The sequence below is a fragment of the Rhodococcus sp. KRD162 genome, from assembly GCF_017168335.1.
Lineage (GTDB): Bacteria > Actinomycetota > Actinomycetes > Mycobacteriales > Mycobacteriaceae > Rhodococcoides.
Window position 1 is genome coordinate 1 of record NZ_JABFAU010000001.1, and the last position, 195,026, is coordinate 195,026.

Below are 195,026 nucleotides of genomic sequence, written 5' to 3' on the forward strand. Positions count from 1 at the left end.
CAACACTCGTACGATGATTCTTCACTGGGGCCTCCCACATCTGTGGCTCTACCGGCCAGGACCCACTCCTGTCGGCAACCCACGCTTACATGCGGAGGGGCCCCAGCCAAGACCTCCATACCGTCTAGCGGTAGTTGACGAACTGCAGCGCGATGCCGAAGTCCTCGTTCTTGAGTAGTTGCTGGACGGCCTGCAGATCGTCGCGCTTCTTGCTGCTCACGCGTAGCTCGTCGCCCTGAATCTGCGCCTTGACGCCCTTGGGGCCGTCGTCGCGGATCTTCTTCGAGATCTTCTTCGCGTTTTCGGTGGTGATGCCCTGAACGAGCTTGCCGGTGACCTTGTAGACCTTCCCGGACGCGGCCGGGTCGTTGGTCTCGAACGCCTTGAGCGAGACGTCACGTCGAATCAGCTTTTCCTTGAACACGTCGAGGGCGGCCTTCACCTTTTCCTCGGATTCGGAGGTGATGACGATGGTCTCGGCCTCGCCGCTGCCGGACCATTCGATGCTGGTGTCGGATCCGCGGAAGTCGAAGCGGGTCGCCAGCTCCTTCGCTGCCTGTCCCAGAGCGTTGTCCACTTCCTGGCGGTCGACTTTGCTCACTACGTCGAAGGACGAATCAGCCACTTCTCACACTCTCCAGTCGAATCGGAATTTTGGTCTTGCGGTGGTGTCGGTCCACAGCCCGCAGGGACTTTATCGGCCCGCTACCGACCGTATCCACCCGGTTTGCGTTCCGGGGGGACGTTCGTTGTATTCTTCTCACCGCGCCGAAGAGCAGGTTGAGCTTCGATCGCAACACGGCAGATTGCCCGAGCGGCCAATGGGAGCGGACTGTAAATCCGTCGGCTTATGCCTACGTAGGTTCGAATCCTACATCTGCCACACTTGGAACCCCGGCGAGTGCTTCTCTCGCTGGGGTTTCCACGTGAAGAGGGTTCTAACACCTGAAGAGAGAGATAGATGGTTCGCTGACCACGCAATTTGGTACTGGGCGCTCCGAATGTGTAACCTCTTGAAGGCTTCAGCGCACGGCTAGCAAGTGCTGATCCTGCCCCCTTAGCTCAGTCGGTAGAGCGTTTCCATGGTAAGGAAAAGGTCAACGGTTCGATTCCGTTAGGGGGCTCGCTGGATTGGATGGCTCGACGTCGCGTTCCCCGCGTGGGATGGTGGACGACGAGCACCTGAGGCGGTGTAGCTCAGTTGGTAGAGCAAACGACTCATAATCGTTGCGTCGCCGGTTCAAGTCCGGTCACCGCTACACAGTAGGCGAGCACGACACAAAGCAGCACCCGAGAACAGTCCTGATTGACCCAGATCAGATTTACCCGAAAGTAGGCGTCCAGTGGCCTCCTCCACCGATGTGCGGCCCAAGATCACCTTGGCCTGCGAGGTTTGCAAGCATCGCAACTACATCACCAAGAAGAACCGTCGGAACGATCCCGACCGCATCGAGCTGAAGAAGTTCTGCTCCAACTGTGGCACTCACCGTGCTCATCGCGAGTCTCGCTAGTCCGCACGGGTCGCTGGTTTTGCAGTTCCGATCGCTAGTCGGCGCCCGGCGTTAGGTCGCTTCTTCTCTCCCTAACGGCTCTTGCGTCCAGGGTAGAAAAGGTCTTCACAGTGTCACAAGCTCCACATGATGTCCCGGCCATGGATGCGTCCGCACATGCGGCGTCCATGGTCGGTTCTCATTTTCGCGTCGACGACTTCTACGAGGTCGGCCGCGAAAAGGTCCGTGAGTATGCGCGTGCCGTCCAAGATTCTCATCCCGCGCACCACGACGAGGACGCAGCGAAGGGCCTCGGTTACGACGGTCTCATCGCGCCCTTGACCTTTGTTTCCCTTATCGGGATCATGTCGCAGACCAGGATGCTGAAAGAGGTCATCACCGGTTACGATCCGAGCCAGATCCTGCAGACCGATCAGCGACTGGAATTTCATCGACCGATCCAGGTCGGCGACCGCATCTTCTGCGATGTCTATCTCGAGTCGTTCCGCCAGATGAGTGGCAGCGACATCATGACCACCAAGAACATCATCACCGATCAGAACGGTGATCTCGTGCAAACTACGTGGACGACCATCGTGGCGCGGACCGGCGGAGAGATCGACGAGAACATCGCTCATGCTGTGAAGGAAGTGATCATGCATGGCGCGTCGTAGTTTCGAGGACGTGTCCGTCGGAGATGAGCTGCCCGAACGGACCGTGTCACTTACTCGCGGCGATCTGGTGAACTACGCAGGCGTGTCCGGGGATCCCAATCCGATCCACTGGAGCGACGAGGTTGTCGCACTGGCCGGTTTGGACGACGTCATCGCCCACGGAATGCTCACCATGGGTCTCGGTGCAGGCTTCGTCACGTCCTGGCTGGGCGATCCGGGTGCGGTCACCGATTACAACGTGCGCTTCACCAGTTCGGTGTTCGTACCGGCGGACTCGCCGGCGTCGGTGGAGTTCACCGGAAAGATCAAATCGATGGACAGCGAGAAGCGCACTGCGACCGTTGCCATCGTTGCGAGATCCCGGGGCAAGAAGATTTTCGGGCGAGCGACCGCTACGGTCCAGTTGGCCTGACATGGTCGATCCGGCAGGGAACGTATCCGGCCGGGACGACGGGATTTATCTGTTCCGAAGGGTGTGCAGTACACTGAGATTTCTGGGGTAATCCGGCGCTGTGCGCTGCCCGCGTCCTCCTCACAGGGTGGCGTAGGTGGGAGGTGCAGTCGGATGGACACCAGAGCGGCCGAGAGTTTTCGGCCGAAGGGGCGTAGCTCAATTGGTAGAGCAACGGTCTCCAAAACCGTAGGTTGCAGGTTCAAGTCCTGTCGCCCCTGCCCAAGGTGTCAGCAACTGAGAGGAACGACGTGAGCGAGGAGCGCGGTAAGCGCGACGGTCGATCGGAGGAGTTCGAGAACTCCTCGGCTTCAGACGACGTCGCACCTGGCTCCGAGGGCCGTCACTCCGATGCTGATCAGACCGCCGCTGATTCGAGTGCCGCAGCAGTGGTACCAACCGGCAAGAGGTCGTCCGGCCGGTCCCGTGGCAGCGCTGCAGGGGTATCGATGTCGAAGTCCTCGACAGCGGCGACGAAGACCAAAACCGGTAAGGCTCGTTCGGGCAAGGTCAAGGCAGACAAGCGGCCGAACGTGTTTCTGCGTCTGCTGCAGTTCTTCCGTGAGGTCGTTGCCGAGCTCCGCAAGGTCATCTGGCCGAACAAGAAGCAGATGGTCACCTACACCAGCGTCGTGCTCGTCTTTCTGGCGTTCATGGTCGCGTTCATCAGTGGCCTCGACGTGCTGTTCCTCAAGGGCGTCGGCTGGCTGTTCGGCTGACCGAGCTCAGCTGGCGGGACTTTTCGACGATCGAACCGAGCAGGAAACTAGAGAAAGGGTGCTGACGTGAGCACGCCGCACAACGACGCCACCGAAGTGGCCGCATTCGACGCCGATGTCGAGGCGACCAAGCAGGGCCTCGAAGCGGAGCAGGCCGCTCAGGACCGCGAGACCGACGAAGCGATCAAGGCCGATGTCGCAGCAGCCACGGGCGAGGACGCTCCCGCGGACGGTGGCGAGGCAGTCGATGCCGACGCCACGGCCGATGCGGATGTCACCGCTGAGCCCGAGGATCCTGTCGCCGAGATGAAGGCAGCCCTGCGCCGCGCCCCCGGTGACTGGTACGTCATCCACTCGTACGCCGGATACGAGAACAAGGTGAAGGCCAACCTCGAGACTCGTGTGCAGAACCTCGACGTCGGCGACTACATCTTCCAGGTGGAAGTTCCCATCGAAGAGGTCACCGAGATCAAGAACGGCCAGCGCAAGCAGGTCAACCGCAAGGTTCTGCCCGGTTACATCCTCGTCCGCATGGACCTCAACGACGAGTCCTGGGGTGCTGTACGCAACACTCCCGGCGTCACCGGTTTCGTCGGCGCGACCTCGCGCCCGTCCCCGTTGACCATCAACGAGGTCGTCAAGTTCCTCATGCCGCAGGAAGGCACCAAGAAGGAAACGAAGGCGACCACGGGCGCAGGCGAGCAGGGTGGAGACACCGCCACGAAGCCGGCCATCGAGGTCGACTTCGAGGTCGGCGAGTCGGTCACCGTCATGGACGGTCCGTTCGCGACCCTTCCGGCCAGCATCAGCGAGGTCAACGCAGAGCAGCAGAAGCTCAAGGTGCTGGTATCGATCTTCGGCCGTGAAACCCCGGTCGAGCTCGGCTTCACGCAGGTCTCCAAGATCTAGAAGCCGACGCACAGACTTGCAGTAGCAACCGCAAGAAACCCGAGCGAATACAAGGAAACAGAAATGCCCCCGAAGAAGAAGAAGCTAGCCGGGATCATCAAGCTTCAGATCCAGGCCGGTGCCGCCAACCCGGCACCGCCCGTCGGCCCCGCGCTGGGTCAGCACGGCGTCAACATCATGGAGTTCTGCAAGGCGTACAACGCCGCGACCGAGTCGCAGCGCGGCAACGTCGTGCCCGTCGAGATCTCGGTCTACGAAGACCGTACGTTCGACTTCAAGCTCAAGACTCCTCCCGCTGCCAAGCTGCTGCTCAAGGCCGCAGGCGTGGCGAAGGGCTCCGGCGAGCCGCACAAGACCAAGGTCGCCAAGGTGACCATGGATCAGGTGCGCGAGATCGCCAAGACCAAGGCCGAGGACCTCAACGCCAACGACATCGATCAGGCCGCGAAGATCATCGCCGGTACTGCTCGCTCGATGGGTATCACCGTCGAAGGCTGATTCACCCAGCAGGAGCAAAACCTGCTGATCGATCAGCAGACACAGCATCACGTGGGAGAGCCGGCCAGGCTCGTCAACCACACTGAACTCGAACGAAGGACAGCACAACATGGCAAAGCGCAGCAAGGCCTACCTCGAACAGGCCGCGAAGATCGACCAGGACAACCTCTACTCGCCTCTCGAAGCCGCGAAGTTGGCCAAGGAGACCGCGTCGAGCACGTTCGACGCCACCGTCGAGGTCGCCGTGCGACTCGGCGTCGACCCCCGCAAGGCCGACCAGATGGTGCGCGGCACCGTCAACCTTCCCCACGGCACCGGCAAGACCGCTCGGGTTATTGTTTTCGCCGCTGGTGAGAAGGCTGCAGAGGCCGAGGCAGCAGGAGCCGACGTCGTCGGCGCAGAGGATCTGATCGAGCGCATCCAGGGCGGATTCCTGGACTTCGACGCCGCGATCGCCACCCCCGATCAGATGGCGAAGGTCGGCCGTATCGCTCGTGTCCTCGGACCGCGTGGCCTGATGCCGAACCCGAAGACGGGCACGGTCACCAACGATGTGACCAAGGCTGTCAACGACATCAAGGGCGGCAAGATCAACTTCCGCGTCGACAAGCAGGCCAACCTGCACTTCGTCATCGGCAAGGCCTCGTTCGACGAGGCCAAGCTGGTGGAGAACTACGGTGCTGCACTGGACGAGATCCTGCGTGCGAAGCCGTCGTCGGCCAAGGGTCGTTACGTCAAGAAGGTCACCGTCTCGACAACCACCGGACCGGGCGTTCAGGTCGATCCGAACCGCACTCGCAACCTCCTCGAGGACGACGCGAACGCGTAGAGTCACAGCAGCGAACGAAGGCCGGCACCCCGCGGGGGTGCCGGCCTTCGTCGTCCTGTCACCGAAAGTCAGGCCGCCTTCGCGCGCGCGAAATTGGCCAGAATGATCCCGCTGATGCGGTCGAGCAACGCGGCGGGCAGATCATGGGCCATACCGTCGATCAGGGTCAGCTCGGCACCGGGGACGGCGCGAGCGATGGCCTTGCCGCCGGACGGACGCACCAATCTGTCGGACGTGCCGTGAATGACGGTGGTGGGTGCGGTGATCTTGCTCGCGTAGGGCCGCAGGCTGCCGGTGCCGGTGATCGCAGCCATCTGACGAACGACGCCCGACGGGTTGTAGTTTCGCTCGTACATCACCTGCGCGATCTCCAGTTGCTCCTCGATCGGAGTGCGGTAGCCGGGAGAGCCGATGGTCGCCAGCGTCTTCGCCGAGTGCGCGATGATCTCCTCTTTCGTGGCGTCCTTCCCGACGCCGCCGATCAACGGCAGCAGCGCCCATGGGTCCGGTGGGGGAAGGAACCGCTCGTTGGTGCTCGAGAAGAGGATGCCCACGGACTCTGTTCGTTCGGGGTAGCTGCCGGCGAAGACCTGGGTGATCATCCCGCCCATCGAGGCGCCGACGACGTGCGCTGCGGCGATGTCGAGGTGGTCGAGTACTCCGACGGCATCGGCTGCCATGTCGACGATCGTGTACGGCACATCCGAGGGCATCCCGAGCTCGTGGCGGATCAGCCGAAGGATCTGTGACCCGTGCACCCTCTGCCCGGTCATCTTGGTGGACAAGCCGATGTCCCGGTTGTCGATCCGGATCACCCGGTAGCCCGCGTCGACCAGGCGGGTGCAGAAGTCCATGGGCCACAACGTCAATTGTGCGGACAGGCCCATGATGAGCAGTACCGCGGGATCGTCCACCGAGCCCATGTCCTCGTATGCGATCTCGACCGAATTCGAGGGCGCGATGCCTTGTTCGATTCTCATGTTCTCGTTCCTACCAGCCCGGCTCACCGAGTAACGGTGCCACCAGAAAGCTCGGACTCTCCGGATCGATGGAGATGTCCTGCGGGCGCAGTCGAGTTCGGATCAGGTCCGGCAGAATCGGAATGAACCGTGGTGCGTCGGTGGCGAATACGTCGACGCGCAGCCGGTGTCCGCAGGCGATGACGGCCTCGGTGGTGAGGATGTCTATGTCGAGGGTGATGGGTTCGCCGACGGGTACCGGCAGCAGGGATGCTTCGGTGAGTGGATGGTAAGGACGGGTGTAGTCGCCGTTCGGGGCGAACAGCGAACGCTCGTCGTCGACGGCTCGGCGGGAGGTGAGCAGCGCACCGTTGCTCAGCACTGTCGATGTGCCGTCCGGAGCCACGTCGCAGATCATGATGGCCCACAATGCTTCCGGCGCGCGGCACACCACCCGCAGATGTAGATTCATCGGGCCGGACAGGACGGTGTCCGACTCGGTCGGGCCGGTGGTGAAGGCGAGCGCGGCCCGCTCCGCGAATCGATTGTCATAGGTGAATCCACCGCCGAGAACGGCCGTCACCCCGGCGAGAACCTGGGTGGTGTCGCGGGATACGACGGCTCGCATCGACGGTCGGACCGTCAGCATGGCCGAGACTGCGGCGGGCTCGGAGGTGAGACTTCCGTCGGCGACGGCATGAGCCGCGGTTCCCGAAGCCGAGGCGGACAGATAGAGCCGGCGCGGCTCGGCCCGGGGAGCGGGAAAATGCCCGTGCGCTGTCCACGTGCCGCCCTGTTGACGCAAGGTCACCGGTCCGAAGTCCTCGATACCGTTGTCGATATCGCACAGCCACCGGTCGAACCAGGCGCGCTCGAGCACATCGAGGCGTGGCGGAAAACCTGGTTCACCGAATCCGATTCCTGGGTTGCCGTGGTATCCGTCGCCGACGAGCAACTGCTTGAATCCGCGCTCGAGTGAGAGCCGGTTGTAGATGTCGGGTGCGGAGCCGCCGAAGATGTCGTGCCAGCAGCCGTACAGGAATGTCGGCGCGGCGATGTCCTCGATGACGGCATCGATGGCCTCGTAGTACTCGTCGTCGTAGATTCGCCGGTCACGGCCTGTGACGAAGCCTTTGGCGAGATCGAACAGGTTGGTGGCCGGGGATTTCGCGCGATCACGGAGCCAGGTGAAGACATCGATTCCGCCGATGGCTGGTGCCCATTTGAGTCCGTTGACGGCCGCGAGCCATAGCGGTATGAACGCCGAGGTGGCCCCTCCGGTGGCGAAGATTTCACGAACGATGTCCACTGACCCCTCGACTGCGAAGATCGCATCGAGGCCGGCGGGTTGCTTGGCTGCGGCTTGCAGTGCGTTGATCGCGGAGTACGAGATTCCGGCCATGCCGATGCGTCCGTTGCACCAGTGTTGGCCTCGGGCCCAGTCGATCACTTCGAGCGAGTCCTGTTGCTCCCGGGTGCCCAACACATCCCAGGTGCCGGTCGAGCTGCCCGTGCCTCGAACGTCGACGATCATCTGCACGTAGCCGCTGCGGACGAGATGGCGGTTGACCGACAGCAGATCTGCTGCACCTCCGGCGACCACTCGGGTGATCTCGGTGATGCCGTCGAACGGTGTCCCGGTCAGATCGAACGTGGACGAGAACGTTCTGATCGCACGCCCCAGGACAGGGGCCTCGAGGATCGTGTCGATGCCCTTGATCAGCAGCTTGTTGTACGGCGTGAGATTGAGAACGGTGGGGAATGCTCCCGCCACGGCCTGTCCCGACGCGTCCGCGGGGCGGAAGAGATATGCGCGCAGTACTGTTCCGTCGCTCATCGGAATGCGTACGTTCGCAGCGATGGCCACTTTTGGGTAGCGCGGTTGCTCGCGCACGATTTCTGCCCAGTCCGTCGCTGTGTCGCCGCCGCTGGGATCGCGGTCGGGCTGTAGGAGGGGGTGGGGCTGCACAGCCGTCATGAAGGTCGATTAGACCGCCGATTGAGCCGTTTTGTCCTGTGGAACGCGAATCAGTCGTAATCTGCTCCAAGAATAACCACGACTCTCTGTGGTTCGTTGGGATCCTTCTCAACAAAAGTTGAGCCCCGCTATGGGGCGTACCAGACTTTTTCGGTCACCCGATCTTCGGTCGAGACCATTGCTAACGTCAGCCAGTCCGAAGTGACATGGGACACCGATCGTTGCAGGGGAGCGAGAATGCACGTACAAGCACTGTTCGGAGACGGATCGTTGCGGCCGATCTGGCCGCACGCGGATGCGTTGATCACCAGCGAGTGCCCAGGGCTCCGGTTCGGAGGTAAGTACGCGGACGTCGTTGCGCTGAGCAACGGTGATCCCACCGCACTCCGCCCGTTCATCGACGAAGACACCCGCCGCAGAGTCGCAGGCATGCCTGCACCGCGTATCGATACCGCGCTGGTTCTGGGAGCGAACGGTTTCCTCGGCGCTCACCTGATCGGCCGCCTGACGCGTGATTCGGCCGTGGAGATCGTGTACGCGATGGTTCGTCCCACCGAAGAGGAGTCGGCTCTCGAGCGCCTCCAGCGCACCTTCGATCGCTACGAGATCGCGGTGGACGCCGACAAGATCCGCATCGTGGAGGGCACACCCACCGCATTCCGTTTCGGTCTCGACAAGCCGTCCTACTACGAGCTTGCCGCCGGAGTGGGGCAGATCTTCAACTGCGCCAGCTCGACCGATTACACCGAGAGCTACGCAGATCTGCGCGAGGACTGGTTCGTCAGCGTGCTGCGCATCCTCGAGTTCAGCATCACCTCCACCCGCAAGCACCTGACCTACGTGGGCAGTATCGGCGCTCACCTGTACCAGAAGCCGGAGGACTTCCGGCGTCCCGATTCGTGGTGGTACTCCGGTTATGCCCAGATGAAGTGGGTCAACGCAACGCTGCTCGGATGGTTGTCGATGTCGGACACCTATTCGGTTACCTTGTGCGAGGCACCGTACATCCTCGGCAGCACCGAACTCGGACGCGATCCGGGGCGGGTATACAGTTTCTGGCGCATCATCGAGCTGGCGATCGCCGCCGGTGCCATTTGGGACGGTCCCGGTATGAATTACGTTCCGGTAGACGTGATGTGCGATGTCATGGCGAGCAACTCGCTGCGCAGTCACCCCCGGACGCGGCTGTTGCCGAGCAACCCCACCGGCTACGGTCACGATCTCTACGCTGAACTCCTCGGACTCGATCTGGTCAGCTGGGACGAATTCGTCGAGCGCGTCAGTGTGCGCATCTCACCTCGGTTCGCGCAGACCATGTTGTCCGAGAACATCGACAACCTGATGCGCCTCGTCCACAAGCCCGAGGCGATTCTGCCGGTCGATCACGACACGTCCTGGTGTGACCACCGCCGACTTTTCGAGCTCTACTTCGAGAAGGCTCAGCTCAAGACGCTCACCCCTGCTGTCGTCAACTGACGTGGCGGAGGGATTCGAGCCGACCTCGGTGCGGTTACGGGACCTGTCCATTGGTCATGAGGCAACCAATGCCGTTCTGTCCGTTGGTTTCTACATCATCTGTGCCTTCATCGGGCTGTTGCCGAGATCGCTGCGGCACCGGGCAGCCGACGCGTTCGTGAGCTGGTCGGAGAGCATCGACGAACAGCGGCACATCTGATGTCTCGCGTGCGGTGGGCGGTCGGCGTCGTTTCGGCGTCGGCAGCTCCGTTTGCGGTGTTCGTCTACTGGCGCACCCGCTTCTTCTTCCGCGATCCGCACCGCGTGCCGCCTGCGGACCCTCGGGCGGTGACGGCCCCCGCCGACGGCTTCGTCACGTACGTCAAACGGGTGGAGGCGGGCACCACGGCGTTCGCCGTCAAGAATGGACGCACGATAGCCCTCGACGAGATCGCCGGTGTCGCCGCGAACGACAACGGATATCTCATCGGCATCTACATGTCGGAATACTCGGTGCACCGCAACCGAATTCCGATCGCGGGCATCATCGGGATGCGTCGTCATCGGTCGGCAGCACCGTTCAACAAGTCGATGGCCAGGGTCGGGGCGAACCTGTTGACCCGGCGCACTCCCTACGACGAGGGCTGCGACTACCTGCTCACCAACGAACGGCTCACCATCTCCATCGAGCATCAGTCCGGAGCGGTGGTGACGGTGACGCAGATTGCCGATCTGTGGGTCAACCGCATCGTCGCGCACCTCTCGGTCGGCGACACCGTCGAACGAGGCGAGCAGTACGGGATGATCCGGTTCGGTTCTCAGTGCGACGTGTTCGTGCCGGACGCACTCGTCGACGAGATCACCGTCCGGCCAGGTAATTACGTGTTCGCCGGGGAGACGACGGTGGCCCGTTCACCGATCCTCGTCGACGGCAGTCAACAGAGCGAAGAGGAACGATGATCACGATCGAAGCGGTCGACGGCAAAGCCGGCTGGCGCGAGTTCGAGGCAGTATCCGACCTGGTCTACCAGGGCGATCCGTACCGCCTACCCGACGAATCGATCGACCTGCGTCGAGTGCTCATCGCACCGCCTTCCTCGATCGCCGCCACCCGCATCACCAAGGCCTTTCTGGCGCGCGAGAACGGAATTGCCGTGGGCCGCGTCGTGGCGATCCACGATCTGTCGTTCACCGAGTACACGGGGGAGTCGATCGGCTTCTTCGGCTTCTACGAGGCCGTCGACGATCACGACGTCGCGAAAGCGTTGCTCGACGCTGCGGCGCACTGGCTTTCGGAGCGCGGGCTCGCGACGATATCCGGTCCGTTCGGGCCCTCGATGTTCTACAGCGCAGGCGTCGTCGTCGACGAGATGCCAGCGCTGCCACTGGTGGGGATGCCACACAATCCCCTCTACTACGCGGCTCACTTCGAGAAGTGGGGCCTGATGGCGGTCAAGGACTTCTACAGTTACCTCTTCGACGACCCGTGCATCATCTACAACCGGCCGGAATACGCACGACACATGCAGATCTTCGAGAAGATCAAGGCGCGGTCGGAGGTGACGTTCCGGTCGATGAAGTACCGGACGTTGCGCCGCGACGCGCGCATCGTGCGCGATCTCTACAACAAGACGTTCGTGAACTTCTGGGGATTTTCGCCGCTGTCCTACGCGGAGCTGTTCGAATTGCTGAAGATGATGCTTCCGGTCATCGACCGCCGGCTCACTCTGCTGGCCGAACTCGACGGCAAGCCCGTCGGCTTCCTGATGGGAATCCCGGACGTCAACCAGGCCGCCGCGAAGGCATCGCACCTGAAGTCTCGCTGGGCGCGCGACCTGGTGACGCTGTGGCACGTCAAGCGTCCGGGTCGCACGGAGGTGATCGACGGCGTGCGGGTGGACATGCTGTTCGTCGATCCGGATTGCCCGGACCGCGCGGTGTCCTCGCTGCTCATCATGGAGATGTCGGTGCGGATGCGCGATCTCGGTTACACCCGCGTCGAGGCAGCCCCGGTGCTCGACGACAGTCCGTGGATGAAGGGCTCGGTCCTGTCCCGAACCAAACTCGCTCCGCATCGCACCTATCGCATCTTCAGCCGGGAGTTGACGTAGATGACCGACACGATCCCGCGAATCGACCCGCGGGAGACCAAGGGAAACATCGGCAACCGGTGGGGTCGACTGGTTGCGCGTCGTTGCTGGGTGGTGCTGGCGATCTGGACGCTGCTCGCGATCGGATCCGCAGTGCTGTATCCGTCGCTGCAGAATTCGCTGGTCGGAGCCAACTTCTCGGTGCCTGGCACCGAATCCAGCCGGGCCGACGACCTGATCGCGCGCCATTTCGAATCGTTCGGCTCCGAACAACTCGTCGTCACCTTCACCTCCGAATCGGTGAACACCTCGAACCCGGCGTTCCGTGAGCGAGTGGGGGAGGTCGTCGGTCAGCTACGACAGTCACCCGACGTGCTGCGGGTAGTCGACCCCTACGAGACCGCAGGCTTCGTCCCAACGATCTCCGAGGACGGCACGTCGGCGCTGGCGTTCGTCGGTATCGGCGGAGAGGCCAGCGACCGGATCGCAATCGCCGAGCGCATACAGGAGATGGTGGCCGCGGCATCCGGCGACGGCGTCGAGGTGGCGGTGACCGGGTACTCCCCGATGACGGTCGATCTCACCCGCGTCGAGTCCGAGGACGCCGTCCGGGCCGAGAGCATCGGCCTTCCCATCGCCTTCGTGGTCCTGATTCTGGCACTGGGATCCGTGGTCGCAGGCATCGTGCCGTTGGTCTCCACCGGAATCGGCGTGCTGGCGGCGTTCGGAATGTTCGCGTTGTTGTCCAATGTGATGACCTTCGACGTTCTCGTCACCACCGTGGCTGCGATGTTCGGTCTGGGGCTCGGGATCGATTACGCACTGTTCATCGTCAGTCGGTTCCGGGAGGAGATCGGGCGAGCCGGGCCACCGGAGGACCCGGCCCGGACGGAGCGGGCGGTGGGTGCGGCCATGGGTACCGCCGGGCACACCATCGTCATCTCCGGCCTCGTCGTGTTGATCGCACTCGGAGCCCTCGCCATCGTCGATGTTCCTGCGGTACGCAGCATCTCGTTGGTCGTCGCACTCACCATCGCCACCGTCGTCGTGGTGGCGTGGACTCTGTTGCCTGCGATTCTCGCGGTCCTGGGACCACGCATCGGTGCCTGGTCTCTGCCGCGCAGATTCCAACCGCCTTCGGTCGACGAGCACGCCGTCGCCGTCTCCACGTGGTGGTCGCGGTGGGCGCAACACGTCATCGAGCGCCCGTGGCGCTACACCGCCGCGTCGGCCGCGGTCCTCATCGTCTGTCTGATTCCCATCGGTTCCATCTCGTACGGCGTCGACCTCGGAGCCGAGGCGCTGAGTGCGGAACCGTCCGGACGGGCCAACACGGTCCTGACCGAGAAGTTCGCGCCCGGGACCATCTCGCCGATCACCATCGTCTTCACGGGGGAGGGCGACAGTCCGCTCGGACCGCAGCAGATGGCCACCGTCAACGCGTTCGCCGAGGCCGTACGCAGCGACGATCGTGTCGCCTACGCATTGGCTCAACCAGAGGACGGGAGGTCGTTGCTGATCGTCGTTCCGTCGGTATCGATCGACTCGACGGAGGCCTCCGATCTCGTCGGAGCTCTTCGCGCTCGCGCGATCACGGCCGGTGACACGGACGGCACGAACGTCTCGGTCGGCGGTACCACCGCGCTGGTGGTCGACGCCTCCGACGAGATCTCGGGCAAGTTCGGCTGGGTCGTGGCCGCGGTACTGGCTTTTTCCCTCTTCTACCTGGCCTTCGTCTTCCGCAGCGTGGTGATTCCGCTCAAGGCTGTCGCTATGAACCTGCTGGTCACCGGGGCAGCGCTGGGTGCGACCGTTGCCGTCTTCCAATGGGGTTGGGGGGCGAGCATTCTCGGCTTCGAGAGCCCGGGGTACATCCAGGTGTACTTACCGGTGACGGTGTTCGCCGTGGTCTTCGGCCTGTCGATGGACTACGAGGTGTTCCTCATCGGCCGCATGCGCGAGGTGTTCGTGCGGGGAGCGAGCAACGATGTGGCCGTCGTCGACGGAATCGAGCACACCGCGCGGCCGATCACGGCGGCCGCCGCGATCATGATCGCCGTGTTCGCCAGCTTCCTCACTGCCGACGTACTCGAGCTCAAACAGTTCGGCTTCGCTCTCGCCATTGCCGTGCTGTTCGACGCGGTGCTGGTGCGCATGATGATGGTGCCCGCGATGATGAAGCTCTTCGGCGAGCGCAACTGGTGGCCCGGTTCCAGACGCTACGAGGCGCTCGGCAGCTGAGCGCGTGCCAGGACCGTCCCACCGGCAGTACGGATTTCGATCTCGGAGACATCGCCGCGAAGAACCGCGGCGTTCATTCGACACTCGATGGTGACATCGCTACCGAGGAAGGTTCCCGACGGTCGTTCGGCCCCCGACCGGTCGACGAGAATCACCTCGTACGGTCCAGGTTCGGAGATGCCGTCCATTTCCAGAACGGTCTCGGTACCCCATGTGTGGGCGACGAGGCCTCCTTCGATGTCGACGCTCGCAGTGCTGGTCGTGAACGCGACCTCCTCGTACGCGCCGAGGGTTCCGGGTGGACCGGTGATTGCCGCAGGCGGATTCTCGGGCTGCCCGCGGAGGCCGTCGACTCCGAGCACGACGCCACCGCCGAGCACGACTCCCGCGATCGCGGCGGCTGCAGCAGTGAGTACAGCCGACCTGCGTCGACCGAACCGGTGTTCGTCGAACCGTCGTTTCTCGAACGGCTGCTGCGTCGGTGCGGTTCGGAGGAACGGCTCCGGCTCGGAGTAGACAGTCGCTCCGAGAATTTTCTCGCGTAGTTCGGGTGCAGGCGAGAGATCGAGCCACGGTTCGGTGGGCCTGTTGCCGCTCAGGTTCGCCGTCATTGCGCGTAGCTCGAGGATGTCGGTGGCGATCGTGGGGTCGGCCGCGGCGAGCTCGTGGAGTTCGGCGGTCTCGGCCTCGTCGAGGTCGTCGGCGACGGCCGCGGCGATCAGCTCGGCGCGGCGATCCTCGGACGCGCTCATGTTTCGTCCTTTCGGTCGAGGTGCTCCCGTAGTGCCCTCAGGGCGTAGAACGTTCGGGTGCGCAGTGTTCGTACGGCAACACCGGTCGATTCCGACACCTCGGCGTAGGTGCGGCCCGTCAGGTGCACTGCGACGACGACTTGGCGGTGCTCGGGGGAGAGCTGTGACAGCGCAGCGATGATGCGTAGTCGCTCGTCAATGTCGGGGCTGGTGTCGCGCGAGACCGTCCCGGAATGCCGGTCGACGTCGTCGATCCGATCCGAGGCAGGCACCGGCAGTCTGGCCAGTGACCGCTGCACATCGACTACGACATTGCGCGCGATGGCGAACAGCCACGTGCGTAGCGATCCGCGGGCTGGATCGAAGCGTGACCGGGCTCGCCAGGCTCGCAGGAACGTTTCCTGGACGCAGTCCTCGGCCAACGTTCGGTCTCGAAGCGTGTTGACGGCGAATCCGAGCAGCGCCGACGCGTGTTCGTCGTAGGCGGCGGCGACGTCGAAGTCCAGTTCGATCACGCTCCCGATGCTCATGACAGTGACTACGTCGGTGGACGCTCGGGCGTTCGAATCCGAGACTTGGAAATTTCTTTACCGAGCATTGAACATTCTGGCACCGGCCGCCGTACACCTTGCACGGGCTCGCCTGCCCGATACTCCCACGGAAGGCACACGAGATGACCAGACGCTCCGTCCCACGCCCGACTCGCTCGATTCAGCGCACCGCCACGGCCGTTGTCGGCGGCACGGCCACCGCCGCTGCCCTGATGTTGTTCGCCGCGGCTCCGGCCGGTGCGGACACCCCGGTTGCCGAGCCGGATTCGTTCACCAGCGCTTTCACTGCCATGGCCACACCCGATCAGGTGGTGAACGGTGAGGGCGTCGCCACGCCCGGGGAGCCGGGCGCGATGGGCACCTTCACGCTGCGCATCAACTCCGACCTCGACATCGTCTGCTACGACATCGCGCTCGAGGGTGTCACCGGCGATTACATGAGTGCGGCCAAGACCGCCACGCACCTCCACGAAGCGTCGGCAGGAGCAGCAGGGCCGCCGCGCCTGGCGTTCCCGAACCCGACACCGATCGGTGACGGCCCGCGCAGCAGCAGCGGTTGCATGCAGGGGCCGTTCACGACCGGACTGACTCCGGACGGAGCCGATGCGGACAGCGGTACCGGATTCACCCTCGACCGGATCGAGGCGAATCCCGCAGGCTTCGCCGCCGACACCCACACCGCGGACTTCGTGGCGGGAACCGTACGCGGACAGCTCACCCAGATTCCGGTCGGTTCCGTTGCGACCGGCGGCGGCGGTTCGGCGATCGCGGCATCCGATTCGGCGTCGAGCTCGGTGCTGCCCGTGGCAGGCGCGGTCGCTCTCGGTGCGATGGCGATCGCCGGAGTGACGGTGGTTGCCCGCCGTAGCGGAACGGCACGCAGCTGAAGTCTGCACTGCTGCGGTCTGCACTGCTGCGGTCTTCACTGCTGATCGCGATCACGGCGGTGGTGGTGGTGGGTTGTTCGGCCACTCCGCCACCGCCTGTCGGCGCGCCGACACCGCCCGTCGGCTCCTCGTCACCGCCCGTCGGCTCTTCGCTACCAACAGGGTCGATGCGCGCGCAGGCGACCGGTTCGCTCGAACCGGAGTCCGCGGCGGAGTTCGAGCAACCGGCACCGGTGCGGGTGAATGCCCCCGCCATCGGCCTCGACGAGCCGTTGATCGGCCTGGGTCTCACCGAATCGGGGGAGATGCAGGTACCCACCGACTACGACGACGTCGGCTGGTTCACCGGCGGGGGTCGACCCGGCGCGATCGGCAGTCCGACGGTGCTGGCCGGGCACGTCGATTCGAAGACCGGTCCCGCGGTCTTCGATCGGTTGTCCGAGCTCGACGCCGGCGATGTGGTCCTCGTGCAGGACGCGGCGGGTGGCAGCGCCGAGTATCTGGTCGACCGCATCGGCGACTACGGCAAGGCGGAGTTCCCGACGGCTCTCGTCTTCGGTGCTGTGCCTTCCGACGAGCTCCGGCTGATCACGTGCGCAGGGGATTTCGACGCGGCCGTGGGCAGCTACGAACGCAACCTGGTCGTGTACGGGGTGCGCCGCTAGCAGACCGTTTTGGAGCTGACGCCGTCGGTGTTGTAGTCTGGGCGACGGTCCGGAAGGCTCGTGTTCGCTTGCGTTCACCTCTTCCGATCAGCCCAATCAAGTTCTACCCAAGACCGTTGGTCACCGCCTTCTCGAAGGATTCGTTTCCGGGAGTTGCGCGGTTGAAGGTCCGAGATCGCCTCGGGCGGCCCACGCAGGAGAACGCGGTAGGGAACCTGTACGCAGCCTTGCGGCTGTTCGCTCGTTCACGCCCCGTGTGCTTCCGCGCATCGGGGCGTTCGTCGTTTTCCGGCCCTCTCGCGATCGACACAACTTCCCACGAGAGGAGGCGAAGTATGGCAAAGCCCGAAAAGGTCTCAGCAGTATCGGAGATCACCGAACAGTTCAAGGGTTCGACGGCTGCCGTCGTCACGGAATACCGTGGCCTGTCGGTGTCCGGTCTGACTCAGCTCCGGCGTGCGCTCGGCGAAGGTGCCACGTACTCCGTCGCCAAGAACACCCTGGTCAAGCGCGCAGCGGCCGAGGCAGGTATTACCGGCCTCGACGAGTTGTTCGTCGGACCGACCGCCATTGCATTCATCAAGGGCGAGCCGGTCGACGCAGCGAAGGCCATCAAGGCCTTCGCGAAGGACAACAAGGCCTTGATCGTCAAGGGCGGCTACATGGACGGCGCAACGCTGTCCGTGGAAGAGATCAACAAGATCGCAGACCTCGAGTCGCGCGAAATCCTGTTGGCCAAGCTCGCCGGCGCCATGAAGGGCAACTTGTCGAAGGCTGCAGGCCTGTTCAACGCTCCCGCATCGCAGTTCGCGCGTCTGGCGTTCGCGTTGCAGGAGAAGAAGGCTGCCGGCGCACCCGCCGCAGCCGAGGCACCTGCAGAAACAGAAGCACCGGCGGAAGCTCCCGCCGAAAGCTGATCCGCTGGTATTGGCGTACAGCTCAGCTCCACACCATCAACACCATGCCGCGGATCAGCGGTTAGGTACTTACAGGAAGGACCCGCCACCATGGCGAAGCTCAGCACCGAAGAATTGCTCGACCAGTTCAAGGAGCTCACTCTCCTCGAGCTCAGCGAGTTCGTGAAGGCATTCGAGGAGACCTTCGAGGTCACCGCAGCTGCCCCCGTCGCCGTTGCTGCTGCAGGCGGCGGCGCAGCCCCCGCCGAGGCTGCTGAAGAGCAGGACGAGTTCGACGTCGTCCTCGAGTCGGCCGGCGACAAGAAGATCCAGGTCATCAAGGTCGTCCGTGAGGTCGTTTCCGGCCTGGGCCTGAAGGAAGCCAAGGATCTCGTCGAGAGCGCTCCGAAGGCAATTCTGGAGAAGGTTGCCAAGGACGCAGCCGACGCCGCCAAGGAGAAGCTGGAAGCTGCCGGCGCGAAGATCTCCGTCAAGTAGGACCGCTTCGTTGCAGTCGTGCTTCGTGCTCTGAACGCACGAGCGCAAGAAGGGCCGTTCCCACCTCGGTGGGGACGGCCCTTCTTCTGTTCTCGGACACCGCACGGGGTGCACCGTTGTGATCGATCACGGACTCCTGCAAATCGCGTGACACCGGCCTTGTGCCCCTGTTTACTCGGTTTCGCCGAAGTCCAAAGCATTCCGAAGGGTTTCGGCGGTCATTGTTTGTGGCGTGTCACAGCTTTGTGACGCAGGGACTTGTCACAGTTCTGGCGAGTCGCCGACCGTGTCGCGTGAGATGAGCCACACTGATGCAAGCTCTACAGCCTGACTCGGGGAAGTTCTTACTGGGCGGTAAGCTCCCGTGTCGGTGCGGACACGTGCATGGGATACAGTGACACAACCCACATCCGGGTCGATGTGTACGAATTGTGGAGGTCAGCGTGGGAGTCGAGGTTTCGGTCGAGGGATTGACCAAGTCTTTCGGGGTACAGAAGATCTGGCAGGACGTGACGTTGACCCTGCCGAAGGGTGAGGTCAGTGCGCTCCTCGGTCCTTCCGGTACCGGCAAGTCGGTCTTCCTGAAGTCCTTGATCGGCCTCCTGCGTCCCGAACAGGGCAAGATATTCATCGACGGAACCGACATCCTGCAGTGCTCCTCCCGTGAGCTCTACGAGATCAGGAAGCTGTTCGGGGTGCTGTTCCAGGACGGCGCACTGTTCGGCTCGATGAACCTCTACGACAATGTCGCGTTCCCGCTCCGCGAGCACACGAAGAAGTCCGAGTCCGACATCCGCAAGATCGTCATGGAGAAGTTGGAACTGACGGGTCTGCTCGGTGCCGAGGACAAGCTGCCCGGCGAGATCTCCGGCGGTATGCGTAAGCGCGCCGGTCTCGCCCGCGCTCTGGTTCTCGATCCCGAGATCATCCTGGTCGACGAGCCGGACTCCGGCCTCGATCCCGTTCGCACTACGTACATCTCGCAGACCCTGATCGACATCAACGCCGAGATCGACGCCACGATCCTGATCGTGTCGCACAACATCAACCTCGCTCGGACGGTGCCCGACAACATCGGCATGCTCTTCCGTCGCCAGCTGGTCATGTTCGGCCCCCGCGAGGTGCTCCTGACGAGCGACGAGCCGGTAGTCAAGCAGTTCCTCAACGGAACGATGATCGGTCCGATCGGCATGTCGGAGGAGAAGGACGAGGCGCAGATGGCGCAGGAGCAGGCCATGGTCGACGCCGGCCACCACGCCGGCGGCGTCGACGACGTCGAAGGCATCGTGCCGCAGATGAAGGCCACTCCCGGAACTCCGGTGCGCGAAGCCGTCGGGCGTAGGCAGGAGCGCGTCCGCCAGATCATGCACACCCTGCCGCACAATGCCCAGGTTGCGATCCAGGAAAGCCTCGACACCACCGACCCGGGTCAGCGTTACCCCGCGTATGCAGACCAGCAGCAGGGTTACGACCAGCAGGGATACGACCACCAGGGTTACGACCACCAGGGTTACGACCACCAGGGTTACGACCAGCAGAGTTACGACCAGCAGGGTTACGGCGGGCAAGGTCATGATCAGCAGGGCTACCAAGCTCCAACACAAGGTTGGGGTCAATAGCAGACATGGGGGGATCGAAGAAGTCCACGTTCGCTCCGGCGAGCGCCGCTCTGACACAAGCCGGCAATATCGTCGAACTGTTCGTCGAGGTGGTTCGCAACACCTTCCGTAGGCCGTTCCAGTTCCGCGAGTTCATCGAGCAGGCCTGGTTCATCGCCAGCGTCACGATTCTGCCGACGGCGCTCGTCGCCATTCCGTTCGGCGCGGTCGTGGCGCTGCAGACCGGATCGCTCATCAAGCAGCTCGGTGCCGAGTCGTTCACGGGTGCGGCCAGCGTGCTCGCGGTCATCCAGCAGGGCAGTCCGATCGTGACCGCACTGCTGGTGGCCGGCGCTGCCGGTTCTGCTGTGACTGCAGACCTCGGCTCGCGCACCATCCGCGAGGAGATCGACGCCATGCGAGTGCTGGGTATCGACCCGGTACATCGTCTCGTCGTTCCCCGAGTGCTCGCGATGATCCTCGTCGCACTTTTGCTCAACGGCCTGGTCTCGGTCGTCGGCATCGCCGGCGGTTACTTCTTCAACGTGATCCTTCAGGGCGGCACCCCCGGTGCATATCTGGCGTCGTTCTCGTTTTTGGCCCAGCTGCCGGATCTGTATGTCGCCGAGGCGAAAGCAGCAATCTTCGGACTCATCGCGGGCATCATCGCCTCCTACAAGGGCCTCAATCCCAACCCCGGACCCAAGGGCGTCGGCGAGGCAGTGAACCAGACGGTTGTCATCACGTTCCTGCTGCTCTTCTTCGCCAACCTCATCCTGACCCTGGTCTATCTCCAGGTCGTCCCAGCGAAGGGAGCGTAACCGCGATGACGATCGCAAGAGGTCGCGGTGACCGCACGCTGATGCGCGTCAAGCGCGTCGGCAACGCCCCGCTCAACGTGCTCGACCGCGCAGGCGAGCAAATGTCGTTCTACCTGCGGGCCATCGGGTGGATTCCCAAGACCGCAGTGCATTACAAGAAGGAGGTGCTCCGCCTGCTGGCGGAGGTCACCTTCGGCAGCGGTGCGCTCGCCGTCATCGGTGGGACCATCGGCGTGATCGTGATGATGTCCGGCTTCACCGGCATCGTCGTCGGTCTACAGGGCTATGCAGCCCTCGAACAGCTCGGTAGCTCCGTGCTCACCGGATTCCTGTCCGCGTACGTCAACACCCGTGAGATCGCGCCGATTGTCGCAGGACTGGCACTCTCGGCCACCGTCGGCTGTGGTTTCACCGCCCAGCTCGGTGCCATGCGAATCTCCGAGGAGATCGACGCGCTCGAGGTGATGGCCGTACCCAGCGTGCCGTTCCTCGTGACCACCCGCATGATCGCAGGCTTCGTGGCCGTCATCCCGCTGTACATCGTCGGGCTGTTGGCGTCGTACGTCGCATCCCGAGGGATCAGCACCATTTTCAACGGGCAGTCCACGGGGTCCTACGACCACTACTTCAACCTCTTCCTACCTCCGGAAGACGTGTTGTATTCGTTCTTGAAGGTGCTGATATTCGCCTTCGTCCTGATCATGATCCACTGCTATTACGGCTACCACGCCTCTGGCGGACCGGCTGGTGTCGGCGTCGCAGTGGGCCGTGCCGTTCGTACCGCGATCGTCACGATCGCCGTACTGGACTTCTTCTTGAGCCTCGCCATCTGGGGCACGACCACCACAGTGAGGGTTGCGGGATGATCGACTCGCCGTCGCGACTGAAGCGAGTACTCCTCGGTTTGGCGTTCTTCCTGGTGCTCATCCTGTTCCTGGGGTGGAGCATCACGTCCTACAACAAGACGTTCAAAGATGTGGTGAAAGTCAGCCTCGAAACCGACTCGGTCGGCAACGCGCTGCCGATGAACGCGGATGTCAAGGTGCGCGGAATGATCGTCGGCGAGGTGCGCTCGGCGTCCACCGTCGACGGCGTCGTGACCTCGCAGCTCGCCATCGATCCGGACAAGGCACCGCTGATTCCGTCGAACGTGACGGCACGGTTGCTTCCCAAGACACTGTTCGGTGAGCGCTACGTCTCGTTGATCGTGCCCGAGAACGATGCGGCGTCGCCGATCTCCGAGGGCACGGTCCTCAAACAGGACACCAGCGGAAACGCCATCGAGGTCGGGCAGTTGCTCGACGGCTTGCTTCCACTGCTGCAGGCGATTCCGCCACAGGATCTGGCGAACACCCTCGGGTCGTTGGCGCAGGGCCTCAGCGGGCGCGGTGAGCAACTGGGCCAGACCATCGACAACCTGACGAACATCGTGTCGGGTCTGAACACGGAGTTGCCGAACATCCAGCAGACGTTGGTCGGGCTGGCCGACTTCTCGCAGACCTACGCAGACGCGGCACCGGACTTGGTCTCGGCGCTGGACAACTTGCGGACGACGGGCAACACCGTGGTCGAGCGGCAGTCCAGCCTCGACACGCTGTACGGCTCCCTGACCTCGGCGTCGTACACCACTGCGGACTTTCTACAGACCAACTCCGAGAACCTGATCGGATTGGCCGCGAACTCTCGGGAAGCGCTCGAGCTGCTGGCCGAGTTCTCCCCGACGTTCGGCTGCACGTTCACTTATTTCGCCGAAGGTGCCAGGCGCGGAAAAGTCGTACTCGGTGAGGGCGACGAGTACCCCGGCATCAACGTCTCCGCACCGTTCGTCAACCCGAAGGGTCGTTACTTGCCGAACCAGGACGAGCCGCGCTTGTTCGACGATCGCGGAGCCACCTGTTTCGAGCCCGCGGCGCCGGGGGAGTTCTTCCCGCAGTATCCGGGAGGCTCGATCAACGACGGTTCCTACCAGGTGCCGACCCGGAACCCGGGCCCGCAGGTGATCGAAGGACAGGGACCACCGAAGTCTGCCCAGAGTTCCATCGTTCCCGCCGTCTCCGCATCCGCGCAGCCGGCGAGCTACGAGGGCTCCGACTTCGAGCGCGACACTCTGGCCGTGATCTACGGACAGGCGAGTGGTGTTGCACCGGACAGTATTCCGTCGTGGGCGGCCGCTATCGGCGCACCGGCACTGAGAGGAGTGGAGGTGACCGTGCCATGAGAGGCCTTCTCGCGCCGATCATCAAGTTGGTCGTGTTCGCCGTGATTACGATCATTGCTACGGCCACCCTTGCCTTCACCATCGCCAATTCCAGCGGCGGCGGCGGCACCAAGTTCTCGGCTGTGTTCACGGACGTCACGTCTCTCAACGAGGGCGACGAGATTCGTATCGCGGGCGTTCGTGTCGGCCAGGTCGACAAGATCGAGATCGCCAACGAGCGCGAAGCCAAGGTGGACTTCACTCTGAGCAGTCGTGATTGGCTCCCGGCCAGTTCGACGGCGACCATCCGATTCCGGAACCTGGTGGGCCAGCGCTACATCGCCATCGAACAGGGTTCGGGAGATCAGGGTCGGAAGATCACCGACGGTGCCACCATTCCGTTGGAGCGGACCAAGCCTGCGGTGAACCTGACCACGCTCTTCGACGGCTTCCGCCCGCTGTTCACCACGCTCAGCTCCGATGACGTCAACAAGCTGTCGTACCAGATCATTCAGGTGTTCCAGGGGGAGTCGGGCACCATCAACGAACTGGTCACCAATACGGCGACCCTGACCAACACCGTCGCCGACAAGGATCAGGTCATCGGGCAGGTCATCACCAATCTGAACAACGTGTTGGAGACGGTGAACCAGAACGACGGGCAGCTCGACAGCCTGATCGTCAACACGCAGCAGCTCGTCTCGGGCCTGTCGGCCGACCGTGGTGTCGTCGGCTCCGCCGTGACGTCGCTCGCCGGCCTGACCAACGCGACCGCCGACCTGCTCGAGCCGACCAGGCCGTCGATCCAGGGTTCGGTGACTGCGTTGAACACGTTGGCCGAGACAGTCAACCGACGAAGCGACGACGTGGACACGGTCCTCGGAATTCTGCCCGTCAAACTCGAGAAGCTCATTCGCACGGCCCAGCAGGGATCCTGGTTCACCTTCTATCTGTGCGGTATCGACATCGTCGCCGGACCGGGTAGTTCGCCGAATCTGAATCTGCCGACCGGGCTGCCGACCGTCAACCAGCCGCTGTACACGAACTCCGCAGCGCGTTGCAAAGCTGGGGGGATCAAGCAATGAAATCTCGTCGTAGTCCGGCCACCATCGGTGCGCTAGGTATCGCAATCATCCTGCTCGCCACGATGTCGGTCTTCTTTCTCGACCGGCTCCCGATCATCGGTGCGGGTTCGGTGTACACCGCCGAGTTCAGCGAGGCAGCAGGGCTCAAGCCGCCCAACGAGGTCCGTATCGCGGGCGTGAAGGTCGGCAAGGTCACCGATGTGCGTCTCGACGGCGACCGGGTGCTCGTGGACTTCACGGTCAAGGACGCCTGGGTCGGCAACGAGTCGCGAGCGGCCATCGCCATCAAGACTGTGCTGGGGCAGAAATATCTGGCGCTCGACCCGAGCGGTCCGGAGACGTTGAGCCCCAAGGACCCGATTCCGCTCGAGCGCACCACGTCCCCGTACGACGTGATCGACGCGTTCTCCGCTGCGGCCTCGACCATCAGCGACATCGACACCGATCAGCTGGCGACGAGCATGCGGACCCTGTCCGAGGCGTTCTCCGAGACGCCTGCGAACATCCGTGCCTCGCTCGACGGTGTGACTCGGTTATCGCAGACCGTGGCCAGCCGTGACGAGGAACTGAAGAAGCTGTTCGAGGCCACCGGCGAGACCTCGAAGGTGCTGGCCGACCGCAACGAGCAGTTCAACCAACTGATCACCGACGCGGGCCCGCTTCTCGAAGAGCTCAACAATCGGCAGCAGGCCATCTCGCAGCTGCTCACCGGCACTCAGCGAGTGTCGCAAGAGCTGACCGGCCTGGTTCGCGACAACGAGGCCACCATCAACCCGATGTTGCAGCAGCTCAACGGCACCATCGAGATCCTGCAGCGCAACAACGACAACCTCGACCGTGCGCTGAAGCTGTACGAACCGTTCATTCGGCTGTACACGAACCTGACCGGCAACGGCCGGTGGATAGACATCACGCTGGCAAACCTCACACCGCCCGGAGTTCCGTTGATACCTGGTTACCGCCAGCCCTCGCTCGATACGTTGGCGGGGAACTGATGACAGACACGCAGACAGCACCGAGAAGCAAGAACAAGCTCGCGCTGATCGCCGTCGTCGTGACCGTGGCGCTCGTCCTCGCGGTCGCCGGCTGGTGGCTGTTCACCAGGGCCGGAACGACCAAGATCACCGCCTACTTCGACAAGTCGATCGGCATCTATTCCGGCTCGGAGGTGCGCGTGCTTGGCGTCAAGGTCGGTACGGTCGACTCCGTGACGCCGCAAGGCGAAGACGTGGAGGTCGTCCTCCGCGTCGACCGTGGGGTCGACATTCCTGTGGACGCAAAGGCCGTGCAGGTCACCCCGTCGCTCGTCGCCGACCGCTACGTCCAGGTTTCACCCGCCTACACCGGCGGCGACACCATGGCCGACGGCGCGACGATCGGTCGCGATCGCACCGCAACACCCGTCGAGGTCGACGAGCTGTACAAGTCCATCGACGACCTGTCCACCGCCCTCGGTCCGGACGGCGCGAACAAGGACGGCGCTCTCACAGATCTGGTCAACACCGGTGCAGCCAACCTCGACGGCAACGGTGAAGCGTTGGGCAACAGCATCACCCAGCTCTCGGCCGCCGGTCGAACGTTGAGTGACTCGCGCACCGACGTGTTCGACACGATCAAGAACCTGCAGACGTTCGTCAGCGCCTTGGCCGTCAACGATCAGCAGGTACGCAACTTCAACACCCAGTTGGCCGACCTGACCGGTTTCCTGTCGGGGCAGCGAGAGGACCTCGGAGCTGCACTCCAACAGCTGTCGGTCTCGCTCGGCGACGTGGCGACGTTCGTCGCGGACAACCGGACCCAACTGACCGATGCCGCGAACGGTCTCACGGTTCCGACGCAGACACTCGCCGACAACCGCGAGCAGCTGGTGCAAACGCTCACGTTGCTGCCGCTGGCCATCAGCAACCTGGTAAACGCCTACGACGCCGAGTCGGGAACGCTCGCCACGCGCGCCAATCTCCAGAACGAGACCCAGGATCCGCTCGGCACCCTGTGTCAGCTCATCGATCTCGGAAAGCTGGTTCCCGGTGATCCGCGCTTCGAAGCACTCGGTGCGCAGATTCAGCCGATCATCGATCAGTGCTCCAACATCACCACGATGATCCAGGCCCCGATCAAAGACCAGAACCGGATCGTGCTGCCGTTCGGCGTTCTCACCAACGACATCGAGCAGAACGTGTCCGTGCCGGGCACCGTGCCTGGCGTCGTCTCGCCCAGGCTCGGAAACAGCTCGATGCCCGGACTGGAGCAGTCGTACATCGGAGGTGGGGGACAGTGAGAGCCTCTGTGAATCGGAATCGAGCTCGAGTGAAGCGTTCTTTGGTGGTCGGAGCCGGTGCGTGCGTGGTGGCGCTGTCGGCCGGAGCATGCTCGTCGGCCGGCATCTACGCGATACCGCTGCCCGGCGGTGCCGACGTCGGTGAGAACCCGTTGAACCTGACGGTGCAGTTCGACGACGTACTGGACCTCGTCCCGCAGTCGACCGTGAAGGTCGACGGCGTCTCGGTCGGCCGCGTCGACTCGATAACGGTCCCGAACGACGGCTGGACCGCCGACGTCAACGTCATCTTGAACTCCGATGTCGACCTACCGGCGAACGCCACCGCCTCGGTTCAGCAGACCAACCTGCTCGGCGAGAAGTTCGTACAGCTCTCCGCGCCGGTGGGAGAACAGGAAACCGGCCGTCTGCAGAACGGTGACACGATCCCTCTCGATCGCACCCGCCATGCCACCGACATCGAGCAGGTCCTCGGTGCCCTGTCGCTGCTGCTCAACGGTGGCGGTGTCGGTCAGCTCTCGCCGATCGTCAAGGAACTGAGCACGGCGTTCGACGGTCGGGAAGGTAAGACCAAAGAGCTGTTGCAGCAGGCGAACTCGCTGATCGACGGACTCAATCAGCAGCGTGACGACATCACCCGCGCGATCGACGGTCTCGACACGCTCAGTGGGCGTGTCGCCACCCAGACCGACAAGATCGATGCCGTGCTCAACGACCTGCCGATTGCTACCGATGTTCTCGAGCAGCAGCGACCGCAGCTGACCGAGATGCTCGGCGCGCTCGACCGCCTCGGTGCCGTCGGCACCGACGTGATCAATCGATCCAAGGACGATCTGATCGCGGACCTGCGGGCACTGCGTCCGACATTGCAGGCCCTGGCCGATTCGGCTGACGACGTCGTGACCTCGCTCGCGGTGATCCCGACGTTGCCGTTCGCAGACGGCACCGAGAAGATCATCGAGGGCAACTCGGCCAACCTCTTCCTGTCGCTGGACCTGTCGATCGGAACGGCACTTCGTAACTTCGGTGTCGGAGAAGGCGATCCGGTGTACATCCAGCCCAAGTACGGCAACACACTCCCCGTGGTCGACCCGTCCAACCCGTACTACAACGGAAACGGACCGCGTCCGGGTTGGCCGACGATCTCGTTGCTGCCGTTGCCCCCGATCATCCCGTCACCGGTTCCCGGTCCGGGAGCACCGAACGCAGGCGCGAACCCTGCGCCTGCACCTGCACCATTCGACCCGTTGGCACCGTTGAATGATCTGCTCGAACAGTTCGGAGTTGGCCAATGAGATCGAAGCTCGTTCGGTACCAGTTGGTGATATTCGTCGTGATCGCCGTGCTCGGGTTGATCTACGTCGGCGGAAAGTACGTACGCCTGGACAACATGCTCGGGTTCGGGCAGTACGACGTGAAGCTCAATCTCGCCGACTCCGGTGGAATCTTCACCAATGCCGAGGTCACGTACCGGGGTGTGCCGGTAGGCACCGTCGGTGCCTTGCAGTTGACGCAGGACGGCGTTCAGGTGAATCTGAAGCTCGATGACGGCGGTCCGGATATCCCGGCGGACACGGAGGCCGTCGTCGCGAACAGGTCGGCGATCGGTGAGCAGTACGTCGATCTGCAGCCACGAACCGACCAGGGACCGTTCCTGGTCGACGGCTCCGAGATCGCGGTGGCCGACACCTCCACACCCGTTCCCGTGGAACAGGTGCTGGCCAACGCGAACACGTTGGTCCGGTCGGTGCCGCTCGACAACCTGACGAAGGTCGTCAACGAACTCGGTGTGGCGTTCGACGGCAAGGGCAGCGATCTGCAGTCCCTCGTCGATTCGCTCGGCAACATCTCCGAGGCGGGCAACGAGGCGCTGCCGCAAACCCTGGCATTGGTGCGTGATGCCGTGCCGGTGCTGAACACGCAGACCGAGCAGTCGGACCTCATCCGCCAGTTCAGTACGAGCCTGGATCAGGTGACCGCTCAGCTCAAGTCCAACGATCCCGACATTCGGCGTCTCATCGACACCGGAACCGCTGCAGGCGACCAACTCGGTGGTCTGATCACCGACGCCGGGCCGTCGTTGACGACCGACATCAACAACCTTGCTCTCGTCGCGGCTCAAGCGGAACCCCGCTATGTCGCTCTGCGGCCGTTCCTGACGTTCCTGCCCGCGCTCGGTGCCGGTATCTCGACGATCGTGCCGGACGACGGAACCATCCACCAGGGTCTGTTGCTCGAGACCAACAACCCACCGCCGTGCACCATCGGGTACGAGGGTTCGCAGGCGATCCTCGACGAGGAGAAGCGCAAGAACCCGAACTTCGATCCGACTCGGGAGAACTACCCGCTGAACCTCGACGCGAACTGTGCGACACCGCAGGGCAGCGTCACGGGCGTTCGTAGCGCGAACCGAATCGTCTTCGCCGATCCGGACGTTCCGCAGCCGTGGGATCTCAAGCCGAAGGTCGATCCCGACAAGCTCAACCTCAACCCCATCGCCACCCAGTTGGCACCGCTCATCGGCGTCACGCCGAAGTAGCGCCATCGAAAGAACTGCTGCTCAGCACTGTCATCGGGTCGAGAGCGGTTCGGCCGGATATTACCGAGTAGTAGGGTGAAAGTGTGAACTCGAGCACCGAAGCCCTGGAGTCCCCAGCGACTCCAGGGCGCAACAAGACAGCAAAAATTCTTCTTGCCGTCGTCACGGTGATCGCCGTGGCGGCACTCGCCGCAGCCGTGTTCTTCGGCTACGGCTGGGGCATTGCGTTGTTCGGGCAGAAGCCCACCGCTGATACCCGCGACGCCGCCCTCACCGGCGCACAGCAGGCTGCGGTCAACCTGAACACGGTCGACGCTGCCGACATCGATCAGTCGTTCGACAACATGAAGTCCTCGATCACCGGTGACTTGATGCTCAACGACCTCGAACAGACCCGCTCGGGCATCACCGATCAGGTTCGGCAGTCTGGTGCGAAGAGTGAGGCCGAGGTTCTGCACGGAGCGTTGACCGAGCTCAGCACGGACGAGCACACTGCTACCGCACTGGTTGTCGTCGCTACGACCACCACCTGGCCCGATCGTGTGGAGCGAAGCAAGCTCACGATGCGACTGGCCATGGAGGAGGTCGACGGGGTGTGGAAGACCAACAAGGTCGACCCCATCGGATCACGGATCTCACTCGACAATCCGAACACCAACCCCGTCATTCCGACCGATCCGGGTGCTACCGATCCGAACGCGGCCGACCCGAACGCGGCGGACCCCAGCACGGAAGCCACGCCGACTCCGCAGCCGGATTCCGGCGGCAACTGACGTCATCCGGCAGGGCTGTATTCCGTCTGTAGTGAAGTAAGTTTCGAAGGAGTTCTGTTAGTGCCTCCCCAGCGTCGCAAGATCGTTCCCCCCACCACCACCAGTAAGGTGCGCCGCAAGGTGGCAGGTACCGGAAAGTCGGCCGCTTCCACCCCGGATGCGACCGGCGTCGAAGGATCCGAGTCGACCGAGACGGCAGCGAGCACCCCGGCCGTCGAGAAAGCAGGCGCTGAAAAGTCCGGCGCTGAAAAGTCCGGCGCTGAAAAGTCTGGCTCTGCGAAGCCCAGCGCGGACAAATCCAGCCCTGCCAAGTCCAGCCCTGCCAAGTCCAGCCCTGCGAAGCCCTCGCTCTCCAAGGCCGGTGCCGCCGAGACCTCGTCCGACGAGAAGACCGATCCGGTGACCCCAGAGGTCTCCGAGGATTCGGAGACGGTCGAATCACCCGCGGCGTCTTCCGGCGGGTCGAAGTCGGGGATCGGCTACAAGCACGTGATCATCGTTGCGGTGATCGCTGTTGTACTCGGCGCTTTTGCGACTCTCGCGTGGTTCAAGCCCTTCGCCACGATCGACAACGAAGCGTGGGTGGATTCCGCGGCCACGCAGGAGGTCACCTCGGCGGCAACCGATGCACTGCAGACGCTCTACACGTACAAGGCCGAGACGATCGATTCCGATTTCGACGCGGCTCGCGCGGTGCTCAACCAGTCGATGCTCGACGAGTTCAACTCCACCGCGGATACAACCAAAGCGGCTGTGGTGCAGACGGATACGGGCACCGAGGCCATGGTCACCGACATCGGGGTGACCCTGCTACAGGGCGACAAGGCCGAGCTGCTCGCAAACGTGAACATCAGCGCCACGCAGAACGGATCCGCGTCGGGAAGCGCCGAGGGCCCCTTGACGGTCAACATGGAGAAGATCGACGGTACGTGGAAGCTGTCCGCCATCGACGACCAGTAATACCGGAAACGGTTTCGGCCAGCTCTTCGATCAGGCCCCGTTCGACGCAGACCACTGCTCGGACGGGGCTTTTTCGTGCGCTTCTCGCCCATCTGTCGCGTGCGTGCGTGCGAGTTAACATCGCGATTGCGTCCTGGCTTGGGACGAGCCCTGGTTGCTCGGGACAACCATTCGACGCTCGACAGCCAGGGATGGATCCGATGAATACGGAGCAAACTGGTCATGACCGACACAACTATCGACTTTTCCGTGCTGGAATCGAGGTCCGGTCGTTCGGGCTTCGCCGAGAACGTGAATCCCGAACTGTACCGATTGTTGTCTGCGCTGAATCTCGATCGTGAGTATGTTCGCGGCGACGGGACCGTGCTGTTCGACGCAGTGGGCCGTCGCTATCTCGATTTCGCGGGGGCATACGGTGCCCTTCCTTTCGGACACGGCCCCACCCCGATCTGGCAGGCAATCAACGATGTTCGCTGCAGCGGGGAGGCCATCTTCGTGCAGCCTTCGGTGCTGACGGCGGCCGGTGAATTGGCACATGAGTTGGGGCGCATCGCTCCCGGAGGGTTGACCCGAACGACGTTCGTCAACAGTGGTACCGAGGCGACGGAGGTGGCGCTCAAGATCGCTCGGGCACATACCGGGCGGCTCGGTGTGTTGACCACTGGGAACAGCTTTCACGGCAAGACGCTGGGAGCGCTGTCCGCGACCGGAAATATCGAGTATCAAAGCGGATTCGGGGCACCGGTCGAAGGGTTCGATCACATAGTTTTCGGTGATTCCGATGCGCTCGATGCGGCCCTGTCCGCTGCGCCGGGGCACTACGCGGTGTTCCTGGTCGAGCCGATCCAGGGTGAGGGGGGAGTGGTCTGCCCACCGGACGGTTACCTGCACCGGGTGCGGGAAATCTGCGACCGGCACGGGGTGCTGTTGGCGTTCGACGAGGTCCAGACCGGGCTCGGCCGGACCGGGCGGATGTTCGCGTGCGAACACGAGGGCGTCGTACCGGACATCGTGACTCTCGCGAAGGCACTGGGCGGCGGAATCGTGCCGGTGGGTGCGGTGCTGTGTGCTCCGAAATTGGTGGACGAAGGGTTCGCGCTGCGGCACACCTCGACGTTCGCAGGCAACGCGTTGGCCGCGCGGGTGGGCCTCGCGGTCGTCGACGAACTGACTCGGGACGACTGCGCGGTGGTGACGAACGCAGCGGTGCTCGGTCGGCAGTTGAAAACAGACCTGACGGCTCTGGCCGAGAAGTATCCGTCGGTGATCACCGATGTTCGCGGGCGCGGCCTGCTGCTCGGGATCGAGTTCAGCGCGGACCTGAACTTTGTCGGCCGGCAATCGCTGCTGGGTTCCATTGCCGAGCAACGCAATCTGACTGCGGTGATCTGCTCCTATCTCCTCAACGTCGAGGGTATCCGAGTGGCTCCGACGCTGTTCGGTACCAGGGTGATTCGCATCGAGCCTCCGCTGACTGTGACGGCAGTGCAGTGCACACGCCTGGTGGCGGCACTGGATCGGGCGCTCGGGTATGCGGCGATGGGGGACTTGGACGGATTGTTCGGGCACCTGTTGGGGCGGCCGACCGTCGCCACTCCACCTGCGCTTGCTGCGCTGCGTCCGGGGCGGACCCCCGACATCGACGTTCGACCCTCGGATCGCCGGTTCGCCTTTGTCGCTCACCCTCTGGATCTGGGGTTCTTCGCCGCGTTCGACCCTGCCCTCGAGGTGTTCGATCATGCCGAGCGACAGGATCTGCTCGAGCGTTTCGCCGCGTCGACGTCCGAGCTCGACCCGGCCTCGTTCGTCATCGGCAGCGGCCGCGTCATCGGCGGTGGGGAGGCAACTGCTCACGGTGACCTGATCGGCTTGCCCTACACCTCCGAGCAACTGCTGCGATTGCCTGCCGAACAGGCGTTGCGTGTGGTGGGCGGTGCCGTGGACCTGGCGATCTCCCGCGGTGCCACGGTGGTGGGATTGGGCGGTTATTCGTCGGTGATCACCGGGAACGGGTTGGGCCTCGGCGTGACAACGCGGCCGATCACGACCGGAAACACCTTCACGGCCGCGGCGAGTCTACGGGCGGTACGACGCGTATGCCGCGAACGCGGAATCGATGTCGGCCGGGCTCGGGTGACGATTCTCGGTGCTGCCGGAGCGATCGGCCGGACCATCGGCAGGCAATTGGCCGGCGAGGTCGGCAGCATCGCATTGGTCGGCAGGCGGGGCGAGAGCTCGGTGATCGCGCCGAAGCTGTGGGCGGCGGCGCAGGAGATGGTGGCCGGTGCGAGAGCGGGTTCCGGCTCGGGGGATCTGGCCGGTGCTGTGGCCGCGGTCGATGGCGACATCGATGACCTGATCCGGTCGCGGCACATCGAGTTCTTCACCGATCCTGTTGCTGCGGTACGGGATTCGTTGATCGTGATCGCAGCCACGTCGGCACCGCATGCGTTGATCGATCCGACGGATCTGATGGAGGGTGCCATCGTCTGCGATGTTGCGCAGCCACCGAACATCGGCCGCGACGTGCGCGGTGAGCGGCCGGATGTGACCGTGTTCGACGGCGGCATCGTTCGGGTGCCGTCGGGTTCGGATTTCGGGTTGACCTACGGGTTGGCTCCCGGCCTGACATACGCCTGTATGGCCGAGACGATGCTGATCGCGTTGTCGGGCGAGTTCGAGCTCCGCAGTATCGGTACCAGTCTCGACGGTGACAGCGTCGAGCGGCTGGGTGAGTTGGCCGATATACATGGGTTCGCGCTCGCCGAGGCGACGCGGTGGCGCGACGGCGGTCGGTAGTCGACCGGGCCCGGGGTCTGCGGAAGGCAGTGGACCCCGGACCCGTCCTCGCTGGTGTCGACGGGTCGACATCACCGGTGGGAGGTCGCGAGCGTGTACGACGAATTCGCTGTACCTCTTGACGAAGGAAGACGCAGGGGTCACTCTTGTCGTGAAGGAGCACCCCCGTGGGGACGATCGCATGCGATCGTCTTCCGTCGCTTTCAGGTCGCCAGCCATCGAGGTCGCCGCAGCTTTTCGTTCGATCCGCAGTTGTCTGTTCGCCCGCAGTGGTCGGATGTGATGTGCATCTGCGCGTTCGACACGCTGTTGCCGACTCGGCGCGTGATTCGATCTCGGGTGCTACTTTTGATGCCCCCATTGCGCTGTGCGCACATTTGGGGTACCTTTGGACGTTGCGCTGGCTGCCTCCTGTCCACCTCTCGATCGCTGTTTCCCGAAGCCTCGTTTTCGGGCCGCTGTGATGGGGATTCGGTCTGGTTGCGACCAGCCGAAATTCGCCCCACATATAGCAAACAGATACAGCGGCGGTCGCCATGTCGTTTCGGTTGACAGAACGGCGCGACCCGCGTGAGGTGCTGGAAGGACGCATCTTGGCAGTCTCTAGCCAGACCAAGGCAGTTGTCGGAACACCGGGAGCCCCGAGGAGGGTTTCGTTCGCGAACATTCGCGAGCCGTTGGAGGTACCCGGTCTCCTCGATGTACAGACGGATTCGTTCGAGTGGCTGGTAGGTGCGCAGAGTTGGCGTGACCGTGCCGCCGCCCGCGGAGACAGCAGTGTCTCCGGCGGACTCGAGGACATCCTGACCGAGCTCTCTCCGATCGAGGATTTCTCGGGCTCGATGTCGCTCTCCTTCTCCGACCCACGATTCGACGAGGTCAAGGCCTCGACCGATGAGTGCAAGGACAAGGACATGACGTACGCAGCTCCGCTGTTCGTCACGGCCGAGTTCATCAACAACAACACCGGTGAGATCAAGAGCCAGACGGTCTTCATGGGTGATTTCCCGATGATGACCGACAAGGGCACCTTCATCATCAACGGCACCGAGCGCGTCGTCGTTTCGCAGCTGGTGCGTTCTCCGGGCGTCTACTTCGATCATTCGATCGACAAGACCACCGAGAAGGATCTGCACAGCGTCAAGGTCATCCCCGGACGTGGTGCATGGCTCGAGTTCGACGTCGACAAGCGCGACACCGTGGGCGTCCGTATCGACCGTAAGCGTCGTCAGCCCGTCACGGTGCTGTTGAAGGCTCTGGGTTGGTCCACCGAGCAGATCACCGAGCGCTTCGGCTTCTCCGAGATCCTCATGGCCACGCTGGAGAAGGACAACACCGCAGGTACCGACGAGGCTCTCCTCGACATCTACCGCAAGCTGCGTCCGGGCGAGCCGCCGACCAAGGAGTCGGCGCAGACCCTGCTGGAGAACCTGTTCTTCAAGGACAAGCGTTACGACCTCGCTCGCGTCGGTCGCTACAAGATCAACAAGAAGCTCGGCCTCAACGCGGGTCAGCCGATCGTGGCATCGACCCTCACCGAGGAAGACATCGTCGCGACCATCGAGTACCTGGTGCGTCTGCACGCAGGTGAGACCTCGATGACCGCACCCGACGGCGTCGAGGTTCCGGTCGAGGTCGACGACATCGACCACTTCGGCAACCGTCGTCTGCGTACCGTCGGCGAGCTGATCCAGAACCAGATCCGCGTGGGCCTGTCCCGCATGGAGCGCGTCGTGCGCGAGCGGATGACGACTCAGGACGTCGAGGCGATCACGCCGCAGACCCTGATCAACATCCGTCCCGTCGTGGCTGCGATCAAGGAGTTCTTCGGAACCTCCCAGCTCTCGCAGTTCATGGACCAGAACAACCCGCTGTCGGGTCTGACGCACAAGCGTCGCCTGTCGGCACTGGGACCCGGCGGTCTCTCTCGTGAGCGCGCCGGCCTCGAGGTCCGCGACGTTCACCCTTCGCACTACGGCCGCATGTGCCCCATCGAGACCCCGGAAGGCCCGAACATCGGCCTGATCGGATCGCTCTCGGTGTACGCACGGGTCAATCCGTTCGGCTTCATCGAGACCCCGTACCGCAAGGTCGTCGACGGCCAGGTGACCGACGAGGTCGATTATCTGACTGCCGACGAGGAGGATCGCCACACGCTCGCGCAGGCGAACTCTCCCGTCGACGATTCGGGCCGCTTCACCGAGGACAAGATTCTCGTTCGTCGTAAGGGTGGAGAGGTCGAGTTCGTCTCGTCCGACGACATCGACTACATGGACGTCTCGCCTCGGCAGATGGTCTCGGTCGCCACCGCGATGATCCCGTTCCTCGAGCACGACGACGCCAACCGTGCCCTGATGGGCGCGAACATGCAGCGTCAGGCCGTTCCGCTGGTGCGGAGCGAGGCTCCGATCGTCGGTACCGGCATGGAGCTGCGCGCCGCTGTCGATGCAGGCGATGTCGTCATCTCGGAGAAGACCGGTGTCGTCGAAGAGGTTTCCGCCGATTACGTCACGGTCATGGCCGACGACGGATCACGTAAGACCTACCGGATGCGCAAGTTCGCGCGCTCCAACCAGGGCACGTGCGCCAACCAGCGTCCGATCGTGGACGAGGGACAGCGCGTCGAGTCCGGTCAGGTCCTCGCCGACGGCCCCTGCACCGAGAACGGTGAGATGGCACTCGGCAAGAACCTGCTGCTGGCGATCATGCCGTGGGAGGGCCACAACTACGAGGACGCGATCATTCTGTCGCAGCGCCTCGTGGAAGAGGACGTCCTGACCTCGATTCACATCGAGGAGCACGAGATCGATGCTCGCGACACCAAGCTCGGTGCCGAGGAGATCACTCGGGACATCCCGAACGTCTCCGACGAGGTCCTCGCGGATCTGGACGAGCGCGGCATCATCCGCATCGGTGCCGAGGTTCGTGACGGCGATGTGCTGGTCGGCAAGGTCACGCCGAAGGGCGAGACCGAGCTGACCCCCGAGGAGCGCCTGCTGCGCGCCATCTTCGGTGAGAAGGCTCGCGAGGTTCGCGATACCTCGCTCAAGGTTCCGCACGGCGAGAACGGAAAGGTCATCGGCATCCGCGTGTTCTCGCGTGATGACGACGACGATCTGCCTCCCGGCGTCAACGAGCTGGTCCGCGTCTACGTCGCCCAGAAGCGCAAGATCCAGGACGGCGACAAGCTCGCAGGCCGCCACGGCAACAAGGGCGTCATCGGCAAGATCCTCCCGCAGGAGGACATGCCGTTCCTGCCCGACGGCACCCCGATCGACATCATCCTCAACACCCACGGTGTGCCGCGTCGTATGAACATCGGTCAGGTCCTGGAAACCCACCTGGGTTGGATCGGCAAGACCGGTTGGAACGTGCAGATCGCCACGGACGGGACGAAGCCCGATTGGGCCGAGCGCCTGCCCGAGGAGATGTTGGCCGCTCCGGCCGACAGCAACATCGCCACCCCGGTGTTCGACGGTGCCAAGGAAAATCAGCTCGCCGGCCTGCTGGAGAGCACGATTCCCAACCGCGACGGCGAGCAGATGGTCGGTTCCGACGGAAAGGCCACGTTGTTCGACGGCCGCTCCGGCGAGCCGTTCCCGTACCCGGTGTCGGTGGGCTACATGTACATCATCAAGCTGCACCACTTGGTCGACGACAAGATCCACGCTCGTTCGACCGGGCCGTACTCGATGATCACGCAGCAGCCCCTCGGTGGTAAGGCCCAGTTCGGTGGACAGCGCTTCGGTGAGATGGAGTGCTGGGCCATGCAGGCCTACGGTGCCGCGTACACGCTGCAGGAGCTTCTCACCATCAAGTCGGACGACGTCGTCGGCCGCGTGAAGGTGTACGAGGCGATCGTCAAGGGCGAGAACATTCCCGAGCCCGGCATTCCCGAGTCCTTCAAGGTGCTCCTCAAGGAGCTCCAGTCGCTGTGCCTGAACGTGGAGGTGCTGTCTTCCGACGGCGCTGCCATCACGATGGCCGACGGCGACGACGAGGACCTCGAGCGTGCCGCAGCCAACCTGGGAATCAACCTTTCCCGCAACGAAGCTGCGACGGTCGACGATCTCGCTCAGTAGTTCTGTGATCCCCGTGCCTGCGTCACCGCAGGCACGGGGGTGATCACGCTTTTTCTGATTCGGTATCACAACACCCATAACGGGGAAAGGAAGTTACGTGCTCGACGTCAACTTCTTCGATGAACTTCGCATTGGCCTTGCCACTGCGGACGACATCCGTCAGTGGTCCTACGGCGAGGTCAAGAAGCCGGAGACCATCAACTACCGCACGCTCAAGCCCGAGAAGGACGGCCTCTTCTGCGAGAAGATCTTCGGCCCCACCCGGGACTGGGAGTGCTACTGCGGCAAGTACAAGCGCGTCCGCTTCAAGGGCATCATCTGTGAGCGCTGTGGCGTCGAGGTCACTCGCGCCAAGGTGCGTCGTGAGCGCATGGGCCACATCGAACTGGCAGCTCCCGTCACGCACATCTGGTACTTCAAGGGTGTGCCCTCGCGTCTGGGCTACCTGCTCGACCTGGCTCCGAAGGATCTCGAGAAGATCATCTACTTCGCTGCCTACGTCATCACCACGGTCGACGACGAGCTCCGCCACAACGAGCTCTCCACGTTGGAGGCCGAGATGGAGGTCGAGAAGAAGGCCGTCGCAGATCAGCGCGACGCCGATCTCGAGGCTCGCGCGCAGAAGCTCGAAGCCGACATCGCCGAGCTCGAAGCCGAGGGTGCCAAGTCCGATGTGCGCCGCAAGGTCAAGGACGGTGGCGAGCGCGAGATGCGTCAGCTCCGTGACCGCGCGCAGCGTGAGCTCGATCGTCTCGAAGAGATCTGGACCACCTTCACCAAGCTGGCTCCCAAGCAGCTCATCGTCGACGAGCTCATCTACCGCGAGCTCATCGACCGGTACGGCGAGTACTTCACCGGTGCCATGGGTGCCGAGTCGATCCAGAAGCTCATGCAGAACTTCGACATCGACGCCGAGGCCGAGTCTCTTCGCGAGACCATCCGCAGTGGCAAGGGTCAGAAGAAGCTGCGCGCGCTCAAGCGTCTGAAGGTCGTCGCTGCGTTCCAGGCCGGCCGTAACTCGCCGATGGGCATGGTTCTCGACGCCGTCCCGGTCATCCCGCCGGAGCTTCGTCCGATGGTGCAGCTCGACGGTGGACGTTTCGCGACGTCCGACCTCAACGATCTGTACCGCCGCGTGATCAACCGCAACAACCGCCTCAAGCGTCTGATCGATCTCGGTGCCCCCGAGATCATCGTCAACAACGAGAAGCGGATGCTGCAGGAGTCGGTCGACGCCCTGTTCGACAACGGCCGTCGTGGACGTCCGGTCACCGGACCTGGCAACCGCCCGCTCAAGTCGCTGTCCGATCTGCTCAAGGGCAAGCAGGGTCGTTTCCGTCAGAACCTGCTCGGAAAGCGAGTCGACTACTCGGGCCGTTCGGTCATCGTGGTCGGCCCGCAGCTCAAGCTGCACCAGTGTGGTCTGCCGAAGCTGATGGCTCTCGAGCTGTTCAAGCCGTTCGTGATGAAGCGTCTGGTCGATCTCAACCACGCGCAGAACATCAAGTCGGCCAAGCGCATGGTCGAGCGTCAGCGTCCGCAGGTGTGGGATGTCCTCGAAGAGGTCATCGCCGAGCACCCCGTGCTGCTCAACCGTGCACCTACCCTGCACCGTCTGGGCATCCAGGCGTTCGAGCCGCAGCTGGTCGAGGGCAAGGCCATCCAGCTGCACCCGCTCGTGTGTGAGGCGTTCAACGCCGACTTCGACGGTGACCAGATGGCCGTCCACCTCCCGCTGTCCGCCGAGGCTCAGGCCGAGGCGCGCGTGCTGATGCTGTCCTCGAACAACATCCTCTCGCCTGCATCGGGTCGTCCGCTCGCCATGCCGCGTCTGGACATGGTGACGGGTCTGTACCACCTGACGCGTCTGGACGTCGGTGCTGTCGGCGAGCGTGCCGACGCCAAGACCGACACGGCCGAGTTCGGGGCGTACTCCTCCCCGGCCGAGGCTCAGATGGCGGTGGACCGTGGATCGTTGTCGGTGCAGTCGCAGATCCGCGTTCGTCTCACCACGCAGCGCCCGCCGCGTGACATCGAGAGCGAGCTGTTCCCCGACGGTTGGAATCGCGGCGACGCGTGGACCGCGGAGACCACTCTGGGACGCGTGATCTTCAACGAGCTGCTTCCGGCGGACTACCCGTTCGTCAACGAGCAGATGCCGAAGAAGCGTCAGTCGACCATCATCAACGATCTCGCCGAGCGTTACCCGATGATCGTCGTCGCGCAGACCGTCGACAAGCTCAAGGACGCGGGCTTCTACTGGGCCACGCGTTCGGGTGTGACCATCTCGATCTCCGACGTGCTCGTGCCGCCGGAGAAGCCGCAGATCATGGAGACCTTCGAGGCTCAGGCCGATCAGATCGAGAAGAAGTACCAGCGTGGCGCACTCGACAAGGTCGAGCGCAACTCCGCACTGGTCAAGATCTGGCAGGACGCGACCGAGCAGGTCGGTAAGGCCATGGAGGCGCACTTCCCCGACGACAACCCGATCCCGATGATCGTGAAGTCCGGCGCCGCCGGAAACATGACTCAGGTTCGCTCGCTCGCCGGTATGAAGGGCCTGGTGACCAACCCGAAGGGTGAGTTCATCCCGCGTCCGATCAAGTCTTCCTTCAAGGAAGGCCTGACGGTCCTCGAGTACTTCATCAACACGCACGGTGCTCGTAAGGGTCTGGCCGATACGGCGCTTCGTACCGCCGACTCGGGCTACCTGACGCGTCGTCTGGTCGACGTCTCGCAGGATGTCATCGTTCGGGAAACCGACTGTGGCACCGAGCGCGGCATCGTGACGACGATCGCCGAGAAGACGCCCGACGGCAAGATGATTCGCGACGCTCACGTCGAGACCAGCACGTACGCCCGCACGTTGGCGAACGACGCTGTCGACGAGAACGGCACGGTCATCGTCGCTCGCGGACACGATCTCGGTGACCCGGCCATCGACGCGCTGCTCGCTGCGGGCATCACCTCGGTCAAGGTTCGCTCGGTGCTCACCTGCACCACCGGCACCGGCGTCTGCGCCACCTGCTACGGCCGCTCGATGGCCACCGGCAAGCTGGTCGACATCGGTGAGGCCGTCGGTATCGTTGCCGCACAGTCCATCGGTGAGCCCGGTACTCAGCTGACCATGCGTACCTTCCACCAGGGTGGTGTCGCCGGAGATGACATCACCGGTGGTCTGCCTCGCGTGCAGGAGCTGTTCGAGGCACGTGTGCCGAAGGGCAAGGCTCCGATCGCGGACGTGTCGGGACGCATCCAGCTCGAGGACGGCGATCGTTTCTACAAGATCACCATCGTCCCGGACGACGGCGGCGAAGAGGTTGTCTACGACAAGCTCTCCAAGCGTCAGCGTCTGCGCGTGTTCAAGCACGACGACGGCACCGAGCGCCTGCTGGCGGACGGTGACCACGTCGAGGTCGGCCAGCAGCTGATGGAAGGTGCTGCCGATCCGCACGAGGTGTTGCGCGTGATGGGTCCCCGTCAGGTGCAGATCCACCTGGTCAACGAGGTCCAGGAGGTGTACCGGTCGCAGGGTGTGTCGATTCACGACAAGCACATCGAGACCATCGTGCGCCAGATGCTCCGTCGCGTGACGATCATCGACAGCGGCTCCACCGAGTTCCTGCCCGGTTCACTGACCGAGCGCAGCGAGTTCGAGTCGAGCAACCGTCGCGTCGTCTCCGAGGGCGGCGAGCCCGCAGCCGGACGTCCGGTCCTGATGGGTATCACCAAGGCGTCGCTGGCCACCGATTCGTGGCTCTCGGCTGCGTCCTTCCAGGAGACCACTCGTGTGCTCACCGATGCGGCGATCAACACCCGCAGCGACAAGCTCATCGGTCTCAAGGAGAACGTCATCATCGGTAAGCTCATCCCGGCTGGTACCGGCATCAACCGGTACCGGAACATCACGGTGCAGCCGACCGAGGAGGCACGTGCCGCGGCTTACGCGGTGCCGTCGTACGACGATCAGTACTACAGCCCGGACGGCTTCGGCCAGGGAACCGGCGCTGCAGTGCCGCTCGACGACTACGGTTTCTCCAACGAATACCGCTAGAGCGACTCCGTCGCACAGCTGACAGGGCCCCGCATCGACTTCGGTCGATGCGGGGCTCTGTCGTTTCGAGAGAGCAGCGGTGAGTTTTGCTTGCCACTCGGGTCGGTAACGGTATGACTGAACAATCCAGCACCATCGCGAACATCGGCGTGGCCATGTTCACCGTCGCAGACCAGGACGCCGCTCTCGAGTTCTATTCACGCGTACTCGGCTTCGAGATTCGCGGAGATCTGCGCTTCGGACCCGAGGGCGAGAATCGTTGGTTGGAGGTGGCACCTCCCGGTTCGACGGCGCGTCTGGCCCTCAATCCGCCGATGGGGGGCACGCCCGGTGGCGGGTCCATCGGCGTCGAGACTGCCGATGTCGCGGCCGAGCATGCGCGGTTGAGTGCTCTCGGCGACGTCGATCTCGACGATTTCATGGAGGAGGTGGACGGTGTGCCGCCGATGTTCGCCCTTCGCGATCCCGACGGTAACTCGATCTGGGTCGTGCAGGCCTGACGGATCTGCCGGGATGTTTCTGATCGACGACGGCGAAGGTGGTGCGTCGATTGTTGTCCGGTCGCCCACCTCAATCACGAGGAGGTCGTTCATTCGTGGTGGCAGACGGCCTCGAGGTCGATGCCGTTGAGGTCGCGCACGAATGATCCGTAGTACGTCGCGTGGTACTCCGGCTGTAGTCCCGGTGGCCGGAGCTCGATCGCTCCTGCTGCCAGGGCCGCGGCGTGGAATGCATCGACCGTGGCTCGGTCTTGTGCACTGAACGCGAGATGGGTGTGCGGTCCGATAGCCGACTCCGGTGCGTCGACGATCCAGAAGAAGGGCTTCACCTGAGCCCAACCGAATGCGATCATGGCGAGCTGGTTCGCCTCGGGAGTGTGCGGTACCCGCATGATCTCGGTGATCCCGAGCGGTTTCAGTGCAGCACCGTAGAACTCGGCGCTGGCGGCGAGATCGGCTACGCCGATGTTGAGGTGGTCGATTTGGGATCCGGTGCGGTCGGTGTTCGTCATGCGTTCGAGTTTTGCCGAGATCGCGGACGAGTTCGGTCCTGAATGGGTTGGATCGGTCGTGTTCACCTCGGCGTCGAGTCGATGACGGTCGGAGTTTGCCCGGGCACGACAGTCTCGAACAATGGTGAGACGGGGTAACGAGATACGGATCGGGCGGGACATCTCTCTACGGGCGGGGGCCACGCGCCGACAGTTTTTGACGTGGAGTGCGTTGGTCGGGGCACTGGCGTTCACTCCCGAACTCGCGGGCGCGACGGCACACGCGCAGTCGGTTGTGACCCCCGACTACCCGTTCCGACTCGGCGTTGCCTCGGGTGATCCGCTGCCCGATTCGGTGGTGCTGTGGACCAGGCTTGCCACCGATCCTTTTGCGCCGCTGGGCGGAATGACCCCTGGCGTGGTGCCGGTACGGTGGCAGATCGCAGCGGACGAGAGATTCGCGAACATCACCCGCGAGGGGATCGAACTCGCCACCGAGTTCGACGGCTGGTCGATTCACGTCGACGTCCGAGGTCTCGATTCCGCTCGCGAGTACTTCTATCGTTTCCTCGTCGGACCGCACGCCAGTCCGGTGGGGCGCACCAAGACTGCGCCGGCGGTGGGGCAGCCGCTCGCGAGGCTCGATTTCGCCTGGGCATCGTGCCAGAAATGGGAGGACGGCTACTTCGGCGCGTACCAGGACCTGGCGGCGTCGAACCTGGACGTGGTGTTCTTTCTGGGCGACTACATCTACGAGTACGCGATCAAGGACCAGGGCGCGCGTCAGGGACAGCCGCGCACCGAGTCGGCGGCGCGCGAGACCATGGTGCTCTCCGATTACCGTGATCGGTACGCCCTGTACAAAGCCGACGAGAATCTGGCTGCTGCGCATGCGTCGGCGCCGTTCGTCTCGACGTTCGACGACCACGAGGTGGACAACAACTGGGCCTCGCAGATCAGCCAAGACAACGATGATCCGCGAGAGTTCCTGCTACGCAGAGCCGATGCGTTCAAGGCGTGGTGGGAGAACACTCCGGTTCGTGCGAACCTGAAGCCCGTCGGCCCGGACATGAAGGTCTACCGCCGGTTCACCTTCGGCGATCTGGTGGACTTCTCGGTGCTGGACACGCGGCAGTACCGCAGCGACCAGGCGCACGGGGACGGCGAGCATGCGCAGGACGCCGAGACTGCCGACCCGTCGCGCACCATTACCGGTGCGGCACAGGAACAGTGGATTCTGGACGGCTTCGCATCACCGTCGACCTGGAACTTTCTGGCGCACCAGACGGTCATCTCCGATCTGGCGCGGGGAATCGGCAGTGAACGCAAGGTCGGTATGGATCCGTGGAGCGGGTACGAGGCCTCGCGTCACCGAATCCTCGACGGTGCCCGGGATCGCGGTACGAAGAACGTGGCGTCCATCGTCGGCGATATCCACCGCACGATCGTCTCGGAACTGCGTCGCGACTACCAGGATGGGGTCTCACCGGTGCAGGGCGTCGAGATTGCGACCACGTCCATCGCGTCGGGCAAGGACGGTGCCGATGTGGACTCCGCCGGTGCGGCGATCGCCGAGGCCTCGCCGCACGTCAAGTACGGCAACGCCCGGCGCGGCTATCTCCGTAGCACGCTGACGAACACCGAATGGCATTCGGAGGTCCGGGTTCTCGATGCGGTGTCGACGCCCGGCAAGCCGGTTCGCACCGCCGCAGCCGTCACCGTCCCCGAGGGCCGTCCCGAGATTCAGTTGGGTTGATGCCGACGGTCACTGACGAATGGCGAACATCGGCATCGCCAGACCGAGCAGCATCACGGTGAACAGGAACCATGCCGCGCCCTGCCAGACCGGCCACGTGCCACCGGCGCGATAGGACCTGTAGCCCAACGCCAGAGCACCGATGCCGCCGAGGAAGCACACCGCAGGGACCGATGCGGCCAAGAACGGATTCGTGCGGTCGACGGCGAGGAACACCGCGGTCAGCGTCGCGGCCACCGCCACCATGCCCGCGCAGTATCCCGCCGCTCTGCGGATGGCAACAGGGTCATTCCAGCGCTTTTCGACGTCGCGGTCGGCAATTGTGCGTTCGGTCGGATCGTCGTCGTTCATACCTGTGGGCTACCCGTTCGGTGCGGGTCTACCCACGTCGGACGGTCAGCGCCCGTCGGAGATGATCTGCGCGACGTTGCGTTCGGCGAGCGCGGTGATGGTCAGTGACGGGTTGGCTGCTCCCGTGCTGCCGGGGATCAGCGCACCGTCGACGACGTAGAGCCCGGGGTGGCCCTTGACTCGGCCGTACCCGTCGGTGACGTCGCCGAGTACCGCGCCGCCGAGTGGGTGGGCGGTGAAGGTGTCGTCGACATCGCGGGTGAAGGGCTCGGCCGCGACGAGGGTTCCGCCGGCCTGAGCCATCCGATTCTGTACGGCGCGTAGGGATTCGACGGTGTCGCGACTGCCGCCCTTGGGCCAGTTCAGGGTCAAACGGTCGGTGGCAGAATCGAATCCGAAATTACCGCGCAGCGGGTCGATGGTCATACCGAGCGAGCCGATGAAGCCGAGATTGACCGGAACGCCTGGGACGTACCAGTTCTCGACGGTCAGCGGAAGGCCGGTGTCGTCGACGATGCGGGAGGCGCACGGCGCTCCCTGCGGTCCGGCGGACATCGGGCCGAGCGATCGTGTCATCGAGGCGTCGCCGTTGGTACCCCAGCCGGTGCCGACGAATTCGTTCAGGTTCCCCAGCGCTCCGGTGGTGCGGGCGCGCATCAGCAGTTCGGTGGTGCCGATGGATCCGGCTCCGAGGACGAGGGTGTCGCAGGTGATGGTGCGAGTTTCGAGAACGTTGCCGAAGGGGTCGAGGCGTTCGACGTCGACGCGGTAGCGGCCGCCGGATTCGGTTCCGATCGCTGCGACGCGGTGGCTGTGGCACACGGTTGCGCGGCCGGTGGCCTCGGCCTGGGGGATGTAATTCTGCGTCAGGTCGTGCTTGGCGCCGTTGGAGTTGCCGAAGGTGCTTGCGCCGACGGTGGCGGATGGGCGGGATCGGCCGGCGAGCTCGTCACGGACGATGTTCCAGTTCCAGTTGCCGTCGACGGCCTCGGGGGTGAAGCCGGCTCGGCGAGCGTGGTCGTCCCAGGTTCGCGAGTGCGCGAAGTTGGGGCTGTTGTAGATGTCCTCGGGCATCGCCGACGGCCGGAGCATGGAGCGGGCCTTGGGGTACCAGGTGGCGGCCATCTCGTCGTAGTTCAGGCGTCCGCCGAAGGAGAGGTCGAAGAACTTCTTGTCCGGGGCGATCGTCACGCCGGTGTAGACGATCGAGCCGCCGCCGACGGCGGCCCCGCGCCAGACGGAAAGGTTTTCGAAGCGGGTGGTGTCGAGCACGCCGTCGAATACGTCGACGGGACCCACGGGCATTCCGGTGATGTTGGTGAACGAACTCTGCTGCCACAGTCCGCGTCCGTCGGCGGTCATGTCTGCGGTGAAGATTTCCCGCCACGGGTCGCGGGGCCAGCGCAGTCCACGCTCGAGTACGGTCACCTGGCTGCCCGCCTGTGCCAGGCGCAGCGCCGCGGCGCTGGCACCGAACCCGGAGCCGATGACGATGACGGGGGAGTGGTCTGCTGGGCGCGGTGGGTCGGCGAACAGTTCGGGAACCAGTGACCGAATTCGTTCGGCACCGATGGGCAGTGCGCCTGCGGTGGCCGAACCCGGCATGCCGGCAGAGCTCAGCACGGGAGCGGCAGCAGCGCCGAGCATTCCGGCAGCGGCCAGCCTGAGCAGTTGCCTTCGGTTCACGAAAAGTCCCCCTACTTGACTCACGGACAGCGTTGTCGATTGTGTCGTGTTTGTGACGAGAAAGCCAACGGTTCGGTCGGAATTGAGGATGCTTCCCAGCCGGGCCTCAGGTTTGCCTGTCAGACTTCGCTCATGGTGTGGGCATCGGTGGCCGTGTTGCTGCTCGTCGCAGCGGTGACCGGCATAGTTGCGCATCTTCTCGACGCCCGATCACAGCCGATGCTCGTCGCAGCCGCGTTGGCACATGTCCTCATGCTCGCCGCTGTGCCCGGCACGGCCGCGGCCGGTATCGCGTTCGGGGGTTGGGGTGTGGCGGCCGGTCTGCTGGTGTCCGCAGGCGCCGTGGCGACACAAGTGCCGCTGCATCGGGTGCCGCTGCATCGGGCCCGCGCCGACACCGATTCCGAGGGCTCGCCGTTGACGGTGTTGCACGCCAATATCTGGCTGGGCCAGGCCGATCTGGATGCACTTGTTGCGCTCGTGGACACGCATCGACCGGATGTGTTGACGCTCGTGGAGCTGACGCCCGAGGCCGACGCGCAACTCCGCCCGAGGCTGTCCGAGCTGTTGCCGTACGTGCATGTCAGCGCTGCTGCGGGCGGCGAGGGCACCGGAATCTACAGCCGTTGTCCGCTCGTCGACCAGCAGCGCCACGACGGCTTCGTCACCGAGCTGCTCTCTGCTCGGGTGCAGATGCCGGGCCGTCCGCTGGTGTTCGCGGTGCACCCGGTGCCGCCGTGGCCGCGCGAGCCGTCGGAGTGGGTTCGTGAACTGGGTCTGTTGCGGCAACTGCTGGCGAAGATTCCCGTCGACGACGGCCCGGTGGTGGTGGCGGGCGACTTCAACGCAACGCATGATCATCGGCGATACCGTGACCTGCAGGACGGCCGGTTCGTCGATGCCGCGGTGGCGGCCGGGGCCGGGATGCTCAGGACGTACCCGGCGCACACCTGGTATCCGCCCGTCATCGCCATCGACCATGTTCTGGTGGCCGACCTGCAGGTCAGGTCCGTCGAGGTCGTGACGATTCCCGGCTCGGACCACCGCGGCATTCTGGCTCGGTTGGCGTTCGGTCCCGAACTAGGACTGCGCGGGTAATTGCTGCAGCGACCACTGGTTGCCATCGGGGTCGGCGAAGTACACGAAGGTACCCCAGCCCTCGTCCTTGGGTGGTTCGACGGTCAGGCCCACGGCGGTGAGGTGCTCGTAGGCATCCTGGGCGCTGTCGACGACCATCAGGGTTCCGGCTCCCTTGCCCGGCTCTGCCTCGGTGATGCCTTCGCCGATGACGATGGAGCAGGCCGAACCCGGGGGAGTGAGCTGAACGTATCGGATGCCGTCCCAGGGGCGCGCGTCGTGGTCGGCGTTGAAACCGATCGAGGTGTAGAAGTCCTTGGCGCGGTCGACATCGGTGACGGCGAGGGTGACGAGTTCGATCTTCATGGTGAGGTTCATGGACGATTGACGGCAATTGCGGACATATTCGGTCCGCTATAACGACTCGTCGAAGAACTTTCCGATAATTTTTCGTCCTTCCTCGGCAACGCGGGCGAGGAACTCTGCGTCCGGTGCCGTTCCCGCCGGCATGTGGGCCTCGAGCATCGATTGTTCTGCCGGGGTGAGCTCGACGTGGAACTGCAGTCCGAGGCCGCTGCCGAACCGAAACGCCTGATTGCGGTAAAGGTTGGAGCTGGCCAGCAGTTCCGCGCCCGCGGGCAGATCGAAGGTATCGGTGTGCCAGTGCACCACCGGCACTGCCGCATCCCCGAGCAACGACACACCGGCCGCGGTCGCGCCGACTTCTCCGGATCCCAGCTCCGCTACAGGTCCCGGGTACACCGCGCAGCCCTGTGAGGCTGCCAGCAGTTGCGCGCCCAAGCAGACCCCGAGCACCGGAATCTCACGTCGCAGACATTCGGAGATCAGTTCGCGTTCTGCTCGTACGTGCGGGTGAGCGAGGTCGCCCCACGCATTCATCGGCCCACCCATCACGATCAACCCGGAGATGTCCTCGGCCGTGGGTAGCGGGTCGCCGCCACTCATGCTGGCTACCGAGTGCTCGATTCCGCGCTCGATCATGACGGTCCCGATCAGGGCCGGACCCTCGATGTCGACATGTGTGATCACCCACCAACTCATGACGAGAAATATGCCCGACGCCCCGTCGGTTGTGCCAGCTGTGTTGATTTCCTTGCTGGACCGATCTCGCACTCGAACGGGTTTCGACGACGCGTCGGCGCTGCGCCATACCGTCGAACGGGCGGTACACGCCGAGCAGATCGGGATGCATCGATTCTGGGTGGCCGAGCACCACGGTGTGCCGGGCATCGCATCGGGTGCACCGGCAGTATTGGCCGCGGCGGTGGCCTCGCGGACCTCGCGTATCCGCGTCGGCTCCGGGGGAGTGATGCTGCCCAATCATCAGCCGCTGGTGGTGGCCGAGCAGTTTCTGATGTTGGAGTCGCTGTTTCCCGGCCGAATCGATCTGGGGGTCGGCCGCTCGCTGGGTTTCACCGAACCGGTGCGGGCAGCTCTGCGTCGAGATCGCGAAACCCCTGACAGTTTCGAGGCCGATATCGCCGAACTGCGTTCGTATCTGGACGGTGCGGCACCGGTGACGGCACGGCCGGCCGCCGCACCTCCGGCGATGTTCGTACTCGCGACGGGTTCCGGCCTCGAGGTGGCCGCCCGCGCCGGCCTTCCGGTCGTCCTCGGCGGCCCTGTCCTGCAGCAGGACGATCCGTCCGCGCTGTATCGCAAGCACTTTCGGCCGTCGACGGCCAATACTGAACCCCGCGTGATCGTCTCGCTCGACGTGATGATCGCAGCCGACGCGGCCGAGGCCCGCAGGCTCGCGATTCCCGAAGCGTGGGCGATGGCCAGATCGCGGCGCGAGGGCGAATTTCCGGCCTTGGAATCGGTCGCGGATATCGAGGCCTCCCGGTGGACACCGCAGACGCGCGACCGAATCGAGGCCACGTTGGCGTCGACGATTCTCGGCACCGCGACTCAGGTTCGTTCCCGGCTCGAGGAATTGGTCGAGCGCACCGGCGCGAACGAGATCATGGCGTCGACATCGACGTACGATCGCAGCGAGTTGTTCGATGCGGATGCCGCGCTCGCTCAACTGGCCGGTGCGGCCGGTTGAATTGGTGCTGTTGCCGCCAGCGCGGCGACCAGATCGCGTTGAATGTCGGTGACCGGCTCGGTGGCGTCGACCACCGCTGATACCGGTAGTCGCAGTCGGCGGTCGGCCTCGGTGCGGAACACCAATCCGGTCTTCGGGGTGCTGTCTGCTGTGCTGGAGTACAGGATCGACCAGCACTGCGGGTTCTTGAGCAGTTCGGCGCTGGCCGTGTGATCCGACGCGACGGGTGGCCCGAAGGTCAGCGGTAGGCCGCTGCGTTTCATCTCGCGCTCGATCACCCGGTGCAGCAGGATCTGTTCGCTGCGTTTGGGAAGCAGCAGGGGGTATTCGGCGAGCTGGCTCAGGCTGGGGTTGTCTGTGTCGGCCAGGGGATGTCCCTCGGGGAGAACGACGACGAGGTCCTCGGTCCACAGTTCGGTCACGTGCAACCCCGACCGTTCGACGCTGCCGCGGATGAGGGCCACTTGGCAGTCCCCTGACGTCACTGCTTCGATCTGTTCTGCGAATCGTTTCAGGACGAAGTCGATCTCGGCCTCGGGATGGCGTTCGCGTACCGAGACGATGGCGGCGATGGCATTGGCAGCGAAGGTCATGTTCCCGGTCAGGCGTAGTTGGTGTCGGCGTCGCGTCGTCAACGCCAGGGCGGATTGTTCGAGTTCCACCATGTGCCGAGCGATGGAGACCAATTGCGCTCCGACGACGGTCAATCGGACGGTTCTCGAGGTTCGTTCGAACAGTGGCTCGCCGATCTCCCTTTCCAGTTTCGCGATCTGCAGGCTGATTGCCGATTGCGAAACGTAGCAGCGTTCTGCCGCCCGGGAGAAGTTCAGTTCCTCCCCGACGGCAAGGAAGTACTTGAGCTGTCGTAGTTCCATCTGCGGCCCCTTCCATGAGCTCCACTCATAGATGCTATTTCAATTTCCGCGTTGATAGAGCGCCGGGTTCGGAGTTCCATGGAGTTGGTTCTTCGTATGGGAAAGGACTTGGGCTAGGAAAGGAAAGTGCAGTGCAAACGTACGACGTCGTCATCGTGGGATCGGGATTCGGAGCTTTGGCCGCCGCCAAGTCTCTGGGCAAGGCCGGTGTGACGTTCTCGCTGATCTCCAGCACCACCGAACACCTCTTCCAACCCCTGCTCTACCAGGCCGCCACCGGGATGCTCTCGACGGGCGAGATCGCTCCTCCGATTCGCCGCATCCTCGCGCAGTACGACTCCGCCGACGTCCGTCTGGGACGCGTCGTCGATGTCGACCCCGAGGCTCACCAGGTCACGTACATCGGTGCCGGCCAGAGCCACACCATCGGTTTCGGTCGCCTCATCGTCGCAACCGGTGCCACGCAGGCGTACTTCGGCCGCGACGAGTTCAAGGACCGCACGTACGCGCTCAAGACGGTGGACGATGCGATCGCACTGCGCGAGCAGATTCTGAGCTGCTACGAAACCGCGCACACGACCACCGATCCCGATCTCCGCACAGAGCTGCTCAGCTTCGTCGTGGTCGGAGCAGGCGCGACGGGCGTCGAGCTCGCAGGCCAGATCCGGGATCTCGCGCACCGCTACTTTGCCGGATCGTTCCCCGATATCGACCCGGATGACGTCACCGTCACCCTCGTCGACGGTGTCGACGAGGTGCTGCCCGCATTCGGCGGAAAACTCAGCGCGTACGCCCGCACGAAGCTCGAGAAGTCGGGCGTCGATGTCGTCACCGGGGCGATGGTCACCGATATCGCCGACGACGTCGTCACCGTGCAGGACGTCGAGACCAAGGCTGTGCGAACCTATCCGGCCAAGACGGTCATCTGGTCGGCAGGCGTTCAGGCCAGTGATCTGGCGGCCACGGTCGCCGAGCGCACCGGCTGCGAGACCGACCGTGCCGGACGCCTTCTCGTGCACGACGACCTGACGGTCGGCTCGGCGAAGGACATCTTCGCGATCGGCGATGTGACCTCGTTGCACAAGTTGCCCGGCCAGTCGCCGGTCGCGATGCAGCAGGGTCGCCACGTGGCCAAGATGATCATCGGAAAGGTCGACGCGGGAACCGCGTTCGAGTACACCGACAAGGGCAGTATGTCGATCGTCGGCCGGTTCAGTGCCGTGGCACGATTGTTCGGCAAGGTCGATATGTCGGGACCGATCGCGTGGCTCATGTGGCTCGCCGTACATCTGATGTACCTCGTCGGATTCCGCAATCGATATGTGGCGGTGGTGTCCTGGATGACCTCGTACATCGGTGACAAGCGTCCGCACTTCCAGTACACCGACAAGTCGGCGTCGATGGAGGATCCGGCAGTTACGGCATCCGATGAAGACGAGCGCAGAGCGGCCTAGCTGCTTACCAGGCCGTTGCGGTAGGCCCAGATCACCACGTGCACTCGGGTATTGACGTCGAGTTTGCGGCAGATATTGCCGATGTGGGTCTTCACCGTGCTCTGTTCGAGATGGAGGGATCGGGCAATCTCGCTGTTGCCGAGCCCCTGGGCCAACAGCTGCACCACCTCCATCTCGCGCGCGCTCAGATCATGCTGCGGTGCGGTCGAACTCGGGGCGCGGGTGCCGCGGCGAGCGAACTCGCTCATCAACCGCGGCGTCAGTCGTGGTGAGAGCGCAGCCCCACCGCCTGCCACGGTCACCACGGCCGCGGCCAATTCCTCCGGGTCGGTGTCCTTGAGCAGGAATCCGGACGCACCGATATCGAGAGCTGCGAACACGTATTCGTCGAGGTCGAACGTGGTGACGACGATGACGCGTACGCCGTCGAAGCGAGCAAGTATCTCGCGGGTCGCAGTAAGCCCGTCGCCGTTAGGCATCCTGATGTCCATCAGCACCACGTCGGGTCGCAGCGCCGATACCTGTTGAACAGCATGCGTTCCCGAGTGTGCGTGCCCGAGCACCTCGATGTCGGGACTGCCGGCGAGGAACAGCTCGAACCCCTGCCGCACGACGGGTTGGTCGTCGGCAATGAGGACGGTGATCATGCCGATGCCTGCCGCAGCTGAGAGATCTTGCCGCCGATGGGTAGCCGAGCGTGCACGGTCCAGGTCGATTCGTCGGCAGACAATGCGGCGTCGAGGGTTCCGCCGAGCAGGGCAGCACGCTCCCGCATTCCTGGGATGCCGAACCCCTGTCCCTGAGAATCGGATTGGACGGAGCTGCCTGTTTCGACAGTGTTGGCGACTGTCACCTCGATGGTCGAGGAAAGTTCCGTGACCTGAACGCGTACCGCGCATCTCGGTGCGTGGCGGCGGGCATTGGACAGCGCTTCCTGAACGACGCGGTAGCACGTCAATTGCACCCCACTGTCGATCTCGGCTGTCTGTCCGGTGATGTCGATGTCGATGGAGGCGAACGAGATCGCAGACTGTTCGATCAACTCGGGGATATCGGAGATCATCGGCTGCGGAGCGCTGTCGACCAGGTTGCCCGGGCGCAGGATCCCGACGATTTGACGCAGGCTGTCGAGGGTGCGCTGGCCGTGTCCGATTGCACCGGTGAGCAGTTCGCGGGCCTGATCGGGATCCGTCGCGATGAGCGTCTTCGATGCCTTGGCCGAAATGAGCATGCCGGTCAGGTGATGGGCGGCGACATCGTGCAGTTCGCGGGCCATGGCGCGGCGTTCGTTGTGGACAGCGGCGTCCAGTCGTTCTCGGTGTTCCGATTCCGCACGGTCCAGTGCCGCCTCGCTCTCGAGTTCCTGGGCCCGGTTCCGGGCGATGTACTTACCGAGTGCGACGAGGACCGTGTAATTGATGGCGAGGTTCGCCACCTGCTCGGCGACGACACCGATAGTGCCTCCGGGGCCGGCCGCCGCATCAGGGAAGGACAGGCGAGTGTCGACGCTGACGAGGATCTCGAGGGTCAACCCGAGGGCGATAGGGGCGAACAGCCGCACACCGGTCACTCGAATCGCCAAGGCCGCGATGGCGAACCAGTACAGCGGGGTGAACCCCAGAGTGCGGTCCGGGAGAACGAGAATCAGCGCCACGCTGATGGCCACCACTGTCAGATACGACGAGACGGGAAATCTCCTGCGCACACACGTCACCGCGGTCATCGCCAGCAGGGCAGCGATACTCGCGGCGACGAGCAGTGGGTTGCCGAGCAGTTCGTCGCGCGTATCACCGACCATGCCCGTGGAAAGTTGGAATCCGGCGTAGACGAGGGTGGCGAGCAACATCTCGATCGGAAGCACCACGGGGTTGCGTGGCCGCCAGGCGGGACGAAACGTGCTCCACCAACGCGTACCACCGAGTGTCACAGCCGACTCCGTTCTCCTGCCGCGTCTTGGGAACCCGTCTTCTTCGATCCCAGCACCCACAGCGGTCCGGTCACGAACCAGAAGAACGTGATGACTCCGAGCGGTGTGATCACGGTCTTCAACGCTGCTGCCTGCTCCGAGTCTGCCACGGTGTACGCGAGTCCGTAGGTGATCACCAGCGCGATCGCGGCGGCGCACAGCCATTTCACGAATCCGCGGATCTCGTTGCGATAGGCCTGTGGACCGGCTTTGGGAGGCTTGACCGGTGCCGGTCCGCCTGCGAACCGGTGGGCGAAGCGGACGTCGAGCCACGCCACCGTGGAGTGCGCGAACACCACGGTCCAGCCGAGGTAGATCCCGGCGAGTCGGTGCGCGAATTCGACCTCGCCGCCTCTGTGTAGGTCGAGAGCCACTGCGGCCACGAGGATGATGTCGAGGACCGGGAGCAATGCCAGCGTGATGGTGCTGGCGCGCCGCATCCGCGCCACGTAGCGCAGGCACAGTCCGCCGATCACCAGCACCCAGAAGCCGATCTCGCAGACTGCGATCGTGAGCAGAATCGGATTGTTCATGGGGTCCATGTCACCGCAGCCGATGCCTCACGAGATACCCCCGGCGTGGCGTCGTAGCTGGTGGTTCGGTAGAAGGTACGACGCCGGGCTCCACCGAAAGTCGTAGCGCTCCATGTCGGGCGATCGGCGGGTTAGGCTCGTCGACGTGATCCACCGCAGTCTTTTCGGGCACAGGGTTGCCGCGCGTCAGCCGAAGATCTTCTGGCTCTTTCTCGCTTTTGCAATCGTCGCGACGGGCGTGATCGTCGTGGAGTCGCGTGCACCCGACGCGACCGAGGTCGCGCTTCCCGAAACGCCCGGGACGAGTGCGTTCAGTGCGGTGTCCGACGATCGGAGCGATCCACCAACGGAAATTCCCGGGTGTGCAACAGTTCTCGCTCCCGACAATTCCGCAGTAGCTTTCGTGGTCGATGAAGGCAGTTACGACGATCCTCGCTATCCGTGGTTGTCCGGGCGTAAGGCAACTGCTCTGTCCGACGCACTTGCGTCCGCATTGCCGAACGACACAACCATCGAGTTCGCTGCGCCGGGCAGCGCCCTGTTTCTTACCGAATCGGCACTTCGTTTCGGTCCCGTTCAAGGTCCCTCGCGCAGTAGTTCGGTGGACGACCCGTCGTTCTTCGCGAGCTCGAATGCGGCCGGACTGCTGATCCGCAACGGCCGGGGCGTCGACCTGAATGTGTCGCTCTCTCAATCGAAGCGCGGTGCACCGTCCTGCATCGGTGGGAATCTCGATCGCAGACAGGTGTTGGCCGACGGTACGGTCGTCGACACCAAGGAGTCCACCGGCGACGTCGCCGGTAGAACTGCGGTGATCAGGACGGTATCCGCGTACGCACCGGACGGAACGACTCTGTCCGTCAACGCAAGTCAATTCGTGTCCTCGGACGAAGTGATGTCGATGGAAGACCTGGTGACTGTTGCCTCGTCGAGCGATCTGCGCATCGACGCACCCATACCGCCCGGCACTCGCCCGGCACCTCGGCCCTGCAGCGGTACTGGCACCGCTCAGGATGGACCCGCTGTCACGTGGTCCGATGCCGACCGTATCGGTCGGGCATTGGAACATGCTCGTATCCGAGCGTTGCGGGCCGTCATCGCATTCGAGCAGCCGCTGACCCCGATGCAACGAGGTTCGTTCACCGACGACACGTTGTGCACGTCCGGAACGATCATGACGCCGGGTTCGGAAGGGGTTCTGAGCGTCTCGATCACAGGAGGGCAGCCGCTTCCGGAGATTCCCGACCGGTACGACCCGGCTGCCGATCGTTCGGTCGACACAGTCCGCTTGCCGGACGGATCGATCTCGGAGCGCTCGAAGCGCGGGGCTCGGACCGTCACTGTCACCCGGCCGTCGGGCACTCGTGTTCGGATCTCGTCGACGTCCGCGGGTGATCTCATCACCATCGGCAATCTCGAGTCCATCGCAACTGCACCGGGTTTGGACCTGTGAGCATTCGGTGGCCGGTCTGGGCCGCGGGAGCTGTGGCACTGGTGACCGTCGTTGCTGCGGTGATCGTCGTCGCGCAGGATGACCCTGTGCCTGCGGTTGCGACTGCGCCGAACGCGGCGACCACGACGACCACGGCGACCAAGGTGGTTCCCCGTTCGCCCGAGGTCCAGTGGTCCAGATCGGCCGAGGATGTGTACGGCCGCGAGTTCGCGAAGTTCGGTGATCTGGCTCTGGGGAACCGATTCCATTCCGGTTCAGCATCATTCATCGATGCGGGCCAGGTGTACATCACCTCCGTGGGTCTGCCGGATCCTGCCAACGGAAACTTCGACGCGCCCGCGATGGTGGGACTCGCGGCCGGAGATGGGTCCACCGTGTGGCGGCGCGACGACATTCGTGTCGACTCCTGCGCCGAGCAGCTTCTGGCCGGATCCCTGGTCTGCCTGTCGGACGACGAATCGGAGAGCCCGGAATCGACGATCGTCCTGGTGAACGCCATGACCGGTGCGGACCGCTCCGTTCGGGTGCCGTACCCGATCATCGCCATGGGGACCGACGGATCTTCTCTCTATTCGGTCAATTCCACTGTGGCACCTGGAGGTTACGAGGGCGCGCCGCAGCTTCAGAAGGGTTCCGCGGACGATCTCGGGCGTGAGTGGGTCACCGAGTTTCCCGGCCAGGCGCTCTATGCGGGTTTGCCGAGTTCGGCGATCACCGTCGACGGCTCCTATGGCCTGGGACGCTTCGGCCCCACGGCAATAGGATTCGACTCGGCTTCCGGTGTAATCACCTGGTATCGGGGGTATCCCAACATCTGCATCCAGCAACCGCACCGGGTGCAGCCGGCATTGGTGATCATGACCGAGTTGGTGTGTTCGCAGTCCGAATCGTTCACCGGCACCGCCGCGGTCACTTACGATGGTCGAGTTCTGGCCAGGTCGTCGACGCCGATCTATCCTTTTCCCGAGATCGACGCTCCCGCTGACCTGTCGCTGCCGATGATTGTCGGTGACACCGCGTTCGACCGTTCGACCGGAGCGTTCGCCTGGTCGAGTCCGCTGTTGGCGTCGACCAACGGGGTGGCCGTCGCCGGTGACGTGGTGATCGCGCGGGCCCCCGGCACCGCGCACGTGAGCGCCCTCGACCTGCGAACCGGCGCAGTCCGGTGGGAGAACGATCCTGGTGACTACTATCCGATTACCGCGTACGCCGATGGTCTCGCGTACTTCACCGTCGGCGGCACCGTCGAGTCGATTGCACTCGATGACGGTTCGACTCGACGCCGGGTCGAGATCGAGCCGACACCGGACCGTTTCAGCCGCGAACCGTCCCTCGGATCGCGGGTGACGCAATCCGGCGATCGCCTCGTGTACTCGTCCACGGCCCACCTTGCCCTCGTCGACCGATAGCCGAACGCGCTACTGTGGAACTACACATACAGGACAGCGCACCCACGATCAGGGAGTCCACCATGGCAGGCAAGAAGATCGACAGAGTCCATGCACAATCTGCATTGGAGACGGTTCGCGAAAATCCCGGAATCGCACTGATCGCCGCTGCGCCCGCGTTGGTGGTGTTGGCAGTGGTGTGGTGGTTGCTCGGATTCCCCGCGGCGTTGATTCTGTTGATCGCAGCGGGTGGTGCCGGCTATCTGTATCTCAGAAACCGTTAGTCGTCTCAGGAACCGTTAGTCGTCTCAGGATCCATTAGTCGGTTTCGGCGCGGGGGATACAGAACTCGGTGATCGTGGCCGATCCGGCAGCCATCTCTGCCCAGGACTGCTCGGTGGTGAGCACCGCAATCGCGGACGTAGGGAAGCGATGTCGGACCTCGCGGGCCAGGTCGGTGTCGTCGTCGGTCGCCAATTCGAGTGCTGTCCAGGGGATTCCCGGTTCGTGTCCGACGACCAACAGCGTCGAGACGGCCACGTCGTCGAAATAGGTGTCCGCAAGACGGATCTCGTCGATGATCTCGTCCGCCGACCCGCCGTAGATGTCTCGCTCGAATCGAGTGGGCGCATCGCCCAGCCCGGTTGCGGCCAAGGTTTCTCGGGTGCGTAGGGCGGTCGAGCACAGGACTGCATCGACGGTGCCGACGTGCTCGCTGATCCAGGCTCCGGCGAGTCCGGCCTCGCGTTGGCCGCGCGGTGCCAGGGGACGCTCGTGGTCGGGAATTCCGTCGGGGTAGCCGGATTTGCCGTGCCGCATCAGCACGAGGGTCCTAGTGGTCGCCATGCTGTCCACCGTAAACGGTCAGAGCGTGCGAATCGGTTAGAACGTCCACCGGTTCCGGGAAGACGAATCGGCGCATCGCCCACCATCGAAATGCGGTCGCCAACAGGGTGCCGATGATGGAACCACTGACGAAGTCCGCGATGTTCTCGGTGAGGAAGGACACGTTGGGAGCACGGAGATCCAGCACGTAACTCGACGCCCAGAGCGGGAGTTGGTTGATCGCCAGGCCGGTTCCGGCGACGATGAAGAAGAGCGCTGCCTCATGGTGTCGACGACGTCCGCCGCGGGCTGTGAAGGACCATTCGCGGTTGAGGATGTAGGACACGATCGTCGCGATCAGAACGGCCAGAACGTTCGCCGTCACAGGCTTGTCCTGCAGGATCGTCCACTTCAGGCCGAAGAACAGGACGACGGTCACGACGAAGGTGATCGCTCCCACGATGAGGAACTTCAGGGCCTCCGCGTGCTTGACGAGGGGCTCGAGCCATCGCTGGGGAACGTGGTCGGTGAGGCGGTCGGACACATGCATCCCATCGACGTTACCTCGAGTAAGGGATTGGGTTCGCCGGTGAACGATAGGCTCGCGGCGTCATGAACAGAGCCCGCTTGTCCGTCCTGGTGGTCTTCTTCGTCAACGGCGCGGTGTTCGCGAACTGGGCTCCCCGCATTCCGGAGATACAGAACGCGTTGTCGATCGATGTCGCGACGCTCGGGCTCGCATTGACCGGAGTCGGTCTCGGCGGGCTCGCGGCCGCGCCCCTGGCGGCCTCGCTGGTTCGACGGTTCGGCAGTCGGTGGGCGATTCTGGCCTCGGGCTTGCTGTTGTGCTCTTCGTTCGTGCTCCCCGCAGTGGCCGTCTCGTGGTGGACGCTGCTTGCCGCGCTGGTGCTGCTCGGCGGTGCGGACTCGGTGATGGACATTTCCATGAACGCGCAGGGCGTGCTCGTCGAGGAACGCCTTGGTAGATCGGTGCTGAGCAGCTTCCATGCTGCGTGGAGCGTCGGTGCCGTGGTCGGGGGAGTCACCGGTGCGGCGGCGGCAGGCGTCCGGATGCCGGTAGCTGCGCACTTCGGCTTGGTGGCTGTGGTGCTGGGGGCGGTCCTGGCTGCAGTCGGGCGGGGCCTGCTGGGCCCGGAACCCGTCGCGCCCACATCCGATGTCGACCGCGACGTGCCGCAGGTGGTCGTCCGTCCCACCGCCGCGCTGGCGATGCTCGGTGTCGTCGTACTGCTCGCGGGTTTGATGGAGGACTTTCCGCAGTCGTGGAGCGCTGTCTACATGACGACGGAAGAGGGCGCGGGTCCCGGCTCGGCGGGTATCGCATTCGTAGCCTTCTCGGCGGCGATGCTGATCGGCCGGTTGGTCGGAGATCGGATCGTCGATCGGTTCGGGCCGTCCGCGGTGTTGACGGGTGGCGCGTCTGTGGTCGCCGTGGCTTTCCTCGTCATCCTGGGGGTGTCGAGTCTCGCCGCGGATCTACCGGTACTGGTCATAGCGGCCTTCGCCCTTGCAGGTCTGGGCTCGAGTCCGCTGTTTCCTGTCGTCTTCAGCCTGGCCGGGCGGCTCCCGGGTATGTCCTCGGCCGCGGCCATCTCGGTCGTCTCGCTGGTCTCACGCATCGGTTTTCTTCTGGCACCGTTGGCGGTCGGTCACGTCGTGGACGCGTCGGGCTTCGGACCGGTGCTGGCTGCTATCGCAGCGGCCGGTGTCGTCGTTGCGGTGATCGGCTGGTGTTACGGCCGCAGATTCCCCATCGATACCGATCAGAGCCGCGACCGAAGATAGGTGCGCAACGACTGTCGTACCTCCTCGGCTGCAAACTGGTCGGGATATGTCACTGCCTGCAGAGTCAGCCCATCGATGAACGTGTGCAGTTCGGCGGCAGCGTGTTCGTCCGCGGCGCGGACGAATGTGAAGGCGGGAGAGCCCGGTCGATCGAGATCGTGCAGGTGTGCCCACGCGAGCCGGCACAGGTACCGACTGCCGAACCATCCTGCCGTCTTGAGGGCGGCGAGTCGTTCGTCGAATCGGGCTCGCACGATCGCTTCCAGCCAGACCGACGCTTCGGCTCGGCGGTCCTCGTCGAGTGGTAGCAACTCTTCGAGCACGCGGATTGCGCGTACGTGGCCGTCACCGTCGGTCGGGTGCGTCTCCAAGCGATGTACGACGCGTTGCGTCATGGCCTCGGCCGCGAACAGGACGAGTTCTCCTTGGTCGGAGAAGTAGTACCGCAGTGACCCGGGCGAGACTCCGGCTTCGGCGGCAACGCTGCGCACCGTCGCCCCGTTCATCCCGGCTCGTTCGATGACGCGCCACACCGCAGCGACGATCTCGGCCCGGCGTGCGTCGTGGTCGACGATCTTCGGCATCGGTCTGTTCTAGCACGAGAAAATCTTTTTGATACAAGTGTGCTTTCAAGTGATACGGTACAGCTGTGTTAATTAAGCTGACGGGGCTGGCGTTGGTGGACAGCATCGGTGTCGGCACTCTTGCGGTTCCGCTGTGGATGATGCTGCGGCCGTCGTTCCGGGCGCGGGTCGTTCTGCTGCATCTGACTGTGTTGGGACTGATCTACCTCGGGGTCGGTATCGCCGTGTGGGCAGGCACCGATGGGCTGAGCGTGGCGCTTCCCGGCAACGCGTGGATTCGCTTGGCGGTGGGGCTTGTGGTTGTGGCCACGGGGCTGGTCTGTGACCGTCGGCGGCGGGGTGAGGGCAGGACGTGGTGGACGCGGCCCCCTAGGGGTGTTCGCGGGGTGGTGCTGCTCGCTGCGGTTGTGGGCGCGGTGGAGGTGGCGACGATGCTGCCCTACTTCGTGGCGATCGACACCGTGGGCGAGGCCGGACGGGGATGGGGCGTCTCGGCGCTGCTGCTCGCGGGTTACGTGCTGGTGACACTCGCGCCGGCGCTCGTCCTGCTCGCAATCAGAGTATTTGCGCAAGAACATGTTTCGTCGATCATTCCCGCGCTGCTCCGGTGCGTGGATCGCTGGAACGGGGGCTTGACGGCAACGGTGTTGCTCGTGGTGGGCGCACTACTGGCCGCGGATGCGGCACTCGAACTGAACCTGGTCTGACCTGACTGTGATCCGAATCGATGAAGGGCAAGCGATGAAAGCAAGAGATGCGGGCAGTATCGCCATGATCGTGGCCGGAGCTGTGCTGGCGCTGTTCTTCTGGGACCTGCGGGTGTTGTGGTTTCAGGGCGGCCCGATCGGCTGTCTCCTGTTGGTGCTCGCGACGGTCGACGTATGGGATTCGCGTCGCGGCACCCCGAAGCAGGGACTGCTTGCGGAACTGCGAGACGACGTCGTCGGCACGAAAGACTCGAGCGATGAGTCCGGGCGTGACACTCGTCCGTGACCGGTGCCGCCGACTCGGGTCGCCTGTACGGTACTGAATTCTCGGCGCAGCCGTGATAAACAAGCTGTTCGGCGATGCTCTACCGAACGGAATGGTGGTGACCTGGTGACGACCGGTGTCGACGCGGGGTCCGCTACTCGCTCGCCTCGGCGTGGTCTGGCCGCAGCAGGCACTGTCGTGATGGTCCTCGGTCTCGTGGCCGGTTGGGTCTTCGTCTACTTCATCGGCCTGGTGGGTGCGCTGTGGCGATTCCGTGAACCGAATGCCTCGCCGCCCACCCTCACGCTGTCGGACCAATGGATGGACCTTGCGGTCGGTCTCGCGCAGGTGGCCGTCGGGGCTGTCGCGATTGCGGCTGTGTACCTCGTGCGTCGCCGAACCTTGCCTTCGGTGTTGCCGCCGCGTCGCGGCACCGCGTTCGAGGCGGCCATCACCTGGTGTGCGGCAATCGGGGCCGCGTCCGTGTTGTTGCTCGTGTTGTCGCGGATGGATGTGTTGCGGTTCAGCTTCTCCGTACCGGCTTCGGTCGAATCCGATTGGCTTGCAGTGCTTTCGGCGCTCACCGTGGGTTTGCGTGAGGAGCCGATCCTGGTGGCCCTCCCGGTGCTGCTGCTTGTGGGCAGGGTGCCGATCTGGGCGATCGTGGCGTTGTCGGCGTGCATGCGGGGCCTTCTCTACCTGTACTTCGGCGGCGGCGGCTTCCTGTGGGCGCTGTGCTGGGGCGCGGCCGCGGTGTGGGTGTTCTATCGCTACCGGCGGCTGTGGGTATTGATCGTGGTGCACGGGTTGGTGATGAACGTCCAGGTCTTCGATCGAGTGATCCCGTCCGAGAACGCAGCGACGATCATGCAGTGGGTCAACATACTGATCCTGTTCACTGCGCTGTTGTGGTGGCTGACTCCCAGAGCGCTCGAGGCGTTTCTGCCGAACACGGTATCCGTGCGGTACAGCGAGTTGACAGCCGAGATGACGCCCGTGGTGGCCGAGGTCGTGCTCGATCCGAAGAAGCTCGATCCTGGTAGCGGCGATCCGGGTGTGCGTAGAAGCGGACCGCCGGTCACGTCCTGACCATGCGGGCATTGAGGCAGTCCCACTCCGGGTCCAGCACTGTGGTGCCGTCCAATTCGAAACGATGCTTGCGATAGAACGCGATGGCGCGCTCGTTTCCTGCAGCCAGCCACAGATACGCGGGTTCGTCTGTGCCGCCGATCACGTCGGTCATCAGGTCCGTTGCGATTCCGGTGCCGTGGTGCTCGGGCACCACGTTCAGTGACCACAGTTCGGTCGACGCAGGCGCATCGAGGTCGCGTGGTGGGCCGCCGGTGGCGAAACCGACGATGCGCGCATCGCTGGAGTCGACGGCGCACCGGGTCCGCACACCGCGGCTCGATTCTTCGTCGCGGCGGGCGATGATCCGTTCCCATCGTTCGATGCGATCGCAGGGGCGTATCGCATCGAGCTTGGCGCTGTTCATCATTCCCGCATACGTGGCCTTCCAGATTGCCACGTGCGCAGTGCCGAGTTGCTCTTCGTCGCCCGGTCGGACGTCACGGATCGTGTAGCTGGCCACGGTTGTAGTTATACCGATACGGGGGTCGATCGGTCGTCGGAATTTCTTGTCGTACCCCTCTCGTACTATCGAATGTATGTTCGATACGGGTGGGTGGGGAGCGGCGCAGGCACCGCTGGTCGATGACTGCATTGCAGGGTTTCTCGACGTCATCGCGCTCAACCGTGTCAACGAGAACCTTGCCCGCGCGGCGACTGTGCTCGCGTACTGCGATGTGCTCGAGATGCGCCTCGAGGCGGCCGAAGCCGCCGGCGGCGATCCGGGCGAGACCGTCCGCGGTGCCCTGTGCGATCTGGCGTGACGATGACCAAAACGCGTCACGATGCGTCCGTGGTGCACGATGTCGCGGAGCGTCTGCATCGAATGCCGTTGACTGCCTTGCGTTTCGTGACCGGCAGCTTCGACTGGTCGACGGTGGTCACCATCACCTCGGTCTTGCATCGTGCCAGTGACGAGACGATCGCGAACCTCGAATTCGAGGTGTGTGCATCGGGTGGTCGAATGCGTCCGCAGGCGCTGCGCAATCGGATCTGGCGGCTGTGGACGAAGGCCGATCCGATCGGTGCCGCAGCGGCCCATGAGACCGCGAAGTCCGAGGAGCTCGGAGTGAGAGTCGACCGCACCGGTCCGGGCGGGATTGCGTCGCTCATCGCGAAGATCACCGATCTCGAAGCTGCGGAAGCCGACGCACTCATCGTCGAGATCGTCGGGACGGTCTGCACGGGCGACCCACGGTCGACGGGTGCGTTGCGGGCCGCGGGTCTGATGGCGTTACTGCACGGCGAGCATTCGCTGGCGTGTCAGTGCGATCGCGGCGACGACTGCCCGGTGGCGGGCGCTGTCGACGATATTCCTCCTCGGTGCGGGCATCTCCTCCAGATCGTGGTGGCGGTGGAGACGCTACTGGGACTGTCCTCGGAGCCCGCGACCCTTGCCGACGGGACGCCCATCGACCCCGAAGTGGCGCGCATCGTCGCCACTGACGCGAAGTGGCAGGCGCTGCTGACCGAGCTGGTCGAGATGGTCAAGCCCGAACGAAAAGACACGGGCGACGACGGATTTGGCAATGGTGGCCCAGACGACGGTGGTCCGGACGGCGACGGTGGTCCAGACGGCGGTGGTCCAGACGGCGGTGGTCCGGATTGTGGTGGTCCAGACGACGTCGGCGGTCCTCGTCACGGCGGCACCACGGGCAACCCGGACAGCCCAGCCCCGGCGCGCCCCGGAGGTCCTTCCTTCTCCGACGTCGACCATGCCGGCTCACTCGGCGGCGAAGGGTCGAGTGTGCAGTCGAATTCGTTCGGATCGTTCTCTGCGGCGGTGCCGTCGGTGTTGCGTCGGGTGGTCGGCATGGGTCGGGTGCGAGGTCCCGCCCAGCTTCCGTCCGTGCGTCTTGTGGGTGCCCACTGTCTCCCACCTGCGGTCCCGCTACCGGGGGAGGAGTCTGTCCGCGATGGGCTCGTCGCACGGTGGCTTGCATGGATCGCCGAACGGCCCGAGCGTGCTCGCGGTATCTTTCCCGACGGTCACGGCGGTGAGTTCGCTCCGTCGAAGTCGGCGATCACGTATCGGCCCGGTGCCCGCGTCGCCGCGTTCGTTCGTGCTGCGTATCGCACGTGTACGTTCCCCAACTGCGACGTGCCGGCGGCCCGGTGTCAGATCGATCATCTGGTTCCCTTCGATCACGACGATCCGGGGCGCGGCGGCTGGACGATCGTGACCAATCTTCAGCCGGTGTGCGTGTTCCATCATCAGGCCAAGACCTCGGGGGCGTGGTCGGCGGTGATGCTCGCCGACGGCGCGATTCTGTGGTCGAACTCCCTCGGTCTGCGCACAGTCACGTTGCCGGAGTTGTCCATCGCGGCTCCCCGCCTATCGCGCCGACGGCGAAAGGCCTCGTCCAGGCCGGGAGCGAGGCCGGTCGAACCCACCCGCTGGGAGCTCGACTACAGCGGGTGTATACCTCCGACGCTCGACGACTGTCGCTCTGCAGCAACAGATATCGATCGAAGAAGGTTGGCGGAGAGACGGCGTGCCTACCTCGAACACTGTCGCGTCGTCCACGCGCGCGTTCGATACGACCGCACCCGATACGACCCTCCGCCGTTCTGACGGCAACTCGCGCAGGTGTGATCGAGCCTGCAGACCTGCTACCTTGAACGCCGTTCAAGTCTTTGGGGGCAGCGCGCTGCCCCACTCCTCGAGGAGCCACCCGTGTCCGATGTCGACAGCAATACTCGCCCGCCGAGCCGTAAGGTCAGCCGAATGAACGTCTCTGCCCGCGACATGGCACAGATCGCAGTGTTCGCGGCGCTCATCGCCGCCCTCGGTCTGCCGGGATCGATCACGGTCGGATTCTCGGGCGTCCCCATCACCCTCCAGACCCTCGGCATCATCCTGTGCGGCGCGATCCTCGGTGCCCGTAAAGGCACGGCCGCGGTCCTGGTGTTCCTCGCGCTGACCATGATCGGCCTGCCCCTGCTGGCAGGCGGACGTACCGGGTTGTCGGCGATGGCCGGGCCCACCGTCGGCTACCTGATCGGCTGGATTCCTGCCGCATTCCTGATCGGCCTACTCACCGCACGCATCCTGCCCAAGTACTCGATTCCGCTCGGTCTGCTGATCAACGCGGTCGGCGGCATCCTCGTCATCTACGTGTTCGGCATCATCGGACTGTTCCTACGCACCGATGTCGGGTTCTGGGCCGCCATCACCTCCAACGGCCCGTTCCTGCCCGGTGACGTTGCCAAAGTCGTCGTCGCCACCGTCGTGGCCAAGAGCGTGCATCGTGCGTACCCCGGTCTGATCACGAAGTGACCGTCGAGCTGGGAGGGAGAGGGAGTGACACCGCCATCGTCTGGGCGGGTCGCACCCTCACCTACGCCGAACTCGACGCAGCCGTCGAGCAGTGGCCTCACCTCCCGGTGCACGGCGCTCGATCCCACAGCGTTCGATCCCACGACGCATCAGCGCTCGATCTGCCCGATGTGTTGATCTGCGTTTTCGCAGCAGCGCGGCAGGGGAGCGCGGTGCGAGTCGAGGACCCGGCCACCCGTCCCGAACGCCCTGCGCACCCCGATCCTGACGCGTTCCTGCTGGTGGCGACCTCCGGTTCCACCGGCCGCCCGAAACCGCTCGCTCGCACGGCCGAGTCGTGGGCCGACAGTTTCCCCGAGTTCACCGACATCACCGGGATCCGCCCCACCGACACCGTGTTGATCACCGGGCCGCTGCACGCCACGATGCATCTGTTCGCCGCGGTGCACGCACTGTGGCTGGGGGCCTGCGTCACCGATGACCCGGCCGAGGCCACCGCAGTGCACGCTGTGCCTGCAGTGCTCCGCGAGGTGGTCGGCCGAATGCCGCGCGCTCGGCTCGCGGTGTCGGCAGGAGCCGGCCTCGGCTCAGCTGCGGAGCAGGCGATCTCGACACGCGGAATCCGACTCGTCGAGTACTACGGCTCGGCAGAACTGTCGTTGGTGGCCACGCGCGTGGTGGGCGAACATTCTGCGCTGCGTCTGCTTCGGGAGGTCGAAGCACGCACCGAGGACGGCTACCTGTTCGTTCGATCGCCGTACGCCGCGCTCGATGCGCGCGGCTGGTTCGGCGTCGGTGATCTGGCCGAACTGAACGGCACCGAACTCCTCGTCCACGGACGCGGGGATGCAGCGATCAACGTGGGCGGAACCACCGTGATCGCCGAGGACGTGGAGAACATCTTGACCGCGCTCGACGGTGTCCGGGCTGCGGCCGCGATCGGTACACCACATGCGGTACTCGGCGAAACGGTCTGCGCTGTGATCGAACTCGACGGAACCCGCGAGCTCGACCTCGTTCGCGCCGAGGCTCGCGCAGTCATGGCCAAGGAAGCGTTGCCGCGACGGTGGACGGTGGTGCAGCAGTTGCCCCGCACCGCGAGCGGCAAGATCGCACGAGGGGCCCTGCAGTGACTGTGCCGGTCATCGTTGCGGCGAAACGCACGGCAATCGGCATCGCCGGGCATGGCTTCGCCGAGGTCACTGCCCCGAACCTCGCCGGACCGGTGTTGAAAGCGGTTGCAGAACAAGTAAGTTCGATCGACAGCCCGATCGACGACGTGATCCTCGGCAACTGCCTCGGTCCCGGCGGCGACCTCGCGCGGGTCTCGTCGCTGCTCGCGGGTCTCGGAGTCGGCGTTCCCGGAGTCACCGTCGATCGGCAGTGCGGATCGGGGCTCGACGCCGTCGTGCAGGCCGCGTCGCGTATCCGCGCCGGCGACGAGACGCTGATTCTGGCCGGCGGCGTCGAATCGGCAAGCACCAGCCCGTGGCGATTCTGGCCACCGGTGGACGGCGCAGACCCGGTCCGCTACACGCGAGCGCCGTTCGCTCCACACGGCTTCGAAGACCCGGACATGGGTGTGGCCGCGGACGACCTCGCGCGAATCCGCGGTATCGGGCGCGAACGCCAAGATGCCTACGCGGCGCGGTCGTTCGCGCGCGCGGCGGCCTGCGACTTCTCGGCCGAGATCGTCACGGTGAACGATGTCGCACGCGATGAGCGCATCCGCCCCAACATGACCGTCCAGCGGCTCGGCAGGCTCCGCCCCACGTTCACCCCCGACGGCACGGTGACGGCGGGTAACTCGTGCGGAATATCGGATGGCGCAGCGGTTCTGGCCCTCACCACGGCCGAGCGGGCAGCTGGGATGTCTGCGTTGCGTGTTCTCGGCAGTGCGGTCGCAGGGTCCGATCCGGCTCTTCCCGGCCTCGGCCCGGTACCGGCGATCGAGAAGCTGCTCGCCCGGACCGGGGTGCGTCCCGCAGACATCGACACGATAGAGATCACCGAGGCATTCGCATCGGTGGTACTCGCGGTCTCGGACGAGTTGGGTCTCGACGAAGAGCGGATCTGCCCGGAGGGTGGAGCCATCGCGATGGGTCATCCGTGGGGTGCATCGGGTGCGATTCTGCTGGTGCGGTTGGCGTCACGAATGCTGCAATCGAACGGTCCGGCACTGGGATTGGCAGCCTGCGCCATCGGCGGCGGGCAAGGTATAGCGATGTTGGTGGAGCGAGTGGCATGAGCAGGATTCGATGAGCACGGTCAGGTTCGAGAACATTTCCCACTCGTTCGGAGAGCGGCAGGTTCTGCGCGGCATCGATCTCGCATTCGACGAGCGCCGCATCGGCATCATCGGATCGAACGGGTCCGGCAAGTCCACCCTCGCGCGAATGATCAACGGGCTGATCAAGCCCGATACCGGCCGTGTCACCGTCGACGGCGTCGATGCAGCCAAGAAGGGGGCGCAGGTCCGCAAGAAGGTCGGGTTCGTGTTCACGGACCCCGATTCGCAAATCGTGATGCCCACTGTCTCCGAGGATCTCGCGTTCTCGCTCCGCAGGTCCGGTTTGAGCAAGGCCGAGGTGGCCGAGCGGGTGGAGGAGATTCTCGTCCGCTTCCGTCTCGATCAGCACCGCGACCACCCGGCGCACCTGCTCTCGGGTGGACAGAAGCAGCTGTTGGCGATCGGTGCCGTGCTCATCAGGCGGCCGGAGGTGGTCGTGGCCGACGAGCCGACCACGCTGCTGGATCTGCGCAACGGACGCGTCGTCGCGCAGGCGTTGGATTCGATGGACCAGCAAGTCATCGTCGTGACCCACCAACTGGCATTACTGGACAGTTTCGAGCGAGTCATCGTCATCGACGACGGCCGGGTCGCCTTCGACGGTGCCCCGGACGCTGCAGTCCCGGCGTATCGGGAGTCGATCGGATGATCGGTCTCTACCGTCCTGGCACCTCGTTGCTGCACCGGATGAGTCCGGGGTCGAAGCTGCTGGCGTTGATCCTCGCGATTCTGGCGACGGTGATCTTTGCCCGCACACCGCTCGAGGTGGGTATGGTGGCCGTTCTCGTCGCCGCTCTGTTCGCGGTAGCCCGAATCCCGGTGAAAGTCGCACTGGCACAGCTGCGTCCGGTGTTGTGGATGCTGTTGATCATCGGCGTGTTCCAGGTCCTGTTCACCACCTGGCAACGCGCTCTCGTGGTGTGCGGGGTGCTGGTGATCTCCGTGGCCCTGGCGGCCCTGGTCACGTTGACCACCCGAGTGACCGACATGCTCGACACCGTCACCCGATCGCTCGGTCCGGTCCGACGCTTCGGCGTCGACCCCGATCGCATCGGTCTGCTTCTCGCCCTGGCCATCCGCTGCATCCCGCTGCTCGCGTCCATCGTGCAGGAGGTATCGCAGGCCCGCAAAGCACGCGGACTGCAGTGGTCGATGACGGCCCTGGCCACTCCGGTCCTGGTGCGCGCGCTGCGCACCGCCGATGCAATGGGTGATGCCCTCGTGGCCCGCGGTGTGGACGACGACGGTGTGGACAACGACGGTGTAGACGACAACGGTGCCGAACGTGAGTGAGTTGCTCACTGCCCGCGTGGCACGTCATGCCGGGAGTCACAATGCTGCGCTTGTCGACGCGACGGGCGAGATCACCTACCGCCGATTCTGGGATCGAGTCGAGCGCACAGCTGGTGCCCTGGTGGGGATGCGGCGCATCGCAGTGTTGCCGACGTCCGATATCGGGTCGCTGGTCGTCGTGCTGGCGGCGATGCATGCAGGCGTGAGTGTCGTTCTGTTGCATCGGCATCTCGTGCCCAGCGAATTCGCCGAGGCGATGACGGTGTGCGAGCCGTCGCTGATCGCAGCGCACCCGCGCTCGCATGCACGGCTGCGCACCTGGGGCGCGCAGAACGTTCGGGCTCCGGCCGATCTCGCTACCGGTATTTCCGGCACCGTCGGTGGTCCTTCGCCGAGTTCGGAGCTTCTGGTGGGCATCACATCCGGAACCACCGGGCCACCCAAGTTGTTCGTGCGCAATCATGCGTCGTGGGCGGCGACGCTCGATCGCTCCGATGCCCTGTTCGATCTCGGTCCAGGCGATCGGGTGTCCGCACCCGGCACACTCGATCACACGCACTTCCTCTACGGCGCTGTGCATGGACTCACTCGTGGTGCGACGGTAGACCTGCGGGAGCCGGCAGCGGCTCTCGCCGACGCTGCGAGCCATCTGTATTCGGTACCCACCATTGCCTGGAACATCGCTCGTTCGGGACGGCGATCGGCGAGTGTCCGTGAGGTGCTCTCGTCTGCGGCGCGGTGGGCGGAGTCGGGTCGAGAGGCACTGGCGACGGCCCTACCGAACGCAACAATGACGCACTTCTACGGCGCATCGGAGTTGAGTTTCGTCTCGTACGACCGTCGAACTGCCGTCGGCGCGGAGGTGGAAGGCGCGTTGTTCGACGGCGTCGAGGTCGAGAGCAGGGACGAGCTGCTCTACGTCCGCAGTGACATGCTGTTCGACGGCTATCTGGGTCGTTCGGGGCAGCAGGAGTCGGTGGCCGGAGGACCGGACGACGACGGGTGGATGACGGTCGGCGATCGTGGCAGTGTCGAACAGGGGCGACTGATCCTGCACGGCCGTGGCAGCGAGACGATCGTCCGGGCCGGGCTCAACGTCGAGTTGGTGCCGATCGAAGCGGCGCTGCTCGCAATTCCCGGTGTGCTCGAGGCCGGGGTGGTCGGGCTGCCCCACGACCGAGCCGGTGAGGAGCCTGCGGCCGGAGTTGTTGTTGCGCAGACCGATCCGATATCGGTGGCGCAGATTCGCCGCCACCTACGCACCGTGCTACCGGGGCCGAGCATGCCGGTGGTGATCGCCGCCGTGGATTCCCTGCCCCGAACACCACGCGGCAAGCTAGACCGTCACGCCTTGGGCGCAACCTTGGCCACGGTGCGGACCGTCGGCTCTCCCGATGCTCCTGTGACGACGAACCAGACGGTCAACGCGCCGCCGTCGTAGCGGTGGCGCAGGGAGACACGTTCGTGGCCGAGCACCGGGGTCAGATATTCGATGACGGCGCGGTGCGGCGCGGCGGCCAGCTCCGGCAAGTCCACCAGCAGCTCCTCGATCGCATGCCAGTAGGCAGCATTGTTGAGGTGGTTGAACGGATCGATATCGGTTGCGCGCAAAGGAAAGTGGAGATCGGTGGGCGACTCGGTCGGCACCGGCTCGGTCAGCCATGCCTTCCATCGCAGCCGGTGCTGGTCGGTGGTTCGGGCCAGCATTTCCAGTGCCCCGTCGCTGATGCGCGTCGGCATCCCCGTGTCCTTGCTGATGTTGATCCAGAAGCCCTCGGTCTCGATGCGTCCGCCCTTCGGCGTCGTCAGCGCCACTCGCATGTTCGACCATCGCGTCGACATCGACGAGCACCACCGGCGCAGGTGCACACGATCCGGGAAGTGGATGGGTTCGATGACGTCGATGACGGTGCGCCGGACGATCCACATCGGGTCGGTCTTGCCGAGGGGAGTGGCGTCGAGGTTGTCGGTGCCGACGTCCTGTAGATAGCGGGCCACGCCGTCGAATCGGAGCCGATTGTTCGGATCGATGTCGCCCGTACGCACCGGCCAGCTGGTCTCGAAGCCCTCACCCGGCGGTGGCTCGGGAGCGAGTTCGTCGTCGAAGCCACCCGGTTCCACACGCGCATTGGTCACGTTCGCACTCTACTCGGGCGCCCAGTACTCGGGCGCGCGCGATGCGCTGTGTCAGATGATGTGGCGGGCTCGCATTCCGTCGAATACCGGTGCCACCCGGACGACGTCGCCGGTGGTGGGTGCATGCACCATCTGGCCGTTGCCCATGTAGATCGCCACGTGGCCCGGGCCCGCAGGTCCCCAGTTTCCGAAGAGGAGATCACCGGGTTGGGCGAGTTCCATCGGAACCTCGGTGCCGACGTTCCACTGCGTCTCCGACGTGCGGGGCAGTGTCACTTTTCCGCCCGATGCCTTGAACAGGGCGTACGAGGTCAGTCCGGAGCAGTCGAATCCTCCGCCGGAGGGCCCGTTGATGTTTCCGCCTCCCCAGACATAGGGCAGTCCCAGGTAGTCCATCGCCAATTGCACTGCCCGGCCACCGATTCCGGTGAGATCGAGACCGGCGAACGGGGTCAGGATCGCGGCGAACTGTGCCTCGGTCGCCCGGATGCGTGCCACATACGGCTTGGTCTGCGTCTCGTAATCGACTGTGCCCGATGGCATACCGCCGGAACGCAGCACCGCTCCCGCCCCCGCGTTGTACCCGGCGAGAGTCAGGTCGAGCGTATCGCCGGATACCTTGCCCTCACGCTTCCAACCTTCGACCTGCCCGTAGATATCGCACAGCAATGTGCCCGACGCCATCACCGCGTCACCGATGCTGTTGACGTCGACGACGCCGTTTCCGTCGTAGTCCTTGCCGTAGGTCGCCCAGGTGCTCGGCATGAATTGCCCTGGTCCTCGCGCGCCGGTACTCGAGACCGGCGCGGTAGGGCCGTACCTGAAACCGTTTTCGGCGGCGTAGAGGGCGGCAATCGTGGTGGCTTTGACACCCCCGCAGATGGTGCCTGCCTTCTGCAGCCACGGCACGAAGGCGGTGATGGCTCCCACCGGACTCAGGTTGATGCCGGTGAACGTCGCAGGCTGCCCGGGGAACAATGCGCGCCGAATGGCCTCGGCCGAGGCCATGAATGCGGTCTGGGTGGCGAGATCGACGGCGGAATACGTCCGCCCGGCGAACTGCACCGCACCTGTGCCGAGGGCGGCGGCAGCGGTGGACAGCGGATTCGGCGTCGCTGCATTCGGCGTCGCTGCATTCGAGGAGAACACACTGAACGGAAGCGGGGCGTTGGACTGGGCCGCCGGAGCAGTCGTCGCCGCAGTTGCGCCGCCAGGGGTTTCGGCTGCCGTGCCCGGGGCCGAGTCGGGTGCGGTCGCGTCGGCATCCGCAGTCTCGATCTCGGCGACCGTCGGAAGATCGGGGAGCATCGGTTCGACGGCGGTGTGCAGTCCCTCGGCGGCGTCGGTCAGTGTGCGGTCGGCAACCTCTGCGGCGGGCTCGGGCATGCTGCCCAGCAGTTCGTCCCACTGATCGGTCATGGTCTTCGCTTGGTCTTCGGCGGTGGCCGCGATATCAGCGGCCTGGTCCTTCACCGTCTGATTCTGTAACGGAGCCGGGGCGTCCGTTCCAGCGACGGCACCCGCGGCGGACACGATGACGGCAACGATGACTGCGATGGGATCGCCTGCCATGTATCGACTCCTGCTACTCGAACGATCTCCCCCGAGCCAGCAGGTGTGATCAGGCTCACTCGGGTGCTGTACCCATCATGCACGGTGAGGCCGATCGACTCATGAGAACTGCGAAACTGTTCAGAACAGGGACGCCCAATAGTCCGAGAAGCGGATCCCGATGAGCGCGATGACGATTGCGTACCACACAGCCAGCAGGGTCCACCGCCATTCGAGAAAGAGACGGCCGACGGTGCCGGGGTTCTCGCGCGTGATCAGTCGGCTCAGGGCCAAGACGAACAGCGGCATCGTCACCGTCCACACGACCATGCAGTAAGGGCACAGCGCATTGATCGTGTACAGGCTCTCGAAGATCAGCCAGTGGATGAACACCTCACCCAGCAACAGGCCCGCGCTCATTCCCAGCCAGAACCAGTGGGGCAGTTCGATGCGGCCGAGCAGCAGAACGCCTGCCACGAGTGCGACCGAGAATGCGACGATGCCCAGGATGGGGTTGGGAAATCCGAACAGCGCCGCCTGCTTGGTCACCATCACCGAACCGCAGGAGAGCACGGGGTTCAGGCTGCAGGACGGCACGTACGACGCGTCCTCGAGCAACTTGATGCGCTCGATGGTCAGCGTCAGCGCGGCGAGCAGACCGAGAGCGCTGAAGGCAGTGAAAACTACCGCACCGGCGCGGGCCTTCATGGTCAGTTGCCGGCCGCGGCCGCTGCCGCCAGGATGTTCTCCGGCGTCGGGTTACTGATCTCGGTGCCGTTCACGCGCACGTTCGGCGTCCCGTTGATGCCCTCGCTGATGACGGACTGCGTCTGGCTGGTGACCCAATCGGTGTAGCTGCCATCGGTGATGCACGACGCGGTTTCGGGGGAGTCGGCTCTTGCCGATGCCGCGATGGCGACGAGCTCGTCATCGGGCAGGCCGGTGCCGTTCTCGGGCGGCTGCTTCTCGAACATCGTCGTGTGCCAGTTCATCCAGCTGTCTCGATCGTTCTCGGCGACGCAGATCGAGGCATTTGCCGCCCGCGTCGAGTACATCGCGCCGTTGGAGAAGCGGTCGAGGATCGCAATGGGGCGGTAGTCCACGGCGACGTTGCCTGCGTCGGCCAGCTGCTGAAGTGTCGATCCGCTGGTGGACTCGAAGGCCTTGCACGCCGGGCACTGGAAGTCCTCGACGACGCTGATCACGGTGGTGGCATCGGGATTGCCGAAGCGGATGGCCCCGTTGTCGGTCAGGGAGGTGGGCGTCAGTTGTGGCCCCTGAGCGGAGCTCGTGGCGGTCGACGCGTCGCCCGACGTCGACCTGTTGTTGACGATGAACAGAGCAATTGCCGCTACCAGAGCAATCAGAACCACGGCGACGAGGATCTGAATCAGGGTGCGGCGGTTCTTGTCGCCGTTCTGCATGGCCCTGATGTCTTTGGATGCCCCGTTGCCTTTGGAGGCTTTTTTGCTCGTGTTCACGCGGCCAGTGTAGGCAGTCGATCCTGAGCACTTGATGAGAGCTGGGTCAACCGAGGAGAGTGGCGAGCCGTTCGATGGCGAATCGGTACCCGTCGATCCCGAGTCCGGCGATGACGCCGCTGGCGATAGGGGAGACGAACGAGTGGTGCCGAAACTCCTCGCGGGCGTGCACGTTGCTGATATGGACCTCGATGATCGGCACTTCGGGGATGACGAGGGCGTCGCGCAGCGCCACGGAGGTATGGGTCAATCCGCCCGGGTTGATGACGATGCCCGACGCCACCCCGCGGGCCTGGTGGATCCAGTCGATGAGCTGGCCTTCGTGGTTGGACTGTTCGGCGGTGACGGTGAGGCCGTGGGCAGCAGCGGACTGCTCGCACAGCGCGACGATGTCGGCGAGGGTGGCGTGGCCGTACACCTGCGGCTGCCGAGTGCCGAGCATGTTCAGATTCGGACCGTTGAGTACCAGCACCTGCTTGGCCAAGACGTCACTCACTTTCTTGCCGCGAACAAATCTGGAAAATGCGTACTACCGGGTCCGATCCTTGCACAGTGGTGTTGACACAATCGTCCCGTGAGTACTGGACGGTCCGTGTGGCTGGTGTGGGGCATCGGTGTGTTCGCCTACGTGGTCGGGGTGCTGCATCGGACGTCGTTCGGGGTCGCCGGGCTCAGCGCTGCGGATCGGTTCTCGGTGTCACCGTCGCTGCTGTCCTCGTTCGTGGTGCTTCAGGTGATCGTGTACGCGGGGATGCAGATCCCGGCCGGGGTGTTGCTGGACCGGATCGGATCACGACGGATGATCGCGGCGGGCGCGTTGATCATGGGGTCGGCGCAGATCACGTTGGCGCTCACCGATTCGCTGCCGGTCGCGGTTGCCGCGCGCGCCTTGGTCGGCGTGGGTGACGCACTCACCTTCGTCTCGGTGCTTCGCTTGGTACCGCACTGGTTCTCGCCGCGTCGGGTGCCGATCGTCTCCCAGTTGACCGGTCTGCTGGGGCAACTCGGGCAGGTGCTCTCGGCGGTTCCGTTCCTGATTCTGTTGAACGGCCCGGGCTGGACGTTCGCGTTCGGCAGCGCGGCAGCGTTGGGACTGCTCGCTCTCGTGCTGGTGCTCGCGTTCGTTCGAGATCGCCCGGACGGTGGAGCGGTGACCGCGGAACCCCAGTCGGCGTCGCTGCGGAGCACCCTTGCCTCCATCGTTGCGGTGTGGCGCCGGCCGGGAACCCGGCTCGGCTTCTTCTCCCACATGGGCACCCAGTTCTCGATCACGGTGTTCGCGTTGCTGTGGGGGGTGCCGTACCTGACCTCGGCGCAAGGGCTGTCGGCGTCGACGGCCGGTGCGTTGCTGACGGTGTCGGTGCTGTCCGCGGTGGCGTCGGGCATCGTCTTGGGGTTGCTCACCGGGCGTTATCCGATGCGACGGTCGTGGCTGGTGCTGGCGATCATGATCAGTAACGCCACGATGTGGGCGATCGTGTTGGCGCTACCAGGTCCTGCTCCGCTGTGGTTGTTGGTGCTGCTCGTGGTGGTGATCTCGGTGGGTGGCCCCGGTTCGGTGATCGGCTTCGACTACGCCCGCACGTTCAATCCGAGTGCCAATCTGGGGACGGCGCAGGGGATGGTGAACATCGGCGGTTTCTCGGCGTCGCTGTTGGTCATCGCTGCGATCGGCTGGATTCTCGATGCGGCGGGCGGCTACTCCTTCGACGCCTTTCGGTTGGCGATGCTCGCTCAGTTCCCGGTGTGGATCGTCGCCATCATCGGTGTTCTGTCGACGCGTCGGGAGACCAGGAAGGTGCTCGCTGCGGAGGGCATCCACCCGCACACGATGCGTGAGGTGCGTGACCGAATCAGGGGTAGGTGAACGACCTCCCGATATCTCGTTGCACCGATGCGATTCTGCGCGCATGCTGTTGGTCCAATATCGTTGCAGGACACAAGCAAGCATTACGTAAAGGTGTATTAAAGAGATGGTTACCGAGCGAGAAGCGACTCCCGTGAGCGGCGAGTATTCGCACCGTCAGATCATGACCATTCTGTCCGGCCTGATGATGGGCATGTTCCTCGCTGCCCTCGACCAGACCATCGTGTCGACATCGGTCCGCACCATCGCCGACGACCTGAACGGGTTCTCGGTCCTTGCCTGGGTCACCACGGCGTACCTGATCACCTCGACGGTGTCCACCCCGTTGTACGGCAAGCTCTCGGACCTCTACGGCCGCAAGCCGTTCTTCATGGCGGCCATCTCGATCTTCGTCATCGGGTCCATGCTGTGCGGTATCGCGACGTCGATGTACGAGCTCGCCGCATTCCGCGCCATCCAGGGACTCGGTGCCGGTGGACTGATGTCGATGGCGTTGGCGATCATCGGCGATATCGTGCCGCCCCGAGAACGAGCCAAGTATCAGGGTTACTTCCTGGCGGTGTTCGGCACGTCGAGTGTGCTCGGCCCGGTGATCGGCGGACTCCTGGCCGGGCAGTCGTCGATCCTCGGGATCACGGGCTGGCGTTGGGTTTTCTACATCAACGTCCCGTTCGGCATCATCGCGCTCATCGTCGTCTGGCGGGTGCTGAATCTGCCGGTGTACCGGCGTGAGGCGCGCGTCGACTGGTGGGGCGCTCTACTACTCGGTGTGGGCCTGGTGCCGCTGCTCATCATCGCCGAGCAAGGACGCGTGTGGGGCTGGAGTTCGCCGCGCGCCCTGCTGTGCTTCGGAGTCGGCATCGTGGGCGTCCTCGCCTTCGTGCTCGCGGAGATCAAGATGGGCGACGACGCGTTGATCCCGATGCGGTTCTTCCGAAACCCATTGTTCTCGTTGTGTATTGCTGTCAGCGTCATCGCGGGTGCCGCCATGTTCGGCGGCATCTCACTGCTGCCGCAGTACCTGCAGGTGGTCAAGGGATCCTCGCCGACGCTGGCCGGTTATCAGACCTTGCCGCTCGTCGGAGCTCTGATGATCGCCTCGATCGTGTCGGGTCGGTTGATCTCGAAGACGGGACGCTACAAGATCTTTCCGATCGTCGGCACCGCGCTGATGGCCGTTGCGATGTTCATCTTCCACTACGTCCATGCCGACACCCCGTTGTGGCAGACGATGGTCGTGATGGGCCTGTTCGGTCTCGGCCTCGGGTCGATGATGCAGCCGCTGACACTGGCGATCCAGAATGCGATGCCGCCCAAGGACATGGGTGTATCCACCTCTGCCGCAACGTTCTTCAGGCAGATCGGCGCGACGGTCGGCGTTGCGGTGTTCCTGTCGATGCTGTTCACGCAGCTCACCCCGAAGACGGGGGACGCACTGATGGCCGCGAGTTCGAAGCCGGCATTCCAGCAGGCGGTGCAGAGTGCGGCAGGCAGTTCCGATCCACTCGAATCCGGCTTCGCTCGGGCGATCGCCTCGGGTGATGCCTCGGTCCCAGGCAGTGCGTTGCAGGACAGCTCGTTCATCCAGAAGCTCGAACCCGCACTCGCCGAGCCTTTCCGCATCGGGTTCTCCGACGCCATGGACTACGTGTTCCTGGCCGTGTCGATTCTGATGGTCCTCGGATTCGTACTGGTGCTCTTTCTGAAGGAGGTTCCGCTGCGCACGCAATCGGGACTGGCTGCAGCTCGGCAGCAGCGGGACGAGGAGGCCAGTGCGGCCGAACAGGCAGGGGAGAAGTAAGAGGGCACGCGAGGTGCTCTGACGAGGCCCGGCCCGGTTACTTCCGCGGCCGGGCCCGGTCTGTTTCGATGTGACGAAACACAGAGACGGCTACGTGCAGCTCGGTCCGGTGCGAACCTGGTTCGCCGACACCGGCGAGGGGTCTGAGCCGGGTGCCCCCGTGGTGCTGATGCATCCGGGTGGGGTGGATTCGACGGCCCTGGACGTCACCACGGCGTCGCTGGCCTCGGCGTTTCGCGTCTACACGCCGGAACGCCGAGGCCATGGGCGCACGGCGAATGTTTCGCCCATGACGTTCGCGGCGATGGCGTCGGACATGATCGAGTTCCTCGAGAATGTCGTCGGCGGGCCGGCTCGTTTGGCCGGATGCAGCGATGGCGCGGTGGTGGCTCTCCTCGTCGCGTTGCAGCGGCCGGACCTGGTGGATCGGCTCGCATGCGTAGCGGGCGTGTTTCACCGAGATGGGTGGGGCGGGCGGGGGTGTCTCCGGCGGGGCGGACAGATCCGAATTCGCGCGCGATCTCGACGACATGCATCGAAGTGCCCCAGCTCTCGTGGCGAACGACCTTGCCGAGCTCGCGGTGCGCACGCTCGTGATGATCGGCGACGACGACGAGGTGAGCATCGAGCACGCGGCCGAGTTCTACCGAAGCGTGCCCGTCGCCGAACTGGCGATCGTGCCGGGAACCTCGCATGGGTTGCTGGTCGAGAAGCCCGCGCTGTGCAACGCGATTCTGTTGGACTTCCTCACCCACGACCCAGTGCAGACCTTCGCGCCGATCCGGCGAATCTGACCGTCTCAGCCTGTGTGGCCGACGGTTCGGCCGATGCCCTCGAACAGCACGTCCAGTCCCCGCTCGAGCTCGCGGGCACCGTCGTACGCCGTGATGAGCGAAGGCAGGGTGGACAGCAGCGGAAATTCGCCGGTGGGGAGTCGGCGTAGTGCCAGACGTACGAGATCGCCGGTCTCGTCTGCACTCCTGCCGGCTTCCTGCGTCTCGCTCAGCACGTGACCTCGGAGGAAGGATTTCAGCATCCGATAGGTCGAAAGTGCCTCGGGCACAGTGAATCCTGCGTTGGACAACAGGCCGAGTACGCTCTCGAGCGACGCCAGAGATCGAGACGTGCCCAGGCCGAGAGGGGTGCGCTGCGGCCGAGTCGACAGCAGAATCACCGCGTTCGGATGGGCAATGGCCAATTCGCGGTAGTGCCGAGCGAATGTCCTCAATTGCTCTTGCCACCGGCAATCGTCGACATCGACCGTGACGAGCGTGCGGAGGATGGAATCGGCGACGGCGTCGAGCAGCGCTTCCTTGGTGGGAACGTAGCGGTACACCGTCATCGGATCGCGATCGATCGATGCCGCCAGGTTCCGAATCGACAGACTCTCCAGTCCGGTTCGGTCGACGATGGACAGTGCCGCTGACACCACGAACTCACGATCGATCTTTGCTCTGGAGCTCGAGAAGAATTGGTCCGAAGGAGCCATCGGCTCCCACCGCCTTCCGTCGTTTCGATGAGAAGCGTATCGACCGTTTAGCGACCCGTAAACAAACTTGTTGTTCGACAACGACTTTGGCTTGACTGCTTACCCTACACGTGGTGGGCTGTAGCCCTACACCGTAGAGATACGGGGAAACTCTTAGTCGCGGAGTGGGACCGAGCCTTCGCTGATGTACATTCCTGTCGCCCGGCTGCCGACAGCTGGCCGGCGACGCCATCGAAGTATCTCTTCGCCACGCCTCAGTGATGAACGGACCGGACGCTAGATAGGTGCGGATCTACTGAAGCACACACCAATTCGTCGAGAACTCGTCGGTTGACACCCGAAGCCGACAACACGCCTGCTTCGGACCCTCCAAGCAGATCGGTATGCAATCCATGCACGTTCCGCCGCCCAGTCATCCATCCACCGCCCCCGGTCGCGGCCGGGCTCTCGTCCCGCTGGCCGGGACGATCGCTCTCGCAACCAGCGCACTGATGCTGGTCAATGCCCCTCTCGCGCTCGCTCAGCCGACTACCGTCGGACTGGGAACCGCCGCGAGCTATGCCGTGCTGGCCGGTTCCAAGATCACGAACACCGGACCGTCGAAAATCGGCGGCAACATCGGAGTGAGCCCTGGCGTCGGTGTCGAACCGTTCATCACCGGATTCCCGCCGGGTGAGCTCACCAGCGGGGTTGTCAACGATCGTAATTCGGTTGCGGCGCAGGCAAAAGCGGATCTGAGTACCGGGTACGACGACGCGGCCGGACGGCCGGGAGCAACCTCTACCGGAGTCGAACTGGGTGGTCAGACACTGCTGGCCGGCCTGTACGGCTCTGGCACGCTCGGCCTCACCGGAACACTGACACTCGATGCGCAGGGCGACGCCAATGCTGTGTTCATCTTCCAAGCTGCATCCACTTTGATCACGGCGTCCGACAGCAGTGTCTCGCTGATCAACGGGGCCAACGCCTGCAATGTGTTCTGGCAGGTCGGAAGCTCGGCCACGCTCGGTACCAATACCGATTTCGTGGGAACGGTCATGGCTCGGGCGTCGATCACTGCGACCATCAATGCCGATGTGCAGGGGCGACTGCTGGCTCTCGACGGTGCCGTCACCCTCGACTCGAACACCATCACCAACCCCGGCTGTGGGGCAACCGAGCCTCCGGTGACCACGACGCCTCCGACGACCACGCCTCCTGTCACGACCACGCCGCCCGTCACGACGGAGCCTCCGGTGACCACGCCTCCCGTTACGACGACGCCTCCGGTGACCACGCCGCCCGTCACGACGACGCCGGGTGATGGTGGCGGTACTCCGGGCACGCCGGGTGATGGTGGCGGAACACCGCCGATCGTGATCGATGTGCCCCCGATTCCGGGCCTACCTTCGATTCCCGGCATCACGCTCCCACCGATCCCGGGCGTCCCGAACACACCGAATCAGCCGAACACACCGAACCAGCCGAACACACCGAATCAGCCCAACACTCCCAACCAGCCCAACACTCCCAACCAGCCGAACACGCCGAATCAGCCCAACACTCCCAACCAGCCCAACACTCCCAACCAGCCGAACACACCAAATCAGCCGAACACTCCGAGTGGCCCTGATCAGCCGGGCACGTACAACCCGGGTGGTCAGATCACGCAGATTCCCAATGGTGGCGTCGAAACCGGTGACGGCAGCATGTCATCGCCGTCGTCCGATTCGTCGGTCGTGACGATGTGGACCGTGCTCGGGTTGCTCACCGTAGGTGCGGTCTCGGTGACGATGATGACTCGTCGTCGGCGCTGATCTTCGATGCGCTCGTTCGCGCAGGTGCGCTCGGCCCCTGCCTGCCCCGCCCGCAGCACCACCCTGTATCGGGTCGTGCTGCGGGCGGTGGCGGCAGTGTCCTTCATGTCGCTGTTGCTGATTTCCGGGTGTGCAACGCCGTCGGATTCGGTTGATAACGAGAGCAATTCGCCGTCGGTGAGCATCTCGGTTCCGGTAGAAACGGCACCGACCGACGATGCCGCAGATCCGTCGGCTTCCTCGACCGCCGGATCGCCTCCGGCCCGCGTCGAAATTCCGGCGATCGACGTCGATTCGGATGTGATGGGCCTCGGTCTGCTTCCGGACGGTTCCATGGAGGTTCCGGCGGGAGGCTTTCCGGCCGGCTGGTACACCGGATCGCCGGTGCCAGGTCAGCTCGGTCCGTCGATCGTGGCCGGGCATGTCGATTGGGGTGGTAGCCCCGGCGTGTTCTATCGACTCCACGATCTCGAACAGGGTGACGACGTCACAGTCGTCAGCGAGGACGGCAATGCGGTCCGGTTCGTCGTCAGTGCAGTCGAGCAATATGCGAAGGACGCGTTCCCCTCCGACAAGGTGTACGGCGATATCGATCATCCCGGCCTACGCCTGATCACGTGCGGTGGGCCGTTCGACTCGAACGTGTCGAGCTACGAGGACAACATCGTCGTGTACGCCGATCGCGTCTGAGTTGGTCGACCGACGTCGGCGAGCAGTAGTGCGCTGATCGCGCCCTGCTGGGGCCGCCCCGCCCTCACTCCGTAACGAGTGTGAACCGCTCGAGTACCACTCGCGTGTTCTCGTCGACGGTGAAGTGTGGGTCGCCCAGTTCTTCGCGGACCTCCGTCGAATGCCAGAACTGCTCATGCCCGGCTCGCCATTGCGCTACGTCGGCGTATCCCTCACCCTCGTCGAGGGCGTGCTGCAGTGAAACATCTTTCAGTGCAACGATTTCTACCGAGATCGTTTCGACTACCGCGACCGTATCGCCTGCCGAGTCCACCACCGCACCGCGGTCGCCGACTCGCGGCAGTGCCTCATCCCGGTACTGAACCAACAGGCTGGCCGTGCTGGTCTTGGCGCCGGACAGAACAGCCGCAACCAGGGTCTCTCGCAGCGGGCCAGGGTAGGCGAATTCGACGATCGGAAGTTCGGTCACTCGAGCATCATATTTCGACATCGGCCCACACCAGTCGGTGGTCCGAGGGGTGCTCGGGTAGATCCGGCCAGTACACCTTCGAATCGATCACCGTCAGATCGTCCGAGGGAAGCACGTAGTCCACGCGCAGGTCTCCCGGCGTCGGATCGGCGAAATCGGCTGTGTCCGTGCCGTGTCCATCGGACGTGGGGGCCGGGTCCTGTACTCGTGGTAGATCGAGAACCTGCGCGATGGCTCCCTCGACGGAGTCGCCGTCGACCGGATCGCTGTTCTGATCGCCCAGCATGACGAACGACGCGCCCTCGTCCAGTCCGCCGCGCACGCCCTTGTCGTCGTAGAGGTAGTCCGCGCCGGAGATGTAGTCGGCACTGAGTCGGATCTCGTCGTGGTTGCGCTTGCCGTTGCGGTCTTCCGGTCCGTCGAAGGACGGGGGAGTGGGGTGCGAGGCCAGTACATGCAGAGTCCGGCCGTTCACGTCGATCGGCACGTCCCAGTGCGATTTGCTGGACAGTCGCAGCGCATCGGAGTCATCTCCGTAGTAGTCACGTGGCAACAGTGAATCCGGCATGTCCTTCCACAGAAAGTTCTGGAACGTGCGCACCGAATCTGTGTCGATCGGATACTTCGAGAACACCACCATCCCGTACTGACCTGGGAACTGTCCGAATCCCCAGGCATCGCCCGGGCCGCCGAGTTCGCCGTCCTCGTCCAGGTCCAGTCCCGAGTCCACGCCGGTGTTGACGGGCGCGGTGTACCAGTACGGGTACTGGTTGTCGAGATAGTTCTCGCCGAACAACCTCGCCGCATCGTCACCCGAGTAGTCGAACTCGTTGATCAGCAACACATCCGGCGAGTGTGCGGCAATGGTGTCGGCTACCGCGCGCGCCTGTGCGTTCTCGCCGGCCAGATCGGCCACCAACTGGCCGGCCTCGGGTCGATTGAGACTTGCGTTGAACGTTGCGACCCGGATGCTCGTCCTCTCGTCGGAGGCGCGTCCGCCGGGAGGGGATGCGTCTGTCGCCGAGCAGCCTGCGGCAGCGACGGTGAGGGCAACGGCAGTGAGGGCGACGGTGACGGTCACAAGTCTCGGCATTTTCACGTTCGTCACCGTAAATACGGCATGCGAACACGAGGTAACAAATTAACAAGCAGTCGTGCTTGCTTTTTTCTCGACCCTTTGTGAAGCTGAACCCATGGCAGACCTCCACTCCCTCGTCGACGATCTGCGCGCCGAGGGCGACGACCTCGATGCGCTCGTGGGCGAACTGACTTCCGAGCAGTGGGCGACACCGACCCCCGCTGCAGGCTGGACCATCGCCCACCAGATCGGCCACCTGTCCTGGACGGATCACGTCGCGGAACGAACCACGTCCGCGGCCTCCGGCGATACCGAGGCCGAAACAGAGTTCGGCGTCACGCTGAAGAAGGCATGGGAGGACCCCACCGGCTTCGTCGACGCCGCCGCCGAGGAGGAATCCCGGAATCCGGACCTGTTGAGCACCTGGCGTACCCGACGCCGCGCCATGACCGAGGCCCTGACACAGGTCCCGTCCGGAACCAAGATCGCGTGGTTCGGACCCCCGATGAGCGCCGCCTCGATGGCCACTGCCCGGTTGATGGAGACCTGGGCACACGGACAGGACGTCGCCGACGCGCTGGGGATCACGCGCACTGCCACCGACCGGATCCACGGGGTTGCCCACATCGGCGTCCGAACAAGAGATTTCGCCTATGTGGTGAACCAGCAGGCTCCGCCGAGCGAACCGTTCCGGATCGAGCTCACCGCACCGTCGGGTCAGCTCTGGACCTGGGGGCCCGAGGACGCCGCTCAACGTGTCCTCGGCCCCGCCCTGGACTTCTGCCTTCTCGTCACCCAGCGCGCACATCGCGACTCCCTCGACCTCGAGGTCGAGGGAGCCGATGCACTGCACTGGCTCACCATCGCCCAAGCCTTCGCAGGCCCTCCCGGAGTAGGACGAGAGAAAGCATGACAGTCCGTATCGGCAACTGTTCCGGCTTCTACGGAGACCGGATCTCCGCGATGCGTGAGATGCTGGAGGGCGGTGAACTCGATTACCTCACCGGTGACTACCTTGCAGAGCTTACGATGCTCATTCTCGGCCGCGACCGGATGAAGGACGCGACTCGCGGCTACGCCAAAACCTTTCTGCGCCAAGCCGAGGACTGTCTGGGCCTGGCCCTGGACAAGGGCGTCAAGATCGTGGCGAACGCCGGCGGACTCAATCCGCGGGGCCTCGCCGAGGCATTGAACAAGCTCGACTCCGGCGCGAAGATCGCCTACGTAGACGGCGACGATCTCCTCGATCGTGCTGCCGAGCTCGATCTCGGAAGTCCACTGACTGCCAATGCCTATCTCGGCGCGTGGGGAATCGTGGAATGCCTGAACTCCGGTGCAGACGTCGTCGTGACGGGCCGCGTCACCGATGCCAGCGTGATCGTCGGGCCTGCAGCAGCACACTTCGGTTGGGCCCGCACCGATTACGACGCCCTGGCTGGAGCAGTCGTCGCCGGGCACGTCATCGAGTGCGGAACACAGGCCACCGGTGGCAACTATTCGTTCTTCACCGAGATCGCGGACATGTCTCGACCGGGCTTTCCGATCGCGGAAATTCACCGTGACGGCTCGAGCGTCATCACCAAGCACGAGGGCACCGGCGGCGCGGTCAGCGTCGGCACCGTCACCGCTCAGTTGCTCTACGAAATCACCGGCGGACGCTACGCGAACCCCGATGTCACCGCGCGAATCGACTCGGCGATCCTGACTCGAGAATCGAGCGATCGCGTGTCCATCACCGGGGTGAGCGGAGAGGCTCCGCCGCCCACTTACAAGGTCTCCCTCAACGCACTCGGCGGTTTCCGCAACGAATTCACGATGGTCCTCACCGGTCTCGACATCGAAGCCAAAGCCGCACTCGCGCAGCGCCAGTTCGAGTCCTGGCTGTTAAGCCGGCCGGCCGAGCTGGACTGGACTCTGGTGCGCACCGACAAGCCGGACGCCGAGACCGAGGAGACGGCCAGCGCGCTGCTGCGCTGCGTGGCCCGCGACAGCAACCCCGACGTAGTGGGACGTCAGTTCTCCTCGGTGGCAATAGAACTCGCACTGGCCAGCTATCCGGGATTCTCGGTGACCGCGCCGCCGGGAAACGGAGCCCCGTACGGGGTGTTCACCGCCGGCTTCGTCGACGCGGCCGAGATCGCACACGTCGCGCATTTCGCCGACGGCACCGACAGCGTCATCGCCCCGTCGCCACAGACCCGAGCACTGGAGGAACTCGAACAGCCAGCGCTGCCCACACCCAGGCCACACGAACCCACCATCCGAGCTCCACTCGGAATCCTCGCCGCTGCGCGAAGCGGAGACAAAGGCGGCAGTGCCAACGTCGGGGTCTGGGTGCGCACCGAGGATGAATTCGCCTGGCTGGTACATGCATTGACGATCGACACTCTGAAGAAGATGCTGCCCGAGGCCGAGCCGCTGACCGTAACCCGGCACGTACTGCCGAACCTGAAGGCGGTGAACTTCGTCATCGACGGCATCCTCGGCCAAGGCGTCGCATCACAGGCGAGATTCGATCCACAGGCCAAGGGGCTCGGTGAGTGGCTGCGGTCACGGCACATCGACATTCCCGAAACGCTTGCTTACAGCTCAGGAGTGGAGCCTGCGGAACGACCCGGCGGCTCAGGAGTGGAGCCTGCGGAACGACCCGGCGGCTCAGGAGTGGAGCCTGCGGAACGACCCGGCGGCTCAGGAGTGGAGCCTGCGGAACAACCTGATAAGAAGGGAGAACTCGGATGAGTATCTGGACGACGCCCGAGCGTCTGCAGCTCCGAAAGACCGTCCGCAGTTTCGTGGAGCAGGACATCGCGCCGTACCTGAATCAGTGGGAGAACGACGGCGAGATTCCGCGTGAGCTGCACAAGAAGGCCGCAGCGCTCGGTTTGATCGGAGCCGGGTTTCCCGAGGAGGTCGGCGGCGACGGCGGGGATCTCGCCGACGCCGTGGTGATCTGCGAGGAGATGCATCAGGCCGGTGCCTCGGGTGGTCTGTTCGCCTCACTGTTCACCAGCGGAATCGCCTTGCCGCACTTGATCGCTGCGGGCGATGCCGATCAGATCGAGAAGTGGGTACGGCCCACATTGGCGGGGGAGAAGATCGGTTCGCTCGCGATCACCGAGCCCGGTGGTGGCTCGGATGTCGGCCATCTCAGAACGAAGGCTGTCAGGGACGGCGAGCACTACCTCGTGAACGGGTCCAAGACGTACATCACCTCCGGCTGCCGAGCCGATTTCGTCGTCACCGCGGTCCGCACCGGCGGCGACGGTGCGGCCGGGGTATCACTTCTCGTCATCGAGAAGGGGACGCCCGGTTTCGAGGTCACCGGCAAGCTCGACAAGATGGGCTGGCGTGCCTCCGATACGGCCGAACTGTCGTTCGTCGACGCCCGGGTTCCGGTGCGCAATCTGGTCGGGGCCGAGAACAGTGGCTTCGCGCAGATCGCGCAGGCGTTTCTCACCGAGCGCATCGCGCTGGCCGCCCAGGCCTACGCCAGCGCGCAACGGTGCCTCGATTTGACGCTGCAGTGGGTCCGCGATCGTGAGACATTCGGAAAGCCGCTCATCGCACGGCAATCCGTGCAGAACACCGTCACCGAAATGGCGCGCAAGATCGACATCGCGCGGGTATATACCCGCGCGCTGGTCGAGCGGTCGATGCAGGAGAACCAGGACTTCATCGCCGAGGTCTGCTTCGCCAAGAACACCGCCGTCGAGTCCGGGGAGTGGGTGGCCAATCAAGCGGTGCAACTGTTCGGCGGACTCGGTTACATGCGTGAGAGCGAGGTCGAGCGGCAGTACCGGGACATGCGCATCCTCGGCATCGGCGGGGGCACCACCGAGATTCTCACCGGACTGGCAGCAAAACGATTGGGGTATCAGGCATGAGCGTGCTCGAGTCCACCCTCGACACCACTTCGGAGCAATTCGCTGTGAGTGTCGAGGCCATGAACACCAAGCTCGACGAGATCGACGCAGAGCACTCGAAAGCTCTGCTCGGCGGCGGCGAGAAGTACATCGAGCGGCACCGCAAGCGCGGCAAACTGCTCGCCCGCGAACGTATCGAGTTGCTGATCGACGAGGACTCCGCGTTTCTCGAACTGTGCCCACTTGCGGCCTGGGGCAGCGATTTCCCGGTCGGGGCCAGCACTGTCATGGGGATCGGCGTGGTGTGCGGGGTCGAGTGTCTGATCGTCGCCAACGATCCGACGGTCCGCGGCGGAGCCAGTAATCCGTGGACCCTCAAGAAGGGATTCCGCGGCAACGACATCGCAACCCAGAACCGACTTCCGGTCATCTCCCTGGTCGAGTCCGGCGGTGCCGATCTGCCGACACAGAAGGAGGTGTTCATCCCCGGTGGGCGCATGTTCCGCGACCTGACGCAGCTCTCCGCGGCGGGCATACCCACGATTGCCCTGGTGTTCGGCAACTCCACTGCCGGTGGCGCCTACATCCCCGGCATGTCCGATCACGTCGTCATGGTCAAAGAGCGGTCCAAGGTTTTCCTCGCGGGCCCGCCTCTGGTCAAGATGGCCACCGGTGAGGACTCCGACGACGAGTCACTCGGCGGGGCCGAGATGCACGCTCGAAAGTCCGGTCTCGCAGACTACTTCGCCGTCGACGAGCAGGATGCCATCCGGATCGGCCGCAACATAGTGTCCCGATTGAACTGGAAGAAGAAGGGGCCCGAGCCGCGCGCCGAGGTCGTCGAACCGCTCGCGGACCCCGAGGATTTGCTCGGCATCGTCCCCACCGACCTGAAGATCCCGTTCGACCCACGTGAAGTCATCGCCCGCATCGTCGACGGTTCGGATTTCGACGAGTTCAAACCCATGTACGGAGGGTCCCTCGTCACGGGTTGGGCCCAGTTGCACGGCTACCCGATCGGCATCCTCGCCAATGCTCGCGGCGTGCTGTTCAGCGAGGAATCGCAGAAGGCAACCCAGTTCATCCAGCTGGCGAACCGGTCTGACACGCCACTTCTGTTTCTGCACAACACCACCGGATACATGGTCGGCAGAGAGTACGAGGAAGGCGGCATGATCAAGCACGGCTCGATGATGATCAACGCCGTCTCCAATTCGACAGTGCCGCACATCTCGATCCTGCTCGGTGCCTCCTACGGTGCCGGCCATTACGGCATGTGCGGCCGCGCCTTCGATCCACGCTTTCTCTTCGCCTGGCCGTCGAGCAAATCCGCCGTGATGGGCGGCGCGCAACTCGCCGGTGTCATTTCCATCGTCGGACGGGCCGCCGCGGAGGCTCGCGGCCAAGCCTTCGACGCCGAGGCCGACGCAGGGCTGCGCGCCATGATCGAAGCCCAGATCGAAGCCGAGTCGCTGCCGATGTTTCTCTCCGGGCGCCTGTACGACGACGGCGTCATCGATCCCCGTGACACCCGTACGGTAGTGGGAATGTGCCTGTCGGCCATTGCATCTGCCCCGATCGAAGGCACCGCCAACTTCGGTGTCTTCCGGATGTGAGAGACATGCTGAACAGCATCCTGGTAGCCAACCGTGGTGAAATCGCTCGACGTGTCTTCACCACGTGCCGAGCCGAAGGAATCGACACCGTCGCGGTGTTCTCGGACGCCGACGCGAACTCCCCGCACGTACGGGAGGCCGACGCCGCCGTACGCCTACCCGGCAACAGCTCGTCCGAGACCTATCTGCGCGGTGACCTCGTCATCGCCGCCGCGGTACAGGCCGGAGCCGACGCAGTGCATCCGGGATACGGATTCCTCTCCGAGAACGCCGATTTCGCGCAGCAGGTGCAGAACGCGGGCCTGACCTGGATCGGACCGCCCGTCAAGGCCATCGAACTGATGGGGTCCAAGGTCGAGTCGAAGAAGATGATGGCCGACGCAGGTGTGCCGGTGTTGACCCGGCTCGATCCCGCGTCGGTCACCGCGAACGAACTCCCGGTGTTGATCAAAGCCTCCGCTGGAGGTGGCGGGCGCGGCATGCGCATCGTGCGCAGCCTCGAGAACCTGCAGTCCGAACTCGAAGCGGCCGAGCGGGAGGCACTCTCGGCATTCGGTGACGGCACGGTATTCGTAGAGCGGTACATCGAGACCGGCAGGCACATCGAAGTCCAGGTGATGGCCGACCGATTCGGCACCGTGTGGACGGTGGGTGAGCGTGAATGCTCGATCCAACGCCGACACCAGAAGGTGGTCGAAGAGGCGCCGTCGCCGCTCGTCGAACGCATCGACGGTATGCGTGGGAAACTCTTCGAGGCGGCGAGACTGGCTACCGAGGCCATCGGCTACGAGGGTGCGGGGACCGTGGAATTCCTCGCCGACGACAGGGGCAACTTCTTCTTCCTCGAGATGAACACCCGTCTGCAGGTGGAGCATCCGGTCACCGAATGTACGACAGGTCTGGATCTGGTTGCGCTGCAGATTCGGGTGGCAGCGGGGCAGCGATTGCCCGCCGAGCAACCCACGACGCGCGGGCACTCCATCGAGGTTCGGCTCTATGCCGAGGATCCGGCTCTGGATTGGCAACCGCAGAGCGGTGCCGTGCACCGATTCGAGATCCCCGGAGCGCACTTCGAGGTGCTCACTCGTGCCGGAATCAGAGTGGACTCCGGAGTCGAGACGGGCAGTGTGGTGAGCACTCACTACGACCCGATGCTCGCCAAGGTCATCTCCTTCGCCCCGACGCGAGACCAGGCCGCGAACCTGCTGGCGAAAGCGCTGCAGCGGGCCACTATCCACGGCCTGAAGACCAACCGTGATCTGCTGGTCAACATTCTGCGGCATCCTGCATTTCTGGCGGGGGACACCGACACCGCGTTCTTCGACACCCACGGCCTCGATGTTCTGTCCCGACCGATTGCGCAGGGTCGCTCCGAACAATTGTCCGCGCTCGCGGCGGCCCTCGCCGATGCATCGAGCAACAGGCAGCGGGCCCGTGTGAATGCGGGACTGCCCGCGGGGTGGCGAAACCTTCGATCGCAACCACAGCGGAAGACCTACGACGACATCATCGTCGAGTACTCGATCGGTCGGGGTGGTCTCACCTGCTCGGTGGACGGCGTGTCGTTGGACGATGTCGAACTCGTCGAGCACACTCCGATGTCGGTGACGCTCGACGACAGGGGAATTCGTCGCACCTTCGAGGTGCACAGCTACGGATCGGCTGTGTTCGTCGACTCCGCTCTCGGGCCGGTGCGGTTGGTTCGGGCACCTCGTTTCACCGACCCGGCAGACGAGGTGGCGGCCGGGTCGCTGTTGGCTCCGATGCCGGGCAGTGTCATCAGAGTTGCTGCAGCGCAGGGCGATACCGTCACGATGGGCCAGCCAATCCTGTGGCTGGAGGCCATGAAGATGGAACACACGATCACTGCACCCGCAGACGGTGTGCTCACCGAGCTCAACGTCCAGCAGGGTCAGCAAGTCGAAGTAGGGCAAGTTCTGGCAGTAGTAGGAGAGGAACAAGCATGAGTTTCATCGAAACCGAAGAGCAGAAGGGGCTGCGTCACGCGGTCTCGTCACTGGGCAAGCGGTACAACTACATCGACTACGTGTTGCCCAGAGCGCGCAAGGGCGAGCCGCTGACCGAACTGTGGAACGAGGCAGGCAAGCTCGGCTTCCTCGGCGTCAACCTGCCCGAGGAATACGGCGGAGGCGGCGCGGGCATCTACGAACTCGCGCTCGTCCAGGAGGAGTTGTCCGCGCACGGTGCCGGTCTGTTGCTCGTCGTCGTCAGCCCGGCGATCTGCGGCACCATCATCGGCAGATACGGCACAGCCGATCAGAAGCAGAAGTGGCTCACCGGCCTCGCCGACGGCTCCAAGATCATGGCCTTCGGTATCACCGAGCCCGACGCCGGTTCCAACTCACATCAGATCACCACCACGGCCCGTCGCGATGGCGACGATTGGGTGTTGAAGGGCAACAAGATCTATATCTCCGGTGTCGATCAGGCCGATGCGGTGTTGATCGTTGCACGCACCGAGGATTCCAAGACCGGCAAGCTCAAGCCCGCCCTGTTCATCGTTCCTACCGACGCGCCCGGTCTGCAGAAGACACAGATGGACATGGACATCGTCGAGCCCGATCACCAGTTCGTGTTGTTCCTCGACGACGTCCGCCTGCCCGCCGAGTCACTCGTCGGCGAGGCCGACGCCGCCCTGATGCAGCTGTTCGCGGGCCTGAACCCCGAACGCATTCTCGGTGCCGCGATGGCGATCGGCATCGGCCGGTACGCCATCGACGCCGCGGTGAAGTACGCCAATGAGCGCACGGTCTGGAAGGCACCGATCGGGGCGCATCAGGGACTGTCTCATCCGTTGGCGCAGTGCAAGATCGAGCTGGAGCTCGCGAAGCTGATGATGCAGAAAGCAGCTGTGCTCTACGACTCCGGCGACGATTTCGGTGCCGCCGAGGCCGCGAACATGGCCAAGTACGCTGCCGCCGAGGCCAGCATCAAGGCGCTCGATCAGGCGATCCAGACCCACGGAGGTGCCGGTCTGACCAGCGAGTACGGCTTGGCGGCGCTGCTCGGGAACGCCCGTATAGCGCGTGTGGCACCGGTGAGTCGAGAGATGATTCTGAACTTCGTGAGCCAGCATTCGCTCGGACTGCCGAGAAGCTACTGATGGCGGTCACGTACGAGTTGGCAAGCGGGACAGCGTACGTGACGCTGGATTCGCCGGAGAATCGAAATGCGCTGTCCTCGGTGTTGGTCGAGGAGCTCACCGCCGGATTCACCGCGGCGGCGCAGGATCGAGCCGTCCGAACGATCGTGCTGGGTCACACAGGTACGACGTTCTGCGCCGGAGCCGATCTGCGCGAGGTCGGCTCGTCACCGGAACTTCGTACTCGGCAGATGCTCGACGTGATGCGGTTGATCATCGACACCCCGAAGCCCGTGATCGCACGCATCGATGGGCATGTGCGAGCCGGCGGCATGGGATTGGTCGCGGCCTGCGACATCGCAGTCGCCGGGCCCGAGAGCTCGTTCGCACTCACCGAGGTTCGCCTCGGTCTCGCCGCGTCGGTGATTTCCGTGGCCGTCCTACCGCGATTGTCATCGCGGGCCGCGAGTCGCTACTTTCTCACCGGCGAGACCTTCGACGGAGCCGTCGCGGAGGCCATCGGGCTGATCACCGCGGCCGAGGACTCGCCCGCGGCTGCCGTTGCCGACTACACGACCATGTTCGGCAAGTGCTCGCCGCAGGGTTTGGCCGAGTCGAAGGGGCTCACCACAGCGGCGATCCGGCGCGAGATCGACGAGCGCGGGACGGCCGTCGCCGAGCAATCTGCCAGGTTGTTTGCATCGGACGAGGCCAGAGAGGGGATGATGTCCTTTCTGGAGAAGAGGTCCCCGTCCTGGGCGGCTCAGTAAGTAGAGGGAGATGGTGGTGGCGCGCGAACCCAAGCAGGACCGAAGCAGGGTGACGCGTCAGCGACTGCTGGAGGCGACGATCGACTCGCTCGCCGAGCAGGGCTGGGGCGCAACGACGGTCGGTGTGGTCGCCGAGCGCGCAGGCGTCTCCCGCGGTGCCACCCAACACCATTTCCCGACGCGTGAAGACCTGATCACCGGCGCACTCGAGTACATGTTCGACCTGCGAATGGACCACGCACGCCGCGAGGCACAGGACATTCCGCCGGGGCCGGGGCGGACGAAGCTCGTGGTGGAGCGGCTCGTCGAGTACTACACCGGTCCGATGTTCAAAGCGGCACTGCAGGTGTGGACGGCTGCATCGGCCGATCCGGAGCTACGCGATCGGATCGTGCCGCTCGAGGAACGGTTCGGCCGCCGGGCCCACAAGATGGCCGTCGAGAATCTCGGGGTGGACGACAACGATCCGGTCACCCACCGTCTCGTCCAGGCAACCCTGGACCTGGCCCGCGGTCTGGGACTGGCCGATGTGCTCACCGACGATGCGCGGCGACGCGTCGAGATCGTCCGCACCTGGGCAGATGTACTCGATTCCTCGCTCAACGCCAGGGACACAGCTGGATCGATAGCGCTCTGATTCGCCCGGTCTGCAGCACCTGGCAACCTGTGCTTGAGTCTGGCTGGTGACTTCCGATACCGCTCGCGTGCACCGCGGCCACATCTTTCACGTCGCCGGCTCACCCACGATGGTCGACGCCGCGGCTGCGCTGGTGTCGATTCCCGATGGCGTCCTCGTCGTCGGCGATGACGGCGTCATCGAGTTCTGCGGCGAATTCGATTCACTCCCAAGTCGATTCGCTGACCTGTCGGTGGCCGATCATCGTCCGGGCTTCCTCCTGCCGGGATTCGTCGACACACATATTCACTTCCCGCAGACCTACGCCGGAGACTCGTACGGCGGCGGCCAGCTGCTCGAATGGTTGAACACGTGCATCTTCCCGTCCGAGTCCCGCTTCGCCGATCCCGAGTTCGCAGCCGCAGCGGCCAGGGATTTCTGTGCCGCACGCATCCGGGCGGGCACCACACAGGCGATGGTGTTCGGGTCGGCCTTCCCTCATGCGCAGGATTCGCTGTTCTCCGAGACGAGCAGGCACGGACTACGCATCGTCAGCGGTCGCGGAGTCCAGACCACCGGTCCGTCATCCGCCCAGGCCCTGATCACCAGCGAGGACGAGGCGATCCGGCTGGTATCGGAGGAGATCGAGAAGTGGCACGCTGCAGACACCGGCGACGTCGACACGGCCATGCTGCACGTGGCCGTCGTACCGAGGTTTTCGCTGTCGGTCACCACGCGGACGCTGAAGAATCTCGGTGACCTCTACGATTCGGTGCGAACGCGAGGTGTCTACTTCCACACGCATCTGAACGAGAACAACCGGCCGGGCACCGGCGAGATCGATGCCACCAAGGCCGCGTATCGAGTGGACAACTATCTCGACACCTACGACGGCAAATTCCTGCCCGGTTCGCAGGTCGGCGGCAAGAGCTTCCTCGGCAAGCGCAGCATCCTCGCTCACGCCGTGCACTGTCAGGACGCCGAGTTGGCACGGATGGCCGAGACCGGTACATCCATCGCGCACTGTCCCACCTCCCAGCAATTTCTCGGCTCGGGCACGATGCCATGGAAACGAACCGTCGCCGCGGGGGTGAACATCGCCATCGGATCCGATTTCGGCGGCGGCGACGAATGGCTACTGCCGCAGGTGCTCGCCGACGCATTCAAAGTGCACATCTCCGAGGCCGGAGACGCGGGGCTGTCCTTGCATCCGGCCGAGCTGTTGTTCACCGGAACTCTCGCCGGTGCCCGCGCGCTGGACATGGAGAGCCGAATCGGCAACTTCGACGCCGGCAAGGAAGCAGACTTCGTCGTGGTCGATCCGAACGCGTGGCCGAACTTGGCGGCGGCCATCGATCACGGCGTACGCGCCGAGGATCCAGAGCTGGCTCGGGAGCAAACGCTGTTCGCACTCTTGATGGCCATGCGCGAGCCCGCCATCGTCGGCGTGTATGTCCGAGGACGCGCCGTGCACGGCAAATGACTCGGGGATCATCCGATTGATAGGTTCACAACGACACCCGAACTTCGGCACCGAACAGCAGGCGAAGGACGACATGAAGCGAGTGGCAGTGGTCATCACCGCAGTCGCCGCTCTGGTCGCCGGGTGCGGCGGCGAGGGCGACACCGCGTCCTCGTCCGCAGCCACGGACACGACCACCACCGCGGCGTACGAGCCCGGCCCCTTCTTCGGTGAATGCGGATCGATCTCCGATGCCGAGGTGCAATCCGCGTTCGGAGTGGGTCCGTTCGGGCAGATCACCCGTAACTCCGTCGGCTGCCAGTGGGAAACCGTGGGCTTCAGCGGTCCCCGCATCAGCTTCTCCTGGTACCGCGGCAGCCCGATCGGACGCGAACGTGCCGGTTCCGAGCTGATCGGTCGGCCCGCGAAGGACATCGCGATCGACGGCAACCCCGGGTTCGAGGCCGAGCAAGGACCCTTGTGCGAGATCGGTGTGCAGTTCGGCGACGACTTCATTCACTGGTCGATCACCTATTCCGACTCACCGGTGGTGCGGCCGCCCTGCGAGGTCGCGAACGAACTGGCGAAGCTGACCGTGGAGCGCAAGCAATGAGCACCAGACGCGTGATTGCCGCCGCAGCGACGCTGTTGCTTGCCGCAGGCTGCTCCCAGACCGTCGAGGGGACAGCCCGGCCTGCCGCGTTCGGTGGATCGGGTGGTGAAGAATTCACCAAGTTGTTGACCGAGTGCGATGCCGTCACCGACGACCAGATCCTCGACGCCACCGAGGCCGAGGACATCGCCCGGGGGTTCTTCGGGGCGATCTGTCGGTGGGATCTCATCGGCTCCGCCGGTACCGTGAAGGTGACGTTCAACTGGTTCGAGTACGGCACCCTGGCCGCCGAGCGAGCCGCCGACGAGAAGATGAACTACACCGTCAGCGACACAACTGTGCAGGGCCGCAAAGCAATCCAGACGCAACGGCCGAACGATTCGGCGTCGTGTGGGGTTTCCGCGGGTGCGGATCGCTCGGGCATATTCGGGTGGTGGGTGCAGTATCAGCCGGACGTCGTTCATCCCGACCCCTGTCAGGCCGCGACCAAGCTCGCCGACCTCACTCTCAACCTGAGCCGGTAGCTCGAGCGGTCACAGCAGGGGTGTTTTGACCCGAGGCGACGCTGCCGGGTATCGTTATGGGTCGTGTCCGGCATGGCCGGAACGTTTGTGTGCCTATGCGAGGTACAGCCGTGCGCACGTTCGAGTGAAAGAGCGCGCAACCGGCTGGACGTGTGGGGGTATGCGACACACCCGACCGCGGGGTGCAAGAGACCCGCAGAAGTAGTACTGGAGCAGCAGCGGTACCGGGTGAGGAGCAGTGTTCTCTTGCTCCAACTGCTAGATCCCTGTTTATCGACACGAAGAAAGCCGGTTTATGCCAACGATCAACCAGCTGGTCCGTAAGGGACGCACCGACAAGGTCGCGAAACTGAAGACCGCTGCCCTCAAGGGCAGTCCCCAGCGCCGTGGTGTGTGCACTCGCGTGTACACCACCACCCCCAAGAAGCCGAACTCCGCTCTCCGTAAGGTCGCGCGTGTTCGCCTGACCTCCTCGGTCGAGGTCACCGCATACATCCCCGGTGAGGGTCACAACCTGCAGGAGCACTCGATGGTGCTCGTTCGCGGTGGTCGTGTGAAGGACCTCCCGGGTGTGCGTTACAAGATCATCCGCGGCTCGCTCGACACCCAGGGTGTCAAGAACCGCAAGCAGGCTCGCAGCCGCTACGGAGCCAAGAAGGAGAAGAGCTGATATGCCACGCAAGGGCCCAGCACCCAAGCGGCCGCTGATCAACGACCCGGTCTACGGATCGCCGTTGGTCACGCAGCTCGTCAACAAGATCCTCCTCGACGGCAAGAAGTCGACCGCAGAGCGCATCGTCTACCAGGCGCTCGAGCAGGTTCGCGAGAAGACCGGCAGCGATCCCGTCGTCACGCTCAAGCGTGGACTGGACAACGTCAAGCCGGCCCTCGAGGTTCGCAGCCGTCGCGTCGGTGGTGCCACCTACCAGGTGCCCGTCGAGGTTCGTCCCGGCCGCTCCACCACGCTGGCACTGCGCTGGCTGGTCACGTTCTCGCGCGCTCGTCGTGAGAAGACCATGGTCGAGCGTCTGGCGAACGAGTTGCTCGACGCCAGCAACGGCCTCGGTGCCGCTGTGAAGCGTCGCGAGGACACTCACAAGATGGCCGAAGCCAACAAGGCGTTCGCCCACTACCGCTGGTGATCTCCTCGCTCCGGTGGTGCTCGGAACTATCCGATACCGCCGGAGCGTTGATCAGCTCAGGCAATACCTCTTCCAACACCAAGGCGGGTTAACTCGTGGCACAGGACGTGCTGACCGACCTCAACAAGGTCCGCAACATCGGCATCATGGCCCACATCGATGCCGGCAAGACCACCACTACCGAACGCATCCTCTTCTACACCGGTATCTCCTACAAGATCGGTGAAGTTCACGATGGCGCAGCCACCATGGACTGGATGGAGCAGGAGCAGGAGCGTGGCATCACGATCACCTCTGCTGCCACGACGTGCTTCTGGAACGACAACCAGATCAACATCATCGACACCCCCGGTCACGTCGACTTCACCGTCGAGGTGGAGCGCTCGCTCCGCGTCCTCGACGGCGCTGTCGCAGTGTTCGACGGCAAAGAAGGTGTCGAGCCGCAGTCCGAGCAGGTGTGGCGTCAGGCCGACAAGTACGACGTGCCGCGTATCTGCTTCGTCAACAAGATGGACAAGCTCGGCGCTGACTTCTACTACACCGTGCAGACCATCGTCGATCGTCTCGGTGCCAAGCCGCTGGTCATCCAGCTGCCCATCGGTGCAGAGAACGAGTTCGAGGGCGTCATCGACCTCGTGCAGATGAAGGCGCTCGTGTGGAGCGGCGAGACCAAGCTCGGCGAGAAGTACGAGATCCAGGAGATCCCGGAACACCTCAAGGAGCGTGCAGACGAGTACCGCACGCAGCTGCTCGAGACCGTGGCCGAGTCCGACGAAGCGCTTCTGGAGAAGCACTTCGAGGGCGAAGAGCTCACGATCGAGGAGATCAAGGGCGCCATCCGCAAGATGACGGTCAACAGCGAGCTGTACCCGATTCTGTGTGGATCCGCGTTCAAGAACAAGGGCGTTCAGCCCATGCTCGACGCGGTCATCGACTACCTCCCGTCACCTCTCGACGTTGCCGAGACCGTCGGTCACGCTGTCGGCGACGAGGAGACCGAGCTCACTCGCAAGCCGTCCGCGGACGAGCCGTTCGCCGCTCTCGCGTTCAAGATCGCGACACACCCCTTCTTCGGCAAGCTGACCTACGTCCGGGTGTACTCGGGCAAGGTCGACTCCGGTGCTCAGGTCATCAACTCGACCAAGGGCAAGAAGGAGCGTCTGGGCAAGCTCTTCCAGATGCACTCCAACAAGGAGAACGCGATCGCGACCGCGTCCGCCGGTCACATCTACGCCGTCATCGGCCTCAAGGACACCACGACGGGTGACACGCTCTGCGATCCGCAGAACCAGATCATCCTCGAGTCCATGAGCTTCCCGGACCCGGTCATCCAGGTCTCGATCGAGCCGAAGACCAAGTCCGACCAGGAGAAGCTGGGAACAGCTATCCAGAAGCTCGCCGAAGAGGACCCCACCTTCTCGGTCAAGCTGGACGAGGACACCGGCCAGACCGTCATCGGCGGCATGGGCGAGCTCCACCTCGACATCCTCGTCGACCGCATGCGTCGCGAGTTCAAGGTCGAGGCCAACGTCGGCAAGCCGCAGGTCGCGTACCGCGAGACCATCCGCAAGACGGTCGACAAGCACGACTACACGCACAAGAAGCAGACCGGTGGCTCCGGCCAGTTCGCGAAGGTCATCATCAAGCTCGAGCCTTTCGAGGGCGAAGACGGCGCGACCTACGAGTTCGAGAACAAGGTCACCGGTGGTCGAGTGCCCAGGGAGTACATCCCCTCGGTCGACGCAGGTGCTCAGGACGCCATGCAGTACGGTGTTCTCGCCGGATACCCCCTGGTCAACGTCAAGGTCACACTGCTCGACGGTGCGTACCACGACGTCGACTCGTCGGAAATGGCCTTCAAGGTCGCCGGCTCACAAGCGTTCAAGGAAGCCGCCCGCAAGGCCAGCCCCGTCATTCTCGAACCCGTCATGGCCGTCGAGGTCATCACGCCCGAGGATTACATGGGTGAGGTCATCGGCGACCTGAACTCCCGCCGTGGTCAGATTCAGGCCATGGAGGAACGCAGCGGTGCCCGTATCGTCAAGGCACTGGTTCCGCTGTCGGAGATGTTCGGCTACATCGGAGACCTTCGGTCGAAGACACAGGGCCGCGCTAACTACTCCATGGTCTTCGATTCGTACGCAGAGGTTCCCGCGAACGTGTCGAAGGAAATCATCGCGAAGGCGACCGGAGAGTAACTCTCTCCCGGCTGCTGGACCACGCTCGACCTGTAATAAGTAACAACACATACGCGTGCGTGCCCCACGGGGCCACGCACAGATCAGTCCAGGAGGACACAGTGGCGAAGGCGAAGTTCGATCGGACGAAGCCGCACGTCAACATCGGCACCATCGGTCACGTTGACCACGGTAAGACGACGCTGACGGCTGCAATCACGAAGGTTCTGCACGACAAGTTCCCGGACCTGAACGAGGCATCGGCTTTCGATCAGATCGACAAGGCTCCGGAGGAGAAGGCTCGTGGTATCACGATCAACATCTCCCACGTCGAGTACCAGACCGACAAGCGCCACTACGCGCACGTCGATGCACCGGGTCACGCCGACTACATCAAGAACATGATCACCGGCGCGGCACAGATGGACGGCGCAATCCTGGTCGTGGCAGCCACCGACGGCCCGATGCCGCAGACCCGCGAGCACGTGCTGCTCGCTCGCCAGGTCGGCGTGCCGTACATCCTGGTCGCACTGAACAAGGCCGACATGGTCGACGACGACGAGATCATCGAGCTCGTCGAGATGGAGGTCCGCGAGCTCCTCGCTTCGCAGGAGTTCGACGAGGACGCACCGGTGGTCAAGGTGTCCGCTCTCAAGGCCCTCGAGGGTGACGAGAAGTGGGGCGAGTCGGTCATGGAGCTCATGCAGGCCGTCGACGATTCCATCCCGGACCCGGTTCGTGAGACCGACAAGCCGTTCCTCATGCCCGTCGAGGACGTCTTCACCATCACCGGCCGTGGCACCGTGGTCACCGGACGTATCGAGCGCGGCTCGGTCAACGTCAACGAAGAGGTCGAGATCGTCGGCATCCGCCCCGGCTCGACCAAGACCACCGTCACCGGAATCGAAATGTTCCGCAAGCTGCTCGACTCGGGTCAGGCAGGCGACAACGTCGGCCTCCTCGTTCGTGGCATCAAGCGCGAAGACGTCGAGCGTGGACAGGTCATCATCAAGCCCGGCACCACGACTCCCCACACGGAGTTCGAGGGCAACGCCTACATCCTGTCCAAGGATGAGGGTGGCCGCCACACGCCGTTCTTCAACAACTACCGCCCGCAGTTCTACTTCCGTACCACGGACGTTACGGGCGTCGTGACCCTCCCCGAGGGCACCGAGATGGTCATGCCCGGTGACAACACCGAGATGTCCGTCACGCTGATCCAGCCGGTCGCCATGGACGAGGGCCTGCGTTTCGCAATCCGTGAGGGCGGTCGTACCGTCGGAGCCGGTCGCGTCACCAAGATCATCAAGTGATCTAGCTTCACCAGCTGTACCGAAAGCGGCACTCACCCGACAGGGTGGGTGCCGCTTTTGCGTGCGTGCGGCTCCGCCGCCCGCGTGAATGGACCCTTGCACCGCCCAGACGTATGCAGTGGTTCATTCACGCGGAGGGGGCGGCAACCGCGCCGCTATCCCCCACTGGGTGAATGGACCCTTGCACCGCCCAGACGTATGCAGTGGTCCATTGACGCAGCCCGAGGCGGCACACGAAAAATAGGACGCATCGGACGCGGCGGTCCCGTAACGTCGCTGCGGTGCTACTGACCGTGACTGCAAATGCCACAACCGATTTCCCGGACGCCTCCGAGATCGGGTATTTGTTGCACAAGCACCCCGATCGCGTGCAGAGCTGGAACCTGCCGATGGGCACCACGACCGTGCTGTATCCGGAAGTCTCGGCTCAGCGTACGACTGTCGCCGTCCTGCTGAGCGACGGTGCCGCATCCGGATTGGCCGTGGCCCTGTCACGACTGTTCAAGCAGACGCTGGCAGGCGTGTGCAGTACCCGGCCTGAATTGGTCTCTACTGCAATGGATCTGACGATCTCGATGCCGTCCGCGCCGTCACGTGGTTCCGCTGATCTCGCGTCACGGATGTTCGGTCCGTTGGGCTGGACGGTAGACGCGAGGCCCATTCCGCTCGATCCGACGCAGCCGACGTGGGGCGACTCCGAGTACATCGACCTCGTTCTCACCGGCACCTTCACACTGTCTGCCGCACTGCGGCACTTGTATGTTCTGCTTCCGGTCCTCGACGACGGGAAGCACTACTGGGTGGGTGAGGACGAGGCCGACAAACTCGTTCGAGTGGCAGGGGATTGGTTAGGAGATCACCCGGAGTCATCGCTCATCTCCTCCCGATACTTGGCGCATCGCCGCGAACTGGTGGCCTCGGCGCTGGATCGACTCGTGCCCGACGCGCCGCAGGACGACGTGGCCCCGAGGGATCCGACGTTGGCCGAGCAGAGAGTGCACGCTGTATTGGCCGCCCTGGCCGAGTCCGGCGCGAGATCGGTGATCGATCTCGGCTGCGGTGAGGGGCGTCTACTTCGGGACTTGCTCGCACACAGCACCTTCGAGCGTATTCTCGGTGCCGACGTGAGTGACCGGGCGCTTGCCAAGGCGCACCGGCGGCTACGTCTGGACGAGATGGCCGATCGGCAGCGGTCACGGATCGAACTGATCCAGTCTTCGGCGACGTATCGCGACGTCCGGTTGCAGGGATTCGATGCGATGGTGCTCATGGAGGTGATCGAGCACGTCGATCTCGCGAGGCTTCCGGCATTGGTGCGTTCGGTGTTTTCTCAGGCACGTCCGCGAACGGTTCTGGTCACCACACCCAACTCCGAATACAACGTGTTGTATCCCGGCCTCGAAGCGGGATCTTTCCGTCACGTCGACCACCGCTTCGAGTTCACCCGCGCGCAATTCGAGCAGTGGTCTGCGGCGGTGGCGGGTGATCATGCCTATGCGGTCCGCGTCGAGGGAATCGGGCCGCGCGATCCGAATCACGGAACCCCGACCCAGATGGCAGTATTCACCAGAGAGGAGCAGTCCGAGTGAGTACCTTCGAGATTCCGGATCTGTCCCTCGTCGTTCTGATCGGTATCAGCGGCTCCGGTAAGTCGTCCTTCGCCGCGGAGCACTTCGGTCCGTACGAGGCAGTGTCCAGCGATGCCTGCCGGGGCATGGTGAGCAACGACCCCAATCTGCAGAGTGCGACCAAGGACGCGTTCGCGCTGTTGGAGTTTCTCGTCGCAACCAGGCTTCGCGCCGGTCTACTCACCGTCGTCGATGCGACCAACGTTCAACCAGCCGCGCGCAAAGCGCTGATCGCGCTGGCACGTGACCACGATGTGCTTCCGGTCGCCGTTGTGCTCGATGTGGCCGAATCGGTGTGTGCGCAGCGCAACGCCGAGCGAAGCGACCGAGCTTTCGGCCGAGATGTATTGCGTCGCCAACACTCCCAGTTGCAGCGCTCGATGCGTGGGCTGGCCAAAGAAGGTTTTCGGACGGTCCACGTACTGAGCGGCGTCGATGCGGTGGCGTCGGCGCAGTTCGTTCGCACGCCGCTGCGCAGTGATCGACGAGACCTGACCGGACCGTTCGATGTTGTCGGTGATGTTCACGGCTGTCTGTCCGAGCTCGAAAGCCTGCTCACTGCACTCGGATACACGCTCATACGGGATGGAGTAGGCAGATCCGTCGGTGCGACGCCGCCGGACGGTCGAACCGCGGTGTTCGTCGGAGACTATGTCGATCGCGGACCGGATTCGGTGGGTGTGCTACGGCTGGTGATGGGAATGGTCGATGCCGGAGCGGCATTGGCTGTTCCTGGCAATCACGAGAACAAGCTCGTCAAGGCACTGCGGGGGCGGAAGGTGACGGCCTCGCACGGTCTCGCCGAGACCCTCGAACAGCTCGACGGAGAACCGGAGGAGTTCCGCCGGGAGGTTCTCGAGTTCTGCGATGGTCTGGTCGCGCACCTCGTGCTCGACGGCGGCAAGCTCGTCGTCGCGCACGCCGGACTGATCGAGAAGTACCACAACAGGGCGTCGGGCAGGGTTCGGAGCTTTGCTCTGTACGGAGACACCACGGGCGAGACCGACGAGTTCGGCTTGCCGGTGCGGTATCCGTGGGCGCAGGACTATCGGGGCTCGGCGACGGTGCTGTACGGGCACACTCCGGTGCCGGAAGTGGAGTGGGAGAACAACACTGCGTGCCTCGACACGGGGTGCGTCTTCGGTGGCAAGCTCACGGCACTGCGCTATCCGGAGCGCGAGATCGTTTCGGTTCCGGCCGAGAAAGTCTGGTACGAGCCTGCGCGACCGATGGGTGCGTTCACGCGTGATGCTGCGTCGCTCGATCTGTCGGACGTGATCGGCCCGACGGGGGTGGAGACATCGCTACGTGGACGCGTGTCGGTACGTCCGGAGAATGCCGCTGGCGCACTGGAGGTGATGAGTCGGTTCGCGCTGGCTCCGCAGTGGCTGCACTATCTGCCGCCGACGATGGCTCCGAGCGGAACATCGATGCGCGAGGGCTATCTCGAGTATCCGACGGAGGCGTTCGAGGCGTATCGCACGCTCGGTGCCTCGACGGTGATCTGCGAGGAGAAGCACATGGGCTCGCGGGTGGTTGTGGTGGTGTGTCGAGATGCAGACACCGCTCGGGAGAAGTTCGATGCCCTGGAGGGAGCGCTCGGCACTGCGTACACGCGGACCGGTCGTCCGGTGTTCGACGAGTCGCTCACCGGCGAGCTGATCTCGGGGGTGTCCGACGCGGTCGAGAAGGCCGGTGTGTGGGAGGAATTGGCCGCGCGCTGGCTTGTTCTCGACTGCGAACTGATGCCGTGGTCCGCCAAAGCGGAGGGCCTGATCAAGACCGAGTACGCCGCGGTCGCAGCGGTGTCTCGGGCGAATCTCGGGGCCGAGGCGGCAGTGCTGGCATCGGCCGGATCGCGCGGTCTGGATGTGCAGGAGTTGCAGGATCGGAACACCGTTCGGCACAACAACCTGGGTGAGTACACCGCCGCGTATCGGCGATACGTCTGGCCTACCGACGGGCTCGACGGAGTTCGGATCGCGCCGTTTCAGGTACTGGCGTCGAACGTCGAGACGTATGCGGATCGTCCGCACACGTGGCACCTCGACGTTGCCGACCGCTTGGTGGCAGCAGATCCCGGTTTGTTCGCCACCACCGGTCGAATCGAGGTCGATCTGTCGAGGCCGGATTCGGTTGCGGCAGGGGAGAAGTGGTGGGAGGAGTTGACGGCGCAGGGCGGAGAGGGGATGGTCGTCAAACCGGCAGCCAACGCTCCACGCGGAAAGATGCAGCCCGGCATGAAGGTTCGCGGCCGAGAGTACCTACGGCTGATCTACGGTGCCGATTACACCGACCCGGATCGACTGACTGCACTGCGCAACCGAAACGTGGGGCACAAGCAGTCGATGGCCCTGCGTGAATACGCGCTGGGAATGGAAGCGCTGGATCGCTCGGTGCGAGGTGAGCCGCTGTATCGCATCCACCAGGCGGTGTTCGCGGTCCTGGCACTGGAATCGGAGCCGGTGGACCCGCGACTGTAGCTGCCGCATGCATTACTCTTCGGCGATGACCATCAGAGTCGTTGTGTCCGTGGAAACGAAGGCCGGTCTCGGCGAACGTCAGGTTCAGGCGTTCGCCAAGCTGGCACCACTGGTTCGAGCGGAATCGGGTTGCCTCCGGTACGACCTGCATCGAGTCGTCGGCTCCGAGGAAAAGTTCGTGATACTCGAACACTGGGAGTCGGCGGAGGCCTTGGCGGCCCATGCCGAAGCCCCACACATGCGCGACGCGGCTGCCGCGAACAAGGAGTTCCGGGCTGGTCCAGCCCAGGTGTTGGTCATCGACGGTGTGGCAGTCCGTTAGACCGCGAGGGCAACGGCACTAGTTTTTGGGCGACGAGAACGGAGTGATTCCGGCACTGATCGGTGCCGCGATTGCAGCAGCTACCCCGATCGACGCCCAGAAGGTCTGCGAGTCCAGCATCAGAGCGCCGGCAAGTCCGCAGGCAGCGACAACGATGCCGCATCCGATCAGCAGTGCCGATGCAACAGCGGCGTGTAGCAGGCCGGTTCGATCGCGGTTATGACGGGCATTGAGCCAGATCATCGTCCCGGTCGTCGCGAACACCAGGGGGACGTAGAAGTAGACCGAACTGTCACCCAGTTTCGAGGCGAAGGCGGCAATCACCAGCACCGCCCCGAATGCCACCGGAACGGTGAGAGGCATTCCGCCGGACCATCGCTCGAATCTGCTACGCCTCGATGCCGTCATGGATCCACCGTAACGTGACGTCAAGTCCGTTTGTCGATGTGCAGTTGGACGCGTGTCGCCACATCTGCGCCGCCCAGAGACCGTGCCACGAACGCGGCGCAAGACTCGGCGTCCGTCGTGAAAGCAACTACATCGAAATCTGCTGCAGCATAGACCGACACAGCGACTGTGGGCATTCCCCGATCATCGATCGCCGTTCCCTTGGCTCGTCGAACACCGGGGAACTCGGCCAACTCTGCTGCGACGCCGGAGGCGATGGCGCTCAGGTCCGCGTGCGCCGAGAAGTGGGGCTCCTCGATGACGCTCGCGGTTCCCGTCGTGCGCGGAGAGAAGTTGCCGATCAACATCAGCAGTGCAACGACAACTGCGACGCAGACGACCACGGCCAGTGTCGGCACCCACCAGCTCTGTTCCGGTAGGGCGGCGCTTCGTGCACGGTCGAAGCGAGAGAGCCACTCTCGCGCCCACGGGGCGTCGTAGTGCCAGGCAAGCGTGAAGCTACCTCCCGCGATCAACCCCAGCCCGGCCACGACCGCGAGCAGTCGATCGACTCCGGCGACGAACGTCTTCATCACGACACCCTCGTCGGGGCCGTCACCGAATGCTTCACCGTCAGACGCCGGCCACCGGAGACGACGGACAGTACCGAAGCAAGTGCGTCGCGCACTGCGGCGTCCACGCTCGTGGCGTCGACGGCCCCGTCACGCTCGACGCGTACGTCGATCTTCCTGCGTGTGACGACGGTGTGGGCGTCCACGACTGCGCGGGTGGACTGCGCTGCAGCACTGCACAATCGAGCGATATCGGTCGGCGTGGCCCAGACCGTCGACGCGGACTCGCCTAGGCCGGAATGAGTCCTCGTTCGCGGCTTGACCCCGACGAACACCAGAAGCAACCCGAGGACGACGGCAGCGATTGCGGCGGCGATCATCCAACTCTGCCAGTGCAATCGGGCGATCCAGGACACGGCCTCGGCGATCCACGGGCTACCGCCGAGGTGGCCGCGCGCGATGAGAAATTCCCGTCCCGCGAGGAACGCGGTAGCGAGGAGGGCGAACCCGAACAACAGGGCGACCGGCATCGCGGCCGGCCCAGCAGTGGGTGGACGAGGTGGGATGAATTGCGATACTTCGGTATTCGAGGTGGCCGAGAGTCTGGTGTCCAGGGTGGTGTCCGAGACCAGAACGTTGACCCGATGCACATCCAGCCCCGTCATCGTTGCCAATGCTTCCTCGACGCTGGCGTGCACGGACGCGGCCACCTCCGTGATCTGCGATGGCCACCTCACCCCGATGTAGAGGTTCACTGCGATCGTGTCCTCACCCAGTGTGACGTCGGCCCGTGGAAGTTCTCGGCCGGTCAGTCGCGAGAGACCACCGGTGGTGCGAGTGACACGAGGGTCCTTCAACGCAGCAGCAATCGCGGTTCGGGAGATCGCCCGGTCCTTGATCTCGAGGCTGCCGCGCGTCTCGAGATCCTTGCCGACCTCGTCGGATGCAGCCTGCGTCGTCACCGCGAGTCCTTCGTGCCGGTCGTGGCTCGCTCGGGTGCGGCTCACGCTCCACAACTGTAGTGATGACCGACCGCAGGTGCCGCCGTGGGCGTAATCGTTGCTGGCATACTGCGACGGTGTCGGAAATTGTGCGGGTGACCGCAGCGGATATCGCCTCGGCCGAGCAGTTGCTGGAGCCGGTCATGCGCCGGACGCCGGTGGTAGCGTCCCGCATTCTCTCGGACCTGACCGGTCACGAGGTGCGGCTCAAATGCGAGAACCTGCAGCGCACCGGATCGTTCAAGCCCCGAGGGGCGTACAACCGCATCGCCAGGCTCGATGCCGAACAACGCGCCCACGGAGTCGTCGCGGCCAGCGCCGGAAACCATGCTCAGGGTGTCGCGTGGGCCGCGTCGCAGGTAGGCATCGAGTCCACAGTGTTCATGCCGGTCGGGGCGTCACTGCCGAAATTGATGGCCACCAAGGCGTACGGCGCGACGGTACATCTGGTCGGGAACACGGTGGACGAGGCGCTGGTATCGGCGCGGGAGTTCGCTGACCGAACCGGGGCCACTCTCATCCATCCGTTCGACCATCTCGACATCGTGGCGGGGCAGGCCACGCTCGGTACCGAACTGCTGCAGCAGATGCCCGAGGTCGGAACCGTCGTGATTCCCACCGGCGGCGGGGGACTCCTGGCCGGAGTCGCCGCGGCGGTCAAGTTGACCAAACCCGAAATCCGGATCGTCGGGGTACAGGCAGAGGGTGCTGCCGCCTGGCCCGCATCACTGAAGGCGGGGCACCCGATCGCACTGGAGGCGATGTCGACCATGGCCGACGGCATCGCTGTCGGCCTACCCGGATCGGTGCCCTTCGACCATGTGCAGGGCTGGGTCGACGAGATCGTCACCGTCAGTGAAGATGCACTGTCGCGCGCATTGGTGCTCTGCATAGAGCGAGCCAAGCTGATCGTCGAGCCGGCAGGTGCGGCGGCGGTGGCAGCGTTGATGACGCATTCCGCGGCGGACATCGGATTGACCGGCCCGGTGTGCGCCGTACTCTCCGGAGGAAACATCGATCCGCTGCTACTCACCCATGTCATCACGCACGGACTGCGTGCGGGCGGGCGCTATCTGGCTGTGCGCGTGATCATCTCGGACAAGCCGGGCGGACTGACCGGCGTCCTCGAGGTGGTACGTGACGCCGGGGCCAGTGTGGTCGACGTCGTCCACTCCCGTACCGGTGGACGGCTGGGGCTCGAAGAGGTCGACGTGATGCTCACCGTCGAGACCCGCGGTCCCGATCACCGCGAGGCGGTGCTGGAGGCATTGGGAGCAGCCGGATACTCGGTACAGGTCGAGAGCTGACGGTCCGGTCCGCACAGGTCCGGCTGGTACCTTGATCAGCGATCTGGACCAGGACATCGGTGGGAGATATTTGCATGGCTAGGCTCGTCGCGATCGCCTCCGCTGTGCTGGGAATTCTCCTGACGATCGCGATACCGCTGCTGCCGATCGAGCAACAACAGTCCTTGTTGACGTGGCCGCAATCCGACCCGATCGGCAGTGTCGAAGCTCCGCTCGTCGCCTACACCCCGATCAGCGTCGACGCGTCAGTTCCGTGTGCCGCGACGAGTCAACTCCCCGACGGCGGTCTGCTGCTGTCCACCTCGCCCAAGGGATCGCCCGACGCATATCGCTACGGTCTCGTTGCCGAGGTGACGGGAGGTGAGACATCGCAACTGAAGGTGACGTTGCGTGATTCGGTCCTCCTCGAGCAACCGGTCTCGGAACTGAACGACTGCGCATTGACGGTCGCCTCGAACGGCGCGTCGACCACTGTCGGATTGACGGGCGAGGACGCTGTGACGCGTGACGGCGACGTCCGGCCGCAGATGGTCGGCGTGTTCAGCGATCTTCAGGGCAACGTTCCCGGTCTGCAACTGCAGGCCGAGCTGGACAGTAGGTTCTCCTCGACCCCGAGCGTCCTGAAGTGGTTCGCGATGATCGTCGGAGTGCTCGCCACGGGTGTGTCACTGGTGGCACTGCACCGCCTGGACCTGTCCGACGGCCGCCGGGCTCGACGCTTCCTGCCTCGGCGCTGGTGGAGCTTCGGGGCGGCCGACGCGGTGGTGATCGGCACGCTACTGGTGTGGCACATCATCGGCGCGAACACCTCCGACGACGGATATCAGCTCGGCATGGCTCGCACGGCCGATCATGCCGGCTACATGGCCAACTATTTCCGCTACTTCGGTGTGCCCGAGACGCCGTTCGGCACACCGCTGTACGACATGTTCGGGCTGATGTCGCACGTCTCGACTGCCAGTGTGTGGATGCGTCTGCCGACGCTGATCTGCGCGGTCGTGGCATGGCTTGTCATCAGCCGCGAGGTGATCCCGCGGTTCGGCGCCGCGGCGCGTGCGTCGAAGACCGCGCTGTGGACCGGCGGGCTGGTGCTGCTCGCGTTCTGGTTGCCTTACAACAACGGCCTGCGCCCCGAGCCGTTCGTGGCGATCGGCGTGCTCTTGACGTGGTGCTCGGTGGAGCGCTCGATCGCGACCCGAAGACTGCTCCCTGCTGCTGCCGCCATCGCGATCGCGGCGTTGACGGTCACGTGTGCGCCGTCCGGATTCATCTGCTTTGCTCCGCTGATCGCCGGCGCCAGGCCGGTGCTGCAGATCGTCGTGGCCCGCGCACGAGAATTCGATCGCACCGCGTTGGGCGTGGCGACGCTGCTGGCCCCGTTGATCGCGTCGGGCACGGTGGTGCTGGTGTTCGCGTTCGGCAACCAGACGGTGGCGGGCATGCTCGAGATGCAGCGGGTGCACAACGCGGCCGGGCCGAGCCAGGCCTGGTTCGACGAATACCTGCGCTATCAGTGGCTGATGAACATGGATATCGACGGCTCGCTCGCGCGCCGGTTCGGGGTGTTCGTGATGATCGTCTCGCTGATCACGGTGGTTCTCGCCATGCTGCGCAAGGGCGGCACGATCCCGGGCACCGCACTCGGTCCGGCGCGGCGGATCGTCGGCATCACCGTCGGGGCGATGGCGTTGATGATGATCACCCCCACCAAGTGGACTCATCATTTCGGCGTCTTCGCCGGTCTGGCGGCCTCCGTTGCGGTACTGGCCGCCGTGGCCACCGGGGCGTCGGTGCTGCGCTCACGGCGCAACAGACTGCTGTTCGCCGCCGCCGTGTCGTTCCTGATGGCCGTGGCTTTCACCGGAACCAACGGGTACTGGTACGTCTCGGCCTGGGGAGTTCCGTTCTGGGACAAGCCGATTCTCGTTGCCGGGCTCGGCATCTCGACGATGTTCCTCGGCCTGACCGTGCTGCTGTTGCTCGCGGCGGTGTGGTTTCATCTCCGCGCGCCCTATGTGCGCACAGGCAAGCCCATGGCGCGCTGGTGGTCGATCCCGCCCATCGCGGTCGCAGCAGCTGTGATGGTGCTGCTCGCCGTCGCGTCGATGGCCAAGGGCGCGGTGGCGCAATGGCCGTCGTACTCGGTTGCCAAATCCAATCTCTCGGCGTTGACCGGAAACACCTGTGGTCTCGCCGAGGACGTGCTGCTCGAGACCGATCCCAATGCCGATGTGCTGCAACCGGTCAGCGGGGACGCCTTTTCCGCACTCGGTGCCGAGAACGACGGGTTCACCCCGGACGGGGTGGCCGGTGACCTCACCGCGGACAAAGAGGCGTCGGCGTCGGGTACCTCCAACACCGTCGATACCGGGGAACAGCAGCAGCCCACGTCGACCACCGGAGCCGGAACCGGAGGCAGCGCACTGCCGTACGGCTTGGACCCTGCACGAGTGCCGGTGCTCGGCTCGTTCGGTTCCGATACTCCCGCGACGTTGACCACCGGGTGGTACGCGCTCCCGGCCGAACCAGGGGATCTGATCTCCATTGCCGCTGCCGGACGCATCCGCTCGGTGAACTCCGACGGCGTCGTCACCTACGGTCAGAGCCTCGAACTCGAATACGGAATCGACGGTCGCGCACAGGGCCGGGTGACGCCCATCGATATCGGACCGGCACCGTCGTGGCGCGACCTGAGGGTTCCGATGGACCAGATTCCGGCCGGTACCAACATGATTCGCCTCGTGCTCAGCGATACCGACCGCGCGTCGGATCAGTGGCTCGCGATCACTCCACCGCGAGTACCGCGGACCCAGACGTTGAACGAGGTCGTCGGACGTGAGAGTCCGGTGTTGTTGGACTGGGAAGTGGGCTTCAACTTTCCCTGCCAGCATCCGTTCGACCACCGCCTCGGCGTGGCCGAAGTTCCGCAGTACCGGGTGCTTCCGGACCGCAGCGGTGCCGTCATCACCAATGCCTGGCAGGACCATTTCGGTGGTGGCCCGCTCGGGTGGATCGACGTGCTCGCCTCGGCGCGCACCATTCCGTCGTATCTGAAGGACGACTGGGATCGCGACTGGGGATCGATCGAGCGGTACGTCCCGTACGACGAGTCGGCCGTGCCGGCTCGGATCACCGCCACCGAGGTCCAGCGTTCGGGCCTGTGGACCCCGGGTCCGATCAAAACCGGTTAATCTCTACGGGTTCGGGAGTCCTTACACCGACAGAGGAGAAACGGGGAGAGGGCCATGGCGAACGCTATCGAAGTAGAGAATCTCGTGCTCCGGTACGGGAAGAACGTTGCGCTCGACGGAATCGATTTCACCGTTCCGGAGGGCACGGTGCTCGGTGTGCTCGGTCCCAACGGGGCAGGGAAGACGACGGCCGTCCGGATTCTGGCTACGTTGCTGAAGGCGACGTCGGGCTCGGCGCGGATCTTCGGTCTCGACGTGCTGACGCAGGCGAACGAGGTTCGCGGCACGATTGGATTGACCGGTCAGTTCGCGGCAGTGGACGAGTATCTGACCGGATACGAGAACCTCGAGATGGTCGGGCGACTGTTCGGCCTGCGCAAGGCCGAGGCCAAGAAGCGCGCCGGCGAACTGCTCGAACGGTTCGACTTGGAGTACGCGCGAGATCGCACCGCCAAGCAGTACTCGGGCGGTATGCGCCGACGACTCGACATCGCGGCCAGTTTGATCGGGCGACCGCGGGTGGTGTTTCTCGACGAACCCACCACCGGATTGGATCCGCGGAGCCGAATCACCATGTGGGAGTTCATCGCGGACCTCGTTCGCGACGGAACGACCATTCTGTTGACCACGCAGTACCTCGAAGAGGCCGATCGGCTCGCCGATTCGATCATCGTGTTGAACAAGGGCAAGATCATCGCCCGCGGCACCGCCGACGAACTCAAGGCGCAAACTGGGGGCGAGCGAGTCGAATTCGTGCTCACCGATCGGTCTCAGGCCGATCGGGCCAAGGAGATCCTGACTCCGCTCGGGGTCGAGCCACCCACCCTCGACGAGCAGGTGGGACGGATCGTCATGCCTGTCAACGGCGGGTCGAAGGATCTGTCCTCGGCGTTGAATCATCTCGAAGCAGCGGGGATCGGGGTGGTCGACGTCGGTCTGCGACGGCCGAACCTCGACGACGTGTTCCTGAGTCTGACCGGTCAGACCACCGGCGAGCCCGAGACGGCGGAGGAAGACAAATGAGCAATGTTCTCCTGGATTCCGCGATCATCACCAAGCGAAATCTGATCAAGCTCAAGCGAGTTCCAGATCTGCTGTTCTTCGCGACACTGTCGCCCATCATGTTCGTACTGTTGTTCGCGTATGTGTTCGGCAGCGCGATCGACGTTCCGGGAATCGACTACAAGAGTTTCCTGATGGGCGGCATCTTCGTACAGACCATGATCTTCGGTGCGTCGATCACCGGGTCCTCGCTCGCAGAGGACCTGCAGAAGGGCGTGATGGACCGATTCCGGTCGTTGCCGATGGCACGGTCGGCGGTGGTGATCGGGCGCACCGCAGCCGATGTGGGCAACAACATCGTCACCATCACGATCATGTCGATCACCGGGCTCATCGTGGGCTGGCGCATCACGTCCTCGTTCTTCGACGCTTTGCTCGGATACGTGCTGCTGTTGCTGTTCGCGTACTCGATCTCGTGGGTGATGGCGTTGGTCGGCCTGATCGTGCGTTCGCCGGAGATCTTCAACAACGCGTCGTTCATCGTGATCTTCCCGTTGACCTTCATCGCCAACACGTTCGTCCCGATCGACAATTTCCCGAGCGTGCTCAAGACGATCGCGGAGTGGAATCCCATCTCGTCGGTGACGTTGGCGGTGCGAGAGCAATTCGGAAACACCAACCCGATGGCGCCGCCGCCCGAGGTGTGGCCACTGCAGAATCCAGTGCTCTACACCTTGATCTGGGTCGTGGTGATGTTGGTGGTGTTCGTGCCGTTGTCGGTACGCAAGTACCAGAAAACGATGACCGCCTGACCCTGCACACAGAACTGCACCCCTGGTCGCCGAGCGACCGGGGGTGCAGTTGTGAGCCCTCCGCGAGAAGACTTACGTGTGGTAGGGCTCCGCGCTGACGAGCGTGACCTTCATGGTCTTGCCGTTGGGCAGCGTGTATTCGCGGGTGTCTCCGACCTTGGCGTCGATGAGCGATCCACCCAGCGGGGATGCGGGGGAGTACACCTCGAGCTTGTTGTCGCGGGCACCCTCTTCGCGGGTGGCGATCAGGAAGGTCTCTGTGTCGGACTCGTCACCGTCGTAGTAGACCTTGACGACGGAACCGGGCAGTGCGACGCCGGACTGGGTGGGTGCCTCGCCGACTTTCGCGTTGTTGAGCAGCTCCTGCAACTGGCGAATACGCGCTTCCTGCTGACCCTGCTCCTCGCGCGCAGCGTGGTAGCCGCCGTTCTCCTTCAGATCGCCCTCTTCGCGACGCTCGTTGATCTCGGCGGCGATGACGGGGCGATTGGAAATGAGCTGGTCGAGTTCGCTCTTGAGCCTGTCGTGTGATTCCTGGGTAAGCCAGGTCACCTGGGTCTCGGTCATCTCGATCACTCCCTCGTAGTCGGAATCTCGACATCGATTCCGTTTCTGAGCAGGTAGGGCACGCAACGAACAGGGGACTCCAATGGTTGGATCCCCTTGGTCGGCCCACGTCCTGGAGCCGTCGTCATCGTTCGCAGTTGAACCCTGCCCGCAATGCAGCAATACACGGCACTTGTTCGGCGACCGTGTATGGCCCGAGCTTACCACGAACAGGCAGTTCGCCTATCGAGCTCGTAAATACTCGGGAACATCGAGGCTGCAACCGTAGACATCGCCGACGGCAGGCGGAGACGATGTCGTCACCTCCGTGGTCAGCTCGACGGTGGTCGATGCCGACTCCGGCGGGATGTACACCTCGCGGCGTCCGGTCTCGGAACCGTCGCGCGAGCGAGCGCGCACGATGCAGACGGCCGGTTGCTCGGGATCCTGTCGGGTGACACTGAAACGGATCGACATCGTGTCCTCGTCGACGATGTCGAACGAGAGTTGGTTGCCTTCGATGGGTTTGACCGCGAACTTGGTGTAGCCGTAGTAGGCCACGCCCAGTCCGACCAGCAGGACCAGTGCCACCAGTGCGATCTTCGTCGCACGTTTCGGCGCTTGCCGAATGCCGCTGGGACCGGAACCCGAGGGGTATCTACCTGCGGGAAGTGCGTTGGTCATGTCAGCTCTCGGAGTGAAATCGGGGGTGCCGCTGGGGCCATGTCGGCGTCAGGTGGAACTATAGGGCAGGCAAGATCAAGGTGAATCCGAGGTGAGGAAGAACGTGTCCGGACTGCGGCTCATGGCAGTGCATGCCCATCCCGACGACGAGTCGAGCAAAGGCGCTGCGACTACGGCGCGCTACGCGGCCGAGGGACATGACGTTCTCGTCGTCACCCTCACCGGCGGCGAACGGGGTGACATTCTCAACCCGGCCATGGACATTCCAGGAGTGCACGAGCGCATCCACGAGGTCAGGCGCGAGGAAATGGCCGAGGCTGCTCGAGTCCTCGGCGTCTCGCAGACCTGGCTCGGATTCGAGGATTCCGGGTTGCCCGAGGGCGATCCACTTCCTCCTCTACCCGAGGGCTGCTTCGCGTTGGTTCCTCTCGAGGTCTCGACCGAGGCGCTCGTGAAGGTGGTGCGCGAGTTCAAGCCGCACGTCATCACCACCTACGACGAACGCGGCGGCTATCCGCACCCGGACCACATCCGCTGCCACGAGGTCTCGATGGCCGCATGGGAGGCAGCGGGAGACCCCGAGCGTTTCCCCGATGCCGGCGAGCCCTGGACGCCGCTCAAGCTCTATTACTCGCACGGCTTCATCCGCAAACGCATGCAGCTCTTTCACGACTGGTTCATCGACCGCGGTGAGGAAAGCCCGTTCGTCGGCTGGCTCGAGCGGTGGGACGGTCAGAAGGACGAGATCATCGGCCGCATCACCACCCAGGTCACCGTCGGCGACTACTTCGGGCAGCGTGACGATGCTCTTCGTGCACACGCGACGCAGATCGATCCCAACGGATCGTTCTTCGCGGTGCCGCTCGACGTGCAACGCAAGCTGTGGCCCACCGAGGAATTCGAGCTGGCTCGCACTCGGGTGACCACCTCGCTGCCCGAGACGGACCTGTTCGCCGGGATCGAAGAGACAGAGCAGTGATCATCGAGATTCTCGCCCAGCAGCCAACCGGACCCGAGTACGGCAAGTCCTCGCCGGTCGGTCTGGTGATCGTGGTGGCGCTCCTGGTCGGCACCGCCCTGCTGATCTGGTCGATGAACAAGAAGATCAAGCGGCTGCCCACCACCTTCGAGAAGGCAGATCCGACGCCGGATCAGGCCCTCGACGAGGGCACCGATCGCGGCGGGATCGCGGGATCGACGCCACCGAGAACGAACTCCGGCGACCCCACCGCTCGCGACGAAACCTGATGCTCGACGCCAACGCACTGGGTGAGTCCACCAGCCCGTATCTGCGGCAGCATGCGGACAACCCGGTGCACTGGCAACAGTGGGGACCGCAGGCTCTGCAGTCGGCCCACGATCGCGACGTACCGATCCTGCTGTCGATCGGATATTCGGCGTGCCATTGGTGCCATGTCATGGCGCACGAATCGTTCGAGGACGAGGCAACGGCTGCGTTGATGAACGAGCATTTCGTGTGCATCAAAGTCGATCGTGAGGAGAGACCGGACCTCGATTCGGTGTACATGAACGCCACGGTGGCGATGACCGGCCAGGGTGGGTGGCCGATGACGTGTTTTCTGACCCCCGACACCGAACCGTTCTACTGCGGCACCTACTTTCCGCCGGCCCCGCGGCAGGCAATGCCCTCGTTCCAGCAGCTGCTCACCGCGGTTGCCGACACCTGGTCCACACGCAGACAGGACGTGTTCGACGCCTCCGCCGCGGTCGTCACCGAGTTGCGTTCGCAGAGCGCGGGAGTGCCTGCAGGCGGCAGGCCCGTCGACGCCGAGGCGCTGGCCACCTCGGTCGCGGCGATCTGCGGCGACGAGGATGCCGAATTCGGCGGCTTCGGTGGAGCACCGAAGTTCCCGCCGGGAGCACTGCTCGAAGGTCTGCTCCGACACTACGAGCGAACCGGCGATGTCGAGGTCTTCGGCGTCGTTCGCCGTACCGCGTCGGCCATGGCACGCGGAGGCATCTACGACCAGCTCGGTGGTGGGTTCGCTCGCTACTCCGTCGACGCCGAGTGGATCGTTCCGCATTTCGAGAAGATGCTCTACGACAACGCCCTGCTGCTGCGGTTCTATGCGCACCTGGCCCGGATCGACGATGATCCGCTGGCCCGTCGGGTGGCGTCGGACACTGCGGAGTTCCTGCTCCGCGATCTGCGGACGGACAACGGATGTTTTGCATCGGCGCTCGATGCCGACACCGAGGGCGTCGAGGGTTCGACCTACACGTGGACGCCGGAGCAACTGACCGAGACACTCGGGTTCGAAGACGGTGTGTGGGCTGCGGGGTTGTTCGCGGTGAACTCCGCGGGCACGTTCGGGGCAGGGATGTCGGTACTGCAGCTGCCCGCCGAACCAGAAGACTACGACCGGTTCGCTCGGGTGCGCCGAACATTGTCCGACGCTCGTGCTCGCAGGCCGCAGCCCGGCCGCGACGACAAGGTGGTCACCGCGTGGAACGCGCTGGCGATCACGGCCCTGGTCGAGGCCGGGACCGGGCTGAAACAGCCGAGATGGGTCGACGCGGCAGTCGAGTGCGGCGAACAGCTCTTCGCCTCCCACGTGGAGTCGGGGCGGGTCCGTCGCGCCTCGCTCGGCAGCGCCGTCGGTGCGGCTTCCGGTGTGCTCGAGGACTACGCGTGTCTCGCGGTGGCATCGGCCGCTCTGTTCCAAGCCACCGGCGACGCTGTCTGGATCGAACGGATGAGCTCGCTCCTGGATGCGGCGACAGAGCACTTCTGCGACCCCGATGATGTCGGCAGTTGGTTCGACACGGCCGATGATGCGGAGACTCTGGTGACTCGGCCGCGAGACCCGATCGACGGTGCTACTCCGTCCGGTGCGTCGACGATGGCCGAGGCGTTTCTCACAGCTGCTGCTCTGGTCGATCCGGAGTTCTCGGCACGCTACGGCGAACTGGCGGCAGCGTCGCTCGCGCGAGCGGCACTGATACTCGAGCGTGCGCCGCGGTCCGGTGGACACTGGTTGGCCGTTGCGGAGGCGGCCGTTCGCGGTCCGATTCAGGTCGCGGTGTCGACTGCGCCCGGGGCTGACCTGGTCTCCGCCGCGCGGGCGCTGGCGCCGGGTGGTTCCGTGGTGGTCGCGGGGAAGACCGATTCGTCGGTGTTGCTGATGGGCCGGCCACCCGTCGACGGTGCCGAGACGGCATACGTGTGTCGTGGATTCGTCTGTGACCGTCCTGTGACGTCTGCCGAAGATCTGGCATTCGCGCTGAAGAGATGACGAACTGCGTCGATGCTTCGGCGGACACACAGTATCGTTGCGAGAGCGTCTTCGGCTGCGGGAGGCCGAACCCAACCAGCTGATCGGCGGTGTCATGACTGAGGGCGTAACCAGCGACAGTGTCCTGAGCGACGCTGTGGTGGACGGGGAAATGACCGACGAGCAACTCGCGGCCGTGGCCGAGTTCGTCGCCGCGATCCCGATGGCGGTCATGGTCCACTCGATGCAGTACGCGGTGGTCGGCGCGAACCTACTGTGTGAGGAAATTCTCGACTGCCCGGTGGAGGGCATGCTGGGTCGGCCGGTGGCTGATTTCGTGCCGCTGGGGGATCGGGTGTCGGCCAAGCGGATCGCGATGCAGCTCGAGCACAGCTACCCCGTGGCAGGTCCACCCGACCTCGGACGGCCGATCGGAGCCCTGCGGCGAGTGCGGCGCAGTGACGGCGAGGTCGTCTCCTGTTGGATGCATGTCGGCATTTCGACCATCGCCGGCCGACGATTCATCGTCGCATTGCTCGATCTTGTCAATCCCGTCGTCGACGACACCGTGCACTGGCGCGACCGGGCCGAGCGCGACGACCTGACCGGTCTGCTCCGACGGGGTTCGCTGTTGACTCATGTCGAGGAATGGATCACGGCCGATCTGCCGGTTGCCCTGGCGTTCGTCGACGTCGATCGGTTGAAGTCGATCAACGACGCTCACGGCCACGCTGCCGGTGATGCGGTGCTCGAGGCGGCAGGCCGTCGACTTCAACAATGGTCGTCGCGCTCCGCCGTCGTCGGTCGATATGCCGGAGACGAGTTCGTCGTCGCGATCACCGACGAACCGCAAGAACTGGACAGCGCACGCCTTGCAGAGTCGATTCGAGCAGCAATCTGTGGCGAACCGGTGCCGTTCGAGTCCCGATTGCTCGCGATGAGCGTGAGTGTGGGCGTGGCGGTGCGAGAACCCGACGAGTCGAGGGATCGGCTCATCCGACGTGCCGACGCACTGATGTACCGAGACAAGGCGTCCGGGCACACCTGAGCTGCGTCAGAACAGCACGAGCCAGACGGCAACGAGGTGGCACAGTGCCGCCAATACCGTTGCTGCGTGAAAGAACTCGTGATGGCCGAACGTCCTCGGCCAGGGATTCGGCCACTTGGCTGCGTACAGTACGCCCCCGACGCTGTAGAAGACCCCGCCCACGAGCAGCAGGACGAACGGTGCGTAACCGACCTGCTCGATCAGTGTGGGTGCGACGGGGACGATCGCCCAGCCGAGTATCAGGTACAGGGGCACCCCGACCCATCGGGGAGCGGTGGGCCAGAGCATTTTCAAGGCCACTCCAGCGAGGGCTCCGGTCCACACGATGATCAGGAGCGTGCGTCCGGTCGAGGTGGGCAGGCCCAGTACGGCGAACGGGGTGTAGCTGCCTGCGATGAACAGGAAGATCATCGAATGGTCGGCGCGTTTCATCCATATCTGCGACGTGGTGGTCTTCCAGTGCACGCGATGGTAGGTGGCGCTGACGCCGAACACGCCGCAGACGGTGATGGAATACACCCCCGTCGCCACCCCGGCGCTGACCGAGACCATGGTGAAGGCGAGCGTGACGAGTGTGATCGCGCAGAACACGGCCACCACGAAGGCGTACAGGTGAATCCAGCCGCGCATGCGGGGTTTGACGGGTATCTCGTCGAGTCCGAACATCGTCATGTCGATTTCCTCCCGTAGCGCCGTCAGAACCTACGCAACCGTAGGTTCTGACGTTACTGTACCGGCGGTCTGCTCTCGGGTGTCGGCGTAAGGTGATTCCCCGTGGTGATGGGAGCAGTGGTGACGAAGCAGTGGTGATCATTCCGCAGAAGGTGCGCGGCGTGCTCTACAACGTCTACGAGCGGCGACTGTTGAGCCAGCTCGACGGGGTGCAGCATCCGCGACACGTGGCGGTGATGTGCGACGGCAATCGACGCTGGGCACGCGAGAACGGGTTCACCGACGTCGCACACGGCCACCGTATGGGCGCATTGAAGATCGCCGAGATGCTCGGCTGGTGCGATGCCGCCGGAATCGAGATGGCCACCATCTATCTGCTCTCCACCGAGAACCTCAGGCGCGACGCCGACGAACTCGATTCGTTGCTCGAGATCATCACCGATGTCGTGGAGGAGATCTGCGGCCCGGAGCAGAACTGGGGCGTCAAACTCGTCGGCACCCTCGACCTGTTGCCCGCATCGACCTCACGCCGACTCAAAGAAGCGGCAGCGCTCACCGAGGGGCGGACGGGAACGCACGTCAATGTCGCGGTCGGATACGGCGGTCGGCAGGAAATCGCCGACGCCGTGCAGTCCCTGGTGAGCGAGAAGATCGCCGAGGGCGTCACCGGAGACGAGCTGATCTCCGCCATCAACGTCGACGGTATCGACAGCCACCTCTACACCTCCGGCCAGCCCGATCCCGATCTCGTCATCCGCACCTCCGGCGAACAGCGTCTGTCCGGATTTCTGCTGTGGCAGAGCGCGTACTCGGAAATCTGGTTCACCGAGGCCTACTGGCCCGAATTCCGGCGCGTGGATTTCCTGCGCGCGCTTCGCGATTTCGCGGCCAGGCACCGGCGTTTCGGTATCTGAGGCCCGGTTTACAACTTCCGCAGGCGCAGCCGGTTGATCGCGTGGTCGTTGTCCTTGCGCAGCACCATCGTCGCTCGCGGACGCGTCGGCAGGATGTTCTCCACGAGGTTCGGCAGGTTGATCGAATGCCACAGGTCCTCGGCGGCGATCTGCGCGTGCTCGTCGGACAGGCCGGCGTAGTGGTGGAAGTGCGAGGACGGATCGGTGAACGATGTCTTGCGCAACGCGAGGAAGCGCCTGACGTACCAGCTCTCGATGTCCTCGATCCGAGCGTCGACGTAGATGGAGAAGTCGAACAGGTCCGAGACCATCAACCGCGGCCCGGTCTGTAATACGTTGAGCCCCTCCACGATCAGAATGTCGGGCTGCCGGACCATGTGGTACTGGCCCTTGACGATGTCGTAGGAGACGTGCGAATAGACCGGTGCGCCCACCTCTTCGGTCCCGGATTTGACCTCGGTGACGAATCTGAGCAGCTTTCGCCTGTCGTAACTTTCCGGGAAACCCTTGCGGTGCAGGATGCCTCGACGCATCAGCTCGGCCGTCGGGTACAGGAACCCGTCGGTGGTGACGAGGTCGACGCGCGGATGGTGGTCCCAGCGGGCCAGGAGTGCCTGCAGCACACGAGCTGTCGTCGACTTGCCGACGGCAACGCTGCCGGCGACACCGATGACGAAGGGGACCTGACGATCGGGATGCTTCTCGCCCAGGAACGTCGCGGTCGCGGCGAACAGTCTTTGCCGAGCAGCGACCTGAAGGTGGATCAGTCGCGCAAGCGGCAGGTAGACCTCGGCCACCTCGTCCAAGTCGATCTGCTCACCGAGACCGCGGAGACCGATCAGTTCTTCTTCGGTGAGTGCCAGCGGCGTGGATTGGCGCAGCGTGCGCCACTGTGCACGGTCGAACTCGACGTACGGACTGGATTCGCTCACGCGCGGCTCCCGTCGTGCGCCTTTTGCGTACTTGGGGGTACGCAAAAGGCGCACGATGAGTCCGGAAGTCGCATGGCTTCAGATTGTGCTCGGTCGCGGACGCTTGCGCACGGGCGGGGTCGTTCGCCGTACTAGGGTTCGGGTATGGATGCTCCTTCCCTGGTTCGCGAATACCTGCTGTTGGGCCTGAGTTTCGACCGACTCGAAGAAGGCTTCGTCGACGCGTACACCGGCGATCCCGAGCTGCGCCGAATCACCGAGAACGCCCCGGCCCCCGAGCCGCGCGAGCTGATTCGCCGCGCGCAGACGCTGCGTGCGGAACTCGGCAACGTCGATCTGACACCCGAACGTTCGACGTTCCTCGACGTACACCTGCGCGCTCTCGAATGCTCGGCCCGTAAGTTCGCAGGCGAGGACATCGGCTTCGTCGACGAGGTGTACTCCTACTTCGACGTTCGTATCGCCCCCGGTGACCAGGACCAATACCTGCAGGCGCACCGCAAGATGGACGAGGTCCTCGCCGGACCCGGCTCGCTGAGCGAACGGTTGATCGCCCACCGCCGCGCCGACGTCATTCCGGCCGACCGACTGCAGGACTGCGTCGAGGCGTTCTCCTCGGCCCTACGCGACCGCGTCCGCGCCGAGTACACACTGCCCGACACCGAGCAGGTGACCTACGAGGTCGTCGGAGACAAGCCGTGGTCCGGGTTCAACTACTACCTCGGTGACTACCGGTCGACCGTCGCGATCAACTCCGATATCGAACAGCAGATGGCCAACCTGCCGCACCTGATCGCGCACGAGTCCTACCCCGGTCATCACACCGAGCACTGCCGCAAGGAAGCCGGACTGGTCGGTGCCGGACAGCTCGAGCAGACGCTGTTCGTGGTCAACACCCCTCAGTGTTTGATGGCCGAGGGCCTCGCCGATCACGCCCTCGGGGCCATCGTGGGCGAGGGATGGGGGCTGTGGGCACAGGAGATCTACGCCGATCTGGGACTGCGTTTCGACGGTGAGAAGGCCGAGCGCCTCTCGTCCGCGTCGAGCCTGCTGTTGGGGGTGCGTCAGGACGCGGCCCTGCTGTTGCACGATCAGCACAAGAGCGAGGACGACGTGGCCGCGTATCTGGAGCGGTGGTCCCTGACCTCCCCGCAGCGCGCCCGGCACAGTCTCCGATTTCTGTCGTCCCCGCTGTGGCGGGCATACATCAGTACCTATGTCGAGGGCTACAAGCTTCTCGCCGGCTGGCTGGATCAGGGTGAGACCGTCAGCGAGCGGGCACAGCTGTTCGGCAGGCTGCTCGACGAGCCGCTGACACCCGGTGCAGTGCGCGTCTCGTAAACTGGCCTCGCCCTCTTACTCAGCTGTCCCTTGGAGACCCTCGTTATGACTGACGTCAACAACCTGTCACTGGCCGAACTCGATCCCGAGGTCGCCGAGGCGATGGCCGGTGAGCTCGGACGTCAGCGCAACACCCTCGAGATGATCGCCTCGGAGAACTTCGTTCCCCGCGCGGTTCTCCAGGCCCAGGGCAGCGTCCTGACCAACAAGTACGCCGAGGGCTATCCCGGACGCCGCTACTACGGCGGATGCGAGCATGTCGACATCGTCGAGGACCTCGCGCGCAACCGTGCCAAGGAACTCTTCGGAGCCGAGTTCGCGAACGTGCAGCCGCACGCAGGAGCGCAGGCCAATGCGGCCGTGCTGATGGCGCTGATCAACCCGGGCGACAAGATCATGGGCCTGGACCTGGCGCACGGCGGCCATCTCACCCACGGCATGAAGCTCAACTTCTCGGGCAAGCTCTACGAGGTCGAGTCCTACGGCGTCAGCAAAGAAGACCACCGCATCGACATGGACGAGGTGCGCAAACAAGCCATCGCCGCCAAGCCGCAGGTGCTCATCGCAGGCTGGTCGGCCTACCCACGCCACCAGGACTTTGCTGCCTTCCGCTCCATCGCCGACGAGGTCGGCGCACTGCTGTGGGTCGACATGGCGCACTTCGCCGGGCTCGTGGCCGCAGGCCTGCACCCCTCGCCGGTGCCCTACGCCGACGTGGTCTCCTCCACGGTGCACAAGACCCTCGGCGGACCCCGCTCCGGCATCATCCTGGCCAAGAAGGAATGGGCCAAGAAGCTCAACTCCGCAGTGTTCCCCGGCCAGCAGGGCGGACCGCTGATGCACGCCATCGCAGCCAAGGCCGTCGCCTTCAAGATCGCCGCGACGCCGGAGTTCAAGGAACGCCAGGAGCGCACCCTGCTCGGGGCCTCGCTGCTCGCCGAGCGTCTCACCGCATCCGACGTCGCCGACAAGGGCGTGTCGGTCCTCACCGGCGGCACCGACGTGCACCTGGTGCTGGTCGACCTCCGCAACTCCGAGCTCGACGGTCAGCAGGCCGAGGACCTCCTCCACGAGGTCGGCATCACCGTCAACCGCAACGCAGTGCCCTTCGACCCGCGCCCGCCGATGGTCACCTCCGGCCTGCGCATCGGCACCGGAGCACTGGCCACCCGGGGATTCGGCGAAGCCGAGTTCACCGAGGTCGCAGACATCATCGCCACCGCCCTGGCAACCGGTGAGGCCAGCGATGCGCTCAAGGATCGCGTGGTGAAGCTCGCGCAGAGCACGCCGCTGTACGAGGGCCTGGAAGACTGGGGATTGCTGGGCTGACCCTGGCCGCCGCCTGCCCTCGCCCACCCCAGTCTGCGTCAATGGACCCTTGCACCGCCAAGACGTATGCAGTGGTTCATTCACGCAGAATGTTGGCCCGCGTGAATGAACCCTTGCACCGCCCAGACGTATGCAAGGGTCCATTCACGCGTCCGGGGAGGGCGGTTTCGACACCGATCGACCGTCGACCAGGTCCGATGTCGACGTAACGCGTTGTTCACCGACACGCCAGACTCCCAGCGAGCCGAACCCGGGTTTCGGCGGTACCGTCGGCAGTAACAGGCAGCGGGGAAGCTACCTGTGCGGGAGGTTCTGATACGTGACTGAGCTAGTGAGCGCGAGAGGGCCGGCACCCGGCCCTCGTGTCATCTGACACGTCAGGACCGACCGGCCCGAGCGACCAACGTTCGTGCGGTGTCGTGCGAACATAGGAGCCCCACGTGACCACTTCACGCTCCGTTTCCGCCCCTCTTCGGACCTTCGTGCTGGACACCTCGGTGTTGCTTTCGGACCCCTGGGCAGTCATTCGGTTCGCCGAGCACAATGTGGTTCTCCCGCTGGTGGTCATCAGCGAGTTGGAGGGTAAACGCCACCACCACGAGCTGGGGTGGTTCGCGCGGGAATCCTTACGGATGCTCGATGATCTCCGCGTCGAATTCGGCCGACTCGATCAGCCTGTTCCGATCGGAACCGACGGTGGCACACTGCAAGTCGAGCTCAATCACACCGATCCTTCGGTGCTTCCAGTGGGCTTTCGCACCGACACCAACGATTCGAGGATCCTCGCCTGTGCACTCAATCTGAAGGCAGAGGGCAAGGATGTCGTGCTCGTCAGCAAGGATATCCCGCTGCGAGTCAAGGCCGGTGCCGTCGGCCTTCCCGCCGACGAATATCACGCTCACGATGTGGTGCCGTCCGGTTGGACGGGGATGACCGAGCTCGACGTGCAGCCCGATGCAGTGGACACGCTGTTCAACGACGGCGTCATCGATCTCGCGGAGGCGCGAGACCTGCCGTGCCACACCGGGGTTCGGTTGCTGGCGGGTCGCCAGAGCGCGTTGGGTCGGGTGACTCCTGATAAGCAGATTCAGTTGGTTCGCGGTGAGCGAGAGGCATTCGGCCTGCACGGGCGTTCGGCGGAGCAGCGGGTGGCGCTGGACCTGCTGCTCGACGAGAGCATCGGCATCGTCTCGTTGGGTGGTAAGGCCGGAACGGGTAAGTCGGCGCTGGCGCTGACGGCCGGGCTCGAAGCGGTGCTCGAGCGTCGGTCGCATCGGAAAGTCGTTGTGTTCCGGCCGCTTTACGCGGTCGGTGGACAGGAGCTCGGCTACCTACCAGGTAGCGAGAGTGAGAAGATGGGCCCGTGGGGTCAGGCGGTGTTCGATACTCTCGAAGGGCTCGCGAGTCCCGAGGTGATGGAAGAGGTCATCGCACGCGGGATGTTGGAAGTGTTGCCGCTCACGCACATTCGCGGTCGGTCGTTGCACGATTCCTTCGTCATCGTCGACGAGGCGCAGTCGCTGGAGCGCAATGTGTTGCTGACGGTGCTGTCCCGGCTTGGTTCGGGCTCACGCGTCGTACTCACTCACGACGTCGCGCAGCGAGACAATCTCCGCGTCGGACGGCATGACGGTGTTGCAGCCGTGATCGAAAAGCTCAAGGGGCATCCACTTTTCGCGCACATCACCCTCAGTCGCAGTGAGCGTTCACCGATTGCTGCGCTGGTGACCGAGATGCTCGAGGAATTCGGCCCCTCCGGAGCCTGACCCGGGTGAGCGGAACTTCGTAGCCTACGGCGAAGTTCCGCTCACCTGGTCACCGGCCAGTTATCGCTCGGAAGGCTCCGCGGACAACGCCTTTGAGGAAGTCCACGTTGTCGAAATGATCACGCCACACGGCCACTGTTCCGTCGCGCATCTCGAAGGTTCCGCATACCCAGAACTCGATTCGCAGTCGACGCCAGATCAACGCGTCCGTGCGTTCGGTGAGAACGATGTCTCCGTCGGCTGCGATGTGGTGAATCTCGACGTCGAATCCGTACGCAGGCTTGGCAAGTGCCTTCATGAACCATCCGACGTTCGAGGAGCCGCGCACCTTCGGGAGCCCGACGTTGTGCCATACGATCTCCTCGTGCAGAAGAGCCATCGCGCGGTCGGTATCGCGATCCCTCACCGCGTAGAGCATGTCTGCCACGATCGCCGTTGGCTGCTGTGTCTCGGTCACTTGATGAACCGCCCCAATCCATTGCCGTCGAAGAACTCGAGCGTCAGCGTGTTCGCGTCGAACTTCGCTTGCGAAATGGACCCGTCGGGTGCATTTTCGCCGCTCGGCTCGAACGTGAACGTGTCGCCGTCCCAGTGTGACAACGGGTAGGAGGTTCCGTTCGGCCCGAGGGCCAACGTCAGCTCCCCGTCGGCCTCCGCCACCGTCGCCGGCCCCCAGTAGCTGTTCTGGTATACCCCCACGTACGACGCGAGAGGTTGGGGCGCAGCAGCATTCGCGGGAGCAGTCTTGCCTGCGAGCTCGCCCGCCGGGTTACTCATTCCGGCGAATGCGTTCTTGTACAGCGTTCGCCAGTCCTCGCGGACCTCGCCGAACTGGACGAGGTCCGCGAACTCGGCTGTCACAGTTTCGGCGATCCCGAGGGGTGCGGCGTTGGTCAGCACGACTATGGCGACGTCGAGCGAGGGAATCCATACGAAGTTGGTGCCTGCGCCGAGCGCGAACGCGCCCGAATGACTTACCGTCGTGCGACCGGCCGCGTTGTTGGAGACGTTGAATCCATACCCGTAGTAGCCGGCGCGCGAGTCCGGCGTGGCCGACGGGTCCGAGACGATCTGCGCGCGCACTGCAGGCAGAAGGGCCTTGGGGTCGAGTAACTCTCCTCCGTCCGCGTTGAGCATCGTGAGCCATTTCGCGAGGTCGTTCACCGAGGAGCTGACCCCGCCTGCCGGAGTCTGTGCGTCGGGGTCGCGTTGATATTTCGGCTGATACTCGCCGTCGACGAGGACATGAGGCACGGCCCGATCGGACCGACTCATGTAGTCGGAGAACGACGAGCTCGTCGAGGTCATGCCGAGCGGGCCGTAGATCGCGTCCTGGCTGAGGGTGTCCCAGTCCTTACCCGACGCTGCCGCGACGGCCTCGGCTGCGGCGGTGACCCCGAAGTTGGTGTAGTGGTACGTCGAGCGAAACGGGTCGAGGGGCACCTGCCGCAACCGTTCGAGAACCTGCCTGCGGTCGTAGCCGAGATCTTCGAGCAGGTCTCCCGCGTGATCGGGCAGCCCGCTTCGATGCGCGTAGAGGTCGGCGACGGTGACGTTCCGGGTCACCCACGGGTCGTCGAGGGCGAACCACGGCAACTGTGAGACCACCGGTGTCGACCAGTCGATCACTCCAGCTCCCACCTGGGACGCGACGACCGTCGCCCCGACCGACTTGGACAGCGACGCCAGCTGGAACACCGAGTCGCCGTCGATCGGGTCGTCCTTGCCCACCTCACGAACCCCGAAACCCTTCGAGTAGAGGACATCGGAGCCGTGCACCACAGCGACGGCCATCCCGGGAATGTTCGACGACGCCATCAGCTCCTCCACGATGCCGTCGAGCTTGCCGACGGCATCGTCGATGCGGCCGGCCGGAACATCGACGCCTGCGACCTGGCCGGGGGACAGGTCCGCTGTCGGTGCCGACTCGGACGGCGGCGGACTGGCGGTCGGCGGCGCGTCGTTCGAGCACCCGACCAGCACCAACATCGAGCACACAACAGCAAGACACAGACAATCTCGACCCGACCGCATCACGAGTAGTCCTCACTTCGGTGACTGGTTGCCCTAGAGAGTAGACCTGCGCCGACCTGGTTTCAGGAGAATTCACAGAGGTCAGGGGCACGGCGTTGGACGTCTGGGCGCAGGCGCTACGGTTACCGCATGTCTACGAACCTGTCCGACGGTGATCTGCTGGTCCGTTTGGAGCCCGCGGTCGAAGAGAATCTGAAACGCCACATCGAGGCAGCGAGCGAATGGCACCCCCATGACCTCGCCCCGTTCGACGAGGGCAAGAACTTCGCCTTCCTCGGCGGCGAGGATTGGACGCCCGAGCAGTCCCATCTGAGCGATGTCGAAATCCTCTCCGCCACGGTCGGCGTCCTCGTTGCCGACAACCTGCCCGCGTACCACCGCGAACTTGCCCACGCCCTCACCGGCCTCGGAGCCTGGTGGAAGTGGACCGGTCGGTGGACGTCGGAGGAAAATCGGCAGTCGATCGTGCTGCGCAACTTCCTGGTGCTCACTCGCGCTGTGGATCCGGTCGCTCTCGAGCGCGTCCGGATGGAGCACATGACGACCGGGTACGACGCACCCAGTCGTCACCTGCTCGACATCCTGGCGCATTTCGCCATCGAGGAAGCCGCAGCCTCGCTGCGCCACCGCAATACGATCGCGCTCGGTCAGGACCCGGTGTTGGCCAACATCCTCGGCAAGATCGCCGACGACGACGCATTGCAGTCGACGTTCTACGCCAACATCCTCGACGAGGCATTCGCCGTGGTGCCGGACCAGGCCGCTCGCGCAGTCGCCGATCGCATCAACGGCTTCGAGATTCCCGTGGTGGATCTGCCCGAGCGGGGTAACAGCACCGTCGCCTTGGCCGAGGCCGGCATCTACGACGCCGATCAGGAACGCGAGAAGGTGTTCAAGCCGCTGCTCGCGGGATGGAAGATCTTCGACCGCACCGATCTGGGCGAGGATGGTCTGAAGGCACGCGAGGAACTCGCTCACCTCGCCTGAGGTTCACCCCCTTTCGAAAGCGTGAATGGTCCATTGCACACACGTCTCGGCGGTGTGTGCAATGGACCATTCACGCGTTTCGGGGGCGAACGGGAAAGCTAGTCCTCGACCTTCGCCATGGCGAGAACGTCGAGGCGCTTGTCGAGTTCGGCCTCGCTGAGCTTGTCGCCGATCAGTCCGCGGTCGATGACCGTCTGACGGATCGTCTTCTTCTCCTTCAGCGCCTGCTTGGCGACGGCGGCAGCTTCCTCGTAGCCGATCGCGGAGTTCAACGGCGTCACGATGGACGGCGAGGACTCGGCGAGGGTCTTGAGGTGCTCCACATTGGCGGTCAGTCCGACGACGCACTTGTCGGCGAACAGGACCGAGACGTTGGCGAGGAGTTTGAACGACTCGAGGACGTTGCGCGCCATCATCGGGATGTACACGTTGAGCTCGAATGCGCCCGATGCACCGCCGAATGCCACCGCGGCGTCGTTGCCGATGACCTGAGCCGCGACCTGCGTAACAGCTTCGGGGAGAACAGGATTGACCTTGCCTGGCATGATGGAGCTGCCGGGCTGCAGGTCCGGTAGGGCGACCTCGCCGAGTCCGGTGAGCGGGCCCGATCCCATCCAGCGAATGTCGTTGGCGATCTTGGTCAGCGAGACCGCGATGGTGCGCAGTGCGCCCGATGCCTCGACGAGTCCGTCGCGCGCGGCCTGTGCCTCGAACGAGTCCTTGGCGGCGGTGAGCGCCTCGATTCCGGTCGACTTGACCAGCTCCGCAACGACTTTCGGGCCGAAGCCGTCGGGTGCGTTGAGGCCGGTTCCGACGGCGGTGCCGCCGATGGGCAGTTCACCCAGGCGAGGCAGGGTGGCCTCGACGCGCTCGATGCCCGCTTCGATCTGACGGGCGTAGCCGCCGAATTCCTGGCCGAGGGTGACCGGGACGGCATCCATGAGGTGGGTGCGGCCGGACTTCACGACGGTCTTCCACTCGACGGCTTTCGCGGCGAGCGCCTCGTGCAGGTGCTTCAACGAGGGAACCAGCGAGGTGACTGCTGCCTCGGTGGCGGCGACGTGGGTGGCCGTCGGGAACGTGTCGTTCGAGGACTGCGACATGTTCACGTGATCGTTGGGGTGCACCTCGACGCCGTTGGCCTTCGCGATCGACGCGATGACCTCGTTGGCGTTCATGTTCGAGCTGGTGCCCGAGCCGGTCTGGAACACATCGATCGGGAACTGGTCGTCGTGCTTGCCCTCGGCGATTTCGTTGGCAGCCGCGATGATGGCGTCGGCGAGGCCGCCGTCGAGCAGACCGAGATCCTTGTTGACCTGAGCGCACGCCGCCTTGAGCAGACCCATCGCGCGGATCTGGGTGCGTTCGAGCGGACGCCCCGAGATGGGGAAGTTCTCCACCGCACGTTGAGTCTGGGCACGCCAGAGCGCGTCGATGGGAACGCGTACCTCTCCCATGGTGTCGTGCTCGATCCGGAACTGCTGTTCGTCTGTCTGCGTCATGAGCCTTACTTTGCCAGTAGTGGTTTCGGGGATCAGAAGGACGGTGCCTGGCCGGACTCGTCGGCGTCGAAGTCGACCGAGGAGTATTCGCGCAGCTTCGCGAGGCGGTGGTATGCGTCGATCATGCGTACGGTGCCGGACTTCGAGCGCATCACGATGGACTGGGTGTGTGCGCCGCCGCCCGCGTAGCGGACGCCGCGAAGCAGGTCGCCGTCGGTCACACCGGTGGCCGTGAAGAACACGTTCTCACCGGAGACGAGGTCCTTGGTGTCGAGGACGCGGTCCAGGTCGTGGCCGGCGTCGATGGCCTTCTGCCTCTCCTCGTCGTCCGTGGGTGACAGACGGCCCAGGATGGCGCCGTCCATGCAGCGCATCGCGGCGGCGGCGATGATGCCCTCGGGCGTACCGCCGATGCCGATGAGCATGTCGGTTCCGGAATCGGGCCGGGCGGCGGCGATAGCGCCTGCGACGTCACCGTCGGAGATCAACCGGATGCGGGATCCGGCGTCGCGCACCTGTTGGATCAGTTCGGCATGCCGGGGGCGATCGAGGATGCACACCGTCACATCTGATGCGGAACCCTTCTTCACCTTGGCGATACGGGCGATGTTCTCCGCGACGGGGGCAGTGATATCGATGACATCCGCGTAGTCGGGTCCGACGGCGATCTTCTCCATGTAGAAGACGGCGGACGGGTCGAACATGGCACCACGTTCGGCGACGGCGAGCACCGAAATGGCGTTGGGCATGCCCTTGGCCATCAAAGTGGTTCCGTCGACGGGATCGACGGCGAAGTCGACGTCGGGTCCGTTGCCGTTGCCGACCTCTTCGCCGTTGTAGAGCATCGGAGCTTCGTCTTTCTCGCCCTCACCGATGACGACGACTCCGCGCATCGAGACCGATGCGACCAACTGACGCATGGCGTCGACAGCAGCTCCGTCGCCGCCTTCCTTGTCGCCGCGACCGACCCAGCGACCCGACGCCAGTGCACCGGCCTCGGTGACGCGTACGAGTTCTAGTGCGAGGTTGCGATCTGGCGCCATGGCGCGAGTGGACTCGGTGCTGGCCGTCATCGGTTTGTAGCCTCCTGGTTGGTGGGGTGTTACCCAGGCGCGATTATCTCACTTCTGTGATGTCTGCGGTGGGGTCGGGTCGGCTGTGAGGTACGCGGCGATCGAGCACTGCCGTGCGGAGGGGATACTGGTGCAGTGGCAAACAGCAAACCTCGGATTCTCAACAACAACCGCGACATGGTCTGGTCGCTCATTCCGCTGGTCATAGCCTGTTTGCTGATTGCGGGCGTGGCCAGCCAGTGCTCGCTGAGCCCGGGTGGTCCCAAGCAGGGGCCCATTCCCAATTTCGACGTGAACTCCGCACTGCAGTACGACGCGGCGGAAATCGGCTTCCCGGTGCGCAATCCGAGTGTTCCCGAGGGATGGACGCCCAATTCGGGTAGCCGGGCGACCATCTCCGGTGACAGCGGCGGACCGGTCACGACTGTCGGATATATCACCGAAACCGGGGGATACCTGCAGCTGACTCAGACGTCGGCGTCCGAGGAGCTGTTGGTTCCGTTCGTGGCGGGCGAGACGGTGTATGCGTCGGGCGCTCAGAACGTATCGGGTCGAGAGTGGGTGGTCTACGGCGAGGAAGGCTCGCGCACGTACTGGGTCTCGGATTTCGGTGACGTCCGAATACTGCTGGGCGGCACCGCAACCAAGGATGACTTCACCACGCTTGCGGCGACCCTCGACGAGACACCACCGCTCGCCCCCTAGCTGTCCGTCTCGGTACTCGCCAGCGCGGTCTCGATTCTCTTGCGCGCGCCGGCGAGTTGTTCCTCGCAGCGGGTGGCCAGTTGCTCGCCGCGCTCCCACAGGGCGAGGGAGGCGTCGAGGTCGAGCCCGCCTTGCTCGAGAATCTTCACCACACCGACCAACTCGTCGCGTGCTTCCTCGTAGCCCAGTTCGGACACCGGTTTGGTGTCTTCGTTCTCGCTCATCTGTGCTCCTTCTGTCATTTGACTCTCCCCATGACGGCGGCGGTGACAGCACCGTCGGCCACCCGCACTCGGATCTGTGTACCCGGCGGAGCGTCTTCCACCGAACGAAGGACCTCGGGATCCGAACCCGCGACCACCCGCTGCACGACGGCATAGCCCCGCGCAAGTGTGGCAGCCGGTCCCAGCGTCGACAGCCTCGCCCGTAGATGTTCGACGAGGGTGTCCTGGGTGGTGATCTCGCGCTGGACATCGCGTCGCGCGGCGTCGACCAGCCGTCGGATCTCCTCGCGGCGGAGTTCGATCGATGCCAGTGGGTCCGCCAGCACCGGCCGGTGCCGGAGCATGTCCAGGCCACGTGCCTCACGCTCGACCCAATTGCGGAGTGCGGCGGCGCTTCTGGATTTCAATTCCGAGACCAGGGCTTGTTCTGCGACGGCGTCGGGCACCACGAGTTTGGCGGCGTCGGTGGGCGTTGCGGCGCGCAGGTCCGCGACGTGATCGCTCAGGGGACTGTCGGGTTCGTGACCGATCGCGCTGACGATCGGCGTGGTTGCCCGCGAGATGGCACGGCACAGGGCCTCGTCCGAGAACGGCAGCAGGTCTTCGACGCTACCGCCGCCGCGGGCCAGGATGATGACGTCGACTCCGGGGTCGTCGTCGAGGTCCTTCAACGCGTCGAGAATGGCCGGCACTGCCTGCGGGCCCTGAACGGGAGTATTGCGGACCTCGAATCGCACTGCGGGCCAACGCCTCTGTGCGACGGTGAGTACGTCTTTTTCGGCTGCACTGGCGCGAGCGGTGACGAGCCCGACAGTGCCGGGTAAGAACGGCAACGGGCGCTTGAGGCGGGGATCGAACAATCCTTCTGCGGCGAGCAGGGCTCGGAGTCGTTCGATGCGGGCGAGCAGCTCGCCGACGCCCACCGCGCGAATGTCCGTAGCGCGCAGCGAAATGGTCCCGCGGCCGGTGAAGAACGACAGCTTGCCGTACAGGATGACGCGCGCGCCCTCGGTCAGCGGAACGGGTGAACGCTCGAGCAACTGAGGCGAACACGTCACCGACAACGACATGTCGGCCGAGGGATCACGCAACGTCAGAAATGCGGTGCGGGTGCCGGGGCGAGCGTTGATCTGTGTCAGCTGCCCCTCGACCCAGATGCTGCCGAGGCGATCGATCCAACCGGCGACCTTCATCGCCACCGTGCGCACCGGCCACGGTTGTTCGGCGGAACTCGCGGCAGAGTTCGTAGAACCGGGCTGGGTGGGGCCGGACTGGGGTGAAGGAGTGCTCACTTGGCCTTGGCGGTGGTGATGCGATTGGCCAACATCGTCTGGAACGGCGCACGGGCAAGGGTGGCGTTCTCGTAGTCGAGCAGAGTCTCGAGGTCCTCGACCGAGAGCGAGCGCAGCCGCGCGCGCAACTGCGCCAGCGCCAGGGTGTCGAAGTCGATCATCTCGACGATCTCGGGCTTGTCGACGCCGGGGGCACTCTTGGCCGAGGTGTCCTGCACCGGCTCGTCCACCGGAGGCGTCGAATACAGCGCGAACCGGCCGTTCGCGGCGATCGGCTCGGATGCGTCGGGTACATCGACGTCATCGGTGACGACGGGCGCGCCGAAGACATCGTTCTCGTCTCCGTCCTCGTCGAATTGCGCCCAGGCCGGCTGCTCTTCACGCGGAGTTCCGACGACCGGAAGTGTCGCGATGATCACATCGCCCTTGATGGCCAGCGCCGTGACCTGTTGCTGCAATCGCATCCCCCGGGCGAGCGCTTCGCTGACGACCGTCATCGGCAGCATCAGGGCGGAACCGGGAAGCTTGCGAGCCTCTTCCACGACGGTCACCGCGACGCCTGCGGCCACGCGTGCTGCAAAGGGGACTCGAGTCATGCCCACCAGACTGCCCGAATTCGTCGACTTTGGGTAGCCGACAGGCTGGAGAAGCTGCACTGTGCTACTTGCACGTACCCTGGGAGTCATGTCTTCGGCCGTTCCCTTGAATCTAGGTATTGCACATTCCGCCGGTGGTGGTAAGCCCGCGTACTCCGGGGGTAAGCGAGTGCTGCTCGCCGAGCCGCGGGGCTACTGCGCGGGAGTCGATCGTGCAGTCGAGACCGTCGAGAAGGCGCTGGAACAGCACGGTGCGCCGGTGTACGTGCGCAAGGAGATCGTGCACAACCGACATGTCGTCGAGACATTGTCCGATCGCGGCGCGGTGTTCGTCGAGGAAACCGACGAGGTGCCCGAGGGTGCACTACTGGTGTTCTCGGCCCACGGTGTCTCACCGGCCGTGCACACGTCCGCGGCCGAGCGGAACCTGCGCACCATCGATGCGACCTGTCCGTTGGTGACCAAAGTGCATCAGGAAGCGAAGCGGTTCGCCCGGGACGATTACGACATTCTGCTGATCGGTCACGACGGCCACGAGGAGGTCGAGGGCACAGCAGGCGAAGCACCTGAGCATATTCAGCTGGTCGACGGCCCCGAATCGGTGGACAGCGTCACCGTTCGTGACGAGAACAAGGTGATCTGGCTCTCGCAGACCACACTCAGCGTCGACGAGACGATGGCGACCGTCGCCAAGCTGCGCGAGCGATTTCCGACGCTGCAGGACCCGCCCAGCGACGACATCTGCTACGCCACGCAGAACCGTCAGGTGGCGGTGAAGGTGATGGCACCGGAATGTGACCTGGTGATCGTCGTCGGATCGAAGAACTCCTCCAACTCCGTTCGTCTGGTCGAGGTCGCCCTCAACGCCGGTGCGCGCGCGAGCTACCTGGTCGACTACGCCAAGGAAATCGACCTGGCCTGGCTCGACGGTGTCGAGACCATCGGCATCACATCCGGTGCGTCGGTGCCGGAGATTCTGGTGCAGGGCGTCATCGATCTGTTCGCCGAGCACGGGTACGCGGACGTGCAGCCGGTCACCACCGCGAACGAGACCCTGGTGTTCTCGCTGCCTCGTGAGCTACGCCCGGCTCGTTAGGGTCTACCAGCAGCCGGTCCGCCCGATACGGCTGCGGACAATTCAGTCCGTCCGGCGGTCGCGGTAGCGCACCTTCGGTACCGGATGCGGGGGAATGTCGTCCCGATGGGGCGTGGGGAGCGAGTGAGTGCCACGCGGGTTGTCGGCGGCGGAACTGCTGGTGCCGGGAGCCACGACCGGCCGGGCTCCGGTGCTGTACGGGTCGGCCACCTCGCGAGGAGGTTGCACGCGGGCCGAGCGCTCGCGGCGCGGTTCCGATGAATACCGGGGTTCGGCAGGCTGTGCCCGCTGAGGTTGCCGCGACTGCGGGTACTGCGGCCGCTGGTAGTCGGGCTTCTGACGCTCGGGCCTGGCGTAGTCCGGCCGGGGGGAGTCGGTGGGGGAAAATCGAGGCTGCGGCGAGGGCGTCGGCGTCGTCGAGCGGCGATCGGTTCCGGGCCGCGGACGAGACGCGGCGCTCGAACGCCCGACGTACGGCTCGCTCACGATGTCGGTGGCCTCGGTAGCCGATACGGGGCTGCGGTCGGCGGGGTCTGTTCGCCTGCGGGGGCGTTCGGGTCGCTCGGCCTGCGCTCGTCGCTGCGCCCTCCCGGGCTTGTCTTCGCTGGGTTTCTTGTTGCGCCGCACTGCGGGTGCGTGCGTGTTCTGCCGCTTGAGCACGATGCGCAGCACACCGAGACCGACTGCAACCGCGGTGCCGAGCAACATCAGCGGAAAGCGGTTGACCAGCGGAATGGCGACATTGAGGATGATGTCCTTGAGGCCGGTTCCGGCGTCTTCCGTGAAGTACTGGTACGCCAGCGGGACGGCCACGAACAGGATCAGCGGAGCTTGGACCATCGCGGTGAACAGTCCGCGGTAGCGAACCAACACGACGGCAGCGATGCAGCCGAGAACGTAGAGAAACGCGAACGCGCCGGTCAGCTCAGTTCCACGAGCAGCATCGACGAGAAATCCGAGAAAAGTCAGACCGGCGGCGATAGCGACAGCGCCCCACGCAGGCACGCCGGGCACATTCGCGAGGATGGATCGGTGATCCAGCGGTACCCCGGAGCGGGCACGTTGGGAGGTAGACACCCCTCGAGGTTAGCCGTAGTTCAGCCGACTGCATCGTCGACATGACCGAAGTCGTGCCGGTAGCGGGACGAATCGGACAGGGTGGGCCGCACATCGACCCGATTGATCTGCACCGGCTCGGCGTCGAACAGTTCGAGTTCGTGAAGTTTTCTCGCCGTCACACTCACTCTGGTGTCGACCGACCCGACGGTGGAATTGAAGGACTCCACTGCCTTGCCGAGATGGGCTCCGAGCTTGTCCAGGTGCGCCCCGACGACGCCGATGCGCGTGTACAGCTCTCGTCCCAACTGTTGGATGCGCGCCGCGTCCTCGGCCAGGGACTCCTGTTTCCAGGTGTAGGCGACGGTGCGCAACAGTGCCACCAGTGTGGTGGGGGTGGCCAGGATCACGTTCCGGCCGAAGGCGTATTCGAGCAGGCCGGTGTCCGAGGTCAGTGCGGCATCGAGGAACGGGTCGCCGGGAACGAACAGCACCACGAATTCCGGGGTCGGCTCGAACGCCTGCCAGTACGCCTTGTCGGCCAACTGATCGATGTGGGTGCGCAGTTGTTTCGCGTGGCGGCGCAGATGCTTCTCGCGCGCACCGGCGTCCTCGTCCTGAGCGGCATCGAGGTAGGCCGCGAACGGGACCTTGGCGTCGACCACGATCTGTCGACCTCCGGCGAGTCGGACGATCATGTCCGGTCTGATGCCGTCCTTGCTGACCTGAGTGTCGAAATCGCAGTGCTTGAGCATGCCTGCGAGCTCGACGACCCGCTCGAGCTGGATCTCGCCCCACCGTCCCCGGATCTGCGGTGCGCGCAGTGCCGTCACCAGCTGGCCGGTCTGGGTGGACAGATGCATCGAGGCCCGGTGCATCCCGGTGACCTGCTCCGAGAGCCCCGCGTAGGCCCTGATCCGATTGTGCTCGACCTGCCGCACGTGCTCGGACAGCGCGTCGACGGCGTCGTGCAACGGCTCGACCAGATGTGAGACCTGTTGGCCGATGACGGTCGAATGCCGACGCGCGGAATCCTCGTTGACCGCACTCAGTGACTGCCGAAGCAGGCTCTCGTGCTCGCGCACAGCGGCCAGTTGGGCCTCGGCTCGTACGGCTCGATCACCCATACGCGAGGCATGCAGCAGCCAGCCCACGACCACTCCGATGCCGAGGGCAACGAGAAGGCCGAATGCGGTGAGAATGTTCATGGGAGCAGATGATGCAGGACGGCACCGACAGGTTCGGTCCGCGCAGCCGGTCGATCCTTCTCACTTTCCGACTGGCCGTCGCGCCTCGAGGAGTTTGTCGGTGCTTCCCGATAGCGTCGTTCGTATGAGAATTCTGCACACCTCGGACTGGCACATAGGTCGCACCTTTCACGGTGTCGACCTGTTGGCCGATCAGGGCGCGGTGCTGAGATCCATCGCGGAACTGGTTGCGGCGCAATCGATCGATGTCGTGGTGGTGCCCGGTGACATCTACGATCGTGCGGTGCCCAGTGCCGACGCGGTGCTGGTCTGCAATCGCGGGCTCGAGTCGATTCGAGCGGCCGGTGCCGTCATCGTCGCGACTTCGGGCAACCACGATTCACCGGCGCGCCTCGGTGCCGGTGCTGCATTCGCCTCGGCAGGCGGTCTGCACCTGATGACCCGGGTGGGCGATGTGGCCACCCCTGTCGTCATCGAGGACGAGCACGGCAGCGTTGCGTTCTACGGCATTCCGTATCTCGAGCCCGAGACCACGCGCCTCGAGCTCGAGGTTCCCACCGCGCGCACCCACGCCGAGGTGCTCGACGCCGCAATGGATCGCGTCCGCGGCGACCTCGCGGCGAGAGACCAAGCGGGACAACATGTGCGCTCGGTCGTGCTGGCGCATGCGTTCATCGTCGGCGGTGAGGCGACCGGTTCGGAGCGGTCCATCTCCTCCGGCGGTATCGAAACCGCACCGGCGTCGGCGTTCGACGGAGTCGACTACGTGGCGCTCGGCCACCTGCATTCGCCTCAGGTTCTCACCGATCGAGTGCGGTACTCGGGGTCTCCGTTGCCGTACTCCTTCGGAGAGCGATCGCATCGTAAGGCCGTGTGGATTCTCGAACTCGATGCCGACGGTCTCGGTAGCGTCGAGCGAGTGGAACTGCCGCAGGTCCGCGGGCTTGCCCGCATCGAAGGCACGGTCGATCACTTGCTCTCGGACGCATGCTATTGCGAGTTCGAGGACTGCTACGTCTCCGCCGTGCTCACCGACGAGGTTCGCCCTCTCGACGCAATGCGGCTGCTGCAGAAGCGTTTTCGCAACGCAGTGCATCTCGAGTGGCGTCGCCCCGAAGGCAGCAGCGAGCTTCGTTACCGCGACCGCGTACGCGGTCGCAGTGATCTCGACATCGCAACCTCGTTTCTGACGGACATGCGTAGCGCGCCGACCGCGGTGGAGTCCGATCTGCTGGCTCGCGCGCTGGCAGCTGTGCAGCGCGAGAACGACGCCACCGACCGGGCATCGACCGTCGACCGCGGTGCTGCATGAGGCTGCACTCTCTCGAGATCACCGCCTTCGGTCCCTTCGCGGGCACCGAAACGGTCGATTTCGATGCGCTCGGCGCAGACGGGCTCTTTCTGCTGCACGGCCACACCGGGGCGGGCAAGACGACAGTGCTCGACGCCGTGGCGTTCGCGCTGTACGGGACCGTGCCCGGGGCACGTCGCGAAGGCAAGCGACTGCTGTCCGATCACGCAGCCGCAGGCGCGGTGCCGCAGGTGACCCTGGAGGCGACTCTCGGTGGTCGGCGTATCCGCATCGTGCGCAGTCCGGAGTTCCTGCGGCCCAAGCTCAGGAGCAGCGGGACTACCAAGCAACATGCCAAAGCCAGCCTCACCTGGTTGGACGGTCGCGGGCAGAACCTCACCCGGTTGAGCGAGATCGGCGATGTCGTCAATGCCCTGCTCGGAATGAGCGCCGACCAGTTCTTCCAGGTGGTACTGCTGCCGCAGGGGGAGTTCGCGCGATTCTTGCGAGCAGACAGTGACGAGCGTGGAAACCTGCTCGAAAGGCTCTTCGACACAGGCCGATTCGGAGATGTCGAGGAGTGGTTCGCGCAACGTCGTCGGGATTCGGCCGCCGAGCTCGCCGACGCCCACCACGACATCGACATCATGCTCGGCAAGGTATCGCAGGCATCGGGCGTATCGGAGCCGGTGAGTGAGGACGGTGCGCAACCGGACCCGCTCGGGTGGGCGGCCGACGTCCTCACCGGCGCCCGACAGGATCGGATGCTGGCGCAAGGGACGGCGGTGCTGGTCGATGCCGCAGCGCGCCGCGCCTCCGACGCGTTGGCCGATGCCACCACCGTTCTGGATCTGCAGCGTCGACGAGGACTCGCCGAGGAACAACTCGCGCAGTACCGGGAGGGCGAGTCGATACGATCGGCGCGTAGAACCGCGATCGCCGACTCGGTGGCCGCTGGTCCGATCGCCGAGGCTGCTGCGGATCTGTCTGTGGCTCGCGAGGCGACCGAGGCGGCCGGCACCGCGCTCGCAGCGGCGGAGCGTGTGCTGCCGAGATCGCCGGAGGGACGGCGTTTTCGCGACGCGCTGCAGTGGCCACCCGTGCCCGGCGACAGGTCGCACGAGCGCGCCGTCCTCGCGCAGTTCGTACGCGACTGGACCACCGACGTCGCGCGGATGAACTCGTTGCTTCAGGTTTCGCGCGATGCCGATCGCATGGAGGACACACTCGTCCGATACCGAGCGCAGCAGCGCGACATCGCGGCGCAGATCGAGCGGACCGAGCAACTGCAGGCCGAGATGCCTCGAGAGATCACTGCCGCGGAAGCGCGCGTGGCACGAGCGGAGGCAGCCACTGCCGAGCTGCCGGGTCTCGACGAGCGCTGCGAACGGGCCCGTGTCGCAGCCGAATCCGCAATCGAACTGGTGCGCAAGCGTGACGCTCTCGTCCAGACCGAGCGCACCCGCGACGCCGCTGCTGCGGCACACAACGAGGCCTGGGCACACCTGCTCGATCTTCGGGAGCGCCGCATCGACGGGATGGCCGCAGAGCTGGCGGACCGTCTGGAGGCAGGTGAGCCCTGCGCGGTGTGCGGATCGGACGTGCACCCACATCCCGCTGCGGCATCCACCTCGACGGTGACCAAGGCGCAGGAAGACAAAGCCGCAGCGGCCGAGCGGAAGGCGGCTGCCGCCCTCGATCAGGCAGTCGAAGCCGTGGCGGAGGCCAAGCTCGCGGTCGACCTCCTGCACGATCGCACCGGGGGAGCGTCCCTCGCGGAGCTGACCGAGAATCTCGACACCGCCACGAAGGCCGTGCAGGATGCACGCGCGATCGCCGCGGATATCGACGCGGCATCGGCGGAGGCTGCCCGACTGCGGCGTGATTCGGACGCGTTGGCGGTGACGCTCAACAACCTCGTCGCCACACGTGGGGCGGTGGACGCGCGACTGTCGGCCACGGAGGAAACGCTGGCGCAGATGCGCGCGTCTGTGGCCGAGGCAGTAGATGTGGCCGAGACAGTAGTTGGGGCCTGGGCGGTAGATCAGGCCGAGTCGCTGGCGGAACGAATTGCCGAGCGGGAAGCGTTGATCGACGGTTCCCAGAGAATCCAGGACTCGCGGATCGCCTGGCTCGACGCCACCGAGAAGCACGATGCACTGCGCGCCGAACTCGACCGAAGGGTGGCGGCGTCGAATTTCGACTCTGCCGCCGCCGCGGCCGGGGCCGTTCTCGCTGCCGACCGCGTCGAGCAGATCGAGGCCGAGCTCCGTGCCGCCGAGGAACGTCGGGCGCATGCCGAACACGTACTGCGCGAGCCCGCCATCGTCGCTGTCGCGGGGCACCCACCGGTGAACCTCGGTCCGCTGCGTCGTGCCTGTGCCGAGCTCGACGGGCAGGCGAGATCTGCCGCAGCGACCGTGGCCGAATGCCGTCGGCGCGCAGACGATCTGGAACGACTGGTCGCGGAGCTGTCGACCGCCGCGGAGGCGATTGCGCCCAAACAGGCCGAGTTCGACGAACTCGCCAACCTGGCGGACGTGGTGGCCGGGCGAGGTCAGAATGCCCGGAAGATGTCGCTGCGATCGTATGTTCTCGCGTCCCGACTCGAGGACGTCGCCGAGTCGGCGTCCGCACGGTTGGGCCGCATGTCCGCGGGCCGATACGAATTCGTCCATTCCGACGAGGCCGGTGCGCGGGGAAAGCGCGGTGGCCTCGGTTTGGATATCCGAGACGACTACACCGGCGTCGTGCGATCGGCCAAGACCCTCTCGGGCGGCGAGGCGTTCCTCGCTTCGCTCGCGCTCGCATTGGGACTCGCGGACGTCGTGGCAGCCGAATCCGGTGGCGTCGTACTCGACACCATGTTCATCGACGAAGGATTCGGCACCCTCGACGCCGACACACTCGAATCCGTCATGGCCGTCCTCGACGAACTACGCGCAGGTGGCCGCGTCGTCGGGGTCGTCAGCCACGTCGACGAGATGCGCCAACGCATCCCCAGCCGGCTCTACGTCAAGCGCGAGCGCTCCGGATCGACGCTTCAGGTCGTGGCGTCCTGATCGGAGGACTCGTCCTCCGATTCGGCCTTCTCGTCCGCGTCCCTCGATTCGGCCAGCTCCTCGGCCGTCGGGGCCTGATCCTCGAGTTCGTCCTGGTCCATCTCGTTCGAGCGCGCGTCGATCTGCTCCGACAGGTACCGGATCAGCACGGCCGCAACCGCGGCCGCGGGGACGGCGAGAAACGCGCCGATGATGCCGAACAAGGAGCTTCCGCCCGCGACGGCGAGCAGCACGATCGCCGGATGCAGATTCATGCTGCGACTCTGCAGAATCGGCTGCAGTACATTGCCTTCCAGCTGCTGCACGGCGACGATGATGGCCAGCACGATCAACGCCGTCGTGAGCCCGTTCGCCACGAGAGCGACCAGGACAGCGAGCGCCCCTGCGACGAACGCACCGACGATCGGGATGAAGCCACCGAGAAAGGTGAGGGTCGCGAGAACGAGAGCCAGCGGCACGCCGAGGATGAGAAGCCCGAGGCCGATGAAGAAGGCATCGATGAAGCTGACGATGGCTTGAGTCCGGATGAATCCGCCGAGCGTCGACCACATCCGCGAGAGCACCTCGGCCAGATGGCGACCGGCCCGGCCACCCGAGAACCCGTGCAACCACGGCAGGAACTTAGGTCCGTCCTTGACGAAGAAGAACGACAGCACCAACACCAGCGCCAGGGTGATGAGGATCGAACCGGCGGCCGACACTCCCGTGAACACACCCGAGGCGATCATCGTTCCGCTGTCCTGAAGCCGCGAGACGATGGCGGAGACGGCGGAGTCGATCTGGTCGTCACCGAGGTTCAGCGGTGGCCCCTTGACCCAGGTCTGAACCTGCGTGATGCCGCCCGAGGCCTTGTCGACCAGTTCCGGGGCCTGCTCGGCGACGGAGGGAATGATCAGGGTGATCACGCCGCCGATGACGACGAAGAACACCACCAGTGAGACGGTGGCCGCCAATGCTGCCGGAAAGCCGAGCCGCATCATCAATTTCGCCGGTGGCCACAGGACGGTGGCAACGATCACCGCGAGCAGAACCGGCAACAAGATCACCCACAGGTGCCCGATCAGCCAGCCCAACACCCATGCCCCGGCGGCAATCGAGATCAGGATGAGCGACCATTTGGCGAGCCACAGGCCGCCGACCCCGATGAGGTCGCCGCGATCCTTCTCGGGCTTGGCTGAGGCCCTGGAGTTTCTCGGAGGAGCCGATTCGGTCACTGGGGGTTTCCTCACACTCGGCGGACGGCGGATCGTGATGAACCATAACGTCCGGTGCCCTTCGGCCGCGGACCACCGCCTCTCGACGCGATACCCGGTCAGTCGGCCTCGTGCGTCAGCAGCCACTTCTTCGCGGGCAATCCCCACCGGAAGCCGCCGAGTGCGCCGCCGATGCGCACCACCCGGTGGCACGGGACGAACAGTGCGGCAGCATTGCGAGCGCACGCAGAGGCCGCGCCGCGGATGGCAGCGGGTCGGCCCGAGAGGTCCGCGAACTCGGAGTAGGTCACCGGCTTTCCGGGCTCGACGGTGCGCAGTACATCCCAGGCGTGCATCAAGAATTCACCGGAGCGTTGCGCGACGGCGACCTCGTCGATGCGATGCAACTCGCCTCGGTGGTACGCCGCGACGGCGGCGGTGACGCCGCCGAGATCCGCGCGGCTGCGCACGGTGTCGGGTCGCAAGGTCGGGTGAATCAGCATTCTCAGTTCATCGACGTCGGCGGTCCAGCCGGAGGCAAGGACGCGCTGATCGTCGTCGACGATGGTGGTGAACGGGCCGATCGGGCTGTCTTGGGTGGCGGCGGCTGCAGTCATGGTTGTCTTCTTTCCAGTGCGGTGATCCACAGGTGCATCGATACGTACGAACGCCACGGTGCCCAGCGGGCAGAGTTCGTCAACGAGATATTCAGTGCCTGTGCGCCCTGGCGGACGACGAGATCGGTGTCGAGAAGAACGTCGGGATCACCGAGCAGTCGCATCACCACGTACCGGGCGGTCCACGGTCCGATACCTTTGAGCGCGAGCAGTTCTCGTTCCAGGTCGGGGGCTTCTCGCGCCGGATGCAGCACGAGGGTTCCCGACGCGATGGCGTCGGCGACGCGGATGACGGTCTGCACGCGGGCGACCGGTCCGGTGAGGACCTCGTGGCCGCGTTCGGCGATCACCGCAGCGTCGGGGAACAATGTGGTGACCTCTGCATTGCCCAGGTCCAGCGGTGTGCCGAGTGCCTCGACGAGTCGGGCGGTGTGGGTGGCTGCGGCCTTCAACGAGATCTGTTGTCCGATCACGGTGCGCAGCAGCATCTCCGCGCCGTCGACCACCCCGAGTGCGCGGATACCCGGGTGGGCGTCAAGGCTCGGTGCCAACTGTCGATCGGTGCTCAGGGCGTCGTCGACGGCCAGTGGATCGGCGTCGAGGTCGAGAAGATGTCGGATTCTGGCAACGGCGGGAGCGAGATCGCGCATGTCCTGCAATGTCACTGCGGCACTGACGAATCCGTCCATCACCCGCAGTGCCACCAGGCCGGCGGCGTGTGGCAGGCGCATCGATCGCACGTATTCACCATCGGAGAACGATTCGATGCCCTCGACCACGTGGCCGCGTAGAAACCACTCGATCCAACCGCGATCGAGTGGCGGGCGGTAGGGCAGCCGCAGGGTCACCGTTCCGCCCGCGGTGGGAGTTGCGGTGCGGTGTGCCTCCCGGCGCAAAGTAGTCGGATCGACGGCGAACACTTCCTTGACGGTGTCGTTGAACTGTCGGACGCTGGAGAACCCGGCAGCGAACGCGATGTCGGACATCGACATATCCGTGGTTTGAATCAGCGTGCGGGCCGTGTGTGCCCGGTGTGCACGAGCCAGTGCCAAGGGGCCTGCACCCACCTCGGTGGTCAACACTCGGGTCAGTTGGCGGGTCGAGTAGCCGAGGGTGCGGGCGAGCCCGTCGACGCCACCGCGCTCGATCGCGCCATCGGAGATCAGACGCATCGCGCGAGAGCTGAGGTCCGAGTGGATGTTCCAGCGCGGGGAACCCGGGGTGGCATCGGGCTGGCAGCGGCGGCAGGCGCGGTAGCCGGATTGTTGTGCCGCTGCTGCGGTCGCCAGGAACGAGACGTTGCTCGGTTTGGGTGTGCGCGCCGGGCAGGAGGGTCGGCAGTAGATGCCGGTGGTGCGGACGGCGGTGAAGAACTGGCCGTCGAACCGTGCGTCACGCGAGGAGACCGCGCGATAACACCGATCGAAGTCCAGTTCCTGCACCTGCCGTTCGCCGCTCATAGGTCCACTGTGTCAGCGCGAACGCGCCAGTGCTAGCGGAAATCGGACGGGGCTGCGCCCCTCGTGCGCCTTTTGCGTACACAGAGGTACGCAAAAGGCGCACGACGGTGAAGCTCTAGCAGCAGCGGGCTCCTGGATTCCGGTCGGCCTCTGCGTGCCGATCCTTCCAGTACTGCCGCACGGTCGGCGGTTCTTGCTCGGGATGGTGCCGAGCGAGGTGGGCGACATAGCGGTCGTAATCGTGATCGCCCATCACCGAGGTGATCCACCACCACAGCCCGCGCATCTAGTGCGCCGATCCGGGTCGGCGGACGGTGCCGGCGGTGATGAGCTCGTCCCATTCGGCTTGGATTTCCTTCTCCGCCTTGGTCGGTACGAATCCGGCGGGACCGAAGATCTTCGACGGCACCTCGGGTTCTTCGTTGTCGGGGAGGTCGTCTCCGCGAACAGCCTTGATGCACACCCACACTCCGGCGAACACGACGACCAGGACCAGTACTGCAAAGACGATCGACAGTGTGCCCTGGATGAAGGTGTTGCGGATGACCGCGTCGATGGCCTCGGGGGTCTTGGCATTACCGAATTCGCTCAGTCCCTGTGCCTTTGCATCGCGGAACTGCGCATGCTGGGTCCAGTATCCGATCGCGGGAACCGAGGAGAAGATCTTCTGATACGACGCGGTCATCGTGACGATCAGGTCCCAGGCCAGCGGGACTCCCGGGATCCAGGCCCACTTGTACAGACCTCGTTTGACGACGATCGTCAGCACGACGGTCAGCGCGATGGCGGCGAGCAACTGGTTGGCAATACCGAACAGCGGGAACAGCGTGTTGATGCCGCCGAGCGGATCGGTGACGCCCATCAGAAGGATTGCGCCCCAGGCCGCGACGACGATCAGCGAGCAGATCCACGCGCCGGGACGCCAGGACGGATCCTTGAACTTCTTGGCCGAGGCTCCGGGCAGGTTGCCGATGCTGTCGGAGAGCATGAAGCGCGCGACGCGGGTACCTGCGTCGACCGTGGTGAGGATGAACAGGGCCTCGAACATGATCGCGAAGTGGTACCAGAACGACTTGAGTCCTGGTCCGCCGAACACCTGATGCAGCACCTCGGACATGCCGAACGCGAGGGTCGGTGCGCCGCCGGTGCGGGAGACGATCGTCTCCTCACCGACATCGGCTGCGGCCTGACTCAGTTCGGCCGCGGTGATGTCACCCCCGCTCAAGCCCAGTCCGTTGAGGTAGGGCACTGCAGTCTCCGGAGTTCCGCCGGTGAGCGCCGTGGGTGCGTTGAGGGCGAAGTAGAGGTGCTGATCGAGGATGCATGCGGTGATCAGAGCCATGATGGCCACGAACGACTCGGTGAGCATGCCGCCGTAGCCGATCATGCGCATCTGCTTTTCCTTCTCGAGCAACTTCGGCGTGGTGCCGGAGGAGATCAGAGCGTGGAAGCCCGACAGCGCACCGCAGGCGATGGTGATGAACAGGAACGGGAACAGTGATCCCGCGAACGCCGGTCCGTTGCCTTCGGTGGCGAAGGTGGTCATGGCAGGCATCTGGATCTCGGGCCGAGCGATCAGAATGCCGACGGCCAGCAGCGCGATGGTGCCGACCTTCATGAACGTCGACAGGTAGTCGCGAGGGGCCAAGAGCAGCCAGACCGGCAGGATGCAGGCGAGCAGGCCGTAGCCGATCAGCAGCCACGCGACGGTGACCTTGGAGAGGGTGAACCAGTCGCTACCCCAGTCTGTTTCGGCAACCCAACCGCCGACGACGATTGCCATGAGCAGCAGCACGACGCCGATCAGGGACACCTCGGACACCTTGCCCGGGCGTAGGTAACGCAGGTAGACGCCCATGAACAGTGCGATCGGAATGGTCAGCGCGATGGAGAAGACACCCCATGGGCTTTCGGCGAGTGCGTTCACGACGACGAGGGCGAGCACCGCGATCAGGATGATCATGATGACGAACACCGCGATCAGTGCCGCGGTACCACCGACTACGCCGAGTTCGTCGCGGGCCATCTGGCCGAGGCTGCGGCCGTTGCGACGCGTCGAGATCCACAGCACCAGGAAGTCCTGGACGGCACCGGCGAACACGACGCCGATGATGATCCACATGGTGCCGGGTAGATAGCCCATTTGAGCGGCGAGCACGGGTCCGACGAGTGGGCCCGCACCGGCGATGGCGGCGAAGTGGTGGCCGAACAGCACCCGACGATCGGTCGGCATGTAGTCCTTGCCGTTTTCCAGAATCTCGGCGGGCGTGGCCCTGTCGTCGCGCGGGAAGACGATCTTGCGTTCGATCAGCCTGGCATAGAAGCGAAACGCGAAGATGTAGGTGCAGACTGCGGCGATGACGAACCAGACGGCGTTGGGGTTCTCCCCGCGGACGATCGCGATGATCGTCCAGGCGACGCCGCCGAGCAGGCCGATCGCGACGAGCATCAGACGTTTTGCCGTCGACATCGGATGCGTCTCGACGACGCCGACTGGTGGTAGATCGGGATCGGGCTTCAGCAATTCGACGTGTGGATCGCCGGCCGATTTCAGTGACATGTGTGGGTCTCCATGCTCGCAGGTGTGACTGCGATCACCCTATGCGTGGAGATCGTGCGCGTCCTCGAATCGACGCGGCGTCCTGCGCCCGACGGTTGCTGTACTGCGACGAGCGGGGTCTGGCCGTGTCAGCTACCGAGGGCGTCGTCGACGGCCCGGGCGCTGAGCACCTGGTCCAACACCAGTGCGGCGCTTCCGATGACCCCGGAGAGGTCGCCGTGGGTGGTGGCCTGGATGGTGAGGGCTTTGGTGGCCAGTGCGGTGGCGTTGCCGTAGACGGTTTCGCGCAGGCCGGCGACGAAGATGTCGTAGGCATTGGCCATGTCACCGCCGACGATGAGTACCTCGGGGTTGAGCAGGTTCACGGCTCCGGCCAGGGTTTCGCCGATGTGGCGTCCGCTGTCGCGGATGAGTCTGCGTGCTTCGGGGTCGCCGCTCACCGCGAGGTCGACCACGCCGCGGATGTGGCCGACTTCGCGTCCCTGTTCGGCGAGCGCCTTGACCAGCGCCCAGCCGCCGGCGATGGCCTCGAGGCAGCCGCTGTCGCCGCACCTGCACGCGACGCCGGCCGCCGCTGCCGTCTTGGTGTGGCCGAATTCGCCTGCGGCTCCGAGTGATCCGCGCTGCAATGCCCCGCCCGCCACGATTCCGGCTCCGAGGCCCGTCGAGGCCTTGACCAGTAGGGCATTCTGGAAGCGATCTCGATTGTCTCGGCGTTCGGCGAGCACCATCGCATTGGCGTCGTTGTCGAGAAACGCCGGTGCCGACGTGATGTCCGCGAAGAACGGTGCCAGCGGCACCCCGTCCCAGCCGTGCATGATCGGCGAGTCCAGGCTGCAGCCGCGGGAGGTGTCGGCGGTGCCGGGGATGGACAGACCGACCCCGAGGATGCGATGTCCGGTTCGGTGCGACTCGTCGAGCAAGGCCTGCAGCCGCTTGGTGATCTGCGGCATCAGTTCGTCGGGGCCCACGCCGATCTCCTGGTCGACGGTGTCGCCGGCAAGAAATTCTCCGCCGAGGCCGAACACGCCCAGTTGTGACCGACTGCGTCCGATCGCGGCGGCGAGTACGACGCCTGCGTCCACATCGAAGGACACTCGCGCCGGAGGGCGTCCGCCGGTCGACTGGGTGTCCTCGGTTTCGATGACAAGTCCGAGGCCGGTGAGTGCGGCGACGCGGGTGGCGACTGCCGATCGTGACAGTCCGGTGATCCGGCCCAACTCCGCGCGGGTGTCTGCTTCTCCGTCGCGAATCAGAGCAAATATCTCACCCGCGGTGGCAGGTGGGGCGCTCAGGCGCGGCATCGACATATACGTCATTCAACCAACTGGCAACTTTTACGGCAACACCCGAAGAACGCATACTTTTAACTTTGAAAAGCTTAAGTTGGGTTGTCGAGGGGCCGAAGTAGCTCTACGCTGAGTCGTGAGAGACCGAACATCGGAGGCACTCATGGACACTCTTCATCCGGTTCTGCGTCAGGTCACCGACCGCATCGCAGACCGCAGCCAGTCCGACCGCACCGCCTATCTCGCTCGAATTGCCGCTGCCGGGGATTCGGGCCCCGCCCGCGGCCGCCTCGCCTGCGCCAACATCGCGCATGGCTTCGCGGCCTCCGGTAAAGCCGACAAGCAGGCGCTACGCGGCATGGTCAAGCCCAACATCGCGATCGTCTCCGCCTACAACGACATGCTCTCGGCGCACAAGCCGTTCGAGACCTACCCGGCCGCCCTGAAGAAATCGGTCATCGATGCCGGGGGCATCGCGCAGTTCGCCGGTGGCGTCCCCGCGATGTGCGACGGCATCACGCAGGGCCGCGACGGCATGCAACTGTCGCTGTTCAGCCGGGACATCATCGCGATGTCGACGGCAATTGCGTTGTCCCACGACATGTTCGACGCCACCCTGATGCTCGGCGTCTGCGACAAGATCGTCCCAGGAATGCTCATCGGCGCACTGAGTTTCGGCCATCTTCCCGCGGTGTTCGTACCCGCCGGCCCGATGACCTCCGGACTTCCCAACGGGGAGAAGGCAAAAGCTCGCCAGCTCTACGCCGAGGGCAAGGTGGGCCGAGAGGCTCTGCTCGACGCCGAGGCCGCGTCGTACCACGGCAGTGGCACCTGCACGTTCTTCGGAACGGCCAATTCCAATCAGCTGCTCATGGAGGTCATGGGTCTGCACCTACCGGGGTCGTCGTTCGTCAACCCCGGAACTGCCATGCGCGACGCGTTGACCCGCGAGGCCGCGCACGTCGTCACCGGTCTGACCTCGCTCGGAGGCAACTACACCCCGGTGGGGGAGGTCATCGACGTCAAGTCGATCGTCAACGGCTGTGTCGCGTTGCTCGCCACCGGCGGCTCGACCAACCACACGATGCACCTCGTTGCCATCGCGAAAGCTGCTGGCATCACGCTGACATGGCAGGACCTGTCGGATCTGTCGGCCGTGGTGCCGTTGATGGCCCGGATCTACCCCAACGGCAAGGCCGACGTCAACCACTTCCACGCGGCCGGTGGACTCGGGTTCGTCATCGGGTCACTGCTCGACGCCGGGTTGATGCACGAGGATGTGAAAACCGTTGCCGGGCTGGGTCTGCGACGCTACACGCAGGAGCCGAAGCTCGACGGTGACGGGGTGATGTGGCAGGACGGTACTCGGATGAGTCACGACGACACCGTGTTACGAGGTGCGAACGAGCCGTTCAGCGCCGACGGCGGACTCAAGATGTTGACGGGGCCGATCGGAAAATGCGTCATCAAAACCTCCGCCTTGGCACCGGAACATCGGGTGGTCACCGGACCGGCGCGAGTCTTCGACGACCAAGCCGACTTCCTCGAAGCATTCGAGGCCGGGGAGCTCGACTGCGATTTCGTTGCCGTGCTTCGCTACCAGGGGCCGCAGGCCAACGGTATGCCCGAGTTGCACAAGCTCACCCCCGCGCTCGGAATCCTGCAGGACAAGGGCCGGTCCGTCGCGTTGATCACGGACGGCCGGATGTCCGGTGCCTCCGGAAAAGTCGCTGCGGCAATTCACCTCACGCCCGAAGCCGCGAGTGGGGGACCGATCGCGAGAATTGTCGACGGTGACATCATCACCCTCGACTCACTCGACGGCACACTGTCGATCGAGGTTCCGCTCGACGAATTCGAAGCCCGACCGGTCACCGGTCGCGTCTTGGACAAGGACGAGTGGTCCAGCACCGGTCGTGACCTGTTCTCGGGCATGCGTGCGCTCGTCGGCCCTGCCGACGAGGGCGCAATGTTCGTCATGCGCTGAGTCCCCGTAAATCGACAAGAAAGCAACAACGTGACTGCATCCCTGCTCGACCGCGTACCTGTCATCCCCGTCGTCGTCATCGAGAACCTCGAGCATGCCGTTCCCATCGCTCGCGCCCTGGTGCAGGGCGGGGTGCCCGTCATCGAGCTGACCCTGCGCACTCCGGTGGCACTCGACGCCATCGAGCGCATCGCGGCGGAGGTCCCCGAGATCCTCGTCGGCGCAGGCACGATCATCACTCCCGGTCAGGCCAAGCAGGCCGCCGACGCGGGCGCACAGTTCCTGGTCTCGCCGGGCTGCACACCATCTCTGACGAAAGCCATGCGAGACACCGGATTGCCTCACTTGCCCGGTGCCGCAACGGTGTCCGAGGTGCTCACCCTGCTCGAAGACGGCTACACCGAGCTCAAGTTCTTCCCCGCCGAGGCATCGGGTGGGGCGAATTTTCTGAAGTCCATCCACTCGCCGATTCCGGCCGCAAGATTCTGCCCGACGGGTGGCATCTCCACCGCCAACGCGTCGCCGTACCTGGCGCTGCCGAACGTCGGATGCGTGGGAGGGTCGTGGCTCACTCCCGCCGCGGCTGTCGCAGAGCAAGATTGGGACGCAATCGTCGCTCTCGCGGTCGCCACGGCCGAACTGGTCTGAAAATTCCCCCTCCGCAGAGGGAACCAGACGTGACGATGCGGCGTCCTACTGGTTGTCCGTCATCGAACAATCGGGGGAAATGATCATGTCGAATCCGTACGAGCAGTCAGAGTTCCAGCAGCCCCACCAGCCGTATCCGGCAGCTCAGCCCTATGCGCAGGCACCGGCTCTGCCGTCGTCCAATGCGGGGTGGGCCGTCGTCGCCATCATCTTCTTCTGGCCGGTGGCCATCCCGGCGTTCAATCACGCACTCAAGGTTCATCCGCTGTGGATGATGGGAGATGTTCAGGGCGCACAGTATTCGTCGAATCGCGCAGCGTTCTTCGGGAAACTGTCGCTGGGGATATTCTTCGTCCTCATAGTTCTGTACTTCGCCTTCATTGCACTGGTCGTCGCGAACTCGTACTAGGTCCCGACACTTGACCTCGACATAACTCGAGGTTCTAGCGTCACGGGCATGGACATACTCGGTCTCGGCGCAATCGGCATTTCCATCGACGTGTCGCCGTCGTATCTCGACGATGCACGGGAGTTGGAATCACTCGGATTCACCTCGGTCTGGCTGCCGGGCGGGCAGATCGATCGGCTCGGCAGGCTGGCCGATCTGGTTCGCGCGACCGAGACCGCCACCATCGTTCCGGCAATCGTGCCGGTCGATGTGTACTCGCCTGGGCAGACCGGGGAACTGTTCGACGAGCTCTCGGGTACCGGTCGATTCGTCCTCGGCCTCGGTGGGCCACAAACCGCGCGGCCATTGGCGGGGCTGCATCGCTACCTCGACGACCTCGCTGTGCCCGCGGATCGAATTCTGCTCGCGGCGCTCGGGCCGAAGAAGCTGGAGATGGCTCGAGTCCGCGCTGCCGGCGCGATCGGGCTGCTCGTGAATCCCGAGTGGACGGCGCAGGCGCGGCACTGCCTGGGGACGGCCGAGCTGGTGGTCGATCAGTTCGTCGTCGTGGAGTCAGATCCGGATCGTGCCCGCGCCGCAGCACGGCAGCCGTTGAGCTTTCTCGCGACGGTCCCTGGCTATCGGCAGAACTTCCTGCGGATGGGATTCACGGACGCCGACGTCGACCAGCTCAGCGACCGATTGGTGGACGCGCTCGTGGTGTGGGGGAGCGTCCGCGACATCGCCGCTCGGGTGACTGCCCACCGTGAGGCCGGGGCGGATCACGTGGTTCTGGCTCCACTCGGAGCGTCGAGCATTGCTGCTGGCCGGGCACTGTCCGAGCTGGTGGTGTCGTCAAAGTAGACTCCATAGACCGTGAGCCTCACCCTCGGAATCGTCGGACTGCCCAACGTCGGCAAGTCCACCCTCTTCAATGCACTGACCAACAACGACGCGCTGGCCGCGAACTACCCGTTCGCCACCATCGAACCCAACGTCGGAGTGGTTGCACTGCCGGATCCCCGGCTCGAGAAGCTGGCCGAGGTGTTCGGTTCGGAGAAGCTCGTGCCTGCGCTGGTGTCGTTCGTCGACATCGCCGGCATCGTCAAGGGTGCGTCCGAGGGCGCAGGCCTGGGCAACAAATTCCTCGCCAACATTCGTGAGGCCGACGCCATCTGTCAGGTCGTTCGTGTCTTCGCCGACGACGACGTGGTGCACGTCGACGGCCGCGTCGACCCGACCGCAGACATCGAGGTCATCGAAACCGAACTCGCCATCGCGGATCTGCAGACTCTCGAGAAGGCCATCCCGCGGCTCGAGAAGGAGGTGCGGATCAAGAAGGACCGCAAGCCCGCTCTCGACGCGGCGCTGGCAGCACAGGCAGTGCTGAACGACGGCAAAACGCTGTTCTCGGCGAAGTCGAAGCTGGACTTCGAGTTGCTCGGTGAATTCCAGCTGCTCACCACCAAGCCCTTCCTGTACGTCTTCAATGCCGACGAGTCGGTGCTCACCGACGACGCGAAGATCGGCGAACTCGCGCGGATGGTTGCGCCCGCCGATGCAGTGTTCCTCGACGCGAAGATCGAGTCGGAGCTGCTCGAGCTGGACAAGGAATCGGCGGCCGAGCTGCTCGAATCCGTAGGACAGACCGAGCCCGGACTCGACGCGTTGGCGCGCGCCGGCTTCCACACCCTCGGGCTGCAGACCTACCTCACCGCAGGCCCGAAAGAGGCTCGCGCGTGGACAATTCACCAGGGAGATACCGCGCCCCAGGCCGCAGGCGTCATTCACACCGACTTCGAGCGCGGCTTCATCAAGGCCGAAATCGTCTCCTTCGACGACCTGATCGCCGCAGGGTCGATGGCCTCGGCCAAAGCTGCAGGCAAGGTGCGTATGGAGGGCAAGGACTACGTCATGGCCGACGGTGATGTGGTGGAGTTCCGCTTCAACGTCTAGCCTGACGCGCGACATCAGTAGGTCACCCGGGCCATGTCACGTGTTGGCAGCTCGCCGCCTCGGCAGGTGCTGAACTACTCCAATCGGTGCAACGCAAAACGGGCTGAATCCCGGATTTTCCACAAGTTGCGAACGATTGGTCCGATTCTTGCCCTTCCTTCGTGCAACACTGCCTCGACGACAGCGGTCGAACAGTGCCGCGGGCAGTGGAGGTTCTATGTTCGGCGTGCGGCCGGTTCTCGTGGTGATCGCAGTTCTGCTCACCTTCTCAGTGGGCGTGCCCGCCGCTGCCGAAGACATCGACACCGAAAATCTTGCACCGAGCCATCCGGCGCGGATCGAGAACCGAATCGATACCGGCCCGACGCTGACGTGGCTGTCGGTGTACTCGCCGAGTATGGATCAAACCATCGAGGTGCAGGTTCTTACCCCCGCGGAGCGTAAAGGCCCGCGTCCGACGCTGTACATGCTCAGCGGATCCGGGGAGAACGAACCGTCGAGCAGCATCTGGCTTCGCAAGGGCAACGCGGCGGAATTCTTCCGTGACAAGAACGTCAACGTGGTTCTCCCGCTTGCCGGTCCAGCGAGTTTCTACACCGACTGGGAGAACGACGACCCCCGCCTCGGCCGCTATCGTTTCGAAACCTTCCTGACGCAGGAACTTCCGCCGTTGATCGACGCGGAGTTCGAGGGCAACGGCAGTAACGGTGTGGCCGGCCTGTCGATGGGCGCTCAATCGGCGATGATGCTGGCCGCCCGAAACCCGGACAAGTACTCGGCAGTCGCGGCGTACAGCGGGTGCTTCTTATCCGAGGGCATACTCGGGCAAGTCCTCATGCGAAGCATCGTCGCCGGTTACGGCGGCAACGCGAACAACATGCTCGGTGGGCCCCTCAACGCGGGCTGGGCCGCCCACGACGCACTGGTGAACGCAGAAGCGCTGCGCGGAATGTCCATCTACCTCTCTTCCGCCAGCGGCCTCCCCGGTCCGCACGAGCGGTACGAGACGCTCGAAGACCTCGACACGCTGGTGATCGGCGGGGCGATCGAAGTAGGCACCGATTTCTGCACGGGCCTGCTGCGTGACAGGCTCGCCGAGCTGAACATCCCGGCCACGTTCGATCTGGGCAGCCCTGGTACGCACTCGTGGCCGTACTGGGCCGACCAGCTTGCGAAGAGCTGGCCGACGCTGGCCGCGGGGCTCGAGCGGTGAGCTTTTCCTGCTGAGCAACATCGATCATCGTAGTGGCGTGTTCTGCTGTCAGGCGTCGTCTGCGGCGCACATCGATCTTGGCTACGCTCCGAATCAGACGATAGGTGAACGTAGATGGGTCTGCAGGAGCTCGAAGCGCTGGTGCACCAGACGGCCACTGCTGGGCAACCTTTCGAGCGTGGAGCCGACGAGGCGGAGCAGAAATATCTGTCCTCGCTTGCGGCCCGGCCGAGTACGACGCTGATCTGTGAAGTCGGGTTCAATGCAGGCTTCTCGAGTTGGGCCTTTCTGTCCGCGTCGCCCGACGTGACCGTCGTGTCCTTCGACTTGGCCGCGTACACCTACAGTGCCGCCGCGAAAGCCCATATCGACGAACACTTTCCGGGCCGCCACACCCTGATCCAAGGTGATTCGCACACCACCATCGCGGCCTATGCGAAGGAACACCCGAACGTGCGGTTCGACGTCATCTTCGTAGACGGTGATCATTCGGTGGAAGGTGCTCGCGCGGACCTCGACGATCTACGTGCGCTCGCCACCGAGGAAACGGTCGTGATCTTGGACGACATCACGCCGTGGCTCTGGTTCGGTGAAGGCCCGACTCAGGCCTGGCAGGAAGCAGCCGAGGAGGGTCGAATTCTGCATATGCAGTACTTTCGCGACGGTAAACCTGTCGACGAGGTGACCCCGCCGGCTGCCCGTGCCTGGGCCGAAGGCCGCTACTCCTTCTGACGCCACGGTGTGCCCACAGATTGTGCAGATGCCCACCTGTGACGGTGGGCAAATGAATAATTCGTAGGCAAATACCCGCTACTTCTTCCCCCGCAACTTCTTCTCCAACGGTGTCGGGAAGGACGGGACCACCGCGGTACCGTTGAGCAGGGTGGTGAGACGTTCGGCCTCGGCTACAACGGCTTTCGATACCGTCGAGCCGACGTCTTCCAGTAGCTCGGTGACCAGTTCGCCGGATCCGGTCACAGCCCAACCTCCGACGATGCGGCCCCCGGACCAGATGGTCGGACCGATGTTGCCGAAGGTGTCGAACAGCGGGGCCTTGTGCTCACCGAGATACCAAGCGCGGTGCTTCCAACCCATCGGGGTGGGATCGAGCGCGGGCAGCAGCATGACGCTGGTGCCGGCAGGCTTGTCGAAGGTAGTGCCGGACAACATGATTCCGTCGCCCTCGGTCAGTTCGACCGCCACGGTGTCCAGGCCCGAGACCGCACCACGAGTCTGCGTCTTGTTCCAGCCCGTCCACCACTGCAGGTCGTCGAGCGTCGCCGGTCCGAATACTTCGAGCCAGCGTCGGGCAAGTTCGGCACGTGCCTGGGATTCATCGACGTCGGGTATTCCGTCCGGCCACCAATGATCGATCGGTGCCCAGGCATGCCGCCGAGAAGTCCATGCGCCCCGTGGTTCGACGCGCACCAATTTTCCCTCGGCGGCCATCATCACCAGCACCTCGGAGGTGACGTATCTCTTGACGTCGTACACCTTGTCGGTGGTCGGAAGCAGTGCAGTCTTCAGGCCGGGAACTGTGGCCGAGAGCTCGGCCCCGGTCGCTGTACCCATCGAGCGTAGCGTCGTCTCGGTATCTTGTTCCGTTGCAGCAAGCCAGGATTCGACGTCGTCGATCACCGGTTCGGTGGGCAAAGTCGAGACTTGTTTGACCAAGCGCGCCCGCATGGTGCGCGCAACACCGAGGCTCGCAGCGGCATGGATCATCGGAACGTCGTCGTGCGCAACGACGAACATCGTGCGCCGCATCGCCATCAGGCGGACCAAGCTTCGGCGTTCGTACATCGCGTCGCGAATATCGACCAGTCCCAGCGATCGAGCACGCGCCAACACCGAGAGATAGACCGTCGCCGGGTCGGTGGCGTGCAACGCGAGCAATGACGACACAACCTCGTCGGCAGTCGAGGCACGGGCGAAGTGCTGCGCGACGAGCCGGTGTCGCCGCTGGGCATCGGTGATCTTCACGCGATCAGTGTGACGGCATTTGTGGCGCAGGGCCGCCGAAACGGCGAGTTGCGCGCTGGTCATACCAGTAGACGAGTCCAGTATCGCTGCCGACGAGTGTCCCCGGACAATGACACAATCACACGATGTCAGTTGTTCGGGCCGGGTGGGTCTTGCTCGCCGCCGTTGCCGTCGCGCTCGGTGTCTCGGTTTCGAATTGGCCGATGTATCAAATCACCGATTGCGAACTGGGCTTGTCGATGAGTTCCGAAAGCTGCGAACAGCCGCTACTGGACTACTTCGGTTTCCCACTCGTCTTGGTGTTGGCAATTCCAGTTGTCCTCTTTCTGGTCACTGCTGGCGTGGGCAGAATCTGGATGGCATGGACAGCTACGGGTACCATGCTCGTCCTTACGGCCGTGGGCTTTTATTCAGCGGGCGGTTCGACGCCATCGCTGGTGTCGACTCTGGGGGGCCTCCCGGGGACCGCACTCGCGCTGTTGCTGACGATTGCCCAGCTGATGGTCACGTCAGCCAAGCGCCGAACCGCCTCGCATCGCTGAACGCCGGACTGGAGTCGAGTCTTGTCGGATAACACGATAATTGCTGCACCTCTGGCGGTGGCTCCGGATGATCCCTAGCTCACAGCGCATGGTGCCGCTTCTGGCGTGCGGCTGAGGCAGATCGCTGGAACATTACGGTGATCGATCCGACCACTGCCATGGGAAGCGCGAGAAAGAGCAAGTTCGTGTACGAGTCGTACGTCACGTACACGACCCCGGCAGCGAAAAAAACAAACAGGGAGACGACCGCAAACCAGGAAACCCACTGACGCATTGCTATCGCTGCCACCGTAGGTGGCGTGGCGAGCAGCAGCCCCACGACAATCAGAGGCCATACCCCCATCACGTCGACGGCGCGGTCGCTGCATCGGTAGGAACCACCCTCGCCGATCTTCGAGCACGCCATCGACACGTCGAACATTGTCAGCGACGTCCCGCCCCACGCCGTATAGGCCAACGCGGCAACGGCCAGAGCCCACCACACCGATCGCACCATGACCGCAGCCTAACCATCTCATGGGAGAGCAACGCCGAAGTGCACCCGAACGGATGTTGGATCCGATGCGCATGGTCCCTGGCGTATCACCGCCTGGCCTGCGAGACTGCGGTGAGGAACCGATCGGGAAGAAGGGTGACGACCACATGTCGCTTGCGTTGTGTGCCATCACGATCGCCGTTCTGCTTCACGTCGTGGCCGCTCGGATCGCGGTTCGTGAGAACTACGGCAACAGGTTGCCAACAGTGAACGGCTCGTATCCAGGCAAATCTGTCCAACGTGCCCGCAGCGCTCAGGCCGCCGGATGGATGCTGAGTGTCGTCGGTGCGCTCCAGCTCGGCCATCAATTCTGGCTGACCGAGCCGTGGCTGGCCCTGGGCGTCGTGGTGACGGTCCTTGTGCTGGTCAACGGCCTGCCGAGTCTGCTGGTGACCATGCTGCACAACGGCAAGCTGAGATCACAACCACAGGGCTGAAACCGTTACGACACGAACACCTTGCCCGGGTTGAGGATTCCGTGTGGATCCAGCGCCTTCTTCACAGCTCGGTGCATGTTCAACACCACCGGATCGAGTTCTTGCACCAAGCCGTCCATCTTGAGTAGCCCCACTCCGTGCTCGCCGGTCACGGTGCCGCCGAGTTCCAAAGCAGCCTCGATGATCTCGGCGAAGGCAGCCTGGGCACGCTCTCGGGCCGGAACGTCGCCCAGCGGAGTGATGAGCAGTGGGTGCAGGTTTCCGTCACCGGCGTGGGCGATGTTGGCGATCGTCGTCTCGTATCGCTGGCCGATCTGCTCGATACGCGAAAGCATCTCGGGCACATGCTTCTTCGGAACACACACGTCCTCGGTCAGCACCGGCCCCAGGCGCTCCATCGCCGGATACGCCAACCGCCGGGCCGCGAACAGCGCGTCGGCCTCCTCCTGATCGGTCGACACCGCAGACCACGTGGCCCCGGCCTCGTCGAAGCACGAGAGCATCTTCTCGGCGTCCTGGTCTCCGACGAGGCCAGGATCGTCGATCCGCCCGAGCAGCACCACATTCGCCTCGACGGACAGGCCCATGTTCTACCAGGCGTCGACGGCCATGAGGCACTGCTTGTCGATGAGTTCCAACGCCGAAGGTGTCAATCCGGCGGCGGCAACCGCGGCAACGGCACGCCCGGCGTCGACGATCGAATCGAAGTAACCGGCAACGGTCCGTTGCGGCCCCTGAAGCGGACGCAGCTCGACAGTCACCTCGGTGATGATGCCGAGCGTGCCCTCAGACCCGACCATGAGCCCGGCAAGGTCATATCCGGCAACGCCTTTGGCTGTTCTACGCCCGAGCCGCACCAGATCTCCGGTTCCGGTCACCACCTGCATGCCCATCACGTAATCGCGGGTGACGCCGTACTTCACGCAGCACAGCCCGCCCGCGTTGGTGGCAACGTTGCCGCCGATTGTCGACCAGGGTGCGCTTGCCGGATCCGGTGGATACCACAGACCGTGCTCGGCAACCGCTGCCCGCAGGTGGTCGTTGACCACCCCCGGCTCGACGACGGCATAGCGCTCGAGCCGGTCGACCTCCTTGATCGCATCCATGCCGTCCATCGCAAGCACGACGCATCCCTCGGTGGCATTCGCGCCGCCGGACAGTCCGGTCCCAGCGCCGCGCGTGACGACAGGCGCGCCATGAGCCAGGCACACCCTGACGACAGTCTGCACTTCCTCGGCACTACGGGGCCGCACGACGGCGACAGGCACCGCATACGGTGCCCATTCCGCCTCGTCGTGCTGGTACGACGCGATGACATCGGGATCGACGACGACGCGATCCGCAGGGAGAGAGTTCGACAACTGATCGACGAGCGACATGTCTCGACTGTAGCCAGGCGATGTCCGCTAGCGTCGGGCCATGGCAGTCGACTTTTCGTGGTCTCAGTTTCTGTGGATAGTCTTCGTTTTCGTCGGCGTGCCGTCGACAGCCTGGGCTCTCGTGCTGTGGGCCCAGTTCACGAAGAGTGGTGAGCGAGCGGGAGCCGGCCCGCTGGGCTTGTGGGCCACCGGATCGCTGGCGCTCGCATCGGGTTTCGCCTCGTGTGCAGGTTGGTTGAGCTGGTCTGCAGATCAACGCGGTGAGTTTCGTGGCCCGGGGCTCCCGGCCCCGAATGCGTTCCCGTCCTGGCAAGTGGCCGCATGCGGGGCGACGGTGGTGTTGCTGTGCCTGCTTGCCGCGCATCTGTCGCGATGGCAGAGGACTGGCGGACGCGTCGCTGCGCTGGGCATGACCGCTGGGTTCTCGACGGCGTTCTGCCTCGAAGCCAGCACCGACGTGACCGGTCAGTCGGGTGTGGGTGTCATCCTGTGCATGCTCGGCTGGGGGATCGGCTTGACCCTGCTGGTGCTCGTTCGGAACGCAGTCGGTGGGCTGAAACGACCGACAGCCGAGCGGTGAATCGAGTCAGAGCTCGATTCCCGTTGCCTCGACCACGCTGGCCCACAGGGCATCTCGCACGCGAGGGGAATCCCCACGCCAGGACGGGTAATGAGTCGGGCGCGGAGCGCGGTCGTGCCAGAATGTGCCGGTGCTGGTCAGTGCACGGTCGGCCGCCACGAGCCAGACGATGGTGTCGGCACCGTCCTCGGCAGTGCGCAGAATCGGCTTCATCACCGAACCGAACATCGGCATCGAATCGGCGACCCCGGGCGTAGCTGCCCAGCCCGGATGCATGCTGTGCACCACCGGATCGTCCTCGAGCGCAAAATGATCGGCCAGTTGCTCGGCCACCACCACCTGCATGCGCTTCGTGCGAGCGTAGGCCGTCATGCCCGAATACTTGCCGTTCTCGTACTCGAAGTCCGAGTTCTGCAGTGGCACTGCATACATACCGCCGCTCGAGACGAACACGACCCTCGACCCTGCGTCGAACAGCTCCCGTAATCCCACCGTCAATGCGACCGGCCCGAGGACGTGCGTGGCGAATGCCGACTCGTGTCCCTGTGCCGAGAGGTACCGTCCATCCGGCATCACCCCCGCGCAGTGCACCAGAGCATGCACCGCGGTGAGCTCCGATGCCAACGCCGCGATCAGGGTCGCCACCGAATCGAGATTGCTGATATCGCACTCGCGCACCACCAGGGAGGCGTCGGGCACCTCGGTTCGGATGGCCGCGGCGGCCGATTCGAGCCGCTCGGCCGACCTGCCGACCAGGTGCACTCGCGCCCCGAGCCGGGCCAGTTCCTTCGCCGTCGCAGCGCCCAAGCCTGAGGACGCGCCGGTCACCACCACATCGATGGGGGCGGGGAACGGCGACGGATCGGCAGCCCAGAACCGCCGACGCACCGTGGCACCGATGCGGGAGTATCCGGGAACGACTGCTCGGTCGAGGATCGTGTCCAGCGTGCGGGTCAGCAATGACATGGCGTTCTGATACCCCGCGGTAACCGGATGTATGCGCGTCCGCACGTCGGGGTCGATGCCAGAATGAGTGCATGGTTCACCCCGCCGTCTCGAACGTCACCCGCGAGATCCTCGCCGAACTTCCCGCACACCGACGCGAGACGTTCGAGTTGCGTCTCGAGCAGTGGTTTCCCGATCTGCACGACGCGGTCACCGCCGTCTACCCCGAGCCGGACGCGGTGGCGACCGCTCTGGTCGAGATCGCCGCACGCGCGTTTGCGGACCGATCCGAGGAGCTGCACCGACTCGATCAGCGCCGTCTGCTCGAACCCGACTGGTTCCAGCAGCCCGACATGTTCGGCTACGCCTGTTATGTCGACCGATACGGGCAGACGCTGCGCGGACTGGGGGAGCGGCTCGACCACCTGACCGATCTCGGTGTCACCTACCTGCATCTGATGCCGCTGCTGCAACCCAGGCCCGGTGACAACGACGGCGGCTACGCGGTGATGGACTACCGGTCGGTGCGAGAAGATCTGGGCACCAACGAGGATCTGCACACCCTCGCGAAGACCCTGCGCGGACGTGGGATCAGCCTGGTGGTCGATCTGGTTCTCAATCACGTTGCCCGCGAGCATGAATGGGCCGAGAAGGCGCGCGCCGGCGATCCGAGGTACCGGGACTACTTCTTGATCTACCCCGATCGCGCCACTCCGGACTCGTACGAGCGCACCCTCCCCGAGGTGTTTCCAGATTTCGCGCCCGGCAGTTTCACCCTCGATCCAGATCTCGACGAATGGGTGTGGACGACGTTCAACGAGTGGCAGTGGGATCTGAACTGGGCCAACCCTGCTGTGCTGCAGGAGTTCGCAGGCATCGTGCTGCACCTGGCCAACCTCGGGGTGGAAGTGCTGCGGCTCGACGCAATCGCGTTTCTCTGGAAACGGCTCGGCACCAACTGTCAGAACCAACCCGAGGTGCATGCGGTCACTCAGGCGCTGCGAGCCACCGCTCGGTTGGCGGCTCCGGCGACCCTGTTCAAGGCCGAGGCGATCGTCGGACCCCGCGACCTCTTGCCGTACCTGGGACAAGGGCGGCACACGGGCCGGGTATCGGACATCGCGTATCACAATTCTCTGATGGTGCAGGTGTGGTCGATGTTGGCAACGGGCAGTACGGCGTTGGCGCGGCACGCCTTGGCGTCGTTGCCCCCGACACCGCCGAGTGGCACCTGGGTGACCTATGTGCGCTGCCACGACGATATCGGCTGGGCCATCGACGACCGTGACGCGGCGTCACTCGGACTCTCGGGCGCAGGGCATCGCCAATTCTTGGCGCAGTGGTATTCCGGCGAGTTCGACGGCTCCTGGTCCGAAGGTCTGGTGTTCCAGTACAACCCGGACACCGGGGACCGCCGGATCAGCGGAACCGCCGCAGCACTGACCGGGCTCGGCCCATCACGTCTCGATCCCGACGGCGCATTCGGTCGAATCTTCCTGGCGCATGCCATCATTGCCGGGTGGGGCGGTATTCCCGTCGTCTGGAGCGGCGACGAGATAGGCTCTCCGGGTGATCTCGACTGGGCCGAAGAACCGGCGCACTCGGAGGACAATCGGTGGGTGCATCGGCCTCGCGTGACCGATGCCGATCGAGCAGGCCGATTCCAGCAGGGGAGCGACGCGCAACGGGTGTTCGACGGTATCGCTCGCATCGCGAAGGTGCGCGCCGGACTGCCGATGCTGCACGCCGAGGCACCGGTGGACGTGCAGCCCGAGTCCGACGACGGAATCCTCGTGGTGCGCAGGCGTCACCCCAGCGGCACCCTGGTCGCCCTCTACAACGTGACTGCGCAGCATCGACCCTTTCCGCACGCCGAGCTGATCGAACTCGGCATCCCGGCCCCGACCGAGGTGCTCTCGCAGCACGATCTGCAGGTCGACGGGACCGGGTCGGTGTGGATGCCGCCGTATGCGGCCTGGTGGGTGGTCGACAGCCCCGCTCGCTAGAACAGGCGAGTCCGTGATCTGGCTGTTACCCTCCCCGGGACGGTCGGGTCGATACGAACAAGGGGACAATCTCCATGCTGCATGCTCGGATACGAGGTCTGGTGCTCGCCGTTGTGGCGGTCTTGGTCGCCGCGATGGCAACGGTCCTGATGGGCACCGGTGTGGCGAAGGCCGATTCCGAGCTCGTCTACGTCTACTCGCCGTCGATGGACAAGAACATCCCGATCAAGGTGCTCGAAGCGGCCGGCGGCGGACCGGCACCCACGCTGTATCTGCTCGACGGCCTGCGCGCACCCGAGAACAACAGCGGCTGGCTGATCGAGACGGACGTGGAGCAGTTCTTCGCAGACAAGCACGTCAACGTGGTCATCCCGTTCGGCGGCGGCGGAACCTTCTACTCCGACTGGCAGCGCGACGACCCCAAGCTCGGACGGGTGAAGTGGGAAACCTTCCTCACCCAGGAGCTGCCACCGGTGATGGCCGATCGTTTCGGCAGTGACAACGTCAACAACGCGGTGGCAGGTCTGTCGATGAGCGGTACCTCGGCGCTGAACCTCGCCGCCCACCGGCCCGACTTCTACAAGGCGGTCGCGTCGTTCAGCGGCTACCCGACGGCCAGCAGCCCCGGATTCGCGCAGGGCATCTCGGTGGCGGTCGGCGAGATGGGCGGCAACGCCCGCAACATGTGGGGCGCGTGGCCGTCCGCGGACTGGATCCGCAACGACCCGTCCCTGAACGTCGGTGCGCTGCGCAACACGGCAGTCTTCGTCTCCTCGGGAAGTGGCTCGCCGGCAACGGATCCGGTGTTCAACCCGGCCAGCAGCAGTTTCGACCCCGTCAAGTTCGCGCAGATGGTGCCGCTCGAGACTGCGGCGGGCATCAGCAGCCGCGCATTCGTTCCCCTCCTTCAGGCGGCAGGCGGACGGCCCAACGTCAAGATCACCGGCACCGGTGTGCACTGGTGGAACCACTGGGAGCAGCACCTGCACGAGGCATGGTTCGAGACTATTGCCCCCGCGCTCGGTGGCTGATCGTTACGCTGTCGCCATGACGACTCCGAGGATCACCGTCGACTACACCGTCCTCGACTGCCCGGACCCGGCTGCTCTCGCCCGGTTCTACAGCACCATCCTCGGGTGGGAATCGGTGCGTGACGACGGTGACTGGGTGGTGGTGCATGGACCGGGCGAATTGCGTTTGGCATTCCAGCAGGCACCGGATTTCACCCCGGTCGACTGGCCGAACGAGGGCATCAAGATCCATCTCGATCTGGTGGTGGACGACATGGAGCAGTCCCGGGACTTCGTCGTCGCCGCCGGTGCCGAATTGATCGACCACGAGCACTCCTCGTTCTGGGTGTTCCGCGATCCCGCGGGACATATCTTCTGCCTGTGCAAGAGAGGCTGACGAATTCACTATGACCGACAACAACGCCCCGGTGCTCGTCGAACGCTCGACTGTGGTGCAGGCGGACGCGGCAACCGTGCACGCTCTGATCGACGATTTTCACGAGTGGGTGAAATGGTCGCCCTACGAGGGACTCGATCCGGATCTGATGCGTACGTACGCCGGTCCCGACGCCGGAGTCGGAGCCTCGTATGCGTGGTCGGGTAACCGGAAGGCCGGGGCCGGGACGATGACCATCATCGAATCGGTGCCAGGCGAGCTCGTCGTCCTGGATCTCGAATTCACCAAGCCGTTCAAGAATCGAAACGTCACGGCGTTCGTACTGGAGCCTGCTGCCGACGGAACCCACGTGACCTGGCGGATGTCCGGAAAACAGAACCTGCTCTTCCGCCTGATCGGGTCGGTCTACCCCGTAATGGACAAGCTCGTCGGATCGGATTTCGAGAAGGGACTCAGGCAACTCGCCGCTGTTGCAGAGCAGGGCTGAGCGTCCGCTCGCGCAGATCTTCCTGCTCGGTGAGCCAGCGAGCGAGAACCTGGCAACCCGTCAGATCGCCCTCGTAGGGTTCACGCGCGTACGCGATATGCCGGCCGCCGCCGGGGTTCGCCCACTCGAATCGGTGCCACCGCATCGACTTCGGTAGGTAGCCGGCGATCTCGGTGGCTGCGGTGCGGAGGCGTCGGACATCGTGCACCCACTGCGAGGGCCGCAGTCGGGTCCGAGTGGCGTTTTGGAAACTGTTGCTGCGCAGAAGTTTCCATAGCTCGCGCAGCCAGATTCTCGGAGTCCGAAACGACATCCATCGGGTGAGGTCTGCGATATCGCGAATCAGGCTGTCGTCGCTGGCATTGCAGATCATGTCGGACTTCAGGCCGATCCACTTGACCGGAATCGACTCGGGCAGAGCCGGACCCACGCCGGCGACGCCACGTCCCGAGCAGTCGCTCACCGCACCCGCGGGTTGTTGGGGATCGGACACCAGGCCCGCAGCGACGATGCGAGTTCCGTCGATCGTTCCGTCGTGAATCAGGCCGAGCACCTCGCGTACGACGGTTGCTCCCTGCGAGTAGCCGATCAGGGCGATCGGACCCGTGGTGGCATCGATCGCGCGAGAAAGTCGCCGGACGCCGATGTCTGCGCTGTGGCGATACGACAGTCCACCGAGCGCGACAGGACCGTACGAGGCCGGATAGCCCACCCACTGACCGACGAAACGATCGTCGAGTGCGCTGGTCACGGAGGCGAGCAGCCCGGTCACCCGAGGCCGGTGGTCGGAAGGGCGCGACTCCCCGGTACCGCCGACCGCGAGTACGGTGACCTGTTGCTGGCTCATGAATGCCAGTCTGGCCTGCGAACCTGAGCTCGATCCCCCGCAAACACTGAGAAATACCTGGCATTCGCCCCCGGATCACGTCAGGGCGGTGCGTACCTCGCGGAAGGCGTCGCGCAGGAGTGCCTCGTACCGGTCGGGGTCATGGACGGCCGCGCTGTTGGAGGTGATCCCGACGGTGACGGTGTTGCCGATTCCGTGGATTCCATGGGTCAGGCTCATGGCGGGGGAGAGGGCGGGAAAGCCTGCGGTGAACCGGACCGATCCGCCGCAGAAGGTGAGGTCTGCCGCGCCGCGCGAGACACTGGATACGACGGTATTGCCGGTGACTGTCGGCGGAATCGCCGTCGGATCGAACTGCGCGACGCCCCATTCGGCCAGAAACGCCGGCACATGGGTCTCTGCTGCGTCCTGTGATGCCCGGGCCGCCGTCGACAGTGGATGGTTCGCGCGGGTTCTCCGCGCGGTCAGATCCTGCGAGATGAGCAGCATGCGAGTGCGGATATCGGGTTCGGTGGGAAAGAGCCCGACGCCGACGTTGCCGAAGTTGTTTCGGGCGTCCGGACGCGCTGCTCGCGCGAGTGTCACCTCCGCGGCCAGATCCGATGCATCGCCGAGGAAGCGTTGCAGGGCAATCGATATCGCGGTGAGCGCGAAGGTGGTGACGGTGGTGTCCGAGGTCTGCAGTTCGGCCTTGGGCAGCACGATCGTCCGAATGGACGTCCGTCCGGCGGGAGCAACGTCGACAGTGGTCAGGGCCCGAGACTGTGCGGGGCGGGGAACCGACCCGGATTCGGTGGCGCGTTCGAGTGCCTCGGCATCGCGTCGCGCACGAAGTCCGCCGCGAACGAGCATCGCCACCTGAAACGGAAGGGTGGCCACGGCCCGCGCGACCGATTTCAGCTCGGCTGCGGTCGAGCCCGAGTGGCACCCGCGCGCGGGCGGGAGCCGATGGAGTCCGAGGAGATCACGAGCAGTCTGTGATGCCAGCGACCCATCGGCAGCCGCGTGCGAAAGTTGCAGCACGACAACGCCGGCCGCCCCGTCACCGCCGGGTGCATCGGTCACGTTCGGGTACAGGTGCAGATGCCATACCGACACCCTCGGATCGACCTGATGCTCGAACGATGCTGCGATGGCATCGAGGCACTCGCTCCAGGTGAGCGGCGACCGGTGGACGGAGATCGCCCCTGCGCCTGGCTGGGCTGCGGTCCACCGTGGGTAGGTCAGACGCAGTGGGCCATCGGTGATGTGCGTGCGCAACACGTCGATTCGAGCGCTGCGTTCGAGCAGACGTCGCACTTCGGTGTCGAGGTCGCCGGGCCCGCGATCGAAGCAGTACAGCAGAAATTGGTCGCTCGGAATCTTCGCCGCCATCCAGTGCGCACGCGCATCGACCGGGTGCAGACCGCAGTGGCGCTCGGAGCGTTTGTCGTCGGGTCGAACACGGGGCAGTCGAACACGAGGCACCCGAGGAGCCTATTCGCTGCGACGCGAATCCACCGGTAGCAAACGAACCGGTCATGTTCTGTGACTTGTCACCAACGATGGTCGAGGACTTCTTCGACGGCCTCGCCAGCTTCCCGCAGTCCCGGCACTAACCTGGGGTGATGAATCGTCCTCCCCCGTGCTCAGGATGCGGTGGCAGCACCGGGTGGGTGTCGTGACGCCCAGGGTCGCCTCGGGCTACCGGGCCGGTCTCCGCGCGTCCACCACCGCGGCGGCATCGGCCGACTACGTCACCGACATCTCCTATACCGAGTACGGCTCCGCGGCCTGCACCCTCGGGGTGGCGACGGACAACACCGTGTTTCTCGCCCCTGCATTCACCGTCGACGGCGTCGCAGTGTTGCGCTCATCGGATTTCGGTGAATCCTGGCGCGCATCGGTTCCGCAGGGCGCGCAGAACAGTCGCCATCGGTCGTACCTGTATTTCGACGACGTCGACGACCGGCTGTTCGTCAATGCAGGAAGATTCGACGCGGTACCGCCACACCCGCTCCGAACAGGCTTCACTCTCGGAGTCAGCGACGACCGCGGTGAAACCTGGCGTACCAGAACAGTTGCATCGAAGGCCAGGATGGCCGCGAAGATATTCGCCGGTCCGCGACGGTCGAGCCCGGGCCGGGTCACCTACCTGTCGGCTCCGACCCCGTTCGCGGTACGCGTGCGGCCCTTCGTCAACGTCACCCGACAGGTGATCTGGCGTTCCTTCGACGGCGGTGTGAAGTGGGAGATGGCCGGCGGGTTCGACATCGATCCGAAGAACATTCCCGGGCTACCGAGTCGGGAGTACGTCGCATTCGGCAAGGGCGTCGTCGGTCCCGACGGCACGGTGTACATCGGCGGCCGCTACGGTCGGCGATTCGCCGTGGCGGTCAGCCGCGACGAGGGCCTGCACTGGGATGTGCGGATGGTGCCGGGTTCTGCGCTGGCGAAGTACCACAATCCACTGCATTTTCTGCTGAGCGGTTCACGCTATCTGTTGCCCGAGTCGACGGCCGTCGACGACGACGGAAATGTCTACGTGGTGTGGCCGGACCGCGACGGATTGCTCCACGCTGCATGGTCCGGCGACGGGGCGGTGAGTTGGTCGAGACCGGTGGTGGTCTCGGCCCCCGGAGTTCGCGACGCCCGCTTCGGGGCTATCACCGCCACGGGGTCCGGGCGGATCGGTATCGCCTATTACGGACGCGAGAAGGGGCGTGCGTTCCACGGGTTCATCGCCCAGTGCCGCGACTTCGGCACCGAAGGGCCGGTGTTCGTCGGCGGTAGGTACAACGAACTCGATGCGCCGCTGTTTCCCCACGGCTTCTGTAGTGACGTCCGCGACGTTCTACTGGGTCGCTCGCTCAACGAGCTCGTTCGAGTTCACTTCGCCCCCACCGGCGACCTTCTGACCGGGGCGGCGATGCAGATGCGCGGGCGGAATCGGCAGCGCCCCTGGGCACCGCGCTCGCGGCGCACCGAGAGGCAGGCAGTACTGGGGCGGCTGGGCCGGGCAGTCGACGCGTGAACAGCCGAAAGGCCCGGCAGCGCTCTGCTGCCGGGCCTTTCGGAGCGTGCTGTGCGGTCGCGTCAGGCGACGTTGATCATTCCGACGGTGGGGAAGAAGAAGCAACTCTTGGCGGTTCCGTCGAGTCCCGTGTGGTTCACGGTGCCGAACACCGCGGCCAGGACGGTTCCCGATCCGGTTTCGACGGGCACCGCGCGGGCCCCTGCGGCGGGCAGCGAATCGATCGCGCCGATGACGAACGGCCGGACGATCTCTTTCGCAGCGTCGGGGACGCCCGAGTTGGTCAGGATCGAATCGGCGAGAGTGGTTGCCAGGCCGCCGAAGTCGGCGAATCCGCCCTGCAGCGTGTTGACGTTGAACCATGCAACCTGCATGCCGGTCTTGTCGGCCGAGTCGTTGACGATGCCAGCCGGGACGAAGGCGAACATCGTCTCGCCCTTGTCGACGGCGTCGAGTTCGGGAATGGTGATCGACGGCAGGCCGGGAAGCGTGGGGATCGCAGGCACGCTCAGCTGTGGCCACGGGCCTGCTGCTCCGCCCGCGACACCCGGAACGATGCCGAGGGGTGATCCCGGTGTCGCGGCGCAGTTGATGGCTGCCGTCGGGTAGAAGAACGGAGTGATACCGAAGTCGGTCAGCGCCTTGTTGGCAGCGTCGAGCGCCGCGAACGGATCGGCGTTCGCCTCCTCTGCGACCGGGGTACGCGAGTCGGCGATTGCCGTCGCGGCCGCAAGGGACGCTCCGCCCTGGCCCTGCAGTGCGGCGATCGCCTGAGCGAGCGGATCGGCCGGTGCCGGATCTGCCGCCGCAGTGGCGGGAACTGCGAGCAATGCCGCGCAGGAGAGCGCGACTGCGCCCGCCAAACGGCTGAGGCGTCGAGACATGTGTGACTCCTGTGACTGATGTGGCCTATGGTGTGTGTGCGCTGATATCACCACACATCATCTGGGCCTCACAAGTTCTGTTCTATTCCGTTGTTCAATCGAGACGGTTCACCCCACGTCGATTCCGAAATCGCGCACGATCCCCTCCAGGCCCGAGGCATAACCCTGCCCGATGGCGCGGAACTTCCACTCGGCTCCGCGGCGGTACAGCTCGCCGAACACCATGGCCGTCTCGGTGGAGGCATCCTCGCTCAGGTCGAAGCGCGCCAGCTCGCGGCCGTCGGACTTGTCGACCACGCGGATGAAGGCATTGACGACCTGGCCGAAGTTCTGGCCCAGGGCATCGGCATTGTGAATCGACACCGGGAAGACGATGGAGTCGACGTCGGGAGTGAGGGCAGTCAGGTCGACGTCGATGCTCTCGTCGTCGCCTTCGCCTTCGCCGGTCCGGTTGTCGCCGGTGTGCTCGATGGCACCGTCGGGGGAGCGCAGGTTGTTGTAGAAGACGAAGTAGAGGTCGCTCAGCGCCTTCCTCGAGGTGCCGAGGCCGATCGCGCTGGCGTCGAGGTCGAAGTCGCCGCCGGTGGTGGCGCGCACGTCCCAGCCCAGTCCGACGGAGACGGCGGTCAGGTTCGGTGCTTCCTTCGTCAGTGAGACATTGCCGCCCTTGGCGAGAGTTACGCCCATGTCCATCCACTCCTTTGCGTGTTCGTCCGTGCATCAGTGTTCCCCACCTTATTCATGCTCACCTTCGCGGTGCCCGAGTTGCCGATGTGGACCACGGGGGAACTGTGTGTGGTGTGAGCAGTGGGGCTGGCGGTACCGATGGGATTGTGGTGGGATACGACAAAAGATCACAAGTTAGCAGTGGTGGTGCAGTTCTGTGGGTAGGCGCGCCGCGGCGATCGAGCAACAATGGAGATTTCTGTGCAGGTTTCGCGACGTGAACTGTTCAAGTACGCCGCTGCAGGGTCCGCCGCCGCTGTGGGATTGGTGGCCTTGGGGACGACCACCGCACACGCCGAGGCGGGGCTGGGGACTCTCGTCGACTACTCGGGCGGGGTGCCGTCGGCGTCGGCGATCAAGGCGGCAGGCCATCTCGGGGCCGTTCGCTACGTCTCCGATCGTCGGCCCGATGCCAAGTGGATGATCGGCAAGCCGATGCTCAAGAACGAAGCCGATGCGCTGACCTCCGCTGGGCTCGAGGTGGTCTCGAACTACCAGTTCGGCAAGGGGGCGACCTCCGATTGGCGCGGGGGCTACGCGGCGGGCGTCAAGCATGCCGAGCGCGGACTCGAACTGCACCTGGCTGCCGGCGGTCCCACGGACCGTCCGATCTACGTCTCGATCGACGACAATCCCACGGCAGTGGAGTTCGCGACTGCGATCGCGCCGTACCTGGTGGGGTGGCAGTCGGTGATCGGGGCCGAGAACACCGGAATCTATGCCAATTCACCGACTATCGAATTGGCCTCGGTGGCAGGTCTCGGCCAATGGTTTTGGCAGCACAATTGGGGGACACCGAAGGGCTTCGTTCATCCGGCCGCTCATATTCACCAGATCCGTATAGACAAGGATTTCGTCGGCGGAGTCACGGTCGATATCAATAATGTGCTGAAGGAAGATTACGGGCAGTGGTCCAAATCCACCGCCGAGGTCCTCTGAATTGCATCGATGTAATTCATCGGTTCGATAGGCGGCAGCGCGACGTTCATCGCCCGTCGATGTGCCGCATTTCCGGTCTCGAAACCAATTCGAATGCAGTTCGCCCCCGCCGCTTCGATCGAAGCTGCGGGGGCGAACTGCATTCGAAGCACGATCGAGCAGGAGCTACGGAACGTAGACCGTGCCGATGGTGGGGAGGAAGGTGCAGCTGCGAGGTGCCGCAGACGGATCCTCTTTCGACTGTGTGGTGAGCGAACCGGAAATGACCGACAGCACACGTCCGGGGCCGGTATCGGCGATGGCAGACAGCGTGGCCGGGCCGTCGGTGTTGATCATCGCTGCGCCGGTCAGGTCCTGGGTTCCCGAGCGGCGGTTGTCGATGTTGAGCCAGGTGACGGTCAGCGGTGCGGGCTGCTCGGCGGCGATGGGAGCGGTTCCCAGCGCAGTGAAGACGAAGCCCGCCTGACCCGCGGCCGGTCCGGGCGGAGGCAGTGTGGCCGGGCCCGGAACTGCAAGAGCGGTCCCGACCGAATCGGCGGTGTCCGAGATGCATCCCTTGCCGAGCGTGGGGTAGAGGAACTGAGCGATGACCGGGCCGTCGGTGGGCAGATCGGGTCCACCACCACCGGATCCGTCGAGGAACGTGATGACCGACTCGAGCAGCGACTTGACCTGCTCCGGTAGCTGCGCGGCCGCGAGCAGGGCGCGGGCCTGGCCCAGCAGATCTGCGGCCGGAGCGGCTCCGACGTCGGCAGGACCGGCTGCGGCTCCGACGATCGCGGGGGCGAACGAGGCCAGTGCTTCCACATCGCGAAGGTCGGGCAACGGCTCGCCTGGTGCGGGAAAGAACTGAGCGATCAGTTCGCCGGGATCGGCCGGTGCGGGAAGATCAGCGGGTGCCATGGGCACCAGTGGCTGCGCGGATGCGCTGGTCGGTACGACGAGTGCGGCGGCTGCAGCTACGGCGAATGCCGTCACGACGCGACGCGTTCCGCGAGTACGAAGCACGGTAATAATCCCCATTCTGATCATGACGCGGGCCCCCGGCGACAGCCGGTGCTCGAGGGGTCACTCTATGTAGCGCAATCCCCGATGTACAGCCGTTGCCGTCGAACCCTCCCCGTCGCATCTATGCCAGGGCAGTCTATGTGTTCTCCGGTACGAAATCTCCGCAGAGTCCACACGATAGCGTGTTACTGGAGTTGCCAGTGTTAAAGGTGATGTAAATGTTACTCGGGTGCCTATGCGGTTAGGGAAGGAAAGAGGCGACCTATAAGCTCAGCGATCGATATACGGCATCGATACCGAACGGAACCGCACGCACAGTGAACCGACTTGTTCGGCTGGCCCCCGTTCTCCTGGCAATCTCGGTGATCAGCCGATTCGTCTGGGCGTTCGTGACACCCAACGGTATGAATCTCGTCGATCTTCACGTCTACGTCGAGGGTTCGGCCGCGCTGCTCGGCGACAATTTGTACGACTACACCTACTCGGTGCAGACCCCGGACTTCCCGCTTCCGTTCACCTACCCCCCGTTCGCGGCGCTGGTGTTCTTCCCGCTGCACTATCTGCCGTTCACCGTGGTCGGCATCGTCTGGCAGGCGGCGACGATGGCCGCACTGTTCGCCGTGGTGCGGCTGGCGCTGTCGATGGTTCTGGGCGACGAGCGCAGCGCCGAACCTCGTTGGGTTCGTATCGCGATGGCCTGGACCGCGCTCGGGCTGTGGTCCGAACCCGTCCGTACGACGCTCGACTACGGCCAGGTCAACGTATTTCTGGTACTGCTGGCGATCCTTGCTGTGCGCAGCTCCCGGTGGTGGGTGGCAGGCGGACTCGTCGGCTTCGCTGCAGGAATCAAGCTGACTCCGGCCATCACCGGCCTGTACTTTCTGGCGACTCGGCGATGGAAGGCCGCAGCGTTCTCGGCCGTGGCCTTCGCAGTCACGGTCGCAGTCAGCTACGCGGCACTGGGGCAACAGGCAGCCACCTACTTCACGACGTTGCTCGGAGATGCCGATCGCATCGGCCCCGTCGGCTCGGTCTGGAATCAGTCACTGCGCGGGGCGCTGAGCAGGATCGTCGGCTCCGATGTGGGCCAGGGGCCGTTGTGGATGGCCGCCGCCCTGATCGCGACGGTTCTCGCGATCGCGGCCTGGCGCGGCATCGATCGCAGCGACTACCTCGGCACCCTGATCATCGTCCAACTCCTCGGCCTACTGATTTCGCCGATCTCGTGGTCGCACCACTGGATCTGGGTGATCCCGATGGTGATCTGGCTGATGCACGGGCCGCTCCGCGCGGTCGCCGGGGCGAGAATCGTCGCCGGCTACTGGCTGGTGACCGTCACAGTGGGCGTGCCGTGGCTGCTGAGCTTCTTCCAGGAATCGATCTGGACCATCCCGCGTCCCGCATTCGAGGCGTGGGCAGGGGCCGTCGACGTGATCGGATCGGCGCTGTTCCTCGGCTGGGTGGCCTATGCCGGTCGCGTCAGCGCTCCTCGACCAGAGCATCGATCCGACGTGCCATATCGACGTCCTTCCGAGTGAGGCCACCGGCAGAGTGGGTCGAGAGCACGAACGTCACCGACCGCCATCTGATGTCGATGTCGGGGTGGTGGTCCGCTTCCTCTGCGGCATCGGCCACCTGATTCACCGTTTCGATCGCCGCTCGGAACGACGCGAGTTCGACGGTTCGTGTCAACGATTTCTGCGCTACCGTCCAGTCGGTGAGCTGGGCGTCCTGAATGTCGCGGTCGGTCAGCAATGCGGTCATAGAAGGATGGTGACATGTCCGGTACCCCCACGGCGGTGGTTGTCGCAGCCGCGTTGACCGAGGACGGCATGGTGCTGCTCGCGCAGCGAGCTCGTCCTGTGGAGCTGGCGGGACGCTGGGAGCTACCTGGGGGAAAAGTGGAACCGGGGGAGTCCGAGCAGGCAGCGCTGGCACGTGAGCTGCGTGAAGAGCTGGGCGTCGAGTGTTCGATCGGAGCGGCACTTCGCGGCGATGCCGACCTACCCGGCGGGCTGGTGCTGCGCGCCTACCGCGCTGAATTGATCTCGGGAACTCCTGCAGCGCTGGAACATTCGGCTCTTCGGTGGGTGGATGCGGAGGCGTTGGCCAGAATGGATCTGGTCGACGCGGACCGGTTGTGGATACCTGAACTGCGGGAAATTCTGCTCACTTCGCCCGGGCGGCCTTCAGGCCTTTCTTGAGTTCCTTCTTGGTGGCACCTGCCGATTCGAGCTTCTTCATTCGCATGATGACCACCGGACACTTGATGCAGCGAACCTTTTTACGACAGCATTTTTTCTTGGGCTTCATTCCCGAGACATCTTTGGCCTTTACCTTGCCCATGAGCACCAAGACTAATGGGTGGCGCAGGTCACAGACCTGAGGGTGGCGCGGGACACCGTCGGACTACGGGTAAACTCGATCAGTCGCGAGAACCTCGCGGTGCAGCGCGCTTCTCTAGCGACATAAGCCCGCTAGCGAACAAGAGCCCGCATTCGACTCCAGGAGAATTTTTCGCGTGAGCGCCCCAAGCAGTGCAGACAACATCGACAGCACCACAACTTTTCGCAACGTAGCCATCGTTGCACACGTCGACCATGGCAAGACCACCCTGGTCGACGCCATGCTTCGACAGTCAGGCGCGTTCGAGGAACGTGCCGAAGCGATCGACCGCGTCATGGACTCGGGTGACCTCGAAAAAGAAAAAGGCATCACGATTCTGGCCAAGAACACGGCCGTGCACCGACGCAACTCCGACGGCACCATGACCGTCATCAACGTCATCGACACCCCCGGCCACGCCGACTTCGGCGGAGAGGTGGAACGCGGCCTGTCCATGGTCGACGGTGTCGTCCTGCTCGTCGATGCCTCCGAGGGGCCGCTGCCGCAGACTCGTTTCGTACTGCGCAAGGCGCTCGCTGCGTCGCTGCCGGTGATCCTGGTCGTGAACAAGACCGACCGTCCCGACGCACGTATCGAAGAGGTCGTCTCCGAGAGCCACGACCTGCTTCTCGATCTCGCGTCGGATCTCGACGACGAGGCATCCGAGGCCGCTGAGTTGGCCCTCGACCTCCCCGTGCTCTACGCCTCCGGCCGTGAGGGCAAGGCGTCGAAGGTGCAGCCCGAGAACGGTCAAGCTCCCGACGCCGAGAACCTCGACGAGCTGTTCGAGGTGCTCCTCAGCTACGTCCCGGCTCCCAAGGGCAATGTGGACGCGCCGCTGCAGGCCCACGTGACCAACCTCGACGCGTCGGCCTTCCTCGGTCGCCTCGCACTGGTTCGTATCCACAACGGTCAGCTCTCCAAGGGCCAGACCGTGAGCTGGATGCGTGAGGTCGACGGCGAGCCCGTCGTTCAGAAGGCCAAGATCACCGAGCTGCTCAACACCATCGGCGTCGAGCGCGTCCCCGGCGAGAAGGGTGTCGCAGGAGACATCGTCGCCGTCGCAGGCTTCGCCGACATCATGATCGGCGATACCCTCGCAGACCTGGAGAACCCGGTCGCTCTGCCGCGCATCACCGTCGACCAGCCGGCCATCTCGGTCACCATCGGTACCAACACGAGCCCGCTCGTCGGACGCGTCAGCGGACACAAGCTCACCGCGCGGATGGTCAAGAGCCGTCTGGACCAGGAGCTCATCGGTAACGTCTCGCTCAAGGTCCTCGACATCGGTCGCCCCGATGCGTGGGAGGTGCAGGGTCGCGGCGAGCTCGCTCTCGCCATCCTCGTCGAGCAGATGCGTCGTGAAGGATTCGAGCTCACCGTCGGCAAGCCCCAGGTGGTCACCCGTCAGGTCGACGGCAAGCTGCACGAGCCCTTCGAAGAGCTCACCGTCGACACCCCGGAGGAATACCTCGGCAGCGTCACCCAGCTGCTCGCCGCACGCAAGGGCAAGATGGTGCAGATGACGAACCACGGCGCAGGCTGGGTTCGGATGGAGTTCATCGTTCCCTCGCGCGGTCTGATCGGCTTCCGTACCGATTTCCTCACCGACACCCGCGGCACCGGCATCGCCAACGCGGTCTTCCACGGGTACGCCCCGTGGGCAGGCGAGATCCGAGCCCGCCACACCGGCTCGCTCGTATCGGACCGCAACGGCTCGGTCACCCCCTTCGCCATGATCCAGCTGGCCGACCGCGGAACGTTCTTCGTCGAGCCGGGTGCCGATACGTACGAGGGCATGGTCGTGGGCATCAATCCGCGTCAGGAAGATCTCGATATCAACGTCACCCGTGAGAAGAAGCTGACCAATATGCGTCAGTCCTCGGCAGACGTCATGGAGACCCTGGCCAAGCCGAAGAAGCTCGACCTGGAAATGGCCATGGAGTTCTGTGCAGGTGACGAGTGCGTCGAGGTGACTCCGGAGGTCGTCCGCGTGCGCAAGGTGCACCTCGACTCCAACGAGCGGGCCCGTGAGCGTTCACGTAGCAAGACTCGCGACAAGGCTGCTCTGTAAGAATCGTTTGTTCGGCGGAAGCGGCGTGTCACCTTCGTGGGGCGTCGCTTCTTCCGTCTCGGTAGCCACACCACGAAGGAGATCCTCGTTGCGCAAGGTGCTGATGCCGGTGGTTCTGGTTTCTGCCATGGCTCTGGTACTTGCAGCGTGCACCGCGGATCCGCCACCGCCGATCGAGAGCGTGGAGACCCCGGTCAGTACCACGATGGTGCCGGCCAAGACCGGTGATCCGGTGGTCGTCGCCATCGACGACGTGGGCATCGGGTTCAACCCGCACCTGATGGCAGACCAGTCACCCGCCACGGCAGCAGTGAGTTCCCTGGTGCTGCCCAGTCCCTTTCGCCCCGTTCGGAATCCCGCCACCGGGATCACCACCTGGGAGCCGGACATGTCGTTGCTGATCTCGGCCGAGGTGGTATCGCAGTCGCCGTTCACCATTCGGTACCAATTGCAGAACGCAGCTCAGTGGTCCGACAGTGCGCCGATTTCGGCCGAGGACTTCCGCTACCTGTGGCAGCAGATGATCACCCAGCCCGGGGTCGTCGATTCCGCGGGGTACGGCCTGATCACCGGCGTCGCGGCCTCGGGTGGCGGCAAGACGGTCGATGTGACACTCCGATCGCCCTATCCGGCCTGGCCCCGCCTGTTCGCCGATCTCGTGCCCTCACACCTGCTCAAGGATTCTCCCGGCGGGTTCCAAGGTGGTCTGACAGACAACGTTCCGGTCTCGGGTGCGCGATTCAACATCAAGACCGTCGACCAGGGCAGGGACGAGATTCTGCTCGAGCGCAACGACCGCTTCTGGGGCGAGCCGGCATCCCCCGATCAGATTCTGATCCGGCGAGGCGGAACCCCGGCCCAGCTCGCCGATTCCCTGCGGTCGAGCGATGCTCAGATCGCGCAGGTCACGGGCGACTCGGCTCTGCGGGCCCAGCTCTCGGCGATTCCGGGCGTGCGGACAGGCACCATTCCGCAATCTCGGGTGCTGTCGATGACGGTGAACGGTAGAGCGCCGAACATGGCCGATGCCACTGTGCGGCAAGGAATTTTCGGTCTACTCGACCCGAATCTGCTGGCTACGGTCGGATCGGGCGGCGCAACGGATCGCCGCGCCGCAGCGCAGCTGCTCTCGCCCTCCGATCCCGACTACACCGCGACATCACCTGCTCCCATCGGCACAGCAGCCGCCCTCGACCTGCTGCGTAGCGCCGGCTTCGTCTCGACGCCGGATGCGCTGGTGACATCGACACCGAAGGTGGACACCCCGGCCACCACATCCCCGTCCCCGACGAGTACCACGCCGACGGGCAGCGCTGCGACCACGAGTGCGCCGGTGCCCGGAGTCGATCGCCTCGCCGACGCGTCCGGAACCGCGTTGAGGTTCGTGATCGGTGCCGTCGAGAACGACGACGTCGCGCTCGCTGTCGCGGGAACCGCCGCGGACGAACTGGTCGGGGCAGGCATCGATGCGACGGTGACTGCGCTGCCCCCCGAGGAGTTGTATTCCACGGCCTTGACCGACGGCACCGTCGACGCGGTGATCGGCTGGACCAGCGCAGGCGCAGACCCGGCAACGGCGCTGGCCTCCCGATTCGGCTGTGTCGCAGATCCGGCTCAGGACGGTCAGGACCCCGCGCCCGCCCCGCGGAGCCTGTCTGGCCTGTGCGTTCCCGGCCTGCAGCCGACGATCGACAAGGCCCTGGTGGGCGGTCTCGATTCATCGGTCATTCGCAACGACATCGAGCCCCAACTGTGGTCTTTGGCGTCGACCCTGCCGATCATGCAGGACTCGTCGGTGGTGGCGGCAGTTCCCGGGATCACCGGCGTCTCGTTGACGGGCCCGGTGGAGGTGGGCATTTTCGCCGACGCCGCACAGTGGATTCGGACGCCCAGGTGACCGAGCAACTCGAGCAACGACCGAAGGCAGATCAGGCGATGACAGAGCAGACGTTGACGGAACCGCAGCGACTACTGCTGGTGCACGCCCATCCGGACGACGAAACCATCACCACCGGGGGGACCATCGCGCATTACGTTCGCGCCGGGGCCGACGTGACGGTGCTGACCTGCTCGCTCGGCGAGGAGGGTGAAGTGATCGGCGAGGCCTGGGCCGATCTGGTCGTCGACCGTGCGGATCAACTCGGCGGCTATCGCATCCTGGAACTGCATCGCGCGCTCGCGGCCCTGGGCTGCAACCCGCCCCGATTCCTCGGCAGTGCCGGTCGTTGGCGCGACTCGGGGATGGCCGGAACCTCGGCCGCCCGCAATCCGCGCGCGTTCGTCAATGCCGACCGCGGCGAGGCGCTCGGGGCGCTGGTGAAGGTCATTCGTGAGCTTCGGCCTCAGGTCGTCGTCGGATACGACCCCGAGGGCGGCTACGGCCACCCCGACCATCAGCAAGTGCACTCGCTGGTGACCGAAGCGGTCGAGGTCTGCGGAACCGATGCCCATCCCGATGCCGGACCGCCCTGGGAGGTGTCGAAGTTCTACTGGACCGTCACCGGCGAGGAGCAACTGCAGTCGGGCCTCGCCGCGATCGACGAGATTCCGGCGCACTGGCGGATGCCGGTCGAGGGGGAGCTACCGAGTGTGCCCGAGACCATGATCACCACCAGTATCGACATCCGCGGTGTGCTCGACGCCAAGCGCGACGCCCTGCGCGCCCACGCCACCCAGGTCACCGTCGCACCGTCGGGCCGCGAGTACGCACTGTCCAACGACATCGCCCAACCGATCCTGCTGGACGAGCAGTACGTGCTCGTCCGCGGCGAACTCGGTGCCGATGAGACGGGCAGGGAGACCGACCTGTTCTCCGGCGTACTAGGCTGTGTTCCGCATCACTGAATTGGCCACAGAACTGGTCTCACCACAGCAGGGGCGGAACACACATGTACAACTGGGTAGTGCAGGACGCGATCGTCGCGTTCGTCGATTCTCTCAAGCCGCAGTTCGGCGCGCAGGCAGATCTGTACCAGTACGTTCTGGGTCAGATCGCGATGGGTGCGTCCAACCTGCTCACGTCGCTGGGCTATCCGCCGGTTTCCTGAGTGCCGGTGCACTGACCTAGCCGGGGTCAAGGCAGTATTGGACGCATGATCTCGAAGGCCGCATCCAATACTGTCGCCCTGGTGTCCTGGGCCACCGTCTCGGTACTGGTGTTCGACGGCTTTCTGTCCGGGATTCTGTCTGTCGTCTTTCTTCCTACCTATCTCGGGTCGATGCAATTTCCCATCAGCGCCCTGCTCGGCGGGATCGCCAACGTGGCATTGATCGTTGCTGCACGCAAAGTTGCCGAACGTCCGATCTGGGTGGCGTCGCCCCTGCTCGGATGGTTTGCCGCAGTGGTGCTGTGCATGCTCGGCGGCCCGGGCGGCGACGTCCTGTTACTCGCCGATTGGCGCACCATGTTGCTGATCATCGCTGGAGCGGGCCCCGCCGGAGTGCTGCTGTTCATGTATCGGATGAAGGCAATCACAGCAAGCGTGCATGCCGACCCGCATCCCGCAGCACATCCTCGATCATCCTCGGAGTCAACAGTCCGGTGAAGGTGTTTCGCTGGCTCACGTGATAGCTGGCGAATACCGTGATCGATCCCGACTCGAGCCGAACTCCGTGACCGAACTTCGGCGCAGGTCTCGGTATGTCCCAGCCGTTGGCGGCGAGGATCGGCAGAAGTGACTGCCAGCCGAAGGCGCCGAGAACGAGAATCGACCGCAATGTCGGACGCAGCAATCGCAGTTCGTCGTCCAGCCATGGCTTGCATCTGTCGCGCTCGGCGGGCGTCGGCTTGTTCTGTGGTGGCGCGCAATGGACGGGGGCGGTGATGCGAACTCCGTTGAGCGTCAACCCGTCTCCGAGATGGGTTGCGGTGGGCTGATTCGCCAGCCCGACCGCATGCATCGCGCGATACAGTACGTCCCCACTGCGGTCGCCGGTGAACATCCGTCCGGTGCGGTTGGCGCCGTGAGCGGCCGGCGCGAGTCCGACGATCAGCATCGCTGCATCGGACAGTCCGAATCCGGGAACCGCTTTACCCCAATAGTTCTGGTCGGCAAATGCCGCCCGCTTGTCCTGGGCCACCTGCTCTCGCCACCGGACCAGGCGAGGGCAGGCCCGACAAGCGGACACCGCTGTGTCGAGCTCGGCGATGGTCTGCGGACGCGTCTTCTTCATGCCGGCCATATCGGCATCTCACGAACGACTGAGCCAGATGTCTCCGGCCCCCGGGGTCACGGCGTCGATCATGGCCCACGCGTTCTCGATGGGGATGTCCACCACCTCGTAGTGTCCGACCCCGGCCGGAGTCGCGGCGACGATGGTGGCCACCCCGGCCCGCCGCTGAAAGAACGTCTGCCGCACCGTCCAACCGATGATGCCCGCTGCCTCCAGGCTGTGCCGATTCCTGTCCAGTGAGCCGTGCTGGGTGATGAGCCAACCGGGGAGCACCGCGTGGCCCAGTCCGCGGTAGCGATCGTGAGCCAGCCCGACGGCCGCGACGAACAGCACCCCGGTGGCGATCCAGGCGAGAATCGGAATGGGCGCGCCGAGATACTGCGCACTTCCGATTCCGGCTGCCACGACCAGGACCGGTAGGGCCGCCCTGGTGTACCGGCGTCGCCGCGCTGCAGGCCCGTGTTGGAGCAGGGGCAGATCCGCGCCGCCGTGCAGACCGGCGTCGCCGAGCACGGTGTTCATCATGCGCAGAGCCTCGGTGCGCGGTGCCTGGGGGAGCAGCAGGGAGGATTCCTTCTTCTCTGCACTGACGCCGGTCATGATGGCATCGAGCCTGGCCCCGCTCACCGCCCGCAGCAGTAGTGGCTCGGACAACGAGGTGCCACGCAGCCGTTTGCGGTCGAGCGTCGACTGGCGGGTGCGCAACAATCCGTGACTGACATGCAGGGTTCGGCCCTGATCGGTGACCGTCAAATTGGCGTAGGCCACCAGGTAACGGACACAGGCGAAGATGCTCGATACGACGAGCAGCGCCACCAGCGCGACGACGACGAGCGCAGTGATTCCGAATTGCTCAGCCGAGTCGATGCTGTTCGAGACCACCGAAGACTCGGCGAGCGTCTGCCCCAACCCGTACTGGAACAGCACGCCGATAGCAGCGGCGATGGTGACGATGCCGGTGATCGAGAACGGTGCGAACCGTACCCACGAGAACTGCCAGTGCGCGATCTCCACACCGGGATCCGCCGCCGTCGCAGGCGTGCCATCGGTCGCCGGGATCTGCCCCGACACCCGCTGTAGCAGATCGCCGCGCAGTGCCGGAACCAGTGAGGTGTCGAGTGCGTTGAGCTCGAACGTCTCGCCCTTGCCTGCCTGTTGACCGGTGCCGATACGCAGAATGGACAGCCCGAGCACCCGATGCAGCACGTTCGCTTCCACGTCGACCGAGCGAATCCTGTTGCGCGGTATCGACAGAAGCTTCTTCTGGAACACACCGGTGCGTAGTTGTACATGCACCGGACCGATCCGGTAGCTGGTGGTGAACCAGCGCAGAATCGCGAACACCACGACCACCGCGAGGATGCCGAGGCTCCAGAAGTGATTACCGCTCTGACTGCCGACGAAAAAAGACACCAGCAGAACAGGCAGGATCTTGACACCCTCGTTCACCGGATGCACCAACAGCATTCGCTTGTCCAAACGCAACCACGGCTGCTCTTCCTCGACGGCCAGCAGTTGCGCCTCTTCGTTGGAACCGTCCGCGGTCACGTTGCGTCACCGACCGTGCGCCCTGCGATGTCGGTGAGCCGGGCGACGGTGTCGTCGGCGACGCCCTGATCGAGCGCTGTGATCTTCACCGCTCCGGCGGAGGATGCCGTGGTGACAGTGACCGTGGCCAACCCGAGCAGCCGATCGAGCGGTCCACGCTCGGTGTCGACCGTCTGCACGCGCGAGATCGGAGCGATGCGTCGTTCCTGCGAGAGCCAGCCGGTGCGGGTGTAGACGGCGGTGTCGCTGATCTCCCAACGATGTACGCGGTACCGCCAGGCCGGCACGATGGCGATGTGCAGCGCGGCCACCACGGCCGAGACGACGAGGACGGTGACATGGGGCCACGACGTTCGATCCGTGTCGATCAGGGCCCAGACGATCTGGGCGATGAAGACCGGCAGCCACATCAGTCCGGCACTGAGGGCCCAGAGCAGGCGTGCTCGGGGAGACGGTCGCAACTGCGGATCGGTCATCGTTATCACGGGTACAAACCTAGAGGTGTCGTTTGCTGTCCACCACCCCGGTCGTGCGCCTTTTGCGCACCTCCAGGTACGCAAAAGGCGCACGACGGTGTACCGCGGGTGGCACGTGCGTACCACCGAGGCGCATGATCGACGGGTGACTTCTCTACCGGACTCCGCACCTGCCCCCTCTGCGATGCGACGAGTGCTGCGCCGCGCTCGCGATGGAGTGTCTCTGAACGTCGACGAAGCCACCGTGTTGCTGCACGCCCGCGGTGAGGATCTGACCGATCTGATGGCCTCGGCGTCGCGGGTGCGCGATGCCGGACTCGAATCTGCGGGCAGGCCGAAGACGGTGTCGTACTCGCGCAAGGTATTCGTCCCCATCACTCGGTTGTGCCGCGACAAATGTCACTACTGCACGTTCGTGACGGTGCCGGGCAAGCTCAAGGCCGCCGGTCACGGAATGTTCATGGACCCGGACGAGATCATCGACGTCGCCCGCAAGGGTGCCGCACTGGGGTGCAAGGAAGCTCTGTTCACGCTCGGTGACCGACCGGAGGAACGGTGGCCCGAGGCCAAGGAGTGGCTCGACTCCCGCGGCTACGATTCGACTCTCGATTACGTGCGCGCGATGTCGATTCGGGTGCTCGAGGAGACCGGCCTACTGCCGCACCTCAATCCCGGAGTGATGTCCTGGCAGGAGCTTTCGCGTCTCAAGCCGGTGGCACCGTCGATGGGGATGATGCTCGAGACCACCTCGCGACGGTTGTTCGAGGAGAAGGGGCAGGCGCATTACGGCAGCCCCGACAAGGACCCCGAGGTGCGGCTGCGGACCTTGACCGATGCGGGTCGACTCAATATCCCCTTCACGACGGGCATTCTCGTCGGTATCGGTGAGACGCTCCGCGACCGGGCAGAGTCGATCATGGCAATTCGTAAGGTGCACAAGTCGTTCGGGCACGTTCAGGAAATCATCGTGCAGAATTTCTTGGCGAAGTCCGATACCGCGATGCGGTCGGTGCCCGACGCGGGTTTGGAAGAATTCCTGGCGACCATCGCTGTGACGCGGATGGTGGTCGGCCCGTCGATGCGGATTCAGGCCCCGCCGAACCTGGTCGAACCAGAGGAAACCGCGGCGCTGCTCGGTGCAGGCGTAGACGACTGGGGCGGAGTGTCGCCGCTGACTCCCGATCACGTCAATCCGGAGCGGCCATGGCCGAATCTCGACACTCTCGCCGAGCTGTCGGCGACGGCCGGATACCGACTGGTGGAACGCACCGCGGCGCAGCCTCAGTACGTTCTCGCCGGCGCTCCCTGGATCGATCCCCGAATTTCGGCACACGTGCATGTATTGGCCGATCCCGATACCGGAATGGCTCGCGAGGGCGTGAACCCGACGGGTCTGCCGTGGCAGGAGCCGGACGAGCAGTGGGAGTCCTCGGGCCGGGTCGATCTGAACACCGAGATCGACACGCAGGGCCGCAACACCGAGACCCGTTCGGATCTGGCGAATGCGTTCGGTGACTGGGAGTCGATCCGTGAGCAAGTTCGCGACCTCGCAGGCCTCGAACGGGTGGACCGGGACGTGGTATCGGCCCTGACTGCAGCGGAGAAGGACCCGGCCGGTCTGTCCGACGAGCAGTATCTCGCACTGGCGACGGCCGAGGGGCCGGGGATGGATGCCGTCGCCGCGCTCGCGGACGATCTACGGAGACAGGTCAACGGAGACACCGTCACCTACGTGGTCAATCGCAACATCAATTTCACCAACATCTGCTACACCGGGTGCCGTTTCTGCGCGTTCGCGCAGCGCAAAGGCGACGCCGACGCGTTCACCCTCTCCACCACCGAGGTTGCCGATCGAGCGTGGGAGGCACACGTCGTCGGTGCCACCGAAGTGTGCATGCAGGGCGGAATCGACCCCGAGCTTCCGGTGACGGGCTACGCCGATCTGGTGCGGGCGGTGAAGGCTCGGGTGCCGTCGATGCACGTGCACGCCTTCTCGCCGATGGAGATCGTCAACGGAGCATCCCGCGGGGGACAGTCGATCCGCGAGTGGCTCACCGAGCTGCGGGCCGCCGGGTTGGATTCGATCCCCGGTACCGCCGCGGAGATCCTCGACGACGAGGTCCGGTGGGTACTGACGAAAGGCAAGTTGCCCGCTGCCGAGTGGATCGAAGTGATCACCACCGCCCACGAAGTGGGGCTGCGATCGAGCTCGACGATGATGTACGGCCATGTCGACAACCCGTCGCACTGGGTCGGTCACCTGAACGTGCTCAAGAAGATCCAGGACAAGACCGGAGGGTTCACGGAGTTCGTGCCGCTGCCGTTCGTGCACCAGTCCTCGCCGCTGTACCTGGCCGGTGCATCGAGGCCGGGTCCGACCAACCGGGACAACCGCGCAGTGCACGCCCTGGCGAGGATCATGCTGCACGGCCGGATCGACAACATTCAGACCTCATGGGTGAAATTGGGAATCACGGGTACACAAGCGATGCTGAACGGAGGCGCGAACGATCTGGGCGGGACCCTGATGGAGGAGACGATCTCACGAATGGCGGGTTCGCAGAACGGATCGGAGAAGACCGTCGCGGAACTGCACGAGATCGCCGACGGCATCGGCCGACCGGTTCGTCAGCGCACCACCACGTACGGCCCGGCCCCGGCGGTATCGGTGGTCGGTTCGATCTGACCCCCGGGTCCCTTCATCCGAAACGGAGCTTGTCTGACATGGACGACCGTCGAGTCGCCGCGGTATTGAGCAGTGCCGTCGCCATCATTGATCCCGTGCTGGACCTCCTCGCCGAGCGGGACCCGATCGGTCTCAAGGGGCGAACGTTTCGCGAATCCTCCGACGAGGATTCGACGCTGGACAACGTCATCGATTTTCTCGCGAAGGCCTTCGACACCACCGATTTTCCGGGAACCGCCGGGTGGGAGAAGCTCGACAGCGACGCCCGCTCGCAGTGGTGGGTCAATCGAATCGGGGCTCTGAACACTGTCGCAGTGGCGTTCCCCGGTGTGTTCGGCATTCTGGTCAATCGTCTGCCACTCCAGGACCTCCTCGGTTTCGCCAATCAGGCGATGGTGCTCGTCGCCGTGGCCCGTGAGTCCGGGGTGACCGACCGCGAGACGCATGTCGCATTGCTCGGATCGGTGCTGTGCAAGCGCGATCTGACGTCCATCTCAGACACCGCCCCGGAAAAGAAGGAGCAATCACCGACGTCGGGCCCGTTCGCGCTGCTGCGCGGAATGTGGCGGATCGCCAATGTGCTTCGTGACGTCGCTGGTGAGCTCGAGAAGCGGCCACACCCCCGTGGCTTCTACCGGGTGATCGGCGCAATCCCGCTCATCGGCGGTGTCGCCGGGTATCTCGGGGAGCGTGGGGCGCTCTCTCGTGCCGCCAAGCAGGGGCGGAAGTGGCTCGCCGCCCACCACCGGGATTCGGCATCGGTCGACAAGGACCTGCGGCGCTAGCGGGCCGGGGTGAGGTGAGGCCACCCTGGTCGGTTTGACCCAGGCTCGGACCGCGATACTAGGATGCTCAGGGCGCACGTGCGCCCACGAATCGATACAGGAGGGGAGAGCAGCAGTGACTTACTCGATTGCAGAACCGTGCGTAGATGTACTGGACAAAGCGTGCATCGAAGAGTGCCCGGTGGATTGCATCTACGAGGGTAACCGAATGCTGTACATCCACCCCGACGAATGCGTCGACTGCGGAGCCTGCGAGCCGGTGTGCCCCGTCGAGGCCATTTTCTACGAGGACGACGTGCCCGAGCAGTGGAGTGCCTACGTCGGTGCCAACGTCGACTTCTTCGACGACCTCGGGTCCCCGGGCGGCGCAGCGAAACTGGGAAAGACCGACTACGACCCGCCGTTCATCAAGGCTCTGCCTCCCATGGGCGAGAACTGACGACCTTGGCACGTAGAGCGGTGGCAGCGACGCTGCCCGATTTTCCCTGGGACTCGTTGACCGCCGCGAAGGAGAAGGCGTCGGCGCATCCGGACGGCATCGTCAATCTGTCCGTCGGTACGCCGGTGGACCCGGTGGCCGAGGTGATTCGGACCGCACTGAACTCGGTTGCGGGCGAACCCGGCTACCCCACCACCGTCGGTACCCCGGCGTTGCGGGAGACCGCGATCGCTGCGCTCGAGCGCCGTTACTCGATCACCGGACTGTCGCCGGACGCCGTACTTCCTGCCATCGGCACCAAGGAAATGATCGCCTGGTTGCCGACGCTGCTGGGCCTGGGAGCCGAGGACCTTGTCGTCATTCCCGAGCTGGCCTACCCCACGTACGAGGTGGGTGCACTGCTCGCCGGTGCGCGCATCCTGCGGGCGGACGGACTCAATCGCCTCGGCCCGGAGCGGGCGTCGCTGATCTTCGTCAACTCGCCGTCCAACCCGACGGGCAAGGTGCTCGGTGTCGACCACCTGCGCAAGGTCGTCGGATGGGCCCGCGAACGCGACGCCATCGTCGTCTCCGACGAGTGCTACCTGGGTCTGACCTGGGACGCCGACGCCGTATCCGTCCTCGATCCCCGCGTATGCGACGGTGATCACACGAACCTCCTTGCCGTGCATTCGCTTTCGAAGACCTCGAATCTCGCGAGCTACCGCGCCGGCTTCGTCACCGGGGACGCGTCCCTCGTCGCGGAGCTGCTCGAGGTACGCAAGCATGCGGGCATGATGGTGCCGCTGCCGATCCAAGCCGCCATGACTGCGGCCCTCGCTGACGACGAGCACGAGAACATCCAACGTGAGCGCTATCGGGCTCGGCGAACGGTGCTCAAGGCCGCCGTCGAAGCCGCCGGATTCACCGTCGACCACTCCGAGGCCGGGCTCTACCTGTGGGCAACCCGCAACGAGCCGTGCCGCGACACCGTCGACTGGCTCGCCGACCGCGGCATCCTCGCCGCCCCGGGAGAGTTCTACGGCCCCGACGGTGGACAGCACGTGCGTATCGCTCTGACGGCCGAGGACGAGCGCATCGAGGCTGCGGCTACTCGCCTGCGCGGGTAGTCGGGCGTCTCTGGTGCGCTGAGTGTCCACTATTTCCCACCGCTGACGGGATTCCGTGGCGCGGCGTGAACAGTGGACAGTGAAGTCAGTTGGACCCAGCTCGGGCTGGGTGTTCTCATGTACCCATGACCCCCACCCTGCTGCTCAGTTTCGCCGGCGTGTGTTTTCTGCTGGCTATCCTGCCCGGCCCCGATTCGTTTCTGGTGCTGCGCTACAGCATCGGCGGCCTCAAGCCCGGAATCGCCGCGGCAATGGGAGTCGCGATCGGCGGACTGTTCTGGGCCGTGTTGGTGGCGGTCGGTCTGGCGGCCATCGTCGAGCAGTCCGCGACGGCATATCGCATCGTCAAGGTTCTCGGCGGTTTGTATCTGCTGTACTTGGGCGTCATGGCTTTTCGAGCACGCAGGAAGAGCAAGGTGGCCGGTGAGCCGCTCGTCCCCGTCGCCGCATCCGCGTGGTCGGCATTCGGTGCCGGAGTCCTCTCCTGTGCGCTCAACCCCAAAGTGGGACTGTTCTACCTCGCGGTGGTGCCGCAGTTCCTCACCGTGGTCACCTTCGCCGGGGCGATGACACTCGGCCTGGTCGAGGTGCTGGTGGCCGCACTGGTGATGGGAGTCTTCTCCGTCGTCGCATCACGTGCGGTTGCTTTGCTGCGCAAGCCCTCCGTGTCCGAGTGGCTGGACCGCGTCAGTGCCGGATTCCTCGTTGCCCTCGGTATCGGAACGGTCGCGTCCGCGGCTTAGTCGACAACAGCAAGTAGGGGAAGGGGCCGGCATCACGTTTCACGACTGACGGGTACTGGGGCGCGGCCTAGATCTCGCACACGCGCGCGCACTTGCCATACGCGCGCAGAATCGTGACGCGAAACCGCTCGCGTTCAGCGAACGCGCGCGCGTGTGCGAGGACTGAGGGGCCGCGTGGATCACGGCTCTAGGTCTGCCTCGTTCACGTCCCAGCCGCCGCGTCTGATCCGCAGGATGTACACCAATTCGTTGCTACCGAAGGCCTCGACGGTCGTGAAGCGCTTCGGCTCGGTGTTGACCTCCGGGTTCCGGGCGTGGGCTTCCTCGTACAGTTGAGTGGCTCTCAGATCGGCCAACTCCACTCTCGTCCAGAAATCGTCGGACTGTACCGAGTAGACCAGCCGCGGCGCGCCGTCGGTGATGTGAGCTATGTCGATATCGTCGTCATCGGAGTCCTCGTCCTCGAGGTCCAGCTCGAGATCATCGTCGGAATCGTCGTCCTGCTCGGCGTCGGTTCCGATCAGATAGACACCCGCCTGCAGGTCACCGGCTGCGACCGTCATGTACTCGGCGTAGTCGCCGGTGTCGATTCCGTCCACGTCCATGTATGTACGGTAGCCATGTGCTGCTTCGTTCACTGAACCCACTCGCCGTTGCGCGGGGAGACGACATTCCCGACGCCATCACCATCGACGGGGTATCGCTCTCTCGCGCCGACATCCTGGGAGCCGCGACATCGGTTGCCGAACGGATCGCGCGGGCCGAGAGACTCGCGATCCATGCGACGCCGTCGGTGAAGACGGTGCTCGCGGTCGTCGGTGCCCTGATCGCCGGGGTCACCGTGGTGCCGGTTCCGCCGGACGCCGGTGTGGCAGAGCGCGAGCACATCCTGCGCGACTCGGGTGCGCAGGCCTGGCTCGGTGACACGCCGCCCGAGACCTCGGGGCTCGAGGTTCTGCCGGTGCGTCAACACGCACGCTCGTGGCACAGTTACGCCGAACCGCTGCCGACCGCAGTCGCATTCGTGCTCTACACCTCGGGCACTACCGGCCCGCCGAAGGGCGTGCTGATCTCCCGCAGTGCCATTGCTGCCGGCCTCGACGCGTTGGCCGAGGCATGGAACTGGACGTGGAAAGATACTGTGGTGCACGGTCTTCCGCTGTTCCACGTGCACGGATTGATCCTCGGCATGCTCGGCCCGCTGCGGTTCGGCAGCCCGCTGGTTCATACCGGAAAGCCGACCCCGGAGTTGTACGCGGCGGCGCGCGGTTCGCTCTACTTCGGTGTACCGACAGTCTGGTCGCGGGTGGCCGCCGACGAGGAATCGGCCCGCGCGCTCGCAGGTGCCCGGCTGCTCGTCTCGGGCAGTGCGCCGCTGCCCGTTCCGGTGTTCGAGAAGCTGCGCGAACTCACCGGCCAGGCCCCGGTCGAGCGCTACGGCATGAGCGAAACCCTCATCACCATCAGCACGCGCGCAGACGGGGAGCGTAGACCCGGCTCGGTGGGACTACCGCTGGCAGGAGTCGAAACGCGGCTGCGCGGCGAGAACGGTGAAATCCTGCCTCACGACGGCGAATCCATCGGCGCATTGCAGATCCGCTGCCCCATGCTGTTCGACGGCTACCTGAACAACCCGGAAGCGACGGCGAAGACCTTCACCGAGGACGGTTGGTTCGATACGGGCGATGTCGCCCTCGTCGAGCCCGACGGGTTCCATCGCATCGTCGGGCGCGCGTCGACGGATCTGATCAAGTCCGGTGGCTATCGCGTGGGCGCGGGTGAGATCGAGACGGTGCTACTGGGCCACCCGAGCGTCGATGAGGTCGCCGTCATCGGTGTGCCGGACGAGGATCTGGGCCAGCGCATCGTGGCGTTCGTCGTCGGTACCGGCATCGAGGACCAGGTGCTCATCGATCTGGTTGCCGGCGAGCTCTCGATCCACAAGCGGCCCCGCGAGATTCGCGTCGTCGATTCACTGCCGCGCAACGCCATGGGCAAGGTGCAGAAGAAACTGTTGGGCTGATCGTCGGGCGGGTGTGCGCGACTGTGACCTTCCTTGGTGACACACGCACACCCGCCTTCGGTACCGGCGGCGTGCTCGATTCCGCGATCGCATGAATCCGGCCGAATCCCACACGGGAGTGAGCGATTGGCGTCGTACCCGCGTTTTGTGGGTTCACGCTTTCAGTAGGCGACCACTGATGACGGTTGCCAGCCTGCGCGGGGCCAGGCGCACGCTGCCTGCGCTGATCTTGTTCGACAGGCCGGAGACGACGCTGGCCGGAGTGCGACGAGAATCCAACGCGCGCAACGCTGTCGAGACAACCTGTTCCGAGGTTTGAAAGTTGCCCACTGCTGCGTCCTCGGAACCGACGACGTCGAAGAACTCGGTACGCGTCGGGCCGGGGGAGAGCGCGAGTACTTTCAGTGGCGAGTTGCGGTGCTCGAATGCCAGAGCCTCGGTGAAGCTCAACACGAAGGCTTTCGTTGCCCCGTAGACGGCCATGTTGGGGGTGGGTTGGTACGCGGCGGTGCTCGCCACGTTGATCAGGGCACCGGTGAGGGTCGGCAGGAATGCGTGCGTCAAGTCGACCAGGGCGGTGACGTTGAGTGTGATCTCGGCAGCCAGGCGCTCTGCATCCTCGTCGGCGAACCGGCCGTGCGTTCCGAAGCCTGCGTTGTTGACGAGTGAAGTGGGTGTGATTCCTTTCTCGGCCAACGTGGTTCGTAGCTGCACCCCGACGCCCGGTACGCCCAGGTCCATCGCGACGACGGTGGCGGTGACGCCGTACTCGGCTTCGATTCGGCGAGCGAGTGCCTCGAGTCGATCGGCCCGCCTCGCCACGAGGACGACATTGTCGCCTCGTGCAGCGAACCGAGTGGCGAATTCCTCGCCGAGACCTGAACTTGCTCCGGTGATGAGCACTGTGGATGTCATGACTGCCAATGTAGGCAGTGTCATCATTGTTGTCAACGGCAACATCGCCTAGGGTGAATGCATGGCTACCCGGCGCTACCACCATGGCGACTTGCGGGCGGTACTTCTGGACGAGGCGGAGCGGAGCATCGCACGCGGCGGAGTCGAGGCACTCTCGCTCCGTCAGTTGGCCAGGGACGTCGGCGTCAGCCATGCGGCCCCTGCGCGTCACTTTCGCGACAAACAGGCGCTGCTGGATGCTTTGGCATTCAAAGGCTTTCAGGAATTGAATCGCCGAACGTTCGCGGCGGCATCGAGCCGAGGCGAGCTGATGTCTCGGTTCCGCGGTGTCGCCCGCGCCTACCTCGGGTTCGCCGTCGAGCACCCCGAATTACTGGACGTCATGTACAGCACCAAGCATCACCCCGATGCAAGCGAAGAACTGAAAGATGTAGCGCAGCAAAGTATGACGGCCACCGAGGCGCTGCTGAAAGATGCCATTGCCGCAGGTGTGATCACCGAAGCGCCGCCTGAGATGCTCGCTCGGGTAGCCTTCGCCAGCGTGCACGGCGTCGCGATGCTGGCCACCGGCGACCTGCTCGACGGTGTCCCGGCGGAGGACCTGCTCGACGCCACCGTCGACACCCTGCTGCGCGGGTTCACCTGATGTGGTCGTTCCGCAGGCTCCACTCCTGATGATCTGGTCGTTCCGCAGGCTCCACTCCTGATGATCTGGTCGTTCCGCAGGCTCCACTCCTGATGATCTGGTCGTTCCGCAGGCTCCACTCCTGATGATCTGGTCGTTCCGCAGGCTCCACTCCTGACTAGGTTGGGTGGCATGACCGAATACGACCTGCAACGCTTCGTCGACGCCCAGGATCCCGTCTGGACTGCGGTGACCAAGGAGCTGAAGGCGGGACGGAAGCAGACGCATTGGATGTGGTTCGTGTTCCCGCAGTTGGCAGGGTTGGGGCGTAGTGCCACCGCTCAACACTTCGGCATCGCTGATCTGACCGAGGCGCAGCTGTTCCTGTCCCACGAGGTGCTGGGGCCTCGCTTGCAGAAGGCAGCTCGGTTGACCGTGGGAATCGAGGGTCGGACGGTCGATGCGATTTTCGGCTATCCGGACAATCTGAAATTGCAGTCGTCCATGACGCTCTTCGCCGAAGCTACCAGCGGAACGTCCGTTTTCGACGAAGTGTTGCAGAAATATTTCGATGGCGAATCCGATGGTGCAACACTCGACTTGCTGGACGAGCGTTACCGATAGCATCGCTCCCATGACGACTCCACTCGCCGGATCCATCGCCTTCGTTCACGCCAGCTGGCACCTGGACATCGTCGACCGCGCGCGAGTGGGGTTCGCCGCCGAACTGGAGAAGCTCGGACAGGCCGAGACGCCCATCGACGTGTTCGAGGTGCCCGGAGCCTTCGAGATCCCGCTGCACGCCCAGCGGCTCGCCAGGACGGGCAAGTATGCCGCGATCGTCGCAGCCGCTCTGGTGGTGGACGGCGGGATCTATCGCCACGACTTCGTCGAAACGGCGGTGATCGACGGCCTGATGCGGGTGCAACTCGATACCGACGTGCCGGTGTTCTCGGTGGTGCTCACCCCTCATCATTTCCACGAACACGCCGACCACAAAGCCTTCTTCACTGCACACCTGGAAACCAAGGGTGCCGAGGCGGCCCGTGCAGTGGTGAAGACTGTGGCATCGCTGGGGACCATCGGCTGACGAACCGGGGTGGTCGATCCGAGATCCACAAGGATGGTTCGACGCCGTGGCCGATTGCAAGGTCCTGGACCACCGGGGACCGTCGTGACCGAGTACGAGGCATGATCATCGAGCGACGCTTACCACGAGCTACCGACAAGAACGTGCTGGCGAATAGTTGTGCAGGGCAATAGTTTTCGATTTGACGATCATTGCTACTCGAACACCAGTTCGATACAGTTGAGTCATGACGACCGAGATCTGGCAACTGAGCGAGGACCAACTCCTCGCCGACGCCGCCGCGGTCTCCCACCAGATCCAGTTGCTCGAAGCCCGCCGCATCGCTCTCGTCGCCGAGATCGACACCCGCGTCACCCGCGAGAAACTCGGCTTCCCCGGACCCGCCGGCTGGCTCACCTCCACCACCCTGCTCTCGCCGTCCAAAGCGAACAAGATTCTCGCCCTCGCCCGCGGACTGAAGAACTTCCCTGACATCGCCGACGCCGTCAACACCGGCGTCATGTCCATCGACCATGCCGCCCTGATCCTCGCCTTCGCCGAAACCCCACCCGAAGACCTCCCAC

The 195,026-nt window shown here is 64.5% G+C and carries 184 protein-coding genes, 4 tRNA genes and 3 pseudogenes; 127 read left to right on the plus strand and 64 right to left on the minus strand.

Annotated features, from left to right (window positions below; all coding sequences use genetic code 11):
• Positions 1–124: 124 nt before the first annotated feature.
• Complete coding sequence (locus J1M87_RS00005; protein ID WP_206486655.1) at positions 125–625, minus strand: YajQ family cyclic di-GMP-binding protein; 501 nt, start codon at positions 623–625, stop codon at positions 125–127.
• 175 nt (positions 626–800) lie between these two features.
• Here J1M87_RS00005 and J1M87_RS00010 point away from each other — a divergent pair.
• From J1M87_RS00010 to rplA, 11 genes are all read left to right on the plus strand, one after another.
• Positions 801–883, plus strand: a tRNA-Tyr gene (locus tag J1M87_RS00010).
• 168 nt (positions 884–1,051) lie between these two features.
• A tRNA-Thr gene (locus J1M87_RS00015) sits at positions 1,052–1,124 on the plus strand.
• A 62-nt stretch (positions 1,125–1,186) separates the two neighbouring features.
• Positions 1,187–1,259 (plus strand) — tRNA-Met (locus tag J1M87_RS00020).
• 84 nt (positions 1,260–1,343) lie between these two features.
• A complete protein-coding gene (gene rpmG / locus J1M87_RS00025; protein WP_027498281.1) occupies positions 1,344–1,511 on the plus strand; it encodes a 50S ribosomal protein L33 in 168 nt (55 codons plus the stop codon).
• A 140-nt stretch (positions 1,512–1,651) separates the two neighbouring features.
• Positions 1,652–2,164, plus strand: coding sequence for a (3R)-hydroxyacyl-ACP dehydratase subunit HadA (gene hadA, locus J1M87_RS00030; protein WP_206486806.1), 513 nt, complete (start codon positions 1,652–1,654; stop codon positions 2,162–2,164).
• Positions 2,151–2,576, plus strand: a complete 426-nt coding sequence (hadB, locus tag J1M87_RS00035) for a (3R)-hydroxyacyl-ACP dehydratase subunit HadB (RefSeq protein ID WP_206486656.1) — start codon at positions 2,151–2,153, stop codon at positions 2,574–2,576. Before hadA ends, hadB begins: the two co-directional genes overlap by 14 nt.
• Before the next feature lie 187 nt (positions 2,577–2,763).
• Positions 2,764–2,836 (plus strand) — tRNA-Trp (locus J1M87_RS00040).
• Between the two features lie 30 nt (positions 2,837–2,866).
• Positions 2,867–3,334, plus strand: coding sequence for a preprotein translocase subunit SecE (gene secE, locus J1M87_RS00045; RefSeq protein ID WP_206486657.1), 468 nt, complete (start codon positions 2,867–2,869; stop codon positions 3,332–3,334).
• A 66-nt stretch (positions 3,335–3,400) separates the two neighbouring features.
• Positions 3,401–4,243: a transcription termination/antitermination protein NusG gene (nusG, locus tag J1M87_RS00050; protein WP_206486658.1), complete on the plus strand. Its 843-nt coding sequence runs from the start codon at positions 3,401–3,403 to the stop codon at positions 4,241–4,243.
• 63 nt (positions 4,244–4,306) lie between these two features.
• Positions 4,307–4,741, plus strand: a complete 435-nt coding sequence (gene rplK / locus J1M87_RS00055; RefSeq protein WP_075839252.1) for a 50S ribosomal protein L11 — start codon at positions 4,307–4,309, stop codon at positions 4,739–4,741.
• Positions 4,742–4,850: 109 nt separating this feature from the next.
• Positions 4,851–5,570 (plus strand): 50S ribosomal protein L1, encoded by a 720-nt coding sequence (gene rplA / locus J1M87_RS00060; protein ID WP_206486659.1) that lies wholly within the window; start codon positions 4,851–4,853, stop codon positions 5,568–5,570.
• A 68-nt stretch (positions 5,571–5,638) separates the two neighbouring features.
• On the opposite strand, the gene J1M87_RS00065 is transcribed toward rplA, so the two are convergent.
• Together J1M87_RS00065 and J1M87_RS00070 are read right to left on the minus strand one after the other, a co-directional pair.
• Entirely contained in the window at positions 5,639–6,550 is a 912-nt protein-coding gene (locus J1M87_RS00065) for an alpha/beta fold hydrolase (protein ID WP_206486660.1), read from the minus strand.
• A gap of 10 nt (positions 6,551–6,560) precedes the next feature.
• Positions 6,561–8,507, minus strand: coding sequence for a CocE/NonD family hydrolase (locus J1M87_RS00070; protein WP_206486661.1), 1,947 nt, complete (start codon positions 8,505–8,507; stop codon positions 6,561–6,563).
• A 237-nt stretch (positions 8,508–8,744) separates the two neighbouring features.
• Here J1M87_RS00070 and J1M87_RS00075 point away from each other — a divergent pair, with 237 nt between their 5' ends.
• From J1M87_RS00075 to J1M87_RS00095, 5 genes are read left to right on the plus strand one after another with little or no spacing between them, the layout of a single operon-like run.
• On the plus strand, positions 8,745–9,983 hold the full coding sequence (locus J1M87_RS00075; protein WP_206486662.1) for an SDR family oxidoreductase: 1,239 nt from the start codon (positions 8,745–8,747) through the stop codon (positions 9,981–9,983).
• Position 9,984: 1 nt separating this feature from the next.
• The gene (locus J1M87_RS00080) at positions 9,985–10,182 is read left to right on the plus strand and encodes a serine/threonine protein phosphatase (protein WP_206486663.1); all 198 of its coding nucleotides are present in this window, start codon (positions 9,985–9,987) and stop codon (positions 10,180–10,182) included.
• Complete coding sequence (locus tag J1M87_RS00085) at positions 10,182–10,922, plus strand: phosphatidylserine decarboxylase (RefSeq protein ID WP_206486664.1); 741 nt, start codon at positions 10,182–10,184, stop codon at positions 10,920–10,922. Before J1M87_RS00080 ends, J1M87_RS00085 begins: the two co-directional genes overlap by 1 nt.
• Complete coding sequence (locus tag J1M87_RS00090; protein ID WP_206486665.1) at positions 10,919–12,073, plus strand: hypothetical protein; 1,155 nt, start codon at positions 10,919–10,921, stop codon at positions 12,071–12,073. Before J1M87_RS00085 ends, J1M87_RS00090 begins: the two co-directional genes overlap by 4 nt.
• Positions 12,074–14,293, plus strand: a complete 2,220-nt coding sequence (locus tag J1M87_RS00095; RefSeq protein WP_206486666.1) for an MMPL family transporter — start codon at positions 12,074–12,076, stop codon at positions 14,291–14,293. It begins immediately after the preceding gene.
• Here J1M87_RS00095 and J1M87_RS00100 read toward each other — a convergent pair.
• The gene (locus J1M87_RS00100) at positions 14,272–15,045 is read right to left on the minus strand and encodes a hypothetical protein (protein ID WP_206486667.1); all 774 of its coding nucleotides are present in this window, start codon (positions 15,043–15,045) and stop codon (positions 14,272–14,274) included. The genes J1M87_RS00095 and J1M87_RS00100 overlap by 22 nt on opposite strands.
• Complete coding sequence (locus J1M87_RS00105) at positions 15,042–15,575, minus strand: RNA polymerase sigma factor (protein WP_206486668.1); 534 nt, start codon at positions 15,573–15,575, stop codon at positions 15,042–15,044. Before J1M87_RS00105 ends, J1M87_RS00100 begins: the two co-directional genes overlap by 4 nt.
• Positions 15,576–15,718: 143 nt before the next feature.
• Between J1M87_RS00105 and J1M87_RS00110 the strand changes: the two genes are divergently transcribed.
• From J1M87_RS00110 to J1M87_RS00200, 19 genes are all read left to right on the plus strand, one after another.
• Positions 15,719–16,483, plus strand: coding sequence for a CHRD domain-containing protein (locus J1M87_RS00110; RefSeq protein WP_206486669.1), 765 nt, complete (start codon positions 15,719–15,721; stop codon positions 16,481–16,483).
• 167 nt (positions 16,484–16,650) lie between these two features.
• Positions 16,651–17,148 carry a class F sortase gene (locus J1M87_RS00115; RefSeq protein ID WP_241256167.1) on the plus strand — a complete coding sequence of 166 codons (498 nt, stop codon included), beginning with the start codon at positions 16,651–16,653 and terminating at the stop codon, positions 17,146–17,148.
• 335 nt (positions 17,149–17,483) lie between these two features.
• Positions 17,484–18,065: a 50S ribosomal protein L10 gene (gene rplJ / locus J1M87_RS00120; RefSeq protein ID WP_008713855.1), complete on the plus strand. Its 582-nt coding sequence runs from the start codon at positions 17,484–17,486 to the stop codon at positions 18,063–18,065.
• 90 nt (positions 18,066–18,155) lie between these two features.
• Positions 18,156–18,542: a 50S ribosomal protein L7/L12 gene (rplL, locus tag J1M87_RS00125; RefSeq protein ID WP_008713856.1), complete on the plus strand. Its 387-nt coding sequence runs from the start codon at positions 18,156–18,158 to the stop codon at positions 18,540–18,542.
• A 443-nt stretch (positions 18,543–18,985) separates the two neighbouring features.
• On the plus strand, positions 18,986–20,161 hold the full coding sequence (locus J1M87_RS00130; protein ID WP_206486670.1) for an ABC transporter ATP-binding protein: 1,176 nt from the start codon (positions 18,986–18,988) through the stop codon (positions 20,159–20,161).
• Positions 20,162–20,166: 5 nt separating this feature from the next.
• Positions 20,167–20,961, plus strand: a complete 795-nt coding sequence (locus tag J1M87_RS00135) for an ABC transporter permease (RefSeq protein ID WP_027498224.1) — start codon at positions 20,167–20,169, stop codon at positions 20,959–20,961.
• Between the two features lie 5 nt (positions 20,962–20,966).
• On the plus strand, positions 20,967–21,827 hold the full coding sequence (locus J1M87_RS00140) for an ABC transporter permease (RefSeq protein ID WP_027498223.1): 861 nt from the start codon (positions 20,967–20,969) through the stop codon (positions 21,825–21,827).
• Positions 21,824–23,179: an MCE family protein gene (locus J1M87_RS00145; RefSeq protein ID WP_008713865.1), complete on the plus strand. Its 1,356-nt coding sequence runs from the start codon at positions 21,824–21,826 to the stop codon at positions 23,177–23,179. Before J1M87_RS00140 ends, J1M87_RS00145 begins: the two co-directional genes overlap by 4 nt.
• Positions 23,176–24,243 (plus strand): MCE family protein, encoded by a 1,068-nt coding sequence (locus tag J1M87_RS00150; protein WP_027498222.1) that lies wholly within the window; start codon positions 23,176–23,178, stop codon positions 24,241–24,243. Before J1M87_RS00145 ends, J1M87_RS00150 begins: the two co-directional genes overlap by 4 nt.
• On the plus strand, positions 24,240–25,238 hold the full coding sequence (locus tag J1M87_RS00155; protein ID WP_008713869.1) for an MCE family protein: 999 nt from the start codon (positions 24,240–24,242) through the stop codon (positions 25,236–25,238). Before J1M87_RS00150 ends, J1M87_RS00155 begins: the two co-directional genes overlap by 4 nt.
• Positions 25,238–26,521 (plus strand): MCE family protein, encoded by a 1,284-nt coding sequence (locus J1M87_RS00160; protein WP_027498221.1) that lies wholly within the window; start codon positions 25,238–25,240, stop codon positions 26,519–26,521. Before J1M87_RS00155 ends, J1M87_RS00160 begins: the two co-directional genes overlap by 1 nt.
• A 29-nt stretch (positions 26,522–26,550) precedes the next feature.
• Positions 26,551–27,816 (plus strand): MCE family protein, encoded by a 1,266-nt coding sequence (locus J1M87_RS00165; RefSeq protein ID WP_206486671.1) that lies wholly within the window; start codon positions 26,551–26,553, stop codon positions 27,814–27,816.
• Entirely contained in the window at positions 27,813–29,060 is a 1,248-nt protein-coding gene (locus tag J1M87_RS00170; protein WP_206486672.1) for an MCE family protein, read from the plus strand. The genes J1M87_RS00165 and J1M87_RS00170 overlap by 4 nt, the downstream gene beginning before the upstream one ends.
• 83 nt (positions 29,061–29,143) lie before the next feature.
• Entirely contained in the window at positions 29,144–29,833 is a 690-nt protein-coding gene (locus tag J1M87_RS00175) for a hypothetical protein (RefSeq protein WP_206486673.1), read from the plus strand.
• Between the two features lie 60 nt (positions 29,834–29,893).
• Entirely contained in the window at positions 29,894–30,793 is a 900-nt protein-coding gene (locus J1M87_RS00180) for a hypothetical protein (RefSeq protein WP_206486674.1), read from the plus strand.
• Between the two features lie 222 nt (positions 30,794–31,015).
• Positions 31,016–33,592 carry an aminotransferase class III-fold pyridoxal phosphate-dependent enzyme gene (locus J1M87_RS00185; protein WP_206486675.1) on the plus strand — a complete coding sequence of 859 codons (2,577 nt, stop codon included), beginning with the start codon at positions 31,016–31,018 and terminating at the stop codon, positions 33,590–33,592.
• Between the two features lie 575 nt (positions 33,593–34,167).
• Positions 34,168–37,674 (plus strand): DNA-directed RNA polymerase subunit beta, encoded by a 3,507-nt coding sequence (locus J1M87_RS00190; RefSeq protein WP_206486808.1) that lies wholly within the window; start codon positions 34,168–34,170, stop codon positions 37,672–37,674.
• 97 nt (positions 37,675–37,771) lie between these two features.
• Positions 37,772–41,728: a DNA-directed RNA polymerase subunit beta' gene (locus J1M87_RS00195; RefSeq protein ID WP_206486676.1), complete on the plus strand. Its 3,957-nt coding sequence runs from the start codon at positions 37,772–37,774 to the stop codon at positions 41,726–41,728.
• A gap of 113 nt (positions 41,729–41,841) precedes the next feature.
• Entirely contained in the window at positions 41,842–42,228 is a 387-nt protein-coding gene (locus tag J1M87_RS00200; protein WP_206486677.1) for a VOC family protein, read from the plus strand.
• An 89-nt stretch (positions 42,229–42,317) separates the two neighbouring features.
• Here J1M87_RS00200 and J1M87_RS00205 read toward each other — a convergent pair whose 3' ends face one another.
• Positions 42,318–42,740 (minus strand): VOC family protein, encoded by a 423-nt coding sequence (locus J1M87_RS00205; RefSeq protein ID WP_206486678.1) that lies wholly within the window; start codon positions 42,738–42,740, stop codon positions 42,318–42,320.
• Positions 42,741–42,861: 121 nt separating this feature from the next.
• On the opposite strand from J1M87_RS00205, the gene J1M87_RS00210 reads away from it, so the two are divergent.
• Complete coding sequence (locus tag J1M87_RS00210) at positions 42,862–44,475, plus strand: alkaline phosphatase (RefSeq protein ID WP_206486679.1); 1,614 nt, start codon at positions 42,862–42,864, stop codon at positions 44,473–44,475.
• Positions 44,476–44,484: 9 nt separating this feature from the next.
• Here the strand turns inward: J1M87_RS00210 and J1M87_RS00215 are convergent, their stop codons facing one another.
• The gene (locus tag J1M87_RS00215; protein WP_206486680.1) at positions 44,485–44,826 is read right to left on the minus strand and encodes a hypothetical protein; all 342 of its coding nucleotides are present in this window, start codon (positions 44,824–44,826) and stop codon (positions 44,485–44,487) included.
• A 45-nt stretch (positions 44,827–44,871) separates the two neighbouring features.
• On the minus strand, positions 44,872–46,512 hold the full coding sequence (locus J1M87_RS00220) for a GMC oxidoreductase (RefSeq protein ID WP_206486681.1): 1,641 nt from the start codon (positions 46,510–46,512) through the stop codon (positions 44,872–44,874).
• A gap of 132 nt (positions 46,513–46,644) precedes the next feature.
• Between J1M87_RS00220 and J1M87_RS00225 the strand changes: the two genes are divergently transcribed.
• Complete coding sequence (locus J1M87_RS00225; RefSeq protein ID WP_206486682.1) at positions 46,645–47,610, plus strand: endonuclease/exonuclease/phosphatase family protein; 966 nt, start codon at positions 46,645–46,647, stop codon at positions 47,608–47,610.
• On the opposite strand, the gene J1M87_RS00230 is transcribed toward J1M87_RS00225, so the two are convergent.
• Positions 47,593–47,955 carry a VOC family protein gene (locus tag J1M87_RS00230; protein WP_241256169.1) on the minus strand — a complete coding sequence of 121 codons (363 nt, stop codon included), beginning with the start codon at positions 47,953–47,955 and terminating at the stop codon, positions 47,593–47,595. The two genes, J1M87_RS00225 and J1M87_RS00230, sit on opposite strands and share 18 nt — an antisense overlap.
• Positions 47,956–48,003: 48 nt before the next feature.
• Positions 48,004–48,651, minus strand: a complete 648-nt coding sequence (locus J1M87_RS00235) for a type 1 glutamine amidotransferase (protein ID WP_206486684.1) — start codon at positions 48,649–48,651, stop codon at positions 48,004–48,006.
• Positions 48,652–48,691: 40 nt separating this feature from the next.
• On the opposite strand from J1M87_RS00235, the gene J1M87_RS00240 reads away from it, so the two are divergent.
• Positions 48,692–49,660, plus strand: a complete 969-nt coding sequence (locus tag J1M87_RS00240) for an MsnO8 family LLM class oxidoreductase (RefSeq protein ID WP_206486809.1) — start codon at positions 48,692–48,694, stop codon at positions 49,658–49,660.
• Here the strand turns inward: J1M87_RS00240 and J1M87_RS00245 are convergent.
• The gene (locus tag J1M87_RS00245; RefSeq protein WP_206486685.1) at positions 49,636–50,535 is read right to left on the minus strand and encodes a LysR substrate-binding domain-containing protein; all 900 of its coding nucleotides are present in this window, start codon (positions 50,533–50,535) and stop codon (positions 49,636–49,638) included. The two genes, J1M87_RS00240 and J1M87_RS00245, sit on opposite strands and share 25 nt — an antisense overlap.
• 131 nt (positions 50,536–50,666) lie before the next feature.
• Between J1M87_RS00245 and J1M87_RS00250 the strand changes: the two genes are divergently transcribed.
• A complete protein-coding gene (locus J1M87_RS00250; protein WP_206486686.1) occupies positions 50,667–51,989 on the plus strand; it encodes an NAD(P)/FAD-dependent oxidoreductase in 1,323 nt (440 codons plus the stop codon).
• Here the strand turns inward: J1M87_RS00250 and J1M87_RS00255 are convergent.
• The 3 genes from J1M87_RS00255 to J1M87_RS00265 are packed head-to-tail and all read right to left on the minus strand — an operon-like array spanning position 51,986 to position 54,488.
• Entirely contained in the window at positions 51,986–52,636 is a 651-nt protein-coding gene (locus J1M87_RS00255; protein WP_206486687.1) for a response regulator transcription factor, read from the minus strand. The two genes, J1M87_RS00250 and J1M87_RS00255, sit on opposite strands and share 4 nt — an antisense overlap.
• Positions 52,633–53,916: a sensor histidine kinase gene (locus J1M87_RS29195; protein ID WP_206486688.1), complete on the minus strand. Its 1,284-nt coding sequence runs from the start codon at positions 53,914–53,916 to the stop codon at positions 52,633–52,635. The genes J1M87_RS00255 and J1M87_RS29195 overlap by 4 nt, the downstream gene beginning before the upstream one ends.
• Positions 53,913–54,488, minus strand: coding sequence for a hypothetical protein (locus J1M87_RS00265; protein WP_307830697.1), 576 nt, complete (start codon positions 54,486–54,488; stop codon positions 53,913–53,915). Before J1M87_RS00265 ends, J1M87_RS29195 begins: the two co-directional genes overlap by 4 nt.
• Positions 54,489–54,633: 145 nt before the next feature.
• Here J1M87_RS00265 and J1M87_RS00270 point away from each other — a divergent pair, with 145 nt between their 5' ends.
• The 3 genes from J1M87_RS00270 (at position 54,634) to J1M87_RS00280 (ending at position 57,613) form a co-directional block, all read left to right on the plus strand.
• The gene (locus tag J1M87_RS00270) at positions 54,634–55,941 is read left to right on the plus strand and encodes a hypothetical protein (protein WP_206486690.1); all 1,308 of its coding nucleotides are present in this window, start codon (positions 54,634–54,636) and stop codon (positions 55,939–55,941) included.
• Entirely contained in the window at positions 55,938–57,350 is a 1,413-nt protein-coding gene (locus J1M87_RS29200; protein WP_206486691.1) for a PQQ-binding-like beta-propeller repeat protein, read from the plus strand. Before J1M87_RS00270 ends, J1M87_RS29200 begins: the two co-directional genes overlap by 4 nt.
• A gap of 62 nt (positions 57,351–57,412) precedes the next feature.
• Complete coding sequence (locus J1M87_RS00280) at positions 57,413–57,613, plus strand: membrane protein (protein ID WP_027498199.1); 201 nt, start codon at positions 57,413–57,415, stop codon at positions 57,611–57,613.
• Positions 57,614–57,647: 34 nt separating this feature from the next.
• Here the strand turns inward: J1M87_RS00280 and J1M87_RS00285 are convergent, their stop codons facing one another.
• Both J1M87_RS00285 and J1M87_RS00290 read right to left on the minus strand, forming a co-directional pair.
• Positions 57,648–58,175, minus strand: a complete 528-nt coding sequence (locus tag J1M87_RS00285; RefSeq protein WP_206486692.1) for a histidine phosphatase family protein — start codon at positions 58,173–58,175, stop codon at positions 57,648–57,650.
• Positions 58,162–58,704, minus strand: coding sequence for a GtrA family protein (locus J1M87_RS00290; RefSeq protein WP_206486693.1), 543 nt, complete (start codon positions 58,702–58,704; stop codon positions 58,162–58,164). Before J1M87_RS00290 ends, J1M87_RS00285 begins: the two co-directional genes overlap by 14 nt.
• A gap of 62 nt (positions 58,705–58,766) precedes the next feature.
• On the opposite strand from J1M87_RS00290, the gene J1M87_RS00295 reads away from it, so the two are divergent.
• Positions 58,767–59,960: an MFS transporter gene (locus tag J1M87_RS00295; protein WP_206486694.1), complete on the plus strand. Its 1,194-nt coding sequence runs from the start codon at positions 58,767–58,769 to the stop codon at positions 59,958–59,960.
• Here J1M87_RS00295 and J1M87_RS00300 read toward each other — a convergent pair.
• Positions 59,939–60,544, minus strand: coding sequence for a TetR/AcrR family transcriptional regulator (locus J1M87_RS00300; RefSeq protein ID WP_206486695.1), 606 nt, complete (start codon positions 60,542–60,544; stop codon positions 59,939–59,941). The two genes, J1M87_RS00295 and J1M87_RS00300, sit on opposite strands and share 22 nt — an antisense overlap.
• Before the next feature lie 65 nt (positions 60,545–60,609).
• Here J1M87_RS00300 and J1M87_RS00305 point away from each other — a divergent pair, with 65 nt between their 5' ends.
• The 3 genes from J1M87_RS00305 to J1M87_RS00315 all read left to right on the plus strand — a co-directional run bounded on the left by J1M87_RS00305 (position 60,610) and on the right by J1M87_RS00315 (position 62,605).
• On the plus strand, positions 60,610–61,251 hold the full coding sequence (locus J1M87_RS00305) for a GAP family protein (RefSeq protein WP_206486696.1): 642 nt from the start codon (positions 60,610–60,612) through the stop codon (positions 61,249–61,251).
• Positions 61,252–61,285: 34 nt separating this feature from the next.
• Positions 61,286–61,537 carry a hypothetical protein gene (locus tag J1M87_RS00310; RefSeq protein WP_206486697.1) on the plus strand — a complete coding sequence of 84 codons (252 nt, stop codon included), beginning with the start codon at positions 61,286–61,288 and terminating at the stop codon, positions 61,535–61,537.
• Between the two features lie 105 nt (positions 61,538–61,642).
• A complete protein-coding gene (locus J1M87_RS00315; RefSeq protein ID WP_206486698.1) occupies positions 61,643–62,605 on the plus strand; it encodes a CPBP family intramembrane glutamic endopeptidase in 963 nt (320 codons plus the stop codon).
• On the opposite strand, the gene J1M87_RS00320 is transcribed toward J1M87_RS00315, so the two are convergent.
• Positions 62,595–63,107, minus strand: a complete 513-nt coding sequence (locus tag J1M87_RS00320; RefSeq protein WP_206486699.1) for a GNAT family N-acetyltransferase — start codon at positions 63,105–63,107, stop codon at positions 62,595–62,597. The two genes, J1M87_RS00315 and J1M87_RS00320, sit on opposite strands and share 11 nt — an antisense overlap.
• A gap of 76 nt (positions 63,108–63,183) precedes the next feature.
• On the opposite strand from J1M87_RS00320, the gene J1M87_RS00325 reads away from it, so the two are divergent.
• The 8 genes from J1M87_RS00325 (at position 63,184) to J1M87_RS00360 (ending at position 70,948) form a co-directional block, all read left to right on the plus strand.
• Complete coding sequence (locus J1M87_RS00325; RefSeq protein ID WP_206486700.1) at positions 63,184–63,408, plus strand: hypothetical protein; 225 nt, start codon at positions 63,184–63,186, stop codon at positions 63,406–63,408.
• A gap of 2 nt (positions 63,409–63,410) precedes the next feature.
• Complete coding sequence (locus J1M87_RS00330) at positions 63,411–65,219, plus strand: HNH endonuclease signature motif containing protein (RefSeq protein ID WP_206486701.1); 1,809 nt, start codon at positions 63,411–63,413, stop codon at positions 65,217–65,219.
• Between the two features lie 174 nt (positions 65,220–65,393).
• A complete protein-coding gene (locus J1M87_RS00335; RefSeq protein WP_374222341.1) occupies positions 65,394–65,924 on the plus strand; it encodes a biotin transporter BioY in 531 nt (176 codons plus the stop codon).
• Complete coding sequence (locus J1M87_RS00340) at positions 65,921–67,057, plus strand: class I adenylate-forming enzyme family protein (RefSeq protein WP_206486702.1); 1,137 nt, start codon at positions 65,921–65,923, stop codon at positions 67,055–67,057. The genes J1M87_RS00335 and J1M87_RS00340 overlap by 4 nt, the downstream gene beginning before the upstream one ends.
• Complete coding sequence (locus J1M87_RS00345; protein WP_206486703.1) at positions 67,054–68,172, plus strand: thiolase family protein; 1,119 nt, start codon at positions 67,054–67,056, stop codon at positions 68,170–68,172. The genes J1M87_RS00340 and J1M87_RS00345 overlap by 4 nt, the downstream gene beginning before the upstream one ends.
• Before the next feature lie 10 nt (positions 68,173–68,182).
• Positions 68,183–68,863, plus strand: coding sequence for an energy-coupling factor ABC transporter ATP-binding protein (locus tag J1M87_RS00350; protein ID WP_206486704.1), 681 nt, complete (start codon positions 68,183–68,185; stop codon positions 68,861–68,863).
• Entirely contained in the window at positions 68,860–69,507 is a 648-nt protein-coding gene (locus J1M87_RS00355; RefSeq protein ID WP_206486705.1) for an energy-coupling factor transporter transmembrane protein EcfT, read from the plus strand. The genes J1M87_RS00350 and J1M87_RS00355 overlap by 4 nt, the downstream gene beginning before the upstream one ends.
• Positions 69,500–70,948: an AMP-binding protein gene (locus tag J1M87_RS00360; protein ID WP_206486706.1), complete on the plus strand. Its 1,449-nt coding sequence runs from the start codon at positions 69,500–69,502 to the stop codon at positions 70,946–70,948. Before J1M87_RS00355 ends, J1M87_RS00360 begins: the two co-directional genes overlap by 8 nt.
• Here the strand turns inward: J1M87_RS00360 and J1M87_RS00365 are convergent.
• From J1M87_RS00365 to aroQ, 5 genes are all read right to left on the minus strand, one after another.
• Positions 70,852–71,643 carry an acyl-[acyl-carrier-protein] thioesterase gene (locus tag J1M87_RS00365; RefSeq protein WP_374222340.1) on the minus strand — a complete coding sequence of 264 codons (792 nt, stop codon included), beginning with the start codon at positions 71,641–71,643 and terminating at the stop codon, positions 70,852–70,854. The genes J1M87_RS00360 and J1M87_RS00365 overlap by 97 nt on opposite strands.
• Positions 71,644–71,694: 51 nt before the next feature.
• Positions 71,695–73,215: an NlpC/P60 family protein gene (locus tag J1M87_RS00370; protein WP_206486707.1), complete on the minus strand. Its 1,521-nt coding sequence runs from the start codon at positions 73,213–73,215 to the stop codon at positions 71,695–71,697.
• Between the two features lie 120 nt (positions 73,216–73,335).
• The gene (locus J1M87_RS00375) at positions 73,336–73,902 is read right to left on the minus strand and encodes a vitamin K epoxide reductase family protein (protein ID WP_206486708.1); all 567 of its coding nucleotides are present in this window, start codon (positions 73,900–73,902) and stop codon (positions 73,336–73,338) included.
• A 2-nt stretch (positions 73,903–73,904) separates the two neighbouring features.
• Positions 73,905–74,675, minus strand: a complete 771-nt coding sequence (locus J1M87_RS00380) for a thioredoxin domain-containing protein (RefSeq protein ID WP_206486709.1) — start codon at positions 74,673–74,675, stop codon at positions 73,905–73,907.
• Positions 74,676–74,721: 46 nt separating this feature from the next.
• Positions 74,722–75,171, minus strand: a complete 450-nt coding sequence (aroQ, locus tag J1M87_RS00385) for a type II 3-dehydroquinate dehydratase (RefSeq protein ID WP_206486710.1) — start codon at positions 75,169–75,171, stop codon at positions 74,722–74,724.
• A 96-nt stretch (positions 75,172–75,267) separates the two neighbouring features.
• Between aroQ and J1M87_RS00390 the strand changes: the two genes are divergently transcribed.
• The 3 genes and pseudogenes from J1M87_RS00390 to J1M87_RS29375 all read left to right on the plus strand — a co-directional run.
• A complete protein-coding gene (locus J1M87_RS00390) occupies positions 75,268–76,542 on the plus strand; it encodes an MFS transporter (protein WP_206486812.1) in 1,275 nt (424 codons plus the stop codon).
• 106 nt (positions 76,543–76,648) lie between these two features.
• A complete protein-coding gene (locus tag J1M87_RS00395; RefSeq protein ID WP_206486711.1) occupies positions 76,649–78,343 on the plus strand; it encodes an MDR family MFS transporter in 1,695 nt (564 codons plus the stop codon).
• Between the two features lie 169 nt (positions 78,344–78,512).
• Positions 78,513–79,076: pseudogene (locus J1M87_RS29375) on the plus strand (alpha/beta fold hydrolase); the annotation flags it as partial.
• A 66-nt stretch (positions 79,077–79,142) separates the two neighbouring features.
• On the opposite strand, the gene J1M87_RS00405 reads toward J1M87_RS29375, so the two are convergent.
• Positions 79,143–79,832: a TetR/AcrR family transcriptional regulator C-terminal domain-containing protein gene (locus J1M87_RS00405; RefSeq protein WP_206486712.1), complete on the minus strand. Its 690-nt coding sequence runs from the start codon at positions 79,830–79,832 to the stop codon at positions 79,143–79,145.
• Between the two features lie 383 nt (positions 79,833–80,215).
• Between J1M87_RS00405 and J1M87_RS00410 the strand changes: the two genes are divergently transcribed.
• Complete coding sequence (locus J1M87_RS00410; RefSeq protein WP_206486713.1) at positions 80,216–81,628, plus strand: ice-binding family protein; 1,413 nt, start codon at positions 80,216–80,218, stop codon at positions 81,626–81,628.
• Between the two features lie 6 nt (positions 81,629–81,634).
• A complete protein-coding gene (locus tag J1M87_RS00415) occupies positions 81,635–82,318 on the plus strand; it encodes a class F sortase (protein ID WP_206486714.1) in 684 nt (227 codons plus the stop codon).
• Positions 82,319–82,382: 64 nt separating this feature from the next.
• On the opposite strand, the gene J1M87_RS00420 is transcribed toward J1M87_RS00415, so the two are convergent.
• Together J1M87_RS00420 and J1M87_RS00425 are read right to left on the minus strand one after the other, a co-directional pair.
• Complete coding sequence (locus J1M87_RS00420) at positions 82,383–82,787, minus strand: ASCH domain-containing protein (RefSeq protein WP_307830699.1); 405 nt, start codon at positions 82,785–82,787, stop codon at positions 82,383–82,385.
• Between the two features lie 7 nt (positions 82,788–82,794).
• Positions 82,795–83,880 carry an endonuclease/exonuclease/phosphatase family protein gene (locus J1M87_RS00425; protein ID WP_206486813.1) on the minus strand — a complete coding sequence of 362 codons (1,086 nt, stop codon included), beginning with the start codon at positions 83,878–83,880 and terminating at the stop codon, positions 82,795–82,797.
• A gap of 100 nt (positions 83,881–83,980) precedes the next feature.
• Between J1M87_RS00425 and J1M87_RS00430 the strand changes: the two genes are divergently transcribed.
• From J1M87_RS00430 to J1M87_RS00515, 18 genes and pseudogenes are all read left to right on the plus strand, one after another.
• Complete coding sequence (locus J1M87_RS00430; RefSeq protein ID WP_206486716.1) at positions 83,981–84,778, plus strand: TIGR03084 family metal-binding protein; 798 nt, start codon at positions 83,981–83,983, stop codon at positions 84,776–84,778.
• A pseudogene (locus J1M87_RS00435) lies at positions 84,775–86,445 on the plus strand (acyclic terpene utilization AtuA family protein); the annotation flags it as partial. The gene J1M87_RS00430 and the pseudogene J1M87_RS00435, both read left to right, overlap by 4 nt.
• A 155-nt stretch (positions 86,446–86,600) precedes the next feature.
• Positions 86,601–87,749: an acyl-CoA dehydrogenase family protein gene (locus tag J1M87_RS00440; RefSeq protein ID WP_206486717.1), complete on the plus strand. Its 1,149-nt coding sequence runs from the start codon at positions 86,601–86,603 to the stop codon at positions 87,747–87,749.
• Positions 87,746–89,344, plus strand: a complete 1,599-nt coding sequence (locus J1M87_RS00445; RefSeq protein WP_206486718.1) for an acyl-CoA carboxylase subunit beta — start codon at positions 87,746–87,748, stop codon at positions 89,342–89,344. Before J1M87_RS00440 ends, J1M87_RS00445 begins: the two co-directional genes overlap by 4 nt.
• A 5-nt stretch (positions 89,345–89,349) precedes the next feature.
• Positions 89,350–91,311 (plus strand): biotin carboxylase N-terminal domain-containing protein, encoded by a 1,962-nt coding sequence (locus tag J1M87_RS00450; protein ID WP_206486719.1) that lies wholly within the window; start codon positions 89,350–89,352, stop codon positions 91,309–91,311.
• The gene (locus J1M87_RS00455) at positions 91,308–92,468 is read left to right on the plus strand and encodes an acyl-CoA dehydrogenase family protein (protein ID WP_206486720.1); all 1,161 of its coding nucleotides are present in this window, start codon (positions 91,308–91,310) and stop codon (positions 92,466–92,468) included. Before J1M87_RS00450 ends, J1M87_RS00455 begins: the two co-directional genes overlap by 4 nt.
• Entirely contained in the window at positions 92,468–93,217 is a 750-nt protein-coding gene (locus tag J1M87_RS00460) for an enoyl-CoA hydratase family protein (protein WP_206486721.1), read from the plus strand. Before J1M87_RS00455 ends, J1M87_RS00460 begins: the two co-directional genes overlap by 1 nt.
• 16 nt (positions 93,218–93,233) lie before the next feature.
• On the plus strand, positions 93,234–93,854 hold the full coding sequence (locus J1M87_RS00465) for a TetR/AcrR family transcriptional regulator (protein ID WP_206486722.1): 621 nt from the start codon (positions 93,234–93,236) through the stop codon (positions 93,852–93,854).
• Positions 93,855–93,900: 46 nt separating this feature from the next.
• Positions 93,901–95,316, plus strand: coding sequence for a guanine deaminase (locus tag J1M87_RS00470; protein WP_307830700.1), 1,416 nt, complete (start codon positions 93,901–93,903; stop codon positions 95,314–95,316).
• A gap of 73 nt (positions 95,317–95,389) precedes the next feature.
• Entirely contained in the window at positions 95,390–95,908 is a 519-nt protein-coding gene (locus J1M87_RS00475) for a DUF3558 domain-containing protein (RefSeq protein WP_206486723.1), read from the plus strand.
• A complete protein-coding gene (locus tag J1M87_RS00480) occupies positions 95,905–96,432 on the plus strand; it encodes a DUF3558 domain-containing protein (protein ID WP_206486724.1) in 528 nt (175 codons plus the stop codon). Before J1M87_RS00475 ends, J1M87_RS00480 begins: the two co-directional genes overlap by 4 nt.
• A gap of 295 nt (positions 96,433–96,727) precedes the next feature.
• Positions 96,728–97,102, plus strand: coding sequence for a 30S ribosomal protein S12 (gene rpsL, locus J1M87_RS00485; RefSeq protein WP_008714048.1), 375 nt, complete (start codon positions 96,728–96,730; stop codon positions 97,100–97,102).
• A gap of 1 nt (position 97,103) precedes the next feature.
• Positions 97,104–97,574, plus strand: coding sequence for a 30S ribosomal protein S7 (gene rpsG, locus J1M87_RS00490; RefSeq protein ID WP_206486725.1), 471 nt, complete (start codon positions 97,104–97,106; stop codon positions 97,572–97,574).
• A gap of 95 nt (positions 97,575–97,669) precedes the next feature.
• Positions 97,670–99,772 carry an elongation factor G gene (gene fusA, locus J1M87_RS00495; RefSeq protein ID WP_206486726.1) on the plus strand — a complete coding sequence of 701 codons (2,103 nt, stop codon included), beginning with the start codon at positions 97,670–97,672 and terminating at the stop codon, positions 99,770–99,772.
• A gap of 101 nt (positions 99,773–99,873) precedes the next feature.
• Positions 99,874–101,064: an elongation factor Tu gene (gene tuf / locus J1M87_RS00500; RefSeq protein WP_206486727.1), complete on the plus strand. Its 1,191-nt coding sequence runs from the start codon at positions 99,874–99,876 to the stop codon at positions 101,062–101,064.
• A gap of 293 nt (positions 101,065–101,357) precedes the next feature.
• Positions 101,358–102,653: a 3' terminal RNA ribose 2'-O-methyltransferase Hen1 gene (locus J1M87_RS00505; RefSeq protein ID WP_307830701.1), complete on the plus strand. Its 1,296-nt coding sequence runs from the start codon at positions 101,358–101,360 to the stop codon at positions 102,651–102,653.
• Complete coding sequence (locus J1M87_RS00510) at positions 102,650–105,175, plus strand: polynucleotide kinase-phosphatase (protein WP_206486729.1); 2,526 nt, start codon at positions 102,650–102,652, stop codon at positions 105,173–105,175. Before J1M87_RS00505 ends, J1M87_RS00510 begins: the two co-directional genes overlap by 4 nt.
• Positions 105,176–105,200: 25 nt before the next feature.
• Positions 105,201–105,497, plus strand: a complete 297-nt coding sequence (locus J1M87_RS00515) for a putative quinol monooxygenase (protein ID WP_241256174.1) — start codon at positions 105,201–105,203, stop codon at positions 105,495–105,497.
• An 18-nt stretch (positions 105,498–105,515) separates the two neighbouring features.
• Here J1M87_RS00515 and J1M87_RS00520 read toward each other — a convergent pair whose 3' ends face one another.
• Genes J1M87_RS00520 through J1M87_RS00530 form a run of 3 tightly spaced genes read right to left on the minus strand, consistent with a single transcriptional unit; the run spans position 105,516 to position 107,463 of the window.
• A complete protein-coding gene (locus J1M87_RS00520; protein WP_206486730.1) occupies positions 105,516–105,905 on the minus strand; it encodes a hypothetical protein in 390 nt (129 codons plus the stop codon).
• 20 nt (positions 105,906–105,925) lie between these two features.
• Positions 105,926–106,477 carry a hypothetical protein gene (locus J1M87_RS00525; RefSeq protein WP_206486731.1) on the minus strand — a complete coding sequence of 184 codons (552 nt, stop codon included), beginning with the start codon at positions 106,475–106,477 and terminating at the stop codon, positions 105,926–105,928.
• Complete coding sequence (locus J1M87_RS00530; RefSeq protein WP_206486732.1) at positions 106,477–107,463, minus strand: Asp23/Gls24 family envelope stress response protein; 987 nt, start codon at positions 107,461–107,463, stop codon at positions 106,477–106,479. The genes J1M87_RS00525 and J1M87_RS00530 overlap by 1 nt, the downstream gene beginning before the upstream one ends.
• A 137-nt stretch (positions 107,464–107,600) precedes the next feature.
• Between J1M87_RS00530 and ilvA the strand changes: the two genes are divergently transcribed.
• The 4 genes from ilvA (at position 107,601) to J1M87_RS00550 (ending at position 113,769) form a co-directional block, all read left to right on the plus strand.
• A complete protein-coding gene (ilvA, locus tag J1M87_RS00535; protein ID WP_241256203.1) occupies positions 107,601–108,764 on the plus strand; it encodes a threonine ammonia-lyase in 1,164 nt (387 codons plus the stop codon).
• Between the two features lie 74 nt (positions 108,765–108,838).
• Complete coding sequence (locus tag J1M87_RS00540; protein ID WP_206486733.1) at positions 108,839–111,955, plus strand: arabinosyltransferase domain-containing protein; 3,117 nt, start codon at positions 108,839–108,841, stop codon at positions 111,953–111,955.
• Positions 111,956–112,009: 54 nt separating this feature from the next.
• Entirely contained in the window at positions 112,010–112,978 is a 969-nt protein-coding gene (locus J1M87_RS00545; protein WP_206486734.1) for an ATP-binding cassette domain-containing protein, read from the plus strand.
• Complete coding sequence (locus tag J1M87_RS00550) at positions 112,975–113,769, plus strand: ABC transporter permease (protein ID WP_032380514.1); 795 nt, start codon at positions 112,975–112,977, stop codon at positions 113,767–113,769. Before J1M87_RS00545 ends, J1M87_RS00550 begins: the two co-directional genes overlap by 4 nt.
• A gap of 72 nt (positions 113,770–113,841) precedes the next feature.
• Here the strand turns inward: J1M87_RS00550 and greA are convergent, their stop codons facing one another.
• Together greA and J1M87_RS00560 are read right to left on the minus strand one after the other, a co-directional pair.
• Entirely contained in the window at positions 113,842–114,336 is a 495-nt protein-coding gene (gene greA / locus J1M87_RS00555; RefSeq protein WP_032394210.1) for a transcription elongation factor GreA, read from the minus strand.
• 222 nt (positions 114,337–114,558) lie between these two features.
• Positions 114,559–114,999: a DUF4307 domain-containing protein gene (locus tag J1M87_RS00560; RefSeq protein ID WP_206486735.1), complete on the minus strand. Its 441-nt coding sequence runs from the start codon at positions 114,997–114,999 to the stop codon at positions 114,559–114,561.
• Positions 115,000–115,102: 103 nt separating this feature from the next.
• Here J1M87_RS00560 and mca point away from each other — a divergent pair, with 103 nt between their 5' ends.
• From mca to J1M87_RS00580, 4 genes are all read left to right on the plus strand, one after another.
• The gene (mca, locus tag J1M87_RS00565) at positions 115,103–115,978 is read left to right on the plus strand and encodes a mycothiol conjugate amidase Mca (protein ID WP_206486817.1); all 876 of its coding nucleotides are present in this window, start codon (positions 115,103–115,105) and stop codon (positions 115,976–115,978) included.
• A complete protein-coding gene (locus tag J1M87_RS00570) occupies positions 115,975–116,247 on the plus strand; it encodes a hypothetical protein (RefSeq protein ID WP_206486736.1) in 273 nt (90 codons plus the stop codon). Before mca ends, J1M87_RS00570 begins: the two co-directional genes overlap by 4 nt.
• The gene (locus J1M87_RS00575) at positions 116,247–118,256 is read left to right on the plus strand and encodes a thioredoxin domain-containing protein (RefSeq protein ID WP_206486737.1); all 2,010 of its coding nucleotides are present in this window, start codon (positions 116,247–116,249) and stop codon (positions 118,254–118,256) included. Before J1M87_RS00570 ends, J1M87_RS00575 begins: the two co-directional genes overlap by 1 nt.
• Positions 118,257–118,350: 94 nt before the next feature.
• The gene (locus tag J1M87_RS00580; RefSeq protein WP_206486738.1) at positions 118,351–119,283 is read left to right on the plus strand and encodes a sensor domain-containing diguanylate cyclase; all 933 of its coding nucleotides are present in this window, start codon (positions 118,351–118,353) and stop codon (positions 119,281–119,283) included.
• Between the two features lie 6 nt (positions 119,284–119,289).
• Here the strand turns inward: J1M87_RS00580 and J1M87_RS00585 are convergent, their stop codons facing one another.
• Complete coding sequence (locus J1M87_RS00585) at positions 119,290–119,955, minus strand: hemolysin III family protein (RefSeq protein WP_206486739.1); 666 nt, start codon at positions 119,953–119,955, stop codon at positions 119,290–119,292.
• Positions 119,956–120,086: 131 nt separating this feature from the next.
• On the opposite strand from J1M87_RS00585, the gene J1M87_RS00590 reads away from it, so the two are divergent.
• On the plus strand, positions 120,087–120,869 hold the full coding sequence (locus tag J1M87_RS00590; RefSeq protein WP_206486740.1) for an isoprenyl transferase: 783 nt from the start codon (positions 120,087–120,089) through the stop codon (positions 120,867–120,869).
• Between the two features lie 8 nt (positions 120,870–120,877).
• On the opposite strand, the gene coaA is transcribed toward J1M87_RS00590, so the two are convergent.
• Positions 120,878–121,846: a type I pantothenate kinase gene (coaA, locus tag J1M87_RS00595; protein ID WP_206486741.1), complete on the minus strand. Its 969-nt coding sequence runs from the start codon at positions 121,844–121,846 to the stop codon at positions 120,878–120,880.
• Positions 121,847–121,945: 99 nt separating this feature from the next.
• Between coaA and J1M87_RS00600 the strand changes: the two genes are divergently transcribed.
• The 3 genes from J1M87_RS00600 to J1M87_RS00610 all read left to right on the plus strand — a co-directional run bounded on the left by J1M87_RS00600 (position 121,946) and on the right by J1M87_RS00610 (position 126,237).
• Positions 121,946–123,142, plus strand: a complete 1,197-nt coding sequence (locus J1M87_RS00600) for a DUF885 domain-containing protein (RefSeq protein ID WP_206486742.1) — start codon at positions 121,946–121,948, stop codon at positions 123,140–123,142.
• A 45-nt stretch (positions 123,143–123,187) separates the two neighbouring features.
• Positions 123,188–124,471 carry a serine hydroxymethyltransferase gene (gene glyA / locus J1M87_RS00605; protein ID WP_206486743.1) on the plus strand — a complete coding sequence of 428 codons (1,284 nt, stop codon included), beginning with the start codon at positions 123,188–123,190 and terminating at the stop codon, positions 124,469–124,471.
• A 440-nt stretch (positions 124,472–124,911) separates the two neighbouring features.
• Positions 124,912–126,237 carry a PhoH family protein gene (locus J1M87_RS00610; RefSeq protein ID WP_206486744.1) on the plus strand — a complete coding sequence of 442 codons (1,326 nt, stop codon included), beginning with the start codon at positions 124,912–124,914 and terminating at the stop codon, positions 126,235–126,237.
• Positions 126,238–126,286: 49 nt separating this feature from the next.
• Here J1M87_RS00610 and J1M87_RS00615 read toward each other — a convergent pair whose 3' ends face one another.
• Together J1M87_RS00615 and J1M87_RS00620 are read right to left on the minus strand one after the other, a co-directional pair.
• Positions 126,287–126,694 carry a limonene-1,2-epoxide hydrolase family protein gene (locus J1M87_RS00615; protein ID WP_206486745.1) on the minus strand — a complete coding sequence of 136 codons (408 nt, stop codon included), beginning with the start codon at positions 126,692–126,694 and terminating at the stop codon, positions 126,287–126,289.
• Positions 126,691–128,226: a serine hydrolase gene (locus J1M87_RS00620; protein ID WP_241256175.1), complete on the minus strand. Its 1,536-nt coding sequence runs from the start codon at positions 128,224–128,226 to the stop codon at positions 126,691–126,693. Before J1M87_RS00620 ends, J1M87_RS00615 begins: the two co-directional genes overlap by 4 nt.
• A gap of 174 nt (positions 128,227–128,400) precedes the next feature.
• On the opposite strand from J1M87_RS00620, the gene J1M87_RS00625 reads away from it, so the two are divergent.
• On the plus strand, positions 128,401–129,258 hold the full coding sequence (locus J1M87_RS00625; protein ID WP_206486747.1) for an acyl-ACP desaturase: 858 nt from the start codon (positions 128,401–128,403) through the stop codon (positions 129,256–129,258).
• 98 nt (positions 129,259–129,356) lie between these two features.
• Here J1M87_RS00625 and J1M87_RS00630 read toward each other — a convergent pair whose 3' ends face one another.
• Together J1M87_RS00630 and glpX are read right to left on the minus strand one after the other, a co-directional pair.
• Entirely contained in the window at positions 129,357–130,760 is a 1,404-nt protein-coding gene (locus J1M87_RS00630; protein WP_206486748.1) for a class II fumarate hydratase, read from the minus strand.
• A 32-nt stretch (positions 130,761–130,792) separates the two neighbouring features.
• Positions 130,793–131,833, minus strand: coding sequence for a class II fructose-bisphosphatase (gene glpX, locus J1M87_RS00635; protein WP_206486749.1), 1,041 nt, complete (start codon positions 131,831–131,833; stop codon positions 130,793–130,795).
• Between the two features lie 135 nt (positions 131,834–131,968).
• Between glpX and J1M87_RS00640 the strand changes: the two genes are divergently transcribed.
• On the plus strand, positions 131,969–132,538 hold the full coding sequence (locus tag J1M87_RS00640) for a DUF4245 domain-containing protein (protein WP_206486750.1): 570 nt from the start codon (positions 131,969–131,971) through the stop codon (positions 132,536–132,538).
• Here the strand turns inward: J1M87_RS00640 and J1M87_RS00645 are convergent.
• Genes J1M87_RS00645 through J1M87_RS00655 form a run of 3 tightly spaced genes read right to left on the minus strand, consistent with a single transcriptional unit; the run spans position 132,535 to position 134,650 of the window.
• On the minus strand, positions 132,535–132,762 hold the full coding sequence (locus J1M87_RS00645; protein ID WP_206486751.1) for an exodeoxyribonuclease VII small subunit: 228 nt from the start codon (positions 132,760–132,762) through the stop codon (positions 132,535–132,537). The genes J1M87_RS00640 and J1M87_RS00645 overlap by 4 nt on opposite strands.
• A 14-nt stretch (positions 132,763–132,776) precedes the next feature.
• The gene (xseA, locus tag J1M87_RS00650) at positions 132,777–134,054 is read right to left on the minus strand and encodes an exodeoxyribonuclease VII large subunit (RefSeq protein WP_206486752.1); all 1,278 of its coding nucleotides are present in this window, start codon (positions 134,052–134,054) and stop codon (positions 132,777–132,779) included.
• On the minus strand, positions 134,051–134,650 hold the full coding sequence (locus J1M87_RS00655; protein WP_206486753.1) for a lipid droplet-associated protein: 600 nt from the start codon (positions 134,648–134,650) through the stop codon (positions 134,051–134,053). The genes xseA and J1M87_RS00655 overlap by 4 nt, the downstream gene beginning before the upstream one ends.
• 88 nt (positions 134,651–134,738) lie before the next feature.
• Here J1M87_RS00655 and J1M87_RS00660 point away from each other — a divergent pair, with 88 nt between their 5' ends.
• Positions 134,739–135,746 (plus strand): 4-hydroxy-3-methylbut-2-enyl diphosphate reductase, encoded by a 1,008-nt coding sequence (locus tag J1M87_RS00660; protein WP_206486754.1) that lies wholly within the window; start codon positions 134,739–134,741, stop codon positions 135,744–135,746.
• Positions 135,747–135,788: 42 nt separating this feature from the next.
• Here J1M87_RS00660 and J1M87_RS00665 read toward each other — a convergent pair whose 3' ends face one another.
• Both J1M87_RS00665 and J1M87_RS00670 read right to left on the minus strand, forming a co-directional pair.
• Positions 135,789–136,823: a DUF6542 domain-containing protein gene (locus J1M87_RS00665; RefSeq protein WP_206486755.1), complete on the minus strand. Its 1,035-nt coding sequence runs from the start codon at positions 136,821–136,823 to the stop codon at positions 135,789–135,791.
• Positions 136,824–136,843: 20 nt separating this feature from the next.
• Positions 136,844–138,010, minus strand: a complete 1,167-nt coding sequence (locus tag J1M87_RS00670) for a DNA recombination protein RmuC (protein ID WP_206486756.1) — start codon at positions 138,008–138,010, stop codon at positions 136,844–136,846.
• A gap of 124 nt (positions 138,011–138,134) precedes the next feature.
• On the opposite strand from J1M87_RS00670, the gene J1M87_RS00675 reads away from it, so the two are divergent.
• Together J1M87_RS00675 and J1M87_RS00680 are read left to right on the plus strand one after the other, a co-directional pair.
• Positions 138,135–139,322: an exonuclease SbcCD subunit D gene (locus J1M87_RS00675; RefSeq protein ID WP_206486757.1), complete on the plus strand. Its 1,188-nt coding sequence runs from the start codon at positions 138,135–138,137 to the stop codon at positions 139,320–139,322.
• Positions 139,319–142,363: an AAA family ATPase gene (locus tag J1M87_RS00680; RefSeq protein WP_206486758.1), complete on the plus strand. Its 3,045-nt coding sequence runs from the start codon at positions 139,319–139,321 to the stop codon at positions 142,361–142,363. Before J1M87_RS00675 ends, J1M87_RS00680 begins: the two co-directional genes overlap by 4 nt.
• Here J1M87_RS00680 and J1M87_RS00685 read toward each other — a convergent pair.
• From J1M87_RS00685 to J1M87_RS00710, 6 genes are all read right to left on the minus strand, one after another.
• Positions 142,345–143,577, minus strand: coding sequence for an AI-2E family transporter (locus tag J1M87_RS00685; RefSeq protein ID WP_206486759.1), 1,233 nt, complete (start codon positions 143,575–143,577; stop codon positions 142,345–142,347). The genes J1M87_RS00680 and J1M87_RS00685 overlap by 19 nt on opposite strands.
• A gap of 98 nt (positions 143,578–143,675) precedes the next feature.
• Complete coding sequence (locus J1M87_RS00690; protein WP_206486760.1) at positions 143,676–144,173, minus strand: methylated-DNA--[protein]-cysteine S-methyltransferase; 498 nt, start codon at positions 144,171–144,173, stop codon at positions 143,676–143,678.
• Entirely contained in the window at positions 144,170–145,633 is a 1,464-nt protein-coding gene (locus J1M87_RS00695) for a DNA-3-methyladenine glycosylase 2 family protein (protein WP_206486761.1), read from the minus strand. The genes J1M87_RS00690 and J1M87_RS00695 overlap by 4 nt, the downstream gene beginning before the upstream one ends.
• A 115-nt stretch (positions 145,634–145,748) precedes the next feature.
• A complete protein-coding gene (locus J1M87_RS00700; protein WP_206486762.1) occupies positions 145,749–145,919 on the minus strand; it encodes a YbdD/YjiX family protein in 171 nt (56 codons plus the stop codon).
• Complete coding sequence (locus tag J1M87_RS00705; protein ID WP_206486763.1) at positions 145,920–148,193, minus strand: carbon starvation CstA family protein; 2,274 nt, start codon at positions 148,191–148,193, stop codon at positions 145,920–145,922.
• A gap of 128 nt (positions 148,194–148,321) precedes the next feature.
• Positions 148,322–149,503, minus strand: a complete 1,182-nt coding sequence (locus J1M87_RS00710; RefSeq protein ID WP_206486764.1) for an ROK family transcriptional regulator — start codon at positions 149,501–149,503, stop codon at positions 148,322–148,324.
• 142 nt (positions 149,504–149,645) lie between these two features.
• Between J1M87_RS00710 and edd the strand changes: the two genes are divergently transcribed.
• From edd to J1M87_RS00745, 7 genes are all read left to right on the plus strand, one after another.
• Positions 149,646–151,469: a phosphogluconate dehydratase gene (gene edd / locus J1M87_RS00715; RefSeq protein WP_206486765.1), complete on the plus strand. Its 1,824-nt coding sequence runs from the start codon at positions 149,646–149,648 to the stop codon at positions 151,467–151,469.
• Between the two features lie 30 nt (positions 151,470–151,499).
• Positions 151,500–152,117 carry a bifunctional 4-hydroxy-2-oxoglutarate aldolase/2-dehydro-3-deoxy-phosphogluconate aldolase gene (gene eda, locus J1M87_RS00720; RefSeq protein ID WP_206486766.1) on the plus strand — a complete coding sequence of 206 codons (618 nt, stop codon included), beginning with the start codon at positions 151,500–151,502 and terminating at the stop codon, positions 152,115–152,117.
• A 79-nt stretch (positions 152,118–152,196) separates the two neighbouring features.
• Complete coding sequence (locus tag J1M87_RS00725) at positions 152,197–152,526, plus strand: CD225/dispanin family protein (RefSeq protein WP_206486767.1); 330 nt, start codon at positions 152,197–152,199, stop codon at positions 152,524–152,526.
• Positions 152,527–152,574: 48 nt separating this feature from the next.
• Positions 152,575–153,369, plus strand: a complete 795-nt coding sequence (locus tag J1M87_RS00730; protein WP_206486768.1) for a TIGR03620 family F420-dependent LLM class oxidoreductase — start codon at positions 152,575–152,577, stop codon at positions 153,367–153,369.
• A 12-nt stretch (positions 153,370–153,381) separates the two neighbouring features.
• Entirely contained in the window at positions 153,382–154,461 is a 1,080-nt protein-coding gene (gene ychF / locus J1M87_RS00735) for a redox-regulated ATPase YchF (protein ID WP_206486769.1), read from the plus strand.
• A gap of 217 nt (positions 154,462–154,678) precedes the next feature.
• Positions 154,679–155,674: an alpha/beta hydrolase family protein gene (locus tag J1M87_RS00740; RefSeq protein ID WP_206486770.1), complete on the plus strand. Its 996-nt coding sequence runs from the start codon at positions 154,679–154,681 to the stop codon at positions 155,672–155,674.
• Positions 155,675–155,788: 114 nt separating this feature from the next.
• Positions 155,789–156,406, plus strand: coding sequence for a class I SAM-dependent methyltransferase (locus J1M87_RS00745; protein WP_206486771.1), 618 nt, complete (start codon positions 155,789–155,791; stop codon positions 156,404–156,406).
• A gap of 78 nt (positions 156,407–156,484) precedes the next feature.
• Here the strand turns inward: J1M87_RS00745 and J1M87_RS00750 are convergent, their stop codons facing one another.
• On the minus strand, positions 156,485–157,657 hold the full coding sequence (locus tag J1M87_RS00750; RefSeq protein ID WP_206486772.1) for a winged helix DNA-binding domain-containing protein: 1,173 nt from the start codon (positions 157,655–157,657) through the stop codon (positions 156,485–156,487).
• A gap of 125 nt (positions 157,658–157,782) precedes the next feature.
• Between J1M87_RS00750 and J1M87_RS00755 the strand changes: the two genes are divergently transcribed.
• Positions 157,783–158,199, plus strand: a complete 417-nt coding sequence (locus J1M87_RS00755) for a hypothetical protein (RefSeq protein WP_206486773.1) — start codon at positions 157,783–157,785, stop codon at positions 158,197–158,199.
• Between the two features lie 79 nt (positions 158,200–158,278).
• On the opposite strand, the gene J1M87_RS00760 is transcribed toward J1M87_RS00755, so the two are convergent.
• Entirely contained in the window at positions 158,279–158,695 is a 417-nt protein-coding gene (locus tag J1M87_RS00760; protein ID WP_241256177.1) for an ABC transporter permease, read from the minus strand.
• Positions 158,696–158,841: 146 nt separating this feature from the next.
• Here J1M87_RS00760 and J1M87_RS00765 point away from each other — a divergent pair, with 146 nt between their 5' ends.
• On the plus strand, positions 158,842–159,171 hold the full coding sequence (locus J1M87_RS00765) for a hypothetical protein (RefSeq protein WP_206486774.1): 330 nt from the start codon (positions 158,842–158,844) through the stop codon (positions 159,169–159,171).
• A gap of 5 nt (positions 159,172–159,176) precedes the next feature.
• On the opposite strand, the pseudogene J1M87_RS00770 reads toward J1M87_RS00765, so the two are convergent.
• Positions 159,177–160,550, minus strand: a pseudogene (locus J1M87_RS00770) (FAD-binding oxidoreductase).
• Between the two features lie 40 nt (positions 160,551–160,590).
• On the opposite strand from J1M87_RS00770, the gene J1M87_RS00775 reads away from it, so the two are divergent.
• The gene (locus tag J1M87_RS00775) at positions 160,591–161,130 is read left to right on the plus strand and encodes a hypothetical protein (RefSeq protein ID WP_206486775.1); all 540 of its coding nucleotides are present in this window, start codon (positions 160,591–160,593) and stop codon (positions 161,128–161,130) included.
• 6 nt (positions 161,131–161,136) lie between these two features.
• On the opposite strand, the gene J1M87_RS00780 is transcribed toward J1M87_RS00775, so the two are convergent.
• Positions 161,137–162,096 carry an SDR family NAD(P)-dependent oxidoreductase gene (locus tag J1M87_RS00780; RefSeq protein ID WP_206486776.1) on the minus strand — a complete coding sequence of 320 codons (960 nt, stop codon included), beginning with the start codon at positions 162,094–162,096 and terminating at the stop codon, positions 161,137–161,139.
• A gap of 71 nt (positions 162,097–162,167) precedes the next feature.
• Here J1M87_RS00780 and J1M87_RS00785 point away from each other — a divergent pair, with 71 nt between their 5' ends.
• From J1M87_RS00785 to J1M87_RS00800, 4 genes are all read left to right on the plus strand, one after another.
• Positions 162,168–164,081 carry an alpha-amylase family protein gene (locus tag J1M87_RS00785; RefSeq protein ID WP_206486777.1) on the plus strand — a complete coding sequence of 638 codons (1,914 nt, stop codon included), beginning with the start codon at positions 162,168–162,170 and terminating at the stop codon, positions 164,079–164,081.
• A gap of 74 nt (positions 164,082–164,155) precedes the next feature.
• On the plus strand, positions 164,156–165,112 hold the full coding sequence (locus J1M87_RS00790) for an alpha/beta hydrolase family protein (protein ID WP_206486778.1): 957 nt from the start codon (positions 164,156–164,158) through the stop codon (positions 165,110–165,112).
• A 16-nt stretch (positions 165,113–165,128) separates the two neighbouring features.
• Positions 165,129–165,488: a VOC family protein gene (locus J1M87_RS00795; RefSeq protein WP_206486779.1), complete on the plus strand. Its 360-nt coding sequence runs from the start codon at positions 165,129–165,131 to the stop codon at positions 165,486–165,488.
• A 10-nt stretch (positions 165,489–165,498) separates the two neighbouring features.
• Positions 165,499–165,975, plus strand: a complete 477-nt coding sequence (locus J1M87_RS00800) for an SRPBCC family protein (RefSeq protein WP_206486780.1) — start codon at positions 165,499–165,501, stop codon at positions 165,973–165,975.
• Here J1M87_RS00800 and J1M87_RS00805 read toward each other — a convergent pair.
• Together J1M87_RS00805 and J1M87_RS29205 are read right to left on the minus strand one after the other, a co-directional pair.
• On the minus strand, positions 165,941–166,822 hold the full coding sequence (locus tag J1M87_RS00805; protein WP_206486781.1) for a PE-PPE domain-containing protein: 882 nt from the start codon (positions 166,820–166,822) through the stop codon (positions 165,941–165,943). The genes J1M87_RS00800 and J1M87_RS00805 overlap by 35 nt on opposite strands.
• Positions 166,823–166,897: 75 nt before the next feature.
• Positions 166,898–168,289, minus strand: coding sequence for a WS/DGAT domain-containing protein (locus J1M87_RS29205; protein WP_206486782.1), 1,392 nt, complete (start codon positions 168,287–168,289; stop codon positions 166,898–166,900).
• A 193-nt stretch (positions 168,290–168,482) separates the two neighbouring features.
• Between J1M87_RS29205 and J1M87_RS00815 the strand changes: the two genes are divergently transcribed.
• Positions 168,483–169,835, plus strand: coding sequence for a sialidase family protein (locus tag J1M87_RS00815; protein WP_206486783.1), 1,353 nt, complete (start codon positions 168,483–168,485; stop codon positions 169,833–169,835).
• Positions 169,836–169,897: 62 nt separating this feature from the next.
• Here J1M87_RS00815 and J1M87_RS00820 read toward each other — a convergent pair whose 3' ends face one another.
• The gene (locus J1M87_RS00820) at positions 169,898–170,719 is read right to left on the minus strand and encodes a hypothetical protein (RefSeq protein ID WP_206486784.1); all 822 of its coding nucleotides are present in this window, start codon (positions 170,717–170,719) and stop codon (positions 169,898–169,900) included.
• Between the two features lie 108 nt (positions 170,720–170,827).
• Positions 170,828–171,406, minus strand: a complete 579-nt coding sequence (locus J1M87_RS00825) for a TerD family protein (protein ID WP_206486785.1) — start codon at positions 171,404–171,406, stop codon at positions 170,828–170,830.
• 228 nt (positions 171,407–171,634) lie between these two features.
• Between J1M87_RS00825 and J1M87_RS00830 the strand changes: the two genes are divergently transcribed.
• A complete protein-coding gene (locus J1M87_RS00830) occupies positions 171,635–172,384 on the plus strand; it encodes a DUF1906 domain-containing protein (RefSeq protein ID WP_206486786.1) in 750 nt (249 codons plus the stop codon).
• Between the two features lie 165 nt (positions 172,385–172,549).
• On the opposite strand, the gene J1M87_RS00835 is transcribed toward J1M87_RS00830, so the two are convergent.
• Positions 172,550–173,407 carry a hypothetical protein gene (locus J1M87_RS00835; RefSeq protein ID WP_206486787.1) on the minus strand — a complete coding sequence of 286 codons (858 nt, stop codon included), beginning with the start codon at positions 173,405–173,407 and terminating at the stop codon, positions 172,550–172,552.
• 302 nt (positions 173,408–173,709) lie between these two features.
• Here J1M87_RS00835 and J1M87_RS00840 point away from each other — a divergent pair, with 302 nt between their 5' ends.
• Positions 173,710–174,930: a mannosyltransferase gene (locus J1M87_RS00840; RefSeq protein WP_307830702.1), complete on the plus strand. Its 1,221-nt coding sequence runs from the start codon at positions 173,710–173,712 to the stop codon at positions 174,928–174,930.
• On the opposite strand, the gene J1M87_RS00845 is transcribed toward J1M87_RS00840, so the two are convergent.
• Positions 174,872–175,156: a 4a-hydroxytetrahydrobiopterin dehydratase gene (locus J1M87_RS00845; protein ID WP_206486788.1), complete on the minus strand. Its 285-nt coding sequence runs from the start codon at positions 175,154–175,156 to the stop codon at positions 174,872–174,874. The genes J1M87_RS00840 and J1M87_RS00845 overlap by 59 nt on opposite strands.
• Positions 175,157–175,170: 14 nt before the next feature.
• Between J1M87_RS00845 and J1M87_RS00850 the strand changes: the two genes are divergently transcribed.
• On the plus strand, positions 175,171–175,596 hold the full coding sequence (locus tag J1M87_RS00850; protein ID WP_206486789.1) for a (deoxy)nucleoside triphosphate pyrophosphohydrolase: 426 nt from the start codon (positions 175,171–175,173) through the stop codon (positions 175,594–175,596).
• Here the strand turns inward: J1M87_RS00850 and J1M87_RS00855 are convergent.
• Entirely contained in the window at positions 175,562–175,738 is a 177-nt protein-coding gene (locus J1M87_RS00855) for a hypothetical protein (RefSeq protein ID WP_206486790.1), read from the minus strand. The genes J1M87_RS00850 and J1M87_RS00855 overlap by 35 nt on opposite strands.
• A 175-nt stretch (positions 175,739–175,913) precedes the next feature.
• Here J1M87_RS00855 and typA point away from each other — a divergent pair, with 175 nt between their 5' ends.
• From typA to J1M87_RS00880, 5 genes are all read left to right on the plus strand, one after another.
• Complete coding sequence (typA, locus tag J1M87_RS00860; RefSeq protein ID WP_206486791.1) at positions 175,914–177,851, plus strand: translational GTPase TypA; 1,938 nt, start codon at positions 175,914–175,916, stop codon at positions 177,849–177,851.
• A 103-nt stretch (positions 177,852–177,954) separates the two neighbouring features.
• The gene (locus J1M87_RS00865) at positions 177,955–179,748 is read left to right on the plus strand and encodes an ABC transporter family substrate-binding protein (RefSeq protein WP_206486820.1); all 1,794 of its coding nucleotides are present in this window, start codon (positions 177,955–177,957) and stop codon (positions 179,746–179,748) included.
• A 38-nt stretch (positions 179,749–179,786) separates the two neighbouring features.
• Complete coding sequence (mshB, locus tag J1M87_RS00870) at positions 179,787–180,695, plus strand: N-acetyl-1-D-myo-inositol-2-amino-2-deoxy-alpha-D-glucopyranoside deacetylase (protein ID WP_206486821.1); 909 nt, start codon at positions 179,787–179,789, stop codon at positions 180,693–180,695.
• Positions 180,696–180,739: 44 nt separating this feature from the next.
• Entirely contained in the window at positions 180,740–180,898 is a 159-nt protein-coding gene (locus tag J1M87_RS00875) for a hypothetical protein (protein WP_008714214.1), read from the plus strand.
• 45 nt (positions 180,899–180,943) lie between these two features.
• Entirely contained in the window at positions 180,944–181,396 is a 453-nt protein-coding gene (locus J1M87_RS00880) for a hypothetical protein (RefSeq protein WP_206486792.1), read from the plus strand.
• On the opposite strand, the gene J1M87_RS00885 is transcribed toward J1M87_RS00880, so the two are convergent.
• From J1M87_RS00885 to J1M87_RS00895, 3 genes are all read right to left on the minus strand, one after another.
• Positions 181,323–182,024 carry a uracil-DNA glycosylase gene (locus J1M87_RS00885; RefSeq protein ID WP_206486822.1) on the minus strand — a complete coding sequence of 234 codons (702 nt, stop codon included), beginning with the start codon at positions 182,022–182,024 and terminating at the stop codon, positions 181,323–181,325. The two genes, J1M87_RS00880 and J1M87_RS00885, sit on opposite strands and share 74 nt — an antisense overlap.
• A gap of 18 nt (positions 182,025–182,042) precedes the next feature.
• The gene (locus tag J1M87_RS00890) at positions 182,043–183,491 is read right to left on the minus strand and encodes a PH domain-containing protein (RefSeq protein ID WP_241256216.1); all 1,449 of its coding nucleotides are present in this window, start codon (positions 183,489–183,491) and stop codon (positions 182,043–182,045) included.
• Between the two features lie 77 nt (positions 183,492–183,568).
• A complete protein-coding gene (locus tag J1M87_RS00895) occupies positions 183,569–184,048 on the minus strand; it encodes a PH domain-containing protein (protein WP_206486794.1) in 480 nt (159 codons plus the stop codon).
• 145 nt (positions 184,049–184,193) lie between these two features.
• Here J1M87_RS00895 and J1M87_RS00900 point away from each other — a divergent pair, with 145 nt between their 5' ends.
• The 5 genes from J1M87_RS00900 (at position 184,194) to J1M87_RS00920 (ending at position 189,810) form a co-directional block, all read left to right on the plus strand.
• Positions 184,194–186,734 (plus strand): bifunctional FO biosynthesis protein CofGH, encoded by a 2,541-nt coding sequence (locus J1M87_RS00900; protein ID WP_307830703.1) that lies wholly within the window; start codon positions 184,194–184,196, stop codon positions 186,732–186,734.
• Positions 186,735–186,772: 38 nt separating this feature from the next.
• A complete protein-coding gene (locus J1M87_RS00905) occupies positions 186,773–187,519 on the plus strand; it encodes a hypothetical protein (protein WP_206486796.1) in 747 nt (248 codons plus the stop codon).
• Between the two features lie 115 nt (positions 187,520–187,634).
• Positions 187,635–187,958 carry a ferredoxin gene (fdxA, locus tag J1M87_RS00910; protein WP_008714223.1) on the plus strand — a complete coding sequence of 108 codons (324 nt, stop codon included), beginning with the start codon at positions 187,635–187,637 and terminating at the stop codon, positions 187,956–187,958.
• Positions 187,959–187,963: 5 nt separating this feature from the next.
• Positions 187,964–189,067 (plus strand): succinyldiaminopimelate transaminase, encoded by a 1,104-nt coding sequence (gene dapC / locus J1M87_RS00915; protein ID WP_206486797.1) that lies wholly within the window; start codon positions 187,964–187,966, stop codon positions 189,065–189,067.
• A gap of 125 nt (positions 189,068–189,192) precedes the next feature.
• Positions 189,193–189,810 (plus strand): LysE family translocator, encoded by a 618-nt coding sequence (locus tag J1M87_RS00920; RefSeq protein WP_206486798.1) that lies wholly within the window; start codon positions 189,193–189,195, stop codon positions 189,808–189,810.
• A gap of 179 nt (positions 189,811–189,989) precedes the next feature.
• Here the strand turns inward: J1M87_RS00920 and J1M87_RS00925 are convergent, their stop codons facing one another.
• Positions 189,990–190,415, minus strand: coding sequence for a hypothetical protein (locus J1M87_RS00925; protein ID WP_206486799.1), 426 nt, complete (start codon positions 190,413–190,415; stop codon positions 189,990–189,992).
• A 2-nt stretch (positions 190,416–190,417) separates the two neighbouring features.
• On the opposite strand from J1M87_RS00925, the gene J1M87_RS00930 reads away from it, so the two are divergent.
• Positions 190,418–191,833 (plus strand): acyl-CoA synthetase, encoded by a 1,416-nt coding sequence (locus J1M87_RS00930; protein ID WP_206486800.1) that lies wholly within the window; start codon positions 190,418–190,420, stop codon positions 191,831–191,833.
• Between the two features lie 153 nt (positions 191,834–191,986).
• Here J1M87_RS00930 and J1M87_RS00935 read toward each other — a convergent pair whose 3' ends face one another.
• Positions 191,987–192,748, minus strand: coding sequence for an SDR family oxidoreductase (locus tag J1M87_RS00935; protein ID WP_241256178.1), 762 nt, complete (start codon positions 192,746–192,748; stop codon positions 191,987–191,989).
• A gap of 61 nt (positions 192,749–192,809) precedes the next feature.
• Here J1M87_RS00935 and J1M87_RS00940 point away from each other — a divergent pair, with 61 nt between their 5' ends.
• The 4 genes from J1M87_RS00940 to J1M87_RS00955 form a co-directional block, all read left to right on the plus strand.
• Positions 192,810–193,394: a TetR/AcrR family transcriptional regulator gene (locus tag J1M87_RS00940; protein ID WP_206486802.1), complete on the plus strand. Its 585-nt coding sequence runs from the start codon at positions 192,810–192,812 to the stop codon at positions 193,392–193,394.
• 171 nt (positions 193,395–193,565) lie between these two features.
• Positions 193,566–193,997, plus strand: coding sequence for a DUF1810 domain-containing protein (locus tag J1M87_RS00945; RefSeq protein ID WP_206486803.1), 432 nt, complete (start codon positions 193,566–193,568; stop codon positions 193,995–193,997).
• 10 nt (positions 193,998–194,007) lie between these two features.
• Positions 194,008–194,463 carry a 6,7-dimethyl-8-ribityllumazine synthase gene (locus J1M87_RS00950; RefSeq protein WP_206486804.1) on the plus strand — a complete coding sequence of 152 codons (456 nt, stop codon included), beginning with the start codon at positions 194,008–194,010 and terminating at the stop codon, positions 194,461–194,463.
• Between the two features lie 226 nt (positions 194,464–194,689).
• Positions 194,690–195,026: DUF222 domain-containing protein (locus J1M87_RS00955; protein ID WP_206486805.1), on the plus strand; the 337-nt coding region annotated here is incomplete at its 3' end.

What these genes read in the sequence shown, in the direction of transcription:
- J1M87_RS00170 (WP_206486672.1), top strand. Translation starts at nt 27,813, where the DNA reads ATGAGATCGAAGCTCGTTCGGTACCAGTTGGTGATATTCGTCGTGATC.
- J1M87_RS00325 (WP_206486700.1), top strand. Translation starts at nt 63,184, where the DNA reads ATGTTCGATACGGGTGGGTGGGGAGCGGCGCAGGCACCGCTGGTCGAT.
- J1M87_RS00920 (WP_206486798.1), top strand. Translation starts at nt 189,193, where the DNA reads ATGACCCCCACCCTGCTGCTCAGTTTCGCCGGCGTGTGTTTTCTGCTG.
- J1M87_RS00475 (WP_206486723.1), top strand. Translation starts at nt 95,390, where the DNA reads ATGAAGCGAGTGGCAGTGGTCATCACCGCAGTCGCCGCTCTGGTCGCC.
- J1M87_RS00835 (WP_206486787.1), bottom strand. Translation starts at nt 173,407, where the DNA reads ATGGGGATTATTACCGTGCTTCGTACTCGCGGAACGCGTCGCGTCGTG.
- J1M87_RS00545 (WP_206486734.1), top strand. Translation starts at nt 112,010, where the DNA reads ATGGCGAACGCTATCGAAGTAGAGAATCTCGTGCTCCGGTACGGGAAG.
- J1M87_RS00100 (WP_206486667.1), bottom strand. Translation starts at nt 15,045, where the DNA reads ATGAGCGCGTCCGAGGATCGCCGCGCCGAGCTGATCGCCGCGGCCGTC.
- J1M87_RS00070 (WP_206486661.1), bottom strand. Translation starts at nt 8,507, where the DNA reads ATGACGGCTGTGCAGCCCCACCCCCTCCTACAGCCCGACCGCGATCCC.
- J1M87_RS00135 (WP_027498224.1), top strand. Translation starts at nt 20,167, where the DNA reads ATGGGGGGATCGAAGAAGTCCACGTTCGCTCCGGCGAGCGCCGCTCTG.
- J1M87_RS00300 (WP_206486695.1), bottom strand. Translation starts at nt 60,544, where the DNA reads ATGCCGAAGATCGTCGACCACGACGCACGCCGGGCCGAGATCGTCGCT.
- J1M87_RS00760 (WP_241256177.1), bottom strand. Translation starts at nt 158,695, where the DNA reads ATGGTGCGATCGGTGTGGTGGGCTCTGGCCGTTGCCGCGTTGGCCTAT.
- J1M87_RS00450 (WP_206486719.1), top strand. Translation starts at nt 89,350, where the DNA reads ATGCTGAACAGCATCCTGGTAGCCAACCGTGGTGAAATCGCTCGACGT.
- J1M87_RS00230 (WP_241256169.1), bottom strand. Translation starts at nt 47,955, where the DNA reads ATGAAGATCGAACTCGTCACCCTCGCCGTCACCGATGTCGACCGCGCC.
- J1M87_RS00805 (WP_206486781.1), bottom strand. Translation starts at nt 166,822, where the DNA reads ATGAGCCAGCAACAGGTCACCGTACTCGCGGTCGGCGGTACCGGGGAG.
- J1M87_RS00185 (WP_206486675.1), top strand. Translation starts at nt 31,016, where the DNA reads ATGACCGACACAACTATCGACTTTTCCGTGCTGGAATCGAGGTCCGGT.
- J1M87_RS00290 (WP_206486693.1), bottom strand. Translation starts at nt 58,704, where the DNA reads ATGCATGTGTCCGACCGCCTCACCGACCACGTTCCCCAGCGATGGCTC.
- J1M87_RS00115 (WP_241256167.1), top strand. Translation starts at nt 16,651, where the DNA reads ATGCGCGCGCAGGCGACCGGTTCGCTCGAACCGGAGTCCGCGGCGGAG.
- J1M87_RS00550 (WP_032380514.1), top strand. Translation starts at nt 112,975, where the DNA reads ATGAGCAATGTTCTCCTGGATTCCGCGATCATCACCAAGCGAAATCTG.
- J1M87_RS00540 (WP_206486733.1), top strand. Translation starts at nt 108,839, where the DNA reads ATGGCTAGGCTCGTCGCGATCGCCTCCGCTGTGCTGGGAATTCTCCTG.
- J1M87_RS00935 (WP_241256178.1), bottom strand. Translation starts at nt 192,748, where the DNA reads ATGACATCCACAGTGCTCATCACCGGAGCAAGTTCAGGTCTCGGCGAG.
- J1M87_RS00690 (WP_206486760.1), bottom strand. Translation starts at nt 144,173, where the DNA reads ATGACTGCAGCCGCCGCCACCCAAGACAGCCCGATCGGCCCGTTCACC.
- J1M87_RS00925 (WP_206486799.1), bottom strand. Translation starts at nt 190,415, where the DNA reads ATGGACGTGGACGGAATCGACACCGGCGACTACGCCGAGTACATGACG.
- J1M87_RS00945 (WP_206486803.1), top strand. Translation starts at nt 193,566, where the DNA reads ATGACCGAATACGACCTGCAACGCTTCGTCGACGCCCAGGATCCCGTC.
- J1M87_RS00795 (WP_206486779.1), top strand. Translation starts at nt 165,129, where the DNA reads ATGACGACTCCGAGGATCACCGTCGACTACACCGTCCTCGACTGCCCG.
- J1M87_RS00440 (WP_206486717.1), top strand. Translation starts at nt 86,601, where the DNA reads ATGAGTATCTGGACGACGCCCGAGCGTCTGCAGCTCCGAAAGACCGTC.
- edd (WP_206486765.1), top strand. Translation starts at nt 149,646, where the DNA reads ATGGACACTCTTCATCCGGTTCTGCGTCAGGTCACCGACCGCATCGCA.
- J1M87_RS00880 (WP_206486792.1), top strand. Translation starts at nt 180,944, where the DNA reads ATGATCTCGAAGGCCGCATCCAATACTGTCGCCCTGGTGTCCTGGGCC.
- hadA (WP_206486806.1), top strand. Translation starts at nt 1,652, where the DNA reads ATGGATGCGTCCGCACATGCGGCGTCCATGGTCGGTTCTCATTTTCGC.
- rplL (WP_008713856.1), top strand. Translation starts at nt 18,156, where the DNA reads ATGGCGAAGCTCAGCACCGAAGAATTGCTCGACCAGTTCAAGGAGCTC.
- J1M87_RS00090 (WP_206486665.1), top strand. Translation starts at nt 10,919, where the DNA reads ATGATCACGATCGAAGCGGTCGACGGCAAAGCCGGCTGGCGCGAGTTC.
- J1M87_RS00830 (WP_206486786.1), top strand. Translation starts at nt 171,635, where the DNA reads ATGGAGATTTCTGTGCAGGTTTCGCGACGTGAACTGTTCAAGTACGCC.
- J1M87_RS00725 (WP_206486767.1), top strand. Translation starts at nt 152,197, where the DNA reads ATGATCATGTCGAATCCGTACGAGCAGTCAGAGTTCCAGCAGCCCCAC.
- J1M87_RS00375 (WP_206486708.1), bottom strand. Translation starts at nt 73,902, where the DNA reads ATGAAGGCCCGCGCCGGTGCGGTAGTTTTCACTGCCTTCAGCGCTCTC.
- rpsL (WP_008714048.1), top strand. Translation starts at nt 96,728, where the DNA reads ATGCCAACGATCAACCAGCTGGTCCGTAAGGGACGCACCGACAAGGTC.
- J1M87_RS00940 (WP_206486802.1), top strand. Translation starts at nt 192,810, where the DNA reads ATGGCTACCCGGCGCTACCACCATGGCGACTTGCGGGCGGTACTTCTG.
- J1M87_RS00875 (WP_008714214.1), top strand. Translation starts at nt 180,740, where the DNA reads ATGTACAACTGGGTAGTGCAGGACGCGATCGTCGCGTTCGTCGATTCT.
- J1M87_RS00865 (WP_206486820.1), top strand. Translation starts at nt 177,955, where the DNA reads ATGCCGGTGGTTCTGGTTTCTGCCATGGCTCTGGTACTTGCAGCGTGC.
- J1M87_RS00460 (WP_206486721.1), top strand. Translation starts at nt 92,468, where the DNA reads ATGGCGGTCACGTACGAGTTGGCAAGCGGGACAGCGTACGTGACGCTG.
- J1M87_RS00905 (WP_206486796.1), top strand. Translation starts at nt 186,773, where the DNA reads ATGGACGACCGTCGAGTCGCCGCGGTATTGAGCAGTGCCGTCGCCATC.
- J1M87_RS00780 (WP_206486776.1), bottom strand. Translation starts at nt 162,096, where the DNA reads ATGTCATTGCTGACCCGCACGCTGGACACGATCCTCGACCGAGCAGTC.
- J1M87_RS00065 (WP_206486660.1), bottom strand. Translation starts at nt 6,550, where the DNA reads ATGAGAATCGAACAAGGCATCGCGCCCTCGAATTCGGTCGAGATCGCA.
- J1M87_RS00430 (WP_206486716.1), top strand. Translation starts at nt 83,981, where the DNA reads ATGGCAGACCTCCACTCCCTCGTCGACGATCTGCGCGCCGAGGGCGAC.
- J1M87_RS00625 (WP_206486747.1), top strand. Translation starts at nt 128,401, where the DNA reads ATGTCTACGAACCTGTCCGACGGTGATCTGCTGGTCCGTTTGGAGCCC.
- J1M87_RS00085 (WP_206486664.1), top strand. Translation starts at nt 10,182, where the DNA reads ATGTCTCGCGTGCGGTGGGCGGTCGGCGTCGTTTCGGCGTCGGCAGCT.
- J1M87_RS00660 (WP_206486754.1), top strand. Translation starts at nt 134,739, where the DNA reads ATGTCTTCGGCCGTTCCCTTGAATCTAGGTATTGCACATTCCGCCGGT.
- glpX (WP_206486749.1), bottom strand. Translation starts at nt 131,833, where the DNA reads ATGACGGCCAGCACCGAGTCCACTCGCGCCATGGCGCCAGATCGCAAC.
- J1M87_RS00755 (WP_206486773.1), top strand. Translation starts at nt 157,783, where the DNA reads ATGTCAGTTGTTCGGGCCGGGTGGGTCTTGCTCGCCGCCGTTGCCGTC.
- J1M87_RS00200 (WP_206486677.1), top strand. Translation starts at nt 41,842, where the DNA reads ATGACTGAACAATCCAGCACCATCGCGAACATCGGCGTGGCCATGTTC.
- J1M87_RS00150 (WP_027498222.1), top strand. Translation starts at nt 23,176, where the DNA reads ATGAGAGGCCTTCTCGCGCCGATCATCAAGTTGGTCGTGTTCGCCGTG.
- J1M87_RS00850 (WP_206486789.1), top strand. Translation starts at nt 175,171, where the DNA reads ATGTCCGGTACCCCCACGGCGGTGGTTGTCGCAGCCGCGTTGACCGAG.
- J1M87_RS00890 (WP_241256216.1), bottom strand. Translation starts at nt 183,491, where the DNA reads ATGCTGTTGGTGCATCCGGTGAACGAGGGTGTCAAGATCCTGCCTGTT.
- J1M87_RS00885 (WP_206486822.1), bottom strand. Translation starts at nt 182,024, where the DNA reads ATGAAGAAGACGCGTCCGCAGACCATCGCCGAGCTCGACACAGCGGTG.
- J1M87_RS00825 (WP_206486785.1), bottom strand. Translation starts at nt 171,406, where the DNA reads ATGGGCGTAACTCTCGCCAAGGGCGGCAATGTCTCACTGACGAAGGAA.
- J1M87_RS00740 (WP_206486770.1), top strand. Translation starts at nt 154,679, where the DNA reads ATGTTCGGCGTGCGGCCGGTTCTCGTGGTGATCGCAGTTCTGCTCACC.
- J1M87_RS00620 (WP_241256175.1), bottom strand. Translation starts at nt 128,226, where the DNA reads ATGTTGGTGCTGGTCGGGTGCTCGAACGACGCGCCGCCGACCGCCAGT.
- J1M87_RS00295 (WP_206486694.1), top strand. Translation starts at nt 58,767, where the DNA reads ATGAACAGAGCCCGCTTGTCCGTCCTGGTGGTCTTCTTCGTCAACGGC.
- J1M87_RS00155 (WP_008713869.1), top strand. Translation starts at nt 24,240, where the DNA reads ATGAAATCTCGTCGTAGTCCGGCCACCATCGGTGCGCTAGGTATCGCA.
- J1M87_RS00335 (WP_374222341.1), top strand. Translation starts at nt 65,394, where the DNA reads ATGGCACAGATCGCAGTGTTCGCGGCGCTCATCGCCGCCCTCGGTCTG.
- J1M87_RS00160 (WP_027498221.1), top strand. Translation starts at nt 25,238, where the DNA reads ATGACAGACACGCAGACAGCACCGAGAAGCAAGAACAAGCTCGCGCTG.
- J1M87_RS00520 (WP_206486730.1), bottom strand. Translation starts at nt 105,905, where the DNA reads ATGACGGCATCGAGGCGTAGCAGATTCGAGCGATGGTCCGGCGGAATG.
- J1M87_RS00095 (WP_206486666.1), top strand. Translation starts at nt 12,074, where the DNA reads ATGACCGACACGATCCCGCGAATCGACCCGCGGGAGACCAAGGGAAAC.
- J1M87_RS00395 (WP_206486711.1), top strand. Translation starts at nt 76,649, where the DNA reads ATGGTTACCGAGCGAGAAGCGACTCCCGTGAGCGGCGAGTATTCGCAC.
- mshB (WP_206486821.1), top strand. Translation starts at nt 179,787, where the DNA reads ATGACAGAGCAGACGTTGACGGAACCGCAGCGACTACTGCTGGTGCAC.
- J1M87_RS00775 (WP_206486775.1), top strand. Translation starts at nt 160,591, where the DNA reads ATGGCAGTCGACTTTTCGTGGTCTCAGTTTCTGTGGATAGTCTTCGTT.
- J1M87_RS00580 (WP_206486738.1), top strand. Translation starts at nt 118,351, where the DNA reads ATGACTGAGGGCGTAACCAGCGACAGTGTCCTGAGCGACGCTGTGGTG.
- J1M87_RS00515 (WP_241256174.1), top strand. Translation starts at nt 105,201, where the DNA reads ATGACCATCAGAGTCGTTGTGTCCGTGGAAACGAAGGCCGGTCTCGGC.
- J1M87_RS00785 (WP_206486777.1), top strand. Translation starts at nt 162,168, where the DNA reads ATGGTTCACCCCGCCGTCTCGAACGTCACCCGCGAGATCCTCGCCGAA.
- J1M87_RS00370 (WP_206486707.1), bottom strand. Translation starts at nt 73,215, where the DNA reads ATGGCAGGCGATCCCATCGCAGTCATCGTTGCCGTCATCGTGTCCGCC.
- rpsG (WP_206486725.1), top strand. Translation starts at nt 97,104, where the DNA reads ATGCCACGCAAGGGCCCAGCACCCAAGCGGCCGCTGATCAACGACCCG.
- J1M87_RS00265 (WP_307830697.1), bottom strand. Translation starts at nt 54,488, where the DNA reads ATGAACAATCCGATTCTGCTCACGATCGCAGTCTGCGAGATCGGCTTC.
- greA (WP_032394210.1), bottom strand. Translation starts at nt 114,336, where the DNA reads ATGACCGAGACCCAGGTGACCTGGCTTACCCAGGAATCACACGACAGG.
- J1M87_RS00105 (WP_206486668.1), bottom strand. Translation starts at nt 15,575, where the DNA reads ATGAGCATCGGGAGCGTGATCGAACTGGACTTCGACGTCGCCGCCGCC.
- J1M87_RS00210 (WP_206486679.1), top strand. Translation starts at nt 42,862, where the DNA reads ATGGTGAGACGGGGTAACGAGATACGGATCGGGCGGGACATCTCTCTA.
- J1M87_RS00930 (WP_206486800.1), top strand. Translation starts at nt 190,418, where the DNA reads ATGTACGGTAGCCATGTGCTGCTTCGTTCACTGAACCCACTCGCCGTT.
- J1M87_RS00255 (WP_206486687.1), bottom strand. Translation starts at nt 52,636, where the DNA reads ATGATCACCGTCCTCATTGCCGACGACCAACCCGTCGTGCGGCAGGGG.
- J1M87_RS00655 (WP_206486753.1), bottom strand. Translation starts at nt 134,650, where the DNA reads ATGACTCGAGTCCCCTTTGCAGCACGCGTGGCCGCAGGCGTCGCGGTG.
- J1M87_RS00280 (WP_027498199.1), top strand. Translation starts at nt 57,413, where the DNA reads ATGGCAGGCAAGAAGATCGACAGAGTCCATGCACAATCTGCATTGGAG.
- J1M87_RS00820 (WP_206486784.1), bottom strand. Translation starts at nt 170,719, where the DNA reads ATGTCTCGACGCCTCAGCCGTTTGGCGGGCGCAGTCGCGCTCTCCTGC.
- J1M87_RS00645 (WP_206486751.1), bottom strand. Translation starts at nt 132,762, where the DNA reads ATGAGCGAGAACGAAGACACCAAACCGGTGTCCGAACTGGGCTACGAG.
- J1M87_RS00700 (WP_206486762.1), bottom strand. Translation starts at nt 145,919, where the DNA reads ATGCGCGGGCTGTGGTGGTGGATCACCTCGGTGATGGGCGATCACGAT.
- rplA (WP_206486659.1), top strand. Translation starts at nt 4,851, where the DNA reads ATGGCAAAGCGCAGCAAGGCCTACCTCGAACAGGCCGCGAAGATCGAC.
- J1M87_RS00415 (WP_206486714.1), top strand. Translation starts at nt 81,635, where the DNA reads ATGCGCTCGTTCGCGCAGGTGCGCTCGGCCCCTGCCTGCCCCGCCCGC.
- J1M87_RS00575 (WP_206486737.1), top strand. Translation starts at nt 116,247, where the DNA reads ATGCTCGACGCCAACGCACTGGGTGAGTCCACCAGCCCGTATCTGCGG.
- J1M87_RS00455 (WP_206486720.1), top strand. Translation starts at nt 91,308, where the DNA reads ATGAGTTTCATCGAAACCGAAGAGCAGAAGGGGCTGCGTCACGCGGTC.
- ilvA (WP_241256203.1), top strand. Translation starts at nt 107,601, where the DNA reads ATGCGCCGGACGCCGGTGGTAGCGTCCCGCATTCTCTCGGACCTGACC.
- J1M87_RS00480 (WP_206486724.1), top strand. Translation starts at nt 95,905, where the DNA reads ATGAGCACCAGACGCGTGATTGCCGCCGCAGCGACGCTGTTGCTTGCC.
- rplJ (WP_008713855.1), top strand. Translation starts at nt 17,484, where the DNA reads ATGGCAAAGCCCGAAAAGGTCTCAGCAGTATCGGAGATCACCGAACAG.
- J1M87_RS00675 (WP_206486757.1), top strand. Translation starts at nt 138,135, where the DNA reads ATGAGAATTCTGCACACCTCGGACTGGCACATAGGTCGCACCTTTCAC.
- J1M87_RS00285 (WP_206486692.1), bottom strand. Translation starts at nt 58,175, where the DNA reads ATGGCGACCACTAGGACCCTCGTGCTGATGCGGCACGGCAAATCCGGC.
- J1M87_RS00205 (WP_206486678.1), bottom strand. Translation starts at nt 42,740, where the DNA reads ATGACGAACACCGACCGCACCGGATCCCAAATCGACCACCTCAACATC.
- J1M87_RS00895 (WP_206486794.1), bottom strand. Translation starts at nt 184,048, where the DNA reads ATGACCGATCCGCAGTTGCGACCGTCTCCCCGAGCACGCCTGCTCTGG.
- J1M87_RS00730 (WP_206486768.1), top strand. Translation starts at nt 152,575, where the DNA reads ATGGACATACTCGGTCTCGGCGCAATCGGCATTTCCATCGACGTGTCG.
- J1M87_RS00355 (WP_206486705.1), top strand. Translation starts at nt 68,860, where the DNA reads ATGATCGGTCTCTACCGTCCTGGCACCTCGTTGCTGCACCGGATGAGT.
- J1M87_RS00075 (WP_206486662.1), top strand. Translation starts at nt 8,745, where the DNA reads ATGCACGTACAAGCACTGTTCGGAGACGGATCGTTGCGGCCGATCTGG.
- J1M87_RS00745 (WP_206486771.1), top strand. Translation starts at nt 155,789, where the DNA reads ATGGGTCTGCAGGAGCTCGAAGCGCTGGTGCACCAGACGGCCACTGCT.
- J1M87_RS00585 (WP_206486739.1), bottom strand. Translation starts at nt 119,955, where the DNA reads ATGACGATGTTCGGACTCGACGAGATACCCGTCAAACCCCGCATGCGC.
- J1M87_RS00215 (WP_206486680.1), bottom strand. Translation starts at nt 44,826, where the DNA reads ATGAACGACGACGATCCGACCGAACGCACAATTGCCGACCGCGACGTC.
- rplK (WP_075839252.1), top strand. Translation starts at nt 4,307, where the DNA reads ATGCCCCCGAAGAAGAAGAAGCTAGCCGGGATCATCAAGCTTCAGATC.
- J1M87_RS00710 (WP_206486764.1), bottom strand. Translation starts at nt 149,503, where the DNA reads ATGTCGATGCCGCGCCTGAGCGCCCCACCTGCCACCGCGGGTGAGATA.
- J1M87_RS00310 (WP_206486697.1), top strand. Translation starts at nt 61,286, where the DNA reads ATGAAAGCAAGAGATGCGGGCAGTATCGCCATGATCGTGGCCGGAGCT.
- J1M87_RS00525 (WP_206486731.1), bottom strand. Translation starts at nt 106,477, where the DNA reads ATGAAGACGTTCGTCGCCGGAGTCGATCGACTGCTCGCGGTCGTGGCC.
- J1M87_RS00410 (WP_206486713.1), top strand. Translation starts at nt 80,216, where the DNA reads ATGCAATCCATGCACGTTCCGCCGCCCAGTCATCCATCCACCGCCCCC.
- J1M87_RS00145 (WP_008713865.1), top strand. Translation starts at nt 21,824, where the DNA reads ATGATCGACTCGCCGTCGCGACTGAAGCGAGTACTCCTCGGTTTGGCG.
- J1M87_RS00405 (WP_206486712.1), bottom strand. Translation starts at nt 79,832, where the DNA reads ATGGCTCCTTCGGACCAATTCTTCTCGAGCTCCAGAGCAAAGATCGAT.
- J1M87_RS00330 (WP_206486701.1), top strand. Translation starts at nt 63,411, where the DNA reads ATGACCAAAACGCGTCACGATGCGTCCGTGGTGCACGATGTCGCGGAG.
- J1M87_RS00225 (WP_206486682.1), top strand. Translation starts at nt 46,645, where the DNA reads ATGGTGTGGGCATCGGTGGCCGTGTTGCTGCTCGTCGCAGCGGTGACC.
- J1M87_RS00445 (WP_206486718.1), top strand. Translation starts at nt 87,746, where the DNA reads ATGAGCGTGCTCGAGTCCACCCTCGACACCACTTCGGAGCAATTCGCT.
- J1M87_RS00790 (WP_206486778.1), top strand. Translation starts at nt 164,156, where the DNA reads ATGCTGCATGCTCGGATACGAGGTCTGGTGCTCGCCGTTGTGGCGGTC.
- J1M87_RS00140 (WP_027498223.1), top strand. Translation starts at nt 20,967, where the DNA reads ATGACGATCGCAAGAGGTCGCGGTGACCGCACGCTGATGCGCGTCAAG.
- J1M87_RS00110 (WP_206486669.1), top strand. Translation starts at nt 15,719, where the DNA reads ATGACCAGACGCTCCGTCCCACGCCCGACTCGCTCGATTCAGCGCACC.
- J1M87_RS00425 (WP_206486813.1), bottom strand. Translation starts at nt 83,880, where the DNA reads ATGCCGAGACTTGTGACCGTCACCGTCGCCCTCACTGCCGTTGCCCTC.
- J1M87_RS00765 (WP_206486774.1), top strand. Translation starts at nt 158,842, where the DNA reads ATGTCGCTTGCGTTGTGTGCCATCACGATCGCCGTTCTGCTTCACGTC.
- J1M87_RS00630 (WP_206486748.1), bottom strand. Translation starts at nt 130,760, where the DNA reads ATGACGCAGACAGACGAACAGCAGTTCCGGATCGAGCACGACACCATG.
- J1M87_RS00600 (WP_206486742.1), top strand. Translation starts at nt 121,946, where the DNA reads ATGGATGCTCCTTCCCTGGTTCGCGAATACCTGCTGTTGGGCCTGAGT.
- J1M87_RS00695 (WP_206486761.1), bottom strand. Translation starts at nt 145,633, where the DNA reads ATGAGCGGCGAACGGCAGGTGCAGGAACTGGACTTCGATCGGTGTTAT.
- J1M87_RS00245 (WP_206486685.1), bottom strand. Translation starts at nt 50,535, where the DNA reads ATGGAACTACGACAGCTCAAGTACTTCCTTGCCGTCGGGGAGGAACTG.
- J1M87_RS00800 (WP_206486780.1), top strand. Translation starts at nt 165,499, where the DNA reads ATGACCGACAACAACGCCCCGGTGCTCGTCGAACGCTCGACTGTGGTG.
- hadB (WP_206486656.1), top strand. Translation starts at nt 2,151, where the DNA reads ATGGCGCGTCGTAGTTTCGAGGACGTGTCCGTCGGAGATGAGCTGCCC.
- J1M87_RS00680 (WP_206486758.1), top strand. Translation starts at nt 139,319, where the DNA reads ATGAGGCTGCACTCTCTCGAGATCACCGCCTTCGGTCCCTTCGCGGGC.
- J1M87_RS00845 (WP_206486788.1), bottom strand. Translation starts at nt 175,156, where the DNA reads ATGACCGCATTGCTGACCGACCGCGACATTCAGGACGCCCAGCTCACC.
- glyA (WP_206486743.1), top strand. Translation starts at nt 123,188, where the DNA reads ATGACTGACGTCAACAACCTGTCACTGGCCGAACTCGATCCCGAGGTC.
- J1M87_RS00705 (WP_206486763.1), bottom strand. Translation starts at nt 148,193, where the DNA reads ATGTCACTGAAATCGGCCGGCGATCCACACGTCGAATTGCTGAAGCCC.
- J1M87_RS00855 (WP_206486790.1), bottom strand. Translation starts at nt 175,738, where the DNA reads ATGGGCAAGGTAAAGGCCAAAGATGTCTCGGGAATGAAGCCCAAGAAA.
- J1M87_RS00350 (WP_206486704.1), top strand. Translation starts at nt 68,183, where the DNA reads ATGAGCACGGTCAGGTTCGAGAACATTTCCCACTCGTTCGGAGAGCGG.
- J1M87_RS00670 (WP_206486756.1), bottom strand. Translation starts at nt 138,010, where the DNA reads ATGAACATTCTCACCGCATTCGGCCTTCTCGTTGCCCTCGGCATCGGA.
- J1M87_RS00950 (WP_206486804.1), top strand. Translation starts at nt 194,008, where the DNA reads ATGACGACTCCACTCGCCGGATCCATCGCCTTCGTTCACGCCAGCTGG.
- J1M87_RS00560 (WP_206486735.1), bottom strand. Translation starts at nt 114,999, where the DNA reads ATGACCAACGCACTTCCCGCAGGTAGATACCCCTCGGGTTCCGGTCCC.
- J1M87_RS00235 (WP_206486684.1), bottom strand. Translation starts at nt 48,651, where the DNA reads ATGAGTTGGTGGGTGATCACACATGTCGACATCGAGGGTCCGGCCCTG.